This is a genomic window from Paenibacillus abyssi, assembly GCF_014640295.1.
GTDB lineage: Bacteria > Bacillota > Bacilli > Paenibacillales > Paenibacillaceae > Paenibacillus_D > Paenibacillus_D abyssi.
On record NZ_BMGR01000009.1, the window covers coordinates 53,588 to 250,747 of the forward strand.

The following is a 197,160-nucleotide window of genomic DNA, read 5'->3' on the forward strand; positions in this document are numbered from 1 at the left end:
CACTCCAGCGGTTCAGCATCAGCCCGTACGTCCGTTCATTGCCTTCACCCTTGCTTAATTGGCGTGCCACGTTCATGACGTCTTCCCATTGCATGTTATCCGTTGGCGGCTGCAAGCCTGCATCCTGGAAAATTTTCTTGTTATAATACAACGCTGAAGAGGTAAACGTCGGTGTCAACGCATAAATCTTGTTGTCTCCTGCGGATTTGATGCCGTCAATGACCGTTGGAACATAGTCGCTAATATCGAACTCATCCTGCTGGATTAGCGGGTCCAATTCCTTCAGCAGGTTATCCTGGACTAACCGGCGCAGCATATTGTACTCCACCACGACGACATCCACCGGATTTGTGCCAGTCAACATCTTTTGCATTTCTTCATAAGGATCCGGCTGTTTTTGCTCCTCGCCCGGCTGTATATAACGCATGCTGTCATAATTGATCGCCGATACGATCTCAATGGTCAGGTTCGGATTGTTGTATTCATAGATATCCGTATATTGCTGGCGGAAATACGGTTCGTTATCCTCTCCGCCGTACAGCACGCCGATCCGCAGCACGCGGTTCTCAGCGCTTGAATCGCCATTTCCCCCGCTGCACGCGGCCAGCAGCGACATGAACAATGCCATTGTCAAACTTATGAACATGAACTTACGCAAAGATGATTTCCCTCTCATTCATTACCCCTCCAATGATTTTGGCGCTGTGATAATAATTCGTTCCCCGTCAAATTCCATGGACGCTTTATCTTTGATGTTCAGTGCTCCCAGGTAATCTTTGGGGATTTGCAGCCGGCCTACCCGGTCGACGACAACATACTCCTCATGCACGCTCTGCAGCCCTCCGATCCCCCGGCTTACCTCTTCGGCAGCTTGATCGAGATTCGGGTTGCGTTTGATAAATTCCGTGCTGGTCAGGCCGTCGCGAATCGCCACGACCCGATCGACTTTACCCGCCAAGGAGAGATCATGCGTAACGATAACAATCGTAATGCCAATCTCTTGATTCAGCCTCCTGAATATGTCCATGATCATATCTGAAGTACGGCTGTCGACCGAACCAGTAGGTTCGTCAGCCAGCAGCAGCTCCGGGCGGTTGGAGAGCGAGATGGCCATCGCCACCCGCTGCTGCTCACCGCCGGAGAGCTGATGCAGCTTGTTGTGCATCCGTTCTTTTAAGCCAACCCACTCCAGCAGCTGGCGGGCATAAGCGCGGTCCAGCTTGCCGGATAACATCATCGGCATTTCCACATTTTCGAGCGCTGTCAGATAAGGCAGCAGGTTGCGCGCATTATTTTGCCAGATAAAACCTACTGTATCGCGCTTGTATTGTACAAGCTGCTCATCGGTAATTTTAAGCAGATCCCATTTCCCTACCGTCACTTGGCCGGCGGAAGGCCGATCCAGGCCTCCAAGCGTATTCAATAGTGTTGATTTTCCGCTGCCGCTGTTGCCGATGATCGCCATCATCTCGCCTTTATTTACGGTCAAATTGAGTCCCTGAAGCGCAACGACTTCGAGATCATCGGTTTTGTAGATTTTGACCAAGCCTTCGCAATGAATCATCGCCGTTACCTCTCCTCTCCCATTTTCACCGCTTGATGAACACGCAATCTGCGGATGTGCAGGAACAGCAGCAGCGCACCGATCAGCATCATAAAACCGACAACAATGTACAGCTGCATCGTATCCTGCGAATCGAAGATCACCCGGAATGGCGGCACCGAATTGGCCACATTCTCCGTCGTTTGCAGAAACGGCAGGAATAGAATACTCGTTAATCTGCCGATCAATATGCCCAGCCCGATCGACAAGCCTGCCGTAAATACCTGTTCCAGAAACAGCATTCCTGTCAACTGTTTACGGGACAATCCCATCGCGCGGAGCACCCCGAACTGAACGACACGGCCCGATAAATTAAAGAACCAGTAAAGAACATACCCTGCAAGGGACACGATAACCGAAACGAGAAAGCCAAGGCTTAAAATTCCGAATACCCCTCCTCTAGTCGGATGCCTGGCTTGGGTTGCCAGTTCAATCCGAACATCCTGTACCGAAGCGAGCTCGATGCCATTCGCCGTCAGTTCATTCATAATCGGCGCGGTTCTCGCTCCGTCCTTCATCTTCAGCCAAACGCTGTAGGGTATAATAGGAACTTGATCGTAGATATAATCCAGATTGGCGATGATAAAGGGTGCCTGATCCGGATATTGGCTCGGCCAGTAAGGCAGTATGCCAACAACGACGAACTCTATCATCCCTTCCGAGAGACCCGCAGAAATCAAATCCCCCTCCTTCAGCTGATATCGCTCAGCGACGCTGGAAGGAATAATCGCCGCTTGCTCGTAGTAACCGAGCAAATTTAAGTATTCAAATGGATGAGCAGGAAATAAATCATTGCGGAACCAAGCGACCTTTGAGAAATCCACATTATCTATGCCCATAACAACACCCTGCCCGATCGAGCGGCCGGAAACGACCACATTCGCTCTTGCCTGCATAACGCGGGCTGCCGCTTCGACGCCTTCCAAGGTACGGAAAATCTCAAACGGAGGCTCTGTATAATTGATTCTCGTTGGTGCAGACGGGGCGCCGCCGGGATTGCCTCCCGGATTGCCACCTCCGGAATTCCCACCGCCGCCTCCGCCGCTGCCGCCTTGGGCAGGTGGCGGGACTTCCGCTTGTCCTTCCCATACCGTATCTACGATGACATCGGTACCGTATTTGTATAAGATCCTCTCCGTTGAGTTAAGATCGATGGTGCGTGCCGCCGAAGCGTTGTATACACCGAGCCCTAACGTAAGAATAAGCAGAATCATAAGCGGATAATACGATTTGGATGAACGCGACAGCTGTGTCAGCGTCAAATAGATCGGTACCGGAAGAATCGATTTGCCGAACCGGTTAAACAATCGAAGCAGCCATGGGAATATGCGCAAGAAGAACAATCCAAGCGCAAAGATCGATAAGGCAGGCACAAAAAACAGAAATGGCTGTACATTCAACTGATCTGTCGTCATGCCCGTCTGAATCGTCAGCATTTGCCGTTCATTAAACATATACCACCCATAGCCTGCAGCCGCTAAAAGCAGAACATCGAGATACCAGCGCTGCCAGAGCGGACCACGGTCCGAGCGCGCCAGCTGCTGCTTGTAATTAACGATGGACGCTCTCGCGTAAATCACGGCCGGGATGACCGTAGCCAATACAGCCAGCAGTACGGCTGCCGCTCCTGCAATGATCGCTTCGTTCGAGAAGCCTACAGGAATTGACTTGCGGTCGACAAAGGACAAAAATCCGTTTGCCGATCCGATGCTTTTGGCCATGAACCATCCGAGCAGCGGTCCAAGCGCTAAGGCAACCACGCCTAAGAGCAGCCCTTCAAGCAAGTAGATCCAAATAATTTGCCTTGTACCTGCGCCCCGGCTCCGCAGCACCGCAATATCGCTTCGCTGTTTATCCAGCGATTGTCTGGCATTCATCGCGATAAAGTAGAATACCATTGCAATCATTGGCGCTGCGAGGGTAAAGAGCAGAGTTTGAAGCTGCAGTCCTTGCCGCTTAAACTCCGAGAGCAGCGAAGCGAAGGAGATTTCCACTTTCGTATCCTTCAGCCTTTGATACAACTCGATATTCAGACGCTCAAGCGTTCGCCCAAGCGCCGCCAGATCGCTTGTTTTAACCTCCCGCAAATCAAAAGCGTAATACCAATTCGCATTCTGGACGGGAATCTTCTGCTGCCCGAGCAGTCCGTCCACAAATGCCGGTTCACTAAGCTGCAGGGCATTCATCAGCCCCTCCAAGCCTTGATACCAGTAAGGATCGGTATTGTCCTTGGGCTTATAAGCACCGACGATTTGCACCTTTAAGGTGAGATCCAATCCGCCATAGATCGGGTATTCGAATACATCGCCAATGCGAATATCATTGCGGTACATCCCTTCTTCCATGATGACGGCTTCCAGCATATCCCCCGAGCCTTCGGTTTCAGCGAACCATCGGCCTTGCGTCAGTTCAGCTTTCTCTTGAAGGTCCGACATGGTGATGATCGACATTTGCCTGACCCGGCTCGCGTCCACCTTGGTCGGATCCTCCGGCATCACTTCCGCGCTGCGGATCGATAAACTTTTAACAAAGGTATGAGCCGGAAAACCAATCATGTGCGGAACGTCATCCCGGATGTAGCTGCTGACATGATCCAATGCCGTCAGATCTGTCGGCGCACCGCCTGTTGCTTGATACCTCATCAAAAGCGAACCGGCGGGCAGCCCGCTGCTCCTCTCCTGCAGCGATGTCGCTACAACCCGCTTCAAAGCTCCGTCCGCATACATAGGGATGCTCGTTGCGAATGCCACCGCGAGGATCAAGCCCGCCAGCGTGCTGATCGTAAGCCAGCGTGTGTTCCACATCTTCCGGAACAAAAAACGAAATAGCGGCATTCCCATACGTTATCGACCTACGACTTTCTGTCCCGGCGTTAGTCCTTCAAGGATCTCCACTTGCGTAGACGTTTGCTGTCCGATTCCGACATCGACTTCTTTTTTTCCGTTTTCGTCCACCACTTGTACGTAAGTACGCGAGCCGATCGTGCGTAAGGCCGCGAGCGGAATCACAACCGCGTTCTCCTTCTTTTTCGTAATGATATTGATGGATAGCGGCGTTCCGCGGTTCAAGCCTTCCGGCATTTCATCCAGCTCTACGATCAAGTAATTTTCCGGCGAATCCCCCGGATTGCCGCCTTCTCCCGGATTTTGGCCGCCGCCGTTATCGGCATCATCCGTAGCCAAAGGTAAATGTTTGACCTTCCCGTTAAATCTTCCGGCATTGCTGATCTCCGCAACAACCGGCATCCCTACTGCAACCTGAGCGATTCTGTCCTTGGAGATCGTTGCCGCAACGAGAAGCTGGTTCGTATCCGCCAAGATAACGACCGGATCATAGGCTTTGATCTGATCTCCCTTTTTCACCGTTAAAGAAACAATCGTTCCCGAGAACGGAGCAACCAGTCTCGCTTTAGCAATCTCAGCTTCCAGATCCGCGATCTTCTGGCGGCCTTCTTCGAAAGATATCATCGCCTGCTCCAATTCAACCGGGTCCATCTCATCCCGTTTGCGAAGCGTTTCTTTCATTTGGATTTCGGAGGTGCGGTACTGAAGCTTCTGCATCCGAAGATCCTTCTGCATATCGTCCACATCCAGCTCTCCGATTAATTGTCCGGCGGACACCTGCTGGCCCAGCTCCACCTCGAACGATTTAAGCCGCTTCCCTTCAAGGGTAAAAAATAACGTTTCCTCCTTTTGGGAAATCAGCTTGCCATTCCCCGGAACCCTCGTTTCCAGCGTCGCAGTGGTCACTTCATACTCCGGCTTCTGGGAAATTTGAGGAGGCGTGATCGCCGGAAGCTGTTCCTCCTCCTCTTCTGCCGGCAGCAGTGCACAGCCGCTTGTTGTAATAAGTGATACGCAGAGCATGAACGCCATTGCGCCCTTTAACCATTTTCTTCGCTGTACCGGCGGACTTGCCTGGCCATGCCGGTCTTTTAACTGTGATTTAGACGAATTTTCCGTCCACCATTTCGTAGACATGGTCTGCAACCTCCAAAATCGTAGGATCATGCGTTGTCATGCAAATTGTCACGTTTTCAGATTGAATAATGTTTTGAAATACGGCCATAATTTGTGCCGACATTTGGGTGTCCAGCTCCGCAGTCGGCTCATCCGCCAGCAGCAAACGGGGACGATGCGCGATCGCTTTGGCGATGGCCACCCTTTGCTGTTCGCCGCCTGAAAGCTCAAACGGGCGGTGATGCATTCTTTTTCCTAGACCCACCAGCTCTAACACCTCAGTAACTCTGGCTTTCCAAAGGGAACGCGGAACTCCCGCCATGCGAAGGGCCAGCTCGACATTTTCCCAAGCGGACAGCAAAGGCATCAAGGCAAAGGCCTGAAAAATAAACCCCATATCCTTGCGCCTCACCATCGTCCGTTTGCCATCGCCCAGCTTATGGAAAGACAGGCCGTTAAACCAGATCTCGCCCCGGGTGGGCTGATCCAGCCCTCCGATCATGTTGAGCAGCGTTGTTTTTCCTGATCCTGAACGCCCACGAAGCATGACCAATTGCTGATGTTCGAGCTGCATATGTATGCCTTTGAGTACATGCAGCGGCTGGCCGCCCACCTGAAAGGTCCGCTCGACGCCGGATACAACTAATAAAGGACCATGACTTGTCGCTTCATTCTCCGGCAGCGCGGCGATCCCGCTCTGAGCTGAGGATTGGCTGCTCCGAGCGGTGGATTCTGCCTGTTCTTCAGACCGGTCAGTTTCATCCTTTTCTTGTGACGCCTGCTTTTCTTGAACAGCAGCTGTTTTTCCTAGGTTCTTTTTCCACCATGCCATCTCACTTCCGGGCCCTCCTTTACCATCAGCTCACTATACCGTTTAGACGGCGTACAGATGAGAAAAGTTACAATGTTGCACCCGTAAAATGATAAATATTTCATAAAGTCTTTCATTTTTCTAATTATTCTTCCTGAACTAGCAGAACCGCTGCCACCGACTTAATGGCGGGAGATCTGTTCGTGGTGAATTCGAAACACAAAAACGCGCCATTAGCGCGTCTCTGCCTTCCAATTATAGAATTTCGAGCCGATGAGGAAGGTAACAATCCCCCAGACGGCAAGTATGCCAATGTTCATCCAGAATTCACCGCTCATTCCAATGTCATATACCATGCTGTCCCGAATGCCATTTGCAAAATAGGTGAGCGGCATTACAACGGAGAGCGGCTTGATATAGCTGGGCAGCATGCTTAGGTCAAAGAAAATTCCGCTTAGGAACATCATCAAGAAGCTAATCAGGTTGGAGATGCCAAAATAGCTGTCGATGGATTTGCTCTACGCTGCAATCATAAAGCCGAAGCCTGCGAAGGAAAGCGTTCCGACGATGAAAATGAAAAGAAGCGACAAAAGATTAATATCCAGATTCGCTTTAAATGCCACCACACCGATCAGGCCAAGCAGTACGATCTGAATTGCACTGAGAATAAATCGAACAGCCATGTTGCTAATCCCGAACAGCCTCATGCTCACCGGCGTCATCATCAACCGCTTCAGCAGTCCGTTGCGGCGCATTTCCACCATGCCAACCATACCGAACAGTCCCGCTTGCGATATCGCCAACGCGATCATCCCTGTTAATATAAAATCAGTATATTCCAGCTTTTCACTGCCCGAGGATATATAATCCGCCGTTACATGGAGCTGATCCTCAGCATTTTGACCCATCAGATTGGCCTGAAGAACCATGTTGTTCAATATACCGTTTATCGCTTGTGCGGAAGTCGAATTTTGACTCTCCTTGTTCATCAGCAGTCCGACTTCCGTATCTGTCACCGAAGCCGGCAGTACAATGACCGCATCGATCTCTTTATCCTTTAACCATGATTCCGCCTGGTCTTGGCTGACCGGCTGATCGTCCATGATCGTAAATACATCAACCTGTTCAAAGCTCTGCTTCAACCCTTGTGACAACGGGTTGCCCTGCGGCTCTACCAACGCGATTTTAGCGGAAAAGCTGTCACTTGAGCCTCCACCGAAAATAATCATGAAGATGACCATAAGCAGCACGGGATAGAAGATCGACCAGAACCAGACCTGCTTCTCCCGAAAGGTCATTTTGAAATGGGTGCTGAACAACTTGGCAAATTGCTTTCCATGCTTGTTCATCGTTTAATCCCTCCACTCTTTGCCTGTGAATGCAATGAACACATCCTCCAAGCTCATTTCACGGATCGATACCTGTTCCACCTGTACCTCTTGCTCCGTCGTGTAACCGAAGAGACGGTATAAGGTTTGCTCTGGTCTGGTCGAGCAGACAATCAAATGCTCACCGTCACGACTTACGCTTGTTACCGCTTCAGTTGTCCGTGCAATCCCTTCGGCTTCCGCCGCTTGAGCTGCTCCGCCGGTGAAGGTCAGGTGAATTTCCCGCTCCTTCGTCAATCTGCCGATCAAGGCCTTTGGCGTATCAATCGCGATGATTTTTCCTTGATCCACGATGCATACTCGATCGCTGAGCTTTTCCGCTTCCTCCATGTAATGGGTAGTCAGGATTGTTGTTTTTCCGAGTTCTTTGAGTTTCAATACAATATCCCAAATGTTGCGCCGCGCCTGCGGATCAAGCCCGGTTGTCGGTTCATCCAAAAAAATGATTTCCGGATCATTAACCATCGCAAGCCCGATCGCCAGGCGCTGCTTTTGGCCTCCGGACAGTGTCTTCACACGTTTATCGCGGTGATCGGTTAAATTAATAAGTCTCATGATTTCTTCAACCGGACGCTGCCGTTCATAAAAAGAAGCAAACACATCAAGGTTCTCCTCCACCGTCAGCAGGTCGAACAAAGCGCTCGATTGCGGCTGAACCCCGATGCGCATTTTAATGCTTCTCGCTCTGCTGCTCCAGCTATCCCCGAGAATTGTAATGGTTCCGTCATCAGGCTTTTGCATCCCTTCGATCATTTCCAACGTCGTTGTTTTACCGGCCCCGTTGGGACCGATGATTGTAAATACTTCGCCCTGCGCGACGTCAAAACTGATCCCGTCCACTGCCACAACGCTGCCGAACGACTTGCGCAGTCGGTCCACTTGGAGTACCATTGCTTGCCCTGAATTCATCGTCCTTCTCCCCCTCACATCAATAATCATCATATAAATCCACTATAATGCATGATTCAACTCCAAATAACAGTCCCAGGAATGGAAAAAACCTCCGTCTGCAGACGGAGGCAAAACATGTATACCCATTATTAACTGCGTATTCCCAACTGATTTCCCGATGTATATCGGCGAAGTCCATGATAAAAGAATGCGATGCCTATTCCGGCCACAAGGGCTGTTATACCAAGTGCACCGATGAGGAAGGAGTCTTGTATCCCGCCCAGCAGCCCAATCGGGATGTAACTGATAAAGCCCGCCGGTACAAGCGTAAACAAGATGATCCTGACCCCGCCGCGAAAAATATCGGTTGGATAAGTCGTCAAGGCAAGAAAACCATTAAACACCTGAAAAGCGAGCCCCTCTGCATTTCCGATATAAAATGCCAACGAGTTGGCCACCAAGGTAAAGAACATAATCAGCAGTCCGCTGATCAACAAACCGAGCATGAACAATGCGAGTCCACGCAGGGAATGGTCGCCCACAAGGCCATAGATCACCCAGCCAAACATAAAATCGCCAATGGCCATGAGCGACATTCGGCTGGCAAGCACACTCAGCAGCACCGGCTTGGGCTGCGTTAAATACACATCAAGCTGCCCGGCAGCCGTGATCGCAGCGACACGTGTAAAATTGCCGAACAGCATATTCGCCCAACCGAACCCGCCGGCTGCAACAGCCCACATTAACATGACATCACGCAGCTCCCAGCCATTCACAACCGGAAATTTCGTAAAGAAGATGCCCCAGAACACCAGCCAAATGCAATTGTTAATAAACATCATTCCCGCTGTCAGAAAAAAACTTAATCTGAACTCCATCGCTCCGGCCGCATTGAGCTTCCAGCAGGTCAGCAGGTACCGCAAGGTCCCTGATGCTGTAGATTTACGCATAAAGCGCCGATTATCCTCCGTTAACATGCAGCTTCTTCACCCCCGTGCGGTATGTCATGATGACAACGACAGCCAGCACAACGACCCAACCCCATTGTATGGCCAAATAGGGAATGAGCAGTTTTGCATCATAGGCTACAGCCATTTTTGCGGGAAAATACAGGACAGTCTGGAAAGGAAGCCAGGCACATATGCGCTGCAGCCACTCCGGCATCATCTCCAGCGGAAGCAGCATACCTCCGACCGTAAACTGCAGCTTCTGCATCACGAACTCCAATCCTCTTGTTTCCTCCAGCCAAAAGGCGAACAGCGCAATGATCATATGCAGCATAAATGCGACGGTAAAAGCGCCGATACTGAGCATGAACAGCGCCGCGAGTCCGGACCCGAATTCGGGTGCCCCCATAAAAGAGAGCGCAATGCTGCTGCCAACCGCAAGATGGATAAAAAATCGGAGCGTAGCCTCACCCATGTAGGACATATAGTGAAACCCGACATAAGAGAGAGGCCGGATAAGCCTTACCGCGATATCCCCGCTTTTTACCTCTTCTTCTATTTTTGCTCCTATAGGAGGTTTTGCCATCGTAATGGCCTCAGCGAACACGAGATACCAGATGATCTGCTGCAGCGAAAATCCGGCGATGACGGCATCCGCATCCCCTTGATAAGCGGCCTGCCATAATTGAATAAAGATATACAGGATGAGCAATAGAAATACGGAGCGCAGCAAAAGATCAGTGATATAGGCAAATTGGTGCCGCAGTGTAATGATCCCGACGGCCTCGTACTTTTTCCATTTCAGCAGCAGCCGATTATTCATTCGCCCTCAGCTCCCAGCAGCAGATTTGCTTTTTCGGAAGCATATATATGCTTGATTACTTCCTCCATCGGCGGATCCTCAATCGTTACATCCTCCAGCGTATAATGCTCCACGATAAACGCCAGCACGGTTTCAATGCGAGTAACATTCGTATCAACCGACAAAAGGATCGTACATGAATCTTCATAAGCTGCGCTTACTCCGTCCATACGAAAGCTCATCGCTTGCTGCTCTTGCTCCCTCAGCTTCAAGCGGATCGTCTTATACTTCAACACCTCACGCTTCAGCCGGTCAACCGGATCGTCCAGAATCACACCGCCATGGTGAATAATGATGGCCCGCTTACACAACCGCTCAATGTCGCCGGGGTCATGCGACGTAAGAAAAACCGTTGTTCCCTCTTCCCGGTTCAACTCCGCAATCAGCTCCCTGATCCGCTGCTTGATGATGACATCCAGTCCAATTGTCGGTTCATCAAGAAACAGCAGCTGGGGGCGGTGCAGGAAAGCAACGGCAATCTCGCAGCGCATCCGCTCGCCCAGCGATAGCTTTCTGACAGGAGTCTGGAGATGAGCCCCCAGCTCGAAGCGCTCGATCAGAAGGTCGCGGCGGATCAGATAATCCGATCGCCGCAGCTCATATACGCGGCTCATCAGCTCAAAGGAATCCGCTGGCGGCAGGTGATACCACAGCTGTGACTTTTGCCCGAATACCGTTCCGATGCGAAACGCCAAACGCCCTCTCTCCTTCCAAGGATTGCAGCCGAGCACCTGGGCATCCCCCGACGTAGGATGAAGAATGCCGGTCAGCATCTTAATGGTCGTTGATTTTCCCGCTCCGTTCGGCCCTAGAAAGGCGACGGTTTCGCCCGGCTTGACGAGCAAATCCACATTTTTGACCGCTTCCTTCACCTGCCACTGGGGCTTAAATAGCGATCGCACACTTTCTTTAAACCCCGCCTTCTTTTGTTTGACGGCAAACGTTTTCGTTAGCTTCTGCACTTCTAATGCATACATGCCCATCGTCTCCTCCTCTCACCCAATTCTTCACTTTGGTACAGTAAAAAAGACCTTCAGCTTGTGCCGCCGTGAAGGCGGAACTTGCCGAAGGTCTTTTATCCCTACGGTGTAACGATAATCCGATCGATTACGCGCCGGTTTCGCTTGGTTCGATCAGTCCAGCCTTCATTTACAGCTAAACCTCGGATCCCTAGAAACCCTTCCGTTTGATGTCATATATTACCACCCATTCGATAAACTTACAAGAAAAACTTTCCATAGATATAAAAAAACGTATACCGCCTTTTACAGCAGCATACGCCTTATAACTATATTATTTATTTCCCAAACAATTGCGGATCTTCTCGCCAAGCTTGCAGCACCGCGACATCCTCGCTTTTCACCTTGCCGATTTCCTCAGCCACTTCGATAAGCGCTGAATAGTTGGACAATGTCGCCAGTGGAATGGATTCCGCAGCAAAGGCTCCAGCCGCAGCGGCAAATTGATACGTGAAGATAGCAAGAACAGCCTTTACCTCTCCGCCGGCTTCGCGAACAGCGAGCGCCGCTTTCAAGGAGCTTCCGCCTGTGGAGATCAGGTCTTCGATGACAACGACCTTTTGACCTGGGGTAAGCTTGCCCTCGATCTGATTTTGCTTGCCGTGGCCTTTTGCCTTATCGCGTATGTACACCATCGGCAGGCCAAGCTTTTGTGCTACCCATGCAGCATGTGGAATACCCGCCGTTGCGGTTCCGGCAATAACTTCCGCATCCGGATACTGCTCACGAATGACCGTCGCGAAGCCTTCTGCGATCATGTCGCGGATAGCCGGAAATGACATCGTTAACCGGTTATCACAGTAGATCGGCGACTTCAGTCCGGATGTCCAAGTGAACGGCTCATTCGGACGAAGCGCGACAGCTTCAATCTCTAGTAAGCTCTTAGCGATTTCCTTCGGTAATTGTGCAAGTGTGATGGTACTCATACTACCAGCTCCTCTATTATAGATTCCAAAGCCGCGCGGGGATTCGCTGCAGCTGTAATTGGACGGCCAATAACCATAAAATCGGTACCCTGCTCAATCGCTTGGCGCGGTGTCATAATACGCGATTGATCGCCCACCTCTGCTCCAGCGGGACGAATGCCCGGCGTGATTGTCTTGAATCTTGAACCGCACGCTTCTTTTACCGCGGTTACCTCTTGCGGTGAAGCGACAACGCCATCCAAACCGGCAAGCTTGGCTAATTTCGCATAACGGATGACCGCATCGGCGATTGAGCCTCCGATGCCGATCTCATCGTTTAACACCGCTTGGCTCGTGCTTGTCAGCTGTGTGACAGCGATAACGGTCGGGCGCACTACGCCTGACCCTCCAGAAAGCGCTGCATCCACACCCTCTAGTGCAGCCTGCATCATGCTGGCGCCGCCCGCCGCATGAACGTTGAACATGTCGACGCCCAGCTTCGTGATGCTGTTAGCGCCGCCTTTGACGGTATTGGGAATATCGTGCATCTTCAGATCAAGAAACACATGATAGCCTCTCTCTTTCAATCCGGCGACAAAAGCCGGTCCTGCAGCATAGAACAGCTGCATCCCTACCTTCATATAACACGGAATGCCGGCAAGCTCACGGAGCAGCTTCTCCGCCGCTGCAGCATCCGGATAATCGAGCGCTACCATAATACGTCCTGCGGCCTGGTCCTGGGTCAGTTGCATGGGTTCGATCATCTCCTGTCCGATTTAAGAGTCCTGACATACAAGACGGCCACCCGCCGCCGCGCTTACCGGGCAGTCCCCGGCAGCGCGGCCATCGTTGGCCGTTTATCCTTTACTTCTGAAGAATCGGCATTGGGCGCGAGGAGAAATTGATCGTCTCCAGCATGTTCAGCAGTGCGCGCACCGTATCCAGTGATGTCATACATACCACGCCATTCTCTACCGCTTCGCGGCGGATCCGGAACCCATCGCGCTCCGGCGTTTTACCTTTGGTCAGCGTATTGACTACGAAATGCGCTTGGCCGCCGCGGATCAGATCAAGAATGTTTGGCGAGCCTTCGCTGAGCTTGTTCACACGGGTGACGCGCAACCCTGCTTCCTCCAGCGCTTTGGCCGTTCCGCCTGTTGCAATGATATTGTATCCCAGCTCATAGAATCCACGAAGAATTTGAGTGGCTTCTTCTTTATCTTTATCCGCTATTGTAGCAATGATTCCGCCCGATTGCGGAATCCGCATGCCTGCACCAACAAGCCCCTTGTAGAGCGCTTTGGCATATTGCACATCGCGGCCCATTACTTCCCCGGTCGATTTCATCTCCGGTGTCAGCGTAGGGTCAACACGGCGCAGCTTCGCAAACGAGAATACCGGAACCTTAACCGATACATACTCATCTTCCGGCCACAAGCCGTCCACATATCCCAGATCAGCCAGCTTCGTGCCAAGAATCGCTTTGGTCGCCAGGTTTGCCATCGGGATATTCGTTACCTTGCTCAAGAAAGGCACCGTACGGGACGAACGCGGGTTTACTTCGATCACATATACTTTTTCTTGGAAGATAACGAACTGGATGTTGACCAATCCGATAACCTTCAATTCTTTTGCGATATTTATCGTGATGTCGATAATTTGCTGTTTAATGTCATCCGATAACGATTGCGGCGGGTACACGGCGATCGAGTCGCCCGAGTGAACGCCTGCGCGCTCGACATGCTCCATAATTCCCGGAATCAGTACCGTCTCGCCATCACAAATCGCATCAACCTCTGCTTCTTTACCGAGCATGTAGCGGTCGATCAGAACCGGATGCTCAGGGTTGATTTTTACCGCTTGCTCCATGTAGCTGAGCAGTTCCTCGTCGGAGTAGACGATTTCCATCGCGCGGCCGCCGAGTACATAAGAAGGTCTTACGAGTACCGGATAGCCTAAGCCGTCCGCGGTTTCAACCGCTTCATCCACGGAGATAACCGTTTTGCCCAAAGGCTGAGCGATGTCCAGCTTACGAAGCAGCGCTTCGAATTTTTTGCGGTCTTCGGCGGAGTCGATGGATTCCAGACTGGATCCGAGAATGCGTACGCCGGCTTTGCTAAGCGGAGCTGCCAGGTTAATGGCCGTTTGACCGCCGAACTGCACGATAACGCCGATCGGGTTCTCCTGCTCAATGACGTTCATGACATCTTCGAAGAACAATGGCTCAAAGTAAAGGCGGTCAGACGTATTGAAGTCCGTGGATACCGTCTCCGGGTTGTTATTGATAATAACCGCTTCATAACCTGCGTCTTGAATCGCCCAGACCGCATGTACAGTAGAGTAGTCGAATTCAATCCCTTGGCCGATCCGGATCGGTCCGGAGCCAAGCACCAGTACCTTCTCTTTGGTTGTCTTGATCACTTCGTTCTCAACCTCATAAGTCGAGTAGTAGTAAGGTGTTGTCGCCTCAAATTCGGCGGCGCACGTATCTACCATTTTGTATACCGGCTTCAAGCCTTGCTCCAGACGGTATGCACGCACATCCGCTTCCTGTGTCAGTTCAGCGTTTGGATTGCTTTCACGGCGCAGCTCAGCGATCGCGCGATCTGTAAATCCTTTGCGTTTAGCTTGATACAACAGTTCTTTTGTCAAGACTGGCTCACGGCGCAGCTTATCCTCAAAGTGGATGATTTGCTCGATTTTATCAAGAAACCACCAGTCGATTTGCGTTAGATCCTGAATTTCCTGCAGCTGGTAGCCGCGACGGAATGCTTCCGCTACGAGGAACATCCGCTCGTCATCCGGCTTTTGCAAACGGGTGCGCAGCACGGCATCGTCAAGCGAGGTGGCATCTTTCAAATACAGGCGATGCGTACCGATTTCCAGTGAACGAACCGCTTTATGAATCGACTCCTCGAATGTCCGGCCGATCGCCATAACCTCGCCTGTCGCTTTCATTTGCGTACCGAGTTTACGGTTTGCGGAGATAAATTTATCAAATGGCCAGCGCGGAATTTTGGAGACGATGTAATCCAGTGTTGGCTCAAAGCATGCATAGGTTTGACCCGTAACCGGGTTAACGATCTCATCCAGCGTATAACCGATTGCGATCTTCGCAGCCATCTTGGCGATCGGATAACCTGTCGCTTTCGAAGCAAGGGCCGAAGAGCGGCTTACACGCGGGTTTACTTCAATAACATAGTATTGGTAGCTTTGCGGATCCAGCGCGAACTGAACATTACAGCCGCCTTCGATATTCAAGGCGCGGATAATTTTCAGCGAAGCGGAACGCAGCATTTGATATTCGCGGTCAGACAGCGTTTGGCTCGGTGCAACAACAATACTGTCGCCCGTATGAACGCCTACCGGGTCAAAGTTCTCCATGTTACATACAACGATACAGTTATCGTTGGCATCGCGCATAACCTCGTACTCTACTTCTTTCAAGCCGGCAATGCTTTTCTCGATCAAGCATTGTCCGATTGGACTGTAGCGGATACCCGATGCGACGGTTTCCAGCAGTTCTTCCTCGTTCGCACAAATACCGCCGCCTGTTCCGCCAAGTGTATAAGCCGGGCGAACAATGATCGGATAACCGATCTCATTCGCGAATATAACCGCTTCTTGAACGGTAGTAACAATCGTGCTCTCTGGAACCGGCTGCTCCAGCTCACGCATCAGGTCGCGGAACAAGTCGCGGTCCTCGGCTTTCTCAATCGCTGTAAGCTGGGTACCAAGAAGCTTAACATTCTCGCGCTCCAGTACACCTGCACGTGCGAGCTCTACAGCCATATTCAGGCCGGTTTGTCCGCCAAGCGTAGGCAGCAGGCCGTCCGGGCGCTCCTGGCGGATAATTTGCGATACAAATTCAAGTGTAATGGGCTCGATATATACTTTGTCGGCCATATTCGTATCCGTCATAATTGTGGCCGGGTTGCTGTTAATCAACACAACCTCCATGCCCTCTTCTTTGAGCGCTTGGCAGGCCTGTGTTCCGGCGTAATCGAATTCCGCCGCTTGTCCGATTACGATCGGACCGGATCCGATGACGAGAATCTTTTTGAGTTCATTATTTTTGGGCATATTGCAGTTCTCCTTTCAACGTCTCCGACAGCTGAGCTTGACGCGGTCTTTGCGGGTTGTTGCGTTTATGTTCGCGAATCATTTCAAGAAATTGATCGAATAAATAGCTGGAGTCAAATGGTCCCGGCGCCGCTTCCGGATGATACTGCACGGTAAAGGCAGGATGGGTGTTATGTTTGAGCCCCTCAATGGTTCCATCGTTATTGTTAATATGCGTTACGGTCAAGTTTGTGTTCTTTACCGATTCTTCAAGCACGGTGTAGCCATGGTTCTGCGAAGTGATGTAACAGCGGCCGCTCTCCAACTCTTTTACCGGGTGGTTACCGCCCCGGTGACCGAACTTCAGGCTGGTTGTATCCGCGCCGCTTGCCAGAGCGAATAATTGATGGCCAAGGCAGATGCCGAAGATCGGGTATTCGCCGATCAGCTGTTTCAGTGTTTCTACCGCATAAGGCACATCTTTCGGATCCCCAGGGCCGTTGGACAATTGGATACCGTCCGGATTCAAGCGGCGGATCTGATCCGCTGTTGTATCATGAGGAACGACAACGACATCACAGCCGCGCTTGGTCAGCTCACGAAGAATACCGGTCTTAGCACCGTAATCGATCAACACGATCCGCTCTCCGTTTCCAGGGCTCGAGAAAACATTCTTCGTAGAGGTGCGCGCCACTTGATCTCTCATGAGCGGCGTTGCATCCAAACGTTCTTTCAGCTCTTCGACGCTTTGGCTTCCTGTCGTCAAGAGGCCTTTCATCGTTCCGTGATGACGCAGAATGCGCGTCAGCATACGTGTATCGATATCGCTGATACCGGGAATGCCGTATTCCTTCAGCAGTCTGTCGATGGAATACTCCGCGCGCCAGTTGCTCGGCACCGGCTCATGACGGCGTACAGCAAAGCCGTGAATATAGGGGCGAATGGCTTCAAAATCATCACGCGTAATGCCATAGTTACCAATTAGCGGGTAGGTCATCGTTACGATTTGCCCGCAGTAAGACGGATCAGACAGCACCTCTTGATATCCGGTAATTCCTGTATTAAATACAACCTCGCCTGCCATTTCGGCTTCCGCTCCAAAAGATAGGCCAGTGAACAATGTTCCATCTTCCAACAACAATCTTGCTTGCATCCGTATCACTCCTTATGTCCTAGGTTAGCTGTTCATTTTTCATTTATGTGTGTATTCTGGAATATCGCTTCCGGTTATTCCGACCATGCAACCTCGCCATTTACGATGGTCATGACCGGCCATCCTTGCAGCTTCCAGCCGCCAAACGGCGTATTTTTACCCTTGGAAACAAAGGATTCAGGATCAACCTCACGCTCGCTTTCCAAGTCGACGATCGTCAGATCAGCCGGTGCGCCAGCTTCCAGCCGTCCGCTTTCCAGTCTGAACACTCTCGCCGGATCCGTCGTCATCCGCTGTAACAGGAATCCAAGACTCCAGCGTCCTGTTGCGACAAACTTCGAGTAGAGCAGCGGGAACGCTGTTTCGAAACCTGTAATGCCAAATGGAGCCAGCTGCATGCCGCGCGCTTTTTCTTCTGCGCTATGCGGTGCATGATCGGTTACGATCATATCCAGCGTGCCGTCCTCCAGTCCTTCGATGACCGCTTCCACATCGCGGGGGCTGCGGAGCGGCGGATTCATCTTCCAGTTCGCGTCCATTCCCGGAATATCTTCATCAGAGAGAACCAAATGATGCGGGCATACTTCAGCTGTCACGTTGATGCCGACCTGCTTCGCGAGCCGGATTAAGCGTACCGACTGCTCGGTGCTGACGTGGCAGACATGATAATGAACGCCCGTTGCTTCGGAGAGCAGTACGTCACGTCCGACATGGATGGCTTCCGATTCATTCGGGATGCCTTTCAATCCATTCTCTCTGGCAAATTTGCCGTCTGTCACGGCTGCGCCGACGACAAGCGTGTCATCTTCACAGTGTGCGATGATCGGCATGTCAAGCGATTGGGCCAGTGTCATCGCATCCTTCATCATTTGGGCGTTTTGAACGCCCACGCCATCATCCGTAAAACCAATCGCTCCCGCTTCCTTTAATGCTGCGAAATCCGTCAGCTCACGACCGAGCTCATTTTTCGTAATCGCTGCATAGGGCAGCACTTTAACGAAGCCTTGAGAGGCTGCTTTATCCAAAATATAGCGGATCGTCTCCGGCGTATCCGTAACTGGCCGAGTATTCGGCATACAAGCAATCGTAGTGAATCCGCCTTTAGCCGCAGCTTTCGTTCCTGTAACAATGTCTTCCTTATATTCGAAGCCCGGATCACGCAAATGTACATGCATATCGATGAAGCCGGCTGACAGGAGCTTGCCCTGTACATCGATCACCTCATGCCCTGCTGTATCCGGAAGCTGATCTGCAAGTTCACTAATCCGTTTGTCCTCAATACGTAAGTGTTTTGTTTCCAGCTTGCCGGTTTCTTTGTTCCATACTTTTCCGTTTATTACCCATAAAGCCATTTGCTTCATCTCCTCTCGGCGCTGCGATTCGGTCAATTCAGTGCCCGTTCAATAACCGCCATTCGGACAGGTACGCCATTTTGCATTTGGGTGAAGATTCTGGACTGCGGATGCTCTACCAGCTCATCATCGATTTCCACATTCCGGTTAATCGGCGCCGGATGCATGATAATCGAATGGGAAGAAATTTTGCTTGCCCGCTCGACTGTTAGACCATAGTGCTCGCGATACTCCTCGGCCGACTTGATCATGCCGCTTTCATGACGCTCCAGTTGAACCCGCAGCATCATGATGACATCCGCCTTCAATGCCTCTTCCATCGAAACGTAGGTTCCACCAAGCTCAGCGGACTGCATATTCTCAGGTGCGCAGAACACAACTTTGGCGCCGAATTTGGTTAATGCCCACAAATTGGAGCGTGCGACCCGGCTGTGAAGGATATCGCCGATAATGGCAACCGTTAATCCCTTCAAGTCACCGAACTGCTTGCGCATCGTGTACAAATCAAGCAGCGCTTGCGTCGGATGCTCATTGTTGCCGTCACCGGCATTGATGAGCGGCACCTTGATTTTTGTTGCCAGCTCAGCGAGCACGCCGATCGGCTTCAGCCGGATGACGCCTGCATCGATACCCATCGACTCCAGCGTCCTTACTGTATCATATATGGACTCGCCCTTCTGTACGCTCGATACGGCTGCTGAGAAATTCAATACTTCCGTTCCAAGCCGTTTCTCCGCTACTTCGAAGGAGAATCTCGTTCTTGTGCTGTTCTCAAAAAACATGTTGGCGACAAATTTCCCAGGCGCTATGGCATTGACTTTAGAAGGATGATTCTCCCAATACTGTGCGCGATCCAATATCGACTCGATTTCCTCGCGTTCAAGCTCCTTCAATCCAAGTAAGCTGCGTTGTTTTAATTGTGTTACGGTCACCCGGTTTGCCCCCTCTGTTGAAAAATGGTTACATGGTCTGCCCCGTCGATTTCCGATAACGATACATCAATGTCTTCCAGCTTCGCAGTCGGCACGTTTTTCCCAACATAATCCGGTCTAATCGGCAGCTCGCGATGGCCGCGGTCAACAAGAACAGCCAATTGAATCAGCTGAGGCCGTCCCCGATCCATCAACGCATCCATAGCTGCGCGAATCGTTCTCCCCGTAAAGAGCACATCGTCGAACAAAATCACGCGTTTGTCCTGAATGAGTAACGGATTGCCATCGATATCTAAACATGATGCTGTTTCTTTTGCAATCGGCCTGTTTAAAACGGCTCTTCGGTCATCCCGATAAGAAGTGATATCCAGGTCGCCGACCTGTACCGGTCTTCCTTCGATTTCCAGTACTCGCTCTGCGATTCGGTGTGCCAAGTAGATGCCGCGCGTGCGAATCCCGATGAATACACAGTTGTCGATGCCTTTGTTCTTTTCCAAGATTTCATGCGCGATCCGGGTCAAAGCCCTGCGTATCGCAGTCTCATCCATAATGACATGACGTTCCTCGCTCATCCAAAGCTCCCTCCTTCCGATCTGAACCATTCATGCTCGTTTCTTGTCTTCCGGCTCCTTAGCGTCAAAAAAACTCCTTGCGACAGGCGCAAGGAGTTTGCATGCGGATGAGAGGCCTTCTTGTTGAATTCAGACCGATAGGCCAAGCGGTATGCTTGACCCATCAGAATTCCATACAAGAAACTCTCTTCTTATTCACGCTACCTTGCCAGCCTCACGGGACTGAGTTAAAGGTACTTCTTTTATTAGAAGTATTATCCCATGTTCGACAAAAGAAGTCAAGCCATTTGTCGACGATTTTGGTATAGGTAGCCGTTATCTATTACAAGCTCATTTTACGAATGCGTTCAACCGCTTTCTCCGTATTCTCTCGGCTGCCAAAAGCAGTCAAGCGGAAGTAGCCTTGTCCGCTTTGCCCAAAGCCTACGCCCGGCGTTCCAACAATATGCGCTTCGGAGAGCAGCTTGTCGAAAAATGCCCAGGAATTGAGTCCGTTAGGAGTTTTCAGCCAAATATAAGGCGCGTTTACTCCGCCGAATACTTCGAGGCCCAGTGATTTCAAGCCATCACGGATAATGGCCGCGTTAGTCATATAGTAGTCAACCAGTTCGGCGATTTGCGCTTTGCCTTCCGGTGAGTAGATCGCTGCAGCGCCGCGCTGCGTCACATAAGAGACACCATTGAATTTCGTTGTATGCCGGCGGTTCCACAGATCATTGATAAGAATCTCATTGCCTGCGGCATCAAGTCCTTTCAATTCACGAGGCACAATCGTGTACGCGCAGCGAACACCGGTAAATCCGGCTGTTTTGGAGAAGCTGCGGAATTCAATTGCTACTTCTTTGGCACCTTCAATTTCATAAATGCTGTGCGGCACGTTTTCTTCTTGGATGTATGCTTCATAAGCAGAATCATACAAAATGATGCAGTTGTTTTCTTTCGCATAGTCTACCCATTTCTTGAGCTCTTCCTTCGTAAGCGTCATCCCTGTCGGATTGTTAGGGTAGCACAGGTAGATCAGATCAACCTTGCGATCAGGCAGGCTTGGCTTGAATTGATTCTCAGCGCTGCTCGGCAGGTAGGAGATGTTTTCATAACGGTTCAATTCTTTGTTGAATTTTCCGGAACGCCCAGCCATGACATTGGTATCCACGTATACGGGATACACCGGATCCTGTACCGCAACGATGCTGTCCTGGCTGAAAATTTCTTGAATGTTGCCGACATCGCATTTTGAGCCGTCGCTCACAAACACTTCATTCGATTGGATGTCGATTCCGCGGGACTTATAATCTCCCTCGATAATCGCTTGGATCAAGAAGTCATAACCTTGCTCAGGACCATAACCGCGGAAGGAGCTCGCTTGCGCCAGTTCATCTACCGCTTCGTGCATAGCCTTGGTTACGGCCTCAGGCAGTCCGCGTGTAACGTCACCGATCCCAAGGCTGATGATTTGCGCATCCGGATTCTCCTGAATAAACTTTGTTCTGCGCTTTGCGATTTCGGAGAAAAGATAGCTGCCCTGCAACTCTAAGAAATTATGATTGATGTTAGCCATATGATAATCACCTTTCCCTTTTTGAATTCTTGTTCAATCGGCGGGTATTGCTCCCGCTTAACTGCTACAAGCATATCTTTTTTTGGAGAATGAAATAATGAAGGAATTAGCGAAAAGTTTGCACTTTCTCACTAATTCCTTCTATCGCCTTTCTATTACGCGTAGATGCTTAACGCTGGCGCAGCGCGGATAATACTTGTTCCATATCCTCAGGCAGCGGCGCCTCGAATTGCAGTTGCTCGCCAGTTCTTGGATGCTCGAAACCGAGGACGGCGGCATGCAGCGCTTGCCCTTTCAGAGCGATTGTTTTACTGCGTCCATATACGGGGTCGCCGGCAAGCGGGTGCCCGATATACTTCATATGTACGCGGATCTGATGCGTACGGCCGGTTTCCAGCTGCAGTTCCATAAGCGTATAATCGCCGAAGCGCTCCAATACCCTGAAATGCGTAACCGCATGTTTGCCATTGCGGCCCGTTACCGCAAACAGCTTCCGGTCATGCGGATCGCGTCCGATCGGCGCATCAATCGTCCCTTGATCATGGGGAAGGTTGCCGTGTGCCAGCGCAATATACTTCCGGGTCACCGTATGCTCCTTCAGCTGCTCAGCCAGCGAATGATGTGCAAGGTCGTTTTTGGCCGCCATCAGCAATCCTGAGGTATCCTTGTCGATCCGGTGAACGATTCCCGGGCGAAGCATCCCGTTAATACCGGATAAATCCTTGCAGTGGAACATCAGCGCGTTGACAACTGTCCCGGAGGAATGCCCCAGTGCCGGATGCACAACCATGCCGCGCGGTTTATTGATGACGATCACATCAGAATCCTCATATGCGACCTGCAGCGGTATCGCTTCGGGTACAATCTCCGCCGATTCCGGTTCTGGAATCGTAACCGAGACCGTATCCCCTTCCGATACCTTATAATTTGGCTTCACCGTTTTTTCGTTGACAATCACTTGACCGTTTTTGATCCAATCCTGAACTTGCGTTCTGGAGGCCATGCCGTCCTCCAGGCTTTCCGTTACATATTTATCAAGACGTTCGCCGGCAAACTCCTCCGCTACCGTCCATTCCATGCTTTCTTCATTAAACCTGCTGCTCATTGCGTTCATTGAGATCTCCGTCCTGCTGTGGATTATCATTATTGTTTGTTTTTGCTTCTTCCTTCATACTCCTGATCGTATCGAGCAAAATGAGCCCGACACCGCATACAATGCCCATATCTGCAACGTTAAAGATCGGGAACGTATAACTCCCAAAGTTAAATTGTAAAAAGTCGACCACTTCGCCATACAACGCCCGATCCAGGAAGTTACCGAATGCGCCGCCAAGCACAAGGCCTAGCGCAGAAAGCAGCAGCACTTTTCCAGAATTGCGGTTCATATAGATGTAAGTGACAATACCGGCTACAACAATAAGCGTGATGATAATGAAGAAAAGGGTTTGCTCCTGCAAAATCCCAAATGCCGCGCCCCGGTTCCGATGCGAAGTGATGATGAAGAAATTGCCGATCACTCCGATTTTGTCCCCAATTTCAAGATTGGTCTCAATCATTTTCTTGGTGATGTAGTCAATAATAAATACTGCCAGGGCAATCCAATAATAATAATACTTCAATCCTGTTCCCCTCCGACTTGTACAACTGTTATCCCAAACATTGTAGCATATTGTTTACCTTGACTACCAGCATCCGGGGATCCTTTGCATTCTCCCAGCAATACCACTCAGTACCGCTTGTAAAACAATGCCCAACCGCGAAAACTACCCTCATACAGTTATCCGCTGTGACAGGAAGGGGATTCATTCATGAACATCATCAATGATCAGCAATTATCGGATCTGAAAAGCACGCTTCTTCAGGAAAAACAGGAGATCGAACAGCGCCTTTCATCAAATGAGCATTACGGGCTGGCCTCTTCATTGAGGGATGATACTGGCGAGCTCTCCCCCGTTGATAATCACCCCGGAGACTTGGCCAGCGAAATTTATGAGCGGGGCAAAGATATCGCGCTGCTCGAACAAGAGGATCTGCATTTGGCGAGAATCGATGCCGCCCTATCTGCGATGGACAAAGGCCAATACGGCAGCTGCCGAACATGCGGAGAACCGATCCCCTATGAGCGTTTAGCAGCTGTTCCCGATACCTTGTACTGCATCGAACACGCTCCAAGGCAGGACATATCCGACCGCAGGCCCGCAGAAGAATCATTTCTCAGACCGCCGTTCGGCCGTTCAAGCATGGATCAGCAAAGCAGTTATAACGGCTTTGACGGTGAAGACGCTTGGCAGATTGTCGAGGCATGGGGCAATTCCGACTCGCCGGCCATGGCTGAAAATCCGGAAGCCGATTATGACAGCTTAACCATTGAAGCGGATGAAAATGAAGGCTTTACCGAACCGCTGGAAAGCTTTTTGGCAACGGACATCACAGGCAATCATAAGTTTGTATACCGTAATCGCCAATACCGTGAATATATCGACCACAATGAAGGCGATTTGACGCTTCAAGCATACGAAAATGAATAAATGAAAAAACGAGCTCCGAACCTCCTCAGCGGCATTACAGCTTAACGCCTGGGGAGGTTCGATTTCTGAGCTCGTTCATTACTTCTTCTGTTTCTTGATGACCTTATTCTCCGATCGAAATTCCAATCGTTTTGTCTCCTGCCTGTACGCGTTCCATATCACCGGTTTGGCCGAATTCAACTGAAGTAAGCAGTACATTCTCGTGCAGTACGTGTTCAAATGCCTTCAATGCAGTCAGGAGCTCGTCATCTACATCCAACGTAAGCTTAATGCGCTTCTCAATCGGAAGATCCTGTTTTTTACGCGTATCCTGAACCGCGCGGATGACTTCTCTGACCATACCTTCCTGTATAAGCTCAGGCGTGATATCGGTATTGAGCGCTACAGTCAGTGAATATCCCGATGCCGATGCGAAGCCTGATTTGGCCTGCTTTTCAACAAGCAGCTCATCCGTACTGATCGCAAGCGTCTCGCCTTCAGCAGAGGTAAAGCTCAAACTTCCGCTCCGCACGACGGCGCGTGTTTCATCCGCGGTCATGGCTTTCAAATACCCTTGGATCGGACCGACCAGCTTGCCGTATTTTTTACCTGCAACCTTCAGGTTCAGCTTCAAAGTGAAATCAACGAAGCCGCTGTCGTTTGTTTCAACCGTGATGGTCTTGACGTTGATCTCGTCCTTGATGATCTCCTCATAAGCTTCCAGTTCAAAGCTGCGGTCAAGCGAAACAATCAGCTCGGAGAGCGGCTGGCGTGTCTTAATGCCGGTCTCGTTACGGACATTTCTGGCCAGCTCGACAATTTGTCTGGCGGTTTCCATATCGCGCTCCAGCGCTTCGTCAATCGCCTGTTCATCCGGCTGCGGATAGTCCGCAAGATGAACGCTTTGTCCGCCGCCAAGATTTTGATATACATCCTCTGCCAGCAACGGGGCATAAGGAGCAATCAGCTTCGACAGCGTAAGCAGCACATGATGCAGCGTTTGGTAGGCGTTGATCTTATCATCCGTCAATCCACTGCCCCAGAACCGGTCACGCGAACGGCGGATGTACCAGTTGCTCATCTCGTCGACAAACAGTTCTATCGCTTTCGCCGGGTTAAGGAAATCATTAACCTCCAGCCCTTTGCTCACTTGCTTCGTCAGCGTGTTCAAGCGGGATAGAATCCAGCGGTCAAGCTTATTGCCGGAGTGGCGCTGCTCATGCTGAGAAGGATCATAGCCGTCGATCGTTGCATATAGCGCATAGAACGCATGCGTATTGACAATGGTGTCAATCACTTTGGATTTGGCTTCCCCGACAATGCTGCGCGAGAAACGTTTGCTGTTCCATGGCGCGCTATCGGCGAGCAGCGCCCAGCGGAATGCATCCGTACCGTATTCATTTATGATCTCCCAAGGATCGATAACGTTACCTTTGGATTTGGACATCTTCTGGCCGTTCTCGTCCAAAATATGACCGGTGGAAATAACCGCCTTGTAAGGCGCTTTACCATTATACAGCGTGGATACGGCCAGCAAGCTGAAGAACCATCCGCGCGTCTGGTCAATGCCTTCGCAGATAATATCTGCCGGATATTGCTCACCGAAGCGCTCCTCGTTCTCGAACGGATAGTGATGCTGCGCAAACGGCATCGAGCCGCTGTCGAACCAAACGTCGATAACCTCGGAGGTACGCGTCATAACGCCGCCTTCACAATGCGGGCAGTGCAGCTGCACTTCATCGACGTAAGGCTTGTGCAGCTCCAAATCCTCGGCTACCGGACGTACCGATCTCGAACGCAGGTCTGCATGGCTGTGCGGCGCATATTCCCCTTTGCAGCTTTCACATACCCATACATTAAGCGGTGTGCCCCAATAACGGTTACGGCTAATATTCCAATCGACCAAATCCTCGAGGAATTTGCCAAAACGTCCTTCGCGGATATGCGATGGATACCAGTCCACTTGATTATTGTTGGCGATCAATTGGTCCTTAACCGCAGTCGTCTCGATAAACCAGCTCTCTGTCGCATAATAGAGCAGCGGCGATTTACAGCGCCAGCAGAACGGATAGCTGTGCTCGTAGCGTTCTTTGCTGAAGAGAAGTCCGCGCTCGCTCAGCATTTTCACGATGTCCACATCGCAATCCTTAACGAAACGTCCTGCCAGATCGGTGACTTCATCCACGTAGCGGCCTGCGGAATTAACTACGCTCAGCATGCTGATTCCATTTTTCCTGGCCACTCTGTAGTCATCCTCACCGTGTGCCGGTGCGATGTGTACAATCCCTGTACCGCTTGTATCGCTGACAAAATCGCCGGCAATGACGATATGACCTTTTTCGACGGCAGTATAGTTAAACGGCGCTTCATATTCCAAGTCGACCAGCTCAGAGCCTTTCGCCGTTCCGATTGTCTCATAATTCTCTTTCATGACGCTTTCCACGAGGTTTTCCGCTACAATGTACACTTCGCCGTCTTTGCGAACACGGCTGTACACCAATTCCGGATTCACTGCCAGCGCAACGTTGGCTGGAAGCGTCCAAGGCGTAGTCGTCCAAGCCAGAATCGATTCATTGCGATCCTTCAGTTTGAACTTGACTGTGGCGCTCAAATCTTTTACATCCTCATAGCCTTGTGCCACCTCATGGGAGCTGAGCGTTGTCTGGCAGCAAGGGCAGTACGGGCTGACGCGGTGGCCCCGGTACAACAGGCCCTTCTGGTGAATCGTGGACAAAATATGCCATACGCTCTCGATATAACCGTTGTTCAACGTAATGTACGGATTGTTCATATCGGTCCAATAAGCAATCGCTTCGGTCAATTCACGCCACTGGCGTTCATATTCGAATACGCTGTCCTTACACTTCTTCACGAATTCTTCCACACCGTATTTCTCTATTTCCTGTTTGCCGGAAATGCCAAGCTGCTTCTCGACACCAAGCTCAACCGGCAGTCCATGCGTATCCCATCCTGCTTTGCGGACAACGCGATATCCGGCCATCGTTTTATAACGGCACATAAAATCCTTGATTACACGGCCGAGCACGTGCCCGATGTGCGGAGCTCCGTTGGCCGTTGGCGGACCTTCATAAAATACAAAATTTGGTTTTCCCGCCCGATTTTCGATCGACTGCTTAAACGTATCTTCCTTTTTCCATTGTTCCAAAATCCGTTGTTCCCTAGTGCGGGCACGCTCTTTCACATCTACGCGCTGCATCGTTCAACCCATCCTTTCGATTATAAAAAAATCAAAAAACCCCATCCCGTAAAAGGGACGAGGTTAGCTCGCGTTACCACCCTAATTCTGATGCGTTCATTCGCGCAACGAACAAACAGATCAGCGCCTTAGTCACGGACAATAATCCGCGGTCCTTGTAACGGAGGACAATCGTCAACGCTTACTTTGTTTCATTCAGCGCTGCTTCTCGGAGAGGATCTTCAACTGCGGCCTGATCATCGGCTTTCAGCATGTGCCGACTCTCTGGGGATCAAACACGCGGTTTACTCGTTCTCGTCATTGAATTCATGATTTGTTATCTTTATTTATACTCCTTTGAAATGCCGTTTGTCAATGCCGCTTAATCCCGACTCGCCGTTTCACGGCTGCCGGCTTCGAGCGAATCCCATCCGTCCACGCTGAGCAAATCAAGCTGCGCTTCAACGAGCGTACGGAATCTCGCACGGTAGATGGAAGCCTGTTTTTTCAGCTCTTCCACCTCAAGTGCAACCTTCCGGGACTTTGATAACGACTCATTGATGATGCGGTCGGCATTTTTCTCTGCTTCTTTAATGATAAGCTGGGCTTCCTTCTTCGAGTTGTTCTTCAATTCATCAGCCGCTTCTTGGGCGACGATGATCGTTTTGCTGAGCGTTTCTTCAATATTGGAGAAATGATTCAGCTTTTCTTGAAGGGACAGCACCTGATTTTGCAGCTCTTTGTTCTCTCGGATTAATAATTCATAGTCTTTTATGACCTGGTCTAAAAATTCATTGACTTCATCTTCATCGTAACCGCGAAGTCTCCGACCGAACTCTTTGTTATGTATGTCCAATGGCGTAAGCGGCATTGGTGCACCTCCTAATGAAATGACGAATTGCCCTGATTGTTAATTGATGATTCGACAGCGCGAGCCAAATTCCTGCAACATCTCAAATAAATTTGCCAACTTTGACACGAATTCGGCCTTTTTTCGTCATACCTTCCACATCAAGCACTTTAAATCGTCCCAATCCCTGCATCGATACCACATCCCCGGCTTTGAGCAGCTTGGACGGGTCCTCCACTACCTTCCAGTTCACCCGGCAGCGGCCAGCTCTGATGGGATCAACAATCTTGGCTCTGCTGATCCGGTACACATCGCTGCTAATGCCATCCAGACGCAAAGAAGCCACCGTAAAGTTCATTTCCTCCAATTCCGGTACAGCGGTTCGCAGCTCCGATTGTGGAAGAATGTCGGTTAGGACATGAACCCGGTGCACTTGTCTAAGATGAATATTCAAATAATCCGCAATTTCATCAGCCACCAAGCAATGACAGCCGTCTTCATGGACATGAATGTCACCGATCCGATCCCGCTTGATCCCAAGACCGAGGATCGCCCCCATGTAGTCACCGTGATCAAGCTCCAATTGGCTGCGGTCGCCGGTGTGAACCGACAGCACAGATATGCCAATGGGTTCCTCATCCAGCGGGCGATAATCCGGCGCGATAATGGCCCGCTGCCTCTCGGCGCCTGTATAACCTCCGTCAAGCCGCAGAGCGGCATCCGGATGGCGGTTCACAAGCGTTGTTACGATAAAAGCTTGACGGGGATCCAGAAAGTCGGTCCGTTTCAGTTCATGCCACTCTGCGGCACGCTCCACCCACTCTGAGGCCCGGTCAACAAATGCCCGTTCGTCCGGATGGAAATGCTCGTAAATTTCTGAGTTTATCATGATAATCCTAAGAAACCGAGAACAGCAATTAATCCCGCAGCCACGAATTGCAGCGCGAATACAGCGACAATCGGCGAGATATCCAGCATCCCGCCGATTGGCGGAATAAATCGGCGGAACATCGAAAGGTAAGGCTCAACTAGCTTGCCCAACATTTCGCCGATAAAGCTTTCGCGTGCATTCGGCAGCCACGACAAAAGCACATAACCGATAATCATAAACGTATAAATGGTTTGCAACGTACCAATAAACTGTGCCACTTACAAGGTCACCTCATTTTGTTGTAGTCAGGATCCTCAGCCATCATCTCTGTTATGGTGCCTTGAATTTCTACCGAATCCGGTGTACATAGGAAGATGTTCGGACCAAGCTTTGAAATACTGCCGTTCAATGCATATACCGTCCCGCTGAGAAAATCAACGATGCGCACTGCTTGATCTTTTCTAACCCGCTGCAAATTAACGATTACCGAGCGGCGCGAACGGAGATGGTCGGCTATTTCCTGGGCTTCATCGTAAGTCCGGGGTTCATTCAAGATGACACGTACATTCTTTTGAGAATGGATGCTGACGATATTATTCCCTTTTGCACTATTCTTACGTGTTTCAAAGCCGGAGGTTTCAAACTCTTGATCGTCGGACTGCGAGTATGTTTGTGTGACCTTCTCCCTCTCCACAACTTCCTCTTCTTCCTGCAAGCCTATAAAATTCATAAACTTGTTCATCATGCTCATCTTCATTCCTCCTCTTTACCGACTAGTACGGTTCCAAGCCGCAGCCAAGTAGCGCCCTCTTCAACCGCCACTTCAAAATCATTGGACATGCCCATTGATAGTCCCGTGACTTCGTAAGGTAAAATCGCCTTCTCGTTCAGCTCGTCCCGCAGCAGCCGCAATCCCCGGAATACCGGACGTGTTGTTTCCGGCTCCGCTTCATAGGGAGCCATCGTCATAAGTCCCGCGATTTTGATATGATTCAATACCGCCAACTGTTTAACGAATGAAGCCAGCTCCTCAGGCGGCAGTCCATGCTTGGAATTTTCGCCTGATACATTCAATTGAATGAAACATGGCATCTGTATGCCAAGCTGCCCGGCCTTCTTATCTATGGCCTGTGCCAGAGAAATCCGGTCAAGTGAATGAATGTAATCAAATTTGCCTACTACATCCTTCACCTTGTTCGTCTGAAGTGAACCGATAAAATGCCATACGGCTTGTCCATTGCTGCCGCCATTTGGCTGTGCGCTGTCCGAGCCTCCGCTGATCACGCGCCATTTTGCTTCCGCGTCCTGCCATCTATTCTCACCCAGATGAACCAAGCCATGCTTGAGAGCATCTACTGCTGTTGTAATCGATACATATTTCGTTACTGCAATGACCCCAATGTCACTACGCTTACGTCCGCTTCGCATGCACGCTTCACTAAGCCGCAGTTCCACATTCTCTATACGATCCGTTAACGTCAAGAGAATCGCTCACCTCTCTTTCATGCCGATCCAGCTTACCATCCTGCCTGTCTTGCCATCCTCCATGCGATGGGAAAAGAACAGATCCGTCCGGCAGCCGGTGCATCTCTCCGTTAATTCGATATGCGTCGGCAAGATTCCTGCTTTTATCATAATCTGTCGGTTAATTTCTTTCAAGTTTAAGCGCGCTTTCCCTTCGCCGTTTTCAAGCATCATCTCGGCGGGAGAGACTTCAAGCTCGGTACTCAGCCGCTGAACCAGCGGCTCCACCCGCTCGATTACCGGTTGATCCACTTCATAACAGCATTGTCCGATTGATGGCCCGATCGCCGCAAAAATGTCTTTAGGCTCGCTGCCGTAAGCGTCCTTCATCGATTCAACAGTCATCCGGGCAATCTCGAGCACTGTCCCCTTCCATCCCGCATGAGCAAGGGCAATAACCCGGCATACAGGGTCAACATAATAGATCGGGACACAATCAGCATAAAAAGACGTCAGCAATACGCCGGTCTCATTCGTCATCAATGCATCGCAATCCGCAATCGCACCCGCTCTATTCTCTCTGCCGCTGCCCCGATCCGCAGAAGTGACCTGCCTAACCCGGCAGCCGTGTACCTGCTCCGCGCAGGTCCAGGCATCGAACGGCCACTTCAGCGACTCCGCAACCAGACGACGGTTCTGTACCACGCGAGCAGGTTCATCGCCTACATGCAGGCCCAGATTCAAAGAAGTCCAGGGATGACCGCTTACCCCGCCATGGCGTCCGGTGAACCCTGCGGTCAGACCGTCCTGCTCATCCATCCAGGAAGTCAAATAAAAAAGCGAAGGCCCCTCCGCTGAAGTTTTGGTTTGAAATGGTTCCGTCACGATTCAACACCTCCAATCCCAGTGTACCACAGAGGAATAAGCAGAAGCGAACAGCCCTTTAACGAAAAGTCCGGATTCAGGCCGGCTCATCTCATTTGATTTTCTTCATCCTCCGGGCGGTAGCCCTTCGTCTCATCGATCCGCACCAATACGACATCGGCTCCGATCTTCACAATATTCCGCCATGGAATGACCATGTCGGCTCCACCGCTGAACATCCCGAAAAACCGGCCATAACTCGGAACAACAATCGCATCGATCCGCCCCTGCCGCAAATCCAGCTCCAAATCGCTTACATGGCCGAGCTTTTTGCCGTCTACGATGTTGATGACATCCTTACTTTGAAAATCTGATATCTTCAAGGCTGAATCACCACTTTTCCACCCGTAGTTTGTTTCGCTCGCCTCCTATTTAACTATATGAGAAAAATCGGCGAAATGTCCTCCGGACAAACAAAAAAGCACAGCTCGAATCGGCTGCATTCAGGGCGCTTTTCCAATGTTAGTCATTCTTAAGCGTGCAGATTTCAGGTACTTTCGTCGATACGCTTCTGCGCACAGATTTTACCACCCGCTGGTATCCTTGCTGTACGGGGACTTGGCCCCTCCCGTGACCGGACTAGCACCGGCTAGAAGATGCGTGCCTCTGGGCACGCAACAATGAAAAAACGGCGCTTGCGCGCCGTTTATGTTTTCACATGTTTTTGCATTTGCTGGATAGCCGACTTTTCAAGCCTTGATACCTGAGCCTGCGAGATGCCGATCTCGTCAGCGACCTCCATTTGCGTCTTTCCTTCAAAAAATCGCATGGATAAAATCATTTTCTCGCGCTCATTTAATTTGAGCATCGCTTCACGAAGTGCTATCTCTTCAATCCAGGAAACATCCTTGTTTCTATCATCGCTTATCTGGTCCATGACATAAATGGGATCCCCGCCGTCATGATAGATCGGTTCAAACAGCGATACCGGATCTTGAATCGCATCAAGCGCGAAGACGACATCTTCCTTTGGCACATTCAACGCTTCCGATATTTCAAAAATCGTGGGTTCACGCGAATTTTTATTGGTTAGGCTGTCCCGTACTTGCAGCGCTTTATAAGCAATATCGCGCAGGCTTCGTGACACACGGATCGGATTATTGTCCCTCAAATACCGGCGGATTTCACCGATGATCATTGGAACAGCATACGTTGAAAATTTCACATTTTGACTTAGATCAAAATTATCAATGGCTTTCATGAGTCCAATACATCCAACCTGGAACAAATCGTCTACGAATTCCCCGCGATTGTTAAATCGTTGAATTACGCTAAGCACCAGCCTCAGATTGCCATTAACCAATTTCTCTCTGGCTGCCCGTTCATTTCGGGTTTGCAACGCCGTGAACAGTTCTCTCATTTCGGCATTGGTCAGGACAGGCAGTTTCGCGGTATCCACTCCACAGATCTCAACTTTGTTTCGGGTCAACGTGATTACCTCCCAAGGAGAAACATTAATGTACATTATCCCCTCGAGAGTTGTTTTTATTCGTTCGTCCGTCTCACACCATTTTGTTAAATTCCTTGCGAAGCCGTTTAATAATCCGCTTCTCCAGCCTTGAAATATAAGACTGCGAGATGCCCAGCAGGTCCGCCACATCCTTTTGTGTTTTCTCTTCCCCGTCGGTAAGGCCAAAGCGCAGCTCCATAATAATGCGCTCCCGTTCCGTCAGTTTATCAAGCGCTTTGTGCAGCAGTTTGCGGTCCACTTGCTCTTCGATATTACGGTAAATCGTATCATTCTCGGTCCCGAGCACATCCGATAGAAGCAGCTCGTTTCCGTCCCAATCAATGTTAAGAGGCTCGTCAAAGGATACCTCTGTACGAATTTTACTGTTGCGCCGCAAATACATTAATATTTCATTCTCGATGCATCGCGATGCATAGGTGGCAAGCTTAATTTTTTTCTCCGGATCGAAAGTATTGACCGCTTTAATGAGGCCGATCGCGCCTATGGATACGAGGTCCTCGATATGGATGCCGGTGTTCTCGAATTTTCGGGCTATATACACAACAAGCCTTAAGTTTCTTTCAATGAGCATGGCACGGATGGCCGAATCGCCAGTCGTAAGCTTGCCAAGCAAATATTCCTCTTCCTCACGGGTAAGCGGTGGCGGCAGCGCCTCACTCCCGCCAATATAATAAATTTCTTCGCTTTTTAATCCGAATAAAAACAAGAACCTGTAATAATATAACTGCAGGGTCAACTTCCATTTCACAATCATTTCGGCAATTCCCTCCCTGTCTGTAAACCAACTTGTGTCAACGTTTCATTTGAATTCTGGATTAGTGACGGATGGATAATCGCCTGATAGGCACCGTCTGATACCAACTTCCCGCCATCAAGTCCTATCAGCACCTTGTGTGATTCGAAGACCCTTCCTTCCTGTTCGATTCGTACGCGATCCGGTTTCAAAGCCAGCATGAACTGTGTGCCGCGGTTAACGCCGCGATAAGGTACCAACCTTAACCGATCCTGCCAGACGCAGGTTTCTTCCCCGATTCCTGCAAGCAGCCGGTCAACCTGTGCCTCCTTTATTTTTTCCATCCAGGAGGGAGGAAGATCCCCGGCCCATAATGCCGCTTCCATAATCATGACAGGCGTCCTTGTAAGCGGATCATACAGATGGTTGCCTGTATCAATGAGCCCTTTGCAGCGCTGCTCGCGTTCACCGATTTGTACGATAACCTCGGCCACATGAGAGAGCAGCTGCTCCCGCTGTTTACGCCCGCTTAATACCAATCTGTAGATCAGAAGCGCTGCCGCAAAAGCGATCCCTAAAAAAAGCAAACTTAAATTGAACGCCGTACCCTGCCCGCCTGTCCGCATAAACCAGATTCCGTTCCAGAATGATGTGGAGCTCTGCAATAAAAAATAGAGTCCGAACACACCTCCGGCTGCCGCAAAGTTGACGCCGTAAAAAGCCGCAATATTTCGCAAAAAATGCTGTAATCCTACAAATCCAAATGCAGCCCATACCATAAGCAGCGACAAAGCGAACTTAATGCCAAACGCAAATAAAAACGAGAGCTGCGGCACAAACATCATTACGACATAACACGCCCCGATTCCGGCTGCGCATCCGATTCTTATCCACCGGGGACGAATACCACGAACCCAAGCCGTCATGAGCAGCACAGCTGCGTCAATGAACAAATTCAACAGAAAAACCAGATCTACGTACACAATCAGGTCGGTTCAACCTCCTGCCAACCCGGATCGCTTGACACCATTCGGGCACCCCGAGGGAACGGTTTAGACTAGTATATTAAAATCCTATTTCAATGTCTGTCTAAACATGCCGTCATGAGCGATCTTTTTTTGTCGAGTTTGGCGGCAGAATGAAAACACAAAAAAGGCTGTGCCTGAGTGGATTCATCACCACTTAGGCACAGCCTTCATGTATTTGATTTCAATTTATCGGTCATTACGCGGACGATTCCGCAGGAAAGCCGGAATATCCAGTTGATCACTGACCGCACTGCTTCCATATGGCTTAACATTTGAAGCTGCCGGCTGACGCGTATCGCCTGCTGCTTCAGCAGGCTGACCCGGCGCACGGCGCAGCGGGGATGGACCCTTATGTTCAAACCCTGTCGCAATGACAGTTACCTTGATCTCATCCTTCAAATCTTCGTCAATGATCGCACCGAAAATCATATTCACTTCTGGATCGGATGCGCCAATGACGATCTCTGCCGCCTCGTTTACTTCATACAAGGAAAGGTTCGAGCCGCCGGTAATATTCATGATCACGCCGCGGGCGCCATCAATTGACGTTTCCAGCAGCGGGCTCATGATCGCTTTGCGTGCAGCTTCAGCTGCACGGTTCTCACCGGTCGCAATGCCGATCCCCATCAGTGCGGAGCCTCGCTCCGTCATAATGGTCTTTACATCGGCAAAGTCCAAGTTAATCAAGCCTGGAACGGCAATCAGATCGGAAATGCCTTGCACCGCTTGACGAAGCACATTGTCCGCCTCGCGGAACGCTTCCAGCATCGGTGTCTTTTTGTCTACAATTTCGAGCAGGCGATCATTAGGAATAACGATCAACGTGTCGACTTTTTCTTTTAACGCTTCAATGCCAAGCTCAGCTTGTCCCGAACGCTTGCGCCCTTCGAAGGTAAACGGACGTGTAACGACACCTACAGTGAGTGCCCCAACCTCACGGGCAATCTCAGCGATAACAGGTGCAGCTCCCGTACCCGTTCCGCCGCCCATGCCAGCCGTAACAAATACCATATCCGCACCTTTAAGCGTATTGGCAATCAGATCACGGGATTCCTCAGCCGCTTTTTTACCGACTTCAGGATTGGCGCCCGCTCCAAGTCCGCGTGTTAATTTGTCACCGATTTGGAGCTTATGCTCCGACATTGCTAAATGAAGTGCTTGAGCGTCGGTGTTCACCGTAATGAACTCTACGCCTTTCACACCGTTCTCGATCATCCGATTAACCGCATTGCTGCCGCCGCCACCCACACCGATGACTTTAATCTGCGCCAGCTGCTCCATATCGAAATCGAATTCCAACATTGTTGTTTCCCCCGATCAAATGAATTCACTAAACATATTTTTTATTCGCTCGAAAAATCCGGGTTTGGAGGGCGCAGAAGGATTCGCTTTGCGGCTGCCCGCTTTCTTAGGCGCACTGGCAACGCGGCTTCGCATATACTTGGACACATATTGAATCATACCCACCCCGCTCGTATAAGCAGGGTCGCGTACGCCGATATAGTCCGGTACAGCGATGCGGACAGAAGATTCCAATTCGCTCTGTGCAAGCGGAAGTACGCCGGCCATCGAAACCGTTCCGCCGGTCAGTACATAACCGCCTACCTTATCAGCAAAACCAAGCCTCCGTACCTCTTGGAGGACTAGATGAAAGATTTCTTGCATCCGCGGTTCAATAATGTTGGCCAGGTCCACCTGGGAGAACTCTTTTTCCACATTACTGCCCATACGCATTACCTTGAATTTTTGATCATCGGCCGCATCGCTGATCATAGCGCAGCCATATTTAAGCTTAATCTTCTCCGCTTGCTCTGTCTGGGTACGCAAACCGTATGAGATATCGTTGGTCACGTATTCGCCGCCGATTGGCAACGTCGAGGTCGCAGCCAGACTTCCCTGCTCGAAAATCGCAAGAGTGCATGAGCCTGCTCCGATATCAACAAGCACCGTTCCCATCGTTTTCTCGTCTTTTGTAAGCGACATTTGACCTGAAGCAAGTGACATCAATATCACACCCGATATACGCAGGTCCGCTTTCTCAACACAGCGCATCAAGTTATGTATGGCTGTCTTCGCGCCCGTTATAACGGTCGCTTCAACTTCTAAGCGTACTCCGATCATACCGCGCGGATCGGATATGCCATCCAAACCATCTACTAAAAACTGTTTGGGCACTAACCCGATAATCTCACGCTCTGGAGGTAAAGCCACCACTTTCGCGGCTTGGAGCACCCGTTCGATATCTTCTTCTCCGATTTCGCGATCTTCATTCGATACCGCGACAACGCCATGATTGGTTTGTAATCCAATATGATTGCCCTGAATACCGACATACACGTCGGTTATTTGAATGCCAACCATACGCTCCGCATGATCCACAGCATTACGGATGGATTGCACGGTTTGGTCAATATCTACGATTGCTCCTTTGCGAATACCCTCCGAGTCGGCAGATCCAACTCCAATAATATTAATGGCTCCATTTGTCATTTCACCAATAATAGCACGAACTTTGGATGTACCGATGTCCAAACTAACGATGATGTCGTTGCTGCTCAACCCATGGCACCTCCATTTCAACAGAAATAATTAAGGGTAGGACTCTAACATACTGTACTACTTATTCAACGCACTTTATATTTTCCCTCTTTTTTCTACAATTTTTTTGACTAGAAAGACTTGCCATTTCCCGAGAATGTCCGATCATGGCGATAATTGTAAGCTTGATTTTGAGAAAGAGAGGTGAAATACCATAAATAAAATTCTACCATTCTTTCTAACTATTGAGTAGTCTCTTTTTCATTAGAATCTTCACTTTCTTCCCCATTCGTATCATATGGCGCATAGGTATCGGCCAGCAGCATCGTAACTCTGCCCGGTTCCTGGGTTTCAAGGACAGCGCTTAAAGTCGGTATTTTCTCACTCAGCAAGGAAATTGCAGTAATGACTTCAAATTGCGTGCGCGTATATATTTTGATCCGATCGGGGTAGGAATTGGACGGAAACGGGATAATCTCCGAGAAATCCGACAGCATGTCGCTTGGAATCTCCGCCAGCGCCCGGGTCAGCTTTTCTTTCTGAGGATCGTCGCTTTTCCACTGTGAGAGCACCGGCTTGTCCACGACGTAATCCCGTCCTTTCATCGCAACAGTAGTCCCGCTTGAGAGGATCGCCGTAATATCACCCGAAGGCGATACTTCAAACGCGACTGCTGGAAATTCCAGCACCTGAATATGAATCTCACCGGGAAACTTCTTCGTCACGATGGCCTGTTCGATCGGCTTCATCTGCTCTATTCGCGATTTAATGGTTGCCGCAGTCGTTCCATAGAATGGATCGCCCACACGGATTTCTGAGGCATCCCCAATCTCCTCCGTGGTGATAAACTGCTGCCCTGTAATCGTAATCGATGAAATCTTGCTGATGGAAGAATTGAAAAACAGCACAGACAATAAAACAAAAAAGAGCAGGAAGAGGACGATCAGCAATTTACGGTTGCTGCGGCGTTTGGGTTTAGGTTCTTTTAATACAGGTATCAATTGTGACATAGCTTGTCCCCTCTCCAACCGTTAACGGCTCGCCGCCTACCGTTTCCAGGCAAGCGCAAACGGCTGCTGCAGCCTGGCTTGCTATGCAGCACCGTTTTATAGTAAATTCCAAGTTGTAAAATAGTCCGGCCTTCCTAACCGGCGAAGACCGGCAGCGCTCTGTCTCTATTCCGCTTAAATGACTTGATTGTCTGTAACCGATGTATACCGCGAGATTCGGGCTCCAAGCCGGTTGAACATCTGCTCGATCCTGTCGTACCCGCGATCAATATGATGAATCTGTTCAACAACGGTTTTCCCTTGCGCGGCCAGGCCAGCAATGACCAGCGCTGCACCTGCGCGCAGATCGGTTGCTTCCACCGTTGCCCCATAGAGCCTGGGGACACCGCGGATAATGGCGGAATTCAAATCAACCCGGATGTCAGCCCCCATGCGGCTTAATTCGTCCACATGTTTGAAGCGTCCTTCAAAGATCGTCTCCTTCATCACGCTAACGCCGTCCGCCATCGCAAGCAGCACCATTACCTGGGATTGCAGATCCGTAGGAAACGCCGGATATGGCGAGGTTACGATTCGCTCGACCGCCAAGGGACGGCTCAAGCTGCCGACTTTTATTATATCACCGTCAATTGCTACTTGAACACCTGCACGACGCAGGACGTGAATAAGAGATGTTAGATGGGATGGGTTCGTATTTTGAAGGGTGACCTGACCGCGTGTAACCGCAGCTGCCACCATGACGGTGCCCGTGACAATGCGATCCGGGATGATCCGATAACGGCAAGGAACTAGTGACTGTACCCCTTCCACCGTTATTGTATCTGTTCCGGCTCCAATGATTTTGGCACCCATCCGGTTAAGAAAATGCTGAAGATCTTGTATTTCCGGCTCGCGAGCGGCGTTGCTGATTGTCGTTATGCCTTCCGCCAATACCGCAGCCATCATTAAATTTTCCGTCGCGCCTACACTCGGAAAATCCAGATGCACTTCCGTGCCGATAAGTTTCTTTGCCTTGCAAACAATACGGTTTCCCATCTCCTCGATATGTGCGCCGAGCGCCTTCAGCCCTCGAAGATGAAGGTCAATTTTGCGTTCGCCGATCGCGCACCCGCCGGGCTGGTATATTTCCACTTCGCCAAACCGTGCGAGCAGCGGCCCCATCAGAAAGATGGAAGAGCGCATTTGTCGCATGAGCGCCTCAGGAACATGCCAAGAATTAGCGCCGGTTGTATCCAATACAACCGATTGTCCGCTATATTCCGCCTTGCAGCCTAGCTCGCGCAAAATCTCAAGCATGACCTCGATATCCAGCAGGGTCGGGACATGATCGATAATTACCGTACCTTTAACAAGCATGCTAGCAGCCAATATCGGCAATGCGGCATTTTTCGCTCCTTGGATAACAATGGTTCCTGAGAGAGGTTTCCCGCCTTCAATCACCAATTTGTCCAATGTATCACCTCCGATTTACCGCTCACCCACCACCAGCACTTCCGGCATCAGTTCAATTCCGTAACGTTCCTTGATGATGCTCTGAATGCGGGACATGAGGGTGAGAACATCCTCAGCTGTTGCTTGCCCGGTATTTACAATGAAATTGGCATGCTGCTCGGAAATCTCAGCACCACCCGACCGAAGCCCTTTTAATCCGGCTTCCTGAATAAGTCTGGCGGCATGATCTCCTGGAGGATTGCGAAACACACTGCCGGCACAGGGCATCTGCAGCGGCTGTGTGCGAAGCCGTCTGTCTTTGTACGATGCCATGGCCGCGGCAATCTCTTTCCTGTCTCCAGGCATAAGCTCGAATGTCGTACTTATGACGATCCCTCTGCGTTCATGGAGCACAGAGTGCCGATAGGAAAACTCCATATCCGCTTTTCCGTATTGAACCAATTCCCCTGTTTCCAGCACAATCTCAGCTGATTTGAAGATACGTGACACATCCGATCCATGGGCTCCGGCATTCATATAGACGGCTCCGCCGACCGAACCCGGAATCCCTCCCGCAAATTCCAAACCGGTCAATCCTTCCTTGCCGGTCATAACGGAAAGCTTGATAAAGGAGTAGGAAGCGCCGGCATGCGCCAGGCTGCCTTCAAACCGGACATAATCCAATCCTTCCCCGAGCTTGATTACGACACCGCGCACTCCCTTATCACTGACCAGCATGTTGGAGCCCCGGCCCAGATTCGTCCATGGCATTTGATATTTATGAAGCAGCCGGATCGTATTTACGATCTCATCCTTGCTGCCCGGAATGATTAGTATGTCTGCAGGACCGCCGATTCTCCAAGTCGTATAGTCGGCTAACGGCTCATCAAACCGCACGGTGCCTACTGAAGCTTGGTTCAATTCTTCAATGAAATGCCGCATTTGCGGGACCTCCTTTGTGATGTGGTGAACGCAGTCATCGTAACAACCAGGTTCATTGTTTTGCACGATTTCAGGCGTCGGATGCAACAACCGGGCCGCCTTGGGAAGCGGTCACGATTATAGAGTATCTTATGCCTGCTGATATTGGAGTGTGACAGTCGCCTATTCACGCGGAACGGCGACTCTATCTGCCTGAACATAACCTTAGGAGTTCTCCTGTAATCATTCGCGCGGATTCAGGCATTCCCAGCGCTGAAGCTGCATTGCTCATTTTTTTCAACCGGTCTTCATTGCCGATGATGCACTCTAGTTTATCTAATAGGAGCGCACCCGTCAGATCGCGTTCAAGCACCATTTCAGCGGCGCCGGCATCCGCTAACCTGCGGGCGTTAGGCTCTTGATGGTTATTCGTTACATTCGGTGAAGGAATCAGGATCGATGGTACGCCAAGCGCTGTAATCTCCGCTATGGAAGACGCTCCAGAGCGGCTTACAATAAGCAAAGCTGCGGCCAGTACCTGTGCCATATTATGCAAATAAGGTCGTATATGCAAATTGCCGGATCCGGACAATTTCCGCTCTGCGATATGCCGTAAAATTTGCTCATGATAAGTCTCTCCTGTTACAAACACAAAATGAATATCCGGGAACCGGTTCAGCTCGGGCACGATGGAGAGCATCGCATCGTTGATGGCTTTTGCGCCGCGGCTGCCGCCGACGATCAGTACGATTTTGCTGCCTGCAGGAAGCCCCAGTGATTCACACCCTTTTTCCGGTTCAGCCCGCAGCACCTGGGTTGCGCATGGATTGCCTGTATAGATGACGCGTTTGGATCCATTAAAATGCGCCGTTGACGCTTCAAAGCTAACCGCGATAAGATCTGCATAACGGCTCAAGAACTTGTTGGTCAAGCCGGGAATTACATTTTGCTCATGGATAAGGGTTGGAATGCCAAGCTTGGCAGCCGCGTAGACTACCGGCCCGCATACATAACCCCCGGTGCCGACAACCGCGTCTGGCTTGAATTCGCGAAGCAGCTGTTTGGAGCGTTTAACGCCTTTGATAAAGCGAAGAATCGTTCTGGCATTATCTATAGAAAGCTTTCTTTTGAATCCCGTGATATCGATTGCTTCAAAAGGAATGCCCTTCGCAGGAACGATCCTGCTCTCCAGCCCGCGTTCTGTTCCGATATAAAGAAGCGATGTCTCCGGCACTTCCTCTTGTATCTGTTTGCCGACGGCAACGGCCGGATAAATATGTCCGCCCGTTCCTCCTCCGGTTAATACGATTCGCATGAAACATCACCTCGAATAACGGGAAATATTAAGTAAGACGCCAAGTGCGGTAAGCAGCAGCGTTAACGAAGAACCGCCGTAGCTGACAAGCGGGAGCGTAATTCCGGTTACCGGCAGCATACCGATGACGACACCGATATTGATTAACACCTGAACCGCGATAATCCCCGTAATTCCTACGGCCAGCAAGCTGCCGAACGAATCCGGCGCCGTAATCGCCGTTCGCATGCCGCGCCAGACGAGAATCAAAAACAAAACAATGATTGACATGCCGCCGATAAATCCCAGCTCTTCCGCTAAGATGGAGAAGATAAAATCCGTTTGCGGCTCCGGCAAGTAATTATACTTTTGCCTGCTCATTCCTAGCCCAAGCCCAACCAAACCGCCCGGCCCAATCGCATAAAGCGATTGAATGGCTTGATACCCCGCGCCAAGCGGATCCTGCCATGGATCCATGAAGGCGGTAATCCGCTGCAGCCGATAGGGAGCGGCAAGGATCAGCCCTATTAAACCGGCAACGCCGATCAGGGCCAGTGAGCCGAGATGGGCAAGCCTGGCCCCTGCAGAGTAGATAACGATAATTGAAGCGCCGACCATGACCGCACCTGTGCCCAAGTCCGGTTGAAGCATAATAAGTCCGAAAGCTGCCCCCATAATGCCAAGCGGCGGCAGCAGCCCCTTTGTAAAGGATGTGATTTGATCCTGTCTCTCCGATAACAGCCTGGCCAAGAAAACGACCATCGCCAGTTTCATAAATTCCGACGGCTGTATGCCAAATGAGCTGATGCCCAGCCAGCTTCTTGCGCCGCCTCTGACAACGCCAATCCCGGGGATCAGTACGAGTATCAGGAGACCGAAGCAGATAAGCAAGCCGAGCTTGGAACCCTTTTTCCAAACCCAGTAATCCGTATTCATCATGAAGAACATCGCGCCGATGCCCAAAACCGCAAACAGCAGCTGCCTTTTTACATAATAGAAAGCGTCGCCGAACTCGTTATAGCTGAGCACTGCGCTCGCGCTGTAAACCATGACAAGACCGATAGTGAGAATGAGTAAAATCGAGACAATCATCCAAAGATCCGGGGCGGACCTCGCTTTAGCCATAACGCAGACACCCTTTACATATGGAAGTAGGGACAAGCCCCCTACTTACAAGGTATGCGCCGAATCCTTAAAAATGCGCCCGCGCTGCTCGTACGATGTAAACATGTCCCAACTCGCGCAAGCAGGCGACAGCAATACGATATCGCCAGCCTCCGCAAGCTTGGACGCCTCGATCACCGCGCTGCGCAGGGTAGCTTCGGCTTCCTCCTCAGGTTCGACCGTTTTAACCGCAGTTAAACCCGCAAGCTCGGCGACATGCGCCAGCTTGCCACGCGTTTCACCCAGTACGACTAAAGCTTTAATCCGGTTACGGAACAAGGGAAGGAGCTCCATATAATCCGAGCCGCGGTCTAGACCGCCTGCTACCAGCACAACGCCGCCGGGCAAAGACCCTACCGACATCGTTGTGGCGGTCGGATTCGTGGCTTTCGAATCGTTATAATATTTGACGCCATGCTTTGTGCACACATATTCCAACCGGTGCTCCACACCCTTGAATTCGCGCAGCGGCTGTACGAGCTTCTCCGGCTCAGCACCCGCGGCTAGGCAGGCCGCAATGGCTGCCAATGCGTTAGCCGCATTGTGCCGTCCCGGAATCCCGAGCTCGGCGACCGGAACGATGGCATGTTCGTTTCCTCCTTCGTCACGCCAAACAATCTGCCGGGATAAACGAGCGTCCTCGTCAGTATCATCCGCTTTGTACGGCGGTTCGATGAAGACGCCGGTCTCTAACTGCTGCGTTAACGAGAAAGGCAGCACACGCGGCTTCAGCCCTCCTGAAAGCTCTCTGCACACAGCGTCATCCCAATTCAAGACTGCCATGTCGCTTTCCGACATATTGGCGAACACTTTTGCCTTGGAGGCGATGTAATCCTCCATTCCGCCATGATAATCCAGGTGCGTCTCTACGATATTAAGCAGAACAGCGACCTTCGGCGCAAATGTGACGGTCCCCTTTAACTGAAAGCTGCTCAGCTCGGCAACGATCCAGTTGTCAGCGGAAGCCTCGATCGCGGCTTCGCATAATGGCCTTCCAATATTACCCGCAACAATCGGATTTAAACCAGCTGCCTCCAGCAGCTCTCCAATCCACGTTGTTGTCGTCGTCTTGCCGTTCGAGCCAGTGATACCGATCATTGGAGCCGGAGACAGCCAATACGCGACCTCGACCTCCGTTACAACCTCGACCCCATGGTTGATCGCTTGTTGAACGGGCGGTGCCTGATAAGGGATTCCCGGATTTTTGACAAGCAATGCCGTATCGCCCGTAATCAAATTCTCCGGATGGAAACCGCATATCACTTCAATGCCGAGTGTTTCGAGTTCAGCTGCTTCCGGACTTTGTTCTCTCGGTTTTTTGTCGTTTACAATGACGTGCGCGCCCAAAGAGTGAAACAGCTTTGCCGCACTGACGCCGCTTCTGGCCAATCCGAGAACGACAACCTGGCGGTCCCGGTACAATGCCGGATGGTTCATAATTTACAACCCCTTTATGTATGCCCGCTATTCCTTGCTTGGTCACGGGCGAAGCTATATGGCTGACTGGATGACCGGTGTAAAACGTTAAGTTATGCTTTAATTGAGAGATTTAAAGCTCATAACAATGCGACTACAAGCCGCGGTGTAAGAGCAAGCCTAGTGATGCAAATACGAGCCCCACAAACCAGAACACCGTTACAACACGCCACTCGGACCAGCCGGAAAGCTCAAAATGATGATGAATCGGGCTCATCTTAAAAATACGCTTGCCGCGTAATTTAAAGGAACCAACCTGTAGGATAACAGACAGCATTTCCAATACGAACACGCCGCCGATGACTACAAGCAGCAGTTCGGTCTTCGTTAGAATTGCCACAGCGGCCAATCCGCCTCCGATCCCCAGTGAGCCGGTATCGCCCATGAATACTTTTGCCGGATGAGCGTTAAACACAAGAAAGCCAAGCACAGCGCCAATCATCGCGGCGGAAAACACAGCGGACTCGTGCGCAGTGACATGCATGGCAATCAAGGCGTATGCACCGAAGGCAAGCGCGCTTGATCCGGCCAGCAGGCCGTCAACACCATCGGTAAAATTAACCGCGTTGCTTGTTCCAAACAAAATAATAATGACAAACAAATAATAAAACCAACCAAAATCAAGTCCCCAAGAGGTTCCGGGCACAGCAACAAAAGTACTGTGATCCATCGAATACAGCTGCACGCATAAGATGATACTGAACAGCAGCTGACCCACGAGCTTCTGCCCGGCAGTTAAGCCAAGCGAACGTTTAAAAGCAATTTTAATGTAATCATCCAAAAATCCGATCAGTCCAAAGCCCAGTGATGCCGTAATCAACACCCAGAAATCCATCGTTTTATCGGAGAATTTCAGAAATGCCAGCGTGAGCGCAAGCATGATAATAATGCCGCCCATCGTTGGCGTGCCTTTTTTCTTTAAATGACTCTGCGGTCCGTCTGTGCGAATCTCTTGCCCGAACTTTAATCGCCGAAGCAGCGGGATGAACAAAGGTCCAAGTATAACCGCTAGTAAGAAGGAGACGCCCATCGTCATTAATATGACCTTCATGTCCATATGCTCACCCCCCCATCGCCTGTTCAAGCGCCTGTACGATTTCTTCCATGCGCATCCCGCGCGAGCCTTTGACCAGTACAAGATCTTCCGGCTTCAGCTCATTGATGAGCCATGCGGACAGTTCCGCTTTATCTTCGAAATGAATAACCGATTGCGGTGATGCCTGGAAGGCAGCCCAGGCGCCTTCGGCAATATGACGCCCTAAAGAACCGTAGGTCAACACGCCATCCGCTTTATCCGGCGTAATATAAGCTCCAATCTCACGGTGCAGCGCTTGTTCCTCCGGCCCGAGCTCCAGCATATCGCCGAGTACCAGCCATTTGCGTTTAAAGCCGTTTAACCGTTCAACCAGGTCAATTGCCGCTCGTACAGCGGTCGGGTTGGCATTGTATGCATCGTTAAGCACGGTCGCGCCATTATACGCACGTACCGTTTCGATGCGCATACCGCTGATCTTTAATTCGGCCAGCCCTTCCTTGATACGTTCCGGCTCGATCCCCAGGTTAATGCCGACTGCAATGGCCGCTGCCGCGTTCAATACATTGTGGCTGCCGGGTACCGGAATTTTATAGGCATAGGAGCTGTCAGCTGCAGCATCTCCGTTCGCCGTCCGGCTGAGTATAAAGCTGGATCCGGCGGCTTCTATTATCATGTCATGCGCCACCCAATCGTTACCGGCTTGTGCGCCGAACGATTGGGCCGCAATTCCGTCAGGAAGCGGCGATCTTGTTAATGCCTCCTTGAGAAGCGGTTCGTCACCATTATACACAAGCAGACCGCCCGGCTCTAACCCGCTGGCAATCTCCAGCTTTGCTCTGGCAATGCCTTCCCGCGATCCAAGCTGCAGCAGGTGGGCATCTCCGATATTCGTGATGATTGCGGCGTCAGGCTTGGCGATCGAGGTCAGCAGCTCAATCTCCCCGAATCCGCTCATTCCCATTTCCAGCACCGCAGCCTCAGTCTGTTCATTCATTTCCAGAATCGTCAAAGGCAGGCCGATATGATTGTTTAGATTGCCTGCAGTTTTATGGACGCGAAAAACGGTGGCGAGCACCGCTGCCACCATATCCTTCGTCGTTGTCTTTCCATTACTGCCGGTAATGCCGACCACGCGGACCGGCAATTCAGACCGATAAGCAGCAGCCAACCGTTGCAGTGCTGCAAGCGGATCATCAACGAGCACAAGCGTCCAATCGGACAAAGGCTCCGGTATCGGGCGGTTTTCCTGCCACATGGCTGCAGCGGCCCCCCGCTCGCGCGCTTGCTGAACATAATCATGTCCGTCAAAACGCTCCCCGCTGAGCGGGATGAATAACTGTCCGTCCCCAACCTTGCGCGTATCTGTTGACACCCCTGCAAAGCTGCGTTCGGCAGCGGTTGTATCATTGGAAGAGATCTTGCCTCCGCATAAACGTGCAAGTTCTCCGATTGTTTTATTAATCACGACAACATACTCCTTATCGCTTCTTTGGCTACCAGCCGGTCATCAAAATCGATCGTATCCCGGCCAATGATTTGGTAGGTCTCATGACCTTTCCCCGCAATCAATACTACATCGTCAGGGCTTGCCATTTCAACCGCTTTTTGAATCGCCTCGCGACGATCAATGATAAATTCATACCGATTCGAATCAACTTGCTGTTCCTGAAGACCTGCTTCAATATCCTTTAGGATCTGCGCCGGATCCTCTGTTCTTGGATTATCGGAAGTGACAAACACATAATCGGCATATTTCGCAGCAATCTGTCCCATCAACGGGCGCTTCGTCCGGTCACGGTCGCCACCGCAGCCGAATACACACAGCACGCGCTTTGGCGCAAATTCCTTAACTGCGCTCAGTACATTCTCAAGTCCGTCAGGCGTATGCGCATAATCTACGATAACCGCAAAGGATTGTCCGGCATCTACGCCCTCAACACGTCCCGGCACGCCAGGCACCTGCTCAAGGCTTTGTTTCAGCCGCTCTAAGCTGATGCCTTCGATCAAACCCGCAGTTATCGCGGCTAGGGCATTATAGACATTGAATTTCCCCACCATCCGCAAGGAGATATCTGCTTCTCCGCGGAATGTCTTGACTTTAAACGTAGTCCCCCTAGAGGTGATCCGGATGTCCGTCGCGCGCACATCGGCCTCATGATCAACGCCATAGGTAACTGCTTCGGCCGCAGTTAAGCGCGCAAAAGCAGCGCTGGCCTGATCATCCGCGTTTAACACAGCGAATTGGCCGCTGCCCGATGGTTCATCATACGTGTTTCCCAGACGGGAGAACAGCAGCCCCTTGGCCGCTGCATATTGCTCCATTGTACCATGATAATCAAGATGATCCTGCGTCAGATTTGTGAAGATCGCCGTGCGATAATGACAGCCTTTTACCCTTCCTTGCTCCAGGGCATGCGAGGAGACCTCCATCACACAATAATCGGACTTCGCATCCGCCATATCCGCCAAGTACCGCTGCAGCTCCAAAGCCTCCGGCGTTGTCCCCGACATCGGATACGTCTTGTTGTCATAACGCATCTCAATTGTGCCGATTACCCCGGGAGAATGTCCCGCATCGGCAAGTATGCGTTCAATTAAATATGTGGTCGTCGTCTTGCCGTTTGTACCGGTTACGCCGATCAGTCTCAATCTCCGGGACGGATGGTCGAAGAAATGATCGGAGAGAACAGCCATCGCCAAGCGGCAATCCTTCACAATAATTTGCGGAGCATCTATGTCCAGCTTGCGCTGGGTGACAAAGGCAGCCGCTCCTCGGTTTTTGGCCTCGAACGCATAGTCGTGCCCATCCTGTGTGTGGCCGGGCAAGCAGATAAACAAGTCACCCGCTTCCACCTTACGGGAGTCTACCTGAATATCTTTAATTGTAATTGAACCGTCTCCCTCCAACCGTGAAGTTAATAATAATGCTGCCATTTCATCCAGACGCATGTGCCCGGACCTCCTTTTCCGCTAGCTTCGTTATTTACCATTATAGTCAATGGTGATCAATTTCATCATGCTCTTTAGCTAAATAAACTCGAATTGTCGAGCCTTGCTCAACCCGGGTGCCCGCTGCCGGCGCCTGCCGGATGACGACATTGCCTGTGCCTGCGGAGGAAAGGTTGAAATTCATGTTTAGATCCTCATAAATTTCCGTTACGGTTTTCCCTACCAGATTCGGTACCTCTACTATCCTGACATCACCATAATTATACTCTTTCTCGATTTGATCTGCTCTTGGAGGGATTCCCAATACACCAAGCGCATCTGCCATCATATTACGGACAATCGGCGCAGCGACAAGTCCACCGAATTGCAAACCTTGCGGATCATCTACGGCCACGTAGATGACAAGCTGGGGATCATCGGCCGGAGCAAAACCGATAAACGAAACAATATGCTCATCCGGTGAATATCGTCCGTTAATAACCTTCTGGGCCGTTCCTGTCTTTCCTCCGACCCGGTAACCGTCAATAAACGCATTGCGTCCCGTGCCCTTGGCTACCACGCTCTCCAGTGCCTCGCGCACTTGCTTCGAAGTCTCCTCAGAGATCACCTGCCGTACAACCTCAGGCTTAATCTCCTCGACCGTTTCGCCCGTTACCGGGTTGATCCATGCCTTTGCAACATGAGGCTTAAACAAATATCCGCCGTTAATGGCTGCGGATACGGCTGTTATTTGCTGGATTGGCGTGACGGAAACCCCTTGGCCGAACGCTGTCGTCGCCAGCTCAACCGGCCCAACTTGGCTCATCTTAAACATAATGCCGTTCTCTTCCCCGCGAAGATCAATTCCTGTTTTCGCGCCAAATCCGAAATTCCGGATGTAGCCGAACAACAAGTCTTTACCCAATCTGTTGCCTAATGTAACAAATCCGGGGTTACAAGAATTTTCAACCACTTCGAGGAAGGTTTGGGAGCCATGTCCGCCCTTTTTCCAACAGCGAAGCCTGGCCCCTCCAACCTCGATCGCCCCAGGATCGAAGAAGCGCTCTTTCTTCAAGTCCACTTTACCTTCTTCAAGGGCGGCTGACAACGTAATAATCTTGAACGTTGATCCCGGCTCATACGTCATCCAGATCGGCAAGTTGCGATTGTAAATTTCCGAAGGCACCTCGCGGAATTTGTCCGGTACGTATGTAGGACGGCTTGCCATACCGACAATCTCGCCGTTTTTTGGATTCATCGCGATCGCAATAACGCTCTTCGCTTGATGCTGCACCATCGCCTGATCCAATTCACGTTCCATGATTGTCTGCACTTGCTTATTAATTGTCAATTGTAGATTCAAGCCGTCCCGCGGCTGCTGATATGTGTCCGAAGAGCCCGGCATCTGTCTGCCTTTAGCGTCGGATAAGAACGAGATGCTTCCCGATAAACCGCTAAGCTGTTTGTCATACGTAAGCTCGACGCCCGTCAAGCCTTGATTATCGATCCCGGTAAAGCCAAGCACATGAGCAGCCAGGCTGCCGAATGGATAATAACGTTTGTTATCCTCCGCTACGACAATCCCGGGTAAATTCAACTCCCGTATCTCCTGTGCCTTCTCAAGCGTAATCTTGCGGCCGCCGGGATTTATCCGTTCAACGAGTGACTTCTTGGTAATTGTTGCAAAGATCCGCTCCTCCGACATATCCAAAGCTTGGGCAAGCTTGTTTGCCGTTGTACGCGGATCCTTTATTTGCGCCGGAATCGCCATAACGGTCGGCGAGCTGACATTATAAGCAAGTTTAACCCCGCTGCTATCTACTATTTCTCCCCGTTTGGCGGAGAATGGAATATTTCTGCGCCAAGAATCCTCTGCTTTTTCAGAGAGCTCGCCGCCTTTCACCAACTGTACGTAACCCAGCCTCACAATAAGTGCAGCAAAGGACAGCACCGCGATGATCAGCGCGATAAACAACCTCCGCCTAACCATGACACTTGAAACTTTCACGTCCTTCCCCCTTCCGAATCGGCTAAAGTGGCTTTATTCGTCAATTGCCGCTTCAATCTCAGCCTATTCGGGACAACCGGGGGATAGAACAAGCTGCAGCCTGTGAAAGCCCTACCCGGCTAGTATTCCTTCAGTTCCCTGCCGGTTCGGATGCTGCTTGCTCTTCTGAGCCGTCTTCAGTCTGGCCTTCACTCTCCGCCCTTACACCTGGTGGATGAAGCTGCACCTTCAGCACGGTTTCGCCATCCAGCTTTTCCTGGGTTTGAGAAGTTACATATCCTTCGCCTTCCGTCACACATCGCATATCCAGAAGCGAACAAACTTCCAGAACATCACGCAAAGGCAGACCGGTCATATCCGGTATCGCCATTTGCTTGCGCTCCTCCGTGATCAGGTAAACGCGCTGGCTTGTCGGTACTCTCGTGCCCGCTTCAGGGATTTGCTGAAGCACTGTGCCGCCTTTTCCGACCACTTCATAAGGCAACCCGCGCTGCTTCAACTCTGTACCGGCTTGAGCAACCTTTAGCTCGGACAGGTCGGGGACCTCAACCGATAATTTACGCGGCGTCCCATCGTCCTTGGAGGTTTCCGCATCGCTTGCTGTCGGAAGCACGCCCATCTGGCGCAGGCTTTGCTGTACAATCTTTTTGAATACCGGAGCGGCTACCGAACCGCCTCCCGCATAAGGATCATCCGGTTCATCAACAACAACGTAAACGACGATCTTCGGATTTTCTACCGGCGCAAAACCGATAAAGGATACAACATATTTGTCATCCGCGTATTTACCGCCGACAACTTTCTGGGCAGTCCCCGTTTTTCCCGCAACCCGGTAGCCTTCGATATAAGCGTTTTTGCCTGTACCGATCTCGCGGTCAGAGACGACCTGCTCCAAGTATTCGCTCACCTTTGTCGCCGTTTCTTCAGAAATAACCTGTCTAACGACTTTAGGTTGAATGGTTGTTGTTTTTTTCGTAACCGGATCTTCGATTTTCTTTACCAAGTGCGGTTCTAATAATTTCCCTCCATTAGCTACTGCAGCTACAGCCGCCACCTGCTGAATCGGCGTCACCTGCACCTTTCCTTGACCAAAAGTAGCCGTCGCAACTTCGGAAGGGTAGAAGAAATCCACAGTGCCGGCAACCTCGCCCGGCAGTTCAATGCCTGTACGCGAACTAAAGCCAAAGTCTTTGATATACTTCATCAATTTTTCAGAACCGAGCCGTTCATAACCAAGCTTGACAAACGCAACGTTACTAGAGTATTTCAATCCGTCCAAAAACGATATCTCACCCCAGCCCTCACGTCTATGATCCCGTATTGTATATCCCGGCACCTTGATGCTTCCCGACATATACGTTTCATTCGGATTGAACTGACCCTCTTCAACCGCGCCTGCCAGCGTAACGATCTTGAAGGTTGATCCAGGCTCGATCAACTGTCTGACCGAATGGTTGTAGAAATTCGCTTGGCTGGAGGATTTCCAATATTCATTCGGATTATAATCGGGATAACTCGCCATCCCCAAAATTTCCATCGTATGCGGATCGGCGGCAATAGCCGTTATACTTTTCGGCTTATATTTCTCATTCGCCTCTTTTATTGCTTCCTCAATGTAATACTGAATATCGGTATTAATAGTGAGCGTCACATTTTTGCCGTCCACAGCCGGCTTGTAATCTACCTCTCCGTCTGCGAGCTGGACCCGTCTGCCATCCTTCTCATATTTGATATATCCATCTTCGCCGCGAAGATCCTTATCAAGAGAAGATTCCAGGCCTCCGATCGCTTCACCGTCTTTTCTGAGATACCCCAGCACGTGAGAAGCCAGAGAGTTTTTCGGATAAAACCGCTTTGACTCCTCCATCAGATAAATGCCGACATCCCGCTGCTCTGTCTGCTTTTGCAGTTCTTCCCGGAATGCCGCGACCTTATCAGCAATTTCTTTATCGATCTTCCATCCTTCGCTGCGAATCTCCCGCTGTACGACAAAATCGCCGTTCTCCCGTTTCGCACTCACATCATTTTGCAAGCCTGCAACGGATTTACCGAGAATCGAATGCAAGCTGGTCACAACCTGCTGCTGAATCTTCAGTTTATTAATGACCTCGGGGTTAATCGCCACCGTATAAGCAGGGGCATCCATGGCCAGAATGTTACCGTCCCGATCCGTAATCGTTCCTCTACTGGCGGGAATTCTCTCGGATGTCGCCCATGTCTCCCGCGCTTTGCCAAGCCAGAAATCCGCGTGAACAACCTGTACAAAATAAACTCTTGTAACCAAAACAACAAAAAGGAGGGTGATGAGCCCCCCAACCAATAATGTACGCAGCTTTATCCGTTTTTTCATGGCCAGCACCTTTACTCTCTCATTGCCAATTGGCCCGGGGCATCTTCCATTGTCAGATTAATCGATTCCTCTGATAAAACCATACCTACTTGAAGCGCTTTTTGTTTAATGATTTCCGGGTCGCTTAATTGCTCGACCTTTTTCTGCAGCTCTTTAATTTCCACTGCCATCACATCATGCTGCCTTGACATATCTTGAATTTTCATATCCATTTGATAGATTTGCGAATAGCGAAAAATAATAACTCCCGCCACGATAACGCATACTGCAATGGTAAACAAATACAGCAATTTCTCCTGCACAGGCAAAGATTTACGACGAACGACAACGCGTTTCTTTTCTTTAACAACATTAGATTGATCGGGACGTTTCTTTGGTTGTAACGCCAGATTACCGTGCATGTAAGCCATTTAGACTTTCCCTCCCATGATCTATCATTTCAAGCTTGGTTATATTCCTTCATTGTTGCGAGTTTAAAGCTTCTCCGCGATACGCAGCTTGGCCGAACGGGCGCGAGGATTATGCTGAAGCTCCTCTTCTCCCGGCACAATCGGCTTGCGGTTAATTAATTTGACCGTGCCCTTCGATCCGCAGACACACATCGGAAAATCCGGCGGACAGGTGCATTTTTCTACAAATTTTGCAAATATCTGCTTGCAAATTCTGTCTTCTAACGAATGAAATGTGATGACCGATACTCTTCCGCCCGGCTTTAGGCAGCGAATCGCTTGATATACCGCATCTTCCTCTGCGCCTAATTCGTCATTCACAGCGATACGCAGCGCTTGGAACGATCGTTTTGCCGGGTGGGGGCCAGTCCGCCTTGCAGCAGCCGGTATCCCTGACTTGATCAATTCGACCAGTTCTCCTGTCGTTTCGATCGGTCCGCTGCTCCGCGCCTGCACAATATTTTTGGCAATTTTTCTGGCAAACCTCTCTTCCCCATAATCGTTGAGAATGCGCGCGATTTCCCGTTCATCCCATTCATTAACGATCATGTGGGCGGTAAGCTCCCCTTGCTGATCCATCCGCATATCGAGCGGCGCATCATGATTGTAGCTAAAACCCCGCTCCGCTTCGTCCAGCTGCGGACTGGATACACCCAGGTCAAACAGGATACCATCCACTTGCGGAACACCATCGTGCATCGGAACATCCAACTGCTTGAGCTCTTCCTCTAAATAACGGAAATTCCGCTTTACCAAAGTCACTTGATCTATGTACGGAGCCAGCCGTTTCCGCGCATTGTTAAGCGCCCAATCGTCCTGGTCAAATGCTATCAGCCGGCCGCCTTTTCCAAGCCGCGAAGCGATTAGCTCGCTGTGGCCTGCGCCTCCCAACGTGCAATCGACATAAATGCCATCCGGCTTGATCGCTAGACCATCCACCGCTTCTTCCTTGAGCACCGTAATATGTTCAAACACGCTTTGCCCTCCTGGCTTTTGTTGTTTCTATGCTGTATGAAGACCATCGGAAGTAAGAATTCTCATCTGTCTAAAAATTAAAATCCAAATCGACCAGCTTCTCAGCAATTTCATTAAAGGTTTCTTCAGACTGCTGGAAGTATCCCTCCCAAATGGATTTGCTCCAAATTTCCACGCGATTGGTGACACCCAGTACGATACAATCTTTATCCAGCTTGGCATATTCGCGAAGATTTCCCGGCAGGTTTACCCTTCCCTGTTTGTCCAATTCACATTCAGTTGCCCCGGAAAAGAAAAACCGGGTGAACGCCCGAGCGTCGGACTTCATCAGAGGCAATGATTTGAGCTTTTGTTCCAAAATCGACCATTCACTCATCGGATAAACGAACAAACAATTATCGAGGCCGCGGGTTACGACAAATTGGGATCCGAGGTCATCACGGAACTTGGCAGGAATAATAATTCGGCCTTTTTCATCGATGCTATGTTGATGTTCCCCCATAAACATCCGGACGCTCCACCCCTTCCCCCTAATCTACCACTTTCCCCCACTTTACACCACTGATGTTGAAATATTCGCCACATAAAATAAAAATCCTGCTTCGATCGCAGGATTTTAAAAAATATTTTATGGGATTAATGTTTAATATTAGTGTTCTTCCGGCGCAGCCACCAGAGGACGGCGCGGCGATAAGCCCGCCTTCTCCATCATTCCGGTCTGCCGATGCCGCTTCGTTCAAGCTGAAAGCTGTTTACGCAATCTCTCCGGTCAAAAAAAGAGAAGTCCGCGAACTTCGCGGCCTTCTCTTCCAGTATTGCTGCCAACGATTAAGATGCGCCATAGCGCTCTTTCAGGCTTTTGCCGTTCTCAGTGCTCCTGCCAGCTATCCAGATAGGACTTCTGCTCTTCCGTCAGAGAGTCGATTCCAGTTCCGAGCGATTCCAGCTTGAAACGGGCGACCTGCTCATCCAGTTCATACGGCACATTGACAACTTTGCTGCCAATCGCTTCATATTGATCATTGACATACTTCAAGGACATCGCCTGCAGCGCAAAGGTCATATCCATAATCTCAGCCGGATGTCCGTCACCTGCCGCCAGATTCACAAGACGGCCTTCGGCGAGCACGTAAATTTTGCGTCCATCCTTCAATTGATATTCCTCGATATTGCGGCGAACCGTGCGCTTGCCTGAGCTTTGCGCTTCTAGCTCAGGTTTGTTAAACTCGACATCAAAGTGACCGGCGTTGGACAGAATTGCACCGTCCTTCATCACTTCATAATGCTCGCCGCGGATAACGTCCTTGTTGCCAGTTACAGTAACGAAGAAGTCGCCCAGCTTAGCCGCTTCGATCATCGGCATTACTGCAAAGCCATCCATATAAGCTTCAACGGCTTTGATCGCATCGATTTCCGTCACGATGACATTGGCTCCCAGCCCTTTCGCACGCATCGCTACCCCTTTACCGCACCAGCCATAACCGATAACGACAACGGTTTTGCCCGCTACGACAAGGTTTGTCGTCCGGTTGATGCCGTCCCATACGGATTGGCCTGTGCCGTAACGGTTGTCAAACAGATACTTACAGAATGCATCATTTACCGCAACCATCGGGAATTTCAACGATCCGTCTTTTTCCATCGCCTTCAAACGAAGAATGCCAGTCGTTGTTTCCTCTGCTCCGCCGCGTACGCCTTCAAGAAGGTCTTGGCGCTCGGAATGGAGAATTGTCACCAAGTCGCCGCCGTCGTCAATAATGAGATCCGGTTTTGTCTCAAGCGTTTTAACCATCAGATCCTTGTACTCTTTCGGATCGGGATTATATTTTGCAAACACAGTAATTCCATCTTCCACAAGCGCCGCGCACACATCATCCTGTGTGGACAATGGATTGCTGCCCGTAATCGCAACTTCCGCTCCGCCTGCTTTAACTACCTTCGCAAGATAAGCGGTCTTTGCTTCCAAATGCAACGAAATAGCGACTTTCAAACCTTTGAACGGCTGTTCTTTCTCAAATTGCTCACGAATGCGGTTTAATACCGGCATATGGGCTTGTACCCATTCAATTTTCAGGTGCCCTTCCGGAGCCAGTGACATGTCGCGCACAATACTTTTCTCAATCACATTCATTTCTATTTCCTCCTATAAATATAAAATACGATGGCCGCCCTTTAGATCAATGGTAGCGGTCAACAAAGCATCAAGCCAATCCAATCCATACTGATTGTAATAATAGGTGAAATTAATTATCCGCTCCTGCGGTTTGCCCCCCGGATACAGGTTCAACCGAAGACGGTCCAGCTGACGGATCGAAACATCATGTCTTTTTCTAATATCGTCATGCACACGTGATTTCATGAACTCAATTTGTTCCGTAATCTTTCGTATGTTCTTTTGACCAAGCGGACCCAGACCCGGCCAAACGGATGTCATCCGCTCAAGCAGCGGCTCATAGATTTTCATCATGCTTTGCTTCGCATGTTCAAACTCTTCATCCAGCGACAATTCTTCCTGCTTAGCCAGCCATTCCTCTTTGCGTTCTTCAAAGCGATAAACAATGTCTTCGAAAGATAGTGCATATCGCTTCATATGTTTTTGCGCGGTACGGTCCACGATCGTGAATGACATGCGCGGCACAACGATCGGCATTTCCATACCGAACTGTTGAAAGGCTTTTCCGGTCAATGACCAATAAGCGATCTCACCGGGACCCAGAACAGCAGCAAGCACCGGAAACAAATAATCCTGCATGAGCGGCCGGGTCAGAACGTTGTTGCTTAAGCGCTCCGGGTGATTCGCCGCATAATCGAGCAGCTGCTCCTGCTTGAGGCTTATTGTTCCCTTACGGTCTACAAAGGTGTCCCCGTTTTTGAACAGCAAAATCCGGTCACCACAGCCGTCATTGCCTTCTCCTTGATCAAACCAAAACAGATTGGCACTGCTGCCCGCAAGTTCAACCTGCAGCGGATAACCAAGCTTCTTCACCTCGGAAGCAGCGTCAGCATACGCATGCTGCAATCTCTCATTCTCCTCGATCATTCGCTTGAACATCGGCGATTCGAGCCTACGTATTGCCGGGTCATCGGCATCCATCAGAATCAAGCCCTCAGATTTAAACAGCCAGCTTAAAATATCTGCAAAAAACTCGGATAACGTCGAGCAGCGACTGGCCATAACTTGCAAACGCCCGAACAGTTCCGGCTTGGCTTCTGAATCGGGTAAAACGGAATGCAGCTCCTCCAGGGCAGACTTCCAGCTGTCTGAAGCGATTGCCGTACGGCTGATAGAGGTTCTTGCAATGCCCGGACGGGACAGCTGCAATTTGCGCAGCGAAGGCTCGGAGTCGGCAATATAGGTATGCGCCGCTTCATCCCAATCATGATCTTCGCCTGCAATCCAGAAGATCGGCACCACCGGACGCCCTAGCTGCTCCTGTGCATAACGGGCCGATTGGATAATGGAGATCGCTTTATGTATGACCATAAGCGGTCCAGACCATAACCCTGCTTGTTGGCCGCCCACCACCGAAAGGGCGCCTTGCGCGAGCGCTTGAATATTGTCAATCGCCCGGCTGGCAGCATCGAATCTCCGGTTATAGGCAAGCAGCGCTTCCGCCAGCATGCCCGGATTTACCCGCTGCTCCGAAGTCCCATCCAGATGCTCTGCTCTGCGCCGCCAATCATTTGTTACGGTCGGATGATATCCGAACAGTGTCTGAATTCCCAGGTCTGTCCGATGAATATAAGCGTCGGTCAAGGACTGACCGGACGGCAAATCGAATGGTTCCAAGTTCATGGCGCAGCCTTTACCTCCTGTGCAATGGTGTTGCCCTGAGATTGATTGTACACAACCGGATAAAGACCGTCAAAACAAAAAACAACCTTCCGACCGGGAAGGTTGCAAGGAAAGCGTCTTTATATCGTCCAGAAGCTTTTTCCAATTCCTATGGCCATCAATAATATGTACATCACGCTCATGATAAAAAAACCGACCCGCCACACTGCGCGAATGATTCTTTTCATATCCAGCTTCCCCTTCGTCCGGTACTGCAGATTGCCTAACAATCCACCTCCGATAAGCATCAGCAGCAATATGCCGTAAAAACCGAAGGAGCTGTTGAAAATATGGTTAAACAATACCGCTACGCATCCAATCAGCAATGCCATCGTAATATCCATTGCGATGCGGAACGCTTTTTTCCGATCCCCGACGTAAGCGCTGTAACCGAAATAAATCAAAGCAAAAGGAACTACCGGAATGACAGCAAGGAAGGCGTACGCCTGGGTAATGCTCTCCCACAACCACTGCATCCAACTCCGCTCCTCTCCTCGTCACGTTGATAAAGCATTTATCAGTGCGGTTACCGAATCATTCAGCGGCGCCGCCATTTCATGTTCGCTGGCTAACGCGCTTATTCCCCCGTTAATCCAATCGATCTCCGTCCTTCTTCCCGCACGCACATCCCGGAGCATTGAGGATTCGTTGTCAGCGGTGCTTGCGCAAACGGCTAACACCCGTTCCCAATGATCCGTATCGCCAGCCAATCCGGCCGCAGCTAATATAAGCGACGATTCTTTATATACTGCAAACATTAACGATCTTCGCAGCGGATCGGAAGGAAGTTCACCGTTTTTCACACCGTAGAGTGCTGTAAGCGGGTTAATGACCGAATTAATGAGTAATTTTTGGTAAATCCGATTATTCATCTCATTCGACAAAAAGGCCTTGATTCCTGCTGATTCAAGGTGCTGAACGAACATTTTTTGCTTTATTGCGAGATTTTCGGCCATACCGGATGGGATATGAGTCTCTCCCATTTTTTCGATCCACAACTCACCGTGTCCAGTATGGTTCACTGTGCAGCTGTCCTCCCTCAGCGCTCCTTCCGTCGTAACGGCGGCAGCAAAGGAAAGCTGCGGCAGCCGGCTCCTTAGCTTGTCCATATGACCGATGCCATTTTGCAGGCACAGCACCATCGTCCCGGGCTTTGCAATATGTTGAAGCAGCATCATTAAATCTTCATTAATATGGGGCTGCTTGACCGTCAACAAGATTAAATCCGAATCCATAGTCTTTGCGCCTAAAGACTCAGCAGTCAGGGCAGTGCGCGCCTCTACATGTACAACCGCTGAAACATGCCTCTCCAGCAAGACAATTCCTTTTGCCTGGAGCGCCAGCGCTTGATCCTCTGTTCTTGTCCACACCTGAACGCGGTTACCGGACATTGCAAGCCTGGCTGCATACAGCAGCCCGATCGCTCCTCCCCCGATGACACTAACATTCATTCCGCTCATCCTTTCTTAGGTCTATTCTAACAGATTGCTAAGGCAGGATTCAAAATAAATGCAAACCTATCCATTCATGCAAAAACCGCCCGGAAGTTCGGTTTCCTAATCAGATAGGAATCCACACCTTCCGTGCGGTTCATGCCATTTCGCGAAGAATAACTTATTCGATCCGTTCCAAATTTCCGTTCGCATCCATTTTGAAACGCGGCTTCACTTCTTCCTCTTCATTCATGCTGGCCAAGCGGCGAGCGCGATCCATGATTTGAATCAAGGTCTTATAGTCATCATTCACCGTTCGATAATCAGTCTGCACGTTATTCACCTCTCGTGACAGCCGCTCATTATCCACTCGCAATTCAAACAATTCCTCATCTTTGTCTTTCAATTCCTTCTCAAGCATCTTAATATGCCGGCTTAAATCCTGATAGGTGTTTTTCCAGCTTCGGAGAAAACGAATAACGGCATCGATTGTAATGGTCTCTTCTGAGGCCGCCTCGCTCTTATACTCTTGCTCTTCTTCTGTCCCCAGCGAATTAATTGATGAAACATGCGGCACCGCGGAAAACGTTTGTTTTCTTAAATAATTCCGCTTTTGCCTTTGCTGCTTGGCAAGCTGAATCGCTTCCTCGTACCGTTTGCGTACGCAGCTGTTCCATCGAAACCCGCATGCTGCCGAGGTTCTGCCGATTCTTTCCCCAACTTCCTCGAATGCCGCGAGCTGTGTGCTACCTTCACGGATATGACGCAGTGTCACCTCGGCCAAAATCAAATCGTCGTCCGGACTCCACGCATCTTGTCTAACTGCTGTCATACTACCAAAACCTCCTAACGTTAAAGGGCGCTCCATATATCTTTATGCCCTTGGTAGAGTTCATAGAATCTATCGGATACTAAATTGTATGTCCATTTTTCCAGAGGCTCATACATGTTAATGGAGGAATCGGCGCAAACTAAAAAGCAGAAGCAACCGTTTCGAGCTAAGTTCCAGTAAAGTTTGTAATTTCGTCACGGATTCCAGGTTTACAGTAGAAAGCATGGACGGTATAATGTTCATTAGAATTGGGTCACGACTGAGGACTGACGAGAGGGGGATGTTATCATGGCACGTATGTTTCGGGTACTTGGATTTTGGACACTGGTAATTGGACTCATGGCCTATGCGGGTCACATGATCGAGATGGCGATCTTGTTCTTCGCCCAAACCGCAGTGTTCGTCCTGCTGGGATACTTGAATTTCTCCGAGAGAACTTACATATTAATGTTCTGGGGATATATGGTCCTTTCGTTCTTGGGCTTTACTTATTGGACGGTATTTGAGATGGGATTGCCGTTCTAACAAGCGTGAAGGCTTCGTCGTCCTGACCGGCAGACGATTCGTACGACGACCACCAACGCCAAACAGCCAGGCACCTGCCTGGCTGTTTTTTCATTTTATGAAGCCGCGCCCTTCATTTTGTGAGCACCAGCACTTTAAATGTCTCACTCATCCCGTCACTTAACAGCAGCTGTCTGATGGAACGGTTTCTTCTCGCTTCTTTGCTGAAGGGATCGCGGCCGGCATGGTTGGCAAGCAGGCTCATAATGCCTTGATCAACAAGAAATTGCTTCTGTGTATTATAATACCCGATCCTCCATCCGTTCGCTTCGGCGATGTTTCTGCATGCGGTGAAGTTTACGTGAGCGGTAATATCCTGCTGGCCCGGTGACAGGAACGGATCATCATAGGCTTGATGATTACGGTAGCATAATAACGAACCCTTCATTCGATGCGGCGCGGTCAGTTCTTCGGATGTGTCACCATAGTCAATCAAAATAAGGCTGCCTTTTTTTACCCGCTGCATTAAACTAGAGAGCCATAATTCAGCCGCCAGGCCGATTTCCGTTTCCTGGCCTTCATGAAGCATGATCCGATCCCGCCGCATCGAAGCCTCAATCCTCGGATCGCTGAGCGCCATATAGCAGTATCGAAACCCTCCCTTTACCTTATCATATGTAACCCCCAGCTCCCATAAATCTCCCTCGAATAACATGACGCGGTGAACCGGAAACGCATCCAGCAGCTCGTTAGCCAGCATAATGACAGGCTCGTCATCCCAGGTTACTTTGATCGCATCTTCTGCTGATTGATAATGAATCCGAATCCGCCCGTTGAATTCCGATAACGTATCCTTCGCTTTGTTCATATGGGCAGGATGATCATCGATAAACCAATAAGAGAGCTTGCCTGCCCATTCAGGATCGCTGTTCAACCAAGCAGAGAGCATTTGGGAGGCCAATTGTCCCGTCCCTCCACCCCATTCGCATACCGAGGTGCATTCTCCCCATTCCGATGCGCTCTTACGGATGTAGGATGCGGTAAGCTCAGCCATAATCGTTCCGATGCCCGAGCTTGTGTAGAAATCGCCGTCACGGCCGACTCTTACCTGACCGGAGCGATAATATCCGTAGGTATCGTCATACAGGCATATCGCCATATACTCGTGAAACGTAATGCATTTGACCTCGATCCGCTCTCCATGGCGATTCTTGTACCAGCCTTCAGCTTCAGTCGTTTCCAGACGTTGTTTAATGAATTGCTCAAGCGGCATAGTTGCCCTCCTTGCAGAATGAATGACAATGATGGATGATCAGCAGACAAATCAGGGTAAGGAAGATATAATATGAACAATCGGTGCATAGATTAGTCCCGTTACAGTACATAAGGAGGGAGACGAAAGGTGATAAAAGCACTCCGCAACCCGTCGCTTTGGATTGCGATCTGTTTGCTCGCCTCCGTTTGGACGGCAAGCTCTCCGTCGCTGCACGCGGAATCCTCCGATGAGGCAACCCGCAGGCTTCTTGAAAAAAGTTTATCCGTGATCGAAATCGATAAAGAAATAAGCAGAATCATAGGGCAGCAACAAGCCTTAAAGCTGGAAATATCCGCTATGGAGAGCAAAATTCTGCTTAAAGAGTCGGATATCATACAGCAGCAAGAGAATGCCGGCCAGGTGCTGCGCGCTTATTATACAGGCGAGCGAGATATGATGCTGCGCGCATTGCTATCCTTCACCAGCTTGTCCGATTTATTCACGATGATGGATTATTTCGATTGGATCATATCCCGTGACAAGAATACCTTGAATAAGTATAAAGCACAATACCTCGACTTAAAAAAGGACAGGGATTCAATTCTCACCGAGCAGCAGCGGCTTAACGAAATCGAACATAATCTCGTCGCTCAAAGATCACGGGTCATCACACTGCAGCAGGACATTGACCGTGACATGAAGGGACGCAGTGACAGCGAGCAGATCCGGATCATGATCGAGGAGCTGACAAACTTCTGGCAGAACATTGGACTCCATGAGGTTAAACAATATTTCAGCGCCTTATCCGCCGCAATGCAAGAGCTGCCGAAATGGCTTAATGATAATAAGCAATATCTCCAGTTCAAAGGATTTGAGTATACCCTCCGCATTCCGGAGGATGAACTTAACCAATTTTTAAGGTCACAGAACGATCTCTTCGACAATTTTGCTTTTCGCTTTGAACAAGGCGCGATAAAGGTTCAAGGTCAGCGTGATGGCCTCAACGTTGAAATTACCGGCAATTATTCAATTGAAGAGGAACCCAAAAACGCAATCCGTTTTCATGTTGATGAGCTGATATTTAACGGACTCGCTTTACCCGATACGACCCGCCGAGCGCTGGAAGAAGAATTTGATCTCGGTTTTTATCCGCAATTAATCGTAAATTTTGTCCGAGCGAAATCTGTTGAAGTGACCGATGGCGAGATGATCGTCAAGCTTAAAGTCGAGCTTTAAAACAGACAAAGACGCCTAATTAGGCGTCTTTGCAGTTTGTTCATTCCACACCCGGATGAAATCCTCCTCCGCCAGCTGGCCTTCCCGCCATTGCCGCCATGCTGCGGAATAATTCCAATAAAGCTGAGCCCACAGCAGGTCGGTTTTTGTATCCAGCTCTTCCTCTAACCGATATTGCAGCCACTTCGGCGGGACATCCGATAAATTCCCGTTATATAAGGACTTTCGTGCAGGCAGCTTGCCGTAATCTTCATAGAACAAGCCTTGATTATGCACATTGGTAACCGATTCGATCCAGGCACGAGCCTCCTCCTCAACACCCGTACGGGATGATATGACGAAGCTGCGCCCGTTTGTCCATAACGGGTTCTTCTGTGTATGTTCACCTAACACAAGCAGGCTGTCAGACGAGCCTGTCATTCCAGACGCTATAGACCATGGAACTACTGCAGAAAGCAGCCTGCCCGCTTCCAGTGCGCTTACAAGCTCGTTCTCATCATCTAATAGATTCCAGTCCCCTATTCGGCCAGCGGCATCATTCACAAAACGCAATCGCTCCAGCCTCTCCCCGGCCAACGCTTCTGGCGCTTTCGGATCTGACGGCCGGCCATTCAAAGCGCTCATCCATATCATCCATTGCCGCACATCGGAAGCATCGAAGCTTATCCATTTCGTCTCTCCATATTCAGGGCCTTCAAGCGCGGCAATCGTCGACGTTACTTCGAGAAATGCGGCCCAATCTTCCGGCGGATGATCAAAACCGGCCTCCTTAAGCAAGCGTGAGCTCCAGACGAGAACAAGAGGATCCGCATCCTTAGGAACGCCCCACACATAACCGTTCCACTTCAAAGGCTGCAATAATCCGCTCATTTGGTCGATCAGCGTTTCACCGGTTAACAAGGCATCTGTCGGCTTTAAAAAGCCAAGCGCCGCAAATTCGCTAACCCAATTATTATCAACCAGCATCACATCCGCAGCTTCACCTAGCCTAGCATCGTTTTTGAAATGCTCGTAACTTTCAATCGTCGGTACATTGTCAAGTGTTATGTATACATTTGAATGACTTTCGGAAAAAATCCGGCTTGCTTGCTGCAGCGAAAAAAATTCGGATGGTTCCATGGAAACGGTTACACGAAGTTCTTTAAAGGCAGTGCCTCGTTTGGAATCCTGTTCAGGCAGCAGCGTAAACGCATCACCTTGCGGCCTTGTTAATTCTACCCCCTGCAATCGTAGCATGGGATAAATCACAACGATGAACAACATGAGAAAGCCGAGCAGCAGCAGCATATATTTCCTGCGGGACACGGGCTTCTTCCTTTCCGTCCTGTTTTCAATTTCGGGTGGAAACTTATCCTGTTTCATATTTTAACAATAATCCTGCTGCTTGTCGCCATCTTTCGTTCAATAGGCAAGTTGCAAGCTAGTTATAGATCGTTCATAATGAAGCCATATTGAGGAGAATGGAGGTAAATACACCATGCGGACCGTAATGGGGCTACAAATGGATTTGCCGCAAGGGAAGTTGCCTGGTTTTTATGCGCAAATCATAAAAGGAATCGCTGACATAACAACGCTTATCGATCGGAGCGGCGAGCTGTTATTCATTGAGCCTCAGCATGCCGCGGCGGTAATGAAGGTGCTGCAGCACTATAAAGTCGAAGCCGAACAGGATGAATGGATCGAGCTGTCAGAGCCGGACTGGAGACTGGAGGCGATCTGGGAGGATTACGGCGTCACGGCACGCGCGGGAGGTAAATTTGCCGAACTGCGGCTGGCGTGTGTCGGTGCGGTATATCCGGCTGATTCTTCGGAAGAGCTTGAACAAGCGTGGATGCAAATCGAAGAGCACAATATCGCGTCATTACAAACAGCAGCCAACCGCCGGTTGTTTGTTGTTGACCGGCAGTTGGCTGAATTAATAGAAGGCATTGCCAAGGCCTATCGCTGCAATCTAGAGTGGCTTTATTGATGGTACTGAAGCGATTAAAGCAAATCAGCAGCAAGCTGCGCCAGCTTTGATCGTTCTCCCTTTTCAAGGGTCATATGCCCGCTTAGCCCCTCCTGCTTGAACCTTTCGACAATATGGGTTAAGCCGTTGCTCACAGCGTCAAGGTAAGGGTGGTCGATCTGTTCGGGATCACCCATCAACACGATTTTGCTTCCCTCGCCGACACGGGATACGATCGTTTTCACTTCATGCTTCGTTAAATTTTGCGCTTCGTCAATAATAATAAACTGCCCGGGGATCGACCTTCCCCGGATATAGGTCAACGCCTCAACCTGAATACTGCCCAGCCCCATTAATATCTTATCAATGTCCCCTGATTTTTTCGTATCGAATAAATATTCCAGATTATCATAGATCGGCTGCATCCACGGCCGAAGCTTCTCATCCTTCTCGCCCGGCAAATATCCGATGTCTTTACCCATCGGTACGACTGGCCTGGCGATAAGCAGCTTTTTATATTTATGTTCATCCTCCACCTTCATCAAACCTGCAGCGAGCGCCAGCAGCGTCTTGCCGGTACCTGCCTTGCCGGTCAGAGTAACAAGGGGTACGTCGTCACTGAGCAGAAGCTCAAGCGCCATCCGCTGCTGGGCGTTGCGCGCTGTAATCCCCCAGACAGGATCATTGCTTAAAAATAACGGTTCCAGTTTGCTGCCGTCTTTTGTAACCCGCAAGAGAGCGGATTTGGAGGTGCCCATCTCATCCTTTAAGATAACAAATTCATTCGGATGCAGCCGAATATTAATGTGCAAACTCTTCACACTTAAAAAGCGGTACGTATAAAATTCATCAATCACCGACGGATGAACATGTATCGTTAAATAACCGGTGTAAATATCCGAAGCCTCAACCGTATGATCGGATAAATAATCTTCTGCCTGCAGCCCCAATACATCCGCCTTAATGCGTACGAGCACATCCTTGCTCACAAGCACAACCTGGCGTGGCGCTTCCTTCACCTGTTCCTCCAAATGGTAATTTAAGGCAACTGCCAATATTCGATTATCATTGGACATATCACCAAACATTTCTTGCACCCGGACAAAGCTACGATGATTTAACTCCACCTTCAGCAGGCCGCCGCGTTCCATAGGGATCCCTTCATGCAGATGCCCTTGCTCGCGTAAGCCGTCAAGCAATCGTGACACCGAACGCGCATTTCTCCCTAATTCATCGGCCAACCTTTTTTTCGAATCGATCTCCTCCAGCACAACCGCAGGAATGATGACTTCGTTATCATCAAAAGCATAGATAGCTTGCGGATCATGCAGCAGCACATTGGTATCGAGCACGAAAATTTTTCTCATCGTGAGCCCTCCTGGCGCAGTAATTTTTGAAATGAAGGATCAACATACATAGCTTCACTCCATTACGGACAAACTACACACGGACAACTGAAGCGCGAACTAGGAAAGGTTAGGTGCGACTATGTTCAAACGATTATTATTAACAGCGGCTGTCTGCCTTATCTTATCAGGATGCGGCACTGTCGCCCGTAACAACACATCACCCTCTCCACAGAATAATGAAGGCGTACGGGTTCAGCAGACAAACCCGCCAAAGATGGAGATAAAGAATTCTAAGGATGTTGCTGCTCACCTCGAAGAACTGGCAAAGCATATTCCCGGTGTAAACAATGCTAACTGTGTCGTCGTTGGCAATACGGCCATTGTCGGAATCGATGTCGATCAGAAGCTTGAACGCTCCCGGGTAGGCACCGTAAAATATTCGGTAGCCGAAGCATTCCGCAAGGATCCCTATGGCGTCAATGCAGTAGTGACCGCCGATATGGATATTGCCCAGCGGCTGCGCGAAATCCGCCATGATATGGCGAATGGACGGCCGGTAGCCGGATTTGCGGAAGAACTGGCCGACATCATCGGACGAATTGTACCGCAGATGCCGCGGAATACTGTTCCTCGTGAAGAGGTAGACAGACCTCAAATGCAAAAATCGCAACAATCGCTGCAGCATGGAAAATAACCTGCAGGTACCAAGCTGAAACGGCAGACGCCTTCTTAGCTGCGGAAAATCCGTTCGTGGTGAATTCTAAGAGGCAGGAGTGAAATTTCACCTTCTTAGAATTACAAAAAGCCTAGTGAATAGTCACTAGGCTTTTTTCATCGCTTCAAATACTTGTCCGTCTAATTTCTCCGCAGCGCGTTTGTCATATGTTTTCTCATACTCAGGGGTAACCGACAAGCGAGCGCCGTAGAACATTGCATCACGAATGTTCGTGATCTCGATTTCCAAACATACCAGCTTGAAAGGAACGCCTTCAAGTGAGTCAGAAATTACTTTTGCGGGGCCGTATACAGCCTGTACTGTACCAGAGGAAAACACAGTGACACACACATCAGGATTAGCGCTCATATTGGCGACGAGCCTTGAACGTCCGTCAACCGCAAAACGAAGTGTTGTTGGTGTTGCCGCATAGATCCAGGAGATTGCGCTGGATGTTGGGCTGCCATGCTCTGCATCAGTGGTGTGCAAAAGAACGAAAGTTTCCTTCTGCAGCTGATTGAATAGTGCTTCGGATAATGCCGTTACGGGTTCTGTCATCCGCATCGCCTCCTTATGACCGGAATCAAAGTTGCTCGTTTGTTATTATTATATCATAGGGCGTGCTGTTGTTCCAACCTTCAATCGGCTAATTTTGCCTTTAAAGCATTACGCGCTTCATCAAGCTTGGCCCCATCCAATTGGACGTACGGCGACCGCCATTCCCCATCCAGCGGGATAGATTCGATCGAACTGCTCTTCATGCCAAAATAAGTCGTCAGCATGGTTTCGATTTCTTTCGGATGAATATCGGTTTTCATATTCGCTCCGACTGCATCGATAACATTACCCATACGGGTAACTCCGCCTAATGATGTCATTTTGTCCACGATAGCGCCGATCACCTGCGTCTGTCTTTTGTTGCGTTCAAAATCGCTGGATTCTTTTGTCTGGCCTTCTCCCGGCTTCGACTTCCGGTAGCGGACATAATCCAACGCGTTTTTCCCATCCAATTTCTGCTGTCCGGCTTTCAGATTGATATCAGTCCCGTCTGCCGAGTCCACATAACGCATGTCCATGTCAACATTCACATCGATTCCTCCGAGCGCATTTACCGTATCCGTCAGGGCATTGAAGTTAACGACAACGGTATAATCGATGGGGATGCCGAAGTATTGGCTGAACATCTCCCGCGTCTCCCGGCGGGCATGCGCATTTGCCTCATCTTTGCTCATCTTCTCCCCGATCGCCTGGCTGTAAAAGATCGCATAATACGCATTTGCCTTATGACTCCGATAGCCATCCAATTCGATTTTCGAATCGCGCGGCACGGAAACGATCGTTGATGTCTTTGAGTTCGGGTTGAGCGCAGCGATCTTGATTACATCCGTGTTTAAGCCCCCGCCGTTTGCACGGGAGTCCATTCCTAACAGCAGCACTGTAACGGGTTTATTCTTTGCCGATTGCTCTTCCGGTACTTCCACGGCATTCTCGTTGCCGATCATCTGAAAGGTATCTTTGGTCTTGAGCACCAAGTAACCCAGGTATCCGGCAACTGCAAGCAGAACAATCAAGATGAAGACCATAATACGGCGGCCCCACCTAACAGGTTTTTTGGGTGGCTTGGCCGTTTTCTTGGTTTTTGAAGCGGACCTCGGCGCTAAGCCTGATTCTGTTCCAGCACTCATCATATTCACCTTGACTTAATTGTATTTCGGGTTGGAGTTGATGTCATGCAGCAGCTGCTCCCCTAGCTCGCGAGGATACATCTGTGTTTTGACACGGCCTTCCCGTTCGTACTTCACATGAATCATGGTCTCATCCGTCAAAGCGATGTACACTTTGCCCAGTCCATGATCCTCCTGCAAAATCTGGATAAAGAAATTACGGGTATCGGCCGCCGCCAGATCATCCGGCCTGGCAGCGGCAACGATTTCGATCTGCAGCCAATTGAACAACGCATCCTCAAACCGCATTCGCTGTTCCTCCTGAAAACATCATTTGCCCGTCTCGGAAGGATTGTTGGACGCCGTCTCCACAGGAGGGGCGGACTTTCCTTTCCACTTGTCATACAGTTGCCTTCCACGCAGCATCAGCATCATAATAACGGCAACAGCCATACATTGAATGATCGGCAGCTTGTCGATTTGAAGAATCATCAACACAAACGAGCCGAGGGCCATCATCAGATAAACCAGGATTTCCTTCAAAATCGGGAGACGCCGTTGAGCCCTGAACACGGCATTAAAGATGTAAATGGTAAATCCCAATATTAAGACGTAAGAAACGACCGGATGGTTGCTGAGCCATTCCTGCACCGCAATACCTCCCTGTTAAACACTCGATTGCGCCATTTTACGCTGTTTTTCAGCGCGGTCGCGTTCACTTTTATTCAATACTTTCTTGCGAAGCCGAATGGACTTCGGCGTCACTTCGCAATATTCGTCATCATTCAAATATTCCAGCGCCTGCTCCAAGGAGAAGATGATCGGAGTTTTCATTTTTACCGTATCCTCTTTCGTTGCAGAACGTACGTTAGTCAGCTGTTTCTCTTTACAGATGTTGACAATGATATCATTATCCCGGTTATGCTCGCCGACAATCATACCCTCGTATACTTCTGTACCCGGCTCAAGGAACAAGATCCCGCGATCCTCTACGGACAGCATGCCGTAGAACGTGGATGTTCCGTTCTCGCTGGCAACCAGAACGCCTTGATGACGGCCGCCAACCGATGTACCCGCCAAGGGGCCGTAGTTGTCAAAGGCATGGTTCATAATGCCATAACCACGGGTCAGCGTTAAAAATTGCGTACGGTATCCGATCAAGCCGCGTGCAGGAATGATGAATTCCAAGCGTACTTGTCCGGTTCCGTTGTTGATCATATTGACCATTTCCGCCTTGCGCGTTCCCAAGCTTTCCATCACCGCGCCCATGCTCTCCTCAGGCACGTCAATGATCAATCTTTCATAAGGCTCCATACGGGCGCCGTCAATTTCTTTAATAATAACTTCCGGCTTCGATACTTGCAGTTCAAATCCTTCACGTCTCATATTCTCAATGAGGATACCCAGATGCAGTTCGCCGCGTCCCGCAACGATGAATGCGTCCGGGCTTTCCGTTTCGTCCACACGAAGCGCTACGTCAGTCTCCAGCTCTTTCATGAGGCGCTCACGCAGCTTGCGTGAAGTAACCCATTTGCCTTCGCGGCCGGCGAACGGGCTGTTGTTGACTAGGAATGTCATCTGCAGCGTAGGCTCATCGATCTTAAGGACAGGCAATGCCTCCGGCTTGTTCGGGTCGGCAATGGTTTCACCGATATTGATATCTTTAATTCCGGCGATCGCAACGATATCCCCCGCTCCCGCTTCAGGCACTTCCACGCGTTTTAAGCCTTGGAAGCCGAACAGCTTCTCGATACGGGCTTGCTTCACGCCGCCTTCACGCGTCATAACGGCAACAGGCTGCCCCTGCTTGATAATACCGCGATTCACGCGGCCAACCGCGATGCGGCCCAAATATTCATTGTAATCCATTAAGGTAACCAAAAATTGCAGCGGCTCCTCCGTGCTCTCAGTAGGTGCAGGAATGTGGCTGACAATCGTATCATACAGCGCCTGCATGTTGCTGTCCTGCTGCTCAGGATCCAGGCTGGACGTCCCCATTAATGCTGAGGCATAGACAACCGGAAAATCGAGCTGCTCGTCGTTAGCGCCCAGTTCGATGAACAGATCCAACACTTCATCCACGACTTCTGCCGGACGTGCATTCGGACGATCGATTTTATTCAGAACGACAATCGGCGTTAATTGATGCTCGAGCGCTTTACGAAGAACGAATTTTGTCTGCGGCATGCAGCCTTCGAAGGCATCTACTACAAGCAGGACGCCGTCTACCATTTTCATAATCCGTTCCACTTCGCCGCCAAAGTCGGCATGACCCGGCGTATCCACAATGTTGATCAAGAACTCTTTGTAATTGATGGCCGTGTTTTTAGCAAGGATCGTAATCCCTCTCTCACGTTCCAAATCATTGGAATCCATTGCCCGCTCCTGCAAAACCTCGTGCTCGCGGAATGTACCGGATTGTTGTAACAGCTTGTCTACCAGCGTCGTTTTTCCGTGGTCGACGTGTGCGATAATCGCAATGTTTCTTAAGTTTTCTCTTGAGTGCATTTCATTAATTCCTTCCAGTCATAAAATGAATTTCTTTTTTTCCAGCTCAAAACAAGGCTTACCAACGGTAGCGCCTGCCGAATACCATCCATGCGCCGATGCCGATAAGCAGGATCGCAATGAGATAGATTCCCCAGCTCCAAAGCAGCATGAAACCAAAGCACGCTGCGGCTACGGCAGTCAAAACAAGAGCGGCGATCTGCGCGCCGCGCGGACGTGACATGTCAAACAGATAGTATTCGTACAACCCGACCGCGACACCGAAAATAAACATCGGCCATAAATAATGCATGCTGCTCCAGCCAAACACATTACAGTAAAGGAACACCAACGCATAAGTCGACAGCATGCCGCCTGGAATGAGCACGGCTGCCGGCAAGATTCGTCCGAAATAAAGCACATGCAGCAATATACCGGGAACTAGGACAAACAGCGGCCAAAATATCGAGCCAATAAAGCTGAATACGCCTAATTTTCCAAGCAAAATAACGATGCCCGCAATCAGCATCAGTATACCGACAGAATATTGGTTTTTTGACATCCGGATCCCCCCGTTCCTTGCACCGCCAACCGCAATCAGCTGTCTCGACCTCGGGAAGAAACCAGCACCGTTCGCTTTTAAAAAAACAAAGCATGTTAAAACTTGAGCTAATGCTTCCTGATCTATTGACGAAAGACGACACGTTTTTACTATAGTGTAATGGAACTCAAGGGAAAAAACCAGTGCGAAACGAAAATCTTCACCAGATTGCCGTTCAAATCCGGCGGCGAAGCAGGGAAACAGCAATAACAAACGGGATGGAAATGAGTGGAATTGCCTCAGATGCTGTTGAAGATCCGTGTAAAAACAACATGTCCAGCGCAGGATCATGAACAAGCATCTTACCGGCCGCGTAACCAAGCAAGCCCGCGCCAAAATAAATCAATGGCGGAAACTTTCGAAGCGCGGCGCCCAGCAATTGGCTGCCCCAAATAATCATTGGTATGCTGAGCCCGATTCCGAGCACAATAAGCAAAGGCTCGCCTTCGGCAACAGCAGCGATTGCAAGCACATTATCCAGGCTCATGACGAAATCAGCCGCAACGATGGTGCGGATGGCGGAGCCTAAAGAAGCGGAGCTGCGCACTTGAGGGTGGCCTGTGCCATCCTGGGCGTCCCGCAGCAATTTCACTGCAATGACAAACAACAGCAATGCACCGGCGGCTTGAAGATACGGGACTTGGAGCAGACTGATCGCCACCAGCGTTAATACGCAGCGAAGGCCTACTGCTGCTGCCGCTCCCCAAAAGATGGCCTTTTTACGCTGTATTGGCGGCAAATGTTGGCTAGCCATGGCAATGACAATCGCATTATCTCCGCTTAACAGCACATTAATGAATACAATTTGAAAAAAGATGAACATACTCTCCAATGGACTCGCCTCCTCACCAACAGTTCTATGTTTTAGAGAAGAGGGATATGTCCAAAAAAGACCAAAAAATAAACCTGAAGGGGACAAGCATTAATGGAGTTATTTTCATTGGCGTTTTTTTCCGCTCTGTTTACGATCGTCTTTATCGATCTGATTTTGGCTGGAGATAATGCGATCGTGATTGGAATGGCTGCGCGCAATCTGCCGAAGCAGCAGCAGAAAGCGGCAATATTATGGGGAACAGCAGGTGCGGTGTGCATAAGGATTATCGCAACCATTCTTGTTGTCTGGCTGCTGAGGATACCATGGCTTCTGCTGATCGGCGGGATTCTTCTGCTCTGGATCGCATATAAGCTGCTCGTTCAAGAAAATCAGCACGACAATATACAGGCCGGCAATACGCTGTGGCAATCTGTCCGCACAATTGTGATCGCGGATGCCGCAATGGGCCTTGATAATGTGATCGCCGTTGCCGGCGCTGCGCATGGCCACCTGCTGCTCGTTGTATTGGGACTATTGATCAGCATACCGATTATCGTATGGGGCAGCACACTATTCATCGGACTGATCAACCGTTTCCCCTGGATCATCTATATCGGTTCCGGCATTCTTGCCTATACCGCCGCTAAGATGATTAAGGACGAACCGCGGATCAAATCAGTATTCCAGCACAATGCATTGCTCAGTTGGGCATTTGTCGTTCTGATGGTAAGTATCATCATCATTGCAGGCTTGTTGACGAATGCCGCGCGCAGCCGAAAAAATAAAAGCAGGGAATCCCGCTAGGGCCCCTGCTCCATCATTTAAAACCATTCGTCGCGCCCCGCTGTTTCCCCGGAAAGATCCGTTTCAGCATTAAGCTCCATAACTTCCGTCTCTTCGATCGCTTTCGCGAGCAACTCATCCAGCTGAGGGATAAAAGATTCTACTTTTTCCACTACACGCAAATTTGGGTTTGTACTCGGTGATTTCGGCACAAACAATGTGCAGCAATCCTCAAAAGGCAGGATTGAAGTCGCAAATGTCCCTATTTTCTCCGCAGTGTTAATGATCTCCTGTTTATCCATCATCACAAGCGGCCTCAATAACGGCAGTTCGACGACACGCCCGATCACATTCATGCTTGCCAGTGTCTGGCTTGCTACCTGGCCCAGGCTTTCTCCTGTAACAATCGCCGAAGCGCCGGCCTGCTCGGCTAGCTTCTCCGTGATGCGCAGCATCGCTCTGCGCATTAATGTAATCATGAGAGGATCCTGCTTGCTACTTACAAACGAGGTTTGAATATCCGTAAAAGGCACCAAATGCAGCCGCAGCGTTCCCCCGCTGTAATAAGATAACCGTCTGGCAAGTTCGATCACTTTATCTCTTGCCTGTTCGCTCGTGAACGGGAAGCTGTAGAAATGGACCGCTTCCACTTCCAATCCTTTGCGCATCGCATGCCATCCCGCTACCGGGCTGTCAATTCCGCCTGACAGGAGCAGCATTGCCTTGCCGTTTGTCCCGTAGGGAAATCCACCGGCTGTCGGCACCACTTCGCTGAACACATAGGCAGCCTCCTGCTGGATCTCTACGCGAAGCTCAATCTCCGGATGCCGAACATCCACCCGAAGCTGGGGGTAGCGGCGAAGTACGTGACCCCCTACCAGATGGTTCATCTCCTGAGAGCCGTGCGGGAACTCCTTCCATACTCTTCGAACGGATGCTTTAAAGGTCCTCGGCGTATCATCGTAGCCCTTCATAACGTCGAGCGCCGCTTCGCGAATCGCTTCCAAATCAGGCACTGTTCGTTTTACGGGGCTTAGCGAGACGATGCCGAATATATCTTGAAGGCGCTGTGCGATCGGGTGGTACGGTTCACCGTTCAACTCGATATATATTCTTCCGAAAGATTGCGTGATTAACGCCGCTGGGTAAGGCTTTAATACCCTTAACACCTGATCCTTCAACCGCTTCTCGAAACGCATCCGGTTCCGACCTTTTATCGTAAACTCTCCGAACCGGAGCATAATCATTTCGTAATCCATTGTTGCGCTACCCTCTTCCTTCAAGCGGTTTGAGCTTTTTGACGACCATGGCCAGCCGTTGGCTTAACAACCGGATATCATTCTCCGTATGCTCATCACCCAGACTGATTCGAATGCCGCTCTTCGCTGCCTCGTGGCCTGTCCCCATTGCCAGCAGCACCCGGCTGGGCCGGTCTTCCTTCGAGGAGCATGCCGATTTGGTCGATACGATGATCCCGTGTTTCTCGAGAAGGTGAACTATTACCTCCGGCTTCATACCTGGATAGCACACATGAACAATATGAGGCGCAATGTTGTCATCTCTATGGGCGTCAAGTCCGCCATTTATGATTTTCAGTTCCGGGATATTAGAAATCGACTGTATGAGCAATGAGCGCAGACGGCCCATTCGTTCTCTTCGGACAGTCTGTTCCGCCATTGCCAGACGAGCCGCTTTGACTGATGCCACAATTCCAGGCAGATTAGGTGTTCCCGAGCGCAAGCCGCCCTCCTGTCCCCCTCCGGCAAATAACGGATCCAGCGTAATTCCTTCTCTTACGTACAGCCAGCCATTGCCTTTCGGACCGCGCAGCTTATGTGCAGAGCCGCTGAACAAGTCAATGTGCCATTCTTTCAGGCGAATCGGAAGTTTGCCGATACTTTGAACGCCATCCACATGAAAAAGCGTTCGCGGGTATTGCTTCAGCACGTCTCCGATCTCCGCTAATGGCTGCACCGAGCCTACCTCATTGTTAACATGCATGATACTAACTAAAATCGTCTCGTCGCAGATCGCCGCTTTAAGGTCATCAACCGATACAAGACCATGAGAATCAACGGGTAAATAGGTGACGCGGTAACCTAGCTGTTCCAACTGACGAAAGGCTTCATAGACGGAAGCATGCTCGATCTGCGTTGTGATGAGGTGATTTCCGCGGCTGCGGTAAGCGAAAGCAGCTCCCTTAATCGCCAGATTATTGCTCTCCGTGCCGCCTGAAGTAAACACCCACTCCTCAGAACCGACTTGGAACAACTCGCCCATCAGTTCACGCGCACGCTTCATCAGCTTGCTGGCCTCCGAACCGCTCCTGTGTATCGATGCAGGATTGGCATAATGCTGTGCCATAACCTCTGCCATCGTACGAATGACATCCTCATGGGGAGGCGTGGAAGCACTGTGATCAAAGTAAAGCATTACTGGGCCGCCTCCTATACCAAAATAAAAAGATCAACGAATGAGAGCCGCAGCAAAGCCGCTTCATCGTGATCCTTAACCTTAAACTGATTCCGGACAAGCATCTAAAAACCTAGATACTGAACAACTCTCTTGCGTTAGTTACTTTGCCGATATATTTCTGCGTCTCTGAAGGCAGGCTGCCCAGTTGATTCATCACATCGGCATCCGTCCGTATGCCCAGACGATCCACTCTTCCCGGACCAGCGTTATATGCGGCAAGTGCTGCCAGCTCATTATTATCGTATTTACGCAGTAAGTAGGACAAATAACGAGTGCCTCCGTCGATGTTCTGACCAGGGTCGAAGGAATCGTTCACGCCAAGCCCCTTAGCCGTTGCATCCATCAGCTGCATCAGCCCTTTCGCTCCGGCAGAGGAGACGGCATCCGAGCGAAATGAAGATTCCGTATGAATAACCGCTTTGATTAAAGACGGGTCGACGCCATATTTATTGGATGCTGCGTTAATTAATGTCTCATATTCGGTTCCGTGATCCGAATTGTCCGTGCTCGAAGCCGCAGTCGAATAGGTCGGCGGGATTTGGAAAACAGGCAGCGGATTAGGAAGCAGCCCAGAAGCTGCTGCAGCTGGTGTCGCAGATGCTACTGGAAGCATAAATGACTCTTGATCAGCCGGTGCCGAATTGGAATCGTACAGTAGCTGCTGAAGCAGACTGTCGAATAGCGAACCCGACGTGCCGTCCGTTGTTGAAGCCGCCAAGTTGCCGGCATTCATTGGATTGGATGAAAAGTCTAAGGATTTCTGCCATTGAAGCTGCAGCATTGTCTTCATTATTCGCGGATCGATACTCATCGTTGGACAACCTCCACTGCAGTAAGCATTAATGTTTTTATTGTACACGTTTTGCCAGCAGACCGCTAGTCCCAAACGTAAAGACCGGCGAGTGTGGAGCTCGCCGGTCTTTTGTCATGTGACCAAATAATAAAGAGGGATTAAGACTAAGTTAGTAGCCACTGCAATTAATCCGAGTGATATGGACCAAACCCCAAGAGATCTGCTGCCTTGGCGGTAAGCGACAAAGCCTAAAACCGCTGCGGTTGCCCCAAGCAACACTCCCCACATAAACCACGAAGCAATTGCAAATCCAAGGGCTGTCCAGCCCATCGATCTGCCTGCCGCCCTCGTGCTGGCATTGGCAGAGCTCACGACGGATGTAGAACGCTCCTCTTCATCTCGCACTTTAATCGGTACGGATGCTCCTGCAGGATAAGCGATTTCTGCAGACGCCTCAGTATCAGAGTGCCGTTTGCCGCTTTCGAGCTTCCACTCTTGTTCACTCGCACTACGGACATTACCTGGTTGATCGCCTTTTTGCTTCGGATCGTTGCCTTGTTGTCCCATTGCCATCACTCCTTTGGTTTGAAGGTATGGCAGCAGGTTATGGAAGCTTCCTCGGCAGCATCCCGATGATTTGAACCCATTCCGTCGCTTGCGAATTCGGAATGATAATCCATCTGGGCATGCTTGTCCACATCAATCATAATCGTATCGGCATTGCATTGGTTGCCCTGCCCCCAGAATGAGCAGTTAGCTACGCTGCATTTCACGCCTTTCGGCATAAAAATCACCCCCGTTAACAAGTTGCCCGTTACGGGGGTGAGTTATGTCTGCCTTATTTTTGTCTTTGCATCCGCAGTTGCGTCATATAGTCGCTTTCATAATAGGCTAAGTCATCGCGCAGCTCTTCATAAATTTTCGAAATGTTCAATACGATATCGCGGGCGGCCCGCACAGGCTTGAAAAGGAATCGAATGGCGTCTTGTCCGGTATAAGCATATCGTCCATCCTCCGAATAGCCTTCATTCTTAGGATAGAAATAAGCATTCACGCACTGATGATACACTTCATACAAAGCTCTATCCGCAAACTCGGTATCAAAATTTGGACGCCGCAGCGCAACTCCCAATTTCTCGTAAGAAACTTCGGAGAAAACCAGCAGGTGCCTTAGATCGGCCAACAATCCTTTATAGAATTGAGCGGCGTCATCGCCTTCATGCCCTGCGGTTAATTGCGGCATTGCATTTTCATTCAAAAATGTTTCCAATTGGCCGATAGCCAGTTTCAATTTTTCCCTTGTTGATTCAGAAAGCTGTTTCACATTCGTTGATGGCATTAGTATGCTTCCCCTTTCTTTGTTCCCGAAAACACGATTCAACTCACCAACAACATGGTACCACAAATTACATCGAAGTGGTACTGCTGATTCAGTTAATTCACTGTATATTTTACCTTGCCGAATCCAAACCTAAACTCGATCGCACTTCATCACCGCAACCTGAACTGGAGGATAACAATCATGAGCCGTCGAAAATGGATTCTGTGGACTGTTCCACTTGCTTTATTAGCCTTATTTCTCATAGGCAAGCCCTTATCTGAGCCAAGCGCACCTGGTCCTTCAACATATCCTTCGGCTGCATCTTCTGTTCAAAACGAGCATCGGTTAAAGATGGCAACCCTGCAAAACGATGTGAATGCAACAGCTATGCTGTGCTCGGCAGAATGTACCAAGGAAATGCGTCACGCGCTTACGAGCTCAAGCTCAACCCGTAACCGAAGACAGCTGATCCGGTCGATGATGGACAAACATCCTCATATGGAACATATGTTGTGGGTAGATAAAAAAGAACCCTTCTCCCTTGGCGTTGTTCCGAGCGATATCAATTCCTTATACCATCAGCATCTGGAAAAGGCAAAAACCGCTCTATCCAAAGGCCAGCCATACGATTCCGGAATGATCAATCAAAACGGTCACCACTACATGGTAATGGCCACGCCGGACCCTGATCGTTCCAACAAAGGCTCGGGATTAATCGGATTAGTTAGGCAAGATATTGTGAGGCAAGTCGAACGCCATCAACGGCGCAATCTACGATTAGTTCCATATCCCAGTGAAGGGCGCTATCGGACGGAATCAGTGGAACCCGGAACAACGAAGGATATCACCGTCGAAAATGGTGAAGACAATGGAAATTCCAGTCATTACCATATCAACGAGGTTGTTGTAAAATTCAAAAATGAGCCGGAAGCCGACCGTTTGCAGACGATACAAAAAGATATTAATGCCCAAGAAGTAAAGAGACTGGGGTATACGTACGTTTTCCGCTCTAAATCGATGAATGCTGAACAAATGATGGATTATTTCAATACGAATTGTCAGCCTCAATATGTGGAGCCCCACTACTTATATTTAACCAATACGAAGGATTTTGATACAGATTCATCCAAGTTAACCCCTATTGTCCCTAATGATTCGCTCTATTCCGATTATCAATGGAATTTGCCTTCCATTGAAACAGAGCGAGGTTGGAACGTCACAAAAGGCAGTGATCAGGTTGTAGTCGCGGTCTTGGATACAGGAGTTCAAAGTGATCATCCCGACTTAACCGGACAACTCGTCAAAGGGATTAATATTGTCGATAAGAAAAATGAGCCGCTCGACGACGTCGGCCACGGCACTCACGTAGCAGGCATCATCGCAGCCTCGGTAAATAACAATGAAGGCGTGGCCGGCCTTTCCTGGTATAACAAAATCATGCCGGTCAAAGTGCTTAACGGGGAGGGTGCAGGGTCCACCTATTCAGTAGCCGAAGGCATAATTTGGGCTACCGATCATGGCGCAAAGGTCATTAACATGAGTTTGGGCAATTACGCTTCCGCACAATTTTTACACGATGCAATCCGTTATGCTTATGACAATGATGTTGTGCTTGTTGCCGCCAGCGGCAATGACAATACGGAGCGTCCCGGCTTTCCCGCCGCCTATCCGGAAGTGTTCGCGGTCGCGGCAACGGATAATAACAGGAAGAGGGCTCCCTTCTCCAATTACGGAGAATACATTGACGCAGCTGCCCCGGGTGCCAGCATCGCCAGCACCTATAAGGACAGCCAGTATGCCGCATTATCGGGCACTTCCATGGCAAGTCCCCATGTAGCGGCTCTGGCGGCGTTGATCCGTTCCAAAAACCCGCAGCTCAAAAATCACGAAGTCATGCAAATTATGCGAAACACTTCCATTGACCTCGGAGCGCCGGGCAAGGATACTTACTTTGGATACGGCCAGATTGATGTTGCTCGCGCATTGGAAGCATCAAGCCCGTCAGTGTTATCTCTTGATCGAGTGTTATCTCTTGATCGCTTTAAAGAACAGGTCAAGCTTCGTTTAGCGCAAATTATTAAAGGTTATTATTAAAAACAAAAATGAACCGCCTGGGCATACAGCCTTCTGGCGGTTCATTTCATTTACAAGTTCGTGTCGGAAAGTTTGCCGTAAGCCGGGTTCTGTACTTCTTGTGGTTCAAACGGGAACGACCCTCCCACCATGAAGCGACAATCATCTATCTAGACCCTTCATTGCTGAAGGGTTCAAGCGACCAACCCGAACGCGCCCCGGTGCCAAGGCTGCGGCCCTTCGCCGCGGCGTTCTCTCGGTCTTGCTCCAGATGGGGTTTACCAGCCGCGTTGTCACCAACGCCGCTCGTGGTCTCTTACACCACGGTTCCACCCTTGCCTGTGCCTGCAAGCAGGCCATCGGCGGTCCATTTCTGTGGCACTATCCTTCAGCTCGCGCTGACTGGACGTTATCCAGCATCCTGCCCTATGGAGCCCGGACTTTCCTCTCGCAGCCTGCAGCTGCCAGCGATTGTCTGTCAAACTTTCCGGTGCATTGCTTAGTATACAAGGAAACGGACAAAACCTCAACCCACCGGTCGTTATTACCACAACATTTACAGGAAAAGAAAAGGCTCCGTATGAACTTTGGAAGCAACTGCCTCTGTCGCGTACCTACGTCCGGCAAGCGCCTCCCCCAGCCATTGCGCTACTCTTGGCTTCATAATTTTCTCAATATTGTGGCCCGGGTCAATGATCGACAGCCCCGCAGCCAAAGCATCATGCGCGGTATGATAATCGATATCCCCTGTTACCAGCACATCCGCACCGGCAAAAAGCGCGTGCCGCGTATATTTTGCGCCTGAACCGCCAAGCACGGCTACTTTCCGGACGGTTTGCTGCCCATTCCCCACGACTCTGACAAAAGGCACGTCAAATGCTTGCTTTACTTTATCCGCCAGCGCTTTAAGCGGCACCGGTTCAGGAAGCTTGCCTACCCTCCCCAAACCAAAGGAACGGCCTTTGAGATCCATCGGGTATAGATCATAAGCGACTTCCTCATACGGATGCGCCTTCAGCATCGCCTGCACGACCTGCCGCTGTGCGCTCTGCGGCACAACGGTCTCTACGCGAATCTCTTTGACGCGCTCAAGCTTGCCTTGTTTTCCTATGAAAGGATCCGTGCCTTCTCCAGGGAGAAATGTACCAGTACCTTCAATATTGAAGCTGCAGTTGCTGTAATGTCCGATTCCACCTGCTCCGGCTTGCCAGATCGCCTCCAGCACCTTTTCATGATGCGACTGAGGCACAAACACAACCAGCTTATGCAGCTTGTCCGTATGGACCTCCTCTAAGCTCTCACGACCCTGTAAGCCAAGCATTTCAGCCATCCAATCATTAATGCCCCCTTCTGCCACATCCAGATTGGTATGGGCAATATAGACGGCTATATCATTTTTAATCAGCTTTTCGTACAGTTTGCCGGCAGGCGTCGAAAAATCCAGCTTTGCAAGAGGCCGGAAGATAATGGCATGATGCGCAATAATCAGTTCCGCACCGATCGCAATCGCTTCTTCAACTACCGCATCTGTAACATCCAATGCGATAAGCACTTTGCTGATTTCTTTCTGCAGCGTACCAAGCTGCAGCCCGATTTTATCTCCTTCAACCGCATAATGCTTCGGAGCGAGCTGCTCCATCAATTGTACTACCGTTTGGCCGTTGGCAAACAATCCAGCACCTCCCTAATTTGTCGGATTTCTTCACGGAAGGCCGCTTCCTTTTCCCGTGATTCGGCCGCATCCGATTCCGACAGCTTAATACAGATCTTTTCAAGCTTGCAAAGCTCCGACTCCCACTTTTTCTTCCAGACCTCAACTGGCTCACTGACAAGCCACGGCCCTAATGTATAAAGCCATTCCTGTGACAGCTTGCCGCCATCATTTAGCTGAATACGATCGGGATTGTATAATTCATCATTTAGCTCTTTGGCTCTGTCTGAACGGACAGCGTGAAGAATCTCGTACGTTTTCCCGTCTTCCTCAATAATTTGCTCCCCCGTTAAATACCAATTCTCCTTAACAAGCCAGCGGCGCACGAGATCCTCGCCGACATTGGGCTGAAGCACAAGCTCGGTTACGCCTTCCAGCTTGCCTTGCCGGAGCCCTTCTTCGAGGATGTCTCTAATTAATCCCCCGCCCATTCCCGCAATCGTAATCGCATCCACTTCGCCAGCAGATAAAACAGACAGCCCGTTTCCTTCGCGAACGTCGATGCGCGAGCTTAGTCCCGCATCCCTCACTTGCTTGCGAGCCGCTGCGAGCGGCCCCGGATTCAGTTCTCCGGCTATGACAAACGGGCTTTTGCCGGATTGTATCAGGTAGACCGGCAGCAGCGCGTGATCCGAGCCGATATCGGCCACCCGATGTCCATTGCCAATCTGTTCGAATATTCCCATAAGACGTTTTGAGATTTTTAACATTAAGCTACCCACGCAATCCATTTTTTTCGAAGGGAGAACAATAAGATGCCTCCAATCGTTATTTTACTAATAAGCTGAACCTGAAGCCACTGTGCTTCACTCGTCAGAAATGCGTTATAAACTTCCGGCATAAGCCAAAGCAGCGCAGATGTTAAGAAAATAACAGCTGCCGCTTGCTTGGACCAACGATGCACAAACCAGCTTAACCAACCGAAAAGAAATGACGCCGGAACCCAAAATAATTGAATATCATACCAAGCGGGTTGATCCGCGCTGCGGGATAACAGCAAAGCATACACCATGATCGCTCCAATCCATCCGCACAGATGAAGCAGCGCAATTCGGGCGCCGATGCCATAACCGATCCAGAACAAAGCGCATAAAGCCAGGTACCCTGTCTTCCAGCCCCACTCGCTCAGCTGATGAAGCTCCAACATATAGAGCCCGCCCAGCAGCATAATAACCATTCCCACACTGATCAAAGCTAATCCTGCCGCTTCATTTCGTGTTCGAATACGCTGTCCCAAAACCATGAATAAAACGAAAAAAATAGACAGTATCGTTATTTGCATTGCCGGATGAAAAAAGTTAAAATAAAGAGCAACAAAACAAATCAAGGAAATCAATCCAAAAAAAAGAAACCAATGTTTCCCTTTCGAACGCTGTAGTGCTGATGCCGCTTTACCTGTCAAACCTGAAGGCGGCCGCTGCGTCGGATCATCTAAATACAGATTCAGCAGGAAATCACAATAATGATCTGGAAGCAGCTTGCTTCGCTGCCAATGTTCGATTTCTTTGATTATCGTTTTTCGACGCTCCTGCTCCATTCTTCCATGTTCCTCTCCATAGGAAGGATAATTAGGTGAGACCTATACCTGCTTATTTTGAAAAAAAGACCTTGCTGCATAGAGCAGAAAGGTCAGGCCGGGTTTATTCCAAGAAATCCTTCAAACGTTTGCTGCGGCTTGGATGACGCAGCTTGCGCAGTGCTTTGGCTTCGATCTGGCGAATTCTTTCGCGCGTTACGCCAAACACTTTACCAACTTCCTCAAGTGTACGGGTCCGCCCATCATCTAATCCAAAACGAAGACGCAGTACATTCTCTTCCCGTTCCGTTAACGTGTCAAGCACATCTTCCAACTGCTCTTTAAGAAGCTCATAAGCAGCGGCATCCGCAGGAGCAAGCGCCTCCTGATCCTCGATAAAATCTCCGAGATGCGAATCATCCTCTTCACCGATCGGTGTTTCCAGCGATACAGGCTCTTGAGCAATTTTCATAATCTCTCGAACTTTATCTGTGCTTAGGTCCATCTCAGCCGCAATTTCCTCCGGCGTCGGTTCTCTCCCGAGCTCTTGAAGCAATTGACGGGAAACGCGAATCAATTTGTTGATGGTCTCCACCATATGAACAGGAATACGGATCGTACGTGCCTGATCGGCAATCGCGCGAGTGATCGCTTGGCGAATCCACCATGTCGCATACGTACTGAACTTGTACCCTTTCGTATGGTCGAACTTTTCCACCGCTTTGATCAAGCCCATGTTGCCTTCCTGAATCAAATCAAGGAACAGCATTCCGCGGCCTACATAACGTTTGGCGATGCTGACAACAAGCCGCAGGTTCGCTTCCGCAAGTCTGCGCTTCGCCTCTTCATCACCTTTCTCAATCCGCTTAGCCAGTTCAACTTCATCGTCTGCGGAAAGAAGCGGAACACGTCCGATCTCCTTCAAGTACATACGAACGGGGTCATTGATCTTAATGCCCGGCGGCAATGCCAGGTCATCGTCAAAGCTGAAGTCATCATTCTCCCGGTCGTGGTCATCGCTGCCGCCAATCGGCAAATCCTCGTCTCTTTCATTGACAACCTCGATACCGATATCATCAAGTTGTTCGAAAAACTCGTCCATTTGCTCAGGATCTTGATCGAAAGGAGAAAGTTTCTCTACAATCTCCTTATAAGATAAAGATGACCTTTTCTTACCCTGTTCAATCAGTTGCTCCTTGACCAGCTCCAGCTTTTGCTCGGTATCTAGTTCAGTATGTTGATCATTCGCCATCTTCCGACTCCCTCCTCCCTAGAACCGATCGTCCAGTTCAGCATTCAGCTGTCTCTCTAGGGCGTTAATCTCACTAAAAATTTGTGCAGCCAGCACGTTGTTCCCGGAACGTTCCGCACGCACCCATTCATCTCTTCTCTGCTCCAAAAACCGCAGTTTTTGTTCTTTCTGAATCACTCTTACGTAGCGGTCCATCAACTGCAGATCAAACGGTGAATTGTCGTCCATCATCAGAATCGAAGAAGCTGCCCTCTCTAGGCGATCGTCCTGAAGCGTTGCGATAAACCGGCTGACATCCGGATCATTGCCTTGTGCATAATAAGCATATAAGTAAGCAGCAAGAGCTGCGTGATCCTCTATTACAAAAGCATCGCCCAGCTTTTCATAAACAGCGCTTGCCACTTCTGCATCCTGCAGCATCATGAGCAGTAAATGCCGCTCCGCCTTCTGGTAAGCTGGAACAACCGGCGGCGGTCCCGCTGTACGGCGTTTTTCATTCATACCATTATTCCACGAATTATCGTTATTATCCCCTGCCGGCCGCATTTTTTGCAATTGCATCCGTATTTGGTGGCAATCCTGCTTCAAGGTGTCGAGTGAAACCTCAAATTCGCGGGCCAGCTCTTTTAAATAAAATTCGCGTTCAATCGTCGATTCCAATTCAGCGATCATACTGACCGCTTCCATGACGTAATTTTTGCGCCCTTCTTCTTCTACCATTGTATGGTGTTTTCTAGAATATATAAGTCTAAATTTCATGGCAGAGACAGGCTGCGAAATCACTTCACGGACAAAAGCGTCGGTTCCCTTTGCCGTAATATACTCGTCTGGATCCATTCCTTTCGGAAGTAATGCAACGGCCTGCTTTACACGCGCTTTCTCAAGCAGCGGAATTGTCTTGAGAATAGCTGCTTGTCCGGCATTATCACCGTCATAACAGATCACAACCTCATCGGCATTGCGGCGGATGATCTCGACATGCTCCTCCGTAAGCGCCGTTCCCATCGTAGCCACGCCATTCTTAACGCCTGCGCTCCAAGCTTTTATCACATCCATATAACCCTCGAAAAGAACGAGTTGACCGGTCTTGCGAATATCCGGTCTGGCTTGATGGAAGTGATAAAGATTTTTGCTTTTATTAAATAATACGGTTTCGGGCGAGTTTAGATATTTGGGCTGTCCATCTCCCATGATACGCCCCGCAAATGCGATGACTTTGCCTTCACGGTTCCACAACGGGAACATGACACGGTCCCGGAAGCGGTCCACATAACCGGTTCCATCGCTCTTAGGAGAGAGCAGTCCTCCTCTTTCCATCAAAGCCGGATCGTACTCCCGCTTGGTCAAAAATTTGAACAGTACATCCCAGTTGTTTGGCGCATAACCGATCATGAATTGCTCGATGAGCTTGTCCGTCAAGCCTCTGGACCTCAGATATTCTTTTGCCGGTCGGCCAGCCTCCGTATTATTTAATAAATAATGATAAAACTTCGCAGATAATTCATGGGCCGTTAACAGGATGTCTCTTTCTCGCTGCATAGGGGTCGGATCGGACGCTTGCGGTGTCCATGTTACCGCAATGCCGGCATTCTCGGCCATCACGCGTACGGCTTCCGGAAAGGAGTACCCTTCCATCAATCCTACAAACTTGATCACATCGCCGCCTTGACCGCATCCATAACAATGAAAGATTTGTTTGTCCGGCGTAACGGTAAACGAAGGCGTCTTCTCGGAATGAAACGGGCAAAGCCCTTTCATGTATTTCCCCTGTTTGGTGAGATGAACGTACCTGCCGACCGTTTCCACGATATCGTGGTGCCGGAGCACCTCTTTGATAACTGTCTCCGGAATCATGCCGCTGGACATCATAGATCACCTTCATCCTAATAACACGTAATACTATTCGCTATGCTTCACCGATCTCCTGCAAATTCCTGCAAAACTTTTGTCAGCTTTTGTTGAAAACGTCTGCGATCTTCGTCCGTCATGGCGCGAGGTCCTTTGGTTCTGCCCCCGCCGCGCCGCTGCTTGGCCAATTCATGCCGGCGTTCCATCAGAAAATCGATCGTTGAATCTTCATACCTCTGTCCCCGGTTTGACAGGACAACCGCACCCTTTGCAAGCGTGATCGTTGCAAGCCCAAAGTCTTGGGTAATGACAATATCGCCCCGCTTAACACGATTGGAAATATAGAGATCCACGGATTGGTCGCTTCGGTCGACCTGAACAACTTCGACGCCAGCTTCCGGTTCAAGCCGATGATCATAGGAGGCTACCATCAGTACGGGCACATTGAAATGGCGGGCCGTATCAATAATTTCTCTTTTGACAGGACAGGCGTCACCATCAACAACAATTGTAGATCTATTTATCCCAAAGATACATCACCGCAATTTCTGGTAAACTTCCGTAATATTATATACGATGAAAGTTAAAAAAATCCTGCTGCCGTTCCAATGATATTCAGGATTTTGAATTTTTTTTGTCGAACTGAATCGAAGACGGCTACTGCCTGATATGTTCCATGATCAAACTTGCCGTCTCTTCCACAGCTCGATGCGATACATCAATAACCACACAGCCAATGCGCTTCATGATATCCCCTGCATAAGCCAATTCCCGTTCAATCCGTTCTGTCGTGGCGTATGAGGCACTATCCGGCAGCCCGAGCGCTTTTAATCGCTCCTTGCGGATCACATTCAAATAATGGGTCCCAATCGTCAAGCCGATGATTTTTTTCTTTGGAATCGTAAACAGCTCATCAGGCGGCTTGATTTCCGGCACTAAAGGCACATTTGCCACTTTGAACTTCCGGTGAGCCAGATACATGGACAAAGGAGTCTTGGACGTCCTAGAAACGCCGACGAGTACAATATCCGCTTTATTCACACCGCTCGTATCCTTGGCATCATCGTATCTTACCGCAAATTCAACGGCTTCAACCTTACGGAAATAATCCGCATCAAGCACATGATTCAGTCCGGGCTCATGCCTCGAGGGGCGACCGATTTTCTTTTCAAGACTGTCTATCAACGGTCCCAGCAAATCAATCGCAACCACGCCATTTTCCTTGCTCATCCTGGAAATGCATTCGCGCAGATGCGGAATAACGAGGGTGTACAGAATGATAGCATGATATTGTTTTGCCAGCTTGATCACCCGTTCTATCGCTCCCTCATCTTGGATAAATGAAGTACGGCGGATATCATATCGAACAGGATGGAACTGGGCGATGGCGGCTCTAACCACCAATTCGCCCGTATCACCTGCGGAGTCCGACACGACGTAAATGACGACATCAGGTTGGCCTGATCCCGTTACCTCATTATTCATGGCATGACCTCCCGTTTTTCTACTACCAAACAATCTTGGAAAAATCCGCAACTTTCGCTATTCCGCTGGAAATGCGTGCTAACGTCGCCAGACGGTTGAGGCGCACTGACTCGTCTTCCGCCATGACCATAACCTTATCGAAATAAGCAGTGATTACATCCTTCATGGAGGCTAAGCGGGTTAACGCTTCCGCCGCATCTCCTTCCGATAAGGCTTGCTGCACCAATGGGCTGGTCGCTTCCCAACGGTCGAATAGCTGCTGCTCTTCCGGCTCGGCAAACAAAGATGGATCTACTTTATCTGTTGATGCTTTGGCCGCCAGATTGCTTACCCGGTTGAATGCATCCGTCACGAGCTTAAAAGCTTCTTTTCCTTCCCCGCTCACGCTGGCAAAAACCGCTGAAGCCCGCTCTACGGTCAGACGCAAATGATCATAGCCTGATGCCATGACGGCATCAATAACATCATAACGAATGCCGTGATCGCCCAGCACGTTTTTGACCCTGAGCGCAAAGAACTCGTATAGTTCTTTACGAATTTCATCGCGGTTACGTTTCAAAGAACGTTTCTCATGGACATCCAAGGCGATATCGAATAATTCCCCGATCGGCAGGTTGAAGCCATGTGTAATAATAATCTGCACGATGCCGGCCGCTTGTCTGCGCAGCGCGTACGGATCCTGCGATCCCGTAGGAATAATGCCAATCGAGAAACAGCCTGCGATCGTATCGATCTTATCGGCAAGACTGACGATTGCGCCTACGGCCGAGGCCGGAGCCGTCTCACCCGCAAAACGAGGCTGATAATGTTCGAATACCGCTTTGGCGACTGCTTCCCGTTCACCTGCTTTACGTGCATAATCTTCCCCCATAATGCCCTGCAGTTCCGGAAACTCATAAACCATCTGCGTCACCAGATCGAACTTGCAGATATCCGCAGTCCGGCTGACGTCTTCCTTTGCTTGCCCGTCCAACCCGAGCGTTAATGCCAGTTGATCGGAAATAGCCCGAATTCTTCTGACTTTGTCCGCTGTCGTACCCAACTCTTCATGGTAAACGATCGTCTCCAGCTTGGCGAGCGCATCGGCGATCGGAAGCTTCTGGTCCTCCGAATAGAAAAACTTAGCATCCGACAATCTTGCGCGAAGCACCTTCTCATTCCCTTTTGCCACCTGCTCGATGGAAGTGCGATCGCCATTCCGAACCGTGACAAAGTACGGCTGCAGCACGCCATTCTCATCCATTACCGGGAAATACCGCTGATGCTCACGCATCGAAGTGATGAGCACCTCTTGCGGGATTTCAAGGAACGACGGATCAAAGCTGCCAAACAGCACACTCGGATATTCCACCAGAAACAGCACTTCTTCCAGCAAATCCTCTTTAACTGCAATTCTCCAGCCTTTTTCTGCAGCAAGCTCGTTGATTTGATTAATGATGATGCTCTCGCGCTCCTTGACATCTACAATAACCTGCTGTGCGCGAAGCTGCTCTACATAATCCGCCGGCTCCTGGACGACCGTCTCTGCACCCAAAAAGCGGTGGCCCCTCGTAACATTGCTGCTCATAACACCCGTAATTTCAAGCGGAATAATATCCTCGCCATATAATGCAGTTAACCATCGGATCGGTCTAATGAAACGAAGGTCATATGCGCCCCAACGCATATTTTTCGGAAAGGACATCGATGTGATCAGCGCGCGAAGCCCTTCTGATAGGATAGCCGCTGTATCCGTACCGATGCTGCTTTTGTTGGCGTAGACATATTCGACGCCTTGCAATTCTTTAAAATACAGCTGCTCCGGCTCGACTCCCTGGCTGCGGGCAAATCCAAGCGCGGCCTTACTCCAAGCGCCCTGATCATCGATCGCGATTTTCCGGGAAGGTCCCTTCACTTCTTCATTGACATCCGATTGCTTCTCCGCCACTTCACGGACAAGCACCGCGATGCGGCGAGGGGTAGCATACGCTTCGATGTCGCCGCTCACAATGCGGGCGTCTTCAAGCCATTTTGCCATCTTATCCTTTAGCTGGTTCATCGCTCCGCGCACAAATCGTGCCGGCACTTCCTCCAGGCCGATCTCCAACAACAGATCCTTGGTCATGCTTATTCCACTCCTTTCTTAAGCAGCGGGAACCCGAGGCGTTCACGTTCCTCCAGGTAGGTAGCCGCACATAAACGAGCCAAATTCCGAACACGCATAATATAACCGGTACGCTCCGTCACACTGATTGCTCCGCGCGCGTCCAATAGGTTAAACGTATGGGAGCATTTCAGGACATAATCATACGCCGGGAAAACAAGCTTCTGCTCCATCGTCTTCTTCGCTTCCTCTTCATACATTGCAAACAAAGAGAACAGCATCGCCGTATCCGATGTTTCAAAGGTGTACTTGGAGTGTTCAAACTCCGGCTGAAGGAAAACATCCCCATACGTTACGCCATCGACCCACTCCAGATCAAATACATTTTCCTTGTCTTGTATATAAGAAGCTAACCGCTCCATGCCATAAGTAATTTCTACCGCTACGGGAACAGCATCAATGCCTCCGACTTGCTGGAAGTACGTAAACTGGGTAATTTCCATCCCATCCAACCATACCTCCCAACCTAGTCCCCATGCGCCAAGCGTCGGCGACTCCCAGTTGTCCTCCACGAAACGGATATCATGATGAAGCGGATCGATTCCGAGTCGCTTCAAGCTCTCTAAATACAGCTCCTGAATGTTATCAGGGGATGGCTTTAGAATAACTTGGAATTGGTGATGCTGATACAGCCGGTTCGGGTTCTCGCCGTAACGGCCGTCGGCAGGCCTTCTTGACGGCTCTACATAGGCAACATTCCACGGCTCGGGACCGATCGATCGCAGAAAGGTCATCGGATTCATCGTACCCGCTCCCTTCTCGACATCATAAGGCTGAACGAGAATGCAATTTTGCTCTGCCCAGAACTGCTGCAAGGTGAGAATCATTCCTTGAAAATTCATACTCTCCACACTCCTTATCCAATTGAAAGGCTGTTTGCCGTTTGTACGGCGAAAGGCGCATCCGAACCGGAACAAGGACAAAAAAACCCCGTCCCTACGTCTGCAGCCAGACGTAGGGACGGGAGTTGCTCCCGCGGTTCCACCCTACTTGGTTTCCGGTATTGCTGGGAACGGAAAGCTCCGTTCAACCGTAAACCCACTTTGTTTTCGAGTTCGTACTCCGGAGCGCCTTTCATCGTTGGCTTGCCCGGGCTTGCACTATCCCCGGCTCGCTGCTGCCGCAAGAGCTCCAACGCTTACTTTCTCCATCACTGTCCGATATTGATAATGAAGTATTATAACCCTTTTGCCTGTGTAATGTCAACACAAGGTTCATTCTATCACGGCAGTTCTTGTCCACTCAGATCGGATAACGATCCATTTGGTCGAGGAAGGAACGTGATTTAAGCGTGAGGCCCATATGCGTATCCATCAGCTGCCTCATGCCCGTTTTCAGTTCCTTTTTCGTCGCATCCTTCACTTGAATGTTTCCAAGGCGGCGCATATCCATTCTTCGGAATAATCGCATAAGCTTAAGTGCCCCTTCGCCCAATTCAAGCCGTGCAGGATCCTTGTCCGAGCACCTCCGGCACAATATTCCACCTAAGCGATAACTGAGGGAAAACTCGCCGTCAGTATTGCCACAGCTGATGCAAGCATCCATTTCCGGGCCGTATCCCGCCGCCTCCATCATTTTCATCTCGAACAAATGAATCGTAATCTGTGGATCTTTCTCTTCAGCGAGCGCCTTCAAACAAGCCTTTAGCTGTTCGAAAACATAGGAGCCCGCTTCATCGTCCTGGAGCGCTTTATCGACAAGCTCTACTGCATAGGAAGCATAAGCCGCCATCATAAGCTGTTCACGCAGAACATGGTGAGATTCAATAATCTCACCATGATTAAGCGTACCGAGGCCGCTCTTTTTAAAAAAAACGAATTCCGCATGGGTGAACAGCTGAGCTAACGATCCATGGCGGCTTTTTAGTTTTTTTGCGCCCCGTATGACAATTCCTGCTTTGCCATGTGTATTTGTAAGAATGGTTACGATTTTGTTGCCTTCCCCGTAATCCATGCTGCGGATAACGATGCCTTCGACCCGGTACAGCATTGTACTCCCCCACTATCCCATTTACTCCGTTAAGCTGATCTCCGCTTCCGTTTCCTCAGCTGCGGCCTGTAAATCTCCCGCCGACCCATGCTCTGCGAGCTGATCGACTTCTTTGTATAACAGAAAAGCATCCACATCCCCGGTCATCGCAAAATACGTCCATGAAAAATTCCGCATAAGATGTAGTCCATCCTTTCCCCTTGAGAATGATACTTCCCGGTATTAGGATGTGATGATCGAGATGTGGTTATCCTAGTGAATTAAAGGGAGCTCCTGAATCCCTTCACATCGGCTATTAATCGTTGCGGAACCCAAGATCCTTGAGCACCCGGTCCTGATTGCGCCAGTCCTTCTTCACTTTGACCCACAGCTCAAGGAATGTTCTTGAGCCCAGCAGCGTTTCAATATCCTGTCTCGCCTGTTTGCCGACTTCCTTAAGCAGCGCGCCGTTTTTGCCGATGACAATACCCTTTTGCGAGTCCCGTTCGACATAGATAACCGCCCCGATATAGACGACTCCGTTATCTTTAACACGCATATCCTCGATTTCTACGGCGATCGAATGAGGAATTTCCTCGCGCGTCATATGCAATATTTTCTCGCGAATCAACTCTGCGCAAACGAACTGCTCCGGGTGATCCGTCACTTGATCCGCAGGGTAATACTGCGGCCCCTCCGGCAAATATTGCAGCAATTGGTCCAGCAGCGCCTGCACATTATTGCCCTGCAGCGCGGAGATCGGAACGATCTGCGCAAAATCATGCAGATCTTTATACTGTGCAATAATCGGCAGCAGCGCTTCAGGGTGAACCTTATCGATTTTATTAAGCACAAGCACGATCGGCGTATTTGTCTTTTTAAGCTTCTCGATGATAAAACGGTCTCCTCCGCCTAACCCTTCCGCAACATCGACGAGAAACAGAGCAGCATCCACTTCACTTAGCGCATTCTCCGCGGACCGCACCATGAAATCACCAAGCTTGGAGGTCGGCTTATGAATGCCCGGCGTATCCAGAAAGACAATTTGCGCCCCTTCTGTAGTGTAGACGCCATGAATTTTATTGCGTGTCGTTTGCGGCTTGTCCGACATGATCGCAATCTTCTGCCCGATAATTTGGTTGATCAAGGTTGATTTCCCGACATTCGGGCGTCCGACGATCGCTACAAAGCCGGAGCGAAAACGTTTATTCTCATTGTTATCCTGTTTCAATAGTTTTACTTCCCCTTTCCACTCTTACCTGTATCCAGCACGAATGCGCCGGGCAGCAGCTCCGATACGGTTGCGATATGCCAATCTCCTTTGAGATTGCCCATAATTACGGGCATATCCGGCGGACAAAGCTCAGCCATTACCTGGCGGCATACCCCGCATGGGGTGATCGGTCCTTCCGTATCGCCTACAACTGCAATGGCATGAAACGCCCCTTTAGGCGTCCCGTCCGCAATCGCTCTGAATAATGCTGTCCTTTCCGCGCAATTCGTCGGCCCATAGGCCCCGTTCTCGACATTACAGCCGTAATGGACTTGGCCATCCTGATCAAGCAGCGCAGCGCCTACAGGAAACCCCGAGTAAGGCACATAAGCTCTTAATCTTGCTTCTGCGGCCGCGTGCAAAAGCGACTTCTCTTGTTCACCTAATTGCTGTTGTGCCACGACAATTCGCCTCCTTATCGCGTTAACGTTTCAAGCAGCGGAGGGCCGAGGATCAATATTCCGACCACAACCGCAAAGATCGCGGTGACAAGCACCGCTGCCGCTGCCGCATCCTTCGCCGTTTTGGCAAGCGGATGGCGCTGAGGCATCGTCAGATCAACGGCTTTCTCAATGGCGGTATTCATCAGTTCCATTGCGATGACTAATGAACAAACCCCAATCAATACCGCCCATTCCAATGGCGATAAATCAAGCAAGGCAGCCAGCACGAACACTGCTGCTGCTGCCCCTAAATGCACTTTCATATGCCGCTCAGTCCGTACCGCAAAACCAAACCCCTGCGCCGCATAACCTACACTACGCAAGAAATGTCGCATTATCGGTGCAAACCAGCTTTCTGTAGAACCGCTTCCTGCTTGGCAGTCATTTCAGCTTCGCTGGCAGCGTCTTGATGGTCATAACCGAGCAAATGGAGGAATCCATGAACAAACAGAAAGCCGAGCTCTCTTTCCAAAGAGTGCCCGTATTCCTCGCTTTGCGCCTTCGCCCTTTCAACCGAAATAATAATATCGCCGAGCATGCCGGAAAATGGATCCTGTTCATCTTCGCTTTCCACTTCAAATACAATGTCCGGCTCATCCTCGCCTTCCTCTTGCATCGCGAATGAGAGCACATCCGTAGGCCGGTCAATGCCCCGGTAATCTTTGTTCAACCGGTGAATTTCCGCATCGTCTACAAAAGTTAACGCCACTTCTCCCTCCGCGATCCCTTCGGCTTCCCCAGCCAGCCTTAGCAGTTGCTCCAAACGCTCAACGAACGACTTCGGCAGGTCGATGGTTTCTTGTTCATTATTCCATTCTAGTTGCAAACTCATGTTAGCCGCTCCTTTGGTTTCACATCTTCGGGATATTCAATGCGTGAGTGGAAGATGCCGATGACGGTTTCTTTCAGTGTCTGTGCAATCTTATCCAATTCTTTCATCGTCAGATCACATTCATTGAATTGATTATCTTCAAGCCTGCCCTTGATAATTTTGTTGATCATGGACTCCACATGCTCCATCGTCGGGTTGCGCAAGCTTCGTACCGCCGCTTCCACACAATCCGCGATCCCAACAATGGCCGCTTCCTTCGACTGGGCTTTCGGACCCGGATAACGGAAATCATCCTCTGTAAAGTCCGGCTCGATCCCTTGCTCCTCCGCCTGCTTCAAGGCCTTATGGAAGAAAAACTTCAAAAAGGTTGTCCCATGATGCTGCTCTGCAATGTCGCGCAGCGGCTTCGGAATGTTGTGGCTTTTAAGCATATCCACACCGTCGCGCGCATGGGCAATAATAATCGACTTGCTAAGCTTTGGATCAATGGAGTCATGCGGATTTTCGATATTACTTTGATTTTCGATAAAATAGCTTGGGCGTTTTGTTTTGCCGATGTCATGATAAAACGATCCGACCCGGCATAACAGCCCGTTCGCCCCGATCGCTTCTGCCGCAGCTTCCGACAAATTGCCGACCATCACGCTGTGATGATAGGTTCCGGGTGTTTCCGTAAGCAGCTTTCGCAGCAGCGGGTGATTCGGATTGGACAATTCGACCAGTTTTAATGCTGACAATATGCCAAATGTGACTTCGAAGAACGGCATAAGCCCGATGACAAAAATGGCGGTCAGCAGTCCGCTTGCGAAAATAAAACCAACCGAATAGAGCAGATCGCTGCGTTCAATCGGTTCTCCAACCATAATAAGCGCAAGCAATGCTATCGAACCGAATAAGCTGACCATGATGCCCGCTTTCAATATCGTCGACCGCTGGCTCGCACGGTGAATAGAGAACAGGGCGGCGAAGGATACAACGATAATGATAAACCCATAATTAAAATCAAAGATCCGATCCTGGCTTACGTTAAACATCACGCTGCCAATCATCGCAAACAGGATGGAACTTATCATCGCCAAGTGAAAATCAAGCAGCAGCACGATAAGCATCGTACCCATGGCGGCCGGCGCCAGATAACCTATAAAAGAGGTGTTCTGCGTCTGAGTGATGCCGATGATCTGCATAATCATGAGGTTCAAGAAAAAGATCAACAGCAGCATCAATAGTTCTGAATTGCTGTAGCTGGACTTGGCCGGACTTAATGATGCCCCTGATTTATGCGATAAAAATAGATAAAGAACGAGTGCGAACAATGCTGACAGCATCAGCACGCCAAGATGCGGCCAATACGATTTCTTACTCTGGAGAAGTCCGAGCGCCTGCAAGCGTTCATATACCTCTTGTGTTATGAGATCGCCATCTTTAACGACGATATCGCCTTCATTCATGACCACTTTCGGCGTGTTCTCCTGCGCCAGCACACGCGCTTCATCCGTCGCTTCTTTATCAGCGAACTTATTGGGCATAAGGGCATATCTGGCCAACTCCTGAACGATTTCCCGCTGCGTCCGGTCGGATAGCGAGCTTGCGTTCACAAGTTCGGCTACCTTTGTGCGCGCGGTTTCCGCTTCGCGAAGCTGTTCATTCATCAGTTCCCGGACAATATCGCGCGTTACCGTTCTCATCTCGCTTAATTGTTCCGCGGTTAACCGGGGAAGCTTATAAAAGGTTTCTTCAGGAATCGTATATTGCTGATCTTTAACGATTCTCGCCATCTCTTCAAGCAGCGTAGCATTGTATGTACCGCTTGCTCTGTTCGTTCGAACGAAATCATCCACATAGGTGGAGTAACGCCTCGGAATCTCCGTGCGGTAAATATCGATTTTATTCTGCTGTGTTACTTGGCTGTCCTTATTGATTTGCTCCATGCGTTGAAAGATCTGATCGACCAAATTTTCATTACGAAGCGCAACGATGTTAAATACGGTCTGTACACGTTCTGCCGCTTCCTGCTTGGCGATCAGTGTCGCTTTCTCGTCTTCCCATTGTTTCGGGGCGCGAATATCTCGGTCACTGTACTCGTTCAGCTGTATATTATACGTTTTTGGAACGAGATGCGGCGACAGGCTAAAATAGAAAAGGAGCACGAACAAACACAGCAGCAGCAAGCGAACCCCCTTGCTGTGTTTCCAGCCCGCTGCCCTGCTTGATGGAGAGATCGTCCGGTTTGTGACCTGATTTCGGTTCATACGGGGCACATTCCTCTCTATCGTTGTTTTTCCAGATCCTGATTGTAAGCCATTATAATCTGTTGAACGAGGGAATGACGTACGACATCGGACTCAGAGAAAGTGATAAAGCCTATTGCTTCAATGCCTTGCAAAATTCTTGAGGCTTCAATTAAGCCGGAGTTTTTGCCTCGCGGCAAATCGATTTGCGTCACGTCTCCCGTGATCACCATCTTCGAACCAAATCCCAGCCTTGTCAAAAACATTTTCATCTGCTCCGGTGTGGTATTCTGGGCTTCATCCAGAATAATAAACGAATCATCAAGCGTTCGTCCACGCATGTATGCCAGCGGCGCGACTTCAATTAATCCGCGCTCGAATGCCTTGGCTGACTGATCAGGTCCCATTACATCATGAAGCGCATCATACAGCGGACGTAAATAAGGATCAACTTTCTCCTGCAAATCCCCGGGCAGAAATCCCAGGCTTTCTCCAGCTTCCACTGCAGGGCGGGTCAGGACAATGCGTTTTACCGATCCTTCTTTAAGCGCTGCGATCGCCAGTACTACCGCCAAGTAGGTTTTGCCCGTTCCAGCCGGACCGATTCCGAACACAATATCCTTCTTGCGAATGGTCTTCACATAATGGCGCTGACCGATCGTTTTGACACGAATCGGCTTTCCGCGGTACGTTGTCGTTATTTCGGCTTTGAACAGATCAAGCAGCTGTTCGGCCTGCATAGTCCGGGCTAAATCCAAAGCATAGGCGATATCACGCTCAGACGGTGAATAACCTCCGCGAACGAGCTGCAGCAGCACGGTGAACAATTGCTCAAGTGAATCGACTTCCTGCTGCGGTCCAGTCACCACAATCTCAGCATCCCTTGACAGGATGGACGATTCCGTCTGCTGTTCCACCAACTTCAAATACTTGTCCTGCGGGCCGAATACGGCCAATCCTTCCGCTGCGCTCAACAGCGGGATTTTTACGACTTTTGTCTTCTCTAGCAAAGCCTCATTCTCCTTGCATTTGGACTAGGGGCATTTCCTCAATGATCGATTGTTCGACTTCAAAAAACACTTTCATATAAACTTTACCATTCTCCGTCTTTTGATGCAAAATGTTTTGGTCGACAATCTTTGCGTCAGCCCCTTCTTTTGAGACAATATCGGCTTTGGCCTGCAGCAATCCAAGCGCTATCGCTTCCTCTTCAGACCGTGTTCGTGTATCTTCGCGCATCTCCATCAGCCGCTCTTTAACTCTGCCTAATGGCAGGCTCCAGCCGCGCCAGGACAGCTGTTCTTGAATCTTCACGGATTCATATTTTTCAAAAGAAGGTTTTCCGTACCCGCTGATCTGCAGCGTACGGTCACCGATCAGAAGATGCCACCTTGTTTTGGAGCTGCCGGTATAGACCTTCGTTTTTTGCGCCAACGGGGAGGAAATGGCATATTCATGCCACACAAGTCCCTTTACTTGGCCCTTTGCAACTACAGTTTGGGTGTTCTCACCGGCGCCAATGGTTCCAGAGATGAGGATATCACCGCGTTTGACTTTTTTGTTCTTGCTGACGACCGGGCGCCCGGCCTCTGCCTTCACCTCGGTCACTACGGCATCAACAGAGGCAATGAGGTGACGCGGGCTGTATAAGGGCAGCGGCTCCGGCACTGTGTTCTCGACCACTTCGATAATAATTTTAGTCCCATGCTGCTGCACGCCAACCCAGGCGGCTCCAGGCAGCTTCCGAACAAGGTTTTTGGACAATACATCAGCATCATCTAGACGAAAGGACCACTGGAACGGGTAGATGCCCTCCTGCCTTGCCGCTAACAGCACCTGCTCTTCCGTCAGCTTCATATTCCCTTTCACTTCAATATTCCAGACCAAGGAAGAGAGCAGATACATGCCCGCCATAAACAAGAAAAGACCGGCTGCAAAAAATTTGCGCCGCTCCAATCTATTCAACCAAAAAGGAAGCCCGCGTCTAGCAACGACATGCATTCGACAGCTTGTCCGCTTGAGAAAAGGACGAAGACGAAAAAAGTCGCCTACGGACAGTTCACACTCCAACTCGCCATTGCTTGTCCGGCGTATGGACCACAGCCTTATGCCGGTACCCGTCGCTTCATTGACAAGCATCTCCTGCTGATCGCCGCGAATCCGCACCGTTACAACTCCCTTTATCGTTTGCAGCCATGAAACATTCACCATTCGTCCCTCCTAATTCAAAATTTGAATTTGTATAATCTGGCCCTCTATGAACACTTCCTCCGTCCATATCGCGCGGATCGCAAGCCCGTTTCCGGTTACCTCCAGCTCACCTTTGCTTAGAGCGAGCCTCAGCTTATCAGACGTGAAATGAAGGACTCCCCGGTGGTTCTCAATATACAGCTGGCGGTCGCCGATCATCGTCATTCGGGGCAAGTCGAACACGACGTCCTGCGGCAGATCAAGGATTTCAGCGGTCAATTTTCGAATTTTACGGCTAATTCGGCGCATGCAGGTAAAGTCCCCCCTCCTGTACTTTAAAAAATATGCGGCTGACACACAAAATATGAGGATTAAGTCAGAAACGGCTATCAGGCTTTAACCGGTGTACCAGGGACTTTCACCCGCCGGCGCGCCTGCGCTGACATACGCAAAAAAAAGCTGCCCCACAGGTCATTAGACCTTATGGGGCAGCCCATTTCTATACAATATATCGTTACTGCTTAGTTAGCGTACATTGCGCCGCTTAGCGCGAGGCGGACCCAAAATCTCAGCCCACAGCACGGCCTTACGCAGTTCTTCCCTGCCCGGATTCCGCTGCCCTGGTTCAGCCAGCGACGATGTATTATTCACCATCGCCTTGTCCGTCCGTGTTCGCTCTAACCGGACGTTCGGTCGCGGTTCAACGGTATACTCCTTGCTTGAAACGGATGGCTGCGTATAAGGGATCGGATAGCTGATGGTCGGCTGCGGATCTGCAGCCGGGGGCACAGGTTCTCTCTGCTGATACATAGGCTGGCTTGGGCGCTCCTGCTCCACCCGCCGTGGCCCGGCAGGCTGCGCAGGAGCTTGCCCTTGCCTTCCATCACCGCCGAAATCCGGCATCCGGTTCCCTTTTTTGTTCTTGCCGAACAGAGATAACAGAAAACCAGCGACGATCACGACGTAAAGCAAGTTACTCATTATAAACTCAATTAACCTATCCAAGCGATCACCTCCCGATACTAAGCGGCATTAGAGCAATCTGTTCCCCGTATGTTAACGGGTCTCATTATCGCTATTCGGTCCCTCTGCCGGTTTGCCGCCGATGGTACCGCGCATATGAGTATCGGCTTCGATGTTCTTCATGTTCAGATAATCCATTACGCCCAGCTTTCCGCTTTTGAGCGCATCCGCCATGGCAAGCGGCACTTGAGATTCCGACTCTACGACTCGCGCTCTCATCTCTACAACGCGCGCTTTCATCTCTTGTTCCTGAGCGACGGCCATCGCGCGGCGTTCTTCCGCTTTTGCCTGGGCGATTTGCTTGTCAGCTTCCGCTTGTTCAGTTTGCAAGTATGCACCGATGTTTTTGCCTACATCGACATCCGCGATATCAATGGATAGAATTTCAAAGGCAGTTCCCGCATCAAGCCCTTTACCCAATACGGTACGAGAGATTAGATCCGGATTTTCAAGCACGTCTTTGTGAGAATTAGCCGAACCGTTGGTACTGACAATACCTTCGCCGACACGGGCGATAATTGTTTCTTCACCGGCACCACCGACGAGCCGGTCGATATTGGCACGCACGGTAACACGCGCTCTAACTTTTACTTCAATCCCGTCTTTAGCAACGGCTGAAACGACAGGCGTCTCAATCACCTTCGGATTGACACTCATCTGCACGGCTTGCAGAACGTCACGGCCAGCAAGATCGATCGCAGCCGCGCGGGCGAATTCAAGCTCGATATTGGCGCGCTGCGCTGCGATCAACGCATTGACAACGCGGTCAACATTACCGCCGGCCAGGAAATGGCTCTCTAATTGATTAATCGTTAATCCAAGCCCTGCTTTTGTTGCCTTGATCAACGGATTGACGATTCTAGAAGGTACAACACGGCGAAGGCGCATAGCAACAAGTGTAATAATTCCGATTCGGACACCCGAAGCCAGCGCGGAAATCCAGAGCATCACCGGGAAAAAATTCAAGAACACGACGAGTGCAACAAAAACAATGACACCAACAACCAAATACGTAATCAACGGATCCATATTCGTATAACCCCTCCAATAGTGTGAATTAGTGTACTTACTCTACTTCTCTTACAACTACCCGGGTTCCTTCCACCTTTATCACTTTGACTTGCTTCCCGTTTCCGACAAACTCACCTGATGTGACCACATCCACCCGTTCATCTCCGATTTCTATTGTCCCTGACGGACGAAGCGGTGTCAATGTAATCCCTAACTTGCCAAGCAACATTTCCTTTGACGCTGCAGGCACATATCCTTCTTCATTTGTGAGGCGGTCGCTTAGAATGAACTTGTTCCAGACGCCTCTTTTCTTGAAGATCACAGTAAAAATAATGACAATGACCGCAGCGATAACAAAAGCGATTAGTAGTGAAGTCAATGCATCACTAGTATCATAAGCCGCCATAACAACCCCCGAAACTAAGGATGTAATGCCTAGGATGCCCAATATGCCGAAGCTCGGTACAAACAGTTCGATGACGAGCAGAGCGATACCGACCACAAACAATACTACAGATTCCATACCGGCAAAACCGGCAATGTAATGACCGAAGAAATACAGGCCAAACGATACAATGCCCAGAATTCCCGGTAACCCAAAGCCTGGCACGATCAGTTCGATTGCAACGCCGGCAATCCCGATAATGAGCAATAAGGTCATAATAACCGGTGAAGTCACCCATCTGGCGATTTGTTCCGCCGGACTTGGTTTTAATTCAATGACAGTTCGTTGATCCAGGCCCAGCCACATGAGCGTTTCATCAACCGAATCAGCCAAATGTTCGGCATACCCCGCTTTAAGCGCGTCTTGCGCGGACAGCGTCAAAATTTCTCCCTTTTCTTTTGTTACATTCAAGCTTTCAATCTCCACAACAGCATCGGGATTAACCATTGCGATTGCGATTGAACCGTCGCGCCCGTTCATTTCCGCTGCTGTCGACATTTTTTGGGACCAATAAGAAATGGTCTTCGGGTTATCGATCAGCGTTCCGGCCGCATCCACCACTGCAGCTGAACCAATGCTGCCGGCCGGATTCATCACAATCTGCTTTGCATTTAGAGCAATATAGGCACCGGCCGATATCGCATTGTTCTGCACATAAGCAACGGTAGGCACGCTGCTGCTGCGGATCAGATTTCCAATCTCATCGGCGCTGTCGACCCGGCCGCCCAACGTATTGATAACCAGAATGACGCGTTCCGCCTGCGCTTCCTCAGCTTCCTTATAACTGCGCTCCAAGAACGCTTGCAAACCCGATTCAATGGTTTGCTCCACAGGGATGACATATACGGCCGGCCCGTTTGCCGCTGGAGACGAAGTTGATTCAGAAGCTGCGGCAGCCGTCAATGGGACAACCAGGGCTGCGGCCATCATGACCGCCAGCATCAGCATTAGCGGAACGCGGGTGAGCCAATATTTCATTCTTATCGAGGGCAAGTCAGGTTCCTCCTTTTTGATTAGTATTCTCTAATACGTGTTTAAGCTCACATTCGTTTCATAATTGCTATTAGGAGGACATAAGCGTATACATTAAATCCCCTGTTTCATAGCATGCTGAAAAATGTTACTTTTGTGTATAAAAAAGAACATCCCCGTTATTCGGGGATGTTCTTGGCATGATCTATTGCAGAAATTGCTGAACAAGCTGATTTACTAGTTTACCGTCTGCGCGGCCTTTTACCTTCGGCATCAAGGCGCTCATGACTTTTCCCATCTCGGCTTTGGAAGAAGCACCGGATTCCTGGATGGTCTGCTGTACAATCACTTTGATCTCTTCTTCAGTTAGCTGTTGGGGCAGGTAAACACTAATAATATCTATTTCTGCGGCGACGTTAGTCGCTAAATCTTCACGGCCGGCTTTTTCAAATTCTTGGAGGGAATCTTTACGCTGCTTGATTTCACGACTCAGGATTTCAAGCACTTCATTATCGTCCAGGGGTCTCTTCAAATCAATTTCTTGATTTTTTATCGCCGCCCGGACCATTCGAATCGTGGACAGTTTGAACTTGTCCTGACTCTTCATTGCTTGTTTCATATCGTCGTTTAATCGTTCGCTCAGGTTCATTATGGAAGGATCCTCCTAAAACTTTCTTTTACGCGCAGCCTCGGACTTTTTCTTACGCTTGACGCTTGGCTTTTCGTAGTGCTTGCGTTTTTTGACCTCGGCCAAAACACCGTCCTTCGCGATGGAGCGTTTGAAGCGACGAAGTGCAGCATCAATTGTCTCATTTTTGCGAACTTTCGTTTCAGACACCAGTTTTCCCTCCCTCCAAAACAGACCGTCCAGAACAACAACACGGTTTATCACACTTCATTATAGATGATAATGAAAGGTAGTGTCAACTCGCTTCGTTGCCAAGCAGTGAACCAAGTTTTTTACCGCCCAGCAAGTGCAAGTGAAGATGATAAACCACCTGTCCGCCTTCGGCATTGCAATTGTTAATCAAGCGGTAGCCTGACTCAGCAACTCCCATCTCTTTGGCGATTTGCCGCGCCGCGGAGAAAATCTCCGCGATTAACTCGCCATCCTCCTCGCCTACATCATTCATCGTAGGAATATGTTTTTTTGGAATAATTAATACATGTACCGGAGCCGCAGGTTGGATGTCGTGAAATGCGATCACTTTGTCGTTCTCAAACACTTTGTTGGAAGGAATCGTTCCTTCGATAATTTTGCAAAAAATACAATCCATTCGGATCTGCCCCCTTAAATCTTTCATCATTATGTATCATCATACCAAAAACATAAAGCTCGTCCAATACGCCAGGATTCTTAAATTCTTGAAAAAACAACGCGAAACACATCGTAAATCATCTACAACTCCGATTCATCTCAAATTGATTAGACTATCAGTCTAATTTGGCATGGATTCATTGCTCATAACGAATTATAATATATAACATAAGAATTATTTATGAGAGGAGCGGCTGCCGGATGCGTGCCATGCGGGCTTCAACTCGTAAAAAGCGGGAATTGGTCGCTGAAACGGCACTGAAGCTATTTCATGAACGGGGTTACGAGCAAGTCTCTGTCGATGATATTATCGCTGCAACCGGCACCTCAAAAGGAACGTTTTATCATTACTTCAGCAGCAAAGACGAGCTGCTTGCCGAATTGCCTCGAAGGCTCATGGAGCTCGTTACAAAATGGGGGCAGCAGGCGTTTCAGTCAAGCAGCGCTCCCGAACGCAAAATTTTGCGCTTATTTATCGAACTGGCAGCTTTACTGTCGGCATCGCCGAAGCTCGTGACAAGCCTTCAGGCGCTGCAGTTCGAGCATGAACAGTTAAAGAACGCGGAACAACTGCTGCATGAGCGGATAACGACGGAGATCGGCAGCTTGCTGGGAAGCCGGCTGAAAGCTGAGTTTCTCGTTTCTGTTTACATCGGCGCTGTGACGCGTTGGACGCTAAATACGAACCTTGACCTGCATGATCTGTTAAGCCGCCAATTCGCCTATGCGTGGCGCAGCCTGAGCACATTGGAAGCAGCAGAGCTTCCCGATCTTATTTTGCCCGAAGGCATAATGGAGGAACCAAAGATGAACATTGCGATTATTGGAGGCGGTTTAGCCGGGTTAACGGCTGCCGCATATTTATCGGAGCTGCCTGAAATATCCGGTGTACTGTTTGAGCGAAGCCCCCAGCTTGGAGGCCGCGCATTTACTTACGAAAAATCCGGATTCACCCTGAATTACGGCGCCCATGCAATCTATGGCCTTGACCGTCATACCATCAGCTCAATGGAAAAAGAGCTCGGGTTGTCATTTAGCAGCAAGCAAGTGGACAAACGTAAGGTCATGTATGAGAAACACGAACATTTGACGCCTGCCCCGCTTGACTTTGTCAATCTGGTCAAAACGGATATTCTGAATGCCCGGCAAAAGGTCCGGTTCGCAGCTGAAATCACCGCCATTATCGCCAATATCCATCAGCTTAAAAATTATGACACGCTTGGGGATTATCTGGCCGACTCGAACGCGGATGAGGATGTTAAAGAGCTTTGGGAACACTTGGTATGCTCCAACTTCTTTATCGCTCCAGAGGACGCAAGGCGTGTACCTGGACATGTAATCAGCACTTATTATCATAATTTGTTTTTATCCCAACGGCCGGTTAACTATATCCTCGGCAGCTGGGCGGTCATCACGAACCAATTGCGCGCGAAAATGGATACTTCCGGCAGATGGGAGACCGCGCTGCAGGAAGGCGTGGAGAACATCCGTTATGAAAAGGGCAAGTATATATTGAAAACTAAGTCTAGAGAGTCCGCGTTTGACCGTATTATCTTTGCAATGCCTGCACAGCAGGTTGTAAAGCTGCTCAAAGATACGCCCTGGGAGCCGTTTATGGGCCCTTACGAGAAAAACAGCGCGACCGAGGTCATGGTATATGACGTCGGATTGGAACGGGTTGTCGCCCGGCCTTTCAGCTATATTAGTGATATGAACCACAAAATGTTCATAACCGACGTATCGGCTACCGATCATACGCTTGTGCCAAGCGGAGGCCAGCTGCTGCAAGGGATCGCCTATCTAAGCGACGAATCCTTTGAGAATGAATCCGATCGCAAAGCCTATCTTGAAGAAAAAACCGCCCAGATGGAAGCCTTGTTTGACCGTCATTATCCCGGTTGGCGGGAGGCGATTGCCGTTAAACGCGTATCCAAGAAAGCGATGGTCCAGAGCGTCAAAAACATCGCCGGCAACCAATTGCTGCCCAATCGCATGGAAAGCGTTCCTTTCTATTTCTGTGGTGACGGTTGTGAAGGTAAAGGCGAATTGGCTGAGCGTGCATTCTCCAGCGCGCGCCGCGTTGCTGAGATGATCGCCTCTGAAGCGCGGACGGCGAATCGCCAGCTTGTTAAATCACGATAAACAATTAGCACTGTATATTAAGGGGCAGCCCACGTCATCTCTGTTATGACGTTTGGACTGCCCCTTTATTGAACTATCATTTAGTCATTATCTAAAATTTGTCCGTCACCGATGAGCTCCAATAAAGCGGCCGGAATTGTAAATTGCTGATTATCAATGATGAGCCGCTTCATTTCCTCTCCCGCATCGTCCGAGCCCGCCTTTATCGCTTCCACTTCATGATGAAGCCGTTCCATCTTATGATCCAAGGCGCTTGCTGATTCAGCGGCCTCTTTCAACTCCTCAAGAAGCTGAGGCGGCACCGACTTATTGTATTTATAAAAGATTTTATGTTCCAGGCTCGCCCAGAAATCCATGGCAATCGTGCGAATTTGAATTTCTACGCATACATGCTCTTGCCGATCGGACATAAAAACCGGCACCTCAACTAATAGATGAAGACTTTGATAACCATTAGGCTTGGGGTTCTTAATGTAATCCTTGACTTCCAGTATTCTCAGGTCACTTTGATTTTTCATCATATCGCTTACCCAATAAATATCTGAGATAAAAGAACATGTGATGCGTAATCCCGCAATGTCTTTGATATTGCTTTTTATACTTGAAAATGTAATGTCCCCGCCTTTTCTGTACAGCTTTTTCAAAATGCTCTCAGGTGATTTTAAGCGGGACTTGGTATGTTCAATCGGATTATAATCATGCAGCAGATGAAATTCCTCGTTAAGGATTTCAATCTTGGTCTCCAATTCGCTTAATGCGAATTTGTACATCATCATGAATCGGGTGATATCATTTTTAATCCTTTTAAATTGTTCCACTTGATCTGGGCTCATATTAAATCTCTCTTTCTGTTTTTGAGACGGCTCTTTATTGATTCACTCCGTCATACAACATCTCTTCTTGTTCATTCATAATCGAGAGCATGCTGTATGCAAGCTCGATCCATTGTCCGCCATTTTCAGTGGTCAAAGCGTTCTGCTCGGTTAATTCCGTCACACTAAACCGGTGGATCGGCTCTTGGAGCTTGGTGTAGATGTCCTTAACCAAGGTCAAGTAAGCCCTCTCTTCTGCTGTCAATGCATCCTCGTGATTGGCAATACTTCTTAGAGAAAGCTCAATGTCCGAGATGAAAGCAGAAGCATCGCGCTGCCCGCCCGCCGTTTCCCGGGGCTCTTTCGCCTGAGCCTCTTCGACAAACGCGCTGATTGCCGAAGACTTCTGAAAGGCAAAGCCTATGCCTTGTTTTGCTTCAATGCGTTCTTTAACGTCAGTCGATTCCAACAAACGCGTTACCTGCTCCAGAAGAGAGTCGATATGCAGCTTGCTGTCCCAAGCAGACATAATAATTCGTTCACCGCGCTCCTCGCGTTTGCTCAGGTCAGTATGAAGCTTCTGGGAATACAAAAGCACATTTCCCGTCATACTCATCACTAACAATACAAGCACGATGGGTGCAAACATTGAACGCTTTGGCGCCTGTTGTTCGTTCACGAAACGTCACTCCTAATTTTCGGGTGTTTAATGTACCATTTTACCATGCTGAACACCATTATGTCATCCGCACGGAATGCCCCCCGTCAAAGAAGAACACATAACTCTCGTCCACGTTGCGCCCGAGAATACCGCCGATCGCCTCTACATAAAGCTCCAGCTGAAATCGGTGTCTCTCTGCCGTTTCTTCCCATCGTCCATTAAGGATCCGATCGGTTTTGTAATCGAGCAGTACAAGTCCCTGCTCATCTTCAAACAAGCAGTCGATAACACCCTGAATGAGCACCGTTTCTTCGCTAAGGATCCTGTCATCCATAACAGAACGGTGAACGTGCCCTGCAGGAAGCGCGCTGCTGAACGGAACTTCCCTGCGGATCCATCCGGCCCGCTGCAGCCTGGTGCCAAGCTCGCTTGTGAAAAAGCCTTCCACAGCATTCAAATCAATGGCCTCTGCCTGCTCAGCGGTTAACAAGCTGCAATCAAGCATGCGCTGTACGGTTTGCTCGAGCGTTTCACGGTCAACCTGAATATTCAAAGGCACATGCTGCATCAGCAAGTGGCTCACAGTTCCCCGCTCCGCTGCAGTCAAGGAGATCTCCTCCATAAATCGGGGGCGGCGGAGCCTGAACGATGAGATGCCTGCCGAAGATCGATTGTTGCTGTTTAACGTTGATACACCAATTTCCTCTAAACGCTGCCCGTCATCGTACTCCGGTTCACTGTGCAGCCGCTTCAGTTCAGTTACCGATGTTTTGGCGGCGATCATGGATGCCTCGGCAAACGGATATCGCCAGGACAAGCGGCTGTCGATCTGTTCCGCTTCGTCTGTACTGGCCGCATTGTCGATTAACGCCAAAGACAAGACAGCATCAAGCCTCGCTGACCGCTCCGCTTCAGTCTCGGCGTCCTCTTGGATTGCAGCAGCTGCTTCAGCTGCATATAAAGATGCCGGAGCTACGCCGAACTTCCAACCGGCATCGCCAGGGTGCGCGTCCGGCGGCTGCTCCATACGGACGGTTTGCTGCAGCCCAAGCGGAAGCAGCCAGTCCATGAACCTTCTGGCCGATGCAAGGCTATGATCAGGAATATACCCGCTTGCGGCGGCAGCTTGCCAACGCTCCAGCTGTTTTTGCGCGTCGGAGGCCGTCCCCACAAGAAACAGCTTCTCTTTCGGGCGTGTTAGTGCAACATAGAGGATACGCATTTCCTCCGCAAGCATTTCCATACGCATTTTTCTGCGGATGGACAAATACGGCAGTGTCGGATAACCGACTCTTAGCTCGGAATCGATAAACCTCGGGCCAAAACCAAGCTGCTTATGTTTAAGAAAAGAACCGTTCAGATCCTGCATATTAAAGGTTTTTCCCAGACCGGCGACAAAAACAATCGGAAATTCCAGTCCTTTGCTTTTGTGAATCGACATGATCCGCACGACATCCTCCTGTTCGCCAAGCGCGCGTGCCGTGCCTAAATCTCCCCCGCTCTCGCGCATCCGGTCAATAAAACGAAGGAAGCGGAACAAGCCGCGAAAGGAAGTCGCTTCATACTGGCGGGCCCGATCGTGCAAAGCGCGCAAATTCGCCTGCCGCTGAACCCCGCCGGGCAAACCGCCGACCAGATCATAATAGCCAGTTTCCCTGTAAATGCTCCACAATAGATCCGATAAGGAGCCTTGCCTGGCTTCCTCCCGCCATCTTCCCAGCCGCTCAAGGAACAACCCAAGCTTTCGTCTCGTCTGCTCGGACAACAGTAAATCTTCGGATGCCTGCAGCACAGCGTCGTAATAGGGACCTTTTCCGGCGTAAACCCGGACAAGCGCAAGCTCTTCGGCATTCAGCCCGAAGATCGGAGAGCGAAGCGTTCCCGCCAGCGGAATGTCCTGATATGGATTATCAATAACACGCAGGAGCGACAGCATGATCTCCACTTCAGTCGCGTCAAAATAACCGCTGTTCAGCTCGGCATAGGCCGGAATCCCGAATGCCTGCAGCTCTTCAATAAGAATAGGCGCCCATTGCTGCGTAGCACGCAGCAAAATAACGATATCCCGCCAAGCCACCGGCCGGCTTATGCCGCCTTTTCCGTCATAGACGCGGAATGGCTCAGTACCGTTACCCCCATCAAGCAAATTCCGGATTTGCGCTGCGATCCATCTCGCTTCAATCTGTGCGGTTTGCAAATCCGCCGCATCAACAACGGCAGCTTCCTGCCCCTCCTCCGACTCATTCTCCGCGTCATAGCTGGAGGCATCGTCCAGTTCTGCCGAAGTGCCTGCCCGGTCCAATAACGTCAGCTCGACTGCATAGCGGCTTACTCCGCCCAGCTCATCAGAAGGGAATGCCGCGCCGTTTACAAGCTCAGCGCTGCGGTCGTAGTCCATCTCCGCGACGCTCTCGCGCATAATGCCGCGGAACACATCATTAACCCCGTCCACAACTTCCTTCCGGCTCCGGAAGTTTCGGGCAAGATCAATGCGCAGTCCGCTTTCCGCTTCACCTGTGAACGTCTTGTATTTGTGCAGGAATAACTTTGGTTCGGCAAGCCTGAAACCGTAAATGCTCTGTTTCACATCGCCGACCATAAACCGGTTGCCCGTCCCCGGCAAAGCAAGCAGCGATACGATAGCTTCCTGCACCGAATTGGTATCCTGATATTCATCCAATAAAATCTCATCGAACTGCTTCTGATATTCCAGCGCGGCAGCAGAAGGCACTGTCCGCTCAGGCGAAGAGGCCGGATCCCGCAAAATGCGCAGGCAATAATGTTCCAAATCCCCGAAATCAAGCAGTCCCCTTTGCCGTTTCGCCGCTTCATAGAGGGCTCCGAAATCGATGACCAGCTCGGCCAGCGCCTCCATTTGCGGCGCAACCTCCTGCAGCTCGGATAAAAACACTTCGGGAGGCCTTTGAAACAGCTCGCCGATCAGATCGGTTACGAGCGTCTTGGCCTGGTCACGCAGCGTTTTAGCCTTCTCCTGCAGAGCTTTATCGATGCTGTCGCCGCGAACGGCCTTCAGCTTGCCAAACCCCGCTCCTTGGAATGCCTCATACCAACTCAGCCAAGGCAGCGCTTCGATCGCTTGCCGCAAACCGGACACCATCGATAAATCATCCAACAGCGTATCGGCATAGGCATCCGGACCGCCCGGAAACCGGGTGACGTCGATCGCTTGCTCCAGCAGGGCCTTTGCCCCGTCCAGCGCCAGCTTCACATCGATAACCAAGCTTTGGACCCATTGTGTCCGGCTCAGCTCCTCTACAGTCGATACGCGGAAAGCTGCAGCCGTTTCACGGAGCCAAAACTCAGGCCAAGGCTGGCTTCGGGAGAAATCATACAGCTGCTGTACCAATCGGTATAGCGGCTCATCTCCCCGCTCTCCGCCAAAATCGTCCACCAGCTTAACAAAGCCGCTGCTGTTATCGATATCTGCGTATCGCTGCTCGAACAGCTCATCCAATACATCGATGCGCATCAGCTCCGCTTCCGTTTCATTGGCGATGCGAAATCCCGGATCCAATCCGATTAACGGGTAATAACGACGAATCACATCCAAGCAAAAGGAATGCAGCGTTGTAATCGATGCACGATTCATCAATGCCAATTGGCGTCGCAGATGGTCGGAAGCGGAATTGCGTTCAAGCTCCTTCTCGAGGGCAATCCGAATCCGTTCCTTCATCTCCGAGGCTGCCGCTTTGGTGAAGGTCGCAACAAGCAGCCGATCGACATCGGTATCATTTGTGATCTTTCGAATGATCCGCTCCACAAGTACAGCTGTCTTGCCAGAACCCGCGGCTGCAGCCACAAGGATATCGCGGCCGCCGGCCACGACGGCATGCCATTGCTCGTCTGTCCATGTACTGCCCGCGGGCTTAGGATCATTATGCTCCGTTACCAACGTCTTCTCCCCCTTCCTCTTCGATCAAGACTCGTTTCGTTTTTGATTGTTCCTCCAGTTGCCTGCCCAGTTCTGCGCTTTCCGCCAGCGTCTGCCATACTTCCTCTTTGCTGCGTTTGGAGAGCTTCACATAACCATTGCCCTCGAAGAGCGGGTCGAATTGGCAGACCGGCTTATACGAGCAGTAGGCGCAAGGCGTCTTGCCGCCCATTCGGTAAGGCGTGATCGAAACCTCTCCCTCCGTAATGCGCTTGCCGATCCTCCCGATCGTCCCGCGCACCGAACGGCGCAAAACATCCCACTGCTCTCTGCTGACGACCGAGGAGCTGCTGTAAAAGCTTCCGTCTTTCTTCAGCGCGACCGGAAGCAGCTCAGAGTAGCCCGTATCAAGGGCACTGTCCATCATCCGCACGGTATGTTCATCAGCCAGCAGCAGACCTTTGAGCTTGAATCGTTTCATCATCAGCTGACGCGCTTCGTCGCGGGCTAGTCCGTTTGAGGCGCTGAGCAGCGGATTATGGACGTGGAAGTAGAGCACGCCTGCCGCAGCGGCCGGGCGGCCAAGCCAAGACGGGGCGTGGGTAAGCAAAACATCCAGGTAAGTGAGCATCTGCAGCGACATCCCGTTTACAACCTCTTCGAGGCGCAGAGCCGTAGACGACGACTTGTAATCCAAGACGCGCAGCAGTAAGCCTTCTTCGGTTTCCGCAGCATCGACACGATCAATCCTGCCGATAATCTCCATCGTTCGATTCTGATCAAGCGGCAGGACCAGAGAAGGCAGCTGCATACCCGGCCCGAATCCGATCTCCAATCCTATGGGACGAAACTCCGCACGCCGTGCATGCTCCCCTAATATTACGGCGGCCTGCGCGACAATCTCCTTAAGCTTACGGGCAATATATTGAAATCTGCTGCTGCTTAACAGAATTTGCGACTGCAGCCGCGGCGCAAGCTCGTCTACAGTGTCAGCCGCTTGCGTCCGAATATGAGTCTCCTGTGCGGTTCCCCAGCTCTCTCCCAGTTCACCTGCAAGCTTGCTTAAAGCCGCATGAAAGAGCTGGCCGATATCCGGCGCGGCCAAACGATATAATTTCCTTTCCTGCAGGCGCAGGCCGTGAATCGCAAAATGCTGGAACGGACAGGAAACGAATCGTTCCATGCGCGACACACTTGCTTTCAGATGGTCGCCATACAACAACCGGGCCGTTTCCAGCGACAACGGCGCTTCAAAGTTGCTGAATTGCAGCGAAGATACGAGCAGCGACAGCTTGTCCTGCCATTGAGGACGCACCGCAAACCAGTTAAATGCTTCCCACCAGATGTCCGCGATCTCCTGGCCTTGGCGCCACGCCCGCAATTGGGCAATCAAATAGGACAGCGTCCGGTCGGGATGGACAATATAATCCATTTGCTGCAAAGCGGGTTGATTAACCTGCGGCTCACCGGTTATCATACGCTCCGGCATGCCGGGGAACATCAGCTTCAAATGCCGGATAACCTCTGAAGGGTGAAGGCTCTTGCCCTCTTCATCGGACATTGGATAACTGATCCACAAATGACAGCGAGGGGTTGTTAACGCATTATAGATCATAAACCGCTCATCAAGCAGCCTGCGCCGCACGCCCGGGGCCATGACCAGGCCATTTCCCGCCAGCCGGTCCCGCTCCTGCTCCGATAATATTCCATCCTCCTGCACGCGCATCGGCATCACGCCGTCATTGGCTCCGAGGACATAGCAGACCTGGACTGTGCCTGACCGTGTCCGGTCCATGCTGCCGATCAGCACCTGATCCAGCGATGGCGGCACTGCCGCCAGCTTCAAGCTCTCAAGCCCCGCTTCAAGCATGCCTGAGAACAGCATGGCCGAAACCTTCTGGTCTCCCATCATCTCTACGAGCTGATCCAGCAGGTCCATAACCCCGTCCCAAAGCTGCCTATGCTCGCGTGCCCGTCTCATATCCCCCCGTTCAATCGCCAATTTGCTCCAACGCTCCAAACGGTCCGCTGCGCCGACATGGTCAAGCAAACGGTACAACGACTCGCACATCGCTCTGACATCGCCGGCTTTGCGGATCGACTGCTGAAATCGGCGCAGCGGACCGACAACAGCCTCCCGGGTGTCCATAATGGCTTCAAAAGCCTCCTGATCCGCCCTTCCCAAATCGCCGGGCAGCTCGTCCAATGAATCCTGTACCAACGGACGCCAGCGTTTCCGGTCGAGCCAGCGTTTGCCGTCAATGCCTGCTGCCAGCACATAGTTCTCCAGCCTGTCGAGCGCTTCGCGGCTCACCTCTCCATCCATTGGCAGCAGGAACTCGCTCTTGATACAACGGAATACGGCTTCATATCTCCACTCGTGAACGATTGTTTCCAAAGCGGAACGGATGAACTCGATGAACGGATGATTTAACACATTGTTTTTCTGGTCAAGGAAAAATGGAATGTCGTGGTCGCTAAACACAGTCGTAATATAGTCATTGTAGTCAGCGCCATTACGCACCATGACCGCAAAATCACGCCAACGAAGCCCGTCGCTGCGGACTCTGCGCAGCATATCTCTGGCGACCGCCTCCACTTCCGCCCGGCGGTGCGCCGCTGCATGCAGCGAGACGCCGCAGCGCGAATCTTCAAGGTCGAACGACGAGCGGTCTGTGACCAGCATCGCCGTACGGTGCTTAAAATGGCGTTCCAGGTGAGCCAGCATCGGACTGTTCTTGAAGCGGACGGGCGGATCTCCTTCGAGCAAGATCGGCTCTTCCAGGCCCACACCCGATTGCAGCGCCAGGTCACGCAGTTTAATATAGGTTTCGGCCGTCGGATGGAACAGCTCAAGCTCATGCGGCTGTTCCCCTTCCTGATACGGCTTGTCAAGACATAACGTTACAGTAACCTGCGAAGCGCGTCGCATCAGCTGGCCCAGCGCTTCAAATTCATTGGGCGTAAAGCCGTAAAATCCGTCCACCCAAATATGCGCGCCCTGCAGTACCTCCGCCTCACCGCAGCCTTTTGTCAGCCAGCTTAAATAATCTTCGGCATCGATATACAGGCCGGCCAGCTCTTTTTCCATCTCATGATAGATTAACTGCAAGTCATGAAGCTTGCGGTCAAGCAATGTATTCATATCGCCGGACATAAACGAGGACATATGGTCTTGAAGCGCCAGCGCATCGATCCCGTAACGCTTCCACTCCGTCAGCAGCTCGCCGAGCCGCTCAATAAAGCCCTGTTGCTCGGTTGCTCCTTGAAAAAGCTGCAGCTCAGCGCCAATACGCTGGACAATTTTATATAACAGCATATTTTTGCCGTTCTCATGGATTGGAATTAATGCGGTGCCGCCTGTTTCCTGCATAACCCGAAAGGACAACCTGCGAAAGCTTAACGCCTGTGCCCGAATCGTCCCGGATAACCCCGGAGTCCGGACCAAGGCATACTCTGTTTGAAACGTCGCCTGCTCCGGCACAAGCATGATAAGCGGCGGACCGTCGGGACTTTGTCTCAACTGCTCCCTGATGCGATCCAGACAATACCGCGTTTTTCCCGTTCCCGATCTTCCAAGCACAAATTGGAGCGCCACTGTATGCTCCCTCCCGTTTCTATGATTCTATTATTCTATCACACCCAAGAGCGCTTTTCACGCCAATATACAAACAGATGTTCTGTTATGAATCAAAAAAAAGAAGCGTATATTTTTCCATTGCAGCCTGACACTAACAGTGAAGAACAAAAAAACGCAGCTCGAATGCAGCCGCATTTGTTCTTTTGTATGGTGGAGCCAAGAGCCAGCATGTCCCCTGGCCTCATCGCTGCCGGCGGAGAGACGGGTTTGCTTTGTGCGATAACGGACATGAGAGACGCTTACGATGCGAAAAGCCGGTGAACCGTCGGATAATCAGCTTCTAACGTGCGCTCATGACCGTTAACGAGGAAAAGTTGAGCTATTACGTGTCTGAGCCTCCGTTAACAGGCTTCTTGTTAATTCGTCAGTGCGATTAGTTCATCATGAATCCAGCTGTTTGTGGCAGCAATCGTAAATTGGGTTAAATAATAATCTTCACCTTGGCCATCGGTAACGGTACCGCCCGCTTCGCGAACAATAACCAAACCTGCCGCAGCATCCCATGGATGCAGCCCCCGATGCCAATAACCGGTCAGCCTGCCCGCTGCAACCCAGCAGAGATCGAGGCTGGCAGCGCCGATCATGCGCAGGTTGCGGCAGCGCCCGACCATAAGATCCACCTGCGGCAGCACCGGCGAAGCCTCCCGCCAGTCACCCGCATAAAAGCCGGTTGCGAGCAGTGCTTCTGCAACGGTCTTCTCTTCGCTCACCTCAATAGCCCGTCCATTAAGGTAAGCGCCATGGCCTTTGAGTGCCGAGAACAGCTCCCGGGTCAACGGATTATACACGACACCGATCAACGGTTCTTTATCCTTCACGATTCCGATCGAGACAGCAAAATGGGGCAGCCCGTGAATAAAATTCGTCGTCCCGTCGATCGGATCAATAATCCATCCGTAGCCGCTCCCCCGGGACTGGAAAGCAGCATAGGAATTTTCCTGCCCATTGGATTCCTCGGAAAGAATCCAATGATCGGGATATGCCTCGGCAATTCTGGACATGATCAACCGTTCACTGGCCTTATCCACTTCGGTAACAAGATCCGAAACATTGGTCTTCTGCTCTACGGTTCCACGCTCCGCCATTCGTTCCCTGATCAGCGCCCCGGCCTCCTCGGCAAGCTTCTTGGTGAATTCAAGTAGTGATTGTTCCAAGCTTCTCCCTCCTGTCCAACAAGTACTGCAAAAATCAATTCTTCTATAACGTCTCTTTCGAGCGGACTTCAAAAATTGCAAATTTCAAATAGTGGCCTTCCTGAACGCCTAGCAACTGCGGATGATCTTTTCCGGCCGCCCGCCATTCCACGAGGCGCAGCAGCTTGCCTGCATCGGCAGCAGCCGCTTGCACCGTCTCCAGAAAAAGCTCCGGGCGCATGTGGTAGGAGCAGCTTGCCGTCACGAGATAGCCGCCTTCGTTCACAAGCTTCATTCCCTGCAGATTAATATCTTTGTAACCTCTAACCGCACCGGGAACGGCGCTCTTTGTTTTGGCGAAGGCCGGCGGATCGAGAATGACGACATCCCATGTGCGTCCGGCATCGCCAAGCGGCTTCGAGGTGTCAGCTTTTCCGCCGGCGCGATTTTTTCGCTCCTCCAGCCCCTTCACTTGCGTACGCAAATAATCAAATGCGTCCGCCACAACAAACTCCACGCGATCTGTAAAACCGTTGCGCTCAACGTTACGTCTGGCCGTTTCAATCGCATGCTCGGACACATCCAGGCAGGTCACCTTTTTCGCCCCGTAGCTGCACGCATGAAGCGTGAAGCTGCCGGTGTGCGCAAAGCATTCCAGTACCGTCGCGCCATCCCAATAAGGAAAGGAGACGACCTTGCCGTTTGCATTAACGGGAACGAGCACTTTTCCTTCCCGCTCTTCTACACCCATCCAAGCCTCAGGCAGGTCTTGCTGCTCGCGTGCTTCTAACCGAATGCCGCTGCGGTATCCAAAGCCTGTCATCAATGGCGCGATGGAAGCGCGATTCTCACGCTGGTCATAGAAATAACCTGTCTTTTGGCCCTGTACAATATCCACTTCCATCAGCAAGCCGTTCTCCGTAATTTCTACAATGCGCGGGCAATCGCCGTACAATACGCCCGTCCTTTCTTCCAGTCCCTCCAACGCGCGCACGCCGACATCGCTGCGCTCGTAAATACCCGCCGGAGCGAACACCTCGATTAACGCGGCGACCAGCGTCTCCCGGCGGATATCCATGCCAAGCGTCAACAGCTGTACGACGAGCACATCGCCGAACCGGTCAACCGTCAGTCCAGGCAGAAAATCCGCCTCACCGTAAACAAGCCGGCAGTCGTTCTGATCCTTTACAAACCGTTCGCGGTGAATTTTACACTGCTGCAGCCGCTCAACGAAGAAAACATGATCCATTTCTTCAATCGGACGGTATGCGGCAATTCTCACAATAATTTGTGATTTGGGATTCCAATATCCCGTACCTAGATAACGCCCTTTATGATCGACAACATCAACTAAGCTGCCAGGGACCGCTTCCCCTTCCATTCGTTCCATTTCGTTTGCATATATCCAGGGATGCCCCTGCTCCAGCCTCGGCTTACGGCCGCGGTTCAATACGATTTTCGCTCTCACGATTCGATCTCGTTCCTTCCTTGTTCTTGCACAGGATAAAAGCATAACGACAGCCAATCCATACTTGTCATGCTTGTCATGCTTGTATAGTTCACAGCATATAAATGGTTAGCATAAGCTTTTTCAGAAAGGGCTGATCCAGGGATGTTTATCTCCATTCTGCTGCCTATGGCAATCGGCTTTACGGTCTTCTTAGCCGGTATGAAAATAATGGAACTGGCCCTGCACCGGTGGGCAGGCCCCTATTTAACCTCTATATTGCACCGCAGCACAGCAACGCCTATTCACGGGCTGGCGGTAGGTACGTTAACAACGGCTTTTCTGCAAAGCAGCACTGCCGTCACCGTTATCACAATCGGTTTAGTTAACAGCGGTATTTTGACCTTCCAACGTACGTTAGGCATTGTGTTAGGCACCAATATCGGCACCTGCATTACGACTGAGCTGATCGGATTGAACTTGAATAAGCTGTCCCTGCCGCTGCTAGAGCTCTCAATAGCAGTATGGCTGTTTACTGTGCTGCTCGATGAGTACGGGCTATGGAAAAATGCCGGACGCAGCGTTTGGCTGCAATCGCTGCGTTTTATCGCAGTAGCCTGCGGCGGATTCGCGATGCTGTTAGCCGGTATGGGCATGATGCAATCGGTCGCTCCACATGTGCAATCCAGCGGATTGTTCAGCTGGTTTCTCGAGCAATCCGGCAGTACGGTACCGTTAGGCATGGCAGCAGGTATGGTGCTTACTGCAGCCATACATAGCAGCGCAGCCGTCATCGGTATTGTGATGGGCTTTGTGACGCTTGGCGCAATGCCGGTCGAGCTGGGCATTGCTGTCGTGCTTGGCGCGAATATCGGCACCTGCGCCACACCGCTGCTCGCTTCCATCGGCGGCTCTGTACCCGGACAATTCGTCGCCTGGGCCCATATGTCGCTCAATCTGGGCGGCGCATTGCTGTTTGCCCCTCTCGTCCATGAGCTGCAAGCCGTCTCTGCATGGTTCACTTCCGATCCGGCCGGCCAAATCGCCCATGCGCAAACCCTATTTAATATCGCAAGCTCTCTGCTTGCTCTGCCGTTATGCTATCTGCCTATGTTGCGCCGTCATTCTCCGTCCCATTCGTTATAAAGGCATTCAGCAGCGTGCTTAGGCTATACCTCCACGCCGAGCAGCTTCAATGCACCTGCTAGAATCCGATCATTATTATCGTAACCGGACTGGCGTTGTCTGCGCCATGCCTCCTCAGGCGCAAACCACTCCACGCCCCTGATTTCCTCTACCTGCGCTTGCAGCGTTCCGCCTACGGCTTCGACTAAGTAATAGTGAACCTCTTTATCGACGGTTCCATTGCTTTCATGCACGTATTGGTACTTGATTAGATCGATCGGTGCGATAATTTTGCCTTCCATGCCGGTTTCCTCAACAATTTCGCGCAGCGCGGTTTGCTCGATGGTCTCCCCCGGCTCCATTTTTCCTTTTGGAAGTGAAATTTTACCGTATCGATCTTGAATAAGCTGAATATGTAATTGATTATCGACACGCCGAAATACAACGCCGCCCGCAGAAATTTCCTTCATTCTTCCGTCCCCCGTTTCCTTATCTGATGCGCAACAAGGATTTTACCGCGCGTCCATCTCTCAGGCGCATCGATAAAATCCTCGTATTGCTGGTTCTATAGCAGGTGACTGTTCGCTTAAACAGCCGTTACGGCCGGGTTAACATTGCTTCCGGAGCCTTCCTGCATCACGCGGACGAGCTGTCCCTTGCATTCATTGACGCCCGCTTCCGTAATTTTCACTTTGCACAACTGCCCGATTAACGATTCCGAGCCCTCGAATACAACCTGCAGGTAATTACCTGAATACCCCATAACCTGTCCGCTGCCCGGCGCTCCCTTATAATCGCGCTCTGGAATGACATCGACCACTTGGCCGACGAACGGCTTCGCATATGCTAATTGCATCCGTTCGGACAAATCAATCAACTGATGCACACGATCATTCTTTACTTCCTCATCCACCTGATCTTCCATACGTGCCGCAGGGGTACCTGTCCGCTTGGAGTACGGGAATACGTGCATCTCGGCGAACCCAAGCTCCTCCATGAATTGATAGCCGCTGCGGAACATTTCCTCGGTCTCCCCTGGAAATCCAACGATGACGTCCGTCGTTATGGCAACACCCGGCATCGCTTGATGCAGCAGACGGATTTTCTCGGCGAACTCGGCTGTCGTATATTTACGGCGCATCCGCTTCAGCACATCGTCATTGCCCGCCTGCAGCGGAATATGCAAATGACGGCACATTTTTTCCGAGCGGTTCAGCACGTCGATCATTTTGTCGTCAATTTGGCTGGCTTCAATGGAGCTGATGCGAATCCGTTCCAGGCCTTCGATCTTATCCAGATCCCACAGTAAATCCGACAGACGGTAGTTTTCCAGATCGTCTCCGTAACCGCCGGTATGAATGCCCGTAAGAACAATCTCCTTGTATCCGGCATCGACCAGCTGCCGCGCCTGATTAAGGACGCTTTGCGGGTCGCGGCTGCGCGAAAGACCTCGTGACCAAGGAATAATACAGAACGTGCAGAAATTATTGCAGCCTTCTTGTATTTTCAAGAACGCGCGTGTACGCTCCGAGAAATCCGGAACATCGAGCTCCTCGAACTCACGGGTTTTCATAATGTTGCGCACGGCATTAACAGGCTGGCGATCCGTCTGGAAACGCTCGATATAGGTCATCAATTGGTCGCGATCCTGCGTTCCGACAACCAGATCGACACCCGGGATCGCCAAAATCTCCGCCGGCGAGGTCTGCGCGTAACATCCCGTTACTGCAATGACCGCGTCGGGATTGCGGCGGACCGCACGCCGGATGATTTGGCGGCTCTTCTTATCGCCTGTATTCGTAACCGTGCACGTATTGATCAGGTAAACATCGGCAGTCGATTCGAAATCAACCTGCTCATATCCTTCATTTTTGAAAAGCTGCCAAATCGCTTCGGTATCGTAAAAGTTAACTTTACAGCCCAATGTATAAAATGCTACAGATGGCATTGTCTTCAAGCTCCTCCCATCTCTCCGGATTCGTACATTAAACAAGTCAGTCCGACCAGTGCGGCGGTTTCGGTGCGCAGGATGCGCTTGCCCAGACCGGCCATTACTGCGCCGCGCGCGCGTGCTTCCTCGGCTTCACGCTCAGTAAAGCCGCCTTCGGGGCCGACAATGAGCAGAACCTTCGGACACGGGTTCCCTCCAGCCTGTCCGGCAAACTTCGCAATAGCGTCCTTGATGCCGCTGCCTGCGGTTCCGCCTTGCTTCTCGTAACAAAACAATGTTAAATCGTACGCCGGAATCTGTTCTAATAATTGCCGCCAATTGTGAACCGGAGCGATCTCGGGTATCATGCTTCGATGCGCTTGCTCGGCCGCTTCCTTGGCGATTTTCGCCCATCTCTCGAGCCGCTTCGCTTCCTTCTTGCCGTCATACTGTACGATCATTCGCTCCGATTGGAACGGGATGAATGCGGCGGCGCCGACCTCTGTCCCCTTCTGAATGACCGTTTCCATCTTATCGCCCTTAGGCAGGCTCTGTGCAATCGTTACCCGCCATGCCGCCTCCTGCGCCATCGCCCGAAGCTCCACAATCTCAGCTTCGACGCTGCCAGGGAGGATGTCGACAATCTTGGCTAGCGCCTCCCTCGCCTGCCCGTCACTGACAATAATTTGATCGCCGGCTTTCATCCGCATCACGCGGATCAGATGGTGCGCGTCGTCTCCATTTATGACAATTCTATCATCGCCGAACTGTTCCGGCGTTATAAAGTATCGCTGCATCTTTTTTACCTCATCGTCCAAGTTCCAAACTTCATCATACACGTTTTATTCCCTATTCGCCACACTTTATAACATTTTCCTCAGCACAGCAGATCGTTATCGCCACACCTCAAACCAGAATTGATTCCAATCCACCGGTTCAAATACCAGCTCAAACAAGCTGTGGAGCGTGCTTGCAATCGGTGTCGATAAGGATAATACCGGATCGAGCGTCACACTGCGCAGCGGTGGAATAAAGACAATCAGCAGAAAAACAAACATGCCCCATTGCACGTTTTGATCCATCTTGATCCGCACCCGCTGGGGTGCCAGGTCTTGAATGATCCGATAGCCGTCAAGCGGCGGCAGCGGAATCAGATTGAAAATAAAAAGCAGCAAGTTCATAAAGATTAAATACCACAAAAAGTGAATGACAGCCTGGGCTACGCCAGGGTTACCTGCATACAGCCAGCCTGCCTGATTAAGAATATATACGGTAAGAATTCCAAGAGCGGCAAGCAGCAGGTTGCTTAGCGGCCCCACTGCCGATACGACAATGCCCATTAAACGCGGGTGCTTGAACCGATTACGATTGACCGGCACCGGCTTCGCCCATCCAAATCCCGCAATCAGAATGAGAATCGTACCGAGCACATCCAGATGGACACGCGGATTAAGCGTGACCCGTCCTTCGTTATACGCCGTCATATCACCGAATTTATAAGCGCTGTAGGCATGGGCAAATTCATGCACCGCAAAGGCGATGATCAGCACTAGGATAATGAAAGGCAGATCCTGCAACGGATACCATGTAAAACGCTCCAGAAACTCCATGCTTTACCTATGGCCTCCTCGCCACAAAGGCGATCCAATTATCTTCGCGGTAACGGTCTACCACTTCAAAGCCAGCCTCCAGCAGCCCTTGCTCCACATCCTCTTCTTTGTTCATATAAATACCCGATGCGATGTAGATGCCGCCTGGTTTGAGCGCTTGATATACATCGCCCAGGAACAGCAAAATAATTTCCGCCAAAATGTTGGCCACAACAAGATCAACCGGCACCGTCACATTCAGCGCCTGCCCGGCTGACCCGTTGTCAGCGGAGCTGTCAGAACGCAGCACGCCAAGCAAATCGCTGAGGTGAACCTGAATCTGGTCTTCGAGCCCGTTCAGACGGGTGTTCTCTGCTGCACTGGATACCGCGACCGGATCCAAATCAAGCGCAAGCACGCGGTTCGCACCCAAGCGGCACGCCCCAATCGCTAAAATGCCCGATCCCGTCCCGACGTCAATGACCTCTTCACCGCCCTTGATCACCGCCTCAAGCGTCCTCAAGCATAACGCTGTCGTCGGATGCGTGCCTGTGCCGAAGGCCATCCCGGGATCCAGCTCGATAATCCGCTCATCCGGCCCTGGGGTGTAGTCCTCCCAAGTCGGCTTGATTGTCAGTCTAGAAGATACGCGAAGCGGCTTGAAATACTGCTTCCAGGCATTTGCCCAATCCTCTTCGTCGACCATTGCCGTTGTAATTTCATAGTCACCCGGCTCAATGCCGAATTCCCGCAGCTGATCGATGGATATTCTTAACTGTTCGATTAACGGTTCAACTGCAGTGCCTTCAAGGAAATAGCCTTTAATAACCGCTTGTCCCTCCGGAATATCATTCAGCGGATGCTCGTACCATTGTCCGAGCGAGGTATCTCTTGGCCGGTTCAATGTGCCTGACTCTTCGATGGACACACCATCCGCATCCATTTCATGTAAAAAGTTAGTAATCATCTCAATCGACTGTTCCGAAGTTGAGATCGTTATCTCATTCCATTTCAAAATCGTTTGCCTCCCCTTAAGTTCAACACCTATGCCCTCTATTCTACAACAGAAGCGCCTTATGCACAAAAAAATAAAGAGAGAAAGGTGTCCATCTCCCTTCTCTCCATAGCAGCATTCTTCTATATCTTTATCCTTAACGATCCAACTAGCTTTCAGCCGTGCCGCCGGTCTGTCTGATCAGATGCAGCGCGCGATCGACGAGCTCAGCATCCACGGTAGCTGTGAACGACATCCCGTCGGCGCCACCGGCTACATCTGTCACTCTGAGCGCCTGCAGCTTATGCTCCGCTTCATGTGCATTCTCACTTGCCGGAAACGTAGCACTTATCTCAATTCCGTTCATGACGGGCACCTCCGCTCTGGTATACTTAACACTCTGCTCTCTCATCGGCAGCGGATGCCCGCTCCTGTGCGATGCGATCGTCCCTGTCCGCTAACTCCTCCGAATATTCCACATCTTCGTTTTTAGCAATCGGCAGCTCACCATGTTGATTGTCCAAATTGTTTCGATCGTGCATAGAGAGTTCCTCCTTGTGCGATTGAGTGCATTCGCATCATAGGATAAACAAAAAACGGGCGGATTATGCTCCGCCCGTTTGTAAACATTATTCGCCCCGGAACGCTTTTTTCATCTTCTCAAAGATCGTTTCGTGGTGCTCCTGCGGCGTAGCTTCCCCTTCTGTGCCGGAGAACTGGCGCAGCAGTTCTTTTTGCTCGTCGCTGAGTTTCGTCGGCGTAACAACGGTCACTTTAACATGCTGATCGCCTTGGCCATATCCACGAAGCCGCGGTACACCTTTTCCTTTTAAGCGGAAGTAGGTTCCCGTCTGGGTTCCAGCAGGAATTTTCAGCTTTACCTTTTCCGTCAGGGTCGGGATTTCGATCTCATCGCCCAATGCCGCTTGCGCAAAGGTAAGCGGAACCTCGCAATAAATATCATCGCCGTCACGCTCAAAGAACTCATGCGATTTCACGCGGATAACAATGTAAAGATCTCCCGCAGGGCCGCCGCGCACGCCGGACTCACCTTCGCCGGAGAGGCGGATTTGAGCCCCTTCATCTACGCCAGCCGGAATACGGACATGAATTTTACGCTGTTTTTTTACTTTGCCGGCGCCATGACAGGTTCCGCATTTTTCTTTAATGACTTTTCCTGTTCCGCTGCAATTGGTACATGCACGGCGATTAACGATCCGGCCGAACGGTGTATTCTGCACGACTTCCTGCTGGCCGCTGCCATGACAGATTGTACATGTTTCCGGCTTCGTACCAGGCTTCGCGCCGGAGCCCGAACAAGTGTCACATGTTTCCGTCCGCGGAATTTGGATATCAGTCTCTTTGCCGAAAACCGCTTCCTTGAATTCAATGGTCATCGTGTACTGCAGATCGTTACCACGCTGCGGTGCATTTGGATCTCTCCGTCCGCCGCCACCGCCGAAAAACATATCGAATATGTCGCCAAACCCGCCGAAGTCACCTGCTCCGCCGCCACCGCCGCCGAAGCCTTGATTCGGATCGACATGGCCATAACGATCATAGGTCGCGCGTTTTTGATTATCGCTTAGTACATCATAAGCTTCTTTTACTTCTTTGAACTTCTGTTCCGCATCCGCCGCCTTATTGACGTCCGGATGGTACTGACGGGCTAACTTCCGGTATGATTTCTTAATATCATCATCCGAGGCATCCTTGCCGACCCCCAGCACTTCGTAATAATCCCGTTTCTCCGCCACGCAAGTCACCCCCGTGTAGTTCCGAAATTCAACTGCTTCCAAACGCACAACGAAGGTCAAAGCCAAGCCGCGCCTGACTTTGACCTTTCGCTGATTGAACCGGATTTATGCCGGTCGATCTTTACACTGCTTATTTCTTGTCGTCAACAACCTCATAATCAGCATCGACAACATTGTCTTTGCCTTTATTGCTGCCGCCAGCTTCGCCAGCGCCTTCAGCCGCTTGCTCTGCTTGGGCCGCTTGCTCATACAGCTTCACGGAAAGCTGCTGCACGATTTCAGTCAGCTCTTCGGTTGCAGGCGTGATTTCTTCGATATTGTCACTCTCGAGCGCTTTAACCAGCTTTTCTTTGGCAGCGTTGGCTTTTTCAATTTCACCAGCATCAACTTTATCGCCCAGATCTTTGATTGTTTTATCAACCGAGTAGATCAGCTGGTCTGCGTTGTTCTTTGCTTCAACCAGCTCACGACGCTTGCGGTCTTCCTCAGCGTTAAGCTCCGCATCCTTCATCATGCGCTCGATTTCCTCTTCGCTCAAGCCGCTGGAAGAAGTGATTGTGATTTTTTGGCTTTTGCCTGTGCCTTTATCCAGTGCAGAGACGTTTACAATCCCGTTCGCATCGATATCGAAGGTAACTTCGATTTGCGGGATGCCGCGAGGCGCCGGAGGAATGTCTCCGAGCATGAATCGTCCGAGCGTTTTATTGCCGGCCGCCATTTGGCGCTCCCCTTGCAGCACGTGAATTTCTACGCTTGTTTGGTTGTCCGCATAAGTGGAATACACTTGGGACTTGCTTGTCGGAATCGTTGTATTGCGGTCGATCATTTTTGTGAATACGCCGCCTGCAGTCTCGATACCGAGGGACAATGGAGTAACGTCGAGTAATACGACATCCTTCACATCGCCTGTCAGGACACCTGCTTGAACGGCTGCGCCAAGCGCAACAACTTCATCCGGGTTAACGCCTTTATGAGGTTCTTTGCCGGTCAATTTCTTGATCGCTTCCTGTACTGCAGGAATACGAGTGGAACCGCCGACAAGAACAATTTTATCAATCTCGCTAGTCGACAAGCCGGAATCGCTCAAAGCTTGGCGAGTCGGTCCAAGCGTGCGCTCAACAAGCGGAGCGGCAAGCTCTTCGAATTTAGCGCGGGTCAGGTTCATCTCCAGATGCTGAGGAACGCCGTCTACCATCGTGATGAACGGAAGTGAAATTGTAGTTGTCAATACGCCCGACAATTCCTTTTTCGCTTTCTCTGCAGCGTCTTTCAAGCGTTGTACAGCTGCTTTATCCTTGGAAAGATCAGTTCCATGCTCTTTTTTGAACTCGCTCACCATATAATCGATAATGACCTGGTCAAAATCGTCGCCGCCGAGCTTGTTGTCGCCGCTGGTTGCTTTAACTTCGAAGAAGCCGTCGCCCAGCTCGAGAATCGATACGTCAAAGGTACCGCCGCCCAAGTCATACACGAGAATCGTTTGATCTTCGGATTTCTCAAGGCCGTATGCAAGCGCAGCAGCTGTCGGCTCGTTCACGATCCGCAGTACTTCAAGGCCTGCGATTTTGCCCGCATCCTTTGTTGCTTGACGCTGGCTGTCATTGAAATAAGCCGGAACCGTAATAACGGCTTGGGTTACTGGCTGCCCCAAATACGCTTCCGCGTCGGATTTCAGCTTTTGTAAAATAATCGCCGAAATTTCTTGCGGGGAATATTCTTTATCGTCGATTTTTTCTTTATGGTTTGTACCCATATGACGTTTAATAGAGATAACCGTACGGTCTGGATTTGTGATCGCTTGGCGTTTTGCTGATTCACCTACAATGCGCTCTCCGTCCTTCTTAAAGCCGACAACCGAAGGGGTTGTGCGGTTACCTTCCGGATTCGGAATAACGACGGCTTCGCCGCCTTCCATTACCGCTACGCAAGAGTTCGTTGTTCCTAAGTCAATGCCGATAACTTTACTCATGATTGAGCTCCTCCTTGTACATTTACAAATCATGTCCTCTATATATTGTCCAGGTCATTCACCTGGACGTTAACTGCTTACCTTTACCATTGCCGGCCTGAGTACTTTGTCCTTCAGCATGTAGCCTTTTTGGACTTCCTCAACAATCGTGCCTTCTTCATGCTCTTCTGATTCGACCTGCATAATGGCCTGGTGATATTCCGGATTGAACGGCTGTCCGACCGTTTCCATCGGCTTAAGCCCTTCCTGCTCCAATACTTGATCCAATTGCCGGAAAATCATTTCTACCCCTTTAGAAAGGGAGTTGTTATCCTCACTGCCTTTAGCTGCGGCAAGCGCACGCTCAAAGTTATCTACAATAGGCAGGAGTTGGGTAATCAGCTTCATGGAAGCGTACTGCCCTAATTCCTCTTTCTCTTTCTGGGTGCGGCGGCGGAAATTATCAAAATCCGCTTGTACGCGCAAATAACGCTGGTAGTTTTCGTCCGCTTCCTTCTTAAGCTCAAGGAGACGGGGATCATCTATAGATTGTTCAGCGAAATCTCCAACTGGCGCCTCGTTATTAGACTCTGAAGCTGCCTCAGTCGACGGGACAGCTTCATCGGGATGCTGAGCTGCTTCGGTTTCATTCGATTTCATCTCTTCTGTTTGTTCCTCCGTAGGTTGGTTGTTTACGCTCACGAATGCTTCACCTCCTTATCATAATCCAAAAGGGATCAAATTACTTGTACCACTTGCCGAGCAGCACGGTCATGTCCTTGGACAGCACGTCAAGCAGGCTGATGACCTTCCCATATTCCATTCGCGTTGGACCTAAAATGCCGATCATACCCAGCGACTTGCCTTCAAAGGAATACGTTGCCGTGATCAGGCTGCAGTTGTTAATAGCCTCATGATCGTTCTCCGTGCCGATTCGCACTTGAATCCCGTCAGGATGGGATGAGACCAGCTTCATTAATGTGGGCGTCTCGTCGAACAGATCAAGAAGCGTTTTCACCTTCTCAACATCCTTGAATTCCGGTTGAGTCAGCATATTTGTTGTGCCGCTAAGAAACATACGGTGTTCATTATCGCTGGCAAGCGCTTCGTCCAACGCGCCCATCAGCTGTTCGCAATGTTCGACATAACGGCCGAGCTCCTCGCCAACCTCGGAATACAGGCGCGATCTTAACCGTGACAGCGGTACACCTACAAGCTTCGTATTTAAGATCCGGGTAATCTTCTCCATCTCTGAAATATCGATCCCTACAGGTATCGATACGGTACGATTCTCCACATGTCCGGTATTCGTTACAATAATGGCTACAGCTGTATCCTGATTGAGCGGCACCAGTTGAAAATGCTTTAATGAATTGCTGAACATTTCCGGGCCGAGCACAATCGAGGTATAATTCGTTAAATTCGAAAGAATCATCGCAGCATGCTGGATGACTTGCTCCATCTGATTCATCTGATCCGCCAGGAATCCCCTCATCCGGTTCAACTCCTGCTCGCTTACTTCACCGAGCTTCAGCAGATGATCCACGTAATAACGGTATCCCTTAGTCGAGGGCACGCGGCCCGCCGACGTATGCGGCTGCTCCAGATAGCCAAGCTCCTCCAGATCCGCCATTTCATTGCGAATTGTAGCCGGGCTGAATCCGACCCCGCCCCGCTTTGAAATGCTGCGCGAACCGATGGGTTCGGCTGAGCGGATGTAATCGTCCACGATCGCATTCAATATCATTCGTTGTCGTTCTGTCAACATCCGAACCCCTCCTGTCCTCATTAGACGCTTTGCGAAAAATGGTAAAGCTTCCTTGTCGTTAGCACTCAATAGCATCGAGTGCTAATCATTAATACAAAAATACCAAACCGACTTGATGATTGTCAAGTCAGTTCAGCATTTTGAGTACAGCAGTTTCATCACAGCAGTGCTGTTTGGCGCAGTTGACGCAATCGGTCCATACCTTCTCGGGGAAAATCTCTTTGTCGACCACCTCAAAGCCGTTTTTCTTGAAGAAATTAACCTCATAGGTGAGCGCCATCACTTTCGGCAAATCGCGCCGTTTTGCTTCATCAAGCAGGCAATCCACGAGCTTGCTGCCGATGCCTTGTCCTTTGTGTCCCTCGGATATCCCGAGCGAGCGAATTTCCACTAGATCGGCTCCCAGCTTGCAGAGCGAGCCGCAGCCTACAATCTCATCAGCCAGCTCGGCTACGAAGAATGTGTCAATCTGCCTGCTGAGGACCTCCCGTGAACGCGGCAGCATGATGCCTTTCTCCGCATAGCCTTTTATTAATTCATATAAAGTATCGACGTCTTCTAACGTCGCCTTTCTACAGGTCGTCTGCATAATCTCCCTCCGTCGCTGCCTTTCCCATGTGAACAAGCAAATGAATTCATAATAATATGAATAAATATACAACATCACGCATGAATGCTCAAGAGCAAATTATTTAGGGAAGCATCGCCAAGGGCCCTATATAACATGTAATAAAGGATTTATTCAGGGATCGTTATAAATGAACCAAATACTTCGTTGCCAAGCGGTACGCCTTTGTCCGTCAGTTTGATGCGCTCGCCGGCTTCGACGACCTCAAGAAGGCCTTCCCGTTCAAGCCGGTTCACGATTGGGCCAAAGCATTCACGGATGGAACGGCCCGGGAACTGCTTCTGGAACGCGGTTTCAGTAATGCCGTCAAGCAGCCGCAAGCCGACCATCATGAAGTCCTCCATCGCCTCATCAGCCGGAACGTCCCGGCTCTCCAGCTGCGGCAATCCTCTAAGTGTCGCATCGATATAAGGCTGAACCCCTTTGATATTGACATGCCGCTTACCATCTAAATACCCGTGGGCACCCGCACCCAAACCGTAATAGGGCTCATTGCGCCAGTAGGTCGTGTTGTGCCGGCTCTCAAAGCCCGGAAGCGCAAAATTGCTGATCTCATATTGATGACGCCCGGCCTGCTTAAGCTGACTCATAATAAACAAATACATCTCCAGCTCATCCTCTTCGGAAGGCAGTGGCAGCTCATTGCGCTCATACATCGTATGAAACAATGTGTTTTCCTCGACTTTCAAGCCATAGAGAGAATAATGGGGAAGCTCCAAAGCAAGCGCCCTTTCCACACTGTCCTGCAGCGTCTCTACAGTCTGGCCGGGCAGACCGAACATCAGGTCGATCGAGAGATTGTTGAATCCTGCCGCTCTGGCGTTTTCAATGCTGCGGTATACATCATCCACATCATGAATCCGTCCAATCCGCTCCAGCAGGCTGTTGTCAAAGGATTGCACGCCGAAGCTGATCCGATTGACCCCGCCTTTCCGCATCACTGCTAGCTTTTCCGGATCCGTCGTTCCGGGATTGGCCTCCATCGTAAATTCCACTTGCTCCGATAACGGAAAATGGCGCCGCACATCCGCCAAAAATCGTTTCATCTGCGGCGGAGTCAATACAGTCGGTGTTCCACCGCCTACAAATACCGTATCGATTCGCTCCGGCTTAATGTGCGATGCCGTCGCGGTCATTTCTCTCTCCAGGGCATCCAAATAATCGTCTACCGGCTGTCCCTTCAGGACAAACGAGTTAAAGTCGCAATAGTGACACTTATTTGTGCAAAAAGGGATATGAATATATAACGCATGCGGCGATTGTTGTCTCACGGCTTGATGCCTCCTTCTGACTGGCGAATGCAAGGAGGGGAGAGCTTCGCTCTCCCCCAAGGTCTTGCTCACGCTTTTATTAATCATCTATTTTCAGTACCGCCATAAACGCTTCCTGCGGCACTTCCACGCTGCCGACCTGCTTCATTCGTTTCTTGCCTTCCTTCTGCTTCTCAAGCAGCTTCCGCTTACGGCTGATATCGCCCCCGTAACACTTGGCAAGGACGTTTTTACGCATCGCCTTAACCGTCTCGCGCGCGATGACCTTTGTGCCGATCGAAGCTTGCACCGGAACCTCAAACATCTGGCGAGGAATCAGTTCCTTCATCTTCTCGCAGATGACCCGCCCGCGCTGATACGCACGGTCACGGTGAACGATAACCGACAAGGCATCGACTTGTTCGTTGTTGAGCATAATATCCATCTTCACCAGATTGGATTTGCGGTAACCGGATACCTCGTAATCAAATGAAGCATAACCCTTCGTGCTCGATTTCAACTGATCGAAGAAATCATAGACGATTTCGGATAATGGAATATCATATACAATCGTAACGCGGTTCGTATCCAGGTATTCCATATTGACGAACTCACCGCGTTTGCCTTGGCAAAGCTCCATGATCGCGCCGACAAAATCATTTGGAACAATGATCGAAGCTTTGACATAAGGCTCTTCGACATATTCAAGCTTGCCCGCTTCCGGATAATTCGAAGGGTTATCGATCTCGATCGTTTCTCCGTTTGTCAGCGTCACGCGATAGATAACGCTTGGCGCTGTCGTGATGAGCGGAATATTGAATTCGCGCTCGATCCGCTCTTGAATGATCTCCATGTGCAGCAGCCCAAGGAAACCGCAGCGGAATCCAAAGCCCAGCGCAGAGGATGTTTCCGGCTCATAACGCAGCGATGCGTCATTAAGCTCCAGCTTCTCAAGCGCTTCACGCAGGTCGTTGTAATCCTGCGTCTCGATCGGATACAATCCGCAGAATACCATCGGATTAATCCGGCGGTAGCCCGGCAGCGGCTCCGGCGCCTGGCGCTTCGCTTCGGTAATCGTATCGCCGACACGCGTGTCCTTCACGTTCTTGATGCCGGCCACGACAAAGCCGACATCTCCAACAGCCAGCTCATCGACAACGGTCATCCGCGGCTTGAACGCGCCGACCTCAATAACCTCAAATTCGGCCCCTGTCGCCATGAAACGGATTTTTTTGCCGGCTTTAATGCTGCCGTCTACAACCCGTACATATACGATAACGCCTTTGTAGGCATCGTAATGCGAATCAAAAATCAATGCTTTGAGCGGTTGATCCGGATCGCCCTGCGGCGAAGGAACCTTGGCTACGACCTGCTCGAGTATTTCTTTTATCCCGATCCCGGCTTTTGCGGATGCGTGAACCGCCTCACTTGCATCCAGGCCAATGACATCTTCAATCTCTTGTTTTACCCGTTCCGGCTCCGCGCTTGGCAGATCGATCTTGTTGATCACCGGCAAAATTTCCAAATTGTTATCCAGCGCCAGGTAAACGTTGGCAAGCGTCTGCGCTTCGATCCCCTGTGCCGCATCTACGACAAGCAGTGCGCCTTCACATGCCGCCAGGCTTCGCGATACTTCATACGTAAAGTCGACATGCCCAGGCGTATCAATCAAATTGAGAAGATACTCTTCACCGTCATCCGCACGATAAGACAGCCTTACCGCCTGCAGCTTGATTGTGATGCCGCGTTCCCTCTCCAAATCCATTTGATCGAGCACCTGCTCCTGCATCTCGCGGTTGGAGAGCGCGCCGGTATATTCCAGTATGCGGTCCGCAAGCGTGGATTTCCCATGGTCGATATGTGCAATGATTGAAAAATTACGAATTTTCTTTTGTCGGTCACGAACGTCTGTCATGCCTAACCCCCACACCTGTCAATAATGCTAATCATTCCATTCATTATATCAGTATGAGGGTCGCCCATCAATCATTGATCGTCCATGATTAATTCGTTACGGATTCAAACAGCGATACGACCAGCCGAATTCCACTGCTGGATAACGATTGCAGCAATCCTGCCGTTTGTTCCGCGACACGGTTGACGGATGGCTCGCCGTGATATTCGCCGTAAATGCCGGGAAGCCTTTCTCTCATGTAGGGGTAGCGTTCTTCCTCATACTGCGGGATCATATCCGGCATACCGCCCGGCACAGCCGCTTGAGGCTGAGCTGCAGGCAGCTGCCGATCGTCCATTGTCTGCGGCAGCTCCTGCGGCAGCAGCTCCGTTACCGATGCCGTCCGCTGACCTCCAACGGGACCATATACGGTTTCGATCCCCGTCGTTGCGACTTCAATGCCATATAAAAGCATAAACACCGTCACGCCGCCAAAGACTGCCCATTTCAACGAATCGCGCTTCATCGCCTTGCGCCTCCTTTTCATTGCTGAACCGCTCTCCCGTCCACTTTTTCCGCGTCCCAATACATTTCCGCAATCACTTCAGCCAAAGCATCCGCCGTCCGGTAGGATTCCTCGAGTGTATTATCCACTCCGCCCACCTCGATCAACACACTGTCCGGCGAAAGCGATTGATTGTATTCCCCGTTTCCGGTTGCCGCATCTTTGCCCCAGACTCCCCGTGATATGCCCGGATATTTCGCTTCCAGCGCTTCATGAATTTTAGTAGCGAATTTCTCGTTCTGCTTCCAATCCGGATTGCGGTGCCCGATAATAAAAAACACCTGCGCATAATCTTTGCCGCCGATCGTTGCGGTTGTATGTTTTCGACGCTGCGAATCGCGATGAAGGTCAAAGAAAAACTGCAGATCGTCGCTTTGCGCCATAGCTTCTTTCACGGTTTGCATCGTGTATTTATAGGAAAGCTCCCACCGGTAACCATCTATCGCTGTCGGGTAGTCGATTCCGGAATGCAGTGCGCCGACACCTTCCTCCTCCAGCTTTTTCGCCAATCGTTTGCCGACAAGCGTAATGTTTTTCTCGGATGAATTCGGATCGTTACCGGCTACCGGATACCATGATTCGCGGGGATGTGAATGATAGATAAATGCGATCTTCCGGTCACCTGTTGCCTGAGCCGGCGCTTTTCCTGTGTCCTGATCTGACGGTTCAGGCTCGGATATCGTATCATCCGGTTGTGCAGGCAGCACATTCTGATCGCTTGGCGGATCTTGATTCGGCTTGCCTCCCGGCTCGTCCTCCGGCGCTTGTGTGATGGGCAGCGGCGGATGATCCTTCGGACCCGTGCCCGTTCCCGTACCTGAGCCGCTTCGCAGCAGAAATGCCTCATCGGCCCGTAATCCTGGCAGTTCTCCCGCGACCAGACTTCTGGGGTCATTCGGATTAATATCCGTCAGTAAACGCATCAAAAACGCTGCGGTCTGCACTCCGTAATACGATCCGCTTGATGTCTGCCGGCCCTCAAAAGCGGGAATCTCCATTTCTAGCATATCCGCAAACAATCCGCTCGATACGGCCGCTGCAAAACCTTTCATAGAAGAAACGGGCGAGGCTGCCGTCTTCTTGTGAGCCATGCCTCCCAAACCAAGCAGCACAAAAAACAGCATGGAGCAGATAGACAATATCGCAAAGGTCCGACCCGTTACCAACAGTTGACGTAAACGTTCGCTGTTCCCATTTCCATACAGGACGTCTGCCATTCTTCTCATGATCATTCCTCCAGGCTGATGAATGCTTTACTATCATCCTATGAGAAAAGGTTGTTTAATAGAACAACTGAAGGAAAAGAAAGAATTATAGAGTGCTAGACGCAAACAAAGCCCCGCAAACAGGGCTTCGTCAACCATATGAGGCCCCGAAGGTCATGGGCTTCGGGCAGGTCAATTACTTAATGGGTATAGGCTGCGACATTATTCGTATCTACCGCATCATGCAGCGCAGCGTTCAAGCCGCTTGCGATAATATTGGCGATATCTTCGATGAACTGATCGACTTCCTTCGGCGTTACAAGCAAGTCGTGACCGAGCGGATTCAGTACCTCGCGCACTAACTGCAGCCGTTCGTTATCATCGAGCGTATGGAGCATCCCCATAATCGGGCCCGCATTGTCGGTTTGTGTCTTGAAATGGCTAGAAAGCATTTCCAGACAATTATTAACAATCGTAGACGCATAGACTACGGTCGGAACCCCAATCGCAATAACCGGAACGCCCATGATTTCCTCGGTCACGCCTTTTCGTTTATTGCCGATTCCTGACCCGGGATGAATGCCGGTATCGGCAATCTGAATCGTTGTGTTTACCCGCTCCAATGCTTTAGAGGCTAAGGCATCCACTGCAATGATCAAGTCAGGCTCGGATTGCTGCACGATGCCTTGTACGATTTCACTGGATTCGATGCCTGTCGTGCCAAGCACACCCGGAGCGACCGCGCTCACCGGACGATAACCCGGCGCCACATCATCAGGCATCAGCTCGAAAAAATGCCTTGTGATCATAACATTCTCCACCACAAGCGGACCAAGCGCGTCGGGCGTTACATTCCAATTGCCTAACCCGACAATAAGCACTTTAGCCGATTTATTCATACCGATGCGCTTTAGAAATAACTCGAACTCTTTGGCGAATTGGGTAGCTACCCGATCCTGCAGCCCGCTGTCCTGGCTTCGCAGCCCCGGAACCTCCAGCGTAACGTAATTACCAGGAAGCTTACCGATCGCATGCGAGCCCTGTTCATTCTCTACCGTCAGACGGGTGATCTTTATTCCATCGTCATTTATCGTTTCTGACGTTATTCCCGGGATCACGGAACCCGGAGTCTCGGCCATTTCTTTTGCTTCGAGCGCCAAATCGGTGCGTACCGAATAGTTGCGCAGATCTAAATCATTCATTGTGTACCTATGCTCCTCTCGCGCTTATTGACCTTAGTGTGCGCCAGCAGAATCGTTTTATGCGAATAACAGGCATCGGCTATTGCATTTTGGAAAAACGCATGGTAATATATTTTAAGTTGTGTTGTCTAGACTTCTAGTTTGTTTCCTTAACAGGAGGTGAAAGCCATGCCAAACATTAAATCCGCTATCAAACGCGTAAAAACTAGCGAAAAACGTCGTGCTCTTAACGCTTCGCAAAAATCCGCGCTTCGTACGGCCGTTAAATCCGCTGATCAAGCTATCGCAGGAACTGACGCAGAAGCTGCAAAAGCAGCTCTGGTTGTTGCTACGAAAAAGCTGGATAAAGCAGTGACGAAAGGCCTGATTCATAAAAATGCGGCTGCCCGCAAAAAATCCCGTCTGGCGAAAAAGCTTAACGCTCTTTCGGCTCAAGGATAATTGCACTGAATTAATCACAAATAAGTCCTGCAATCGTTCTTCATGAACGATCGCAGGACTTTTTTTGTCTTCCATAGTTTGACGACAATAACATTGATGCAGCTAGGAGCCTGTTGACAGAAGGAATAGCTCGACTCCAAGCGTTTTATCGATTTGGCCTGTTTTCATCTGAAAATCAAGCTCAGCCAGCCGCGATAAATGAAGCGCCAGCTCGCGCTGCTCAAAGCGGCGCGCCTTCTCTGCTGCCAGCTTAACTGCATACGGATGCAGCCCCAGCTGCGCAGCCATCTGCTGATGTGAATATTGATGGCCTTCAAGCTCTTTGATTTGCAGCATGATGCGGATCTGTCTTGCCAACAATGCCGCAATCTTAATCGGCTCCTCTCGCCTGAGAAGCAGCGCTTTGTAGATATCGAGCGCGCGCCCGGTTTGCAGTGCGGTCATCGCATCTACGAGCGCAAATACATCCTCCTCGACCGAAGACACCGTCAAAGCCTCCACAGCAGCCCGCTCCACCGTTCCCCCATCTCCGACAAACAGGCAAAGCTTGTCCACCTCCTGCGCCGCATTTTGCAAGCTGCGGCCGCAGCGAACCGCAATAAGCTCTGCCGCTGGCTCGGTCAGCACCCTTCCCTGGTCTGAGGCTCGCTTAATCATCCAGCGCAGCAGGTCGTTTCCTTCTAATTCTTGAAAAGAAAGCAGCGCATCCCTATCCTTTAATAGCTTGACGAGCTTGCGGCGTTCATCCAGCTTGTCGGCATGGACAATAAAGATGATGGTACTCGTCTCGGATGGCATCTTTAAGTATTCCATTAAACGATCGGGCTGATGTTCGACTTTTCCGCCTTCCTTGCCGCCTGCTGCCAGCAGGGTCTGATCGCGGATCACGATAATTTTGCGCGTTACAAAAAAAGGCATCGTCTCCGCTTCCAGAACCGCTTCATCAATCGGCGTCTCCGCAGTGTCGAATTTTACAATGCCAAGCTCCCGTTCATCCTTTCCAAGCAGCTGCTCGGATATAAAAGAGACAAACTCCTGCATGCGGTAACGGTCTTTCCCGTATACGACATAAACCGGCCTGGCTTGTCCGGCTTTGATTTCTTTGGCTGCTGTCCGCAGGTCCATGTCTGATCCCCCTTCAAGTTTCAGGCACAACAAAGGGATGATGCCTGCCCGGCTTCATCCCTTTGTCCCTGAACATCTATATAAACATTCGGGAGGAGGCCCATGGTACCTCCTGCAAGAATGGTCATACGATTGTCAAGGCCTCTTGTCGACTTCCTGATGCTGTATTATACGCAGGGTCAACCCGAAGTGTGCGGATACCTTTTTGTCATTTGCTTATTGCTGCTTATTGCTTGGTTTCAGCCGCTCTGTTGATGTCTACGAAGTAACGTTCAACCGCCTCATCTTGAACAATGACTTCATAAGATAAAAACCGGCTGTCTTCCGACCAGACGAGATTGACCACCTCGCCGTCCTTATTGCGGCTTTCAAATAAAAGAGCTCCTGTGGCGGCATCAAACACCTTCACTGTGTTATTCATAATAGCGGCGTTGTATGCTCCATCAGGCGACATAACTTCTGAATCAGGGCCAGCTATCGATGCAATGCCGAACGATTGCTCCGGCTCCGAGGCAATGCCCATTTCCGGAACCTCTTGGGCCGATTCATCAGCTGCCATCTCCGGTTTATCAGGGATAGGCGCCTCTCTTTCCGGCTGCTTCTCTAGTTTGTTCGTTTCGTTTGTGTTTCTCGTTTTGTTCGTATTGTCCGATGTCGGTTCAGTGACACTGTCGGAAGCCTCCCCATCCTTTTGACCCTCTTGCGGTGAGGATGGCGCCGGCGCTGGAGAAGCAGGAGCCGACGGACGCGCAGGCTGATTGCTCTTGGGCGGCGCTGCCGCTTCAGGCTGCACATCTTTCACGACAGGGTCGTTTGCGTCAGCTGCTGCATTGCCCGCTTGATCTGGTTCGCCATTGCTGTCCGGCGATACTGCAGCAGCATCGCCGGATACCGGCGGTTCAGGCGTTCCGTCCCTCGATTCATTTCCGGCTTGGTCGTTAACGCTGCTTCTCTCCGATAAGCTTTCTATCGCGCCGTTATCCGCTGCATTGCCCGTTTCAGCGCCACTGCTGGCCGCCGCTGAATGATCAGCGCCTGAGGAGTTATAGTTGGCAGAGAATAACATTGTGTTACTATTCGCTTCATCCGCATTGCGCATTCCCTGGGAATCAAATGTAACAATAAACAACCCGATTACTACGCCCGCAGCGATGACGCCGCTTAGCGCGCGGAATGAAAACCGCTCTGTCCATCTTTGCTGACGGACCGGCGGGGTACGTCTAGGCACTGTATTAACAATAGCGTCATCTGCCGCTGTCTGTGCGGACTGCATGAGCTCGATCTGTTCAAGCCTTGGCATAATGGCGTCGACGAGACTGTAGCCCGGCGCGACTTTTGGCAGGTTATCTAATTCGGAAGACAGCCTTTTCAACCGTTCGAACATAGCGGCACAGTCCGGGCAATGCCTTGTATGGTCCATTAAGCTTTCGGTTTCCCGCTCGTCGAGATCCCCGTCAAGCTGTCTTTGCATATATTCCATCACCTCTTGACAAGTCATCCTCGGACACCACCTTTCTGATAATCTTGGAGTAACGATTGCAGCTGTTGTCTTGCACGAAATAAATAAGATTTCACTGTATTTAGAGGCAAATCAAGAGAGTCAGCGATCTCATTGTATGAGAAATCCTGCATGTACCGCAGCACAACGACCGCCCGTTGATGCTCGGGGAGCTTATCGATCGCCTCACGGATATCCTTGGCAGCATAGCTGGAGAGCACTTCATCTTCAACATTCTGCTTTTCCTTGAACACCATTTCATGCTCATCGATCGATACAGTCGGCTTGTTGCGCCGGAATTTATCAATGCATATATTAGTGACAATACGTTGAACCCATGTTTTAAACATTGCTTTTTCTTCATAGGATCCGATTTTCGTGTAAATGCGTATCAACGCCTCTTGAGCGGCATCCATCGCGTCTTGTTCATTGTTTAGTATATAATAGGCTGTCCGGTATACATGATTTTCAATCTCACGCAGCAGGGTTATTAGAGCGTCGCGATCGCCCGATTGAGCGGCTCTTATGAGACCAGGCTCCACCACGAAGGATCCCCCTCTCTTGCAACCTTTCAGACGGAAAGGCTGATTCAAATGTTGCAGCTTAAGCTGCAATTATAAAGATTTAATAAATTTAATTCTATTTTCCTATCCTATGAGAGAAAATTTATAATTTCCCAACTTTAAGAATAGCAGATAAAGCAGGCTCCGTATACCTTCACTCTTTCCGGTCCCCACAACTTCCCTTATTATTTTAATGCTCCCGCTTCGATCTTTTTGCGCATTTCTATGCCGGCGTTTGTGAATCGAAACTGCACTTCACCATCACGGTCGGTACGCAGGATCCGGGCATCGTTTTCCTCCAAGCGCGTCAGCACCGCCGGATGGGGGTGGCCATAAAAATTATGCCTGCCGACTGAGATCAGCGCAGTCTGCGGCGACCAATACCGGAGCCACTCCTCCGTTGTCGATGAACGGCTGCCGTGATGGGCGATTTTGAGAATATCAATAGGTGGTATAGCCGCGGATGATTGATTCTCCCGGAGGCTCCGCAGCACCCACTGCTCGGCTGAAGAGCGGATATCGCCGGTCATCAGCAGCGAGTGACCGTACAGCTTAAGCAGCAGCACCAGGCTGTAATCGTTTTGATTATTCTGCATCGTGATCGGAACTGCCCCGTTCGCTGCCCCGCACTCCCCTTCCGCCGGCTGCCGCTGCGGCCACATGACCGCCATTTCGACATGCAGCTCCAGCTCCCACAACTGCTGCGCACATGCGGTATATACCGGAATCTGCAAACGGATCGCCGTCTGAAACAGCTCTTTTACTTCATCCGACGGTTTCATCGTCCCGTTCCATAAAATACGCTTGACCGGAATCGACTGCAGGACGGCCGTCAAACCGCCGACGTGGTCGGTATCCAGATGGGAGAAGACAAGCAGGTCGATTTGCTGCACCCCCCGCTTCATTAACAGAGGAACGACAACTTTGCGCCCGATCTCGAACGGATCCTTACGCGATTTCCATTCCTCGCCGGGCTTGCGGAATTGTAGCGTTCCGCCGCCATCAATAAGTATGTGCCTGCCTGCCGCTGTCCGAACATGAAAGGCATCCCCTTGACCGACATCCAGCATATGCACCCTGATGCTTGAATCAAAACGGTCGGGGCGGTATCCATAAATCAGCAAACCCGCACATAGGACCGACAGCAGAAGAGGGATTGCGGTTTTCTGCCGAAGTTTTCCGGCTCTATCGGAAGGCCAAGGCAAAGCCGATCCCGTTGAAAGCGGTTTTGTCTGTGCTTCCTCCTGTCCATATAAGGGGACGGTGGCGTCATGCTCGGGAGAATGGCTGCTTTCCTTCATTTTATTGCGCTGTGCATAAATGTTGATCGCCCGGAAACCGGCCAATAACACAGCATACCAGCTTACGATCCACCATATTGGCGGCGACGGCCAGATCATCCGCAGCTGATCGTACATGTTCATCGTTTCGATAATGCTAAAGGTTAGCTCATTCAATAATTTGACAACATAGGAAAGCCACTGCGCCAGCGGCATCCATATCGTCGAAAGAACAAGCGATGCTGTGCCGAGCGGAAGCACGACAGAGCTAAGTATAGGGACAATCAACATATTGGCCGGCAAGGACAGTAAATTAAACTGATTAAAATAATAGATCGTTAGCGGAAAAGAAACGACCTGTGCTACGAAGGATACGGCAAGGATGTCCATGGCTATTTTTCCGCGGCGCCACGAAGGCAATATTTTGCGGATGGGCGTAACACCGACGATTAAGCCTGCCGTAACAAGACAAGACAGCTGAAAGCTGACATTTTCGAGCATATAAGGCTCCGCAATCAACATCATCAGCGCTGCGGCGGCGAGCAGATGCAGACCATCCTTCAGCTGCCTGTGCTTGGCCGCAAAAAGTCCGATCATCGCCATAATTCCGGCACGGATTACGGACGGAGCCGCACCGAAGAGCAATATATAAAATGGAACAGCAAAGATAAGCACGTTCATAATGGATTCTCTGCTCATGCGAGTCAATCGCAGTATGCTGTGCAGACAATAAAGAAAGACGGCCACATGCAAGCCCGAAATGGCTAAAATATGGGTCAGTCCCAGTCCGGAAAATTGCCGGTACTGGACGGGGTCAATGTCCTCGAGAATGCCGAGGACAAGCCCCTTCATGAACCCGGCGTGCTGCTCCGGGTACAGTGCATCCATGCGGGCGCCAAGCGTCAGCCGGATTGCGTCGACACGGCCCAGCAGTGCCGCGGCGGTCCACCGCGGCCCCGGCTCTGTGGCGAGCGCCGCGGCGCCGTCGACTTTGAACAGCCAGTGAATGCGCTGGCTGTGCAGGTATCGGCGGTAATCGAAGCCGCCGAAGTTTGTGGCGCTAGCCGGCAGCGTCAGCTCGCCGGCTGCGCTGATCCGGTCGCCGCGCTTCCAGCCCGCGGCGACCGCCTGGTCCGGCTGCAACGCAAGCCGGACCTGCACCATAAGGCGCTCGCTAAGCTTGCGAGGCGCCTCTTCGCCCTGGACGCGGACGGTGTCGGCCGTCACGCGCAATTGAGCGCGGTCACCGTCAACCGTGACCGCGGATATGATCGTTCCCGTCACCTGCACAGCATACGCAGATGACGGGAACGCCGCCTCGGCGGCGGCCTGCAGCTCCGGGTGCGCGGTGATGTTGCGGGCATCCGCCCATCCGCGCTGCCCTGCGGCCAGGCCGTACGCCATAATACATGCGGCTGCCAGCGGCCATGACGCAAGCCGCAGCAGCCCAAGCGCCAGCGCGGCGATGAACAGCCCCGCGCCCGCCAGCACGACCGCGCGGCTATCCAGCGAAGCCGCAGCCGCGCTGCCTCCAATCCAACATATAGTAAACCAGATCAATGGCCGGCGAATCATTTCCACTCCCCTTATATACAAATTACTCCAAATAACTGGAAAGCAGCAGCAACGGGGTTACGCGCTCAGCTCCCAGCGCGCGGTGTTGCGTTGCATGACGCCCGACTACATGCGACGATGATCAGATTCCCATCACAAAGTGGCAGTCTGGACACCGGCATTCATGCCCGTTAACGATGTTTCTCATCACTCATGCAGCAAATCCGATAAACAAGCACATTAGCGATGAATTTCATCATTACCGGCACTGTTTCAGGTAAACTTGCCGAAAAAAAGAACCTCTTTTCGTATCTCAGATACGAAAAGAGGTTCTTCCTCTCTCAATAACTAACTAAAGCCGATTAAATTCAGGCCGTCCTGTCACTGCCAATCGCAAATTAATCCAGCTTCACCCAGCTAACATCAATCAATCGCTGCCGCTCAGGTTTGTCCGATCCTGTGCACACTTTGCTTATCCCTCTTTCGAGAGCCATAAAATCTACGAGATCACATTCATCAGCGTTTGCTCCGGCGGCTGATAGCCGCTTAAGCAGCGGAACAGAAGCCCTTTGTGCTGCATCAGCTGCTGCACCTTCTCGCTGTCCTTCGGATAGCCGCGATGATATACGATCTCCTTCACACCGCTGTTGGCGAGCATATTCGCACATGTCCAGCAGGGCTGATCCGTCACATAAACGGTAGATCCCTCACGGTCGATCCGGTCTGTGAAGAGCAGCAAATTCTGCTCTGCGTGAATGGTTCGGATACAGCGCTGCTTCTTCACCATTTCTTCCTGGCCTTCGGTTTGCTTCAGCTCGTATTCCTCAACGATCATGCAGCCCGCTTCCGAGCAATCCGGAACGCCCATCGGAGCGCCGTTGTATGCCGTGCCAAGCAGCTTCTTGCCTTGAACGAGCACTGATCCCACATGTCTTCTCGAGCATTGTGAGCGCGTGGATACCATATAAGCGATATCCATAAAATACGTATCCCAGTCCTTGCGTAAACCTTCCTGATTCACTCTACCTTATCCTTTCTTCTCTTAACCTATACCGCTTGTCCGTTCAGGATTGGCTTGCGGCCAGCGCCTGTTCGAGATCATGCAAAATATCTTCGATCCCTTCGGTGCCGATCGATAAACGAATCATGCCCGGCATCACGCCGGCCGAAAATTGCTCTTCCTCACCTAGCTGCTGGTGCGTCGTACTCGCAGGATGAATGATCAACGATTTGGAATCGCCGACGTTCGCAAGATGGGAGAAGAGCCCGACAGAATTAATCACTTTTTTGCCCGCTTCAATTCCACCCTTAATGCCGAACGTAAGAATGGCCCCTTGTCCCTTCGGCATATATTTCTGAGCCAGCGTAAACGATGCATGGCTTGGCAAGCCGGGATAATTCACCCACTCGACCGCCTCATGGCGCTCCAGATATTCCGCTACCTTGCGCGCATTGAAGCTGTGACGCTCCATGCGAAGATGCAAGGTTTCCAGACCCTGCAGCAGCAGGAACGCGTTAAATGGCGACAATGCCGCTCCCATATCGCGCAGCAGTTGTACCCGGGCTTTAATAATGTATGCAATCGGGCCAACCGCATCGGTGTACACCACACCATGATAGCTTGGATCCGGTGAAGTCAATCCCGGAAACTTGCCGCTCGCTTTCCAATCGAATTTGCCTCCGTCGACGATAATCCCGCCGATCGATGTGCCATGGCCGCCCATGAATTTAGTGGCTGAATGGACAACAATATCCGCTCCATGCTCGATAGGCCGGCATAAATACGGCGTTGGAAACGTATTGTCTACGATAAACGGAATGCCATGCTCATGAGCAATCGCCGCGATCGCTTCGATATCGATGATATCGCCCTTAGGATTTCCGATCGTCTCGGCATATAACGCTTTCGTCTTCTCTGTAATCGCCGCCCGAAAGCTTTCCGGATTCGAAGGATCCACGAAATGAACCTTGATGCCGATCTTAGGCAGCGTTGTGGAGAACAAATTATATGTACCGCCGTAAAGGCTTGTTGCCGATACGATCTCATCGCCTGCTCCCGCTATGTTCAATATAGAGAATGTAATCGCTGATTGGCCCGATGCAACAGCCAAAGCAGCAGGTGCCCCTTCCAGAGCTGCAACGCGTTTCTCCAGCACATCAGTCGTCGGATTCATCAGGCGGGTATAAATGTTGCCGAATTCCTTCAGCGCAAATAAGTTCGCCGCATGCTCTGTATCACGAAATCCGTAAGACGTTGTTTGATAGATCGGGACAGCTCTCGACATCGTTGTCGGATCAATCTCCTGACCGGCATGTACAGAAAGTGTGTCAATAGATAGCTTGCGTTCATTAGCCATGTACGATTTCCTCCTTGGAAAAACGGATTAGAATGACTCTGAAACAACCTTCTAAAGCTCCCTCTATTGTCGCACACTCACCGTCTGACGACAACGCTTTCTTTCATTTTTTCCAGTATCTTGGGCCCTATCCCTTTCACTCTCATAAGGTCTTCCACGGAATGAAAGGGGCCGTTTTTGCTCCGGTCATCAACAATCGCTTGGGCCTTTGCCATTCCAATCCCGGGAAGTGTGTCAAGCTGATCTGTCGTTGCCGTATTCAGGTCGATTTTACCATCATCCGCTGCTCCGGAAGCGTCGTTCTTGCCGCCTGGCTGGCCGCTTTCCGGAAAGCTGACTGCTCCATTTCCATAGCTGTCCAATGTCTCTCCCGGAACCGGTTCATTTCCGGAGCGCTCCAATCCGGCGCTGTTGCCGGATGCTGCCGGCTCTGCAGTAGTCTGCCGATTGCGTTCCGAGCTGCTTTTCGGCTGATTCTGCGATGAAACCTCCATGTCAGCTTCCATGACCGCTTCCTCCTGTGCCAGTCTGTCCAGCGTGGATGCCAGCTCGGATTGAAGCGGAATCCAGCCGTCAGGCAACTTTTCCTTGGGCATCCAAACAGCCGTAATGAGCAAACAAGCCCCCGCTGCCAGCAGCAACCCGACGGCCAGCTTGGACGCAGGTGACAGATTATGCGCTCTCCGCATTGATTCATGCTCCTTTCAAATTCAATGAAAATAGTTGCAATTCATGGTCATGTAGGCCATGCCCAATAACATAGTGTAGTAAGAGCAGCGCACGATCTCATGAACGTAAGGAGGGATTCAGATGAAAGTCGGATTTATTGGGACCGGAAATATGGGCAGCTTATTAATCGAATCATTTATTCGTTCAGGAGCTCTGCTTCCCGAGCAAATAACAGCCAGCAACCGCACAAGCGCGAAAGCGGCACGGCTCGCCACCCTTCATCCCGGCCTGCAGGCCGTTCCTTCCAACGTTGAGGCGGCGCACGGCAAAGATCTGGTGTTTCTGTGTATCAAACCGTTAGAGTTCAAAACCGTCATAGACGAAATAAAGGCCAGCATGCAGCCGGAACAAATGATCATCTCGATCACAAGTCCAGTGCTTCTGGCCCGATTAGAGGAATGGCTGCCCTGCAAGGTAGCCAAGGTTATCCCCAGTATTACGAATTATGTGTTAAGCGGAGCTTCATTATGTATCTATGGAAGCCGTATCGAAGCTGAAGATCAGAACAAGCTGGAGACCCTGCTTGGACAAATCAGCAAGCCGCTAAGAATAGAAGAGCAGTATACGCGGGTCGTATCCGACCTGTCCAGCTGCGGCCCCGCTTTTTTTGCTTTCCTGGTGCAAAAGTTTGTCGATGCCGCCGTTGAGGAGACGGGGATCGACCATCAAGAAGCCACTGCCCTTGCCAGCAGCATGCTCCTTGGGACCGGACGGCTGCTCACTGAAGGCGGCCTCAGTCCCAAGGAGCTTCAATCGCTCGTCTCCGTGCCCGGCGGCATTACTGCTGAGGCGCTGCGGCTGCTGGATTGCGAGCTGAACGATGTCTTCAATCGTTTAATTCGTACGACACATGCGAAGTTTCATGAAGACGTTGCAAAAGTTAGTGCCGCATTTTACGAAGAAAACATGAACGGCTCCTGATCAACCGACAACGATATTTACGAGCTTGCCCTTAACGGCGATCACTTTGCGCACTGTTTTGCCGGTGATCGCTTCTTTTACTTTGTCCAGCTCTTTCGCGATTCGCTCCATCTCCGCAGGTTCCAGATCCGCTGCGATCGCTGCGCGGTCGACGATTTTGCCGTTGACCTGAACGACGATCTCCACCTCTTGGTCAATGGTCCAGGCTTCCTCATACTGAGGCCACTCTACATAGCTAATCGATTCGTTATGGCCCATCTTTTGCCACAGCTCTTCCGTTATATGCGGCGCCAAAGGCGAGAGCATCTGCAGGAAATGCTTCATCGCTTCGCGCGGCAGCACCTCGGCTTTATAGCCCTCATTGACAAAGATCATCAATTGGCTGATCGCTGTATTGAAACGGAGATTTTCAAAATCGTCCGTCACCTTTTTGATTGTGCGGTGCCAGGTCCGTTTGAACGCTTCCGTGCCTTCTTCATCCGATATTTTGCTGTTCAATGCGCCATCCTCAGTGACAAACAGCCGCCATACACGGCTCAAGAAACGGAAGGTTCCTTCCACGCCATTCGTGTTCCATGGCTTTGTCGCTTCCAGAGGCCCCATGAACATTTCGTACATGCGCAGCGTATCCGCTCCGTATTCATTCACAATATCGTCCGGATTAATAACGTTTCCGCGAGATTTACTCATCTTCTCGTTGTTTGTACCGAGAATCATGCCTTGGTTAACGAGTTTATGGAACGGTTCCTTGGTCGATACGACCCCAAGATCGTACAATACTTTATGCCAGAAACGCGCATACAACAAGTGAAGCACCGCATGCTCAGCGCCCCCGATATACAGATCGACAGGCAGCCATTGCTCCTGCTTCTCCTTCGAGCAGATTTCTTCGTCATTGTGCGGATCGATAAACCGCAGGTAATACCAGCAGCTTCCCGCCCATTGCGGCATCGTATTCGTCTCGCGGCGAGCTTTCATGCCGGTCTCCGGATCGATTGTTTCCACCCAATCCGTTACGACAGCCAGCGGAGATTCGCCTGTTCCCGAAGGTGTAATCTGGTCTACATCCGGCAGCAGCAGCGGCAGCTCGGATTCAGGCACCGGCTTCATCGTGCCATCTTCAAGATGCAGAATCGGGATCGGTTCGCCCCAATAACGCTGGCGGCTGAACAGCCAGTCACGCAGACGATACGTTACTTTGCCTTGGCCCTTGCCTTGCGCTTCCAGCCATCCGATCATGGAAGCAATCGCAGCTTCGTTGTTCAATCCGTCGAGCAAGCCGGAATTCACATGCGGACCATCGCCGGAGAACGCTTCTTTTGTCACGTCGCCGCCCTGTACGACCTCAATGATCGGCAGGTCGAATTGCTTTGCGAATTCCCAGTCGCGCTGATCATGCCCAGGTACCGCCATAATTGCGCCTGTACCATAGCCGGCCAGTACATAGTCGGCAATCCAGATCGGCACTTTAGCTCCATTTACCGGATTGACCGCATAAGCGCCTGTAAAAACGCCCGTTTTATCTTTAGCTAAGTCCGTACGCTCCAAATCGCTCTTGCGCGCAGCCTTCTCTTGATACGCCTCAACAGCTGAACGCTGGGCCTCTGCCGTAATTTGGGCAACCAGTTCATGCTCCGGAGCGAGTACGCAATAGGTCGCGCCGAACAATGTATCCGGGCGGGTCGTGAAAACAACGAGCGTTGCATCATGGCCATCAATGGCGAAGGTAACCTCTGCCCCTTTGGATTTGCCGATCCAGTTCCGCTGCATGTCCTTGATGCTCTCGGTCCAGTCCAGCTCCTCCAAATCCTCCAGCAGCCGCTCCGCATATTCGGTTATTTTCAGCACCCATTGGCGCATCGGCTTCCGGATGACCGGATGATTTCCCCGTTCGCTAAGGCCGTCTATGACCTCTTCGTTCGCCAGTACGGTACCGAGCGCAGGACACCAGTTGACCGGAACCTCTGCCACGTATGCAAGCCCGCGATTATACAACTGAATGAAAATCCACTGTGTCCATTTGTAGTAATTCGGATCCGTTGTGCTGAATTCACGGTCCCAATCGTAGGAGAATCCTAAAGACTTAATCTGACGGCGGAAATTGTCAATATTTTTAAACGTGATGTCGCGCGGATGCTGTCCTGTATCCAGAGCATGCTGCTCAGCAGGCAGGCCGAATGCATCCCATCCCATCGGATGCAGCACGTTGTATCCGCGCATTCTTTTGTAACGGGACACGATATCCGTAGCCGTGTAGCCTTCCGGATGACCTACATGCAGGCCCGCACCGGAAGGATAAGGAAACATATCCAGCGCATAAAACTTCGGCTTTTCCGGATTCTCGGTCGTTTTGAAGGTTTTATGCTCATCCCAATACCGCTGCCATTTCGGCTCAATAGCGAGCGGGTTATAGCTTTGTTGTTGTTCCTGACTCATGAAATAGAAGCCCCCTTATTGGTTATCCGTTAGATCAAGCAGTAACGGCTGACGTATAACGTCAAAGAATTTCAATAAAAAAACCTCTCATCCATAGCGCAACGGCTAGGGACGAGAGGTTTATTCCCGTGGTACCACCCTAGTTAGCAACGGGCATGCTTTGCCCTTTGCTCACTCATTTCCCTTATCGCGGGATGTACGGCATGCTTCTTCAACACCGGTCAGGGCTTGACTTACACATGCGGCTCCGAGGCGAGTTCATCTGCTGTACCGGTTCGGCTTGCACCATCCGCCGACTCTCTGCTTCCGGACATCAAATTACTGCTCCTCATCTGCGCCTTCAATTGATAAAAATGGTTATTTAGATTATAAATAAGCGGTTTTCACGTGTCAAGCCTTGAAATCAGAGTAGAAATCAACCGATTACTTCCTAGCCGCAAAAAACAATCGCTCTGACGATTCGTCCGGCGGCTGCAGCTGAAAGTCGGCAAATGACTCTACGGTCGTAAAACCGGCCCGCGATAATGCGCCCTGAATCCAGGCCGGATCGTAGGCCCGCTGAATATGAACTTCCTCAAATCTGGTGAATGCCGAATCCTTCGTCTGTGCGTCCTTCGCAAAAATCGTTAAGTGATGCTCGATTTCCACCCGCTCCGCATCCAAATCGCAGGTCCAGATATAAGCGATATCCCGTTCATCCAAAATGAATGGCTGCTCCTGGGCGTAACGGTGAAGCTGGCTGGGAGGATGAACGTCAAAAAGAAACACGCCGCCTTGCTTCAAGCCGCGAAACGTCGCCTGAAACATCGCCTCCACATCCGATTGCTCCGTTAAGTAGTTGATACAATCACAGAACGATATGACGGTATCGACAGGCTCAGGCAATTCCCAATCCCGCATATCCTGCTGCAGCCAACGGATCGAACCGCTGTTCGAACGGATGGCCTGCTGCGGCGATTCATCCCATTTGCTGCGGGCGACTGTAAGCATATCGGATGATAAATCGATACCGAAAACCGTAAACCCGGATTTGGCAAGCGGGATGGACAGGCTCCCGGTTCCGCATCCCAGATCGACCACCGACTCCGGAAGCCCGTAACGCTCCCAGCATTGACGGGCAAAGCCAAGCCACTGCGGATAAGGCATATCTTCCATTAATCTGTCGTATACGGTTGCAAATTGACGGTATGCTCGCATGATTCCTCCGGTCCTTCGTATTTCCCGAACTGTTGGTTGTTATGCTTTTTCGTTATCGTCTTGCGGCTCTCCTTGAGCAGCCAGATGCGTCCAGCTGCCCTGCTGCGTGACCTTGCCTTCGCGCATCAGCTTGCCTAATGCCCGCTTGAATGCGGATTTGCTGATTCCGAACTTCTGCATAATCACATCTGCTGGCGTTTCGTCCGAATAAGGCATCGCGCCTTGCGGACGCTCCTGGAGAAATGCAAGAATGCGGTCCGCGTCCTCCACCCGGCCGATTTCCTTCCGCGGCGCCATGGACAGGTTCACGCGCCCATCCTCACGGATGAACGTTACCCGGGCCTTCACCCGTTCTCCTAGCCGCAACGGCTTCGGCCGCTCGGCGGAAGGAATCATCCCGTAGGCGCCAAATCCAATTACGCCGCCATCAATGAGTACAAAAGAACCCATCTGTAAGGTTTTGGTAACCCAGCCTTCCACCCATTGATTACGCCATCCTTGTGGCGCAGGAAACACAAGCGGAGCCAGATCGCCTTCGCCGACAAGTCTGGCAATCAGTCTTCCTGCCTTGTCATGCTTCATGATGACGAACACTTCATCGCCCCGCTGCGGCCGATATTCGCGCAGCTCAGGAAGCTCGGACAGCGGAAGCAGCAGCTGCCTTCCCAATCCAATCTCCAGAAAGCAGCCCAGCCGCGGATGAATATCTGCAACGACCAATCTTGCCATCTGGCCGAGCATAATAAGCGGCTTGCGCATTGTCGCGGCAGGACGGTCCTCCGTATCGAAGAATAAGAATACCTCTACCTCATCGCCTGGCTGCGGGCGCTCACCGATCATTTCACTGTAATGCAGCAGTACATCCTGCTCGCCGTCGCTTAGAAAGAAACCATTGGGCGGCACTTCCCTTTCCACCGTTAGCCGCTGCATTGTGCCGGCTATCATACTCATGCGAACTCCACAACCTTCGCATCCGACCAGAGACGCTCAATATTATAATAATCGCGTTCATCGCGATGGAACACATGGACAACGACATCGCCGATATCAATCAAAACCCAGCGCGCCGAGTCCAGCCCTTCGACACCGCGCAGACGGGCTCCGCTCTCCTCCACCCGTTTCTTGATTTCAGTCGTTATCGCCTGTACCTGTGTATCCGAATTCCCGTGGCAAATCACGAAATAATCGGAAACAAGCGAAATCCCGGTCAAATTTAATGCTACAATCCGGCTTGCTTTTTTCTCTTCTGCCGCAGCTACGGCAATTCGCATAAGCTTTTCTGAATTTATCGTCATCGCTCAGCCTCCTCTAAGATCAAGTCATTTCTTGCTAATACCGTTAATGGATATATTCTTTTCCTTTTTTCGAGCAAAAAAACAATCGTCGTGTCAAAGCCCGCTATCAGCGCCTTTTCCAAGCTCTGCCCGGCCAATTCGCGGATCCTATCGACCCCTGGGAAATCTCTCCCCGGTTCGATAAGATCGGCCAGCCACACGATCCGCTCGAGCAGCGTCATAGCGGCTCTGCCGGACGTGTGATAACGGATTGCATCCAACACCTCGGGATCGGTGACGCCATAATCTCGCTGTGCGGCGTAAGCGCCGGCATGGGCATGCCACAGCTCCTTGTCATGCTCAAGCACTTCAAGAAACAGGCCTTCCTCGCGGATCACGCGCAACATACGGTCCACCGGCCAATATTTGGCGACATCATGCAGAATGGCGGCCAGATCCGCCTTCGCAGGATCTGCCCCGAACCGGTCCGCAAGCTCGACAGCGGTTTTCATGACGCCGAGCGTATGGATCCACCGGCGCTCCGGCATCTGCTCCTGGACCGAGGTTATGATCGCATCACGATTCATACAATCCATTCCTTCTAATAAATTGATACACTTTATCGGGCGTTAAGAAACGAATCGAACGCCCTTGCGAGCGGCGCTCACGGATCAGGGTTGAAGAAATGCCGATCTGCGGCATCTCGCAGCGCCGCACTTTTCCTCTTAAGAAGTCCGGCAGATCTTTGTCGTTCATGATCACGCCCGGCCTCTCCAAGGCGATGAATGTCGCAAGCTCCGATAATTCGCGGATTTGATGCCACTGCGGCAGATCATTGATGCGGTCCGCTCCGACGATGATAGAGAATGCCCGTCCCGGATACAAATCTTTCAGCTCTCTCACTGTATCTGCCGTATAGGAAACGCCGCCGCGCTCCAGTTCAATATCCATTGCGCGGAAATAAGGCTGAAAATCGATCGCCCGATACACCATTTCAAGCCGTTCTTGCGGCTCTGCATAGGGAGCATTCGGTTTTAACGGCGGCGTTGAAGAAGGAATGAACCACACTTCATCCAATCCGCACGCTTCCCGCGCTGATTCCGCCGCAAGCAAATGCCCATAATGAATCGGGTCGAATGTGCCGCCCATCAAGCCGACTTGTATCATCCTTTATGACTCCTCTCCAACCATGCCGTTACGGCAATTCGATCGTTTTATGGTCTTTGGACTCCTTGTAGAGCACAATCGTCTTACCGATGACCTGCACAAGCTCAGCACCTGCATCCGCTGCTAACTCAGCGCCGATTTCCTTTGAATCGTCCGTGCAGTTATTAAGCACCGATACCTTGATCAGCTCCCGGGTTTCCAATGCTTCGACGATATGCCTTACCAGATGGTCGTTCGTCCCGCCCTTGCCAACCTGAAAAATCGGCTGCAGATGATGGGCTTGGGAACGTAAAAAACGCTTTTGTTTGCCTGTTAACATGAACCTGTTTCCTTCTTTCACTCTATATTATTTCATTCATTTATTTCGCCGCTGCCGCTTGAAGAGACTCCAGCACGCTCTCCCGCATCGCCGATACGGGAGCCGGAGTGCCTGTCCAATATTCAAAAGCGTAAGCGCCCTGATAAATAAACATGCCAAGGCCCCCGTGTATCTTACAGCCGCGCAGCTTCGCTTCATGCAAATAACGCGTTGTCAGCGGATTATAGATTAAATCACTGGCAACCGCGCCAGGACGCAGCCATTCGATGTTAACGGGAAGTTCATCGACCTTTGGATACATGCCGACACTTGTTGTATTGATGACGATATCGGCCTCGCCGCACACCTGCTCCAGCATCTCATTGGATACGGCGGCCACTTCAGCATAACGCCGGAAGTCCCCGGCAAGCGCCTGCGCCCGCTCCACTGTACGGTTGGCAACGGTGATGCGCTGCGGATTTTCCTTGGACAAAGCATACAAAATTCCGCGCGCGGCGCCGCCTGCACCGAGCAGCACAATCCGTTTGCCGGAAAGCTCCGGCTCGGCTTCTTCCTTAAGTGACCTCACATAGCCGAGTCCATCGGTATTGTAGCCTGTGAGGCGCCCGTTGTCATTGACAATGGTGTTTACTGCACCGATGGCCTCAGCGCTGGCATCCAAGTGATCCAAATGGCGCATAATATCCAATTTATGCGGGATTGTCACATTGACACCGCGAATCCCCATCGCGCGGACGCCCGCAATGAACTCGCCGAGCCGAGCCGATGTAACATGAAATGCGGTATAAATTCCATTGATGCCGGTTTCTCTGAACGCCCGATTCATCATCAAGGGCGATTTGGAATGTCGAATCGGATCCCCGATTACAGCGAACATCACCGTATGGCTGTCCACAATATTTCCTGTCTGTAAAGCAGACATGCGCTCTCAACTCCCGGGTTTTCCTAAATTAGCGAATCTCTAAGCAGCACCTTGACGCCTTTCGCCACATAAATGTCGATAAGCGCGCCGCTTGTGCCATTCACTTGAATCCAGCCCAATCCGGATATGAATACGTCATTCGAGCTGCCGCGCGGCACCCGCAGCGAATGGCGCGTCCAAGCCGGCATCTCGTCCAGTTCCGCCTTGGAAGGGGGCGCCAGAAGCTCGCCGCGGTGCTCGGCATACAGCTCATCCGCACGCTCGAGCTTCGTCCGGTGTACCTTAAGGCCATCTGTCAAATAAATCGTAAACGATTGACGCTCGCCTTCCACAAAGTCGAATCGGGCCAAGCTGCCGAAAAACAGCGTCTGCCGCTCATTCAACTGAAAAACGAGCGGTTTCAATATTTTCTCCGGCAGAATCGCTTGAAGAACCTGCTTAGGCACAAGCTCCGTCATCCGGTGCGGATACACAATACCTGGCATATCTATGATCGCTTTCCCGTCATCTAACGGGATCCGTACTTCATCCAAGGTCGTGCCGGGGTAACGAGACGTTGTCAGCTCGTTGTCCAAATCGCTGTAATCGCGAATAAGCCGGTTAATAAGTGTCGATTTACCGACGTTCGTTGCTCCGACGACATATACGTCACGTCCTTTGCGGTACCGCTCCAATGCTTCAACGACATGGTCAAAGCCGATATTCCGCTTGGCGCTGCATAATACGACATCGACCGTGCGCAGCCCTTGCGCTTTGGCTTGCTTCTGTACCCAATTGCGGAGCCGGTTCATATTCGTCGCTTTGGGCAGCAGATCGACTTTGTTCACGACCAGCAGCACCGGATTGTTGCCGACAAACCGCTGCAGTCCCGATATCAGGCTGCCTTCAAAATCAAACAGGTCGACAATATGAATGACGAGACTGTCCGTTGCAGCAATGCCGCCAAGTAATTTTAGAAATTCATTCTGGTCAATTGTCACTGTAGCTGCTTCATTATAGTTCTTGATCCGGAAGCAGCGCTGGCAGATGACCGGAGTTCTTGATTTGGCAGCCTCCGGGATATAACCCGGTTTTTGCTGCGACTCGGTTTGCAGGGTGACTCCACAGCCTGCGCAGGAACCGGCTTCTTCTTGATGCTGTTCAAACCTTGTCACTTTTTATCCTCCTCGGGCCACAATCCCTTTTTACGCAAACGACCTAATGCGACCTTCTCTATTTTGCGGTTTACACGTGTCATAATTCCCTCGTCCTTCGGGGCAATCGGTGTAACTAAGATCGTGTGAAGCCCCATTCGGCGGCCTCCCAGCATGTCGGTCAGCATCTGATCCCCGATGACCACCGTCTGTTCGGCAGGCAGCTCCAGCACTTGCAGCGCTTTACGGAACGCCCTGCTAGCCGGTTTGCGGGCAGCGTGAATAAAAGGAATCTTAAGCGGCTCGGAGAACCTGGATACTCTGGTCATATTGTTGTTGGATACAATAACAACCTTAAATCCGCGTTCCCGCAAATGATCCAGCCAAGCTACAAGCTCAGGCGTAGCAATGGGATCTCTGGCTCCGACCAACGTATTATCCAGATCCGTAATAATACCGGTTAATCCTTTCTTATGAAGCTCATCCAAATTAATATCGTAAATGGTTTTGACGATTTGATCTGGCAGCAACCGTGTAAACATAACTTCGACTCCCTTGCTTTAAACCTTCCATCATAGGAAAAACTATACCATACATGGCGATTTTGTTGCAAAGAAAAGACCGGAAACGCTGCAGAACGCTCCGGCCATTCCTGTTTTTGCAATTATAATCTCTCTCTGATCGATTTCACCTTAGCGACTAACTGCTCCGCTTCATCACTTGTGAGCGTCAGGCCGCTGTATTTGGCTTTTTCGAAGACAGTCAATACCTCGGTAAACTCCTCACGCAGAAAGCGGCGATGCTCCGACCATTTCGAGATAATCTCACGCAGCGTTTCATGCTCTGTGTACTGCAGTCCCTTTCTGCGGCCGTACCGCAGCAAACGTTCCGTTTCCCAGACGACACGTTGATTGGAGGTATACGTTCGGAAACGCCATTTCACAACCGTTTCCAGAATTTTCTGTCTGCGAAGAACAATCAGAATCACTGACAGCACCGCCGCCGCAATTGCAGCATAGAGCGGAACATAGGAAGCTTGCGATCCCGTTTCAGCAGTTTCCACCGGGGTGGATGGCGCCGCTTCTTCAATGGATACTTCCGGTGCTTCATCTGTCAGGGCGTAAGGGAAAGCAAACCCTGAGGTCGGCTCGAACGGTATCCAGCCGTAACCTTCAAAATATACCTCTACCCACGAATGCGCATCCGCATTTCGAACGGTATAGGTTCCCGATCCGTCGGGGTTGATCTCTAGCTCCGAAGGCATCCCTTGCACAGACGGATCAAAAGGCAGGATACCTGGCGCATAACCCTTCACCCATCTTGCAGGAAGGTCGACAGCGCGGCTCATAACGGCCATTGCGCTGGAATAATAATCACAATAGCCTTCCTGAATTTCAAACAAGAACGCATCCACAAAATCCTGGCTTCTCCGCTTACTCGTATCAGGCGTATTCGTATAAGGAAAGTTTAATTTCAAATACTGTTCAATTGCCTTTGCTTTGTCATACGGCGATGCTGCTTCCGCAGTTATTTCCTCCGCAAGATCGATCACCCGGCTTGGCAGGTTGTCGGGGAGCTGCAGGTACATTTGATTTCTCTGCCCATTGTCCAGCTGGGACGAAGCATTCCGTAATTCAGTCTCATTCAGTATCGGAACATGAGAAACCAGCGAATAACTTGTCGGGTAAGGAATCTGCGCATTTTCCACTGGCCAGCGAAGCTCCCACGATGATGATAACCAACCCGCGCGCGTCGGGATGGACATCTGCTCTTCACCATTGTTCAGACCAACGATCTTATGGATCGGAGCGGCGCCGAACAATACCGGCAGCGGGTCTTCACGGACCATCGTGACCGACTGCGCTACCTCGATCATTTCCACATTCTCGTCAGCACCTTCGGAAAGTGGAAGCGGCTCGTCACTCCGCAGCCCGATTACGGAAGACTCCCGTCTCTCGAGCGTCGCATCCTCCCAGCCGTTGCCCGTATAGAGCGCTTTAGTCTCTCCCCGCCAGTAGCTGCGATGTGTCGTTGTTACTTCCATCACGGTTGAATAATCAAACTGGAAGCCGCCCCCAAGCTGATCATCATCACGGCTGTAGCCAGACCGGCTGTCTCCGAAGCTCGTCTCTGAAGTGCCGCTGCTGCCCTTCTCGCCTGTGAATGAAGGGACTGTCTCTCCCCGTGATTCCATCCATACGGTATAAGGATCTTTAATGACAGGCGCGACATTGGGAACAAAAAGCCCCGACGACATGACCAGCGCCAATATAAGCAGGGTGGGCAAAACCAAGGAAACCGGATACTCGATCAAATGATTCCAGCTGTCAGGATGCTTGGATTGAAACCGGGAAAAATGCTCTGCAACAAGCCAGGCCAGACCAATGAAGATCGTCCATGCGACATTATCCCATAACACAAGCGGACTGAATGAATCGGCCACAAGAAGCGTCAGCATACAAACTGCGATAAGCGTCATAACCTGGACCCTTGATCTTGACCAATAACCTGCCAATTGAAATAACAGCCAGACAACCAAGCTTATCCATATAAACGGCTCCAACTGTCCGATATTGCCGGATAGCCAACTCGTCCATAAGTGACCGTCATTCCAAGGCCCCTGTTCTCTTCCTATCCACTGATAGCCGGTAAAATGGACATTGATGCCGATAATTGCCGCCAGCTGAAGCGCAAGACGTATGGACCGATGTCCCGGCACCAGCAGTTCGGCAGCGACTCCGGCAATCAGCACGCCATGCACAATGGCAAATGTTTCATCCCACCAGTAATCCTCCAAGCAGTAAAACCACTGCCACAGCAGCGCTGCGACAAACAAATACGTCACTCTCTGATACCAATTTCCGGATAGTAAAGTTAATCTTATATTAAACCGTTGCATTGAGACTGCCTCCTTCCAAAACGACAGGAAGCTCCTGTAAATCCCGCACAGAATAGAGAGGCCAACCATGGTTGCGTACGATTCGCTGCCATGACTCGGCTGCCGCCCCTGTGGCTTCCGCTTCTTTAAGATGAATCAGGCACGGTACCAATCCCGTGCGATCCAGCCACTGCATCGCTTTCACGATCTCATCTCCGCCCTGCGGACTGATTATTACGGCGATCGAGCCCGGCGCCAGCAGCGTGGAAGCTTGCCGCAATGCGCGATAGATCGGAGCCTCGCCGTCGCTTGCAACGCCAACCAGATGATTCATGACTGCATTGCGCTGATCCGGAGCTGAACGAGGAGGGTAAACATCCGGAGTCGATCCGATGGATACCAGTCCCATCGCCGTCTCCCGCCGCAATCCAAAATCAAATAATGAAGCCGCTATCGATACAGCGAGCTCGAATTGTTCAAGCTTTGCATATGCTCCAGCATACCGATCCAGGATAAGTACGGAGCGGGGCATTGCTTCACGCTCGAACTCCTTGGACTTCCACTCGCCTGTTTTGGCCGTTGCATTCCAATGGATGCGGGATAACTTGTCACCGTATAAATAATCGCGGACACCGTTCAATTGAGTTGTCTCTTTGGCGGAACGGGGTGAAGCCGCATGGGAGTAAGGACCTTTCATTCCCCGGTGCATCTGGTTCCAGCTGCGGATCGAGACGGTCTGGGGAAGCACGCGAAATTGTTCAACCGATTCAAATTGCCCGTTATGCTCGAACAGGCCGAATATATCCCTTGTCGAACACACCGTCGGAGAGAAGTGATAATAACCTCTTTGCAGCGGGGGCGTCAGATACGATACCTTGCCGCTGCGTTTGAAATCGGGAACGAAGGACACCTCGAAAGGCATATCGTTGCCGCCCTTGCGGAGCAGCCTTTCTCTCACCAGTACATAAGGAATCGGCCAGAACCCGGGGATGTGGAATTTCAGCTCGACCTCCAGCCTTGTTCCGGCCGCCAGCGTGAGATCCTTCGATTGGCCATGAACCAGGCGTCTGCCGCCTGTTATTCTACCGATACCGCTCCAACGGCCCAGAATCAAATATACAATAAGGACATTTATAATCATAAATAACATCAGCGCGGTTTTGCCGCCTTGGAATAATAAATAAAGCGTGCTGGCCGCATAGATTCCCGCAGCAAAACGCCAACGATAACCGATTGCCTTCACGTATTCCATCTTAACGCTCCAACCGGACAGGAACCTTCATTTGTTCGACGACGGAACTGATGACATTCTCAGCTGTTAAACCGTTCATTCGGGATTCGGTGTGAATCAGCATCCGGTGTGCAAGTACCGATACCGCAAGCTCTTTGATATCGTCAGGAATGACATAATCCCGCTCGTTCAAAAAGGCGTGGGCTTTAACCGCAGAGAGCAAAGAGATCGCCGCGCGCGGGCTCGCGCCTAACTGAACTGCACTGTGCTCCCTTGTCCCCCGCACGATACGGATTAAATAATCAGCGACCGCTTCATCGATATGAACGGTCTTTACTTGATTTTGCAGCCTGACGATGTCTGTAATGTCAGCGACCTGCTGCAGTTGATCCGATGGTTGTCCGCCATGATTCGCCAGAATCATCTCAAGCTCGGTAGCTTCATCGGGATATCCCAAGGTCAATTTCATCATGAACCGGTCAAGCTGGGCTTCGGGCAGCATATACGTGCCTTCGAATTCAATAGGGTTCTGGGTTGCAAACAAGAGAAACGGGACAGGAAGTTCATAGGTGTGGCCGTCTACGGTGATCCGGCGCTCTTCCATAGCTTCCAATAAAGCGGACTGGGTTTTTGTCGTGGCGCGGTTAATCTCGTCGGTGAGCAGGATATTCGACATGACCGGACCTGGCCGGAATATGAACGTCTCATCCTTGGGGTGGTAGATGGATACGCCGGTGATATCTGTAGGCAGTAAGTCCGGATTACATTGTATGCGGCGGAACTGTCCGCCAATCGAACGGGCGAGCGCTTTGACAAGCTGTGTTTTTCCTGTGCCCGGCACATCTTCCAGCAGTACATGCCCCCCTGCCAATAAGGCTGTCAGGAGACGGGCAATCTCTGTTTTCTTACCCAGGATACAGGCCTCAAGATTGCGGCGAATAATAGAACAGAGCTGCATATCGGCGTTTCGGTTTTCCATGTTGATACCTCCCGGATTGTAATCGAAATAGGCATTCTACCTCTATTTTACAGGAATGTATAAGAGGAGTACAGTTGGGCGTTTTCCCGAAAAAAATTGGAGGATTCCACAGAGTCCTCCATCCTCCTTTTGGCCTAATTGCTAGAGCTGTCAAATAGGACAGTATGATCAAAAAAAAGAACCGCAGTATGCGGTCGATTAAGAAAGGGATCACTTTGATCAAGTCAAATACATGGCTATGCAAAGCAGCAAAACTAACAGCACATATAACACCAACGTCATCACCATGACTTGCTGTGTCATACCCAGCTCCCTTCGGCATTCACGTTTAGGCCTTTATCCCATTGTATTCAGCTTCCATAAAGGATGACACGGCCGTGCATACCTATAAGCGCAGGAAGCACAATAAAGACTAGGAAAGGAGGGGAAGATCATGGCCAAACAACAGGGTCACGCTACAAAGAATACACAGACCAAAACAAAAGATAAAAAGGGCAATGCTTCCGGCAACAACCATTAATAAAACTGCGGCTGCGAGGAAGGATCACACCTCCCTCGCAGCCGCAGCACTTTTGTACGCGTCAGCTAACGACTGAAAATCATTGGTTATACTCCGCCTGATAGGCCGCTCTCTTCTCATCCATGACTTCCTGGCCGCCGATTTTCATGTAATCCGCCACTTCCTTGTCGTATACGGCGTCGAAATTCTCCGGTTTGGCCGTGATGACCTTCACGAAAATTTCATCGTCTTTTTGTTTCAGTGTCGGCGCATATTTGATTTCCGCTTCAATCGGCGTCACAACACGCGGCTTGATCACGCCGTCGTTCGTACCCGTCGCGATGCTCTCTACCGTGAAATCCTTGAAATTCGGATCGGAAGCGTTCGCCTCGATATTTTTCAGCTCATCGGTGGTGCTCACATATTTGCCGTTGAGGATAATGCAGTAATCGAAATAGTTGTAGAGCGTTTGCTTCGCCTGGTCATTATCAAGCGTGACCGGAAGCCCGTTTTCCATCTTGTACGTCTCGCCTTCAGTGCCGTTTTGCAGCGCGATGATGTTCTCCGTCTCCGCCATCCAGTTCAGGTATTTCACAGCCGCTTCGGCGTTTTTGCTTGCTTTGGGCACCATAATGTACAACCCGTTAGGAGGGTAAATCGGCTTTGGACGTTTGCCGTCGGCGCTTGTGAACGGATCAATGATTGCAAGCTTGGCGTTCGGGTCGTTCTTCTGCAGCTCAGCCAGGTAACCCATGTATACAGGCTCATTTGTGTTCGTTGTAGCAGCGCCGATATAACCGTTCAGCAGATTTTTCTGGAATTGCTGGGTGTCCTTGTTCATATGCAGCGGGAAGTCGGGATCAACTAGTCCTTCGTTAAACATTTTGTTCAGGAAGCGGTAGCCTTCTTTGTTGCCCGGCATCAGCCATTCGGCATTGGCGTACAGGTCTTCTTCCGTAATTTTATCCCATTCCCAGAATGAATATTGGATGGGGTGCATGTGGAAGTAGTCCATTTGGCCGTACGGAATGACATTATCTCCGGATTTGCCCGGCTTTTTCTCTTTAAACGCTTTCATTGTTTCGTAGAACTGCTCGGTTGTCTCAGGCAGCGGAAGCCCCAGCTCCTCCAGCCAGTCCGCACGGATAAATGTGGAGCTTTGCGGCTGAAGGACACGCTTGGCCGGAATGGTGTACTGCTTGCCGTCGAATATGCCGTAGCTCAGCAGCTCTTCGCCGAGGACGGATTTCAATGTTTGGCCGTGCTCCTCCAGCAGCGGGCCAAGATCCGTGATGCCCCCGTCTTTGACATAGCGCTGAACGGTCGGCAGGTCGTACGTGTAGACGATATCCGGCGCCTGGTTCGCTGCCATGAGCACATTGAGCTTATCCACTTCTTCGGAACGCGGAACGGTAACAAACTCCACTTTGATGTTATTCGGATCGCCGAAGTTCTCCTGAATGTATTTTGTCATAAAGTTATCGGTGATCGGAGGCGCTCCCGCCGGCGTATTATTGCGGTCGAACAGCTCCACGCGCAGCGTGATCGGATCTCCTTTCGGCGCTTCCCCCTGACCGCTTGACGCATTCGGCTGTCCGCCGCTTGCAGGTTCATTCCCCTGTGTGTTGCCGCCACTGCATCCCGCCAAAATCAAGGCCGCAGCCATCAAGGCGACAAGGCTGTTTGTCCATTTACGTGGCATCCTTCTCAATCTGTTCAGCTCCCTTTTTATTTTTTTCTATAGCAGCTCCTCCGGACACGGCTTCCTGCCGCCGGTCCAAAGAAGAGTTACCATCAGCCTTTTACGGCCCCAATCATCATGCCGGATATAAAATAACGCTGCAGCCACGGATAGACGAGCAGAATGGGAATCGTTGCGAACATGATTGAAGCCGCTTTGAGGCTCTCCGGAATCGGAGCGGCGGCATTCATCCCTTCGGCGATCGCCATATCGTTCACCTGGCTGTTGATGACCATCTCATACAGCTTCAGCTGCAGCGGATACAATTCCGCATTCGTGATATACAGCAGCGCATCCATGAACCCGTTCCATCTGCCTACCGCATAGAACAGGCTTAAAGTGGCCAGAACCGGAAGCGATAACGGCAAAACCACATGGGTTAATATTTTGAAATGGCCCGCCCCGTCCATTCTGGCGGATTCCTCCAGCTCCACCGGGATCGAAGAAAAGAACGTTTTGATGATAATCAGGTAGAAAGCATTGATCATCCCCGGCAGAATAAGCGCCCATATGGTGTCAAGCAGCATGAGGTTTTTGACGAGCAAATAATCGGGAATCATCCCCCCGCTGAAAAACATCGTCAGCACGATAAAAAGCAGGAAAAAATTGCGGCCCTTCAGTCTCGGCTTGGTCAGCGGATAGGCGGCTATGACCGTCATGAACATGGAAATCACGGTGAACAGCGCCACTAATCCGATCGTAAAAAACAAGGAATGTATCATCGCAGGGTTGCCGAAAACGGTTTTGTAGGCTGTAAAATCAATGTCCACTGGGAAGATGGTTACCTTCCCCGACAGAATCGGCCCATTCGCGCTTAAGGAAAGAGCAAAGATGTGAAGCAGCGGCACCAGACAGAAAATGCCCGCTATAAAAATCAAGCTCATGATCGTCATATCGATAACTTTGTCATTTCCATATGGTTTCATATCCACTCTCCTTACCAGATGCCCTGGTCGTTCACTTTTCTGGAAATATAATCTGCGGATAACAGGAAGATCAGGCCTACAACCGCCTGGAACAAGCCGATCGCCGTAGCGATGGTGTACCTTGCGGACTGAATTCCGATCTTGTACACATACGTGCTGATGACCTCGGACACATCGGTGACGAGCGGGTTGCTGAGTACGAACGGACGGTCAAAGCCGATTGTAGCCATATGCCCGATGTTGATAATGAGCAGGATCACAATCGTCGGCTTGATGCCGGGCAGTGTGATATGCCATATTTTCCGCATACGGGTCGCTCCGTCCACATCCGCTGCTTCATAAAGATCCTTGTTGATGCCGGTCAGCGCCGCCAGATAAATAATCGTTCCCCATCCGGCGCTCTGCCAGACGCCGATCCCCAGATAGGTAATCACCCAATAGAACGGCTCCGTCAGAAAAGGCACCGGCTGCATGCCGAACGATTTCAAAATGTTATTGACGATCCCATTGTTGGTCGCCAGCAGCTGAATCGCCATGCCCCCGATAATGACCCACGAAATGAAATGCGGCAGGTACAGAATCGTTTGCGCCCCTTTTTTAAACCATTTGACGCGCAGCTCGTTAAGCAGGATCGCCAGGATGATCGGAATCGGAAAGCTGATAAGCAGGTCCAGCAGATTTAACATAAACGTGTTGCGCAGCGCGATGTAGAAGCCGTTCATGGCGAAGACTTCGCGGAACGTCTCGAAGCCTACCCACGGGCTCGCGAGCACGCCTTGAAACATGTTGTAGTCCTTGAATGCGATTACAGCACCGAGCATGGGAATGTACTTAAAAATGAAGAAATAGGCCAGGGGCAGCAGGAGCAGCAAATATAATTGCCAGTCGCGGACAAGGGACGACTTCGAATTCGTTCGTACCCGCGAGGCTGCCCCGGTATGCCGTTTCGTTGCGATCTGCATGTATAACCTCCCGACTGTGATGGTTGTGAGCGCTCTTGACTATCAATGTAGCACCGGCAGGCCGTTATGGAAATTAACATTAATCTGGCGGCTAACAGAAGAAGAAAACCGCGTCATAGTAAGGAATTAACACTTTTTCAGCGCTTAACCTTTTTCCGCAAACAAGAATATCCGCTGCTAAAGGCAGCAAATTTCACCGTCACTCTTCATGCGCCCGGTTCATCGCCCTGAACTCCCCCGGGGGAAGATCGAATAATTTCTTGAAGGCGCGGTGAAAGGAAATCACATGACTGTATCCGACCTTTTCGGCAATGGTTTGAATCGGTTCATCGGTTTCTACAAGCATGTTCTTGGCATGGGCGAATCGCACCTTGAGCAGGTAATCGATGAATTTCTCCCCCAGCTCCTCCTTAAACAGATTGCTGGCGCTGCGCGCGCTGAGTCCGTATTGATCGCCGACCTGGACCAGGGAAAGGCCCGGATCGGAGTAATGCCGGTCGATATATTCTTTCATTTGCAGGGCAATGGCGTGATGCTTGCGGCTGTTCCTCTCCTGATCAATCTCCGCAGCCAGCCCCGTCATCATCGTCAGCAGCCGTTCATGCAGCTCTTCGATCGTTTCCGTATGGCTGGCAATCCGCTCGAACCGGCTCTGATAATCCTCCTTCCAAAGCGCTTGAACGCCCGGCGGCAGCAGCTTGATATCCTTTTGAAGCTGATGGATCAGGTTGTTCATAAACGTCACGATATCGTTTTTGGAGATCAGCATCTGCTTCAGCTTGAAAAAAATCTGATTCAGCTTATCCACCCACTGCTCATCATCCATGCGGTAGAAGCGGGTCATCTCCAGCACCTTTTGGAAGCAGGCAAAGGTCTCTCCGTTTGTCCGCGTGTTTGTTTTATCATTGTCGATAACCGTATTGGTGCCGAATACGGCCTTATAGGCGGCATTCTCATTCGCATTACGGTAGGAGCAGGAGATGCTGCGAATAGTATCCGTTTCTGAACCGATGCCCACAGACAGCGTCAACTCAAGGTGGGCATTGATCCAGCCGCGAAATTCCTCGCCCAGCCGCCGCAGCGTTTCCTGATAGGGCTCGTCGCTGCCGGACAAGTGCAGCACCGCCGCCAGCTGATGCGGCTGCACCCAAACATGCCAGACGAACAGCTCTCTTTGCTGCGCGAGCTCCCGGAAGGCCGTCTCGATCAAAAACTTCAATAAATATTGGTCGCTCGGGCTGTATTTCTCCGTAAATGCGGTATAGTGATCGATCTCCAGCGCAATAACGCCAAGCCGCTGACAGGCGTGAGGCAGTCCGAACGAGGCCATCTGCCTCTCCCACTCCAGATCCGTCAGCACCTGGTGGCCTGTAAGCAGCTCGTGAAACAGATTGCGCTGCCTAAGCAGCATCTCTTCTTTGTGCAGGGCGTCATAATCGACCGATTTCTCCAGCAGATGGTCGATCGCGGTTTCAATAAATTTAAATTCGTTGCGGGGAATCTTAATGCCCAGCTCTTCGCTTTTGCGTGCCGTATACCCGTTAATCTTGCCTAGGATGGCTTGAATCGGCTTATAATTGACATGAGTGATAAAGGTGAACCAGAGTAACGCCAGCACAATGATAATTAAAACGGCGACAAACCAAAGATTCGACAGCAGCGAGAGCATCGAATATTCATTGGCATGCACGCTGTCCGAATAGAAATACCAGCCGGTGTAGCCGGAGGCCGCGTAAATTTGTTCCCCCATGTCCGGCTCCGCCGCGCCGGGGAAAGGCTGTTTATCGGCATCGAGCAGCTGGACAGCGCCGTTCCCGCCGGAATTAAACCGGCTTAGAAACTCGATCAGCGATTTCACGTACAGATTGACGACAACGGCGCCCTGTTCATTCGAACCGTACGGGAACACCTTTACCAGCGAGACGACCTGCTGCGTCGTGTCATCAAGAATCGAAGGATTGAAGTCTCTCGTGCTCGTCCATCCCGCCGAATTGCCCTGTTCATACACCGAACTGAAAAAAGACTTGTCATTAAATGTATCCAGCTCTACCATCCCTGATCCGGAAAGCACCTTTCCCGTGTGTTCATTGTATAAATAGATCGTATTTTCGAAGGGAAGAGTGGACGAGAAGTCAGCCAGCTGTTTCTGAATGATAAAATAGTCGTACAGAGACTTCGGCTCGCCGGTGAAATAGCTTTGCAGGATCCCGTCCGTAAACATTTCACTGACGATATTTCGTTCCGTCAATTGTAAATTGGCGTCCATGTTCCGTATCGTTTGCTGCAGAATCGCTTGATTCGTTTCGATGTATTTTTGCTCCGAAGAACGGTTCAGCGTCGTAAAAAACACAAAAATAAGCGATGAAATAACGACAAAGAAGATAGGCGCATAAGAAAGCATCGTGCGGTAATACCAGTTCATCTTCACAGGCTCAACCTCCTCGCGGAAAACAACCAATAATTAAAGCGCTTTCAAATCTGCCTTTCAAGAAAAAAACCGCGTAAGGCGCGGTTTCCTTCCTGAAAGCCCGGATGAACCGGGTGCTTGCTGCCTAACCCTTTATTAACGTGCCGCGCAGCGGATTCACGTACTCCAAGTAGCGTTCCTTTACCCGCCCGCCGATGACGTCTCCCTCATGAATAAACAATCTGTGCTTCATGGCAATGGACGCGTCGTTTGGCAATACTTTGCCGCCGCAAAAATGGAAGTTGGCCGGTGTGAAAGGGCCGTAATCCCTGACAAACCACTGCGAAGCAAACGTTTCGTTGGCCGGATGGGCGAAGGCCGCAATCCCCGCTTGGATATATTCCTTGACTGCTTCGCCGTCTTCGCGTTTCATGCCGAAAAACAGCTCGCCGCTGTAATCGACCCATTCCGTGACGGTGCCGAATATTTCGCTCTCCCCTGATTTTCCGCTCGCTGCGGTGATAACGCCTCTATGATGACCGTTAATTTGTTCGTTGACACGGATAAAAGGGAACCCTCCCTCCTTGGTGTCTCCGAACCTGACCTCTCCATTTAAGGCATACAGCTCTGTCGCGAGATCCATGTACCTGGATTCGGGAGGCAGGTTGTAGATTCTAACGCTCCGGGTTTCCTGCAGCAGCAATTCGCCGTGCTCATCCTGCCAGTCGATCAGCGCGGTAAGCTGGCCGAAGACCGGACCGCCCGTCATCGTCAAAAATTTGCGGTGAACCTGTCTGCCTTCCCCGCGGAATTCATGGTAGAGCTTATGCCCGTTCACATCGTCGTGCCCCCACCACAGCCCGTGATGATGGAGATGATCGTCCGGCGCATCCTGAATGAGCGTCTTGCCGTGAGGGCCTATTAAGGGATAATAATAAGGCTTGCCGACATGACCGGAATACAAGTACCGGGTAAAAAGCTTGCCTTCGATGCTGACCACAACCCTGGCGTTGTCCTCCTGATGATCGAGGTAGACACCAGGAAGCTCGCTCCAAGGATTATGGCGGCGGTCGGCCGGCGCAAGCTCCTCCCTTGGCTTCAGGACCAGGGACAGCTCGGCTTCGAAGGGCAACGCCATTTCCTGCAGCAATACATAAAGCGCGTACTCGCGTTTTGTCCCCTCCGGGGAGGCGGACATCGCGTCCTTGCCCAGCTGACAAGCCAGCCTTACCCCGGCAGGCTCGTGGACGGCATCGATATCCGAGCGCCCCGCCCATCCCTCAAGCTTTATAAATGCCTCTTCGTCCAAGCCGATTTTCACCACGGCGGGAAGCAGCGTGTCACGGCCTACGGATAATTTTATTTTATAAAGGCTGTTCATTGCATCTCCGCCCCTTATCTTTGCTCTCCGCTGACGGTGATTTCATTGTTGGTGAATGCCGCAACCGAGTTTTTCTTCTCGTAGAAATGCGTCGCCGAGGCCATCATGCCTTCGCGGGTATAGAACGGGCTGTTCGGCAGCAGCGGCAGCTGCACCGTCTGTCCCGTGCTTGCGGCTTGATAAATCGCGGTGATCAGCTCCAGCGTTTTCCTGCCTTCCTCTCCGGTCACCAGCACCTGTCCGCTGCCGTTCTCTATGGCGGTCAATACATTATCAAGCTGTCCTTTGTGCCCGACATACTGCAGCGCCGGAACCTTTTCTGCAACGGCCTCGATCTCCTGTTCCAGCTCAGGGTTCGGTTTGGGAAAGCCGTTCTCCTGGGCCAGGGAAGCGGTAACCTGCCACGGCATCGAGATTCTTGCCTTCTCCCCTTGAAAAATGAGCTTCTGCTCCTGCCCGTGATGAACGACCGAGCTCGTAATTTGCGCAAGCGCCCGCGGGTACGAGAGAATGGCCACCGACAGATCCTCCACTTCGGCGTTGTCATGCGACGTATTGCTCATTACGGCAGTGACCTTGTCCGGCAGCCCCATCATCCATTGGAGCATATCGATATGGTGGACGGCATGGTTCAGCGTACAGCCTCCGCCTTCCTTTTCCCACGTGCCTCTCCACCACAGATCGTAATACACGTAGCCCCGCCACCAGAAGGAATCGATCTGCGCATGGACGATCCGTCCGGCCGCCCCGGAATCCAGCACATGCTTCAGCCGCATGACCGCATCGCCGAACCGGTTTTGGCTGACAACGGACAGAAGTTTGCCGGAGCGCGCCGCCGCTTCGTTCATCCGGTCGCATTCAGCCAGGGAAGAAGCCATAGGCTTCTCAACGATGACATGCTTGCCCGCATTGAGAGCGGTTACTGAAATATCGGCATGCGTGTAAGGCGGCGTGCATACGGAGACAAGATCGATATCCTCGCGCTGCAGCAGCTCGCGGTAATCGCTTACAATATCGCAATCTAAATTGTACGCCTGTTTTTTGGCCTGCGCGCTTTCCGGGCTCACATCGCAAAAGGCAACGATCCTGCACCGCTCTCCAAACGATAAATACGATTCAATATGGGCAGACGAAATTGATCCCGTTCCAATTACAGCTACACGAATCATCCGTTTTTTCATCTCCTCGATTTATAGTTAATATACTAATATAACTAGTATACAACTTGTTAAAAAATAATGAAACAATAGAATTTCGACATTCGCGCAATGACTTGACGCGATCATGATTTGTCGATTGGATATTTACAGTACGTAATAATTAAATTATGATGGCTTTGATATTCGTTATGCAGAACATGCATTTGTTAGGAGAGGCCGATGACAACAAAGAAGCTCGTTATGATTATATTTGTGCTCTGCTTGCTGCTTCCACCGGATCCATCCCGCTCTATTCTGGCTGACAAAAGCGCCGGCAGCGGGAGCTGGACACAGCACGCCTATGATCCGAATGCACCGGGACTGGAATCAAACCCTTTGAAAGGCTTTATCCCTTTCGCCCCGGCCTCTAATTCGTTTCCCCACAGCATGGAATGGTTTTATATCCCGCTAAGAGAACTCCAAAGCGGACAACGCAGCTTTCACTGGGAGGCATTGGAGGAGAGACTCGACGACATCGCAAGCCGCGGGCACCAAGCTGTGTTTCGTGTCTATCTCGACTATCCGACCTTTCCTGCCGGTATCCCGCAATATATGATCGACAACGGGGTCCCGGTCCGGCAATATTCCGAGTATAACAACGTCAAGAGCCTGACTCCGGATTGGAACGATGAGCGGCTTATGAAAGGCCTGCTTTCATTTATCCGGGCTTTCGGCGAAAGATATGACGGCGATCCGAGAATCGGCTTTGTCACCGCGGGCTTGTACGGCTTTTGGGGCGAATGGCATATCTATCCTTACGACGGTGACACTGGCATGGAAGACCGGCAAATGAGCAGCGCCAATCAAGCCAGATTGCTGGAGGCTTACCGAAATTCCTTTGATCAAACCCAGGTGCTGATCCGTTATCCGGGCGTTAACGCCGCAATTTCATTGAAGAAGCATTTTGGCTTTCATGACGATTCCTTTGCTTATGAAACGCTCGGTCCCGAAGATTGGCAATTCGTGCCGTCCCTGAAAGCGGCTCATCTCACCGGGCTGTGGAAGTCCCGTGCCATAGGCGGCGAGCTGCGCCCCGAGCTTCAGGAAAGCATTTGGGAATCCTGGCCAAACCGGGTCGGCCAGGACTTTCAGAAATCGGTTGAAGCTACGCATGCCAGCTGGTTGCTCAATGATACGATATTCAATGAGCAGTTAAGCAGCACAGAGCAACGCCATGCGCTCCGGGCTCACAAAATGCTTGGCTATGAATTGTTCGTCAGCGCTTCAAACCTCGTCATGTCGAACGAGAAAGGCGAACTATCGGTCAAGGTGCGGATCCAAAACAAAGGAAAGGCTCCGTTCTATTATCCATGGGATGCCGAAATCCGCCTGCTGGACGCAAACGGCAATGCAGTACATACTTGGAATCCTATCCCGTGGAGCCTGCCGGAAATACTGCCCGGGGACAACGCATACGAGCGCCTGTTTACCGGTCAGCTTCCCACTTTAAGCCCCGGCCAATACAAGGTGCTGCTAAGGGTGCCGAATCCGATGAAAGGCGGCTCTCCTCTGCGTTTTGCCAATGAGAACCAAGACAAAGATCTTGCAGGTTGGCTGACGCTGGGCAATATCGGTATCGCCCCAGCGGAGGCGGGAAACAACCCGGATCCGGAACCGTCAACGGCAATGGCTCCGGCTGCGTTTAAGAATGCTTCCGGCTGGGCGGCCCAGGATCTCCGGATCGCCGCAGAAAAGGGATTAACCGGGCCTGTCCAAGAATTGAGCTTTACCGATTCTATTACACGCGAGCAGTTTTGCGAGATTATCATCAAGCTGTATGAGGCGATAACAGCGACGGTTGTGCCGAAAGCGTCCGAGAATCCGTATACTGACACCGGTAATCCGGAAATTTTGAAGGCGTATCACCTTGGAATTGTGAATGGAACCGCGCTTCATCAGTTTTCGCCCGGTGCTCTTATCACCCGCGAGCAGCTTGCCAGCATGATGATGCGTACGTTATCCGCATCCGGCAAAACCGTTGCGAGCCGGGGAGGGAAAACATTCTCTGACCAACAAACGTTTTCTCCTTATGCCGCTGAAGCAATTATGTTTTTGTCCTCGGCAGATGTCATCAAAGGAATATCAAAGGACACCTTCGGTTCTAAACAGCATGCCACGATCGAGCAAGCGGTCATTATGGCAACAAGACTGCTGGAACAGCAAATCCCGAAAAGTTAAAAAACACAACAATAAGCCCGGAGCATGAACTTGAGAACCCTCTAGGGGAAAGTTCATGCTCCGGGCTGCCTAAAACGATCGTGCGGGGCTTCATCCGCCCCGCAAAGCTTTCGCCTTTCCCTCGTTCACTATTTAACAGAGCCCATCATACCGGCTACAAAATGCTTCTGCATCAGGAAGAACACGAGCGCCGTCGGAATCGTAGCGATGACGATTGCCGTCATGATCACTCCGTAATCCGGAGCATAACTGGAACCGAGATTGGATATGAGTAAAGGTATCGTTTTGTTCTCCGGAGATTGGAGCACGATGAGCGGCCACATGTAGTTGTTCCAACTGGACATGAACGTGATGATCGCTGCCGCGGCATAAGTCGTTTTCATCGTAGGCATGTAGATGCGTACAAAGAGGCCCAGCTCGCTCAGCCCGTCCATCCGTCCGGCCTCCAGCATATCCCGCGGAAACATCTTCGTGCTCTGGCGGAAGAAGAAGATCAGGAATGCTGTCGTTACGGTAGGCAGTATAACCGAAGCTGCCGTATCTATGCCGATGAAGGGCGCAGTTTGTGATACGCTCGCAAACATCCGGTACAGCGGCACCATCAACGCCGCGAACGGAATCATCATCGATAGCAGCAAAATGTTAAAGACGATATCCTTGGCTCTGCTTCTGTAAATTTCAAATCCATACCCCGCCAACGATCCGATAAGCAGCGCGAGAACCGTCGTCGTAATGGAAATTTTCGCTGAATTCAGCAAGGCCGGCACCAAATCGATCGAATTGAATAGATTGCTTACGTTCTGCCCGAGAAAGCTGCCCGGCAGCAGCTTGCCCTGCGTCACGTCAGATGACTTGTTCGTCGAGCTGACGATCATCCAGAGAAAAGGGAAGATGGATACGATGGATGAGATGATGAGAAATCCATAGATGAAGATACGTTTGATTCTAGCCATTTCGATCACCTGCCGCTTTAAACTGTAGAACGGAGAAGATTACAATCAGAACGACGATGGCGTAGGATACGGTAGCCGCATAACCAAAGTCTGGCGTATATTTGAATGACAGGTTGTAGATATACTGGGAAATGCTCGTCGTTGCGTTCCCCGGTCCGCCCCCTGTAATATTCATGACTTCATCGAACAGCTGCAGCGTACCGATCGTCGACGTGATCGACGTGAACAGAATGATCGGCTTGAGCAGCGGAATCGTAATTTGGAAGAACTGCTTGAACGCCGAAGCGCCGTCGATTCTAGCAGCTTCATAGATGGAATTGTCGATATTCTGAAGCGCGGAAAGATAGAAAATCATATTATAGCCGGTCCAACGCCAAGTAATGGCGATAATGATCGTGATCTTCGCCCAGAAAGGATCTGTGATCCATTGAATCGGCGCAGATATGATCGATACTTTCATCAGCATTGTGTTCACCAGGCCATCCGCCGCGAACAGGTATTTAAAAATGACAGAATAAGCAACGAGCGACGTTACGCAAGGCAGGAAAATCGCGGTCCGAAAAAATCCTTTGAACTTAAGCCGGCTGTCATTGAGCAGCACGGAAATAAACAGCCCCAAAATAATCATGATTGGCACTTGCACAATTAAATAAATGAACGTGTTCTTAACTGCCGCAATAAACATCGAATCCGTGAACAGCCGCACATAATTATCTAAACCTACAAACTGCAGATTCATGCCCCTACCCGACTGCAGCGACAAGATCAGCGCTTGCACCATCGGGTAAAAGTAAAACACGCAAATCATGATCACGGCCACCGAAATAAAGGACCAACCGATTGCATTCGTTTTTGCTTGTATGGACATGCCCGATCTTGCTACCTTCACAAGGCCAGCTCCTTCCCGCTATCCAAATAAATAACCTTGGGCCTAATGCTGCAACTGTTAATTGCGATTTGAAGCAATTCAGCTGGCAATCAAAATCCGCCGGCCGAAGCAGCCGGCGAATCGCCTGTTTCCGCAGGTGGCAGGTGAATGCCCAAGGTTGTATTTATATACCGCTATGTTATCTAATTTGAGCTACCGCTTGATTCTGCGCATCCTCCAGCACTTTATCGAGGTCTTTGCCGTTCAGGAAATTCTGCATCTCTACGACGAGAATATCTTCGATCGCATAGGTGTGCATACCGTAGTTAACACGCGGGATTTGCTCTGTCCATGCCGCGAAATCAGTAATCGTGCTTTGTCCGCCGTAGAATTCGTCAGTAGCTTTGTAAGCTTCGCCATCGGCAGCAGGAATGTAAGTGCCGATCGCTCCAACCTCGGTGATGAGCTGCTGATAGAAATCAACGTTTGAACCGAAGGTTTTGGCCAGGAAATCCGCTGCCTGCTCTTTGCCCGGAATATTCAGGACATACCAGGAGCTTCCGCCCAGATTGGAGGCGTTAACCGCGTCAGGGTGATCCGGCAGCTTCGGAATCGGTGCGACCGCCCAATTGCCGGACTGCGAGGCTTCCGCCTTGATCGATGCGTTGATCCAGTTACCGGTAGGCACGCTTGCCACATCACCGCTGTTAAAGGTAGCTACGTATTGGCTCCAATCGGAGTTAGGCTTCACAATATTCGCTTCCATCATCTCTTTATAGAGCTGGAAAGCTTCTTTCAGCGGTTCGTTTCCGACAAGATTTGGCGTTACGCCGTCTTCTTCCATGTACCATGATCCGACGGTCTGAATCATCACGCGGATAATGCCGAGGTCATTCGGGTCAAGCGAAATCATATCCTTGCCGGTTGCTTCCTTCACTTTCTTGCCGATCTCGATGTATTGCTTCCAATCGATGCCCTGCAGGTCTTCGATTGTATAGCCCGCTTGCTCCAGATAATCGGTACGAACGAATAAGCCAGCTACGCCAGAGTCAAACGGCAGTCCGTAGTTTTTGCCGTCAAAGCTGGTCGGCCCGATCTTGTATTCGGCAAATTCCGAAGCATTGATATGTTCCGTCAGATCGTAGAACATGTCCGGATAGGCCTGCAGGAAGCCTTGAGCGCGATAATCCTCGATCAATACAATATTCGGCAGCCCGCTGGTCGTTCCCGCGCCCAAGCCCGTATTCAGCTTCTGGATAATATCGTCATGCGCATTCTCGACGATATTGATATTCGCGTCCGGATTCTCCGCCGCATAAGCTTCCTTTGCAATATTTAAAGCTTTGATATTGAAGTTGGGATCCCATGCCCACACCGTCACTTGTGCCCCGCCGTCCGTTCCTGTTGACCCGGTATTGCCATTTGGTTCATTGCTTCCGGATGAACATGCAGCTAATAACAACATACTTGCCATAAACAATGCCAATAATTTTTTCACTTTTTCAACCCCCAGACGGTTTAATGAAAACGTTTTCTGATTACGTTTACATCTTATCATTCCGATAAAATTAAACGTTAGTACAATATTTGTATGGATTGGTGATATCATTGTCTGTTGATTGAATACGCTTTCTTTCTCTTGAACTATATTTAGAATTTTGTCTTTTCTTTAGTTTGGATGAAAGGAAGCTTGATCCTCACCCGTGTTCCCCCACCGATTTCACTCGTAATCGTTACACCGTAAGGCTCTCCATACAGCAACAGGAGCCGCTCATGTACGTTGCGGACGCCGATTCCGGTGAACAACTGGCGTTTGCTTTGGGATTTGGGCAGCTTCCGGCCGGCTTCGCTGCGCATGCCGTCGCCGTTGTCGGCCACCTCACAGATTAATGCCTCCGACTCCCGGGATATCATGACATAAATATAGCCTTCCGGCTTTATGTTAAAAGCATGGAAGAAAGCATTTTCGATAAAGGGCTGGATAATAAGCTTCGGTACCTGAGCCTCCATGCAGTCGGGCGCAACAAAATAACTAACCTTGATTCTGTCGCCATAGCGCACTTGATTGATAAACGCATAGTTTTTCAAATTGACGAGCTCCTGTTCTACGCTGATCGTCTCATTGACATTGCCGATTGCGTTCTGAAGCAGGGAGATCAGCGCATTAATGGTTTCCGCAGCCTTCTCCTTGCTGCTCTGCTGAACCATGATTTTGATCGAAGCGAGCGTATTGTACAAAAAATGCGGATTGATCTGCCGCTGAAGCGCTGCCAGCTCGGCATTACGCTGCCTTTTCTGCGTTTGCACAAGCTCTTTGACGTAATCATGGAGCTCGTCCAGCATGGAATTAAAAGCCTGTGCCAGTTGACGGGTTTCATAACTGCCCGAAACCGTCACATAATGATCGAATTCGTATTTAGATATATTGGCGATCTGTTTGACAAGCCGGGTTAGCGACTTGGTCAGTCTTCTGGAGATGAGAAAAACAATGATCAAAGCCCCGGTAACGATCGCGATGCAGATCAGAACAATCGCCTTGGTATCAATTAATTGGCCAAGCGCCAACTGCTTGTCGATCAAGTTAACGAGATACAAATCATATGAGGATAGATAGTCCGACAATACGATTTGCTCTTTGCCCATTACATAAGCATCCTTATACTCAAGCGCCTGCTCTTCGAGCTCTATGGCGTGAGCCAGCAGATCATTAGCCTTCTGCCCAATGAGATTCACCTGATTGCTCGATACGATGACACCCGACCTGTTCAGGACAATAACATCATTGCCGATGCTCGTATAGCTTGCGTAGAAGCGCCTGAACTCACTTTCGCGAATGGCGAAATACATCGAGCCGTAAATATTGCCGGTCGCCCGATCCATCAAGGCCTTGGCCGCGACGATTGTGGGCTCTCTGTGTTCATCGCCATGATCAAGGTGATACAACAGCCGTTTCGGCTGCTGATGCGTATATGCGGTCATATCATGCTGCTTCAACTCATTATCGGATATCGGCCAGTTCGACCGGTTGCTCGCATAAGATCTGCCGTTCATTCCGATTACGTTTATACTCACTTCATAAGCATCCAGGTTGGATGTAATTTGCATCATTTGCAGGTTCATATTGTAAAAAGCCTTAAACATCGTGAGGGAGTCGGAATCCCCCTCCGTAAGAAACCGCTTAATCGTTCCGTTCTGCAGGATATTGCTGGAGGCTGTGATGATGGAGTAGTTAAACGACTCCAGGCCTGAGTTAATTTGGCTGATGACCTTGGAGTTCGTAATACTGAACGTTTCGATAAACAGCCGTTCCGATATACGGATGGTGGACCAGGTGATCAGAATGGATACAGCAATAATACTGACCACCATGATGATGAACATTTTTACAAACAAGCCATGAAATTTGAATCGATCCAAAAATCGTCTCATTATAGTCGCTTCCCTTGCATCGAGTGTTGCCGTCGGTATTGGCTCGGAGAGAGGCCTGTCATCTTCTTAAATACTTTGCAGAAATAGCTGTGATCCGAATACCCGACCATGCCGCTAATCTCGGAGATGGATGCGGCGTCCTTGCGCAGCAGCTCGGCGGCCTTCTCCGTACGAATCTTGTTCAGGTACTCTGCGAAACCTTCCTTGTTATAGGTGCTGAAGTAACTGGACAGATAAGAAGGGTTAAAATGAAAATGGTTTGCCATATCCTTCAGGCTCAGCGGATCGGAATAATGCTGATCGATATATTCGAGAAGCATCTTCATATTAGCGCCTCCCGCATGGCTCGCAGAGGAGCAGATGCAATTCTGGGCTGCCGTGATAAAGTCGAACAGCTGAGACGCAGCCTCGTCCGCATTACGCGATTCGTCAATGGAATTGAAGTATTTGTATCTGGCTTTCTCCAGTTCCTTGACATCGTAATCCATATTGCCAAGCAGTACCGTAACATTGAAGATAATATTGCTTAGAAATGATTTGAACTCAAAGATGTCTGTCGTGTAGCTGGCAGTCATGGCGGCTACATGCTGCTTCAATTCACCGAAAGCCACATCGAACTGGCTGCGCTTCAGCTCCTCCGTAAACCGATTGAGGTTGAACTTGACGGCTTGAGGTGCCGGGACCGGTATCTCATTGTGTACGATCAGTCGTCTGTCTGGAAAATAAAAGCTGTATTGAAGCAGCTTTAATAAGCCCTCCTTATATACGGCGCCCAGCTCAGCGAAATCCGTAAAAGGCCCGCTGAGTGCAAAGACCGCATACGGAGCGGAGTCTGCCGTCGCGGCAACCACATCTGCGGCAGCCTTATTCAATTCCGGCAGCCGACTCTTTTCCACATTCAGCAGAACAGCGGCAACGTTCTGTTCGATTGAAAATGAACGATAAGCCAAGTGCGGCACACCAGCCTCGAGCTCAGCCTCGATCATCTGGATGAGAATAGAGCGAGCGCTGTTCATACCGGATGGCAAATGCTTCAGACTGACGCCAAACAAACAGAAGCTGTCATATGGGAATCGTTCCACTACAGCATCCGGATCGTAGTCTATATCGTAACCGGCTACCAGCCTTTCTATGATTTGATCAATAGAAAGACTAATCTCTTCCGTTGCATCCGTTGCATGGAGTGACGGTATTTTGCCCGCTGTTGCCCTTAAAACCCGGAGCAGCTCCTGCGTTTCAAGTTTCGGCTTCAGAATGTAATCGGCTACCCCGCTTTGGAAGGTAGAGCGGACGTAATCAAACTCCCCGAAGCTGCTGAGTACGACAACCTCGATATCCGGATACCTGACCTTGATCGCTCTTGTCAATTCCTCCCCATCCATGACAGGCATGACGATGTCCGTGAGTACAATATGCGGATGAGTCTCATCTATAAGCTCGAGCGCTTCCTTGCCATTGGAAGCTTCACCAACGATTTGGAAGCCTTCCTGTTTCCAATTTAAATAATGCTTAATCCCCTGCCTGATCAGTATTTCATCGTCTACGATTAGCACCCTGCATAATTCCTTTGATGTCAATGTCTATCCCTCCGTCAGTATTGCGAAATCTAATGATTCTGCCTTATTACCTGCAATCCATAAAGGATAATGTGAATCAGAAAACGCTATCATTTTAAGATATTTACATTAGTATATTTTCTGCGGGGTTTGTTGATTAGTGACGCGAAGTATATAAATTATAACACAAGCAGTTATGTTTCCTGCATCTTAGATCAACGTCCTGCCGAAGCGGGCAACAAAAAAGACTAAGGAGGAAAGCATTTCACTCCTTAGTCTAACTGTTGTGGATTTATTTTCGTGCTTTGATATGTTGTTATACCGTGACTACAATCTTTGGAAAAATCCAATCAGCTCTTTCGTCTCCGGATGGATGACGATCATCAAGGGGCCGAGCAGCGCATCCTGATCCGTGTTGTAGGTAACAGTAATTAGCTTGCCGTCCCTGGATTGAATATCGGCGAGGATCTCCTTCTGCTTGTCATCGGCCGGGACGATGGCAGCGCCTTTCGCTAGAATGAAGTCTACCTGCGCATTCTCTTGCTTCGTAATTAAATGTTCTTTTTCACTCTCCGGTACGAATGTCCAAGCCAATTCGCGGTACTCATTGACGCTTGTTGGATCAACTAGTCCGTCCAAGACGACAATCACATCGGCCGGGCTTTGCGGTGGAATGCTCTTCGTCATAATTGGTCCATAATAAGCGCGAACCTTGGTTCCGGCCTTGATCTGGGACCATTCCACCGGATAACCTTCAGGGGTAACCAGCATCGTTTCCTTTCCCGCGTTTAGCGTCAGCTCAGGAGCTTCCGCGCCATCCTTCATTTCACCGAATTGGATTTGCCAGCCGTCATCCGTCTGATCAACAGAGAGTATCGCCTCTTCCTTTATCAAACGCTCGTCGCCCACCTGAATGCTTGCGGCATGAGATTGACCCGGGAAACTAAAGGCGATAATCGGTCCATACTGTGCGGTAATATGCATGCCGGCTTTAAGATCCTTGGCAGCAAAAGCATCCCCGGCCGCATTGGTTAGAACAGTCTCCTTGTCTGCATAGAGGATGATCCACGTATTCGGACCGTGACCGAGCACTTCAAGCCGGTATCGATCATCGATTGGCTCAACACTGACGATGACACCTGAAGTTTGCAAGAACTCCTCCATTTCCGATTCCTTTTCTACCAGTTCAATTTGGTCCCTGCTCCAATTCAAGCTATAACCGAGTGCGTTAGCCGTATCCCTGGCCGGAAAATACGCCTTTCCGTCAATATAAACCGGCTGAATCGTTGTATCTGTGCCATTGATGGATACCATAACATCATTATCGAGAAAGCCCGTCACTTTTTTCATTAAACCATTTGCACCTACCGCCGTCGTCGTTGCGATCAAGCCGGCTGCTGTAATCATAATCATCCATTTACGTTTTTTCATGGTTCCTTCCTCCCCCTGCGTTGAAATGTCTTGTTTATATCTTGTTGTTACCGCTATTCAGTGTCTCAGACGCACTTAGTGGGAGAAAGGTTACATCCAATTGTTCAAGTATGCATGTCTGCAGAATTGTTCTAAAGAATACACGACAAAGAATTTCAATCCACGCATCCGCGTAGGATGCGACAGTTATTTGACGAGTCAGTTAGAGAGTGAGCAAATTTCAATCCACGCATCCGTGTAGGATGTGACAATGCGGCATTTGATCATAGATAAAAACGCAGATGATTTCAATCCACGCATCCGCGTAGGATGCGACTGCGATGCTCCATTCTTCAAGCAGCTCCATGAGTATTTCAATCCACGCATCCGCGTAGGATGCGACTTAAACGGTGGTCGAACCGTAAGTGATCCGAATATTTCAATCCACGCATCCGCGTAGGATACGACGCGGCGCGCTATTTTCGCTATACCGATGCGGAGATTTCAATCCACGCATCCGCGTAGGATGCGACTGTTCGATAACTACATGGTCAAGTTCGACAAGATATTTCAATCCACACATCCGCGTAGGATGCGACGGCCAAACCGATACAGGTTACCACCAAGAAAGAGATTTCAATCCACGCATCCGCGTAGGATGCGACGCAAATGCGATGTATGCGGTCATGCAGTCGAGAGATTTCAATCCACGCATCCGCGTAGGATGCGACTTTTATGGTTCTGGTTGCTTCCTCACACTTGGATATTTCAATCCACGCATCCGCGTAGGATGCGACTATTTGCCGAGTCAGGGGTTAAGACAGCCGGAAATTTCAATCCACGCATCCGCGTAGGATGCGACCTTGTTTAACATCCGATACATGCTGGACATTTGGATTTCAATCCACGCATCCGCGTAGGATGCGACCTTGTTTAACATCCGATACATGCTGGACATTTGGATTTCAATCCACGCAACCGCGTAGGATGCGACGTACCCATTTTACAGAAGAATCATGAGGGCTTTTTATTTCAATCCACGCAACCGCGTAGGATGCGACGCACATTAACGAAAGAGAGGTTAGAAGCAGATGATTTCAATCCACGCAACCGCGTAGGATGCGACGCCATTGATGTTACCGGCTTTTGCCGCCATCACAATTTCAATCCACGCAACCGCGTAGGATGCGACCTACGCCAATTCATCGGCTATTATACACGTAGTGATTTCAATCCACGCAACCGCGTAGGATGCGACTCCTGCTTGTCCAAGTAACCACCCCATGTTCATCTATTTCAATCCACGCAACCGCGTAGGATGCGACTCCTTTAGTTGCATCGATATCCGCCCCCATTCTAATTTCAATCCACGCAACCGCGTAGGATGCGACGTTGTCTGACAAGCTAGACAAGCTGCTTGAGAAATTTCAATCCACGCAACCGCGTAGGATGCGACACGGAAACCCTGTCTACTACAACATTGTTGCGATATTTCAATCCACGCAACCGCGTAGGATGCGACGATTGTCTTCTTGGAGTCTTTCGCCGACTTTTTATTTCAATCCACGCAACCGCGTAGGATGCGACCATTCAACAACCTCTATTTCATCGATCGCTTGATATTTCAATCCACGCAACCGCGTAGGATGCGACGCTTTAAATCAATTGACAGACGAGCAACTCGAGATTTCAATCCACGCAACCGCGTAGGATGCGACCAGAGATCGTTTAAACATCCCATATAAGGAGGAAATTTCAATCCACGCAACCGCGTAGGATGCGACAGCGATTTTTGACTCAAACATATCGAAATGTCATGCTTCGGTTCAAAAATACGCGCAAACAAAAAATATCGAAACAATATAAAGAAAAAACAAAGATTTTATTTACATTTTATAACAATTTTATGGTGCGGATGTTCCCGGGAAATCATGTGCGCTTCACATTCGCACCGTATATTCGCACTACCAAAAATCAAATAACCTTTTTAATATAAGGCTTACTTGTAAATTCAACGGCGGCGTCAATGTGCTCAATCTCTAAATTTGTATATATAATTTTTCCTCATCCTCATGATAACAGCAGCATTCCCTTTTTTCAAAAAATTCTCTATTTTCCCACTTCATTGATCATAAGAAAACTATTAATTACTGATCATTAGGCTAATAACAAGTATCATGCGCCCAATGCGCATCCGTAAAGTACGCATACGTCTTATCGTATTCAAGAACGTCATATTTACTGAAGTGATAAATATCCGATCCATCGCATACGTCCGCGATTATTATCGTAAGAGCCTCCATAGGTCGGCTGCCGCTTAAACCGGACTTCACCGAAGGGCTTCCAATAATTATCGTATTTCGCGTCCTTTCCAAAAACGTCATGGTTGCCAGCCAACACCCCGTAAGGGATACCCCCATCCTCTAGCATCTTCATATTGGCCGATGCCACATTCAACTGCTCCGGCTTGTCGTCTTCATCCACAAGGTCACCGGTGTGCACGACATATTTGATTTTATGCGCCTCTTTGATGTCGGCGATCCACTTTTCAATATTACTGTAAATATTCGGATAACTTTCGGAGTATTACTGCGTATCCGACATCCATACAAACGAGTAGTCGAAATCACCAGAGGTTTGTGAAACTTCATCCTGCACGAGCGCATGAATCGATCCGTCGACCACATAATCGCCAGCCGTAACGAACGACTTCAGCTCGAATGGTTCCGTTCCGGCCACCTGGTTCGCCAGAGCGGTCCATTGCCCGGTCTCCCGATTCCAGATGTAAAGCGTGACTTTCCGGCCTTCCAGCGACATGCCTTTCCAAGCAATCTCTACCTTATCGGTGCTCTTGACCGACGCGTCCAGCTTCACTTCGAAGCGTTGATACGGAAACTTTGTTACAGCGTCCGTCGTTAATGGCAGGATGTAATGGCAGAGTTAACGCAATATTGTATCTTTGTAAATAAGTTTCCATTAATGAAAAAAAGGTTCGTCGCCGCCGGCCTTCAGGCCGAAGCGTCCGATGATGACCTCTTGCTCACGGTCACCGAAAATGTCCGGATTCCACGATTTTCTTGACTGACACGCCCTAATGTTAGCTGCAGCTTAACAACATTGTTCTAGATTATGGAATCATTTTTATAGTACAATTAGAGATAATTCCATTTGTTAGCGTTACCGATATACATGCATTAAGGATGCATTCGCCCCATTCCGGATATACCCTCGCAAATCTATTCCATTCTAATATTAGCAGCCATATTTTCTCATCCAGATGTGGATGCGCATGTATTCTCCCGAAAAGCATAGCCAATAGTTTGAGTCGTGCTGCAGTTCCTATATTTCGACATTAAGAACTTCATGAACTTGTTATACATTTAGGTATGATATCCTGTAGGGGGAAACTCATTATGAGGCAGGCAGTTCTTGAGTCAACACCATTAGATAAAACCTTTCCCATAAATGTATTTTTTTGCAACCATGATGAACAGCCGATACACATCCACTGGCATGCTCATATTGAATGGATTTATGTGGTCACAGGCAGGGCCAGGCTGCAGATCGACGCCAACTTTTCCGAAATCCACAGTGAGGATTTAGTCTTTGTGAATGCGAATCAAATTCACGGCGTAACCTCCCTCGAGAAGGGGACGGCATTAATCGCGATCGTATCCAATGAAAGTTTGATACGAAACTTTCACTTGGACAGCACGGAAAGCAAATATATCGTTCCCATTATCAATCGGGACATCATTTTTCCCAATATCGTCAAAGGTGAGGAAGCAACAGAGATCCGGGCTTTGATCAACGATCTTATTCGGGAATTCACGTTAAAAAACGTCGGCTATGAGTTAATTGTCAAATCTAAAATTTTCCACATTCTTGGCTTGATGTTCCGAAATTACTATAAATTAGTCGAGCAAAACCCGAAGATATTAAACCGCGGCCCAGTGCCGGAAGAGTTTCGAATACTGCTGAAATATCTGGAATCCAACTATGTGAGAGGCATATGCATCAAAGATGCCGCAGCGATGATCAATATCAGCCCGAGTCATTTTTATCGGCTGTTCAAGAAAATTACCGGTAAAACCTTGATTGAATATATAAATAATCTGCGCATTTACGGGGCTGAGACCTTACTCGTCAACTCCGACCTGTCCATCTCCGAAATTGCCGAAAGGGTGGGGTTCGGCAGTGCCACCTATTTCGGAAAAGTCTTTCGAGAAAGTAAGTTCATCTCCCCCGCTAAATATCGCAAGATGGCTCATGACAATTCAAAAATCAATCGATAGAAACATGAAATGCCCCCAGAGAAAAAGCTTCTGGGGGCATTCCAATTTAGACATAAACCGTGTACAAATCTGCGATATCGATTTTTTTGCCGGTTTTTGCGCTTTCCGCCGCGCCTAGCACCATCGCCATACTATGGATGTTATCCCTGCAATCGGTTTCCGCTCTGCGGCCCTCCTCAAGAGAAGCAAACATTTCATCCAGGCATCCGAAATGGTAGGTATGAGCTGCCGGTTTCACCTCGGCGTCAACCCGTACATATTTATGCATCCACTCGCCGGCCAAGGCCGGAGCCACCACTTCCGCGTAAGGGCTGCCTTGTCCGTCCCAAATCGCAGTGCCCTTCTCTCCCGTGACGCGCCAGCTTGCCTCCCAGGATGTAGGCGCCCCTTCCGCGCACCACGAACCGCGATAACAAAAAACGGAGCCGTCCGACATCTCGAATATGCATATCGCCGACGCGTTGCCCATGTACCATGAACCGGGCGGATTATACTCGTGGCAGTACACGGATACCGGGTCGCTGCCGAGAATGAGCCTTACTTGATCGAACGTATGAATGGACATGTCCAGCAGCAGCGGGCTGTCCATCACATCCCGGAAACCTCCGAAATGCGGGCCCAGGAAAAAATCCGCTCCGGCATATCCCGGCTTGCCGATCGTGCCGGACGCGATTAATTGTTCGAACGCACGGATTCTAGGGTCAAACCGGCGGTTTTGCATCGTCGTGTGCGATCGGCCCGTCTGCTCCGAGACGCGAATGATTTCGTTGCAGGCATCCAGCGTTGCCGCCATCGGTTTTTCCCCAAATACGTTGCAGCCTTCCCGCATGGACGTGACCGCGACGTGGAAGTGGCTCTCGGGAATTGTCACATCAAAAACCAGATTGGCATCTGTTTCTTTAATGGCCATCCTCAAATCTGTAAAAGTCGGGCATTGAAGACCGCGCTTGCCTGCCATCGCCTGAGCAAATTCCTGTTTGATGTCGACTAGCGCCACGATTTCTGCATCTTCCCTTTGAAGCGCATAGTCAACCCAAGTATTTGCCATGCTGCCGCATCCGACAATTGCTATTCGGTATTTTTTCATCCACATATCCCTTTCGTCGCAGGTTGGATTCTGATGAGAATAGGATTCCTTCATGGCTAGACCCACCACATATCCCCGAGCGGCTCCTTGATGAGTACTTGTCTCAGGTTGGCGATTGCCTTCTTGAGCCCTTCTTCCTTGGACATCAATCCATCCTCGTGTTCAATGCTGACCGCCCCGTCATAGCCGGCAAGACGCAGAGCGCTTACGATATCCGACCATACCTTCATGTCGTGTCCATAGCCCACCGTTCGGAACTGCCAAGCCCGGTTTACGCTGTATGGCTGCATATCCGTCAGTCCGAACCTGTGCACATTTACCTGATCGATGGATGTATCCTTCGCGTGAAAGTGATAGATCGCGTTCTCCGTACCGAGAATCCGGATCGCCTGAACCGGATCAATCCCCTGCCACCACATATGGCTGGGATCGAAGTTTGCCCCGATGACTTCGCCGACCTCCTGCCTCAATTTCAACAGGGTTGCAGGCGTATGCACGGAGAATCCACCATGCGGCTCCAAAGCGATTCTCACGTGGCGATCTGCGGCAAACCTCCCCATTTCCTTCCAATAAGGAATCACCTTCTTTTCCCACTGCCATTTGTAGACCTCTTGAAAATCGTTAGGCCAGGGCGCCACGGGCCAGTTCGGATGCCGGGCCTCCTCGTGATCGCCCGGCAGACCGGAGAAGGTCACGACAACGGGAACCTCCAGCTTCTCCGCCAGCTCTACACTGTTTTTAAAATCTTGATGAAAACGGGCTGCGATCTCCTTCTGTGGATGCAGCGCATTGCCATGGCAGCTTAGCGCACTGATCGTTAGATTTCTTGCGTCCACTGCTTTTTTTAACGCTTTTAGTTTCGTCTGATCTTGCAGCAGTTCGGCGGGATTGCAATGCGCGTTGCCGACATAACCGCCGGTTCCGATCTCGATGGATTCCACGTCTTGGGATTCCAGATAGTTCAAAGTTTCCTCGAACGATTTATTACTGAACAGAACCGCAAAGACTCCTAATTTCATCCGTAAACCTCCCTCTCTTATCCTTTCAATCCAGACATTGTAATGCCTTCTATGAAGTAACGCTGCGCAAACAGGAAGAGGATAATGATGGGCAGCAGCGTAAATACGGAAGCCGCCATCAGCAAATCGTACCTCGTCTGATAAACGCCGTTGAAAGCGGCCAATCCAAGTTGAACCGTAAATTTATTCTGGCTGTTGATGTAGATCAGAGGCCCGATAAAGTCGTTGTATACGCCCTGGAACGTAAATACGGTCAATGTGGCGACAGCAGGTTTGGACAGCGGCAGGAACATCTGGAACCATATACGGTAACGGCTGCAGCCGTCTATCATCGCGGCGTCTTCAAGCTCCCCTGGGATGGTCATGAAAAATTGCCGCAGCAAGAAGATCGCAAACGCGTTTCCGAACAGCCCGGGAACAATAAGCGGCAGGAAGGAATCCAGCCAGGTCAGTTCACGGAATAGAATAAACTGCGGGATTAGCGTGACAGCGCCGGGAATCATCATCGAAGCCAGGAGAAGCATAAACAGAAAATTTCGACCGAGAAATTCAATTCTCGCGAAGGCATACGCGGCCATGGAGGAGGCCAGCACCGTAAAAATCGTTACCGGGATGACGATCAGCATCGTATTATAGAACATCAGGCTGAAATTCAACCCACCCGCATTCCATGCCTCGACGTAGTTATGCCATTTGAACACGCTGGGAATCCATTTCGGCGGAAATAGAAATATCTCTTTCTGATCCTTGACGGATGTGGTGAACATCCAAAGAAACGGAGCAATGCTGACGATCGACATGACGATAAGGATGAGGTATGAGACAGGTGTCCCTAGACCTTTTCTTAGAGGCATTTTTCCACTCCTACCTATAGATCATATTGTACTTTTCGCCCAAAAAAGCGGTTCTGCAGAACGGTCACCAGCAAGATCAGCAAGAACATAACCATGGAAATCGCGCCGGCATAACCCATCTTATTGAACTTGAATGCGTTCGACCATAAATAGTACGCCAATGTATGTGTGGAATAACCCGGTCCGCCGTTGGTCATGATGTAAATTTCGCCAAACACTTGAAACGCGCCGATAAAAGACATAATGACGATAAAAAACGTCGCAGGCGCAAGGAGCGGAAAGGTCACATTCCGGAACTTCTGCCATTTGGTCGCACCGTCCAAATCGGCGGCTTCGTATAAATGCCGCGGAATGCCTTGAAGGGCGGCTAAGAAGATCAGCATATTCCAGCCGGCATTTTTCCAAATCGCCATAAGGGCGATACTCGGCAGCGCAAGGCGCTCGTCCGTCAACCATCCGATCGGTTGAATGCCGATCTTGGAAAGCATAAAGTTAATCAATCCAAAATCAGGGTTAAACAACCATACGAACAACAGCGCAACCGCAAGAAGCGGGCTTATGACCGGAATATACAGCATTGCCCGGAAAGCGGTTATTCCTCTCAGAGGCATATTCATCGCCAGCGCCAAGATCAGAGAGATGGCGATGGATGCCGGAACGTAGTACACCACCCACATGATCGTGTTGCGGAGACTGATCAAAAACACTTCATCCTGAAGAAGAGCGGCATAGTTTTTGATCCCCGCCCACGTCGGAGCCGTAAGCAGGTCCCAGTTAAGAAATCCGATTACGAATGCGGCAAGCACCGGAAGCAAAGTAAACGCAAGAAATCCGATCAGGGCGGGAGCGATGAAGCTGTACCCTACGAGGTTGTCCCGTAATTTTTTATGCAATGCCCTTCTGGTGAGCCGCGTTCTCTCTGGTGCTGCAGTCAAATCACTTAACGTATTCATCTAGCCCTCCTTATATCAAGGGGAGAGGTGACTCTCCCCTTTGCAATGTCGGTCACAATTACTTGTTGAAAAGTTCCTTGTTCGCTTTGGCATCGATATTCTCGACCGCCTCCTGAATCGTCTGTTTGCCGTTGAACGCGGAGTCCAGCTCCGGCTGAACATATTTGTTGATCAGTTCGGAGAAATGGCCGCTTTGCGTGGCTGCGAGCTGGATCTCGGTGTCCAGATATTGGGCCGTAGCCTTGAACGGTTCAACTGCCGGCGGAGCGTTTACCATCTCCGGATCATCCATATACTTCATCTTGTTCGGCATGGCGAGTCCAAGACCGATTATATCTTTCAGCCCCTCTTCGCTGAGCACGTAAGTAAGCAGCTTGGCAGCGCCATCTTTATCTTTGCTGTCTTTACTGATAGCCAGTGTGCCGGAGAATAACGGGTTGATACGCGTTTCGCCGATCGGCATTTCCACGGCCGTCCACTCGAAGCTTGCCGTTTGACGGAACGTCGGAACCATCCATCTGCCGGAAGCGTACATCGCGACTTTTCCTGTCTCAAACATCTGAGACTGCCCCATTCCGGATTGCTGCAGTGCGGAAGGAGACGGCGCCGATTTATCGGTTTGGAACAAATCGTACATCCGCTGTAGCCCTTTTATGACTTTAGGGTCATTGAAATTGGCTTTGCCGTCCTTAAACCAAACGCCGCCCTCATTGCCGGCAAATACACTCCATGGTCCCCACCATGTTTCCAACCCAACACCGTATTGGGTAATTCGCCCATCTTCTTGCACTGTCATTCTCTTTGCGATATCCATAAATTCATCCATTGTCCAATCTCCTGTCGGGACCGGAACGCCTGCCTCGTTGAACAGATCGACATTAATATACATCACGTAAGGTTCCCAGTCTTTGGGAATCGTATATTGTTTCCCGTCGTACTTGCCGTAGTCGAGTAGACCCGGCACGAAATCCTCGTCCAGTCCGTTCATGCTTACAATGGCATCTAACGGTTCCAGCTTTCCTGTTTTGGCATAGTCGGGAACGACCGTTTCACCTACCCAGAATACATCGGGCAGCGTGTTTCCGGTCAGCATCGTCTTCAATTTCGTATCATAATCTTTCGGAACGTAGATGTAGTTCACTTTATATTCCGGGTGTTTGGCTTCAAAGCCTTTGAGCATTTTTTCATACAACTCCCGCTCCTGCTCGTTCCCCCAACCCATGAAACTAAGTTCTATTTTCTTGCCTGAGGTGCTGGAAGTTCCCCCTTGATCCGTGGAGTTTCCCTGACTTTCCCCCGATCCCGCACTGCATGCGGTGAACAGCATGGACAACACGAGCAGAAGCGCCAACCCCTTAATTTTATCAAACATCCCATATCCTCCTCTCGATTTTGAACACGCTTTCATTATAGAATCAATTCTTCTCTTACCGCTATGACTCAAACTATCATTCATTCGATGGATACTATCTTTTTAGTCCTACAACCAAATAAAAAGAGACACAAACACCAGTCTATAAGTGTTTGGTCTCCATTCATTTCTTCGCCTTATTATTAAGATTTGAAGGGATGCTCAACCGGAAGAATCCTCTTCCACTCTACGTTGACATGATACCGAATCCCCAACGTCTCCGTTAGTTTATCCTCAATTCTACCTTTCCAATCCTGTATCACCCGTACCGTTTCTCCATAATAAATCGACAGTACGATGGTGATTTGATCATCCTCCACTTTTATATCATGGAGGATTAGTTTCCCGTCATTTCGCGAGGTTAGATAAATGATATCCTTTATTGCTTGAGGATGGATAATAATCCTTCCGCCCACTGCAAACATTGTTTTGATTCTGCTTTTTCCACTATAGAAAGGTTTAATTAGTGTAATTTCTTCCTTACGTTTACCGAAGCGAACAATAAATTTGCGAAACCATCCCGTATACGTCCGTTCTACCTCTATCGGCTGAATGGGAATAATGTGATACCCCTTGCCGCGCCTTTCCCTTGCGACGTTTAGTTCCTCATCCGTTTGAAATTGTTCTACAGGAATCCATTCGACTTGAGGAGGCAAATGCAATCGTTCGATAATCCGCAGAATCATCTTTTGAGAGGTGCCGATAATAAGCAGTCTTCTTATTGAGCGTGCTTCGATCGCTTCCCTAACCTCTCTCCTATGAGCTTCGGAATGAAATATGGCTCTTTTCGTTGCGGCATGCAAATATTGCTCATTCTTGGCGGATCTTCCTGCAACACGGATTTTATTGATGATCAATATCCCATCATCGATTACTGCATCAATCTGGAATTTTGTTTTCACTTCCATGGATTTATGGCTTTTGCCTGTACCGCTTTTACCATATAAGCCGAAAATCTGCATGAGATCCTCCCATAGAGACGTTTGTAAAAATTATATCATGAATAAATTACATATTGATCACAGATAAAAAAAAGCATATTATATAAATAATAAAATATTATTTATTAATAAGGCGGGTGATCGCTTGAAGGTCTTAGCATTGGTAGGCAGCCTTCGCGCCGATTCTTTTAATTCGTGCGTTATGGAGACGATGAAAGAACGTTATGCTGCATGGTCAATTTCTGTGGCGGATATTGGATCGTTACCATTCTATAATCAAGATGTAGAACTCATTCCACCGCCAATTGTGAAAGCGTTTAAAAAACAAGTATCCGACACTGAAGCCATTATCATTGTAACCCCTGAGTACAATTGGTCCATTCCCGGCGTGCTGAAGAATGCCTTAGATTGGTTGTCACGCGTAGAACTCGTAATGGTCGGGAAACCGGTTCTTATCATCGGAGCCAGTACCGGCATGATCGGCACCCTGCGAGCGCAAACGCATTTGCGGCAAATTTTGTCCGGTCCTGGGCTCAATGCCCGCGTTTTGCCTCCCGCGGGGAATGAAGTGCTCGTCAACTTCGCAGACAGCAAGTGTAAGAACGGCCGTCTCGCCGACGAACAAACGTTATTGTTTCTGGATCAGGTCATAAACCGGTTCAACGACTGGGTGAAGACAAATACACCTTAATATTACATAGGGAGATGATGATCATGAGCAAAAGATACTTATTGAAGAACGGCTGTGTGTTGTCGATGGACAAATCCATCGGAGATTTCAAGAAGGCCGATGTTCTCATCGTCGATTCAATTATCGCAGCGGTTCAGCCGAATCTGGATGTTCCCGATTGTGAAGTCATCGATGCAACGGATATGATCGTTATGCCTGGTTTTGTAGACACGCACCGGCACGTCTGGGAATCTTTGGTTCGAAATATAGGTGCCGATTGGTCGCTTCCCGTATATTTGCAGAACATTTACTACAACTCAATCGGGAGCAAGCTTCGTCCGAACGACAGTTACGCAGGTAATTTGCTCGGCGCACTGGAGGCGCTTGATGCCGGTGTAACGACCTTGCTGGATTGGAGCATGATCTACTCTCCTGACAATACCGATGAATATATACGCGGCCTGCAAGACGCCGGCATTCGCGCCGTATTTGCTCTTGGCGTATCCGGTGAAGGTGAATATTGGAGCCGTGACAGCAAGCTGACGGTTCCGGAAGATGTAAGGCGCGTAAAGCAACAATATTTCTCCTCCGACGATCAATTAGTAACGATGGGCTTAGCCATTCGGGGACCGGAATTCAGCCATTGGGATGCTTCAGTTCATGAAATTCAACTCGCGAGAGAACTGGATGTACTTTGCTCCATGCACCTCGGTTTTGGAAGCTGGGGAGCGGATGACCGCTCCATTGAAAAAATGCATAAAGCCGGATTGCTTGGACCGGATTTAAACTTTGTTCACGCCAATACAATGGGGTACGATGAATATAAATTGCTTGCGGATTCCGGTGGTTCCATATCGGTCACTCCTGAAATCGAGATGATGATGGGTCATGGCTATCCCGCTACAGGCTTGTTCCTTGAAAATGGCGGTACGCCGACAATTGGCATCGATGTCGTTACGTCAACGGGCGGCGACATGTTCTCCCAAATGAAATTTACTCTTCAAGCGGAGCGTTCCCGAATCAATGAAACCATATTAGCCAGCAAAAATATGCCCGGCGAATTAAACTTGTCCACACGTCAGGTGTTGGAATTCGCCACGGTCGCGGGTGCTAAGGCGCTGCGATTGGATCGTAAGATCGGCACCTTGACGCCTGGGAAAGAAGCTGATCTGATCATGATACGAACGACAGACCTTAACTTGTTCCCTGTGAATGATCCCGTCGGAGCCGTCGTACAGTTCGCCAATGCAGGCAATGTTGACTCCGTCTTTGTCTCCGGACGGCCGGTGAAGCGTGGAGGAAAACTTCTGCACGTGGATCTCGATCATGTACGTAAACTCGCCAGAGAGAGCAGAGATTACATTATGTCACAGTACACTATAACGAATGCTCAAGGAGTCGGAGCTCTATAAGATGCAGCATACATGACAAACAAAAGGCCGCTCCCGGCACTTCGCCAGGAGCGGCCTCTCATGTCACTACCGAAACTTCGGTTTCCGTTTTTGTGCAAAGGCTATACATCCTTCCGTAAAATCGATCGGATCCACATAACGCCATGCTCCTTCTTGATCTTGAACTTCGTAACTATGCGCAACCGCTTTTTTCACGGCTTGTAACGATCCCCTGGATTGATTCATAATCGTTTGAACGAATTCAAAAGTCAACCGCTCCAGTTCCTCCGAGGCTACGAGACGATTCAGCAGCCCTAAGCTTGACGCTTCATCGGCGTTTAATATCCGATTCGTCATCACCAGTTCTTTGGTAAAGCTCGGTCCCATCAAGCGCACCATCCGTCTTACAAATAGCGGCCCTAATGTAATTCCTAACTTGCCGACCGGAATCCCTAACCTAGCTTGAGGCGTGCCGATTCGCAAATCGCACGCCAACGACAGGATCAAACCGGCTCCCATGGCCGGTCCGTCGATCGCCGCGATCACCGGAATTGGGAGCTCTTCGAACTTGGCAATGGTCCGTTCCATAACGTGAAATGCTTCGTCCGCTTCCTCAAGTGACATCGCCGCGAATTCCTTGATATCGGATCCAGCCGTAAACTCTCCGGGTACGCCTTTTAATACGACAACCTTCATTTTCGGGTTGGACCCAATGTCGTCTGCGATATCCCCTAGTGACTTCCACATATTGCGCGTCATCGCGTTGCGTGCCGCCGGCCTATTTATCGTTACGATAGCTACTTTGGATGTTTGTTGCATTGTAATTTTGCCGTCAGGAACCCGTGTTATAGCAACTCTCATCTCTTCACCCTCCAACGATTCTTTTTAATACGCATCCAGCCGTACTCGAGAATCTATGAGGAGTGTCGGCTCGGTGGTCCGCTGAATATCTGCGATGGTATGGCCTTCCGCAACCTCCATCAGTCGCAGCCCTTCTTCTGTTATGTCGATAACGGCACGATCCGTAATGATCCGGTCCACCACTGATTTACCGGTAAGCGGCAGAGAGCAATCGTGCAATATTTTGGGTTTGCCGTCCTTGCTTACATGTTCCATCAAAACGAGGATACGCTTGGCCCCATGCACCAAATCCATTGCTCCTCCCATGCCTTTGACCATCTTTCCGGGAATCATCCAATTGGCTAAATCTCCCGATTCGGATACTTCCATTCCGCCCAATATCGCCAAATCGATATGCCCGCCCCGGATCATAGCGAACGACTCGGCACTGTCGAAAAAAGCAGCACCCGGAACAGCAGTTACGGTCTCCTTTCCGGCATTGATGAGATCAGGGTCGACCTCATCTTCCAAAGGGTAAGGACCTATTCCGAGCAAACCATTTTCCGACTGAAGCACAACCTTTTTTGTATGGTGGATGAAATTAGCAACCAATGTAGGCATACCAATCCCCAAATTGACATACATTCCATTTTCAATTTCTTTTTCCGCTCGTCTAGCGATTCTTTCCCTGGCTGACATTTGGGTCAGGCTCATAGCAATCCCCCTTCTTTATGCAGGTGATGTACGTACCGTTAATTGCTCGATGCGCTTATGCTGCTTTCCGACGATCAACCTTTGTACATAAATGCCCGGCGTATGAACGGTGTCCGGATCGAAGCTCCCTGCCTCCTGAATCTCTTCCGCTTCGGCAATCGTGATTCTCCCGGCTGCCGCCATCATCGAGTTGAAGTTGCGTGCCGTTTTGTTATATTTCAAGTTACCCATCGTATCCGCCTTGGCAGCTCGAATAAGGCTATAATCCGCTGTCAACGCCTCTTCCAATAAGTAAGGCTTCCCCTCGAACTCGCGGGTTTCCCGGCCATCGGCAATGATCGTGCCGACGCCTGCAGGCGTATAAAAAGCGGGAATGCCCGCTCCGCCTGCGCGGATCTTCTCCGCCAACGTCCCCTGTGGCATTAATTTCACTTCTAACTCACCGCTGATTAACTGCCTTTCAAATTCCTTATTGCCTCCGACATAAGAACCTACCATCCGTTTAATCTGTCTGTTCTTTAGCAGAAGACCGAGTCCCCAATCATCTATCCCGCAGTTATTGGAGATAATGGTAAGATCCTTTACCCCCTTCTCTACCAAAGCCAATATCAGATTCTCCGGAATACCCACCAAACCGAATCCACCGACCATCAGCGTCGCCCCGTCCGGGATGTCCTGGACGGCTTCGGCAAATGTATGGAAAATAGGCTTCAAAGGTTCATCTCCTTTCTGATATATGCTGCACAAATTGCAATAAAGCGTTTACAAAATGTTCCGAGCGCTCCAACATCACATAGTGGCCTGCCTGCGGTATCACTTCCGTCACAGCATGCGGAGCTAATCGTTTCAATTCTTCGCTTGCCTTAGACGGCAGCATACGATCGTCCTGACCATAGATGGCTAATATAGGCTTTTGTATATGCGACAAGCATTCTTTCCCATTGCCATAATCATTGCAGCAACGGTAATCGATAATCGTCGTTTCAAGAGGCACGATGCTTAACTCGCTTCGTTCCTCTTCCAAAAGAGCCTTGTCTGCCTCTTTGCTGTAAGAGGCATAGAATAGGCCATTTGGGTACACGCCGCTTTCAAGTTTATCGAATAGCGTGGAATCTACGGGCAGGACATAATGGCTGGCCGCCAAAACCAAGCCAACTACTTTGGGATGGTTCGCCGCCAGTTCGATTCCGATTAGTCCTCCCATCGAGTGCCCGATGACGATCGTCTTATCAGTGATGAGCGGTTTTAAGTAATTCGCATGATCTTTAATGGTATGCATCATAGGGGCATCATTTGATCCGTGAGCGGGCAAATCCATAAATACACAACGGGGCCCGTTCATCATTTCCTTGACGCGCCTCCACTTCGAGCGTGTCCCACCCGCTCCAGAAAGAAAGAGAAGCGTTATTTCATTGTTATCGTCCATCCGCATCCTCCGATCAGCAAAGAAATAACAGCCAAAACAAGAGGGACTGAGCCAGCTGACCAACGAGATATTTTGGCTGTTCCGATATGCTTACGCGAGTACCACGCGATTCTCCTGGAAACCTAAGTCGATCCTACCGTCCGGACTTTTGATTTCGCACCGCACGATATCTCCGTTCTTCAAATAACTTTTATTTTCTGCCTGGCTTTCCAATACAAGAGCCAGCTTTTGGTCACCGGAAAGAAAAGGATTTGTCAATTGCTCCAGCTGTTCTCCCGTCAATTTCAGCGCAACCCCGCCTGGTGTTCCCGTTAGCAATAGATCCCCGGGGTCAAAGTCCATCATTCGAGACAATTCCTCGATCGTCTCCTCGGGTTTATAAAGCAGCTGATCCGTATTTGCAGATTGTCTCAGTTCCCCATTCACCCATAATTTCAAATCTAAATTATGGATATGATGGACTTCCTCCGGATCAAGCAAGTACAAGTAGGGCCCCGCGGGACAGAAAGTGCGATAGCTTTTCCCCTTATACCATTGCCCTTCCACAAATTGAATATCTCTGGCAGAAACATCGTTTGTAATGAGGATTCCTGCAACGAACTCATGCAAATTCTCTTTCGTTACCTGGACAGGCCCATTAATTTTTGTCTTCATCACCAATCCAAGCTCGATCTCATAATCGAGAAGCTTGACGTGCGAAGGAAGCTGAATGTGGTCTTGCGCACCGCTAAGAGCACTGTCAGGTTTTGTGAAAATAAGGTTAAAAGGAGCTCTTGCAGGCTTCAATCCCGCTTCCGCCCTATGATGGGCGTAGTTCGCCCCTTGACACACGATTCGCGCAGGCTGCGTTACCGGGCTAACGAAACGAATCGATTCCAGCGGTAATGCTTGTGCTGAGTTAAGCTTTGATAAAACATTCTCTTTTCCGGCACTTAACAATGCCGCCAACGAATCGAAAGCTCCATCAATAGGGAGAACTGCATCATTCTGAATGACTCCCCAGTGGGTTGTTCCAGCGTGTACATACCTTGCAATACGAATACCCATGTCTTACCTCCTGCATAATGAAATGATATGAAGCAGCTAATTAATTAATATTATTATATTATAATATAATTTAGTCAAGAAAAAAATATACCGGTAACATCCCGGTATAATTAAAAAAATTTAGATCATGTTTTCCCTTCCTTGTTATCCTTGTCATGTATCAACTGAGATACCCGGTTAAGCAAGTCATGCATTTTCTGACGAGCGAGCGGACCTTTTCTTCCGCATACCGCCTGCATGACGGCCCTATGCCTTTCCAAAATCTCCTCGTCGGGTGCCATGAAAGGCTCTGCGGGGTGCTGCTTTATCGCGTGAAACGTCTTATGCCGGCTTCTTTCCAACGCCAAGCGCAAAGTCTGGATCAAGCTAATGATCAACTCGTTATTGGACGCCTGGATCAGACTGTTGTGGAAATGGTAATCAGCTTCCACCCATTTCTCTTCATCATTTACAGATTCACTCAAATGAATAAAACACTTCTTAATATGTTCGATATCTTCGTTCGTCGCATTATTTGCGGCCATTTCCATTGCCGCGGGCTCGACCGCTAATCTGACTTCGGTCAACCTGATCAAGAACTCATGATTGTTTTCCATTTCCGATGCCCACATCAATACATCCGGATCCCACCATTGCCATTTAGACCGAGGACAAACCAGGGTCCCGATTTTTGTTGTTGACTCGATGAGTCTGCGTGCCGATAAGCTTTTTAAAACCTCCCGTACGACCGTTCGGCTAACCCCTTTCATTAAGCTGAGGTCTTCAACTTTCGGAAGAGATTGCCCTGGTTGGAGTTCTCCGTGAACGATCTGGCGTCCTAACTCATGCAGCAGCTGGTCACTTATATTTTGTAGCGACATACCGTGACTCCTTATTAGTTCATGTAATTAAATAATATTATAGTATAAAAATTAGACCTGTCAAACCGGGAGTCACATCACACTAGAGTGAAAGGCTGGGCGAAGCCCAGCCCCTCCTCATCAAACCGTACGTGAGGTTTTCC

Annotated in this window: 177 protein-coding genes, 1 other RNA gene, 1 pseudogene, 1 CRISPR repeat array and 2 other annotated features (1 of these 182 running past the window's edge); of the genes and pseudogenes, 16 read left to right on the top strand and 163 right to left on the bottom strand. The window is 50.3% G+C overall.

Annotation, left to right across the window (positions count from 1 at the left end; genetic code table 11):
• The 20 genes and pseudogenes from IEW11_RS14270 to lspA form a co-directional block, all read right to left on the bottom strand.
• Positions 1 to 676, bottom strand: the 5' portion of a protein-coding gene (locus IEW11_RS14270) for an ABC transporter substrate-binding protein (protein WP_188531734.1). The gene continues 824 nt to the left of window position 1, outside the view; only the first 676 of its 1,500 coding nucleotides appear in the window; the start codon lies at positions 674 to 676; its stop codon lies off the left edge, out of view.
• A 3-nt stretch (positions 677 to 679) separates the two neighbouring features.
• Positions 680 to 1,564: an ABC transporter ATP-binding protein gene (locus tag IEW11_RS14275; protein ID WP_188531735.1), complete on the bottom strand. Its 885-nt coding sequence runs from the start codon at positions 1,562 to 1,564 to the stop codon at positions 680 to 682.
• Between the two features lie 5 nt (positions 1,565 to 1,569).
• Complete coding sequence (locus tag IEW11_RS14280) at positions 1,570 to 4,443, bottom strand: ABC transporter permease (RefSeq protein ID WP_188531736.1); 2,874 nt, start codon at positions 4,441 to 4,443, stop codon at positions 1,570 to 1,572.
• A 3-nt stretch (positions 4,444 to 4,446) separates the two neighbouring features.
• Entirely contained in the window at positions 4,447 to 5,583 is a 1,137-nt protein-coding gene (locus IEW11_RS14285) for an efflux RND transporter periplasmic adaptor subunit (protein ID WP_188531737.1), read from the bottom strand.
• Positions 5,549 to 6,394 carry an ABC transporter ATP-binding protein gene (locus IEW11_RS14290; RefSeq protein WP_188531738.1) on the bottom strand — a complete coding sequence of 282 codons (846 nt, stop codon included), beginning with the start codon at positions 6,392 to 6,394 and terminating at the stop codon, positions 5,549 to 5,551. Before IEW11_RS14290 ends, IEW11_RS14285 begins: the two co-directional genes overlap by 35 nt.
• A 212-nt stretch (positions 6,395 to 6,606) precedes the next feature.
• Positions 6,607 to 7,722 (bottom strand): annotated as a pseudogene (locus tag IEW11_RS14300) (ABC transporter permease).
• 3 nt (positions 7,723 to 7,725) lie between these two features.
• The gene (locus IEW11_RS14305) at positions 7,726 to 8,670 is read right to left on the bottom strand and encodes an ABC transporter ATP-binding protein (RefSeq protein ID WP_229725291.1); all 945 of its coding nucleotides are present in this window, start codon (positions 8,668 to 8,670) and stop codon (positions 7,726 to 7,728) included.
• 131 nt (positions 8,671 to 8,801) lie between these two features.
• A complete protein-coding gene (locus IEW11_RS14310; RefSeq protein ID WP_188531740.1) occupies positions 8,802 to 9,602 on the bottom strand; it encodes an ABC transporter permease in 801 nt (266 codons plus the stop codon).
• Between the two features lie 10 nt (positions 9,603 to 9,612).
• Positions 9,613 to 10,422 carry an ABC transporter permease gene (locus tag IEW11_RS14315; protein WP_188531741.1) on the bottom strand — a complete coding sequence of 270 codons (810 nt, stop codon included), beginning with the start codon at positions 10,420 to 10,422 and terminating at the stop codon, positions 9,613 to 9,615.
• On the bottom strand, positions 10,419 to 11,438 hold the full coding sequence (locus tag IEW11_RS14320; RefSeq protein WP_188531742.1) for an ABC transporter ATP-binding protein: 1,020 nt from the start codon (positions 11,436 to 11,438) through the stop codon (positions 10,419 to 10,421). The genes IEW11_RS14315 and IEW11_RS14320 overlap by 4 nt, the downstream gene beginning before the upstream one ends.
• Positions 11,439 to 11,758: 320 nt before the next feature.
• On the bottom strand, positions 11,759 to 12,406 hold the full coding sequence (gene pyrE / locus IEW11_RS14325; RefSeq protein ID WP_188531743.1) for an orotate phosphoribosyltransferase: 648 nt from the start codon (positions 12,404 to 12,406) through the stop codon (positions 11,759 to 11,761).
• A complete protein-coding gene (gene pyrF / locus IEW11_RS14330; protein WP_188531744.1) occupies positions 12,403 to 13,137 on the bottom strand; it encodes an orotidine-5'-phosphate decarboxylase in 735 nt (244 codons plus the stop codon). Before pyrF ends, pyrE begins: the two co-directional genes overlap by 4 nt.
• 112 nt (positions 13,138 to 13,249) lie before the next feature.
• Complete coding sequence (gene carB, locus IEW11_RS14335; protein WP_188531745.1) at positions 13,250 to 16,468, bottom strand: carbamoyl-phosphate synthase large subunit; 3,219 nt, start codon at positions 16,466 to 16,468, stop codon at positions 13,250 to 13,252.
• Positions 16,455 to 17,600, bottom strand: a complete 1,146-nt coding sequence (locus IEW11_RS14340; RefSeq protein WP_188531746.1) for a carbamoyl phosphate synthase small subunit — start codon at positions 17,598 to 17,600, stop codon at positions 16,455 to 16,457. The genes carB and IEW11_RS14340 overlap by 14 nt, the downstream gene beginning before the upstream one ends.
• A gap of 74 nt (positions 17,601 to 17,674) precedes the next feature.
• Positions 17,675 to 18,952 carry a dihydroorotase gene (gene pyrC, locus IEW11_RS14345; protein ID WP_188531747.1) on the bottom strand — a complete coding sequence of 426 codons (1,278 nt, stop codon included), beginning with the start codon at positions 18,950 to 18,952 and terminating at the stop codon, positions 17,675 to 17,677.
• Between the two features lie 32 nt (positions 18,953 to 18,984).
• Positions 18,985 to 19,884, bottom strand: coding sequence for an aspartate carbamoyltransferase catalytic subunit (locus IEW11_RS14350; RefSeq protein WP_188531748.1), 900 nt, complete (start codon positions 19,882 to 19,884; stop codon positions 18,985 to 18,987).
• The gene (pyrR, locus tag IEW11_RS14355) at positions 19,881 to 20,456 is read right to left on the bottom strand and encodes a bifunctional pyr operon transcriptional regulator/uracil phosphoribosyltransferase PyrR (protein WP_188531749.1); all 576 of its coding nucleotides are present in this window, start codon (positions 20,454 to 20,456) and stop codon (positions 19,881 to 19,883) included. The genes IEW11_RS14350 and pyrR overlap by 4 nt, the downstream gene beginning before the upstream one ends.
• Before the next feature lie 322 nt (positions 20,457 to 20,778).
• Entirely contained in the window at positions 20,779 to 22,014 is a 1,236-nt protein-coding gene (locus IEW11_RS14360; protein WP_188531750.1) for an LL-diaminopimelate aminotransferase, read from the bottom strand.
• 169 nt (positions 22,015 to 22,183) lie between these two features.
• Entirely contained in the window at positions 22,184 to 23,119 is a 936-nt protein-coding gene (locus tag IEW11_RS14365) for an RluA family pseudouridine synthase (protein ID WP_373289329.1), read from the bottom strand.
• On the bottom strand, positions 23,103 to 23,633 hold the full coding sequence (lspA, locus tag IEW11_RS14370) for a signal peptidase II (RefSeq protein WP_188531752.1): 531 nt from the start codon (positions 23,631 to 23,633) through the stop codon (positions 23,103 to 23,105). Before lspA ends, IEW11_RS14365 begins: the two co-directional genes overlap by 17 nt.
• Before the next feature lie 189 nt (positions 23,634 to 23,822).
• Here lspA and IEW11_RS14375 point away from each other — a divergent pair, with 189 nt between their 5' ends.
• Positions 23,823 to 24,542 (top strand): TraR/DksA C4-type zinc finger protein, encoded by a 720-nt coding sequence (locus tag IEW11_RS14375; RefSeq protein WP_188531753.1) that lies wholly within the window; start codon positions 23,823 to 23,825, stop codon positions 24,540 to 24,542.
• Positions 24,543 to 24,645: 103 nt separating this feature from the next.
• Here IEW11_RS14375 and ileS read toward each other — a convergent pair whose 3' ends face one another.
• The 32 genes from ileS to IEW11_RS14535 form a co-directional block, all read right to left on the bottom strand.
• Positions 24,646 to 27,723 (bottom strand): isoleucine--tRNA ligase, encoded by a 3,078-nt coding sequence (ileS, locus tag IEW11_RS14380; protein ID WP_373289330.1) that lies wholly within the window; start codon positions 27,721 to 27,723, stop codon positions 24,646 to 24,648.
• Positions 27,724 to 27,788: 65 nt separating this feature from the next.
• Positions 27,789 to 28,048, bottom strand: a binding site (T-box leader).
• 51 nt (positions 28,049 to 28,099) lie between these two features.
• Positions 28,100 to 28,588 carry a DivIVA domain-containing protein gene (locus tag IEW11_RS14385; RefSeq protein ID WP_188531755.1) on the bottom strand — a complete coding sequence of 163 codons (489 nt, stop codon included), beginning with the start codon at positions 28,586 to 28,588 and terminating at the stop codon, positions 28,100 to 28,102.
• A gap of 82 nt (positions 28,589 to 28,670) precedes the next feature.
• Positions 28,671 to 29,456 carry a YlmH family RNA-binding protein gene (locus IEW11_RS14390; protein WP_188531756.1) on the bottom strand — a complete coding sequence of 262 codons (786 nt, stop codon included), beginning with the start codon at positions 29,454 to 29,456 and terminating at the stop codon, positions 28,671 to 28,673.
• Positions 29,453 to 29,716 (bottom strand): YggT family protein, encoded by a 264-nt coding sequence (locus IEW11_RS14395; RefSeq protein ID WP_268237400.1) that lies wholly within the window; start codon positions 29,714 to 29,716, stop codon positions 29,453 to 29,455. The genes IEW11_RS14390 and IEW11_RS14395 overlap by 4 nt, the downstream gene beginning before the upstream one ends.
• Positions 29,717 to 29,724: 8 nt before the next feature.
• Positions 29,725 to 30,189 (bottom strand): cell division protein SepF, encoded by a 465-nt coding sequence (locus IEW11_RS14400; protein WP_188531757.1) that lies wholly within the window; start codon positions 30,187 to 30,189, stop codon positions 29,725 to 29,727.
• Positions 30,190 to 30,191: 2 nt separating this feature from the next.
• Entirely contained in the window at positions 30,192 to 30,920 is a 729-nt protein-coding gene (locus IEW11_RS14405; RefSeq protein ID WP_188531758.1) for a YggS family pyridoxal phosphate-dependent enzyme, read from the bottom strand.
• 9 nt (positions 30,921 to 30,929) lie between these two features.
• A complete protein-coding gene (pgeF, locus tag IEW11_RS14410; protein ID WP_188531906.1) occupies positions 30,930 to 31,721 on the bottom strand; it encodes a peptidoglycan editing factor PgeF in 792 nt (263 codons plus the stop codon).
• Between the two features lie 152 nt (positions 31,722 to 31,873).
• Entirely contained in the window at positions 31,874 to 32,149 is a 276-nt protein-coding gene (locus tag IEW11_RS14415) for a YlmC/YmxH family sporulation protein (RefSeq protein WP_188531759.1), read from the bottom strand.
• Between the two features lie 323 nt (positions 32,150 to 32,472).
• Complete coding sequence (gene sigG, locus IEW11_RS14420) at positions 32,473 to 33,255, bottom strand: RNA polymerase sporulation sigma factor SigG (RefSeq protein ID WP_188531760.1); 783 nt, start codon at positions 33,253 to 33,255, stop codon at positions 32,473 to 32,475.
• Positions 33,256 to 33,328: 73 nt separating this feature from the next.
• The gene (gene sigE / locus IEW11_RS14425) at positions 33,329 to 34,051 is read right to left on the bottom strand and encodes an RNA polymerase sporulation sigma factor SigE (protein ID WP_188531761.1); all 723 of its coding nucleotides are present in this window, start codon (positions 34,049 to 34,051) and stop codon (positions 33,329 to 33,331) included.
• Positions 34,048 to 35,013, bottom strand: a complete 966-nt coding sequence (gene spoIIGA / locus IEW11_RS14430) for a sigma-E processing peptidase SpoIIGA (protein WP_229725293.1) — start codon at positions 35,011 to 35,013, stop codon at positions 34,048 to 34,050. Before spoIIGA ends, sigE begins: the two co-directional genes overlap by 4 nt.
• A gap of 231 nt (positions 35,014 to 35,244) precedes the next feature.
• Positions 35,245 to 36,360 carry a cell division protein FtsZ gene (gene ftsZ, locus IEW11_RS14435; protein WP_188531762.1) on the bottom strand — a complete coding sequence of 372 codons (1,116 nt, stop codon included), beginning with the start codon at positions 36,358 to 36,360 and terminating at the stop codon, positions 35,245 to 35,247.
• 15 nt (positions 36,361 to 36,375) lie between these two features.
• On the bottom strand, positions 36,376 to 37,617 hold the full coding sequence (gene ftsA, locus IEW11_RS14440) for a cell division protein FtsA (RefSeq protein ID WP_188531763.1): 1,242 nt from the start codon (positions 37,615 to 37,617) through the stop codon (positions 36,376 to 36,378).
• Positions 37,618 to 37,838: 221 nt separating this feature from the next.
• Complete coding sequence (locus IEW11_RS14445) at positions 37,839 to 38,606, bottom strand: cell division protein FtsQ/DivIB (protein WP_188531764.1); 768 nt, start codon at positions 38,604 to 38,606, stop codon at positions 37,839 to 37,841.
• A 174-nt stretch (positions 38,607 to 38,780) separates the two neighbouring features.
• Entirely contained in the window at positions 38,781 to 40,058 is a 1,278-nt protein-coding gene (murA, locus tag IEW11_RS14450; RefSeq protein ID WP_188531765.1) for a UDP-N-acetylglucosamine 1-carboxyvinyltransferase, read from the bottom strand.
• A 15-nt stretch (positions 40,059 to 40,073) separates the two neighbouring features.
• The gene (murB, locus tag IEW11_RS14455) at positions 40,074 to 40,979 is read right to left on the bottom strand and encodes a UDP-N-acetylmuramate dehydrogenase (protein WP_188531766.1); all 906 of its coding nucleotides are present in this window, start codon (positions 40,977 to 40,979) and stop codon (positions 40,074 to 40,076) included.
• Positions 40,980 to 41,163: 184 nt separating this feature from the next.
• On the bottom strand, positions 41,164 to 42,273 hold the full coding sequence (gene murG, locus IEW11_RS14460) for an undecaprenyldiphospho-muramoylpentapeptide beta-N-acetylglucosaminyltransferase (RefSeq protein WP_188531767.1): 1,110 nt from the start codon (positions 42,271 to 42,273) through the stop codon (positions 41,164 to 41,166).
• A 6-nt stretch (positions 42,274 to 42,279) separates the two neighbouring features.
• Complete coding sequence (gene spoVE / locus IEW11_RS14465) at positions 42,280 to 43,377, bottom strand: stage V sporulation protein E (protein ID WP_188531768.1); 1,098 nt, start codon at positions 43,375 to 43,377, stop codon at positions 42,280 to 42,282.
• A gap of 45 nt (positions 43,378 to 43,422) precedes the next feature.
• Positions 43,423 to 44,853, bottom strand: coding sequence for a UDP-N-acetylmuramoyl-L-alanine--D-glutamate ligase (murD, locus tag IEW11_RS14470; RefSeq protein WP_188531769.1), 1,431 nt, complete (start codon positions 44,851 to 44,853; stop codon positions 43,423 to 43,425).
• A gap of 133 nt (positions 44,854 to 44,986) precedes the next feature.
• Positions 44,987 to 45,949 carry a phospho-N-acetylmuramoyl-pentapeptide-transferase gene (gene mraY / locus IEW11_RS14475; protein WP_188531770.1) on the bottom strand — a complete coding sequence of 321 codons (963 nt, stop codon included), beginning with the start codon at positions 45,947 to 45,949 and terminating at the stop codon, positions 44,987 to 44,989.
• A 4-nt stretch (positions 45,950 to 45,953) separates the two neighbouring features.
• Entirely contained in the window at positions 45,954 to 47,393 is a 1,440-nt protein-coding gene (locus tag IEW11_RS14480) for a UDP-N-acetylmuramoyl-tripeptide--D-alanyl-D-alanine ligase (RefSeq protein WP_188531771.1), read from the bottom strand.
• On the bottom strand, positions 47,390 to 48,877 hold the full coding sequence (locus IEW11_RS14485) for a UDP-N-acetylmuramoyl-L-alanyl-D-glutamate--2,6-diaminopimelate ligase (RefSeq protein WP_188531772.1): 1,488 nt from the start codon (positions 48,875 to 48,877) through the stop codon (positions 47,390 to 47,392). Before IEW11_RS14485 ends, IEW11_RS14480 begins: the two co-directional genes overlap by 4 nt.
• A 46-nt stretch (positions 48,878 to 48,923) precedes the next feature.
• Positions 48,924 to 50,864 (bottom strand): stage V sporulation protein D, encoded by a 1,941-nt coding sequence (locus IEW11_RS14490; RefSeq protein ID WP_188531773.1) that lies wholly within the window; start codon positions 50,862 to 50,864, stop codon positions 48,924 to 48,926.
• A 130-nt stretch (positions 50,865 to 50,994) separates the two neighbouring features.
• Positions 50,995 to 53,214: a penicillin-binding transpeptidase domain-containing protein gene (locus IEW11_RS14495; RefSeq protein ID WP_188531774.1), complete on the bottom strand. Its 2,220-nt coding sequence runs from the start codon at positions 53,212 to 53,214 to the stop codon at positions 50,995 to 50,997.
• 11 nt (positions 53,215 to 53,225) lie between these two features.
• Positions 53,226 to 53,624: a cell division initiation protein gene (locus IEW11_RS14500; RefSeq protein WP_188531775.1), complete on the bottom strand. Its 399-nt coding sequence runs from the start codon at positions 53,622 to 53,624 to the stop codon at positions 53,226 to 53,228.
• Positions 53,625 to 53,687: 63 nt separating this feature from the next.
• Complete coding sequence (gene rsmH, locus IEW11_RS14505) at positions 53,688 to 54,638, bottom strand: 16S rRNA (cytosine(1402)-N(4))-methyltransferase RsmH (protein ID WP_188531776.1); 951 nt, start codon at positions 54,636 to 54,638, stop codon at positions 53,688 to 53,690.
• 70 nt (positions 54,639 to 54,708) lie between these two features.
• Positions 54,709 to 55,146: a division/cell wall cluster transcriptional repressor MraZ gene (gene mraZ, locus IEW11_RS14510; RefSeq protein WP_188531777.1), complete on the bottom strand. Its 438-nt coding sequence runs from the start codon at positions 55,144 to 55,146 to the stop codon at positions 54,709 to 54,711.
• Positions 55,147 to 55,506: 360 nt separating this feature from the next.
• The gene (locus tag IEW11_RS14515) at positions 55,507 to 56,769 is read right to left on the bottom strand and encodes an adenosylhomocysteinase (protein WP_188531778.1); all 1,263 of its coding nucleotides are present in this window, start codon (positions 56,767 to 56,769) and stop codon (positions 55,507 to 55,509) included.
• A gap of 12 nt (positions 56,770 to 56,781) precedes the next feature.
• Positions 56,782 to 58,434, bottom strand: coding sequence for a bacillithiol biosynthesis cysteine-adding enzyme BshC (gene bshC / locus IEW11_RS14520; protein ID WP_188531779.1), 1,653 nt, complete (start codon positions 58,432 to 58,434; stop codon positions 56,782 to 56,784).
• Between the two features lie 119 nt (positions 58,435 to 58,553).
• Complete coding sequence (locus tag IEW11_RS14525; protein WP_188531780.1) at positions 58,554 to 58,949, bottom strand: DUF3397 domain-containing protein; 396 nt, start codon at positions 58,947 to 58,949, stop codon at positions 58,554 to 58,556.
• Between the two features lie 21 nt (positions 58,950 to 58,970).
• Positions 58,971 to 59,924, bottom strand: a complete 954-nt coding sequence (locus IEW11_RS14530) for a ketopantoate reductase family protein (protein ID WP_188531781.1) — start codon at positions 59,922 to 59,924, stop codon at positions 58,971 to 58,973.
• A 163-nt stretch (positions 59,925 to 60,087) separates the two neighbouring features.
• Positions 60,088 to 60,738: an RsfA family transcriptional regulator gene (locus IEW11_RS14535; RefSeq protein ID WP_188531782.1), complete on the bottom strand. Its 651-nt coding sequence runs from the start codon at positions 60,736 to 60,738 to the stop codon at positions 60,088 to 60,090.
• 288 nt (positions 60,739 to 61,026) lie between these two features.
• On the opposite strand from IEW11_RS14535, the gene IEW11_RS14540 reads away from it, so the two are divergent.
• On the top strand, positions 61,027 to 61,263 hold the full coding sequence (locus IEW11_RS14540) for a DUF2626 domain-containing protein (RefSeq protein ID WP_188531783.1): 237 nt from the start codon (positions 61,027 to 61,029) through the stop codon (positions 61,261 to 61,263).
• A gap of 112 nt (positions 61,264 to 61,375) precedes the next feature.
• Here IEW11_RS14540 and IEW11_RS14545 read toward each other — a convergent pair whose 3' ends face one another.
• Positions 61,376 to 62,515: a class I SAM-dependent methyltransferase gene (locus tag IEW11_RS14545; protein WP_188531784.1), complete on the bottom strand. Its 1,140-nt coding sequence runs from the start codon at positions 62,513 to 62,515 to the stop codon at positions 61,376 to 61,378.
• A 129-nt stretch (positions 62,516 to 62,644) separates the two neighbouring features.
• Here IEW11_RS14545 and IEW11_RS14550 point away from each other — a divergent pair, with 129 nt between their 5' ends.
• Complete coding sequence (locus tag IEW11_RS14550) at positions 62,645 to 63,733, top strand: LmeA family phospholipid-binding protein (protein ID WP_188531785.1); 1,089 nt, start codon at positions 62,645 to 62,647, stop codon at positions 63,731 to 63,733.
• Positions 63,734 to 63,748: 15 nt separating this feature from the next.
• Here the strand turns inward: IEW11_RS14550 and IEW11_RS14555 are convergent, their stop codons facing one another.
• Positions 63,749 to 65,038 (bottom strand): ABC transporter substrate-binding protein, encoded by a 1,290-nt coding sequence (locus IEW11_RS14555; protein WP_188531786.1) that lies wholly within the window; start codon positions 65,036 to 65,038, stop codon positions 63,749 to 63,751.
• 172 nt (positions 65,039 to 65,210) lie between these two features.
• On the opposite strand from IEW11_RS14555, the gene IEW11_RS14560 reads away from it, so the two are divergent.
• On the top strand, positions 65,211 to 65,702 hold the full coding sequence (locus IEW11_RS14560; RefSeq protein WP_188531787.1) for a hypothetical protein: 492 nt from the start codon (positions 65,211 to 65,213) through the stop codon (positions 65,700 to 65,702).
• Positions 65,703 to 65,716: 14 nt separating this feature from the next.
• Here the strand turns inward: IEW11_RS14560 and IEW11_RS14565 are convergent, their stop codons facing one another.
• A complete protein-coding gene (locus IEW11_RS14565) occupies positions 65,717 to 67,048 on the bottom strand; it encodes a PhoH family protein (protein ID WP_188531788.1) in 1,332 nt (443 codons plus the stop codon).
• A gap of 121 nt (positions 67,049 to 67,169) precedes the next feature.
• Between IEW11_RS14565 and IEW11_RS14570 the strand changes: the two genes are divergently transcribed.
• On the top strand, positions 67,170 to 67,724 hold the full coding sequence (locus IEW11_RS14570) for a YhcN/YlaJ family sporulation lipoprotein (RefSeq protein WP_188531789.1): 555 nt from the start codon (positions 67,170 to 67,172) through the stop codon (positions 67,722 to 67,724).
• Between the two features lie 126 nt (positions 67,725 to 67,850).
• On the opposite strand, the gene IEW11_RS14575 is transcribed toward IEW11_RS14570, so the two are convergent.
• The 7 genes from IEW11_RS14575 to IEW11_RS14605 all read right to left on the bottom strand — a co-directional run bounded on the left by IEW11_RS14575 (position 67,851) and on the right by IEW11_RS14605 (position 73,320).
• On the bottom strand, positions 67,851 to 68,303 hold the full coding sequence (locus tag IEW11_RS14575) for a pyridoxamine 5'-phosphate oxidase family protein (protein WP_188531790.1): 453 nt from the start codon (positions 68,301 to 68,303) through the stop codon (positions 67,851 to 67,853).
• An 80-nt stretch (positions 68,304 to 68,383) separates the two neighbouring features.
• A complete protein-coding gene (locus tag IEW11_RS14580; protein ID WP_229725295.1) occupies positions 68,384 to 69,328 on the bottom strand; it encodes an LCP family protein in 945 nt (314 codons plus the stop codon).
• Between the two features lie 117 nt (positions 69,329 to 69,445).
• Positions 69,446 to 69,718, bottom strand: coding sequence for a hypothetical protein (locus tag IEW11_RS14585; protein ID WP_188531792.1), 273 nt, complete (start codon positions 69,716 to 69,718; stop codon positions 69,446 to 69,448).
• 21 nt (positions 69,719 to 69,739) lie between these two features.
• Positions 69,740 to 70,060, bottom strand: coding sequence for a YlaH-like family protein (locus IEW11_RS14590; RefSeq protein WP_188531793.1), 321 nt, complete (start codon positions 70,058 to 70,060; stop codon positions 69,740 to 69,742).
• Positions 70,061 to 70,075: 15 nt separating this feature from the next.
• Entirely contained in the window at positions 70,076 to 71,917 is a 1,842-nt protein-coding gene (typA, locus tag IEW11_RS14595) for a translational GTPase TypA (protein WP_188531794.1), read from the bottom strand.
• A 58-nt stretch (positions 71,918 to 71,975) separates the two neighbouring features.
• Positions 71,976 to 72,458, bottom strand: coding sequence for a hypothetical protein (locus IEW11_RS14600; protein ID WP_188531795.1), 483 nt, complete (start codon positions 72,456 to 72,458; stop codon positions 71,976 to 71,978).
• A 214-nt stretch (positions 72,459 to 72,672) separates the two neighbouring features.
• Complete coding sequence (locus IEW11_RS14605; RefSeq protein WP_308422744.1) at positions 72,673 to 73,320, bottom strand: TerC family protein; 648 nt, start codon at positions 73,318 to 73,320, stop codon at positions 72,673 to 72,675.
• A 102-nt stretch (positions 73,321 to 73,422) separates the two neighbouring features.
• Between IEW11_RS14605 and IEW11_RS14610 the strand changes: the two genes are divergently transcribed.
• Complete coding sequence (locus IEW11_RS14610) at positions 73,423 to 74,115, top strand: TerC family protein (protein ID WP_188531797.1); 693 nt, start codon at positions 73,423 to 73,425, stop codon at positions 74,113 to 74,115.
• A 17-nt stretch (positions 74,116 to 74,132) separates the two neighbouring features.
• Here IEW11_RS14610 and thiI read toward each other — a convergent pair whose 3' ends face one another.
• From thiI to IEW11_RS14640, 6 genes are all read right to left on the bottom strand, one after another.
• Positions 74,133 to 75,353 (bottom strand): tRNA uracil 4-sulfurtransferase ThiI, encoded by a 1,221-nt coding sequence (gene thiI / locus IEW11_RS14615; RefSeq protein ID WP_188531798.1) that lies wholly within the window; start codon positions 75,351 to 75,353, stop codon positions 74,133 to 74,135.
• A 7-nt stretch (positions 75,354 to 75,360) separates the two neighbouring features.
• Positions 75,361 to 76,527, bottom strand: coding sequence for a cysteine desulfurase family protein (locus IEW11_RS14620; protein ID WP_188531799.1), 1,167 nt, complete (start codon positions 76,525 to 76,527; stop codon positions 75,361 to 75,363).
• 112 nt (positions 76,528 to 76,639) lie between these two features.
• Complete coding sequence (locus IEW11_RS14625; protein WP_188531800.1) at positions 76,640 to 77,380, bottom strand: lytic transglycosylase domain-containing protein; 741 nt, start codon at positions 77,378 to 77,380, stop codon at positions 76,640 to 76,642.
• Between the two features lie 114 nt (positions 77,381 to 77,494).
• Entirely contained in the window at positions 77,495 to 77,929 is a 435-nt protein-coding gene (locus tag IEW11_RS14630) for a hypothetical protein (RefSeq protein ID WP_188531801.1), read from the bottom strand.
• A gap of 5 nt (positions 77,930 to 77,934) precedes the next feature.
• The gene (locus IEW11_RS14635; RefSeq protein WP_188531802.1) at positions 77,935 to 78,147 is read right to left on the bottom strand and encodes a DUF1540 domain-containing protein; all 213 of its coding nucleotides are present in this window, start codon (positions 78,145 to 78,147) and stop codon (positions 77,935 to 77,937) included.
• A 53-nt stretch (positions 78,148 to 78,200) separates the two neighbouring features.
• Entirely contained in the window at positions 78,201 to 78,701 is a 501-nt protein-coding gene (locus tag IEW11_RS14640) for a YpuI family protein (protein WP_188531803.1), read from the bottom strand.
• A 183-nt stretch (positions 78,702 to 78,884) separates the two neighbouring features.
• On the opposite strand from IEW11_RS14640, the gene IEW11_RS14645 reads away from it, so the two are divergent.
• Positions 78,885 to 80,777, top strand: coding sequence for a S8 family peptidase (locus tag IEW11_RS14645; RefSeq protein ID WP_188531804.1), 1,893 nt, complete (start codon positions 78,885 to 78,887; stop codon positions 80,775 to 80,777).
• 63 nt (positions 80,778 to 80,840) lie between these two features.
• Here IEW11_RS14645 and rnpB read toward each other — a convergent pair.
• The 26 genes from rnpB to IEW11_RS14775 form a co-directional block, all read right to left on the bottom strand.
• Positions 80,841 to 81,243, bottom strand: an RNA gene (gene rnpB, locus IEW11_RS14650) — RNase P RNA component class A.
• Between the two features lie 69 nt (positions 81,244 to 81,312).
• The gene (locus IEW11_RS14655) at positions 81,313 to 82,428 is read right to left on the bottom strand and encodes a Nif3-like dinuclear metal center hexameric protein (protein WP_188531805.1); all 1,116 of its coding nucleotides are present in this window, start codon (positions 82,426 to 82,428) and stop codon (positions 81,313 to 81,315) included.
• Positions 82,404 to 83,177 (bottom strand): tRNA (adenine(22)-N(1))-methyltransferase, encoded by a 774-nt coding sequence (locus IEW11_RS14660; RefSeq protein WP_188531806.1) that lies wholly within the window; start codon positions 83,175 to 83,177, stop codon positions 82,404 to 82,406. The genes IEW11_RS14655 and IEW11_RS14660 overlap by 25 nt, the downstream gene beginning before the upstream one ends.
• The gene (locus tag IEW11_RS14665; RefSeq protein WP_188531807.1) at positions 83,177 to 84,004 is read right to left on the bottom strand and encodes a hypothetical protein; all 828 of its coding nucleotides are present in this window, start codon (positions 84,002 to 84,004) and stop codon (positions 83,177 to 83,179) included. The genes IEW11_RS14660 and IEW11_RS14665 overlap by 1 nt, the downstream gene beginning before the upstream one ends.
• 103 nt (positions 84,005 to 84,107) lie before the next feature.
• Positions 84,108 to 85,235, bottom strand: a complete 1,128-nt coding sequence (gene rpoD, locus IEW11_RS14670; RefSeq protein WP_188531808.1) for an RNA polymerase sigma factor RpoD — start codon at positions 85,233 to 85,235, stop codon at positions 84,108 to 84,110.
• A gap of 18 nt (positions 85,236 to 85,253) precedes the next feature.
• A complete protein-coding gene (gene dnaG / locus IEW11_RS14675; RefSeq protein ID WP_188531908.1) occupies positions 85,254 to 87,101 on the bottom strand; it encodes a DNA primase in 1,848 nt (615 codons plus the stop codon).
• A gap of 47 nt (positions 87,102 to 87,148) precedes the next feature.
• Positions 87,149 to 87,607 carry a YaiI/YqxD family protein gene (locus IEW11_RS14680; protein WP_188531909.1) on the bottom strand — a complete coding sequence of 153 codons (459 nt, stop codon included), beginning with the start codon at positions 87,605 to 87,607 and terminating at the stop codon, positions 87,149 to 87,151.
• 133 nt (positions 87,608 to 87,740) lie between these two features.
• Positions 87,741 to 88,568, bottom strand: a complete 828-nt coding sequence (locus IEW11_RS14685; RefSeq protein WP_188531809.1) for a pyruvate, water dikinase regulatory protein — start codon at positions 88,566 to 88,568, stop codon at positions 87,741 to 87,743.
• Positions 88,569 to 88,590: 22 nt separating this feature from the next.
• Entirely contained in the window at positions 88,591 to 90,672 is a 2,082-nt protein-coding gene (glyS, locus tag IEW11_RS14690; protein WP_188531810.1) for a glycine--tRNA ligase subunit beta, read from the bottom strand.
• Between the two features lie 2 nt (positions 90,673 to 90,674).
• Positions 90,675 to 91,553: a glycine--tRNA ligase subunit alpha gene (glyQ, locus tag IEW11_RS14695; RefSeq protein WP_188531811.1), complete on the bottom strand. Its 879-nt coding sequence runs from the start codon at positions 91,551 to 91,553 to the stop codon at positions 90,675 to 90,677.
• 400 nt (positions 91,554 to 91,953) lie between these two features.
• A complete protein-coding gene (gene recO / locus IEW11_RS14700) occupies positions 91,954 to 92,700 on the bottom strand; it encodes a DNA repair protein RecO (RefSeq protein WP_188531812.1) in 747 nt (248 codons plus the stop codon).
• A 21-nt stretch (positions 92,701 to 92,721) separates the two neighbouring features.
• Positions 92,722 to 92,877 (bottom strand): YqzL family protein, encoded by a 156-nt coding sequence (locus IEW11_RS14705; RefSeq protein ID WP_188531813.1) that lies wholly within the window; start codon positions 92,875 to 92,877, stop codon positions 92,722 to 92,724.
• Between the two features lie 118 nt (positions 92,878 to 92,995).
• Positions 92,996 to 93,910, bottom strand: coding sequence for a GTPase Era (gene era / locus IEW11_RS14710; RefSeq protein WP_188531814.1), 915 nt, complete (start codon positions 93,908 to 93,910; stop codon positions 92,996 to 92,998).
• Positions 93,911 to 93,915: 5 nt separating this feature from the next.
• On the bottom strand, positions 93,916 to 94,353 hold the full coding sequence (gene cdd, locus IEW11_RS14715; protein WP_188531815.1) for a cytidine deaminase: 438 nt from the start codon (positions 94,351 to 94,353) through the stop codon (positions 93,916 to 93,918).
• Between the two features lie 14 nt (positions 94,354 to 94,367).
• Positions 94,368 to 94,718 carry a diacylglycerol kinase family protein gene (locus IEW11_RS14720; RefSeq protein ID WP_308422742.1) on the bottom strand — a complete coding sequence of 117 codons (351 nt, stop codon included), beginning with the start codon at positions 94,716 to 94,718 and terminating at the stop codon, positions 94,368 to 94,370.
• Between the two features lie 11 nt (positions 94,719 to 94,729).
• A complete protein-coding gene (ybeY, locus tag IEW11_RS14725) occupies positions 94,730 to 95,227 on the bottom strand; it encodes an rRNA maturation RNase YbeY (protein WP_188531817.1) in 498 nt (165 codons plus the stop codon).
• Complete coding sequence (locus IEW11_RS14730; RefSeq protein ID WP_188531818.1) at positions 95,224 to 97,476, bottom strand: HD family phosphohydrolase; 2,253 nt, start codon at positions 97,474 to 97,476, stop codon at positions 95,224 to 95,226. The genes ybeY and IEW11_RS14730 overlap by 4 nt, the downstream gene beginning before the upstream one ends.
• Before the next feature lie 17 nt (positions 97,477 to 97,493).
• The gene (locus IEW11_RS14735) at positions 97,494 to 98,465 is read right to left on the bottom strand and encodes a PhoH family protein (protein WP_188531819.1); all 972 of its coding nucleotides are present in this window, start codon (positions 98,463 to 98,465) and stop codon (positions 97,494 to 97,496) included.
• 4 nt (positions 98,466 to 98,469) lie between these two features.
• Entirely contained in the window at positions 98,470 to 99,663 is a 1,194-nt protein-coding gene (yqfD, locus tag IEW11_RS14740) for a sporulation protein YqfD (RefSeq protein WP_229725298.1), read from the bottom strand.
• Between the two features lie 12 nt (positions 99,664 to 99,675).
• A complete protein-coding gene (gene yqfC / locus IEW11_RS14745; protein WP_188531821.1) occupies positions 99,676 to 99,954 on the bottom strand; it encodes a sporulation protein YqfC in 279 nt (92 codons plus the stop codon).
• A 216-nt stretch (positions 99,955 to 100,170) separates the two neighbouring features.
• Positions 100,171 to 100,650, bottom strand: a complete 480-nt coding sequence (locus IEW11_RS14750; protein ID WP_188531822.1) for a YqfB family membrane protein — start codon at positions 100,648 to 100,650, stop codon at positions 100,171 to 100,173.
• A gap of 51 nt (positions 100,651 to 100,701) precedes the next feature.
• Positions 100,702 to 101,697: a flotillin-like protein FloA gene (floA, locus tag IEW11_RS14755; protein WP_188531823.1), complete on the bottom strand. Its 996-nt coding sequence runs from the start codon at positions 101,695 to 101,697 to the stop codon at positions 100,702 to 100,704.
• A gap of 37 nt (positions 101,698 to 101,734) precedes the next feature.
• A complete protein-coding gene (locus IEW11_RS14760) occupies positions 101,735 to 103,102 on the bottom strand; it encodes an NfeD family protein (protein ID WP_188531910.1) in 1,368 nt (455 codons plus the stop codon).
• Positions 103,103 to 103,301: 199 nt separating this feature from the next.
• Positions 103,302 to 103,745 carry a GatB/YqeY domain-containing protein gene (locus IEW11_RS14765; RefSeq protein WP_188531824.1) on the bottom strand — a complete coding sequence of 148 codons (444 nt, stop codon included), beginning with the start codon at positions 103,743 to 103,745 and terminating at the stop codon, positions 103,302 to 103,304.
• Positions 103,746 to 103,760: 15 nt separating this feature from the next.
• Complete coding sequence (gene rpsU, locus IEW11_RS14770) at positions 103,761 to 103,934, bottom strand: 30S ribosomal protein S21 (RefSeq protein ID WP_005547957.1); 174 nt, start codon at positions 103,932 to 103,934, stop codon at positions 103,761 to 103,763.
• Positions 103,935 to 104,019: 85 nt separating this feature from the next.
• Complete coding sequence (locus tag IEW11_RS14775; RefSeq protein ID WP_188531825.1) at positions 104,020 to 104,373, bottom strand: histidine triad nucleotide-binding protein; 354 nt, start codon at positions 104,371 to 104,373, stop codon at positions 104,020 to 104,022.
• Positions 104,374 to 104,615: 242 nt separating this feature from the next.
• Here IEW11_RS14775 and IEW11_RS14780 point away from each other — a divergent pair, with 242 nt between their 5' ends.
• Positions 104,616 to 106,556, top strand: coding sequence for an FAD-dependent oxidoreductase (locus IEW11_RS14780; RefSeq protein WP_229725302.1), 1,941 nt, complete (start codon positions 104,616 to 104,618; stop codon positions 106,554 to 106,556).
• Between the two features lie 80 nt (positions 106,557 to 106,636).
• On the opposite strand, the gene IEW11_RS14785 is transcribed toward IEW11_RS14780, so the two are convergent.
• Genes IEW11_RS14785 through addB form a run of 4 tightly spaced genes read right to left on the bottom strand, consistent with a single transcriptional unit; the run spans position 106,637 to position 115,519 of the window.
• Positions 106,637 to 107,389: a GTP pyrophosphokinase gene (locus tag IEW11_RS14785; protein WP_188531826.1), complete on the bottom strand. Its 753-nt coding sequence runs from the start codon at positions 107,387 to 107,389 to the stop codon at positions 106,637 to 106,639.
• A gap of 34 nt (positions 107,390 to 107,423) precedes the next feature.
• Entirely contained in the window at positions 107,424 to 108,047 is a 624-nt protein-coding gene (locus IEW11_RS14790; RefSeq protein ID WP_188531827.1) for a hypothetical protein, read from the bottom strand.
• Positions 108,048 to 108,105: 58 nt separating this feature from the next.
• On the bottom strand, positions 108,106 to 111,942 hold the full coding sequence (gene addA, locus IEW11_RS14795) for a helicase-exonuclease AddAB subunit AddA (protein WP_188531828.1): 3,837 nt from the start codon (positions 111,940 to 111,942) through the stop codon (positions 108,106 to 108,108).
• Positions 111,926 to 115,519 (bottom strand): helicase-exonuclease AddAB subunit AddB, encoded by a 3,594-nt coding sequence (gene addB / locus IEW11_RS14800; RefSeq protein WP_188531829.1) that lies wholly within the window; start codon positions 115,517 to 115,519, stop codon positions 111,926 to 111,928. The genes addA and addB overlap by 17 nt, the downstream gene beginning before the upstream one ends.
• 87 nt (positions 115,520 to 115,606) lie before the next feature.
• On the opposite strand from addB, the gene IEW11_RS14805 reads away from it, so the two are divergent.
• Positions 115,607 to 115,822, top strand: a complete 216-nt coding sequence (locus IEW11_RS14805; protein ID WP_188531830.1) for a hypothetical protein — start codon at positions 115,607 to 115,609, stop codon at positions 115,820 to 115,822.
• Between the two features lie 95 nt (positions 115,823 to 115,917).
• Here IEW11_RS14805 and IEW11_RS14810 read toward each other — a convergent pair whose 3' ends face one another.
• Together IEW11_RS14810 and IEW11_RS14815 are read right to left on the bottom strand one after the other, a co-directional pair.
• Complete coding sequence (locus tag IEW11_RS14810; RefSeq protein ID WP_188531831.1) at positions 115,918 to 116,715, bottom strand: inositol monophosphatase family protein; 798 nt, start codon at positions 116,713 to 116,715, stop codon at positions 115,918 to 115,920.
• Positions 116,716 to 116,758: 43 nt separating this feature from the next.
• Positions 116,759 to 118,207: a class I SAM-dependent rRNA methyltransferase gene (locus tag IEW11_RS14815; protein WP_188531832.1), complete on the bottom strand. Its 1,449-nt coding sequence runs from the start codon at positions 118,205 to 118,207 to the stop codon at positions 116,759 to 116,761.
• 99 nt (positions 118,208 to 118,306) lie between these two features.
• Here IEW11_RS14815 and IEW11_RS14820 point away from each other — a divergent pair, with 99 nt between their 5' ends.
• Positions 118,307 to 119,287 carry a Na/Pi cotransporter family protein gene (locus IEW11_RS14820; RefSeq protein WP_188531833.1) on the top strand — a complete coding sequence of 327 codons (981 nt, stop codon included), beginning with the start codon at positions 118,307 to 118,309 and terminating at the stop codon, positions 119,285 to 119,287.
• 23 nt (positions 119,288 to 119,310) lie between these two features.
• Here IEW11_RS14820 and IEW11_RS14825 read toward each other — a convergent pair whose 3' ends face one another.
• The 17 genes from IEW11_RS14825 to gpr all read right to left on the bottom strand — a co-directional run bounded on the left by IEW11_RS14825 (position 119,311) and on the right by gpr (position 135,996).
• Complete coding sequence (locus tag IEW11_RS14825; protein ID WP_188531834.1) at positions 119,311 to 119,736, bottom strand: NUDIX hydrolase; 426 nt, start codon at positions 119,734 to 119,736, stop codon at positions 119,311 to 119,313.
• 116 nt (positions 119,737 to 119,852) lie between these two features.
• A complete protein-coding gene (mtaB, locus tag IEW11_RS14830; protein WP_188531835.1) occupies positions 119,853 to 121,214 on the bottom strand; it encodes a tRNA (N(6)-L-threonylcarbamoyladenosine(37)-C(2))-methylthiotransferase MtaB in 1,362 nt (453 codons plus the stop codon).
• A gap of 5 nt (positions 121,215 to 121,219) precedes the next feature.
• Positions 121,220 to 121,993, bottom strand: coding sequence for a 16S rRNA (uracil(1498)-N(3))-methyltransferase (locus IEW11_RS14835; RefSeq protein WP_188531836.1), 774 nt, complete (start codon positions 121,991 to 121,993; stop codon positions 121,220 to 121,222).
• A gap of 96 nt (positions 121,994 to 122,089) precedes the next feature.
• On the bottom strand, positions 122,090 to 122,806 hold the full coding sequence (locus IEW11_RS14840; protein ID WP_188531837.1) for a site-2 protease family protein: 717 nt from the start codon (positions 122,804 to 122,806) through the stop codon (positions 122,090 to 122,092).
• A gap of 7 nt (positions 122,807 to 122,813) precedes the next feature.
• Entirely contained in the window at positions 122,814 to 123,800 is a 987-nt protein-coding gene (gene prmA / locus IEW11_RS14845; protein WP_188531838.1) for a 50S ribosomal protein L11 methyltransferase, read from the bottom strand.
• A gap of 148 nt (positions 123,801 to 123,948) precedes the next feature.
• The gene (locus IEW11_RS14850; protein ID WP_188531839.1) at positions 123,949 to 124,146 is read right to left on the bottom strand and encodes a hypothetical protein; all 198 of its coding nucleotides are present in this window, start codon (positions 124,144 to 124,146) and stop codon (positions 123,949 to 123,951) included.
• Positions 124,147 to 124,171: 25 nt separating this feature from the next.
• Positions 124,172 to 124,321, bottom strand: coding sequence for a YfhD family protein (locus IEW11_RS14855; protein ID WP_188531840.1), 150 nt, complete (start codon positions 124,319 to 124,321; stop codon positions 124,172 to 124,174).
• Positions 124,322 to 124,408: 87 nt separating this feature from the next.
• On the bottom strand, positions 124,409 to 125,536 hold the full coding sequence (dnaJ, locus tag IEW11_RS14860) for a molecular chaperone DnaJ (protein WP_188531841.1): 1,128 nt from the start codon (positions 125,534 to 125,536) through the stop codon (positions 124,409 to 124,411).
• 130 nt (positions 125,537 to 125,666) lie between these two features.
• Positions 125,667 to 127,505: a molecular chaperone DnaK gene (gene dnaK / locus IEW11_RS14865; protein ID WP_188531842.1), complete on the bottom strand. Its 1,839-nt coding sequence runs from the start codon at positions 127,503 to 127,505 to the stop codon at positions 125,667 to 125,669.
• A gap of 69 nt (positions 127,506 to 127,574) precedes the next feature.
• Positions 127,575 to 128,186 (bottom strand): nucleotide exchange factor GrpE, encoded by a 612-nt coding sequence (gene grpE, locus IEW11_RS14870; protein ID WP_229725304.1) that lies wholly within the window; start codon positions 128,184 to 128,186, stop codon positions 127,575 to 127,577.
• Positions 128,187 to 128,226: 40 nt separating this feature from the next.
• Entirely contained in the window at positions 128,227 to 129,252 is a 1,026-nt protein-coding gene (gene hrcA / locus IEW11_RS14875) for a heat-inducible transcriptional repressor HrcA (RefSeq protein ID WP_188531843.1), read from the bottom strand.
• Positions 129,253 to 129,379: 127 nt separating this feature from the next.
• A complete protein-coding gene (locus tag IEW11_RS14880) occupies positions 129,380 to 129,841 on the bottom strand; it encodes an N-acetyltransferase (protein ID WP_188531844.1) in 462 nt (153 codons plus the stop codon).
• Between the two features lie 149 nt (positions 129,842 to 129,990).
• Positions 129,991 to 131,151, bottom strand: a complete 1,161-nt coding sequence (gene hemW / locus IEW11_RS14885; RefSeq protein WP_229725306.1) for a radical SAM family heme chaperone HemW — start codon at positions 131,149 to 131,151, stop codon at positions 129,991 to 129,993.
• Positions 131,152 to 131,230: 79 nt separating this feature from the next.
• On the bottom strand, positions 131,231 to 133,045 hold the full coding sequence (lepA, locus tag IEW11_RS14890) for a translation elongation factor 4 (protein ID WP_188531846.1): 1,815 nt from the start codon (positions 133,043 to 133,045) through the stop codon (positions 131,231 to 131,233).
• An 88-nt stretch (positions 133,046 to 133,133) separates the two neighbouring features.
• Positions 133,134 to 133,550, bottom strand: a complete 417-nt coding sequence (locus IEW11_RS14895) for a hypothetical protein (protein WP_188531847.1) — start codon at positions 133,548 to 133,550, stop codon at positions 133,134 to 133,136.
• Between the two features lie 17 nt (positions 133,551 to 133,567).
• Positions 133,568 to 134,815, bottom strand: coding sequence for a stage II sporulation protein P (locus IEW11_RS14900; RefSeq protein ID WP_188531848.1), 1,248 nt, complete (start codon positions 134,813 to 134,815; stop codon positions 133,568 to 133,570).
• 179 nt (positions 134,816 to 134,994) lie between these two features.
• Positions 134,995 to 135,996 (bottom strand): GPR endopeptidase, encoded by a 1,002-nt coding sequence (gene gpr / locus IEW11_RS14905; protein ID WP_188531849.1) that lies wholly within the window; start codon positions 135,994 to 135,996, stop codon positions 134,995 to 134,997.
• Between the two features lie 168 nt (positions 135,997 to 136,164).
• Between gpr and rpsT the strand changes: the two genes are divergently transcribed.
• The gene (gene rpsT, locus IEW11_RS14910; RefSeq protein WP_188531850.1) at positions 136,165 to 136,437 is read left to right on the top strand and encodes a 30S ribosomal protein S20; all 273 of its coding nucleotides are present in this window, start codon (positions 136,165 to 136,167) and stop codon (positions 136,435 to 136,437) included.
• A 102-nt stretch (positions 136,438 to 136,539) separates the two neighbouring features.
• Here rpsT and holA read toward each other — a convergent pair whose 3' ends face one another.
• From holA to IEW11_RS14945, 7 genes are all read right to left on the bottom strand, one after another.
• Positions 136,540 to 137,562 (bottom strand): DNA polymerase III subunit delta, encoded by a 1,023-nt coding sequence (holA, locus tag IEW11_RS14915; RefSeq protein WP_188531851.1) that lies wholly within the window; start codon positions 137,560 to 137,562, stop codon positions 136,540 to 136,542.
• 226 nt (positions 137,563 to 137,788) lie between these two features.
• Positions 137,789 to 139,060: an anti-sigma factor family protein gene (locus IEW11_RS14920; protein WP_188531852.1), complete on the bottom strand. Its 1,272-nt coding sequence runs from the start codon at positions 139,058 to 139,060 to the stop codon at positions 137,789 to 137,791.
• Positions 139,057 to 139,605, bottom strand: a complete 549-nt coding sequence (locus tag IEW11_RS14925; RefSeq protein WP_188531853.1) for an RNA polymerase sigma factor — start codon at positions 139,603 to 139,605, stop codon at positions 139,057 to 139,059. Before IEW11_RS14925 ends, IEW11_RS14920 begins: the two co-directional genes overlap by 4 nt.
• Positions 139,606 to 139,808: 203 nt before the next feature.
• A complete protein-coding gene (locus IEW11_RS14930) occupies positions 139,809 to 142,478 on the bottom strand; it encodes a ComEC/Rec2 family competence protein (protein ID WP_188531854.1) in 2,670 nt (889 codons plus the stop codon).
• Positions 142,479 to 142,956: 478 nt separating this feature from the next.
• Positions 142,957 to 143,478 carry a deoxycytidylate deaminase gene (locus IEW11_RS14935; protein WP_188531855.1) on the bottom strand — a complete coding sequence of 174 codons (522 nt, stop codon included), beginning with the start codon at positions 143,476 to 143,478 and terminating at the stop codon, positions 142,957 to 142,959.
• Between the two features lie 43 nt (positions 143,479 to 143,521).
• The gene (locus IEW11_RS14940) at positions 143,522 to 144,814 is read right to left on the bottom strand and encodes a homocysteine synthase (RefSeq protein WP_188531856.1); all 1,293 of its coding nucleotides are present in this window, start codon (positions 144,812 to 144,814) and stop codon (positions 143,522 to 143,524) included.
• A gap of 77 nt (positions 144,815 to 144,891) precedes the next feature.
• Positions 144,892 to 145,503, bottom strand: a complete 612-nt coding sequence (locus IEW11_RS14945) for a ComEA family DNA-binding protein (RefSeq protein ID WP_188531857.1) — start codon at positions 145,501 to 145,503, stop codon at positions 144,892 to 144,894.
• 121 nt (positions 145,504 to 145,624) lie between these two features.
• Here IEW11_RS14945 and comER point away from each other — a divergent pair, with 121 nt between their 5' ends.
• Positions 145,625 to 146,464 carry a late competence protein ComER gene (gene comER / locus IEW11_RS14950; protein ID WP_188531858.1) on the top strand — a complete coding sequence of 280 codons (840 nt, stop codon included), beginning with the start codon at positions 145,625 to 145,627 and terminating at the stop codon, positions 146,462 to 146,464.
• Here the strand turns inward: comER and leuS are convergent, their stop codons facing one another.
• From leuS to IEW11_RS15045, 19 genes are all read right to left on the bottom strand, one after another.
• A complete protein-coding gene (gene leuS / locus IEW11_RS14955) occupies positions 146,465 to 148,900 on the bottom strand; it encodes a leucine--tRNA ligase (RefSeq protein WP_188531859.1) in 2,436 nt (811 codons plus the stop codon).
• A 104-nt stretch (positions 148,901 to 149,004) separates the two neighbouring features.
• Positions 149,005 to 149,244: a binding site (T-box leader), on the bottom strand.
• A 79-nt stretch (positions 149,245 to 149,323) separates the two neighbouring features.
• The gene (locus IEW11_RS14960) at positions 149,324 to 150,097 is read right to left on the bottom strand and encodes a class I SAM-dependent DNA methyltransferase (RefSeq protein WP_188531860.1); all 774 of its coding nucleotides are present in this window, start codon (positions 150,095 to 150,097) and stop codon (positions 149,324 to 149,326) included.
• A 39-nt stretch (positions 150,098 to 150,136) separates the two neighbouring features.
• Positions 150,137 to 151,048 carry a CvfB family protein gene (locus tag IEW11_RS14965; protein WP_188531861.1) on the bottom strand — a complete coding sequence of 304 codons (912 nt, stop codon included), beginning with the start codon at positions 151,046 to 151,048 and terminating at the stop codon, positions 150,137 to 150,139.
• Positions 151,045 to 151,392, bottom strand: a complete 348-nt coding sequence (gene rsfS / locus IEW11_RS14970) for a ribosome silencing factor (RefSeq protein ID WP_188531862.1) — start codon at positions 151,390 to 151,392, stop codon at positions 151,045 to 151,047. Before rsfS ends, IEW11_RS14965 begins: the two co-directional genes overlap by 4 nt.
• The gene (gene yqeK, locus IEW11_RS14975; protein ID WP_188531863.1) at positions 151,389 to 151,958 is read right to left on the bottom strand and encodes a bis(5'-nucleosyl)-tetraphosphatase (symmetrical) YqeK; all 570 of its coding nucleotides are present in this window, start codon (positions 151,956 to 151,958) and stop codon (positions 151,389 to 151,391) included. The genes rsfS and yqeK overlap by 4 nt, the downstream gene beginning before the upstream one ends.
• The gene (gene nadD, locus IEW11_RS14980; RefSeq protein ID WP_188531864.1) at positions 151,948 to 152,538 is read right to left on the bottom strand and encodes a nicotinate-nucleotide adenylyltransferase; all 591 of its coding nucleotides are present in this window, start codon (positions 152,536 to 152,538) and stop codon (positions 151,948 to 151,950) included. The genes yqeK and nadD overlap by 11 nt, the downstream gene beginning before the upstream one ends.
• 28 nt (positions 152,539 to 152,566) lie before the next feature.
• Positions 152,567 to 152,857: a ribosome assembly RNA-binding protein YhbY gene (gene yhbY, locus IEW11_RS14985; protein WP_188531865.1), complete on the bottom strand. Its 291-nt coding sequence runs from the start codon at positions 152,855 to 152,857 to the stop codon at positions 152,567 to 152,569.
• Positions 152,858 to 152,897: 40 nt separating this feature from the next.
• The gene (aroE, locus tag IEW11_RS14990) at positions 152,898 to 153,779 is read right to left on the bottom strand and encodes a shikimate dehydrogenase (RefSeq protein ID WP_188531866.1); all 882 of its coding nucleotides are present in this window, start codon (positions 153,777 to 153,779) and stop codon (positions 152,898 to 152,900) included.
• 23 nt (positions 153,780 to 153,802) lie between these two features.
• Complete coding sequence (yqeH, locus tag IEW11_RS14995) at positions 153,803 to 154,933, bottom strand: ribosome biogenesis GTPase YqeH (protein WP_188531867.1); 1,131 nt, start codon at positions 154,931 to 154,933, stop codon at positions 153,803 to 153,805.
• Positions 154,930 to 155,454, bottom strand: a complete 525-nt coding sequence (locus tag IEW11_RS15000) for a YqeG family HAD IIIA-type phosphatase (protein ID WP_188531868.1) — start codon at positions 155,452 to 155,454, stop codon at positions 154,930 to 154,932. The genes yqeH and IEW11_RS15000 overlap by 4 nt, the downstream gene beginning before the upstream one ends.
• 122 nt (positions 155,455 to 155,576) lie before the next feature.
• Entirely contained in the window at positions 155,577 to 157,811 is a 2,235-nt protein-coding gene (locus IEW11_RS15005; protein ID WP_188531869.1) for a DUF4129 domain-containing transglutaminase family protein, read from the bottom strand.
• Positions 157,798 to 159,042 carry a DUF58 domain-containing protein gene (locus IEW11_RS15010; protein WP_188531870.1) on the bottom strand — a complete coding sequence of 415 codons (1,245 nt, stop codon included), beginning with the start codon at positions 159,040 to 159,042 and terminating at the stop codon, positions 157,798 to 157,800. The genes IEW11_RS15005 and IEW11_RS15010 overlap by 14 nt, the downstream gene beginning before the upstream one ends.
• A gap of 1 nt (position 159,043) precedes the next feature.
• On the bottom strand, positions 159,044 to 160,000 hold the full coding sequence (locus IEW11_RS15015) for an AAA family ATPase (RefSeq protein WP_188531871.1): 957 nt from the start codon (positions 159,998 to 160,000) through the stop codon (positions 159,044 to 159,046).
• A gap of 599 nt (positions 160,001 to 160,599) precedes the next feature.
• The gene (locus IEW11_RS15020) at positions 160,600 to 162,201 is read right to left on the bottom strand and encodes an extracellular solute-binding protein (protein WP_188531913.1); all 1,602 of its coding nucleotides are present in this window, start codon (positions 162,199 to 162,201) and stop codon (positions 160,600 to 160,602) included.
• 92 nt (positions 162,202 to 162,293) lie between these two features.
• Positions 162,294 to 163,166: a carbohydrate ABC transporter permease gene (locus IEW11_RS15025; protein ID WP_188531872.1), complete on the bottom strand. Its 873-nt coding sequence runs from the start codon at positions 163,164 to 163,166 to the stop codon at positions 162,294 to 162,296.
• 11 nt (positions 163,167 to 163,177) lie between these two features.
• The gene (locus IEW11_RS15030; RefSeq protein ID WP_188531873.1) at positions 163,178 to 164,128 is read right to left on the bottom strand and encodes an ABC transporter permease; all 951 of its coding nucleotides are present in this window, start codon (positions 164,126 to 164,128) and stop codon (positions 163,178 to 163,180) included.
• A 199-nt stretch (positions 164,129 to 164,327) separates the two neighbouring features.
• Positions 164,328 to 166,550 carry a helix-turn-helix domain-containing protein gene (locus IEW11_RS15035; RefSeq protein WP_229725317.1) on the bottom strand — a complete coding sequence of 741 codons (2,223 nt, stop codon included), beginning with the start codon at positions 166,548 to 166,550 and terminating at the stop codon, positions 164,328 to 164,330.
• Between the two features lie 130 nt (positions 166,551 to 166,680).
• The gene (locus IEW11_RS15040) at positions 166,681 to 167,916 is read right to left on the bottom strand and encodes a DUF6807 domain-containing protein (RefSeq protein WP_188531875.1); all 1,236 of its coding nucleotides are present in this window, start codon (positions 167,914 to 167,916) and stop codon (positions 166,681 to 166,683) included.
• Between the two features lie 14 nt (positions 167,917 to 167,930).
• Positions 167,931 to 169,085 (bottom strand): Gfo/Idh/MocA family protein, encoded by a 1,155-nt coding sequence (locus IEW11_RS15045; protein ID WP_188531876.1) that lies wholly within the window; start codon positions 169,083 to 169,085, stop codon positions 167,931 to 167,933.
• Between the two features lie 210 nt (positions 169,086 to 169,295).
• Here IEW11_RS15045 and IEW11_RS15050 point away from each other — a divergent pair, with 210 nt between their 5' ends.
• Positions 169,296 to 171,293, top strand: a complete 1,998-nt coding sequence (locus IEW11_RS15050) for a DUF4832 domain-containing protein (RefSeq protein WP_188531877.1) — start codon at positions 169,296 to 169,298, stop codon at positions 171,291 to 171,293.
• 128 nt (positions 171,294 to 171,421) lie between these two features.
• Here the strand turns inward: IEW11_RS15050 and IEW11_RS15055 are convergent, their stop codons facing one another.
• The 8 genes from IEW11_RS15055 to IEW11_RS15090 all read right to left on the bottom strand — a co-directional run bounded on the left by IEW11_RS15055 (position 171,422) and on the right by IEW11_RS15090 (position 182,437).
• Positions 171,422 to 172,246: a carbohydrate ABC transporter permease gene (locus IEW11_RS15055; protein WP_188531878.1), complete on the bottom strand. Its 825-nt coding sequence runs from the start codon at positions 172,244 to 172,246 to the stop codon at positions 171,422 to 171,424.
• Positions 172,239 to 173,114 carry a carbohydrate ABC transporter permease gene (locus tag IEW11_RS15060; RefSeq protein WP_188531914.1) on the bottom strand — a complete coding sequence of 292 codons (876 nt, stop codon included), beginning with the start codon at positions 173,112 to 173,114 and terminating at the stop codon, positions 172,239 to 172,241. Before IEW11_RS15060 ends, IEW11_RS15055 begins: the two co-directional genes overlap by 8 nt.
• Before the next feature lie 199 nt (positions 173,115 to 173,313).
• Positions 173,314 to 174,612, bottom strand: coding sequence for an ABC transporter substrate-binding protein (locus IEW11_RS15065; protein WP_188531879.1), 1,299 nt, complete (start codon positions 174,610 to 174,612; stop codon positions 173,314 to 173,316).
• Between the two features lie 152 nt (positions 174,613 to 174,764).
• Positions 174,765 to 176,543 carry a cache domain-containing sensor histidine kinase gene (locus IEW11_RS15070; protein WP_188531880.1) on the bottom strand — a complete coding sequence of 593 codons (1,779 nt, stop codon included), beginning with the start codon at positions 176,541 to 176,543 and terminating at the stop codon, positions 174,765 to 174,767.
• On the bottom strand, positions 176,543 to 178,120 hold the full coding sequence (locus tag IEW11_RS15075) for a response regulator transcription factor (RefSeq protein WP_188531881.1): 1,578 nt from the start codon (positions 178,118 to 178,120) through the stop codon (positions 176,543 to 176,545). The genes IEW11_RS15070 and IEW11_RS15075 overlap by 1 nt, the downstream gene beginning before the upstream one ends.
• A 306-nt stretch (positions 178,121 to 178,426) precedes the next feature.
• Complete coding sequence (locus IEW11_RS15080) at positions 178,427 to 179,530, bottom strand: BRO-N domain-containing protein (protein ID WP_188531882.1); 1,104 nt, start codon at positions 179,528 to 179,530, stop codon at positions 178,427 to 178,429.
• A 152-nt stretch (positions 179,531 to 179,682) separates the two neighbouring features.
• A CRISPR array of direct repeats spans positions 179,683 to 181,293; the repeat unit is 32 nt; unit sequence ATTTCAATCCACGCAACCGCGTAGGATGCGAC.
• A 454-nt stretch (positions 181,294 to 181,747) separates the two neighbouring features.
• Positions 181,748 to 182,074 carry a metallophosphoesterase gene (locus IEW11_RS15085; protein ID WP_188531915.1) on the bottom strand — a complete coding sequence of 109 codons (327 nt, stop codon included), beginning with the start codon at positions 182,072 to 182,074 and terminating at the stop codon, positions 181,748 to 181,750.
• A 21-nt stretch (positions 182,075 to 182,095) separates the two neighbouring features.
• The gene (locus IEW11_RS15090; protein ID WP_505799420.1) at positions 182,096 to 182,437 is read right to left on the bottom strand and encodes a hypothetical protein; all 342 of its coding nucleotides are present in this window, start codon (positions 182,435 to 182,437) and stop codon (positions 182,096 to 182,098) included.
• 485 nt (positions 182,438 to 182,922) lie between these two features.
• Between IEW11_RS15090 and IEW11_RS15095 the strand changes: the two genes are divergently transcribed.
• On the top strand, positions 182,923 to 183,804 hold the full coding sequence (locus tag IEW11_RS15095; protein ID WP_188531884.1) for a helix-turn-helix transcriptional regulator: 882 nt from the start codon (positions 182,923 to 182,925) through the stop codon (positions 183,802 to 183,804).
• Between the two features lie 46 nt (positions 183,805 to 183,850).
• Here the strand turns inward: IEW11_RS15095 and IEW11_RS15100 are convergent, their stop codons facing one another.
• The 6 genes from IEW11_RS15100 to IEW11_RS15125 all read right to left on the bottom strand — a co-directional run bounded on the left by IEW11_RS15100 (position 183,851) and on the right by IEW11_RS15125 (position 190,090).
• Entirely contained in the window at positions 183,851 to 184,891 is a 1,041-nt protein-coding gene (locus IEW11_RS15100; protein ID WP_188531916.1) for a Gfo/Idh/MocA family protein, read from the bottom strand.
• 56 nt (positions 184,892 to 184,947) lie between these two features.
• Positions 184,948 to 185,910, bottom strand: a complete 963-nt coding sequence (locus IEW11_RS15105; RefSeq protein ID WP_188531885.1) for a sugar phosphate isomerase/epimerase family protein — start codon at positions 185,908 to 185,910, stop codon at positions 184,948 to 184,950.
• Positions 185,911 to 185,927: 17 nt separating this feature from the next.
• Complete coding sequence (locus IEW11_RS15110; RefSeq protein ID WP_188531886.1) at positions 185,928 to 186,764, bottom strand: carbohydrate ABC transporter permease; 837 nt, start codon at positions 186,762 to 186,764, stop codon at positions 185,928 to 185,930.
• A gap of 14 nt (positions 186,765 to 186,778) precedes the next feature.
• Complete coding sequence (locus IEW11_RS15115) at positions 186,779 to 187,717, bottom strand: carbohydrate ABC transporter permease (RefSeq protein WP_188531887.1); 939 nt, start codon at positions 187,715 to 187,717, stop codon at positions 186,779 to 186,781.
• Between the two features lie 58 nt (positions 187,718 to 187,775).
• Positions 187,776 to 189,089, bottom strand: coding sequence for an ABC transporter substrate-binding protein (locus tag IEW11_RS15120; RefSeq protein ID WP_188531888.1), 1,314 nt, complete (start codon positions 189,087 to 189,089; stop codon positions 187,776 to 187,778).
• 182 nt (positions 189,090 to 189,271) lie between these two features.
• Positions 189,272 to 190,090 (bottom strand): hypothetical protein, encoded by an 819-nt coding sequence (locus IEW11_RS15125; RefSeq protein WP_188531889.1) that lies wholly within the window; start codon positions 190,088 to 190,090, stop codon positions 189,272 to 189,274.
• 124 nt (positions 190,091 to 190,214) lie between these two features.
• On the opposite strand from IEW11_RS15125, the gene IEW11_RS15130 reads away from it, so the two are divergent.
• Positions 190,215 to 190,760 (top strand): NADPH-dependent FMN reductase, encoded by a 546-nt coding sequence (locus IEW11_RS15130; RefSeq protein WP_188531890.1) that lies wholly within the window; start codon positions 190,215 to 190,217, stop codon positions 190,758 to 190,760.
• A 23-nt stretch (positions 190,761 to 190,783) separates the two neighbouring features.
• Positions 190,784 to 192,151 (top strand): amidohydrolase family protein, encoded by a 1,368-nt coding sequence (locus IEW11_RS15135; protein WP_188531891.1) that lies wholly within the window; start codon positions 190,784 to 190,786, stop codon positions 192,149 to 192,151.
• A gap of 66 nt (positions 192,152 to 192,217) precedes the next feature.
• Here the strand turns inward: IEW11_RS15135 and IEW11_RS15140 are convergent, their stop codons facing one another.
• The 6 genes from IEW11_RS15140 to IEW11_RS15165 form a co-directional block, all read right to left on the bottom strand.
• The gene (locus IEW11_RS15140; protein ID WP_188531892.1) at positions 192,218 to 192,991 is read right to left on the bottom strand and encodes an enoyl-CoA hydratase/isomerase family protein; all 774 of its coding nucleotides are present in this window, start codon (positions 192,989 to 192,991) and stop codon (positions 192,218 to 192,220) included.
• 24 nt (positions 192,992 to 193,015) lie between these two features.
• Entirely contained in the window at positions 193,016 to 193,684 is a 669-nt protein-coding gene (locus IEW11_RS15145) for a 3-oxoacid CoA-transferase subunit B (RefSeq protein ID WP_308422743.1), read from the bottom strand.
• Between the two features lie 15 nt (positions 193,685 to 193,699).
• Positions 193,700 to 194,398 carry a CoA transferase subunit A gene (locus IEW11_RS15150; protein WP_188531893.1) on the bottom strand — a complete coding sequence of 233 codons (699 nt, stop codon included), beginning with the start codon at positions 194,396 to 194,398 and terminating at the stop codon, positions 193,700 to 193,702.
• Positions 194,399 to 194,402: 4 nt separating this feature from the next.
• Complete coding sequence (locus IEW11_RS15155) at positions 194,403 to 195,110, bottom strand: alpha/beta fold hydrolase (RefSeq protein WP_188531894.1); 708 nt, start codon at positions 195,108 to 195,110, stop codon at positions 194,403 to 194,405.
• 90 nt (positions 195,111 to 195,200) lie between these two features.
• On the bottom strand, positions 195,201 to 196,157 hold the full coding sequence (locus IEW11_RS15160; protein WP_188531895.1) for a fumarylacetoacetate hydrolase family protein: 957 nt from the start codon (positions 196,155 to 196,157) through the stop codon (positions 195,201 to 195,203).
• A 125-nt stretch (positions 196,158 to 196,282) separates the two neighbouring features.
• Positions 196,283 to 197,017, bottom strand: coding sequence for a FadR/GntR family transcriptional regulator (locus IEW11_RS15165; RefSeq protein ID WP_188531896.1), 735 nt, complete (start codon positions 197,015 to 197,017; stop codon positions 196,283 to 196,285).
• Positions 197,018 to 197,160: the final 143 nt, after the last annotated feature.

What these genes read in the sequence shown, in the direction of transcription:
- IEW11_RS14275 (WP_188531735.1), bottom strand. Translation starts at nt 1,564, where the DNA reads ATGATTCATTGCGAAGGCTTGGTCAAAATCTACAAAACCGATGATCTC.
- IEW11_RS14280 (WP_188531736.1), bottom strand. Translation starts at nt 4,443, where the DNA reads ATGGGAATGCCGCTATTTCGTTTTTTGTTCCGGAAGATGTGGAACACA.
- IEW11_RS14285 (WP_188531737.1), bottom strand. Translation starts at nt 5,583, where the DNA reads ATGTCTACGAAATGGTGGACGGAAAATTCGTCTAAATCACAGTTAAAA.
- IEW11_RS14290 (WP_188531738.1), bottom strand. Translation starts at nt 6,394, where the DNA reads ATGGCATGGTGGAAAAAGAACCTAGGAAAAACAGCTGCTGTTCAAGAA.
- IEW11_RS14305 (WP_229725291.1), bottom strand. Translation starts at nt 8,670, where the DNA reads ATGAATTCAGGGCAAGCAATGGTACTCCAAGTGGACCGACTGCGCAAG.
- IEW11_RS14310 (WP_188531740.1), bottom strand. Translation starts at nt 9,602, where the DNA reads ATGCGTAAATCTACAGCATCAGGGACCTTGCGGTACCTGCTGACCTGC.
- IEW11_RS14315 (WP_188531741.1), bottom strand. Translation starts at nt 10,422, where the DNA reads ATGAATAATCGGCTGCTGCTGAAATGGAAAAAGTACGAGGCCGTCGGG.
- IEW11_RS14320 (WP_188531742.1), bottom strand. Translation starts at nt 11,438, where the DNA reads ATGTATGCATTAGAAGTGCAGAAGCTAACGAAAACGTTTGCCGTCAAA.
- pyrE (WP_188531743.1), bottom strand. Translation starts at nt 12,406, where the DNA reads ATGAGTACCATCACACTTGCACAATTACCGAAGGAAATCGCTAAGAGC.
- pyrF (WP_188531744.1), bottom strand. Translation starts at nt 13,137, where the DNA reads ATGCAACTGACCCAGGACCAGGCCGCAGGACGTATTATGGTAGCGCTC.
- carB (WP_188531745.1), bottom strand. Translation starts at nt 16,468, where the DNA reads ATGCCCAAAAATAATGAACTCAAAAAGATTCTCGTCATCGGATCCGGT.
- IEW11_RS14340 (WP_188531746.1), bottom strand. Translation starts at nt 17,600, where the DNA reads ATGCAAGCAAGATTGTTGTTGGAAGATGGAACATTGTTCACTGGCCTA.
- pyrC (WP_188531747.1), bottom strand. Translation starts at nt 18,952, where the DNA reads ATGGCTTTATGGGTAATAAACGGAAAAGTATGGAACAAAGAAACCGGC.
- pyrR (WP_188531749.1), bottom strand. Translation starts at nt 20,456, where the DNA reads ATGAGCGAGGAACGTCATGTCATTATGGATGAGACTGCGATACGCAGG.
- IEW11_RS14360 (WP_188531750.1), bottom strand. Translation starts at nt 22,014, where the DNA reads ATGGCTAACATCAATCATAATTTCTTAGAGTTGCAGGGCAGCTATCTT.
- IEW11_RS14365 (WP_373289329.1), bottom strand. Translation starts at nt 23,119, where the DNA reads ATGAGCAGCAGGTTTAATGAAGAAAGCATGGAATGGACGGTAGCGGAG.
- IEW11_RS14375 (WP_188531753.1), top strand. Translation starts at nt 23,823, where the DNA reads ATGAACATCATCAATGATCAGCAATTATCGGATCTGAAAAGCACGCTT.
- IEW11_RS14385 (WP_188531755.1), bottom strand. Translation starts at nt 28,588, where the DNA reads ATGCCGCTTACGCCATTGGACATACATAACAAAGAGTTCGGTCGGAGA.
- IEW11_RS14390 (WP_188531756.1), bottom strand. Translation starts at nt 29,456, where the DNA reads ATGATAAACTCAGAAATTTACGAGCATTTCCATCCGGACGAACGGGCA.
- IEW11_RS14400 (WP_188531757.1), bottom strand. Translation starts at nt 30,189, where the DNA reads ATGAGCATGATGAACAAGTTTATGAATTTTATAGGCTTGCAGGAAGAA.
- pgeF (WP_188531906.1), bottom strand. Translation starts at nt 31,721, where the DNA reads ATGGATGAGCAGGACGGTCTGACCGCAGGGTTCACCGGACGCCATGGC.
- sigE (WP_188531761.1), bottom strand. Translation starts at nt 34,051, where the DNA reads ATGATTGTGAAATGGAAGTTGACCCTGCAGTTATATTATTACAGGTTC.
- ftsZ (WP_188531762.1), bottom strand. Translation starts at nt 36,360, where the DNA reads ATGTTGGAATTCGATTTCGATATGGAGCAGCTGGCGCAGATTAAAGTC.
- IEW11_RS14445 (WP_188531764.1), bottom strand. Translation starts at nt 38,606, where the DNA reads ATGTCACAATTGATACCTGTATTAAAAGAACCTAAACCCAAACGCCGC.
- murB (WP_188531766.1), bottom strand. Translation starts at nt 40,979, where the DNA reads ATGCGGCATTTCATTGAAGAATTGAACCAAGCTTCAGTAGGCACCGTG.
- murG (WP_188531767.1), bottom strand. Translation starts at nt 42,273, where the DNA reads ATGCGAATCGTATTAACCGGAGGAGGAACGGGCGGACATATTTATCCG.
- spoVE (WP_188531768.1), bottom strand. Translation starts at nt 43,377, where the DNA reads ATGGCTAAAGCGAGGTCCGCCCCGGATCTTTGGATGATTGTCTCGATT.
- murD (WP_188531769.1), bottom strand. Translation starts at nt 44,853, where the DNA reads ATGAACCATCCGGCATTGTACCGGGACCGCCAGGTTGTCGTTCTCGGA.
- mraY (WP_188531770.1), bottom strand. Translation starts at nt 45,949, where the DNA reads ATGGACATGAAGGTCATATTAATGACGATGGGCGTCTCCTTCTTACTA.
- IEW11_RS14485 (WP_188531772.1), bottom strand. Translation starts at nt 48,877, where the DNA reads ATGCGTCTGGATGAAATGGCAGCATTATTATTAACTTCACGGTTGGAG.
- IEW11_RS14495 (WP_188531774.1), bottom strand. Translation starts at nt 53,214, where the DNA reads ATGAAAAAACGGATAAAGCTGCGTACATTATTGGTTGGGGGGCTCATC.
- IEW11_RS14500 (WP_188531775.1), bottom strand. Translation starts at nt 53,624, where the DNA reads ATGGCTTACATGCACGGTAATCTGGCGTTACAACCAAAGAAACGTCCC.
- mraZ (WP_188531777.1), bottom strand. Translation starts at nt 55,146, where the DNA reads ATGTTTATGGGGGAACATCAACATAGCATCGATGAAAAAGGCCGAATT.
- IEW11_RS14515 (WP_188531778.1), bottom strand. Translation starts at nt 56,769, where the DNA reads ATGAATGTGATTGAGAAAAGTATTGTGCGCGACATGTCACTGGCTCCG.
- bshC (WP_188531779.1), bottom strand. Translation starts at nt 58,434, where the DNA reads ATGAACTTGGAACCATTCGATTTGCCGTCCGGTCAGTCCTTGACCGAC.
- IEW11_RS14525 (WP_188531780.1), bottom strand. Translation starts at nt 58,949, where the DNA reads ATGCAGTGGTTGTGGGAGAGCATTACCCAGGCGTACGCCTTCCTTGCT.
- IEW11_RS14530 (WP_188531781.1), bottom strand. Translation starts at nt 59,924, where the DNA reads ATGAATGTTAGTGTCATCGGGGGAGGAGCGATCGGGCTGCTGTATGCA.
- IEW11_RS14535 (WP_188531782.1), bottom strand. Translation starts at nt 60,738, where the DNA reads ATGACAGCAGTTAGACAAGATGCGTGGAGTCCGGACGACGATTTGATT.
- IEW11_RS14540 (WP_188531783.1), top strand. Translation starts at nt 61,027, where the DNA reads ATGGCACGTATGTTTCGGGTACTTGGATTTTGGACACTGGTAATTGGA.
- IEW11_RS14545 (WP_188531784.1), bottom strand. Translation starts at nt 62,515, where the DNA reads ATGCCGCTTGAGCAATTCATTAAACAACGTCTGGAAACGACTGAAGCT.
- IEW11_RS14560 (WP_188531787.1), top strand. Translation starts at nt 65,211, where the DNA reads ATGCGGACCGTAATGGGGCTACAAATGGATTTGCCGCAAGGGAAGTTG.
- IEW11_RS14565 (WP_188531788.1), bottom strand. Translation starts at nt 67,048, where the DNA reads ATGAGAAAAATTTTCGTGCTCGATACCAATGTGCTGCTGCATGATCCG.
- IEW11_RS14570 (WP_188531789.1), top strand. Translation starts at nt 67,170, where the DNA reads ATGTTCAAACGATTATTATTAACAGCGGCTGTCTGCCTTATCTTATCA.
- IEW11_RS14575 (WP_188531790.1), bottom strand. Translation starts at nt 68,303, where the DNA reads ATGACAGAACCCGTAACGGCATTATCCGAAGCACTATTCAATCAGCTG.
- IEW11_RS14580 (WP_229725295.1), bottom strand. Translation starts at nt 69,328, where the DNA reads ATGGTCTTCATCTTGATTGTTCTGCTTGCAGTTGCCGGATACCTGGGT.
- IEW11_RS14585 (WP_188531792.1), bottom strand. Translation starts at nt 69,718, where the DNA reads ATGCGGTTTGAGGATGCGTTGTTCAATTGGCTGCAGATCGAAATCGTT.
- typA (WP_188531794.1), bottom strand. Translation starts at nt 71,917, where the DNA reads ATGCACTCAAGAGAAAACTTAAGAAACATTGCGATTATCGCACACGTC.
- IEW11_RS14600 (WP_188531795.1), bottom strand. Translation starts at nt 72,458, where the DNA reads ATGTCAAAAAACCAATATTCTGTCGGTATACTGATGCTGATTGCGGGC.
- IEW11_RS14605 (WP_308422744.1), bottom strand. Translation starts at nt 73,320, where the DNA reads ATGTTCATCTTTTTTCAAATTGTATTCATTAATGTGCTGTTAAGCGGA.
- IEW11_RS14610 (WP_188531797.1), top strand. Translation starts at nt 73,423, where the DNA reads ATGGAGTTATTTTCATTGGCGTTTTTTTCCGCTCTGTTTACGATCGTC.
- thiI (WP_188531798.1), bottom strand. Translation starts at nt 75,353, where the DNA reads ATGGATTACGAAATGATTATGCTCCGGTTCGGAGAGTTTACGATAAAA.
- IEW11_RS14620 (WP_188531799.1), bottom strand. Translation starts at nt 76,527, where the DNA reads ATGCTTTACTTTGATCACAGTGCTTCCACGCCTCCCCATGAGGATGTC.
- IEW11_RS14625 (WP_188531800.1), bottom strand. Translation starts at nt 77,380, where the DNA reads ATGAGTATCGATCCGCGAATAATGAAGACAATGCTGCAGCTTCAATGG.
- IEW11_RS14630 (WP_188531801.1), bottom strand. Translation starts at nt 77,929, where the DNA reads ATGGGACAACAAGGCAACGATCCGAAGCAAAAAGGCGATCAACCAGGT.
- IEW11_RS14635 (WP_188531802.1), bottom strand. Translation starts at nt 78,147, where the DNA reads ATGCCGAAAGGCGTGAAATGCAGCGTAGCTAACTGCTCATTCTGGGGG.
- IEW11_RS14640 (WP_188531803.1), bottom strand. Translation starts at nt 78,701, where the DNA reads ATGCCATCAACGAATGTGAAACAGCTTTCTGAATCAACAAGGGAAAAA.
- IEW11_RS14645 (WP_188531804.1), top strand. Translation starts at nt 78,885, where the DNA reads ATGAGCCGTCGAAAATGGATTCTGTGGACTGTTCCACTTGCTTTATTA.
- IEW11_RS14660 (WP_188531806.1), bottom strand. Translation starts at nt 83,177, where the DNA reads ATGTTAAAAATCTCAAAACGTCTTATGGGAATATTCGAACAGATTGGC.
- IEW11_RS14665 (WP_188531807.1), bottom strand. Translation starts at nt 84,004, where the DNA reads ATGGAGCAGGAGCGTCGAAAAACGATAATCAAAGAAATCGAACATTGG.
- rpoD (WP_188531808.1), bottom strand. Translation starts at nt 85,235, where the DNA reads ATGGCGAATGATCAACATACTGAACTAGATACCGAGCAAAAGCTGGAG.
- dnaG (WP_188531908.1), bottom strand. Translation starts at nt 87,101, where the DNA reads ATGTCCAGCGGCATGATTCCGGAGACAGTTATCAAAGAGGTGCTCCGG.
- IEW11_RS14685 (WP_188531809.1), bottom strand. Translation starts at nt 88,568, where the DNA reads ATGAATAATGAGGTAACGGGATCAGGCCAACCTGATGTCGTCATTTAC.
- glyS (WP_188531810.1), bottom strand. Translation starts at nt 90,672, where the DNA reads ATGACCAAGGATCTGTTGTTGGAGATCGGCCTGGAGGAAGTGCCGGCA.
- glyQ (WP_188531811.1), bottom strand. Translation starts at nt 91,553, where the DNA reads ATGAATTTTCAAGGAATGATTCTCACCTTGCAGCAGTTCTGGGCAGAG.
- recO (WP_188531812.1), bottom strand. Translation starts at nt 92,700, where the DNA reads ATGCTGTACCGGGTCGAAGGCATCGTTATCCGCAGCATGGATTACGGG.
- IEW11_RS14705 (WP_188531813.1), bottom strand. Translation starts at nt 92,877, where the DNA reads ATGCGGAATTTTTCATGGACGTATTTTGCGATGACCGGGGATGTGGAT.
- ybeY (WP_188531817.1), bottom strand. Translation starts at nt 95,227, where the DNA reads ATGAGTTTGCAACTAGAATGGAATAATGAACAAGAAACCATCGACCTG.
- IEW11_RS14730 (WP_188531818.1), bottom strand. Translation starts at nt 97,476, where the DNA reads ATGAACCGAAATCAGGTCACAAACCGGACGATCTCTCCATCAAGCAGG.
- yqfC (WP_188531821.1), bottom strand. Translation starts at nt 99,954, where the DNA reads ATGCGCCGAATTAGCCGTAAAATTCGAAAATTGACCGCTGAAATCCTT.
- floA (WP_188531823.1), bottom strand. Translation starts at nt 101,697, where the DNA reads ATGGATCCGTTGATTACGTATTTGGTTGTTGGTGTCATTGTTTTTGTT.
- IEW11_RS14760 (WP_188531910.1), bottom strand. Translation starts at nt 103,102, where the DNA reads ATGAAATATTGGCTCACCCGCGTTCCGCTAATGCTGATGCTGGCGGTC.
- IEW11_RS14765 (WP_188531824.1), bottom strand. Translation starts at nt 103,745, where the DNA reads ATGAACCTGAGCGAACGATTAAACGACGATATGAAACAAGCAATGAAG.
- IEW11_RS14775 (WP_188531825.1), bottom strand. Translation starts at nt 104,373, where the DNA reads ATGGATTGTATTTTTTGCAAAATTATCGAAGGAACGATTCCTTCCAAC.
- IEW11_RS14780 (WP_229725302.1), top strand. Translation starts at nt 104,616, where the DNA reads ATGCGTGCCATGCGGGCTTCAACTCGTAAAAAGCGGGAATTGGTCGCT.
- IEW11_RS14785 (WP_188531826.1), bottom strand. Translation starts at nt 107,389, where the DNA reads ATGAGCCCAGATCAAGTGGAACAATTTAAAAGGATTAAAAATGATATC.
- IEW11_RS14805 (WP_188531830.1), top strand. Translation starts at nt 115,607, where the DNA reads ATGAATCAAAAAAAAGAAGCGTATATTTTTCCATTGCAGCCTGACACT.
- IEW11_RS14815 (WP_188531832.1), bottom strand. Translation starts at nt 118,207, where the DNA reads ATGCTTTTATCCTGTGCAAGAACAAGGAAGGAACGAGATCGAATCGTG.
- IEW11_RS14820 (WP_188531833.1), top strand. Translation starts at nt 118,307, where the DNA reads ATGTTTATCTCCATTCTGCTGCCTATGGCAATCGGCTTTACGGTCTTC.
- IEW11_RS14825 (WP_188531834.1), bottom strand. Translation starts at nt 119,736, where the DNA reads ATGAAGGAAATTTCTGCGGGCGGCGTTGTATTTCGGCGTGTCGATAAT.
- mtaB (WP_188531835.1), bottom strand. Translation starts at nt 121,214, where the DNA reads ATGCCATCTGTAGCATTTTATACATTGGGCTGTAAAGTTAACTTTTAC.
- IEW11_RS14835 (WP_188531836.1), bottom strand. Translation starts at nt 121,993, where the DNA reads ATGCAGCGATACTTTATAACGCCGGAACAGTTCGGCGATGATAGAATT.
- IEW11_RS14840 (WP_188531837.1), bottom strand. Translation starts at nt 122,806, where the DNA reads ATGGAGTTTCTGGAGCGTTTTACATGGTATCCGTTGCAGGATCTGCCT.
- IEW11_RS14850 (WP_188531839.1), bottom strand. Translation starts at nt 124,146, where the DNA reads ATGAACGGAATTGAGATAAGTGCTACGTTTCCGGCAAGTGAGAATGCA.
- IEW11_RS14855 (WP_188531840.1), bottom strand. Translation starts at nt 124,321, where the DNA reads ATGCACGATCGAAACAATTTGGACAATCAACATGGTGAGCTGCCGATT.
- dnaK (WP_188531842.1), bottom strand. Translation starts at nt 127,505, where the DNA reads ATGAGTAAAGTTATCGGCATTGACTTAGGAACAACGAACTCTTGCGTA.
- hrcA (WP_188531843.1), bottom strand. Translation starts at nt 129,252, where the DNA reads ATGTTGACAGAACGACAACGAATGATATTGAATGCGATCGTGGACGAT.
- IEW11_RS14880 (WP_188531844.1), bottom strand. Translation starts at nt 129,841, where the DNA reads ATGCAGACGACCTGTAGAAAGGCGACGTTAGAAGACGTCGATACTTTA.
- lepA (WP_188531846.1), bottom strand. Translation starts at nt 133,045, where the DNA reads ATGACAGACGTTCGTGACCGACAAAAGAAAATTCGTAATTTTTCAATC.
- IEW11_RS14895 (WP_188531847.1), bottom strand. Translation starts at nt 133,550, where the DNA reads ATGAAGCGCGATTCGTTGAAATGGGCAGTCTTTGGCGGCGTGACGGTG.
- IEW11_RS14900 (WP_188531848.1), bottom strand. Translation starts at nt 134,815, where the DNA reads ATGAGAAGAATGGCAGACGTCCTGTATGGAAATGGGAACAGCGAACGT.
- gpr (WP_188531849.1), bottom strand. Translation starts at nt 135,996, where the DNA reads ATGAATGATTTAGATCTGCGCAACTATTCGGTACGCACCGATTTGGCG.
- rpsT (WP_188531850.1), top strand. Translation starts at nt 136,165, where the DNA reads ATGCCAAACATTAAATCCGCTATCAAACGCGTAAAAACTAGCGAAAAA.
- holA (WP_188531851.1), bottom strand. Translation starts at nt 137,562, where the DNA reads ATGGACCTGCGGACAGCAGCCAAAGAAATCAAAGCCGGACAAGCCAGG.
- IEW11_RS14920 (WP_188531852.1), bottom strand. Translation starts at nt 139,060, where the DNA reads ATGACTTGTCAAGAGGTGATGGAATATATGCAAAGACAGCTTGACGGG.
- IEW11_RS14930 (WP_188531854.1), bottom strand. Translation starts at nt 142,478, where the DNA reads ATGATTCGCCGGCCATTGATCTGGTTTACTATATGTTGGATTGGAGGC.
- IEW11_RS14940 (WP_188531856.1), bottom strand. Translation starts at nt 144,814, where the DNA reads ATGGCTAATGAACGCAAGCTATCTATTGACACACTTTCTGTACATGCC.
- IEW11_RS14945 (WP_188531857.1), bottom strand. Translation starts at nt 145,503, where the DNA reads ATGCGGAGAGCGCATAATCTGTCACCTGCGTCCAAGCTGGCCGTCGGG.
- comER (WP_188531858.1), top strand. Translation starts at nt 145,625, where the DNA reads ATGAAAGTCGGATTTATTGGGACCGGAAATATGGGCAGCTTATTAATC.
- leuS (WP_188531859.1), bottom strand. Translation starts at nt 148,900, where the DNA reads ATGAGTCAGGAACAACAACAAAGCTATAACCCGCTCGCTATTGAGCCG.
- IEW11_RS14960 (WP_188531860.1), bottom strand. Translation starts at nt 150,097, where the DNA reads ATGCGAGCATACCGTCAATTTGCAACCGTATACGACAGATTAATGGAA.
- IEW11_RS14965 (WP_188531861.1), bottom strand. Translation starts at nt 151,048, where the DNA reads ATGAGTATGATAGCCGGCACAATGCAGCGGCTAACGGTGGAAAGGGAA.
- rsfS (WP_188531862.1), bottom strand. Translation starts at nt 151,392, where the DNA reads ATGACGATAAATTCAGAAAAGCTTATGCGAATTGCCGTAGCTGCGGCA.
- yqeK (WP_188531863.1), bottom strand. Translation starts at nt 151,958, where the DNA reads ATGAATCGTGATGCGATCATAACCTCGGTCCAGGAGCAGATGCCGGAG.
- nadD (WP_188531864.1), bottom strand. Translation starts at nt 152,538, where the DNA reads ATGATACAAGTCGGCTTGATGGGCGGCACATTCGACCCGATTCATTAT.
- yhbY (WP_188531865.1), bottom strand. Translation starts at nt 152,857, where the DNA reads ATGTTAACAGGCAAACAAAAGCGTTTTTTACGTTCCCAAGCCCATCAT.
- aroE (WP_188531866.1), bottom strand. Translation starts at nt 153,779, where the DNA reads ATGTCTGCTTTACAGACAGGAAATATTGTGGACAGCCATACGGTGATG.
- IEW11_RS15000 (WP_188531868.1), bottom strand. Translation starts at nt 155,454, where the DNA reads ATGTTTACACGGTTGCTGCCAGATCAAATCGTCAAAACCATTTACGAT.
- IEW11_RS15005 (WP_188531869.1), bottom strand. Translation starts at nt 157,811, where the DNA reads ATGCAACGGTTTAATATAAGATTAACTTTACTATCCGGAAATTGGTAT.
- IEW11_RS15010 (WP_188531870.1), bottom strand. Translation starts at nt 159,042, where the DNA reads ATGGAATACGTGAAGGCAATCGGTTATCGTTGGCGTTTTGCTGCGGGA.
- IEW11_RS15015 (WP_188531871.1), bottom strand. Translation starts at nt 160,000, where the DNA reads ATGGAAAACCGAAACGCCGATATGCAGCTCTGTTCTATTATTCGCCGC.
- IEW11_RS15020 (WP_188531913.1), bottom strand. Translation starts at nt 162,201, where the DNA reads ATGCCACGTAAATGGACAAACAGCCTTGTCGCCTTGATGGCTGCGGCC.
- IEW11_RS15025 (WP_188531872.1), bottom strand. Translation starts at nt 163,166, where the DNA reads ATGAAACCATATGGAAATGACAAAGTTATCGATATGACGATCATGAGC.
- IEW11_RS15030 (WP_188531873.1), bottom strand. Translation starts at nt 164,128, where the DNA reads ATGCAGATCGCAACGAAACGGCATACCGGGGCAGCCTCGCGGGTACGA.
- IEW11_RS15035 (WP_229725317.1), bottom strand. Translation starts at nt 166,550, where the DNA reads ATGAACTGGTATTACCGCACGATGCTTTCTTATGCGCCTATCTTCTTT.
- IEW11_RS15040 (WP_188531875.1), bottom strand. Translation starts at nt 167,916, where the DNA reads ATGAACAGCCTTTATAAAATAAAATTATCCGTAGGCCGTGACACGCTG.
- IEW11_RS15045 (WP_188531876.1), bottom strand. Translation starts at nt 169,085, where the DNA reads ATGATTCGTGTAGCTGTAATTGGAACGGGATCAATTTCGTCTGCCCAT.
- IEW11_RS15050 (WP_188531877.1), top strand. Translation starts at nt 169,296, where the DNA reads ATGACAACAAAGAAGCTCGTTATGATTATATTTGTGCTCTGCTTGCTG.
- IEW11_RS15055 (WP_188531878.1), bottom strand. Translation starts at nt 172,246, where the DNA reads ATGGCTAGAATCAAACGTATCTTCATCTATGGATTTCTCATCATCTCA.
- IEW11_RS15060 (WP_188531914.1), bottom strand. Translation starts at nt 173,114, where the DNA reads ATGTCCATACAAGCAAAAACGAATGCAATCGGTTGGTCCTTTATTTCG.
- IEW11_RS15070 (WP_188531880.1), bottom strand. Translation starts at nt 176,543, where the DNA reads ATGAGACGATTTTTGGATCGATTCAAATTTCATGGCTTGTTTGTAAAA.
- IEW11_RS15080 (WP_188531882.1), bottom strand. Translation starts at nt 179,530, where the DNA reads ATGAAAAAACGTAAATGGATGATTATGATTACAGCAGCCGGCTTGATC.
- IEW11_RS15095 (WP_188531884.1), top strand. Translation starts at nt 182,923, where the DNA reads ATGAGGCAGGCAGTTCTTGAGTCAACACCATTAGATAAAACCTTTCCC.
- IEW11_RS15100 (WP_188531916.1), bottom strand. Translation starts at nt 184,891, where the DNA reads ATGAAAAAATACCGAATAGCAATTGTCGGATGCGGCAGCATGGCAAAT.
- IEW11_RS15105 (WP_188531885.1), bottom strand. Translation starts at nt 185,910, where the DNA reads ATGAAATTAGGAGTCTTTGCGGTTCTGTTCAGTAATAAATCGTTCGAG.
- IEW11_RS15110 (WP_188531886.1), bottom strand. Translation starts at nt 186,764, where the DNA reads ATGCCTCTAAGAAAAGGTCTAGGGACACCTGTCTCATACCTCATCCTT.
- IEW11_RS15115 (WP_188531887.1), bottom strand. Translation starts at nt 187,717, where the DNA reads ATGAATACGTTAAGTGATTTGACTGCAGCACCAGAGAGAACGCGGCTC.
- IEW11_RS15120 (WP_188531888.1), bottom strand. Translation starts at nt 189,089, where the DNA reads ATGTTTGATAAAATTAAGGGGTTGGCGCTTCTGCTCGTGTTGTCCATG.
- IEW11_RS15125 (WP_188531889.1), bottom strand. Translation starts at nt 190,090, where the DNA reads ATGCAGATTTTCGGCTTATATGGTAAAAGCGGTACAGGCAAAAGCCAT.
- IEW11_RS15135 (WP_188531891.1), top strand. Translation starts at nt 190,784, where the DNA reads ATGAGCAAAAGATACTTATTGAAGAACGGCTGTGTGTTGTCGATGGAC.
- IEW11_RS15140 (WP_188531892.1), bottom strand. Translation starts at nt 192,991, where the DNA reads ATGAGAGTTGCTATAACACGGGTTCCTGACGGCAAAATTACAATGCAA.
- IEW11_RS15145 (WP_308422743.1), bottom strand. Translation starts at nt 193,684, where the DNA reads ATGAGCCTGACCCAAATGTCAGCCAGGGAAAGAATCGCTAGACGAGCG.
- IEW11_RS15155 (WP_188531894.1), bottom strand. Translation starts at nt 195,110, where the DNA reads ATGGACGATAACAATGAAATAACGCTTCTCTTTCTTTCTGGAGCGGGT.
- IEW11_RS15160 (WP_188531895.1), bottom strand. Translation starts at nt 196,157, where the DNA reads ATGGGTATTCGTATTGCAAGGTATGTACACGCTGGAACAACCCACTGG.
- IEW11_RS15165 (WP_188531896.1), bottom strand. Translation starts at nt 197,017, where the DNA reads ATGTCGCTACAAAATATAAGTGACCAGCTGCTGCATGAGTTAGGACGC.